This is a genomic window from Heyndrickxia shackletonii (assembly GCF_001420715.1).
In the GTDB taxonomy this organism is placed as follows: Bacteria; Bacillota; Bacilli; order Bacillales; family Bacillaceae_C; genus Margalitia; species Margalitia shackletonii.
The window spans coordinates 367890-598575 of sequence record NZ_LJJC01000004.1 but is presented as its reverse complement, the minus strand read 5'-3'; the positions used below and the strand labels follow the sequence as shown (position 1 = coordinate 598575).

Annotated in this window: 223 protein-coding genes, 1 tRNA gene, 2 pseudogenes, 2 riboswitches and 2 other annotated features (2 of these 230 only partly in view); of the genes and pseudogenes, 54 read left to right on the top strand and 172 right to left on the bottom strand. The window is 37.9% G+C overall.

Going from position 1 to position 230686, the window contains the following annotated elements:
* The 11 genes from AN964_RS03010 to nagA form a co-directional block, all read right to left on the bottom strand.
* Positions 1-372: the beginning of a lipid II flippase Amj family protein gene (locus AN964_RS03010; RefSeq protein ID WP_055738299.1), read on the bottom strand. The gene continues 444 nt to the left of window position 1, outside the view; the window shows 372 of its 816 coding nt (coding positions 1-372); the start codon lies at positions 370-372; its stop codon lies beyond the left edge, outside the window.
* Positions 373-484: 112 nt separating this feature from the next.
* On the bottom strand, positions 485-2095 hold the full coding sequence (locus AN964_RS03005) for an FMN-binding glutamate synthase family protein (RefSeq protein WP_055738298.1): 1611 nt from the start codon (positions 2093-2095) through the stop codon (positions 485-487).
* 145 nt (positions 2096-2240) lie between these two features.
* On the bottom strand, positions 2241-3017 hold the full coding sequence (locus tag AN964_RS03000; protein ID WP_055738297.1) for an alpha/beta fold hydrolase: 777 nt from the start codon (positions 3015-3017) through the stop codon (positions 2241-2243).
* 33 nt (positions 3018-3050) lie between these two features.
* A complete protein-coding gene (locus AN964_RS02995; protein ID WP_055738296.1) occupies positions 3051-3875 on the bottom strand; it encodes an MBL fold metallo-hydrolase in 825 nt (274 codons plus the stop codon).
* A 70-nt stretch (positions 3876-3945) separates the two neighbouring features.
* Complete coding sequence (locus tag AN964_RS26970) at positions 3946-4359, bottom strand: hypothetical protein (protein ID WP_235950638.1); 414 nt, start codon at positions 4357-4359, stop codon at positions 3946-3948.
* Positions 4343-5530, bottom strand: coding sequence for an ABC1 kinase family protein (locus AN964_RS02990; RefSeq protein WP_235950640.1), 1188 nt, complete (start codon positions 5528-5530; stop codon positions 4343-4345). The genes AN964_RS26970 and AN964_RS02990 overlap by 17 nt, the downstream gene beginning before the upstream one ends.
* 297 nt (positions 5531-5827) lie before the next feature.
* Positions 5828-7087 (bottom strand): GTPase HflX, encoded by a 1260-nt coding sequence (gene hflX / locus AN964_RS02985; RefSeq protein ID WP_055738295.1) that lies wholly within the window; start codon positions 7085-7087, stop codon positions 5828-5830.
* 470 nt (positions 7088-7557) lie between these two features.
* The gene (locus AN964_RS02980) at positions 7558-9270 is read right to left on the bottom strand and encodes a methyl-accepting chemotaxis protein (RefSeq protein ID WP_055738294.1); all 1713 of its coding nucleotides are present in this window, start codon (positions 9268-9270) and stop codon (positions 7558-7560) included.
* A 179-nt stretch (positions 9271-9449) separates the two neighbouring features.
* Positions 9450-10160 (bottom strand): GntR family transcriptional regulator, encoded by a 711-nt coding sequence (locus AN964_RS02975; RefSeq protein ID WP_055738293.1) that lies wholly within the window; start codon positions 10158-10160, stop codon positions 9450-9452.
* A complete protein-coding gene (gene nagB, locus AN964_RS02970; RefSeq protein WP_055738292.1) occupies positions 10150-10878 on the bottom strand; it encodes a glucosamine-6-phosphate deaminase in 729 nt (242 codons plus the stop codon). Before nagB ends, AN964_RS02975 begins: the two co-directional genes overlap by 11 nt.
* A gap of 5 nt (positions 10879-10883) precedes the next feature.
* Positions 10884-12029, bottom strand: a complete 1146-nt coding sequence (gene nagA / locus AN964_RS02965) for an N-acetylglucosamine-6-phosphate deacetylase (RefSeq protein WP_055738291.1) — start codon at positions 12027-12029, stop codon at positions 10884-10886.
* A 324-nt stretch (positions 12030-12353) separates the two neighbouring features.
* Here nagA and tagU point away from each other — a divergent pair, with 324 nt between their 5' ends.
* Positions 12354-13283 (top strand): polyisoprenyl-teichoic acid--peptidoglycan teichoic acid transferase TagU, encoded by a 930-nt coding sequence (gene tagU / locus AN964_RS02960; RefSeq protein WP_055738290.1) that lies wholly within the window; start codon positions 12354-12356, stop codon positions 13281-13283.
* A 59-nt stretch (positions 13284-13342) separates the two neighbouring features.
* Here tagU and AN964_RS02955 read toward each other — a convergent pair whose 3' ends face one another.
* Positions 13343-14479: a zinc-dependent alcohol dehydrogenase gene (locus tag AN964_RS02955; RefSeq protein ID WP_055738289.1), complete on the bottom strand. Its 1137-nt coding sequence runs from the start codon at positions 14477-14479 to the stop codon at positions 13343-13345.
* 165 nt (positions 14480-14644) lie between these two features.
* On the opposite strand from AN964_RS02955, the gene AN964_RS02950 reads away from it, so the two are divergent.
* A complete protein-coding gene (locus AN964_RS02950) occupies positions 14645-15463 on the top strand; it encodes a DODA-type extradiol aromatic ring-opening family dioxygenase (protein ID WP_083489198.1) in 819 nt (272 codons plus the stop codon).
* Between the two features lie 61 nt (positions 15464-15524).
* Here AN964_RS02950 and AN964_RS02945 read toward each other — a convergent pair whose 3' ends face one another.
* Positions 15525-15776: a uracil-DNA glycosylase family protein gene (locus tag AN964_RS02945; RefSeq protein ID WP_152982344.1), complete on the bottom strand. Its 252-nt coding sequence runs from the start codon at positions 15774-15776 to the stop codon at positions 15525-15527.
* 69 nt (positions 15777-15845) lie between these two features.
* Positions 15846-16793, bottom strand: a complete 948-nt coding sequence (locus tag AN964_RS02940) for an aldo/keto reductase family protein (RefSeq protein WP_055738287.1) — start codon at positions 16791-16793, stop codon at positions 15846-15848.
* Positions 16794-16929: 136 nt separating this feature from the next.
* On the opposite strand from AN964_RS02940, the gene AN964_RS02935 reads away from it, so the two are divergent.
* Positions 16930-17856, top strand: coding sequence for a nuclease-related domain-containing protein (locus AN964_RS02935; RefSeq protein WP_055738286.1), 927 nt, complete (start codon positions 16930-16932; stop codon positions 17854-17856).
* A gap of 786 nt (positions 17857-18642) precedes the next feature.
* On the opposite strand, the gene AN964_RS02930 is transcribed toward AN964_RS02935, so the two are convergent.
* Positions 18643-22992, bottom strand: a complete 4350-nt coding sequence (locus AN964_RS02930; protein ID WP_055738285.1) for a S8 family peptidase — start codon at positions 22990-22992, stop codon at positions 18643-18645.
* A 651-nt stretch (positions 22993-23643) separates the two neighbouring features.
* Here AN964_RS02930 and AN964_RS02925 point away from each other — a divergent pair.
* Complete coding sequence (locus AN964_RS02925) at positions 23644-25131, top strand: MDR family MFS transporter (protein ID WP_055738284.1); 1488 nt, start codon at positions 23644-23646, stop codon at positions 25129-25131.
* Between the two features lie 355 nt (positions 25132-25486).
* Here AN964_RS02925 and AN964_RS26225 read toward each other — a convergent pair whose 3' ends face one another.
* The 19 genes and pseudogenes from AN964_RS26225 to AN964_RS02835 form a co-directional block, all read right to left on the bottom strand.
* Positions 25487-25636, bottom strand: coding sequence for a hypothetical protein (locus AN964_RS26225; protein ID WP_161809199.1), 150 nt, complete (start codon positions 25634-25636; stop codon positions 25487-25489).
* 84 nt (positions 25637-25720) lie between these two features.
* Entirely contained in the window at positions 25721-26629 is a 909-nt protein-coding gene (locus AN964_RS02920) for an ROK family protein (RefSeq protein WP_055741111.1), read from the bottom strand.
* A 280-nt stretch (positions 26630-26909) separates the two neighbouring features.
* Entirely contained in the window at positions 26910-28187 is a 1278-nt protein-coding gene (locus AN964_RS02915) for a Gfo/Idh/MocA family protein (protein WP_055738283.1), read from the bottom strand.
* A gap of 51 nt (positions 28188-28238) precedes the next feature.
* Entirely contained in the window at positions 28239-29468 is a 1230-nt protein-coding gene (locus AN964_RS02910; RefSeq protein WP_055738282.1) for an MFS transporter, read from the bottom strand.
* A gap of 35 nt (positions 29469-29503) precedes the next feature.
* Complete coding sequence (locus AN964_RS02905; protein ID WP_055738281.1) at positions 29504-30367, bottom strand: metallophosphoesterase family protein; 864 nt, start codon at positions 30365-30367, stop codon at positions 29504-29506.
* Between the two features lie 274 nt (positions 30368-30641).
* Positions 30642-31682, bottom strand: coding sequence for a LacI family DNA-binding transcriptional regulator (locus AN964_RS02900; RefSeq protein WP_055738280.1), 1041 nt, complete (start codon positions 31680-31682; stop codon positions 30642-30644).
* A 275-nt stretch (positions 31683-31957) separates the two neighbouring features.
* Complete coding sequence (locus tag AN964_RS02895) at positions 31958-32920, bottom strand: 2-hydroxyacid dehydrogenase (protein WP_055738279.1); 963 nt, start codon at positions 32918-32920, stop codon at positions 31958-31960.
* A 272-nt stretch (positions 32921-33192) separates the two neighbouring features.
* Positions 33193-34376 (bottom strand): annotated as a pseudogene (gene megL, locus AN964_RS02890) (methionine gamma-lyase).
* 157 nt (positions 34377-34533) lie between these two features.
* Complete coding sequence (locus AN964_RS02885; protein WP_055741110.1) at positions 34534-35328, bottom strand: carbohydrate ABC transporter permease; 795 nt, start codon at positions 35326-35328, stop codon at positions 34534-34536.
* Positions 35329-35344: 16 nt separating this feature from the next.
* On the bottom strand, positions 35345-36328 hold the full coding sequence (locus AN964_RS02880) for a carbohydrate ABC transporter permease (RefSeq protein WP_055738278.1): 984 nt from the start codon (positions 36326-36328) through the stop codon (positions 35345-35347).
* Between the two features lie 188 nt (positions 36329-36516).
* The gene (locus AN964_RS02875; RefSeq protein ID WP_083489415.1) at positions 36517-37767 is read right to left on the bottom strand and encodes an ABC transporter substrate-binding protein; all 1251 of its coding nucleotides are present in this window, start codon (positions 37765-37767) and stop codon (positions 36517-36519) included.
* A gap of 538 nt (positions 37768-38305) precedes the next feature.
* Positions 38306-39295: a nuclease-related domain-containing protein gene (locus AN964_RS02870; protein WP_161809198.1), complete on the bottom strand. Its 990-nt coding sequence runs from the start codon at positions 39293-39295 to the stop codon at positions 38306-38308.
* Between the two features lie 198 nt (positions 39296-39493).
* Positions 39494-39781: a hypothetical protein gene (locus AN964_RS02865; RefSeq protein ID WP_152982343.1), complete on the bottom strand. Its 288-nt coding sequence runs from the start codon at positions 39779-39781 to the stop codon at positions 39494-39496.
* Between the two features lie 5 nt (positions 39782-39786).
* Positions 39787-40179 carry an SHOCT-like domain-containing protein gene (locus AN964_RS02860; protein WP_055738274.1) on the bottom strand — a complete coding sequence of 131 codons (393 nt, stop codon included), beginning with the start codon at positions 40177-40179 and terminating at the stop codon, positions 39787-39789.
* A gap of 19 nt (positions 40180-40198) precedes the next feature.
* Positions 40199-40558: pseudogene (locus tag AN964_RS02855) on the bottom strand (DUF2089 domain-containing protein); the annotation flags it as partial.
* 210 nt (positions 40559-40768) lie between these two features.
* Complete coding sequence (liaG, locus tag AN964_RS02850; protein WP_055738273.1) at positions 40769-41626, bottom strand: LiaG family protein; 858 nt, start codon at positions 41624-41626, stop codon at positions 40769-40771.
* Positions 41627-41902: 276 nt separating this feature from the next.
* On the bottom strand, positions 41903-43441 hold the full coding sequence (locus tag AN964_RS02845; RefSeq protein ID WP_055738272.1) for a response regulator: 1539 nt from the start codon (positions 43439-43441) through the stop codon (positions 41903-41905).
* A gap of 3 nt (positions 43442-43444) precedes the next feature.
* Positions 43445-44884: a sensor histidine kinase gene (locus AN964_RS02840; protein WP_055738271.1), complete on the bottom strand. Its 1440-nt coding sequence runs from the start codon at positions 44882-44884 to the stop codon at positions 43445-43447.
* A complete protein-coding gene (locus AN964_RS02835) occupies positions 44881-45885 on the bottom strand; it encodes a sugar-binding protein (protein ID WP_055738270.1) in 1005 nt (334 codons plus the stop codon). Before AN964_RS02835 ends, AN964_RS02840 begins: the two co-directional genes overlap by 4 nt.
* An 87-nt stretch (positions 45886-45972) precedes the next feature.
* Between AN964_RS02835 and AN964_RS02830 the strand changes: the two genes are divergently transcribed.
* Together AN964_RS02830 and AN964_RS02825 are read left to right on the top strand one after the other, a co-directional pair.
* Positions 45973-46326, top strand: a complete 354-nt coding sequence (locus tag AN964_RS02830; RefSeq protein ID WP_235950643.1) for an ArsR/SmtB family transcription factor — start codon at positions 45973-45975, stop codon at positions 46324-46326.
* A complete protein-coding gene (locus AN964_RS02825; protein ID WP_055738269.1) occupies positions 46319-46777 on the top strand; it encodes an SRPBCC family protein in 459 nt (152 codons plus the stop codon). Before AN964_RS02830 ends, AN964_RS02825 begins: the two co-directional genes overlap by 8 nt.
* An 82-nt stretch (positions 46778-46859) precedes the next feature.
* On the opposite strand, the gene manA is transcribed toward AN964_RS02825, so the two are convergent.
* The 5 genes from manA to AN964_RS02800 form a co-directional block, all read right to left on the bottom strand.
* Entirely contained in the window at positions 46860-47807 is a 948-nt protein-coding gene (manA, locus tag AN964_RS02820; RefSeq protein ID WP_055738268.1) for a mannose-6-phosphate isomerase, class I, read from the bottom strand.
* 18 nt (positions 47808-47825) lie between these two features.
* Entirely contained in the window at positions 47826-48686 is an 861-nt protein-coding gene (locus tag AN964_RS02815) for an ROK family protein (RefSeq protein WP_055738267.1), read from the bottom strand.
* Positions 48687-48716: 30 nt separating this feature from the next.
* Positions 48717-49103, bottom strand: coding sequence for an SMU1112c/YaeR family gloxylase I-like metalloprotein (gloA2, locus tag AN964_RS02810; RefSeq protein ID WP_055738266.1), 387 nt, complete (start codon positions 49101-49103; stop codon positions 48717-48719).
* 428 nt (positions 49104-49531) lie between these two features.
* The gene (locus AN964_RS02805) at positions 49532-50674 is read right to left on the bottom strand and encodes an IS256 family transposase (protein WP_055738265.1); all 1143 of its coding nucleotides are present in this window, start codon (positions 50672-50674) and stop codon (positions 49532-49534) included.
* A 402-nt stretch (positions 50675-51076) separates the two neighbouring features.
* Positions 51077-51931, bottom strand: coding sequence for a CvfB family protein (locus tag AN964_RS02800; protein ID WP_055738264.1), 855 nt, complete (start codon positions 51929-51931; stop codon positions 51077-51079).
* 289 nt (positions 51932-52220) lie between these two features.
* Between AN964_RS02800 and AN964_RS02795 the strand changes: the two genes are divergently transcribed.
* Both AN964_RS02795 and AN964_RS26620 read left to right on the top strand, forming a co-directional pair.
* The gene (locus AN964_RS02795) at positions 52221-52460 is read left to right on the top strand and encodes a hypothetical protein (protein WP_055738263.1); all 240 of its coding nucleotides are present in this window, start codon (positions 52221-52223) and stop codon (positions 52458-52460) included.
* On the top strand, positions 52447-52584 hold the full coding sequence (locus AN964_RS26620; RefSeq protein ID WP_163258641.1) for a DUF6254 family protein: 138 nt from the start codon (positions 52447-52449) through the stop codon (positions 52582-52584). The genes AN964_RS02795 and AN964_RS26620 overlap by 14 nt, the downstream gene beginning before the upstream one ends.
* A 369-nt stretch (positions 52585-52953) precedes the next feature.
* Here the strand turns inward: AN964_RS26620 and AN964_RS02790 are convergent, their stop codons facing one another.
* The 5 genes from AN964_RS02790 to AN964_RS02775 form a co-directional block, all read right to left on the bottom strand.
* On the bottom strand, positions 52954-55614 hold the full coding sequence (locus AN964_RS02790) for a hypothetical protein (protein ID WP_055738262.1): 2661 nt from the start codon (positions 55612-55614) through the stop codon (positions 52954-52956).
* Between the two features lie 440 nt (positions 55615-56054).
* Complete coding sequence (locus AN964_RS02785; protein WP_055738261.1) at positions 56055-56237, bottom strand: cold-shock protein; 183 nt, start codon at positions 56235-56237, stop codon at positions 56055-56057.
* A gap of 242 nt (positions 56238-56479) precedes the next feature.
* Entirely contained in the window at positions 56480-56620 is a 141-nt protein-coding gene (locus AN964_RS25305) for a YjcZ family sporulation protein (RefSeq protein WP_083489196.1), read from the bottom strand.
* Between the two features lie 37 nt (positions 56621-56657).
* Complete coding sequence (locus AN964_RS02780) at positions 56658-56747, bottom strand: YjcZ family sporulation protein (protein WP_055738260.1); 90 nt, start codon at positions 56745-56747, stop codon at positions 56658-56660.
* 364 nt (positions 56748-57111) lie between these two features.
* On the bottom strand, positions 57112-58248 hold the full coding sequence (locus AN964_RS02775) for an acyl-CoA dehydrogenase family protein (RefSeq protein WP_055738259.1): 1137 nt from the start codon (positions 58246-58248) through the stop codon (positions 57112-57114).
* 376 nt (positions 58249-58624) lie between these two features.
* On the opposite strand from AN964_RS02775, the gene AN964_RS02765 reads away from it, so the two are divergent.
* Complete coding sequence (locus AN964_RS02765) at positions 58625-59086, top strand: site-2 protease family protein (protein WP_055738257.1); 462 nt, start codon at positions 58625-58627, stop codon at positions 59084-59086.
* 82 nt (positions 59087-59168) lie between these two features.
* Here AN964_RS02765 and AN964_RS02760 read toward each other — a convergent pair whose 3' ends face one another.
* Entirely contained in the window at positions 59169-60509 is a 1341-nt protein-coding gene (locus AN964_RS02760; RefSeq protein WP_055738256.1) for an amidohydrolase family protein, read from the bottom strand.
* 124 nt (positions 60510-60633) lie between these two features.
* Between AN964_RS02760 and AN964_RS02755 the strand changes: the two genes are divergently transcribed.
* Both AN964_RS02755 and AN964_RS02750 read left to right on the top strand, forming a co-directional pair.
* Positions 60634-61533 (top strand): helix-turn-helix domain-containing protein, encoded by a 900-nt coding sequence (locus AN964_RS02755; protein WP_055738255.1) that lies wholly within the window; start codon positions 60634-60636, stop codon positions 61531-61533.
* Between the two features lie 307 nt (positions 61534-61840).
* Positions 61841-63022 (top strand): IS256 family transposase, encoded by a 1182-nt coding sequence (locus AN964_RS02750; protein WP_055738254.1) that lies wholly within the window; start codon positions 61841-61843, stop codon positions 63020-63022.
* 532 nt (positions 63023-63554) lie between these two features.
* Here the strand turns inward: AN964_RS02750 and AN964_RS02745 are convergent.
* From AN964_RS02745 to AN964_RS02735, 3 genes are read right to left on the bottom strand one after another with little or no spacing between them, the layout of a single operon-like run.
* The gene (locus AN964_RS02745; protein WP_055738253.1) at positions 63555-64400 is read right to left on the bottom strand and encodes a M55 family metallopeptidase; all 846 of its coding nucleotides are present in this window, start codon (positions 64398-64400) and stop codon (positions 63555-63557) included.
* 23 nt (positions 64401-64423) lie between these two features.
* On the bottom strand, positions 64424-65485 hold the full coding sequence (locus tag AN964_RS02740; protein WP_055738252.1) for a M42 family metallopeptidase: 1062 nt from the start codon (positions 65483-65485) through the stop codon (positions 64424-64426).
* 15 nt (positions 65486-65500) lie between these two features.
* Positions 65501-65947 carry an Lrp/AsnC family transcriptional regulator gene (locus tag AN964_RS02735; protein ID WP_055738251.1) on the bottom strand — a complete coding sequence of 149 codons (447 nt, stop codon included), beginning with the start codon at positions 65945-65947 and terminating at the stop codon, positions 65501-65503.
* A gap of 176 nt (positions 65948-66123) precedes the next feature.
* On the opposite strand from AN964_RS02735, the gene AN964_RS02730 reads away from it, so the two are divergent.
* Positions 66124-67275, top strand: coding sequence for an amidohydrolase (locus tag AN964_RS02730; RefSeq protein WP_055738250.1), 1152 nt, complete (start codon positions 66124-66126; stop codon positions 67273-67275).
* A gap of 111 nt (positions 67276-67386) precedes the next feature.
* Here AN964_RS02730 and AN964_RS02725 read toward each other — a convergent pair whose 3' ends face one another.
* Complete coding sequence (locus AN964_RS02725) at positions 67387-67596, bottom strand: hypothetical protein (RefSeq protein ID WP_055738249.1); 210 nt, start codon at positions 67594-67596, stop codon at positions 67387-67389.
* A 320-nt stretch (positions 67597-67916) separates the two neighbouring features.
* Between AN964_RS02725 and AN964_RS02720 the strand changes: the two genes are divergently transcribed.
* Positions 67917-68873 (top strand): nucleoside hydrolase, encoded by a 957-nt coding sequence (locus tag AN964_RS02720; RefSeq protein WP_055738248.1) that lies wholly within the window; start codon positions 67917-67919, stop codon positions 68871-68873.
* Between the two features lie 411 nt (positions 68874-69284).
* On the opposite strand, the gene AN964_RS02715 is transcribed toward AN964_RS02720, so the two are convergent.
* The 9 genes from AN964_RS02715 to AN964_RS02675 all read right to left on the bottom strand — a co-directional run bounded on the left by AN964_RS02715 (position 69285) and on the right by AN964_RS02675 (position 74812).
* Positions 69285-70103, bottom strand: a complete 819-nt coding sequence (locus AN964_RS02715) for an SPL family radical SAM protein (protein ID WP_055738247.1) — start codon at positions 70101-70103, stop codon at positions 69285-69287.
* Positions 70104-70129: 26 nt separating this feature from the next.
* Positions 70130-70525, bottom strand: a complete 396-nt coding sequence (locus AN964_RS02710) for a VOC family protein (RefSeq protein ID WP_055738246.1) — start codon at positions 70523-70525, stop codon at positions 70130-70132.
* 129 nt (positions 70526-70654) lie between these two features.
* A complete protein-coding gene (locus AN964_RS02705; protein ID WP_055738245.1) occupies positions 70655-71431 on the bottom strand; it encodes a sulfite exporter TauE/SafE family protein in 777 nt (258 codons plus the stop codon).
* A 46-nt stretch (positions 71432-71477) separates the two neighbouring features.
* On the bottom strand, positions 71478-71705 hold the full coding sequence (locus tag AN964_RS02700; RefSeq protein ID WP_055738244.1) for a sulfurtransferase TusA family protein: 228 nt from the start codon (positions 71703-71705) through the stop codon (positions 71478-71480).
* A gap of 138 nt (positions 71706-71843) precedes the next feature.
* Complete coding sequence (locus AN964_RS02695) at positions 71844-72971, bottom strand: MBL fold metallo-hydrolase (protein ID WP_055741108.1); 1128 nt, start codon at positions 72969-72971, stop codon at positions 71844-71846.
* A 40-nt stretch (positions 72972-73011) separates the two neighbouring features.
* Positions 73012-73587, bottom strand: a complete 576-nt coding sequence (locus AN964_RS02690; protein WP_055738243.1) for a sulfurtransferase TusA family protein — start codon at positions 73585-73587, stop codon at positions 73012-73014.
* Between the two features lie 52 nt (positions 73588-73639).
* Entirely contained in the window at positions 73640-73936 is a 297-nt protein-coding gene (locus tag AN964_RS02685) for a rhodanese-like domain-containing protein (protein ID WP_055738242.1), read from the bottom strand.
* 16 nt (positions 73937-73952) lie between these two features.
* Complete coding sequence (locus AN964_RS02680) at positions 73953-74435, bottom strand: DsrE/DsrF/DrsH-like family protein (RefSeq protein ID WP_152982342.1); 483 nt, start codon at positions 74433-74435, stop codon at positions 73953-73955.
* 113 nt (positions 74436-74548) lie between these two features.
* Positions 74549-74812 carry a metal-sensitive transcriptional regulator gene (locus AN964_RS02675; protein WP_055738240.1) on the bottom strand — a complete coding sequence of 88 codons (264 nt, stop codon included), beginning with the start codon at positions 74810-74812 and terminating at the stop codon, positions 74549-74551.
* 406 nt (positions 74813-75218) lie between these two features.
* Between AN964_RS02675 and AN964_RS02670 the strand changes: the two genes are divergently transcribed.
* Positions 75219-75818: an NADPH-dependent FMN reductase gene (locus AN964_RS02670; RefSeq protein ID WP_055738239.1), complete on the top strand. Its 600-nt coding sequence runs from the start codon at positions 75219-75221 to the stop codon at positions 75816-75818.
* An 89-nt stretch (positions 75819-75907) separates the two neighbouring features.
* Here AN964_RS02670 and AN964_RS02665 read toward each other — a convergent pair whose 3' ends face one another.
* Positions 75908-76417, bottom strand: coding sequence for a hypothetical protein (locus AN964_RS02665; protein ID WP_055738238.1), 510 nt, complete (start codon positions 76415-76417; stop codon positions 75908-75910).
* Between the two features lie 13 nt (positions 76418-76430).
* Positions 76431-76937 (bottom strand): hypothetical protein, encoded by a 507-nt coding sequence (locus AN964_RS02660; protein WP_055738237.1) that lies wholly within the window; start codon positions 76935-76937, stop codon positions 76431-76433.
* 231 nt (positions 76938-77168) lie between these two features.
* On the opposite strand from AN964_RS02660, the gene AN964_RS02655 reads away from it, so the two are divergent.
* The 3 genes from AN964_RS02655 to AN964_RS02640 all read left to right on the top strand — a co-directional run bounded on the left by AN964_RS02655 (position 77169) and on the right by AN964_RS02640 (position 81327).
* Complete coding sequence (locus AN964_RS02655; RefSeq protein WP_235950766.1) at positions 77169-78695, top strand: spore germination protein; 1527 nt, start codon at positions 77169-77171, stop codon at positions 78693-78695.
* A 110-nt stretch (positions 78696-78805) separates the two neighbouring features.
* Positions 78806-79960: a Ger(x)C family spore germination protein gene (locus AN964_RS02650; RefSeq protein WP_055738235.1), complete on the top strand. Its 1155-nt coding sequence runs from the start codon at positions 78806-78808 to the stop codon at positions 79958-79960.
* 269 nt (positions 79961-80229) lie between these two features.
* Complete coding sequence (locus AN964_RS02640) at positions 80230-81327, top strand: GerAB/ArcD/ProY family transporter (RefSeq protein ID WP_055738233.1); 1098 nt, start codon at positions 80230-80232, stop codon at positions 81325-81327.
* Between the two features lie 43 nt (positions 81328-81370).
* On the opposite strand, the gene AN964_RS02635 is transcribed toward AN964_RS02640, so the two are convergent.
* The 6 genes from AN964_RS02635 to AN964_RS02615 all read right to left on the bottom strand — a co-directional run bounded on the left by AN964_RS02635 (position 81371) and on the right by AN964_RS02615 (position 84783).
* Positions 81371-82207 carry a P-loop NTPase family protein gene (locus AN964_RS02635; RefSeq protein ID WP_055738232.1) on the bottom strand — a complete coding sequence of 279 codons (837 nt, stop codon included), beginning with the start codon at positions 82205-82207 and terminating at the stop codon, positions 81371-81373.
* Positions 82208-82230: 23 nt separating this feature from the next.
* Positions 82231-82806 carry an HAD-IA family hydrolase gene (locus AN964_RS02630; protein WP_055738231.1) on the bottom strand — a complete coding sequence of 192 codons (576 nt, stop codon included), beginning with the start codon at positions 82804-82806 and terminating at the stop codon, positions 82231-82233.
* Positions 82807-82838: 32 nt separating this feature from the next.
* Positions 82839-83342 (bottom strand): NUDIX hydrolase, encoded by a 504-nt coding sequence (locus AN964_RS02625; RefSeq protein WP_055738230.1) that lies wholly within the window; start codon positions 83340-83342, stop codon positions 82839-82841.
* Positions 83343-83377: 35 nt separating this feature from the next.
* Positions 83378-84073, bottom strand: coding sequence for an aspartate/glutamate racemase family protein (locus AN964_RS02620; protein WP_055738229.1), 696 nt, complete (start codon positions 84071-84073; stop codon positions 83378-83380).
* Positions 84074-84115: 42 nt separating this feature from the next.
* Positions 84116-84259 carry an NUDIX hydrolase gene (locus AN964_RS26220; protein ID WP_163258606.1) on the bottom strand — a complete coding sequence of 48 codons (144 nt, stop codon included), beginning with the start codon at positions 84257-84259 and terminating at the stop codon, positions 84116-84118.
* 164 nt (positions 84260-84423) lie between these two features.
* Positions 84424-84783: a hypothetical protein gene (locus AN964_RS02615; protein WP_055738228.1), complete on the bottom strand. Its 360-nt coding sequence runs from the start codon at positions 84781-84783 to the stop codon at positions 84424-84426.
* Between the two features lie 126 nt (positions 84784-84909).
* Here AN964_RS02615 and AN964_RS02610 point away from each other — a divergent pair, with 126 nt between their 5' ends.
* Both AN964_RS02610 and AN964_RS02605 read left to right on the top strand, forming a co-directional pair.
* A complete protein-coding gene (locus AN964_RS02610; RefSeq protein ID WP_055738227.1) occupies positions 84910-85350 on the top strand; it encodes a YtoQ family protein in 441 nt (146 codons plus the stop codon).
* 64 nt (positions 85351-85414) lie between these two features.
* Positions 85415-86320, top strand: a complete 906-nt coding sequence (locus AN964_RS02605) for a nuclease-related domain-containing protein (protein WP_055738226.1) — start codon at positions 85415-85417, stop codon at positions 86318-86320.
* A 676-nt stretch (positions 86321-86996) separates the two neighbouring features.
* Here AN964_RS02605 and AN964_RS02600 read toward each other — a convergent pair.
* The 6 genes from AN964_RS02600 to AN964_RS02575 all read right to left on the bottom strand — a co-directional run bounded on the left by AN964_RS02600 (position 86997) and on the right by AN964_RS02575 (position 92652).
* Positions 86997-87371, bottom strand: a complete 375-nt coding sequence (locus tag AN964_RS02600; protein WP_200915567.1) for a steroid Delta-isomerase — start codon at positions 87369-87371, stop codon at positions 86997-86999.
* Between the two features lie 29 nt (positions 87372-87400).
* The gene (locus tag AN964_RS02595; RefSeq protein WP_055738225.1) at positions 87401-88792 is read right to left on the bottom strand and encodes a sensor histidine kinase; all 1392 of its coding nucleotides are present in this window, start codon (positions 88790-88792) and stop codon (positions 87401-87403) included.
* A gap of 3 nt (positions 88793-88795) precedes the next feature.
* Positions 88796-89503 (bottom strand): response regulator transcription factor, encoded by a 708-nt coding sequence (locus tag AN964_RS02590; RefSeq protein ID WP_055738224.1) that lies wholly within the window; start codon positions 89501-89503, stop codon positions 88796-88798.
* A 77-nt stretch (positions 89504-89580) separates the two neighbouring features.
* Positions 89581-89940 carry a YxeA family protein gene (locus AN964_RS02585; RefSeq protein ID WP_055738223.1) on the bottom strand — a complete coding sequence of 120 codons (360 nt, stop codon included), beginning with the start codon at positions 89938-89940 and terminating at the stop codon, positions 89581-89583.
* Between the two features lie 21 nt (positions 89941-89961).
* Positions 89962-91896: an ABC transporter permease gene (locus AN964_RS02580; RefSeq protein WP_055738222.1), complete on the bottom strand. Its 1935-nt coding sequence runs from the start codon at positions 91894-91896 to the stop codon at positions 89962-89964.
* Positions 91897-92652: an ABC transporter ATP-binding protein gene (locus AN964_RS02575; protein WP_055738221.1), complete on the bottom strand. Its 756-nt coding sequence runs from the start codon at positions 92650-92652 to the stop codon at positions 91897-91899. It lies immediately after the preceding gene.
* 386 nt (positions 92653-93038) lie between these two features.
* Between AN964_RS02575 and AN964_RS02570 the strand changes: the two genes are divergently transcribed.
* Entirely contained in the window at positions 93039-93947 is a 909-nt protein-coding gene (locus AN964_RS02570) for a DMT family transporter (RefSeq protein WP_055738220.1), read from the top strand.
* A 64-nt stretch (positions 93948-94011) separates the two neighbouring features.
* On the opposite strand, the gene AN964_RS02565 is transcribed toward AN964_RS02570, so the two are convergent.
* The 12 genes from AN964_RS02565 to AN964_RS02510 form a co-directional block, all read right to left on the bottom strand.
* Complete coding sequence (locus AN964_RS02565) at positions 94012-94800, bottom strand: 5-deoxy-glucuronate isomerase (protein ID WP_055738219.1); 789 nt, start codon at positions 94798-94800, stop codon at positions 94012-94014.
* A gap of 13 nt (positions 94801-94813) precedes the next feature.
* Positions 94814-95650: a class II fructose-bisphosphate aldolase gene (locus AN964_RS02560; RefSeq protein ID WP_055738218.1), complete on the bottom strand. Its 837-nt coding sequence runs from the start codon at positions 95648-95650 to the stop codon at positions 94814-94816.
* A 12-nt stretch (positions 95651-95662) separates the two neighbouring features.
* A complete protein-coding gene (gene iolD / locus AN964_RS02555) occupies positions 95663-97582 on the bottom strand; it encodes a 3D-(3,5/4)-trihydroxycyclohexane-1,2-dione acylhydrolase (decyclizing) (protein WP_055738217.1) in 1920 nt (639 codons plus the stop codon).
* A gap of 93 nt (positions 97583-97675) precedes the next feature.
* A complete protein-coding gene (locus AN964_RS02550; RefSeq protein WP_055738216.1) occupies positions 97676-99139 on the bottom strand; it encodes a CoA-acylating methylmalonate-semialdehyde dehydrogenase in 1464 nt (487 codons plus the stop codon).
* 91 nt (positions 99140-99230) lie between these two features.
* Positions 99231-100226: a 5-dehydro-2-deoxygluconokinase gene (gene iolC, locus AN964_RS02545; protein WP_055738215.1), complete on the bottom strand. Its 996-nt coding sequence runs from the start codon at positions 100224-100226 to the stop codon at positions 99231-99233.
* A 50-nt stretch (positions 100227-100276) separates the two neighbouring features.
* Positions 100277-101062 carry a sugar phosphate isomerase/epimerase family protein gene (locus AN964_RS02540; RefSeq protein WP_205603451.1) on the bottom strand — a complete coding sequence of 262 codons (786 nt, stop codon included), beginning with the start codon at positions 101060-101062 and terminating at the stop codon, positions 100277-100279.
* A gap of 112 nt (positions 101063-101174) precedes the next feature.
* A complete protein-coding gene (locus AN964_RS02535) occupies positions 101175-102128 on the bottom strand; it encodes an aldo/keto reductase (protein ID WP_055738214.1) in 954 nt (317 codons plus the stop codon).
* Positions 102129-102148: 20 nt separating this feature from the next.
* On the bottom strand, positions 102149-102877 hold the full coding sequence (locus AN964_RS02530) for a glucosamine-6-phosphate deaminase (protein WP_055738213.1): 729 nt from the start codon (positions 102875-102877) through the stop codon (positions 102149-102151).
* A gap of 20 nt (positions 102878-102897) precedes the next feature.
* Positions 102898-104223, bottom strand: a complete 1326-nt coding sequence (locus tag AN964_RS02525) for a PTS sugar transporter subunit IIC (protein ID WP_055738212.1) — start codon at positions 104221-104223, stop codon at positions 102898-102900.
* Positions 104224-104235: 12 nt separating this feature from the next.
* Entirely contained in the window at positions 104236-104580 is a 345-nt protein-coding gene (locus AN964_RS02520) for a PTS sugar transporter subunit IIB (protein ID WP_055738211.1), read from the bottom strand.
* Between the two features lie 3 nt (positions 104581-104583).
* Positions 104584-104913 (bottom strand): PTS sugar transporter subunit IIA, encoded by a 330-nt coding sequence (locus AN964_RS02515; protein WP_055738210.1) that lies wholly within the window; start codon positions 104911-104913, stop codon positions 104584-104586.
* A 13-nt stretch (positions 104914-104926) separates the two neighbouring features.
* On the bottom strand, positions 104927-106948 hold the full coding sequence (locus AN964_RS02510; protein ID WP_055738209.1) for a BglG family transcription antiterminator: 2022 nt from the start codon (positions 106946-106948) through the stop codon (positions 104927-104929).
* Between the two features lie 370 nt (positions 106949-107318).
* Between AN964_RS02510 and AN964_RS26615 the strand changes: the two genes are divergently transcribed.
* Complete coding sequence (locus AN964_RS26615) at positions 107319-107816, top strand: hypothetical protein (protein ID WP_055738208.1); 498 nt, start codon at positions 107319-107321, stop codon at positions 107814-107816.
* A gap of 161 nt (positions 107817-107977) precedes the next feature.
* On the opposite strand, the gene AN964_RS02500 is transcribed toward AN964_RS26615, so the two are convergent.
* Together AN964_RS02500 and AN964_RS02495 are read right to left on the bottom strand one after the other, a co-directional pair.
* A complete protein-coding gene (locus tag AN964_RS02500) occupies positions 107978-108574 on the bottom strand; it encodes a GNAT family N-acetyltransferase (protein ID WP_055738207.1) in 597 nt (198 codons plus the stop codon).
* 142 nt (positions 108575-108716) lie between these two features.
* On the bottom strand, positions 108717-108914 hold the full coding sequence (locus AN964_RS02495; RefSeq protein ID WP_055738206.1) for a DUF6366 family protein: 198 nt from the start codon (positions 108912-108914) through the stop codon (positions 108717-108719).
* Positions 108915-109233: 319 nt separating this feature from the next.
* On the opposite strand from AN964_RS02495, the gene AN964_RS02490 reads away from it, so the two are divergent.
* Complete coding sequence (locus AN964_RS02490; RefSeq protein WP_055738205.1) at positions 109234-110181, top strand: helix-turn-helix transcriptional regulator; 948 nt, start codon at positions 109234-109236, stop codon at positions 110179-110181.
* A gap of 163 nt (positions 110182-110344) precedes the next feature.
* Positions 110345-110878, top strand: coding sequence for a YceI family protein (locus AN964_RS02485; protein WP_055738204.1), 534 nt, complete (start codon positions 110345-110347; stop codon positions 110876-110878).
* 535 nt (positions 110879-111413) lie between these two features.
* Here the strand turns inward: AN964_RS02485 and AN964_RS02480 are convergent.
* Entirely contained in the window at positions 111414-111878 is a 465-nt protein-coding gene (locus AN964_RS02480) for a DUF8821 family protein (RefSeq protein WP_055741105.1), read from the bottom strand.
* Between the two features lie 22 nt (positions 111879-111900).
* Positions 111901-112380 carry a GyrI-like domain-containing protein gene (locus AN964_RS02475; RefSeq protein WP_055738203.1) on the bottom strand — a complete coding sequence of 160 codons (480 nt, stop codon included), beginning with the start codon at positions 112378-112380 and terminating at the stop codon, positions 111901-111903.
* Positions 112381-112492: 112 nt separating this feature from the next.
* Here AN964_RS02475 and AN964_RS02470 point away from each other — a divergent pair, with 112 nt between their 5' ends.
* Positions 112493-113455 (top strand): helix-turn-helix transcriptional regulator, encoded by a 963-nt coding sequence (locus AN964_RS02470; protein WP_055738202.1) that lies wholly within the window; start codon positions 112493-112495, stop codon positions 113453-113455.
* A 264-nt stretch (positions 113456-113719) separates the two neighbouring features.
* Here AN964_RS02470 and aroA read toward each other — a convergent pair whose 3' ends face one another.
* From aroA to AN964_RS02415, 11 genes are all read right to left on the bottom strand, one after another.
* On the bottom strand, positions 113720-115015 hold the full coding sequence (gene aroA / locus AN964_RS02465) for a 3-phosphoshikimate 1-carboxyvinyltransferase (protein WP_437177096.1): 1296 nt from the start codon (positions 115013-115015) through the stop codon (positions 113720-113722).
* A 46-nt stretch (positions 115016-115061) separates the two neighbouring features.
* Positions 115062-115928 (bottom strand): prephenate dehydrogenase, encoded by an 867-nt coding sequence (locus AN964_RS02460; protein ID WP_055738201.1) that lies wholly within the window; start codon positions 115926-115928, stop codon positions 115062-115064.
* Between the two features lie 13 nt (positions 115929-115941).
* Positions 115942-117042, bottom strand: a complete 1101-nt coding sequence (gene hisC, locus AN964_RS02455) for a histidinol-phosphate transaminase (RefSeq protein ID WP_055738200.1) — start codon at positions 117040-117042, stop codon at positions 115942-115944.
* Between the two features lie 7 nt (positions 117043-117049).
* Positions 117050-118126: a 3-dehydroquinate synthase gene (aroB, locus tag AN964_RS02450; protein WP_055738199.1), complete on the bottom strand. Its 1077-nt coding sequence runs from the start codon at positions 118124-118126 to the stop codon at positions 117050-117052.
* Position 118127: 1 nt separating this feature from the next.
* Positions 118128-119300 carry a chorismate synthase gene (gene aroC / locus AN964_RS02445; protein WP_055738198.1) on the bottom strand — a complete coding sequence of 391 codons (1173 nt, stop codon included), beginning with the start codon at positions 119298-119300 and terminating at the stop codon, positions 118128-118130.
* A 69-nt stretch (positions 119301-119369) separates the two neighbouring features.
* Entirely contained in the window at positions 119370-120446 is a 1077-nt protein-coding gene (locus tag AN964_RS02440; protein ID WP_055738197.1) for a bifunctional 3-deoxy-7-phosphoheptulonate synthase/chorismate mutase, read from the bottom strand.
* 136 nt (positions 120447-120582) lie between these two features.
* Positions 120583-120816, bottom strand: a binding site (T-box leader).
* A 43-nt stretch (positions 120817-120859) separates the two neighbouring features.
* Positions 120860-121089: a binding site (T-box leader), on the bottom strand.
* 206 nt (positions 121090-121295) lie between these two features.
* Entirely contained in the window at positions 121296-121928 is a 633-nt protein-coding gene (locus tag AN964_RS02435) for a response regulator transcription factor (RefSeq protein WP_055738196.1), read from the bottom strand.
* A complete protein-coding gene (locus AN964_RS02430) occupies positions 121906-122955 on the bottom strand; it encodes a PAS domain-containing sensor histidine kinase (RefSeq protein WP_055738195.1) in 1050 nt (349 codons plus the stop codon). Before AN964_RS02430 ends, AN964_RS02435 begins: the two co-directional genes overlap by 23 nt.
* Before the next feature lie 174 nt (positions 122956-123129).
* Positions 123130-124536, bottom strand: coding sequence for an MBL fold metallo-hydrolase (locus tag AN964_RS02425; RefSeq protein ID WP_055738194.1), 1407 nt, complete (start codon positions 124534-124536; stop codon positions 123130-123132).
* 99 nt (positions 124537-124635) lie between these two features.
* On the bottom strand, positions 124636-125193 hold the full coding sequence (locus AN964_RS02420) for a hypothetical protein (RefSeq protein ID WP_055738193.1): 558 nt from the start codon (positions 125191-125193) through the stop codon (positions 124636-124638).
* Between the two features lie 28 nt (positions 125194-125221).
* Complete coding sequence (locus tag AN964_RS02415; protein ID WP_055738192.1) at positions 125222-126421, bottom strand: FAD/NAD(P)-binding oxidoreductase; 1200 nt, start codon at positions 126419-126421, stop codon at positions 125222-125224.
* A gap of 501 nt (positions 126422-126922) precedes the next feature.
* Between AN964_RS02415 and AN964_RS02410 the strand changes: the two genes are divergently transcribed.
* The gene (locus AN964_RS02410; protein ID WP_200915565.1) at positions 126923-127987 is read left to right on the top strand and encodes a COG4705 family protein; all 1065 of its coding nucleotides are present in this window, start codon (positions 126923-126925) and stop codon (positions 127985-127987) included.
* A gap of 452 nt (positions 127988-128439) precedes the next feature.
* On the opposite strand, the gene AN964_RS02405 is transcribed toward AN964_RS02410, so the two are convergent.
* A complete protein-coding gene (locus AN964_RS02405) occupies positions 128440-129864 on the bottom strand; it encodes a M1 family metallopeptidase (RefSeq protein ID WP_055738191.1) in 1425 nt (474 codons plus the stop codon).
* Positions 129865-130589: 725 nt separating this feature from the next.
* Here AN964_RS02405 and AN964_RS02400 point away from each other — a divergent pair.
* Both AN964_RS02400 and AN964_RS02395 read left to right on the top strand, forming a co-directional pair.
* Positions 130590-131156: a sigma-70 family RNA polymerase sigma factor gene (locus tag AN964_RS02400; protein WP_055738190.1), complete on the top strand. Its 567-nt coding sequence runs from the start codon at positions 130590-130592 to the stop codon at positions 131154-131156.
* Positions 131153-132241, top strand: coding sequence for a DUF4179 domain-containing protein (locus tag AN964_RS02395; protein ID WP_055738189.1), 1089 nt, complete (start codon positions 131153-131155; stop codon positions 132239-132241). Before AN964_RS02400 ends, AN964_RS02395 begins: the two co-directional genes overlap by 4 nt.
* 652 nt (positions 132242-132893) lie before the next feature.
* Here AN964_RS02395 and AN964_RS02390 read toward each other — a convergent pair.
* From AN964_RS02390 to AN964_RS25295, 4 genes are all read right to left on the bottom strand, one after another.
* Positions 132894-133343, bottom strand: a complete 450-nt coding sequence (locus AN964_RS02390; RefSeq protein WP_055738188.1) for a hypothetical protein — start codon at positions 133341-133343, stop codon at positions 132894-132896.
* A gap of 223 nt (positions 133344-133566) precedes the next feature.
* Positions 133567-133800, bottom strand: coding sequence for a hypothetical protein (locus AN964_RS02385; protein WP_055738187.1), 234 nt, complete (start codon positions 133798-133800; stop codon positions 133567-133569).
* A 304-nt stretch (positions 133801-134104) separates the two neighbouring features.
* Positions 134105-134644: a hypothetical protein gene (locus AN964_RS02380; protein WP_055738186.1), complete on the bottom strand. Its 540-nt coding sequence runs from the start codon at positions 134642-134644 to the stop codon at positions 134105-134107.
* Positions 134645-134824: 180 nt separating this feature from the next.
* The gene (locus AN964_RS25295) at positions 134825-134968 is read right to left on the bottom strand and encodes a DUF3934 domain-containing protein (RefSeq protein WP_083489192.1); all 144 of its coding nucleotides are present in this window, start codon (positions 134966-134968) and stop codon (positions 134825-134827) included.
* A gap of 509 nt (positions 134969-135477) precedes the next feature.
* Between AN964_RS25295 and AN964_RS02375 the strand changes: the two genes are divergently transcribed.
* Entirely contained in the window at positions 135478-135678 is a 201-nt protein-coding gene (locus AN964_RS02375; protein ID WP_055738185.1) for a cold-shock protein, read from the top strand.
* 84 nt (positions 135679-135762) lie between these two features.
* Here the strand turns inward: AN964_RS02375 and ltrA are convergent, their stop codons facing one another.
* The 3 genes from ltrA to AN964_RS02360 all read right to left on the bottom strand — a co-directional run bounded on the left by ltrA (position 135763) and on the right by AN964_RS02360 (position 140065).
* Complete coding sequence (ltrA, locus tag AN964_RS02370; RefSeq protein WP_055737770.1) at positions 135763-137022, bottom strand: group II intron reverse transcriptase/maturase; 1260 nt, start codon at positions 137020-137022, stop codon at positions 135763-135765.
* 968 nt (positions 137023-137990) lie between these two features.
* Positions 137991-139445 carry a degradosome RNA helicase CshA gene (gene cshA, locus AN964_RS02365; RefSeq protein ID WP_055738184.1) on the bottom strand — a complete coding sequence of 485 codons (1455 nt, stop codon included), beginning with the start codon at positions 139443-139445 and terminating at the stop codon, positions 137991-137993.
* A gap of 526 nt (positions 139446-139971) precedes the next feature.
* Positions 139972-140065: transfer RNA gene (locus tag AN964_RS02360), tRNA-Ser, on the bottom strand.
* Between the two features lie 151 nt (positions 140066-140216).
* Here AN964_RS02360 and AN964_RS02355 point away from each other — a divergent pair.
* Both AN964_RS02355 and nagE read left to right on the top strand, forming a co-directional pair.
* Positions 140217-140417 carry a hypothetical protein gene (locus AN964_RS02355; protein ID WP_055738183.1) on the top strand — a complete coding sequence of 67 codons (201 nt, stop codon included), beginning with the start codon at positions 140217-140219 and terminating at the stop codon, positions 140415-140417.
* A 73-nt stretch (positions 140418-140490) separates the two neighbouring features.
* A complete protein-coding gene (gene nagE, locus AN964_RS02350) occupies positions 140491-142446 on the top strand; it encodes an N-acetylglucosamine-specific PTS transporter subunit IIBC (RefSeq protein ID WP_055738182.1) in 1956 nt (651 codons plus the stop codon).
* A 131-nt stretch (positions 142447-142577) separates the two neighbouring features.
* On the opposite strand, the gene AN964_RS02345 is transcribed toward nagE, so the two are convergent.
* From AN964_RS02345 to AN964_RS02320, 6 genes are all read right to left on the bottom strand, one after another.
* Positions 142578-143777, bottom strand: a complete 1200-nt coding sequence (locus AN964_RS02345; RefSeq protein ID WP_055738181.1) for a GGDEF domain-containing protein — start codon at positions 143775-143777, stop codon at positions 142578-142580.
* Between the two features lie 127 nt (positions 143778-143904).
* Positions 143905-144807, bottom strand: a complete 903-nt coding sequence (locus tag AN964_RS02340) for a phosphotransferase (protein ID WP_055738180.1) — start codon at positions 144805-144807, stop codon at positions 143905-143907.
* A 119-nt stretch (positions 144808-144926) separates the two neighbouring features.
* Complete coding sequence (locus tag AN964_RS02335) at positions 144927-145058, bottom strand: YvrJ family protein (RefSeq protein ID WP_437177107.1); 132 nt, start codon at positions 145056-145058, stop codon at positions 144927-144929.
* A 107-nt stretch (positions 145059-145165) separates the two neighbouring features.
* Entirely contained in the window at positions 145166-145384 is a 219-nt protein-coding gene (locus AN964_RS02330) for a DUF2922 domain-containing protein (protein WP_055738178.1), read from the bottom strand.
* A 111-nt stretch (positions 145385-145495) separates the two neighbouring features.
* A complete protein-coding gene (locus tag AN964_RS02325) occupies positions 145496-145714 on the bottom strand; it encodes a DUF1659 domain-containing protein (protein WP_055738177.1) in 219 nt (72 codons plus the stop codon).
* Between the two features lie 102 nt (positions 145715-145816).
* A complete protein-coding gene (locus AN964_RS02320) occupies positions 145817-147340 on the bottom strand; it encodes a response regulator transcription factor (protein ID WP_055738176.1) in 1524 nt (507 codons plus the stop codon).
* 331 nt (positions 147341-147671) lie between these two features.
* Between AN964_RS02320 and AN964_RS02315 the strand changes: the two genes are divergently transcribed.
* The 3 genes from AN964_RS02315 to AN964_RS02305 are packed head-to-tail and all read left to right on the top strand — an operon-like array spanning position 147672 to position 149824.
* Positions 147672-148277, top strand: coding sequence for a DUF6230 family protein (locus AN964_RS02315; protein ID WP_055738175.1), 606 nt, complete (start codon positions 147672-147674; stop codon positions 148275-148277).
* Positions 148278-148308: 31 nt separating this feature from the next.
* Positions 148309-148749, top strand: a complete 441-nt coding sequence (locus AN964_RS02310) for a DUF6114 domain-containing protein (protein WP_055738174.1) — start codon at positions 148309-148311, stop codon at positions 148747-148749.
* 58 nt (positions 148750-148807) lie between these two features.
* The gene (locus AN964_RS02305; RefSeq protein ID WP_055738173.1) at positions 148808-149824 is read left to right on the top strand and encodes a hypothetical protein; all 1017 of its coding nucleotides are present in this window, start codon (positions 148808-148810) and stop codon (positions 149822-149824) included.
* An 18-nt stretch (positions 149825-149842) separates the two neighbouring features.
* Here AN964_RS02305 and AN964_RS02300 read toward each other — a convergent pair whose 3' ends face one another.
* The 8 genes from AN964_RS02300 to AN964_RS02260 all read right to left on the bottom strand — a co-directional run bounded on the left by AN964_RS02300 (position 149843) and on the right by AN964_RS02260 (position 158249).
* Positions 149843-150262 (bottom strand): VanZ family protein, encoded by a 420-nt coding sequence (locus AN964_RS02300; RefSeq protein ID WP_055738172.1) that lies wholly within the window; start codon positions 150260-150262, stop codon positions 149843-149845.
* A gap of 15 nt (positions 150263-150277) precedes the next feature.
* The gene (locus AN964_RS02295) at positions 150278-150937 is read right to left on the bottom strand and encodes an SOS response-associated peptidase (RefSeq protein ID WP_055738171.1); all 660 of its coding nucleotides are present in this window, start codon (positions 150935-150937) and stop codon (positions 150278-150280) included.
* Positions 150938-151203: 266 nt separating this feature from the next.
* Complete coding sequence (locus AN964_RS02285) at positions 151204-152172, bottom strand: ABC transporter ATP-binding protein (RefSeq protein ID WP_055741103.1); 969 nt, start codon at positions 152170-152172, stop codon at positions 151204-151206.
* A gap of 38 nt (positions 152173-152210) precedes the next feature.
* A complete protein-coding gene (locus tag AN964_RS02280; RefSeq protein WP_055738169.1) occupies positions 152211-153206 on the bottom strand; it encodes an ABC transporter ATP-binding protein in 996 nt (331 codons plus the stop codon).
* Positions 153207-153294: 88 nt separating this feature from the next.
* The gene (locus tag AN964_RS02275) at positions 153295-154221 is read right to left on the bottom strand and encodes an ABC transporter permease (RefSeq protein WP_083489191.1); all 927 of its coding nucleotides are present in this window, start codon (positions 154219-154221) and stop codon (positions 153295-153297) included.
* Positions 154221-155150 carry an ABC transporter permease gene (locus AN964_RS02270; protein ID WP_055738167.1) on the bottom strand — a complete coding sequence of 310 codons (930 nt, stop codon included), beginning with the start codon at positions 155148-155150 and terminating at the stop codon, positions 154221-154223. The genes AN964_RS02275 and AN964_RS02270 overlap by 1 nt, the downstream gene beginning before the upstream one ends.
* A 291-nt stretch (positions 155151-155441) precedes the next feature.
* A complete protein-coding gene (locus AN964_RS02265; RefSeq protein WP_055738166.1) occupies positions 155442-157130 on the bottom strand; it encodes a peptide ABC transporter substrate-binding protein in 1689 nt (562 codons plus the stop codon).
* 195 nt (positions 157131-157325) lie between these two features.
* The gene (locus AN964_RS02260) at positions 157326-158249 is read right to left on the bottom strand and encodes a DUF1002 domain-containing protein (RefSeq protein ID WP_055738165.1); all 924 of its coding nucleotides are present in this window, start codon (positions 158247-158249) and stop codon (positions 157326-157328) included.
* Positions 158250-158569: 320 nt separating this feature from the next.
* Between AN964_RS02260 and AN964_RS02255 the strand changes: the two genes are divergently transcribed.
* Together AN964_RS02255 and AN964_RS02250 are read left to right on the top strand one after the other, a co-directional pair.
* On the top strand, positions 158570-159481 hold the full coding sequence (locus AN964_RS02255; protein ID WP_055738164.1) for an LCP family glycopolymer transferase: 912 nt from the start codon (positions 158570-158572) through the stop codon (positions 159479-159481).
* Positions 159482-159641: 160 nt separating this feature from the next.
* Positions 159642-159860, top strand: coding sequence for a spore germination protein (locus tag AN964_RS02250; protein WP_055738163.1), 219 nt, complete (start codon positions 159642-159644; stop codon positions 159858-159860).
* Between the two features lie 154 nt (positions 159861-160014).
* Here AN964_RS02250 and AN964_RS02245 read toward each other — a convergent pair whose 3' ends face one another.
* From AN964_RS02245 to AN964_RS02210, 8 genes are all read right to left on the bottom strand, one after another.
* The gene (locus tag AN964_RS02245; protein ID WP_055738162.1) at positions 160015-160332 is read right to left on the bottom strand and encodes a PTS sugar transporter subunit IIA; all 318 of its coding nucleotides are present in this window, start codon (positions 160330-160332) and stop codon (positions 160015-160017) included.
* A gap of 105 nt (positions 160333-160437) precedes the next feature.
* Positions 160438-160755: a PTS sugar transporter subunit IIB gene (locus AN964_RS02240; protein ID WP_055738161.1), complete on the bottom strand. Its 318-nt coding sequence runs from the start codon at positions 160753-160755 to the stop codon at positions 160438-160440.
* A gap of 166 nt (positions 160756-160921) precedes the next feature.
* Positions 160922-161365, bottom strand: coding sequence for a DUF3284 domain-containing protein (locus AN964_RS02235; protein WP_055738160.1), 444 nt, complete (start codon positions 161363-161365; stop codon positions 160922-160924).
* Positions 161366-161374: 9 nt separating this feature from the next.
* Positions 161375-161551: a DUF3188 domain-containing protein gene (locus AN964_RS27645; RefSeq protein ID WP_161809196.1), complete on the bottom strand. Its 177-nt coding sequence runs from the start codon at positions 161549-161551 to the stop codon at positions 161375-161377.
* 14 nt (positions 161552-161565) lie between these two features.
* Positions 161566-161790 (bottom strand): hypothetical protein, encoded by a 225-nt coding sequence (locus AN964_RS02225; protein WP_055738158.1) that lies wholly within the window; start codon positions 161788-161790, stop codon positions 161566-161568.
* Positions 161791-161875: 85 nt separating this feature from the next.
* The gene (locus tag AN964_RS02220) at positions 161876-163282 is read right to left on the bottom strand and encodes a PTS sugar transporter subunit IIC (RefSeq protein WP_055738157.1); all 1407 of its coding nucleotides are present in this window, start codon (positions 163280-163282) and stop codon (positions 161876-161878) included.
* Between the two features lie 588 nt (positions 163283-163870).
* Positions 163871-164572 carry a chitin disaccharide deacetylase gene (chbG, locus tag AN964_RS02215; RefSeq protein WP_055738156.1) on the bottom strand — a complete coding sequence of 234 codons (702 nt, stop codon included), beginning with the start codon at positions 164570-164572 and terminating at the stop codon, positions 163871-163873.
* 106 nt (positions 164573-164678) lie between these two features.
* Positions 164679-165998, bottom strand: coding sequence for a 6-phospho-beta-glucosidase (locus AN964_RS02210; RefSeq protein ID WP_055738155.1), 1320 nt, complete (start codon positions 165996-165998; stop codon positions 164679-164681).
* A 462-nt stretch (positions 165999-166460) separates the two neighbouring features.
* On the opposite strand from AN964_RS02210, the gene AN964_RS02205 reads away from it, so the two are divergent.
* A complete protein-coding gene (locus tag AN964_RS02205; protein WP_055738154.1) occupies positions 166461-167186 on the top strand; it encodes a GntR family transcriptional regulator in 726 nt (241 codons plus the stop codon).
* 510 nt (positions 167187-167696) lie between these two features.
* A complete protein-coding gene (locus AN964_RS02200; RefSeq protein ID WP_437177106.1) occupies positions 167697-168869 on the top strand; it encodes a M20 peptidase aminoacylase family protein in 1173 nt (390 codons plus the stop codon).
* A 53-nt stretch (positions 168870-168922) separates the two neighbouring features.
* Here AN964_RS02200 and AN964_RS02195 read toward each other — a convergent pair whose 3' ends face one another.
* On the bottom strand, positions 168923-169588 hold the full coding sequence (locus AN964_RS02195) for a lysozyme family protein (protein WP_083489189.1): 666 nt from the start codon (positions 169586-169588) through the stop codon (positions 168923-168925).
* Between the two features lie 400 nt (positions 169589-169988).
* Here AN964_RS02195 and AN964_RS02190 point away from each other — a divergent pair, with 400 nt between their 5' ends.
* Entirely contained in the window at positions 169989-170846 is an 858-nt protein-coding gene (locus AN964_RS02190; protein WP_055738152.1) for a MurR/RpiR family transcriptional regulator, read from the top strand.
* Positions 170847-170878: 32 nt separating this feature from the next.
* Here AN964_RS02190 and AN964_RS02185 read toward each other — a convergent pair whose 3' ends face one another.
* The 3 genes from AN964_RS02185 to AN964_RS02175 form a co-directional block, all read right to left on the bottom strand.
* Entirely contained in the window at positions 170879-171709 is an 831-nt protein-coding gene (locus AN964_RS02185; protein WP_205603391.1) for a carbohydrate ABC transporter permease, read from the bottom strand.
* A gap of 10 nt (positions 171710-171719) precedes the next feature.
* A complete protein-coding gene (locus tag AN964_RS02180) occupies positions 171720-173027 on the bottom strand; it encodes a carbohydrate ABC transporter permease (RefSeq protein ID WP_055738151.1) in 1308 nt (435 codons plus the stop codon).
* 71 nt (positions 173028-173098) lie between these two features.
* Entirely contained in the window at positions 173099-174415 is a 1317-nt protein-coding gene (locus AN964_RS02175) for an ABC transporter substrate-binding protein (protein ID WP_437177095.1), read from the bottom strand.
* Positions 174416-174664: 249 nt separating this feature from the next.
* Here AN964_RS02175 and AN964_RS02170 point away from each other — a divergent pair, with 249 nt between their 5' ends.
* Positions 174665-174919: a hypothetical protein gene (locus AN964_RS02170; protein WP_055738150.1), complete on the top strand. Its 255-nt coding sequence runs from the start codon at positions 174665-174667 to the stop codon at positions 174917-174919.
* A 24-nt stretch (positions 174920-174943) separates the two neighbouring features.
* On the opposite strand, the gene AN964_RS02165 is transcribed toward AN964_RS02170, so the two are convergent.
* From AN964_RS02165 to AN964_RS02125, 9 genes are all read right to left on the bottom strand, one after another.
* Positions 174944-175939, bottom strand: a complete 996-nt coding sequence (locus AN964_RS02165; protein ID WP_055738149.1) for a LacI family DNA-binding transcriptional regulator — start codon at positions 175937-175939, stop codon at positions 174944-174946.
* Entirely contained in the window at positions 175939-176988 is a 1050-nt protein-coding gene (locus AN964_RS02160) for an aldose epimerase family protein (RefSeq protein WP_055738148.1), read from the bottom strand. The genes AN964_RS02165 and AN964_RS02160 overlap by 1 nt, the downstream gene beginning before the upstream one ends.
* Positions 176989-177000: 12 nt before the next feature.
* A complete protein-coding gene (gene galT, locus AN964_RS02155; protein ID WP_055738147.1) occupies positions 177001-178488 on the bottom strand; it encodes a UDP-glucose--hexose-1-phosphate uridylyltransferase in 1488 nt (495 codons plus the stop codon).
* 2 nt (positions 178489-178490) lie between these two features.
* Positions 178491-179480, bottom strand: a complete 990-nt coding sequence (gene galE / locus AN964_RS02150; RefSeq protein WP_055738146.1) for a UDP-glucose 4-epimerase GalE — start codon at positions 179478-179480, stop codon at positions 178491-178493.
* Positions 179477-180658 carry a galactokinase gene (locus tag AN964_RS02145; protein ID WP_055738145.1) on the bottom strand — a complete coding sequence of 394 codons (1182 nt, stop codon included), beginning with the start codon at positions 180656-180658 and terminating at the stop codon, positions 179477-179479. Before AN964_RS02145 ends, galE begins: the two co-directional genes overlap by 4 nt.
* A 303-nt stretch (positions 180659-180961) precedes the next feature.
* Positions 180962-181540 carry a YkoP family protein gene (locus AN964_RS02140; protein WP_055738144.1) on the bottom strand — a complete coding sequence of 193 codons (579 nt, stop codon included), beginning with the start codon at positions 181538-181540 and terminating at the stop codon, positions 180962-180964.
* 378 nt (positions 181541-181918) lie between these two features.
* Positions 181919-182056 (bottom strand): hypothetical protein, encoded by a 138-nt coding sequence (locus tag AN964_RS26215; protein WP_161809195.1) that lies wholly within the window; start codon positions 182054-182056, stop codon positions 181919-181921.
* 42 nt (positions 182057-182098) lie between these two features.
* The gene (locus AN964_RS02135; RefSeq protein ID WP_055738143.1) at positions 182099-183376 is read right to left on the bottom strand and encodes a C40 family peptidase; all 1278 of its coding nucleotides are present in this window, start codon (positions 183374-183376) and stop codon (positions 182099-182101) included.
* Between the two features lie 1050 nt (positions 183377-184426).
* Positions 184427-184879, bottom strand: a complete 453-nt coding sequence (locus tag AN964_RS02125) for a hypothetical protein (RefSeq protein ID WP_055738141.1) — start codon at positions 184877-184879, stop codon at positions 184427-184429.
* Between the two features lie 199 nt (positions 184880-185078).
* Here AN964_RS02125 and AN964_RS02120 point away from each other — a divergent pair, with 199 nt between their 5' ends.
* Positions 185079-185486 (top strand): helix-turn-helix transcriptional regulator, encoded by a 408-nt coding sequence (locus AN964_RS02120; RefSeq protein ID WP_083489187.1) that lies wholly within the window; start codon positions 185079-185081, stop codon positions 185484-185486.
* Between the two features lie 218 nt (positions 185487-185704).
* On the opposite strand, the gene AN964_RS02115 is transcribed toward AN964_RS02120, so the two are convergent.
* Entirely contained in the window at positions 185705-186055 is a 351-nt protein-coding gene (locus tag AN964_RS02115) for an SCP2 sterol-binding domain-containing protein (RefSeq protein ID WP_055738139.1), read from the bottom strand.
* 90 nt (positions 186056-186145) lie between these two features.
* Between AN964_RS02115 and AN964_RS02110 the strand changes: the two genes are divergently transcribed.
* Positions 186146-186682 carry a short-chain dehydrogenase gene (locus AN964_RS02110; RefSeq protein WP_055738138.1) on the top strand — a complete coding sequence of 179 codons (537 nt, stop codon included), beginning with the start codon at positions 186146-186148 and terminating at the stop codon, positions 186680-186682.
* Positions 186683-186695: 13 nt separating this feature from the next.
* Positions 186696-187454, top strand: coding sequence for a nucleotidyltransferase domain-containing protein (locus AN964_RS02105; protein WP_055738137.1), 759 nt, complete (start codon positions 186696-186698; stop codon positions 187452-187454).
* On the opposite strand, the gene AN964_RS02100 is transcribed toward AN964_RS02105, so the two are convergent.
* The 4 genes from AN964_RS02100 to AN964_RS02085 form a co-directional block, all read right to left on the bottom strand.
* Complete coding sequence (locus tag AN964_RS02100) at positions 187451-188668, bottom strand: MFS transporter (protein ID WP_055738136.1); 1218 nt, start codon at positions 188666-188668, stop codon at positions 187451-187453. The genes AN964_RS02105 and AN964_RS02100 overlap by 4 nt on opposite strands.
* Positions 188669-188746: 78 nt before the next feature.
* Positions 188747-189325 (bottom strand): DUF2087 domain-containing protein, encoded by a 579-nt coding sequence (locus tag AN964_RS02095; protein ID WP_055738135.1) that lies wholly within the window; start codon positions 189323-189325, stop codon positions 188747-188749.
* A 572-nt stretch (positions 189326-189897) separates the two neighbouring features.
* Complete coding sequence (locus AN964_RS02090) at positions 189898-190662, bottom strand: M15 family metallopeptidase (RefSeq protein WP_055738134.1); 765 nt, start codon at positions 190660-190662, stop codon at positions 189898-189900.
* 215 nt (positions 190663-190877) lie between these two features.
* A complete protein-coding gene (locus AN964_RS02085; protein WP_055738133.1) occupies positions 190878-191978 on the bottom strand; it encodes a citrate synthase/methylcitrate synthase in 1101 nt (366 codons plus the stop codon).
* Between the two features lie 110 nt (positions 191979-192088).
* Between AN964_RS02085 and AN964_RS02080 the strand changes: the two genes are divergently transcribed.
* Together AN964_RS02080 and AN964_RS02075 are read left to right on the top strand one after the other, a co-directional pair.
* Positions 192089-192967, top strand: coding sequence for a LysR family transcriptional regulator (locus AN964_RS02080; protein ID WP_055738132.1), 879 nt, complete (start codon positions 192089-192091; stop codon positions 192965-192967).
* Between the two features lie 271 nt (positions 192968-193238).
* Complete coding sequence (locus tag AN964_RS02075) at positions 193239-193880, top strand: aspartyl-phosphate phosphatase Spo0E family protein (protein ID WP_055738131.1); 642 nt, start codon at positions 193239-193241, stop codon at positions 193878-193880.
* 23 nt (positions 193881-193903) lie between these two features.
* Here the strand turns inward: AN964_RS02075 and AN964_RS02070 are convergent, their stop codons facing one another.
* From AN964_RS02070 to AN964_RS02060, 3 genes are all read right to left on the bottom strand, one after another.
* Positions 193904-194428, bottom strand: coding sequence for a GNAT family N-acetyltransferase (locus tag AN964_RS02070; protein WP_055738130.1), 525 nt, complete (start codon positions 194426-194428; stop codon positions 193904-193906).
* Between the two features lie 65 nt (positions 194429-194493).
* Complete coding sequence (locus AN964_RS02065) at positions 194494-195501, bottom strand: C45 family autoproteolytic acyltransferase/hydrolase (RefSeq protein WP_055738129.1); 1008 nt, start codon at positions 195499-195501, stop codon at positions 194494-194496.
* A 165-nt stretch (positions 195502-195666) separates the two neighbouring features.
* The gene (locus tag AN964_RS02060; RefSeq protein WP_055738128.1) at positions 195667-196641 is read right to left on the bottom strand and encodes a nuclease-related domain-containing protein; all 975 of its coding nucleotides are present in this window, start codon (positions 196639-196641) and stop codon (positions 195667-195669) included.
* Positions 196642-197082: 441 nt separating this feature from the next.
* On the opposite strand from AN964_RS02060, the gene AN964_RS02055 reads away from it, so the two are divergent.
* Entirely contained in the window at positions 197083-197403 is a 321-nt protein-coding gene (locus AN964_RS02055) for a transposase (protein WP_055738127.1), read from the top strand.
* Between the two features lie 17 nt (positions 197404-197420).
* Positions 197421-198338, top strand: coding sequence for an IS3 family transposase (locus tag AN964_RS02050; RefSeq protein ID WP_152982338.1), 918 nt, complete (start codon positions 197421-197423; stop codon positions 198336-198338).
* A 262-nt stretch (positions 198339-198600) separates the two neighbouring features.
* Here AN964_RS02050 and metH read toward each other — a convergent pair whose 3' ends face one another.
* The 6 genes from metH to AN964_RS02020 form a co-directional block, all read right to left on the bottom strand.
* On the bottom strand, positions 198601-202041 hold the full coding sequence (gene metH / locus AN964_RS02045; protein WP_055738125.1) for a methionine synthase: 3441 nt from the start codon (positions 202039-202041) through the stop codon (positions 198601-198603).
* Positions 202022-203866 carry a bifunctional homocysteine S-methyltransferase/methylenetetrahydrofolate reductase gene (locus AN964_RS02040; protein ID WP_055738124.1) on the bottom strand — a complete coding sequence of 615 codons (1845 nt, stop codon included), beginning with the start codon at positions 203864-203866 and terminating at the stop codon, positions 202022-202024. Before AN964_RS02040 ends, metH begins: the two co-directional genes overlap by 20 nt.
* 13 nt (positions 203867-203879) lie before the next feature.
* Positions 203880-205055, bottom strand: coding sequence for a cystathionine beta-lyase (gene metC, locus AN964_RS02035; protein ID WP_055738123.1), 1176 nt, complete (start codon positions 205053-205055; stop codon positions 203880-203882).
* The gene (locus tag AN964_RS02030) at positions 205055-206176 is read right to left on the bottom strand and encodes a methionine biosynthesis PLP-dependent protein (RefSeq protein ID WP_055738122.1); all 1122 of its coding nucleotides are present in this window, start codon (positions 206174-206176) and stop codon (positions 205055-205057) included. Before AN964_RS02030 ends, metC begins: the two co-directional genes overlap by 1 nt.
* A 78-nt stretch (positions 206177-206254) precedes the next feature.
* A riboswitch (SAM riboswitch) is annotated at positions 206255-206364 on the bottom strand.
* A 111-nt stretch (positions 206365-206475) separates the two neighbouring features.
* A complete protein-coding gene (locus AN964_RS02025) occupies positions 206476-207060 on the bottom strand; it encodes a TetR/AcrR family transcriptional regulator (protein ID WP_055738121.1) in 585 nt (194 codons plus the stop codon).
* Positions 207061-207166: 106 nt separating this feature from the next.
* The gene (locus AN964_RS02020) at positions 207167-208051 is read right to left on the bottom strand and encodes an SDR family oxidoreductase (protein WP_437177094.1); all 885 of its coding nucleotides are present in this window, start codon (positions 208049-208051) and stop codon (positions 207167-207169) included.
* Positions 208052-208255: 204 nt separating this feature from the next.
* On the opposite strand from AN964_RS02020, the gene AN964_RS02015 reads away from it, so the two are divergent.
* A complete protein-coding gene (locus tag AN964_RS02015) occupies positions 208256-208702 on the top strand; it encodes a hypothetical protein (protein ID WP_055738119.1) in 447 nt (148 codons plus the stop codon).
* A gap of 98 nt (positions 208703-208800) precedes the next feature.
* On the opposite strand, the gene AN964_RS02010 is transcribed toward AN964_RS02015, so the two are convergent.
* Positions 208801-209763, bottom strand: coding sequence for an LCP family protein (locus AN964_RS02010; RefSeq protein WP_055738118.1), 963 nt, complete (start codon positions 209761-209763; stop codon positions 208801-208803).
* A gap of 147 nt (positions 209764-209910) precedes the next feature.
* Between AN964_RS02010 and fosB the strand changes: the two genes are divergently transcribed.
* Entirely contained in the window at positions 209911-210327 is a 417-nt protein-coding gene (gene fosB / locus AN964_RS02005) for a metallothiol transferase FosB (protein WP_055738117.1), read from the top strand.
* Between the two features lie 56 nt (positions 210328-210383).
* Complete coding sequence (locus AN964_RS02000) at positions 210384-210842, top strand: DinB family protein (protein ID WP_055738116.1); 459 nt, start codon at positions 210384-210386, stop codon at positions 210840-210842.
* A gap of 416 nt (positions 210843-211258) precedes the next feature.
* Here AN964_RS02000 and AN964_RS01995 read toward each other — a convergent pair whose 3' ends face one another.
* From AN964_RS01995 to AN964_RS01960, 8 genes are all read right to left on the bottom strand, one after another.
* Positions 211259-212449, bottom strand: coding sequence for a M20 family metallopeptidase (locus tag AN964_RS01995; protein ID WP_055738115.1), 1191 nt, complete (start codon positions 212447-212449; stop codon positions 211259-211261).
* 56 nt (positions 212450-212505) lie between these two features.
* Entirely contained in the window at positions 212506-213357 is an 852-nt protein-coding gene (locus AN964_RS01990; protein ID WP_055738114.1) for a MetQ/NlpA family ABC transporter substrate-binding protein, read from the bottom strand.
* The gene (locus tag AN964_RS01985) at positions 213354-214022 is read right to left on the bottom strand and encodes a methionine ABC transporter permease (protein WP_055738113.1); all 669 of its coding nucleotides are present in this window, start codon (positions 214020-214022) and stop codon (positions 213354-213356) included. Before AN964_RS01985 ends, AN964_RS01990 begins: the two co-directional genes overlap by 4 nt.
* Positions 214012-215028: a methionine ABC transporter ATP-binding protein gene (locus AN964_RS01980; RefSeq protein ID WP_055738112.1), complete on the bottom strand. Its 1017-nt coding sequence runs from the start codon at positions 215026-215028 to the stop codon at positions 214012-214014. The genes AN964_RS01985 and AN964_RS01980 overlap by 11 nt, the downstream gene beginning before the upstream one ends.
* Before the next feature lie 171 nt (positions 215029-215199).
* A riboswitch (SAM riboswitch) is annotated at positions 215200-215315 on the bottom strand.
* Positions 215316-215396: 81 nt separating this feature from the next.
* A complete protein-coding gene (locus tag AN964_RS01975; protein WP_055738111.1) occupies positions 215397-215795 on the bottom strand; it encodes a hypothetical protein in 399 nt (132 codons plus the stop codon).
* Positions 215796-215949: 154 nt separating this feature from the next.
* Positions 215950-216843, bottom strand: coding sequence for a D-alanyl-D-alanine carboxypeptidase family protein (locus AN964_RS01970; RefSeq protein ID WP_235950530.1), 894 nt, complete (start codon positions 216841-216843; stop codon positions 215950-215952).
* A gap of 144 nt (positions 216844-216987) precedes the next feature.
* The gene (locus AN964_RS01965; protein ID WP_055738109.1) at positions 216988-218103 is read right to left on the bottom strand and encodes a sensor histidine kinase; all 1116 of its coding nucleotides are present in this window, start codon (positions 218101-218103) and stop codon (positions 216988-216990) included.
* Positions 218093-218782: a response regulator transcription factor gene (locus tag AN964_RS01960; RefSeq protein WP_187356639.1), complete on the bottom strand. Its 690-nt coding sequence runs from the start codon at positions 218780-218782 to the stop codon at positions 218093-218095. Before AN964_RS01960 ends, AN964_RS01965 begins: the two co-directional genes overlap by 11 nt.
* A 144-nt stretch (positions 218783-218926) precedes the next feature.
* On the opposite strand from AN964_RS01960, the gene AN964_RS25290 reads away from it, so the two are divergent.
* Positions 218927-219100, top strand: coding sequence for an RNA polymerase sigma factor (locus AN964_RS25290; RefSeq protein ID WP_083489183.1), 174 nt, complete (start codon positions 218927-218929; stop codon positions 219098-219100).
* A 347-nt stretch (positions 219101-219447) separates the two neighbouring features.
* Here AN964_RS25290 and AN964_RS01955 read toward each other — a convergent pair whose 3' ends face one another.
* A complete protein-coding gene (locus AN964_RS01955) occupies positions 219448-219954 on the bottom strand; it encodes an HXXEE domain-containing protein (protein ID WP_055738108.1) in 507 nt (168 codons plus the stop codon).
* A 137-nt stretch (positions 219955-220091) separates the two neighbouring features.
* The gene (locus tag AN964_RS01950) at positions 220092-220865 is read right to left on the bottom strand and encodes a DUF4931 domain-containing protein (protein WP_055738107.1); all 774 of its coding nucleotides are present in this window, start codon (positions 220863-220865) and stop codon (positions 220092-220094) included.
* 207 nt (positions 220866-221072) lie between these two features.
* Between AN964_RS01950 and AN964_RS01945 the strand changes: the two genes are divergently transcribed.
* Positions 221073-221750: an AlkZ-related protein gene (locus AN964_RS01945; protein ID WP_055738106.1), complete on the top strand. Its 678-nt coding sequence runs from the start codon at positions 221073-221075 to the stop codon at positions 221748-221750.
* Between the two features lie 210 nt (positions 221751-221960).
* On the opposite strand, the gene AN964_RS01940 is transcribed toward AN964_RS01945, so the two are convergent.
* The 3 genes from AN964_RS01940 to AN964_RS01925 all read right to left on the bottom strand — a co-directional run bounded on the left by AN964_RS01940 (position 221961) and on the right by AN964_RS01925 (position 223864).
* Positions 221961-222368 carry a VOC family protein gene (locus tag AN964_RS01940; RefSeq protein WP_055738105.1) on the bottom strand — a complete coding sequence of 136 codons (408 nt, stop codon included), beginning with the start codon at positions 222366-222368 and terminating at the stop codon, positions 221961-221963.
* Positions 222369-222516: 148 nt separating this feature from the next.
* Positions 222517-222957, bottom strand: a complete 441-nt coding sequence (locus tag AN964_RS01935) for a nuclear transport factor 2 family protein (protein WP_163258586.1) — start codon at positions 222955-222957, stop codon at positions 222517-222519.
* 361 nt (positions 222958-223318) lie between these two features.
* Positions 223319-223864: a TetR/AcrR family transcriptional regulator gene (locus AN964_RS01925; protein WP_055738102.1), complete on the bottom strand. Its 546-nt coding sequence runs from the start codon at positions 223862-223864 to the stop codon at positions 223319-223321.
* 786 nt (positions 223865-224650) lie between these two features.
* On the opposite strand from AN964_RS01925, the gene AN964_RS27440 reads away from it, so the two are divergent.
* Positions 224651-225823 carry an MFS transporter gene (locus AN964_RS27440; protein WP_055738101.1) on the top strand — a complete coding sequence of 391 codons (1173 nt, stop codon included), beginning with the start codon at positions 224651-224653 and terminating at the stop codon, positions 225821-225823.
* Between the two features lie 399 nt (positions 225824-226222).
* Complete coding sequence (locus AN964_RS01915; RefSeq protein ID WP_055738100.1) at positions 226223-229249, top strand: efflux RND transporter permease subunit; 3027 nt, start codon at positions 226223-226225, stop codon at positions 229247-229249.
* 231 nt (positions 229250-229480) lie between these two features.
* Here AN964_RS01915 and AN964_RS01910 read toward each other — a convergent pair whose 3' ends face one another.
* Positions 229481-229903 carry a carboxymuconolactone decarboxylase family protein gene (locus AN964_RS01910; RefSeq protein ID WP_055738099.1) on the bottom strand — a complete coding sequence of 141 codons (423 nt, stop codon included), beginning with the start codon at positions 229901-229903 and terminating at the stop codon, positions 229481-229483.
* 120 nt (positions 229904-230023) lie between these two features.
* On the opposite strand from AN964_RS01910, the gene AN964_RS01905 reads away from it, so the two are divergent.
* Positions 230024-230464 carry an Lrp/AsnC family transcriptional regulator gene (locus AN964_RS01905; protein WP_055738098.1) on the top strand — a complete coding sequence of 147 codons (441 nt, stop codon included), beginning with the start codon at positions 230024-230026 and terminating at the stop codon, positions 230462-230464.
* Between the two features lie 115 nt (positions 230465-230579).
* Here the strand turns inward: AN964_RS01905 and AN964_RS01900 are convergent, their stop codons facing one another.
* Positions 230580-230686, bottom strand: partial view of a LysR family transcriptional regulator gene (locus AN964_RS01900; RefSeq protein WP_055738097.1) — the end only. The gene runs 775 nt beyond the window's last position; the window shows 107 of its 882 coding nt (coding positions 776-882); its start codon lies off the right edge, out of view; it ends in the stop codon at positions 230580-230582.

Below are 230686 nucleotides of genomic sequence, written 5' to 3'. Positions count from 1 at the left end.
AGTAAAAATTGAGCCTTTTTCTAGCGAGAGCTGTGTGATGGCTCTGGAAAAAATCGCGATAAAAGTTGGAAATAGAAATATTCCTATACAAACGCCTAACGTCGTGACCCCAAGCAAAATGCGATATTGATCTTGGATAAAATCCAGAGTATTGACTTTAGGAGCTTCACCAATAAGCTTCCCCGTCATTGGCTGTTGAAACATAGTCGAGAATCTGGAGACAATAATCATCGTGTTAAATAAAGAAAGAGCCGATGCGATTAAACCAACTCTTGCCCCAGACAGCCTTGTAGAATAGGCCAGTGTTTCGATGGTAGTGACAATTAATAAAAATACGGAGATGATAATCAATTTTGTTGAAATTAAATCCATAGTTTTGATCTTTTCCTTTTCCATTATTTTAAAACTATTATATCTATTCCAGACAAAATAGAGATAGCATTTTTTTTAAAAGAGACGAGCAATTTAACTCGTCTCTTTTAATCTATAAGGCCAGTTTTTCCAATGATGGCCTCATTAATCCTTGCATATATTCTTTTCCAGTATACAGCTGACCGTTCATGGCTCTGAACATTAAATGTTCTTCGGTGAATTCCGTTGGTGAAGCTATACCTGCTGCACCAGCCAGGTTGAAAAGTCCTTCTCTTGTGGAGATAACATAGTTACAGACACGATACATTTTTTCTTCCACGACTAATGCCTTTTCTCGATTTGGATCTGTTGTGGCAACTCCTACTGGACAAGTATTGGAATGACATGTTTGCGCCATGATACAGCCTACCGAAATCATAAAGGCACGGGCAGTGTTGATTAAGTCCGCTCCTAAGCAAAGAGCATAAGCCATTTTATCAGGAGTAATTAATTTTCCGGATGCAATAATCTTTACACGATCCCTAATTTGATATTTTTTGAGCATTTCATGCAGTATCGGTAGCGCAGTATAAAGCGGTAAGCCTGGTCCATCTGCAAGCTCTTGGTAAGTTGCTCCTGTACCTCCTTCACCGCCGTCAACGGTGATAAAATCAGGGTATTTTCCTTCCTCCGCCATCACCTTGACCATATCCTCTACCTCGTCACGGCTTCCGACAACGATTTTAAATCCAACTGGTTTTCCGCCAATTTCTCTCATTTGTTCTACGAAATCTAGTAACCCCTTCGTATCATGAAATTGGCGAAAACGATTTGGACTATCTATCGTTTTCCATGGTGTGACATTACGGATTTCTGCAATCTCTGGTGTTACTTTTTCCGCCTCGACGTGTCCACCGCGGATTTTTGCACCTTGCGCTAGTTTTAGTTCGAATGCTTTTACTTGTTCGATCTCACTTTTTTTCTTAAACTGCTCCCAAGAAAACTCTCCGTCTTCCGTTCGGTAGCCGAACAATCCTGGTCCAATTTGAGCAATAATATCCACATTCCCTGCCTGATGATGCTTGGAAAGCCCGCCTTCTCCAGTATTCATCCATGTACCGCCGGCAAGCGCAAGTCCTTTTGATAACGCGGTTATCGCATTTTTCCCTAATGCTCCATAGCTCATTGCTGATTGGCCGATTAATCCTTTAACGTAAAAAGGTTTTGCACAAGTATCTTTTCCTATCACAATTTGGTCTTGTTCTGATAGGTAATAAGGGACAACCTCCGCTTTTTCGGAGTGTTCCTTTCTACTAACAAGCTTTTCATTATCAATTTTATAAAGCATGGTCTGAACTTTTGGATTTTGGTCAATACGAAGCTCTTCTCTTTGCTTAGGAAACATGGAGTTCTTTAAATAAAAACCTGTATCCTCAAAATTCCGTTCCGATCCAAATGCCGTAATTCTCTGTTTGTATTTACCTGATTTGACGACACCTTCATACTGATTCCTAGAGAAAGGCTTTCCTTCATTGTTGTTTAGAAATAAATATTGCCGCAGCTCAGGACCAACCTTTTCCGCTATGTATCGAACTCGTCCGAGCACCGGAAAGTTTCTTAATACCGCATGTTCTTTTTGACGTGAATCGCGTAATAATATGTAAAAATAAAACCCCAGCGGCCCAACGATAACCGCCACCAACAAAACAAAAATCGCAATAATTAATCCCTGTGTCCAACTCATTCCATCACCATCCTCCTCATTTTCTACTATTCTACCACTTGGTGTCAGGCACCACAAATGGACAATCCGGGCACTTTGTATTTACAGGGTGGACACTTAGTTGTTGGATAAACCCTCCATGCATGACCATGAAGGGTTCTCCATTTCATTCTATTAAAAAGTTCTTAACGACTTTCATAAATTTTTCAGGTTCTTCTGCATTTGGAGCATGGCCCGATTCTGCAAATTCTACAAATGTCGAATGTGGAATCAGATTTGCTATTTCTCTTCCTAGTTTTGGTGGATTAAGTCCATCGTGTTTACCGCTAATCACTAATGTTTCAGCAGTAATTTTATGCAGGGCAGATCGGAAATCGAAGCCTTCCAATGCTTTATTGGCTGCTGCTTGTTCCTCCGGCGTTAATACGTGACCTTTCATCTGAAACTCCATCAAATATTTCCATACAGCATCAGGATTATAGAACATATACTTGGATAAATGAGCCATAGCTTCCTCCAAGTTCAAACCTGCAATCTCCTCCGCATGCTGATCCATAAGTTCTTGTGTAGACGAGGTTTTTCCGTGTGATTTTGCCACAACAAGGATCAACTTTTTAATCCGATTCGGAATAGCAATTGCCACTCCTTGTGCAATATAACTTCCCATTGATGCCCCAAGTATATGTGCCGAATCGATACCGAGAAAATCCATTAAAGCAATAACGTCCTCAATATGGTCATTCAAGGTATAATTCTTCGGCTTTTCTGAGTCGCCATGCCCCCTAGAATCCAAAGCAATGACACGAAAATGACTTTTGAATTTTTCTATAAATTCAAGATAACTATAGCGATTACCACCCAGACCATGCAGTAAAATAATAGGCGTACCTGCCCCATCATCGTCATAGGTTAAAGTAACTCCATTTGCAACAAACTCCGGCATTCCTATCACCTCTTATCGATTTCTCTAAAACTATTATGTTTGAAATAACTCCCCTTGCAGCGCCTTTATATACCTCTCCGCTGATTTTTGAACAGCCTCATTTGCGTTCTCGGCCACTACCCTATGAAAAGCATTATATAAACGATTAACTTTCAGTTCCTTTACCCTGTTCGCCATTTCTGCAACTTTTTTTGCTGGCAAAGGAATGAGATTTGGGTAACTATACATGAAGCTTACCCACCTTGTATCTGCGACTACCTGAATAATATCTCCTGATAGTAAAATGCCCTTCCCGTTGTTTCCCTGCTCCCAATGTAAAACTGCCCCGCCTCTGTAATGACCGCCCAATCTATGGAGGGTTATTCCTTCAGCAAGTTCCAGTTGCTCCCCTGACCAAAATACTATTTTGTCACTTGGGCGCATGACCCATTCCTGGTCGTCTTCATGAATGTATATAGGGATATTTAGCTTTTCCGCCCACTCCACTTGGGTGGAATAATAGTGGGGATGGGATAGTGCCATAGCATGAATTGGTCCGTTTTCCGTTAAGAAATCAAGTGTTTGCTCGTCAAGGTAAGTCACACAATCCCAAATGACTCCAAATCCATTTTGCTTTATAACATAAGCTGTTTGACCGATTGCAAATGAAGGATTCGTGGTGATACTGTATAAATTCTCTTCTTCTTTTAAAATCTCATTATGGTATTTTTGACTTTGCAGCATTTCTTCTAAGGTAGTCCAGGATTGTCCGTTCGGATGAACGTATTGACGCTCCTCATTACAGATGTGACATAAGTGAGGCGGTTCTTGTGTGTGAGGATATTGGGTACCACATGTAATACAAATATAATTTGGCATAAAATCTCTCCTTATTTGCTGTGTATTTGCTCCAACATTAATCATATGACATTCTACTGTAACCATGCATTTATTTTTTCAAAGATTTCAACCAATTCTTTTGCTTCCAACTGCAAATGATATAGGCAACCAAGGAAATTCCTGTAATCCCCAATGCGACATCTGTTATCAATGTTATTCTGGAATATATACCAAACAAGCTTCCGGTAATTCCTATAGCTCCCAAGAAGAATAGTTGCCTTTTCTGATTCTCCAGAACCGAAAAGTGAAATTCTCTATGTTGCTGAATTTCCTTTAATTCTATGAATCTCCTAGGGGAATCCAACAAATCTTGAATAGAATGAAAAACTTGAAATAAAGGCTGGGCATTAATCCATTTCCAAATCAGCTTCCATTTGCTCTGATTATTTTGATACAGCCACTTCAAAAAAGCCGGCTTCGCAATCTCTAATATTTCACTGCTTGGGCTAATCGTATGTAGCATTCCCTCTATCGTGATAAAGGATCTGCCTAAAAAAAATGAAACGTGTCGGTACTTGTATAGGCAATGAACGGATTAAATCATTCAGCTCTTTTTTTACGCTAAATAGATCCATTTCTTTGTACAGTGCCATATCAATGGACAGTGCCTCTTTTAGAATCATCTCAATCTTTTTGGTATTGGCGTCTGGGTGAATAAATCCCAAATCCATTAGTACTTTTACAGCCAATGTATAATTTTTCAACAAAAAAGCTTGTAACAAATCTTGAAAGTTGGCGGCATCCTTTTTTGAAATTTCTCCAACCATACCATAATCGAGTAGAACGATTGAACCGTCTTCCTTTACTAAAACATTTCCCGCATGAGGATCAGCATGGAAAATACCTGCCTCGAGCCACTGAGGAATAAATAGCTGTAAAAGACGTACGGATAATTCCTCTCTATTAATCCTGGATTGCACTAAAAAATCAACATCTGTGATCTTTCTTCCTTCTACCCATTCCATTACTAGTACTCTAGAAGTGCATAAATCTGGAAAAACCCTTGGAATGATAAGTCTATTAAACTTATTAAATCGGGTGCGAAAATGAAGGGCCGCTTCCATTTCCAGATGAAAATCCAGTTCTCTTTTTATCACTTGTTTGAGCTCAAAAAAAAGCATTTTAAAATTTACGAATTGTTTTGGGACAGGTGCAAAATGGTGTGCAATCCAGATTATGATGGACAGGGATCGAAAATCTGTCTGGATAATCGATCGGATAGCCGGCCTTTGTACTTTAATCGCAACACAAGTTCCATCTTTCAAATATCCTTTATAAACTTCACCAATGGACGCTGATGCGATTGCAGTTGGATGGATCGATTCGAGTTTATCCTCAATCTTCCCTTCCCATTCTTTTTGTAATACATCTTTTATTTCCTCCCAAGATGAAGGGGGGACATGGTCGACTAAATCTTCAAGCTGTTTGACAAAGCTCCCTGGCAATAAATCAGAGCGGATGCTTAGAAATTGCCCTACCTTAATCAGGAGCCCCTCTAATTCGAATAAGGTTTCCCGGAATTCCTGGCCAATTTTTGCCCATAATTTCTCCCTCACGGATTTCGGCTTTTTGCGGATTTGATACCAATAGATTCGAACCAATATCGATATACCAAGCGAGATTATTTTCCACATCCTAGGCCACTTCTTGTTATATTTCATAAGAATCCCCTATTCTATTAGAGATTTAAATCAGCACTACTGTCCACTGGATATGTACAATACAGTATTTTGTCCATTTGTGGTGCCTGACACCAAAAGAAAAGCCAGCACCTCTAACGTATGGATTTCATAGTCACAGGCGAAACAGCAAGGCCTTACCTGAAAGAAAAATCTGCTAACCGATGGCTGCTTGCGTTAAAAATTTATACTTATTTCACAAAATAGAAGCTACACTAAAGTAGCTTCTATTCGATAATTGTTACCCGATCTTTACACGACATATTCTTGATATTTTTCAAAATCGGCAGTACGGCATTCCATTAACAGCTTTGTTCCTTCATTTTCATAGCTTGTTGAAAGAATCTCTGCGTTTTTATTAAAATAAGAGACAATATTTCCTTGATCATAAGGAATCAACATTTCACATTGAACATAATTTTTAAATATCTGCTGGCGAATCATTTCGACTAATTCCATGATTCCAATCCGTTGTTTCGCTGATAGATAAACTGTATTGTGTTGAACAGCAGGAAGCTCTATTTCCAGTAAATCTGCTTTATTATAGGCATAGATTGTTGGAATATCTTCTACACCTATCGCTTTTAATGTCTGTTCTGTAATATCCATCATTTGCTTGTGATTCGGATTCGAATAATCAACCACATGAATTAGTAAATCGGATTCTGCTACTTCCTCTAACGTGGAGCGAAACGCTTTTACTAGATGATGCGGCAGCTTATCAACAAATCCAACCGTATCCGTTAATAAGAAAGACTTTGCATCCGGTAATGGTATATTTCTTACGGAAGTTTCCAAGGTCGCAAACAACATATCCTTTTCAAAAACTTGCTTATTTGCTGCAGGATTATATAATTCCACCATTGCATTCATAATGGTTGATTTCCCCGCATTTGTATAGCCAACTAGTGACACCACCGGAAGATTATTTTTCCTGCGCCTTTTTCGCTGTGTTTGCCGATGTGAAACAAGAACCTCTAATTCTTTATTTAGTGTAGTAATTTTTTCTTCAATTTTTCTACGATCCAGCTCCAATTTTGTTTCACCTGACCCACGATTTTTCAATCCTGAGCCTCCGCCCTGACGTCCAAGAGATTCCCGCAGTCCAATCAAGCGAGGCAGCATATACTGCAATTTCGCTACTTCCACTTGAAGCTGTGCTTCCTTCGTTTTCGCACGCTCTGCAAAAATATCCAGGATTAGGATGGTGCGATCGATTACCCTGCATTCCAGTTCTTTTTCGAGATTTCGAATATGGGAAGGGGATAATTCATCATTAAAAATAACGGTTCGCGCATTCGTTGCCGCTAACAAGGCAATAATCTCTTTAATCTTCCCTGTCCCTATATAATGAGATTTATTTATTCGTTGAAGGTTTTGAGTAATTATACCTGTCACTTCCATCTCACAGGCGGCTGTTAGATTTGCCAATTCCTCCATTGAATAATCAAAATTTTGTTGTGTTCCAAGATTCGCACCGACTAATATTGCTTTTTCACGTTCTGCCATCATATATTTGTATCCTCCTAAATAATAAATGTAAAAATAGTCCATCTACTACATACAGAGGGTTATCGGAAAAACGGACAGCAAATAAACCGATTCAGACTATGGTGAAAATGCCCACCATATGATCATGACACTACTTCGAATTATTTGAGAACACAAAAAAAGAGGGCTATTCGTCCTCCCTCTTTTATCATAAAAATATGAAATTTAACATGAGTTCCATAAAAATAGGCAGACCAATTCCGATTTCCCCTGCTGCATGAGCAGAGTTTCAGCACACTATTCAATTAGTGGCGTAATAAATCGAATCGTAGTCGCACTTCGGAACCCCTCCGTTCATTATAGTTATATGCATTTTAACACAACTACCTATAATTAGCAATGATTCATTGATCATTTTTATGAATTTTCTAAAAGTATACACCCCGTACTTATACTTTCCCGTTTCCACGAGTAGTAGTTGGCACCCTACTTTATAGTGTGAATTTGTTTACGATTTCTTTTAGTTCTTCTGCCATGTTTGCGAGCATTTTGGAGGATGAGTTGATTTCTTCCATGGATGCAAGCTGTTCTTCTGTGGAGGCTGCCACCTCTTCGGAATTTGAAGCATTTACTTGTGAGTTAAGCGCCACTTCTTTTGCTGTATGCGAGACTTCTTCAATGCTGGCGGATATTTGCTGAATTGCTGCAGTCATTTCCTCTATCCTCGGTGTTATATGCTGTGTCCCGGCAATAATCTCCTTAAATTTAGCAGAAGTCTCCACCGTAACATTCATGCCGTTTTCAGCATTCTCCTTCACTTCATCCATAAATTGGATAGATTGATTAATATCAAGTTTTGTACTGTTAATTAAACCAGCAATCATTTCTGTTGATGATTGGGATTGTTCGGCGAGCTTCCTCACCTCATCTGCAACCACTGCAAATCCTTTTCCATGTTCTCCAGCTCTTGCCGCTTCAATAGCAGCATTGAGAGCAAGCAAATTCGTTTGTTCGGATATGCCGTTAATAACTTCCAGAATTTTTTCTATTTCCAGCGAGCGATTGGAAAGAGCTCGGATAACATTATTTGATTTTTGAACAGATTCATTTATGTATTTCATCTGAGTCAGGTTTTCTTCTATCGAACGTCCTCCTTCTTTTGCCTTTTTAGACGTTTCGTTAGATAACACCGAAATATTTTCCGTATTCTGCGATATATTTGTTATTCCATCTTTTATCTCACTTAGTGAGAGAGAGTTTCTTTCAAGCTTGACCATAGATTCTTCCGATCCGCTTGCTACCTCTTGTATTGCTGAAGCAACATGTTCTGTCGCCTCGGTCGTTTGTTCTGCATTTGCGGTAAGTTCCTCGGAAGTCGCCGCTAATTGTTGTGATGCATCATGAACAGTTTCCATTGTTTTGTGCAAGCCCTCTACCATATTATTAAAAGAGAAAGTGAGCATTCCCATTTCATCTTTGGACTTGTAAGTTCCTTTTACCGTAAGATCGCCATTTTCAGCTTTTGAAAGTAGCTTCATCATATCTTTAGTTGGCTTTACAATTAATCTTGTAATCACTACCCCAAACCCAATGGAGATGGCCAATGCCACAATAATGATAATAATAGAGATTATACTTGCACTTTCCATGGATTGTTTATTTTCATTATTTGTTTGTTTTGCAACGTCATTATTTAATTTCTGCAGATCTGATAACAAGCCATTTACATAAGATCCAATTGGGAGCACTTTATTTGTATATAACTGATAAGCCTCTGTATTTTTGTTTTCGATTGCCAGTTGAATTACTTCTTCCCTTGCTTGTGCTAATTCCGGTACTTTTTTTTGATATTCCTGTATTTTATCTAGTTCCTTTGATGATAAATGGGCTTTGCTGAGCTTATTGATAGTTTCATCGTTCTGTTTTTGTACAATACTTATGCTTTGCTTTAATGTCTCATTTTGTTGATCATTAGTTGTAAGCATCAGTTGCAAAATGTCGGAATTAATTGCAGTGTTATACTGTGATACTTCCCCTAACATTTGGTTTGGAATCAGTCGATTTTGATACAGGGAATCTGATTTCCCAGCCATATCCGAGATATAGTATAGTCCACACCAGCCGACAACCAAGAGTGAACAAACTTCAATCAGAATAAATAAAAATATTTTCCTTGAAATTTTAATGTTACGTAATAATTGCATGACTTTTCTCCTTTTCATGGTGGCTTTACATGGTTGTTTGTTCATACCTATTTTTTATCGGCACATAGATTGATAATTTGCAGTTTTTTTGAGGGTAGATATTTAAATCGGGCCAGTTGACATTTTTTGTTCTCGATTTTCCATAAAAAAAAAACACCAACAAATGTTAGTGTCCTTTATTATAAATAGAATTTGAATCTGCTGCCTGCGTAATGGGAGCGGACATATTCGAAAGGGGTTCCGTTCTTTAAAGTTGTAACCCTCTCAATTAAGAGAATTGGAGACCCTGTTGGGAGATCCAGTTGGTTTGCAGTTTGTTTATCTGCGCTGATGGCTTCGATGGATTGCCTGCCTTCTCCAAGATCCAGCCCCTTTTTCTCTTCGATAAATTCGTATAAGGAATGCTCCATATCTTCCACAGTAATACCTTCCGCAAATGGCCATGGAATGATGGTCGTTTCTATGGCAATCGGCGTATTATTTCCGAGACGAATTCGCTCGATTTGTAAAACCTCTACTGCCTGATCCATTTCCAGATGTTCTGCCTCCACATCGGATGGTTTCCTTTTCAAAAAAGAAATAATTTTGCTGGACGGTATCATTCCGCGCTGCTCCATTAGTTTGGTAAAACTTGTAACACCTCTTAATGGCTGCTCTACTTTTTCATTGCTGACAAAGGTCCCGCTTCCACGTTTGCGCGTGAGCACCCCTTCATCCACAAGACCTTGAACTGCCTGCCTGATGGTCATTCGGCTGACCTCGAACTGCTCCGATAAAATACGTTCAGAAGGAATGGCATCCCCAACGGACCATTCCCCCTTCTTAATTTGTTCCTTTATCACTTGCTGAATTTGATAATAAATCGGAACGGGCGAACCCTTATCGATCACTTGTTATCCCTTCCTTAAGCAAGACGGCCGCTTCTTCATCCGCCAACACAGTCACATTAGGATGCTTTTGCAAAATAGATGCAGGACATGAAGGATCAATCGCACCTTCAACCATCTCCTTAATTGCTTCTGCTTTGGAGCGGCCAAATGCTAACAAAATAATTTTTTTCGCTGCTAAAATGGACTTAATCCCCATTGAAATGGCGTACTTTGGAACATCCTCTTCTTTTTCAAAATAGCGTTTATTCGCTTCTCTTGTTGACTCTGTTAATTCAACAATGTGAGTTTCTGCGTCAAAAGAGGTTCCCGGCTCATTAAATCCAATATGACCATTCGCCCCAATGCCAAGGATTTGAATGTCAACAGCATGATTTTTCAAGATTTTCTCATATCTTCTGCACTCTGCTTCTAAATCTTTAGCCATTCCATTTGGTAAAAAAGATTCTTTAAAATTCATATGAGAAAATAACTCTTTCTCCATATAATAATGATAACTGTTTGGATCATTTTTTTCTAACCCAACATATTCATCTAAATTAACGGTAGAAATAGAGGACACATCCAAATTAGATTCTCTCATCTTTTTATAAAATTCAACAGGGGTTCCTCCTGTAGCAAGTCCAAGTGTAGAAACACGTCCGCTTACCACACCATCGCGTACAATTTCAAATGCTTTTTGTGCTGCATCTTTATCTGATTTAAATGTTAAAATTTCCATTATGACTATTCCCCTCTCTGATGTTTCCTTCCTAACGAATAGGTTTCACATACGTGTAAGCTTTCATCCATGATGACGAAATCCGCGTCTTTTCCCGTTGTTAAAGTACCTTTCGAAGTAAGTCCAAATTCCTTCGCTTGATTAACAGAGGTCATTTGAACCGCATCACGAATGCTGCAGCCAGTAAACTGAATAATATTTCGGAAAGCTTGGTCCATCTTTAAAATACTTCCCGCAAGTGAGCCATTTTCCAAACGTGCCTCTCCGTTTTTCACATATACTTTTTGCCCGCCTAATTCCGATACTCCATCAGGCATACCTTTCGCTCTCATCGCATCGGAAATCAACACCATTCCGGATGCTCCTTTTACTTTATATGTTAAATTCACCATATCAGGGTGGACATGTATCCCATCCGCAATCATTTCTACTTGAATTTGCGGCGATAATAAAGCGTGGCCCGCTACACCTGCTTCACGATGATGCAATCCGCGCATCCCGTTATACATATGGGTCGCATGTGTGGTTTTACTTTGTAAAAGTTCCTCGCGAACAGCGTCCGAATGACCCATAGAAGGTACAATTCCACGTTCCATCATCACCTTTTCAAATTCACGTGCTCCTTCTTTTTCCGGTGCATACGTGACAAGTTTGATAAGGTTGCCGGAAGCTTCATGCCATTTTAAAAATAAGTCTATATCGGGTGCTTTGATAAATTCCAAAGGTTGTGCACCAGCTCTTTTTTCAGAAATAAACGGCCCTTCCAAATGAACGCCTTCAATAATAGTATTTCCGGATTCTTTTGCGGCTTTAACTGCACGAAGAGCCTTTTCAATCGCAGGATAATCTTGTGTAATTGTTGTCGCAAAAAAAGAGGTTACCCCTTCATCCAAAAGCTTGTCACTTAAAAATGCCAGTTTTTCAGGGTCGGCATCCATTACATCAACACCATATCCGCCATGAATATGGACATCAATCATTCCTGGTATAATAATTTTTCCTTTCGCATTGATGACCTCTTCGTCGCTTTGTTCTTGGAACCCGTCCATTGAGCCCGTCTCGATGATTTTATCCTGAAAACGAATATATCCATTTGCAATTTCTGTTTCACCTGTAAAAATCTTGGCATTGATTACAACCTTTTGTACCAATGCTGCCCACCTCGATTTCTAAATTTATATAGTTGTCTATACCAATTATCTATTGGAATAGATGATTTGTCAATATCGCTTTAACGATTTCATAAATGAAACTTTTTGTGGCTGTAAAACGTTTTTATTAAGAACAGCGCAGGAGTGTTAACCCTTTAAAGAAATGACTGATTCGTAAAATGGATATTATAGATTTATTTTTGTAAAAGTTGCATAAAATATTCATGACAGGCATCGACGAATTTTTAAAATTTTCTACACAACTTTTCCGAGTTTTGCTATGATATATTTAATAAATTTTTCCAATTTGGAGGAAAAAGATATATGCGTGCGGATAAATATAAAAAACGTAAAAAGAAACGGACATGGTTGAAGGCTGTTGGTATCATCCTCCTTCTCCTATTAATTGGCGGAGGAGTATTTGCATATAATATTTATCATTCCATGAGGGCTGCTGTAGACACGATGCATAAGCCTGTCAAAAGTAAGAATTCCCGTGCCGGAGAACTGAATTTCGGAAAGGAACAACCTTTCTCTGTATTATTGTTGGGTGTCGATCAAAGAAAAGGCGATGTCGGGCGGTCTGATACGATGATTGTCATGACGGTAAATCCGAATAAGGAATCGGTAGAAATGCTGAGTATTCCCCGAGACACACGTGTTGAAATCGTCGGAAGAGGTACACAGGATAAAATTAATGCTGCTTATGCATATGGCGGCGTAAAAATGTCCATGGATACAGTCCAAAATTTCCTCGATATCCCGATTGATTATTACATTAAAGTAAATATGGAAGGTTTTTCAGAAATTGTAGATGCATTAGGCGGTGTTACCGTAAATAATAATCTTGATTTCAGTTATGGCGGCTATCATTTTCCAAAGGGCCAAATTGATTTAAATGGTAAAAAGGCCATTAATTATGTCCGGATGCGAAAACAAGATCCACGCGGAGACTTTGGACGGGAAGAGCGCCAGCGTGCCGTCATTCAAGGGATAATCGACAAGGGAGCAAGCTTTTCTTCGTTAACACATTTCAGTGATGTATTTCAGGCATTAGGAAAAAACATCGAAACAAACCTCAGCTTCGATGATATGGTAAGCATTCAAAAGAATTATCGAAACGCACGAAAAAATATTGAGAAATTCCAGCTTCAAGGCCAAGGCCAAATGATTAATAAAATTTATTATTTTGTTGTGCCGGAATCCGAACGTCAAAAAGCGCATGACCGTTTGAAGACCCACTTAGAGCTTTAGAACATTTCTTAGTCTTTGACGGGACCCACGTAAAAACCAGGCTATATGCCTGGTTTTTATTATGGCTTTAACACTACCTTGATACAGTTATCTTCCTTTTCATCAAAGATAGAATAAGCATGTTCCGCCTGATCCAACGGCAAACGATGAGTGATTATATCCGTTGGGTCAAACTTCTCTTCCTTAATCATTTTATATAATTCCGGCATGTAATGAATGACTGGAGCCTGTCCCATTTTCAAAGTGATATTTCGTGCAAATAGATCACCAAGCGGAAATTGATTATACCTTGTTCCGTATACCCCAACGAGTTGTATAGTTCCACCTTTTCTGACACACTGGGAAGCGATGACAATTGCCCCCATCGCGCCACCTTGCAGCTTTAAAGCGGATTCCACCATTTCTAAGGCTGTCTTTTTTCCATCCAGCCCTACACAGTCGATGACAACATCTGCTCCGCCTTTCGTTAGCTCATGCAAGTACTCGCCGGTGTTTTTAAATTTTGTAAAATCAACCACCTCCACATGATTGGTTTTCTTCGCATGATCAAGACGGTACTGAATATAATCAACAGCAATTACCCTTTTTGCACCCTTCAGCCATGCAAACTTTTGAGTGAGCAGTCCTACAGGTCCACATCCCAGTACAATTACCGTATCCCCCTCTTTAACACCAGCATTATCCACCCCCCAATAAGCGGTCGGAATAATATCAGATAAAAAGAGAATCTTTTCATCCTCAAATTCACAGTCTTCCGGTACAGCAAATGGGGTAAAATTTGCAAATGGCACACGTAAATACTCAGCTTGTCCGCCCGGATAACCACCAAATGTTTCGGAGTAACCAAAATATGCTCCTGCTTCTCCATGAGGATTCGAATTATCGCATTGACTTTCCAAATCATGCTGGCAATACCAGCACTGACCGCACGATATGTTAAACGGAACTATAACACGGTCGCCTTTTTTGAGTTTTTTTACCTCTGGACCGACCTCTTCGACAATCCCCATCGGCTCATGGCCAATAATAAAATTATGAGGCATATTCGGCATCATCCCGTGAACAAGATGAAGATCCGATCCGCATATTGCCGTACTCGTAATTTTCACAATGATGTCATCTGGTTTGTGAATGGTAGGCTCTGGTACATCTTTCACCTTTACATCTTTTATCCCTTGATATGTAACTGCTCTCAAATGAAAAACCTCCTTTTTCTTACTCATTATGTGCAATTCCCTGCTTCTTCATCATTTTTAGGGAGTGGAATTTATTAAAATGATTTTTCGAATTTTAGCAATTTTTGAAGGGAATTGTTGGATGATTATCGAATACATTAAAAAAATGTGAAGTGAGTGATGAGGATGAATCCATTTGTATTTGCTTGCATTACGCCGCATGGCGGTGAAATTATTCCGGAACTCTCAGGCGACAAACCAGAAAGAATGAAACTGACTCGTGATAGTATGGTGAAGTTAGGAAAGAAAATGAATTCCGCAAATCCGGATACAATCATTGTCCTAACCCCGCATGGGACAAGAATCGACGGACAATTTTCGATTTCGGGCAGTGAAAGAATGTATGGGTCATTTGATGAAAATGATACCTATTATGAGATGGAGAGAATGGTGGATCGAGAATTAGCACTGGAAATTACGAAGGCTGCTAAGGAATCCGGGCTTGCTGCAGGATCCATTAATTATGCGACGTCTACCGGGCCTCTTTCTTGTTTGCCGCTTGATTGGGGTGCCATTGTTCCACTAGCTTTTATGCCGGAAGTTCCTGTTGTGGTGATCACTCCATCAAGAGAAGTAGCACTTGAGGATCACTATAAGTTCGGGGAAGTTCTCCGTGAAGTAGTTCAAAACTCATCGAAAAATATCGGCCTCATCGCCAGCTGTGATTGGGCGCATGCACATGACGAAAAAGGACCATATGGATATGATCCAGCCGCTGCAATGCTTGATGAGGAAGTAGTCGGTTTGTTCCGCTCTAATGAATTGGAGAAAATGGCAGAATTTGATCCGGAATATGTCGACGCTGCAAAGCCGGACGGAATTTGGCAAACAATGATTCTCGCGGGAGCCATTCCGAAAGAAAAGCGTAATATCCATTTATATTCTTATGAAGTGCCAACTTATTTTGGCTTGATTTGTGCTGAAGTTGGGAGTGCAGATGAATAGGTGAGTCTTTTTGTCTCACCTTTTTTACTCCTTCCATTTATAAAAACCAGTTTTCCATCCTCTAAAAAATAGGAATAAAGATGTTTGTTTCTTCAATCGCTTGTTGTAAGGTTTGGCGAGTTCCGCACACAAATGGATTTCCTTCTCTATCCTCTCTTGCCCCCGGATTATCAAGAATCACATAAATATCTCCATTTGGATTCCCTTCTCCCCAAATCATTCTGGAACCATGCTTATAAAGTCCACATTTTTGGCAATCAGATACCTCTTTTGGAGTTATATCTTCTTTTAAGGTAATTGGTTTGAATACCATGGTTTTCACCTCCGGGATAGTATAAAAAAGCAGTGCACCCGTCAATATTGTGCACTGCTGATAAAAAGTTTATTTTAAAATATCTTCTATCTTTTCAAGAACATCATTAGAAAGCTCTATATCAATTGCTTTCACATTTTCTTCAACTTGCTCTGGTTTGCTGGCTCCGATTAGCGCACTCGCAACATTTGGCTGACGCAAAATCCAAGCTAACGCTAATTGAGAGAGCTTCACATCTAATTCTTTTGCTATACCATCAAGCTGTTTTACTTTCGTAAGTACATCTTCTGTAAGCATCCTTGATAAAGATCCATTAGACTTTGGATCTGTTGCACGTGTTCCTTCTGGAAGGTTTGCTAAATCAGTGTATTTTCCTGTTAAAATTCCTTGTGCAAGCGGCGAGAATACGATTTGGCTAAAGCCGGTTTTTTCGCCAAGCGGAATAATTTCCTTTTCAATATAACGATTGAACATATTGTATACAGGTTGGTTTACAACAATGCGATTTAATAAGTAACGATCTGAAGTTCCAAGCCCAAGCTGAATTTGCTGTGCCGTCCATTCACTGACACCAATATAGAGGACCTTCCCTTGACGAACAAGGTCATCAAGTGTTCGAAGGGTTTCATCAATTGCTGTTTCCGGATCAAAACGGTGGCAATAATAAATATCCACATAGTCTTTGTTTAGTCGCTTTAAGCTTGCATTAATCTGCTCGGTGATATGTTTTCTGGATAGACCTTGGTCATTCGGGCCGTCGCCCATTTTTCCGAACACTTTTGTTGCTAGCACATAAGATTCCCTTGGGTATTTTGCGAGGGCCTCCCCAACAATTTTTTCCGCTTCCCCACGGGCATACACATTCGCTGTATCAAAGGAATTAATGCCTAACTCATAAGCTTTTTCAATCGTTTTCGTTGCTGTCTCTGAACCGATGGAATTACCATACGTTAGCCAGCTTCCTAAGCTGATTTCGCTAACCTTTAAGCCTGTTCTCCCAAGTTTACGATATTTCACTTTGATCGCCCCTGATTTTTTAGATTATGTAACATAACTATTATAAAATTCTAAATAGACTAATTAAAATAAAATGCATTAAAATTGTGAATATGGGTAGTTTTTACTATAATGATTAAAAAAAAGGATGTGGAACATGCTTATTAAACCTCGATATGAGTCCGTTGAATTAAAGCTTCTGCGATTTTTAAACACAAGGATGAATTTGTCACCTAAAGATGCAGGATATTTTTTAAACTTGGAAAAAGGATATGAAGGAGAATTAGTTTTTGATAAATGGTTAGAGAATCTTTCCGACAATTGGCTCATCATGAATGACTTATTGCTGGAAACCAATAATACCATCTATCAAATCGATTCTACCCTAATCTCTCCAGATATTATTTACCTATTCGAAGTAAAAAATTTTGAAGGTGATTATTACCTCGAGGACGACAAGTGGTATACCATTTCAGGAAAAGAAATTAAGAACCCCCTTCTTCAATTAAAGCGTGCTGAGTCTCTTTTTCGAAGATTGCTCCAGGATTTACGATTTTCATTTTCTATTGAAGCATATGTAGTCTTCGTAAACCCCGATTTTTTCTTATACCAAACTCCTATGAATGTACCCATTATTTTTCCAAACCAGATAGATGGATTTATGAAAAAACTAAATATGCGATCACCAAGGCAAACTAATGGAACCTCGAAATTCGTAGAAAGGTTATCTTCCATTCTTTTAGAAGAATCCCCATATAAGAATTTACCTGGATATACCTATGACCAATTAAAAAAGGGAATAACCTGTTCGAAGTGTTTTGGGTTTGTTACTAGGATTAATGAAAACAATCTTGTATGTAAACGGTGTGGCAAATTGGAGAAAATAAGTGAAGCGGTTTTACGAAGTGTGGAGGAATATAGATTTCTTTTTCCTGAAAAGAAAATAACAACTAATGCAATTCATGAATGGTGTGATTTAATTGAATCGAAAAAAACAATACGGAGGATTCTAAAAGAGAATTTTATCCTAATGCAACAAGCAAGATCTTCCTACTTTCAAATTCCTCCTTCCAAGGGTGATTAATCGTCGTAACCTAATTCTGTTACCGTTTTATATATAAATATTTCTAATTGGGGAATTGACCCGTAAGTTAATTAGCAATTTCTTTGAGTATCTATGTCTTTTTGTCAAGGTAATTCGGTTTTGTTACCAGTTTAATTGACTAGTAACTGTGATGGGCACAATTCTACTTCTATTGTTCCCGGGGGCACTGCTCTTTCCTGATTTCGGGCACAATTCTACTTCTATTGTTCCCAGTGGCACTGTTCTCTCTTGATTTCGGGCACGATTCTACTTCTATTGTTCCCGGGGGCACTGCTCTTTCCTGATTTCGGGCACGATTCTACAACTATTGTTCCCAGGGTCATTGCTCTCTCTTGATTTCGGGCACGATTCTACCTCTATTGTTCCCGGGGACACTGCTCCCTCCTGATTTCGGGCACGATTCTACTTCTATTGTTCCCAGGGTCACTGCTCTTTCCTGATTTCGGGCACGATTCTACTTCTATTGTTCCCGGTGTCGTTGCTCTCGCCTGATTTCGGGCACGATTTTACTTCTATTGTTCCCGGTGTCGTTGCTCTCGCCTGATTTCAGGCACAATTCTACCTCTATTGTTCCCAGGGGCACTGTTCTCTCTTGATTTCGGGCACAATTCTACTTCTATTGTTCCCGGGGGCACTGTTCTCTCTTGATTTCGGGCACAACTCTACTTCTGAACTCGTGTTAACTCTATAACCATCTACCTCATTGCACAACACCTCCACAAAAAAAACAAAACAAGGTGGTGCCAGCACCACCCCATCTACATCTTATTTAATATAAAGTTTTCCAGCTGCAAGCTTAGTAGAAACGTTGCCATAATCATCTACAACTTTTACTTCGATTAAAGCTCCATCTGCTTTTGTCTTGTTCGGAACTGTCCAGTAGCCAACATAATGACCAGCAGATGTTTCCATCATTGGAAGTTCAGTTGTATTATCACTGGATGGAACATTCGTTAATGGCATGTGGATTGCAAATGTTGCTTTTAATCCTGGTTCACTGTCAAATTCGATTTTGACGGAGTCACCTTTTTTCAGATTCTTGTCTTTGTCAGGTAATAGATTTTGAATTTCTGGTGCTGTGTACTTTGCAAAGACGGTAACTTTCTTCGTTACTTTATTGCCTGCTTTGTCTTGTGCTACCACATTAATCACGTTTTCGCCTGTTTCAAGCAAGATACGTTTTGAATATTTTCCATTTGTTACAGTTGCTTTTTCGCCATTGACTTTAACAAAGTCCAGATTAGCATCGCTAACTGTTCCTTCAACAGTCACTGTTTCACGATTGGTCTTATCGTTATTTTTCGGACTGTCGATGGATAATGTTGGTTTTGTTTTATCATAAACCACTTTTACTGGTGCTGAAGCCTCAGTTGAACCGGAAGCAACGGAAGCTTTTGCTGTTAAAACATTATCCCCTTCTGAAAGGGTAACGTCTGCAGAGAATTTTCCATCTGCTGTTGCTTTTGTAGTTGCTACTTCTTTCCCATTATTATACACATGAACATCTGTTGTAGGAGAAGCAGTACCTTCAACCGTTACGGTTCCTTCATTCGTGAAGGAGCCATCTTTTGGAGAAGAGATTACTGGTACATCCGCTTCATAGCTAACGCGGGCACGGATCATGTAATTTCCTTCACTCGCAGGTGATTGTGACCATGCACCACCTACTAACTGCCAGCTGCGTTTTGCATTCGTACCGCTTTCATCTGTTGCAAGTCCCGGAGCATTTGGATTCGGATTCGATTGAATGTACACCATGTAGAAGTCTCCATCCACAGAAATTCCTTGAGAGGAGAGATCCACTACTGTCCATTCACCGTTACGAAGTGCCTTTGCATTAATAGGGCCTGCAATCTTCTTGCCTGGTGCACCATTAGAACCAGATGCATCCCAAACCTCTACTTTAAAATCTGTTCCGCCAGGAGTTGGCCAATCAGATGTCCAGAAGCGGAATACACCAGCTGTTACAATCGCAGATTTTTTGCCTTCTGGTAAGGACATTTTTACAGCCCAGCCATTGCCTGCATCATAGAAAGCATGTGCATTTTCTGCTGTTCCATCATCGTAGCCGATTTCACCGCCTGGGTAGCTGATGATTGGCACTAAATCAATATTTTTCTCTGTTGTTTCATTACCGTTTACTGTTACAGCGATTTCTTGAGAATGATAGTACGGTGCTAAAACTTTTAACGTATAGTTTCCTGCATATGCAGTAATATCATAGTGACCATTCGCATCTGTTTGAACAGGTGTTACGACTGCATCCTCTACAAGAAGAAGTGTTGCACCTTGTAAAGGCTCACCCGTAGATTTGTTTTTCACAGTACCGCTGATATGGCCTTTTGCTAATTCATGTAAAACAAAATTAGCAGTAGCAACGCCATCGCGTTCAATATTCACACGTTGTTGTTCAGACTGGAATCCATATGCTTCAGCTTGTAAAGTATACGAACCAGCCGCATGTGAAAATTGATATTCACCATTTGCCGGGTTTGTATAAACAGAGCGTCCTGTTTCTAGAACACTTACTTGCGCACCCATAGGCAATAGTGTAGGATTAACTTGTTCCTCTTTCGCTGGAGGAGCGTCCTTTTTAGGTAGTTCTGGCTTAATGGAAGCTGGATCTACCTTTTCTTTTTTAAGTGAATCTTTATCATCGCTTTGATCCACACCTAGATTTACTCCAGTCTTAGATCCTGTGCTGTTTAATGAAGTAGCCGAAAGCTTCACATCATCCAAATACCAGCCTGCTTTTTGAACACTTCCATCGGTTTTAACATTAAAGCCGATGTAGATTCTTTGACCGCTGTAGTTGGAAAGATTCACTTCCTTATCTGTCCATCCACCTGATTGGCCATTTACTTGTAAAAGCTGTGTCCAGTTTTGAAGATCTGTCGAAACAAAAACAGTACCAAAATCATATCTAGTCTCTAAGTCATACCAGTTTTTAAACTGTAAATATGCATTTCCGGCAGGTAAATCGATAGGAGGCATCACAAGCGTCATGTTCGCACTATTATCGTAATTTCCTGCTAGATTTGTCGCATATACTTTTTGACCAGAAGCTGCACTGTTTGGTCCGGATGTTGGAACACCCCATTGCCATGAATCCTTTGTTCCATAGGAATACCAGCCAATTGGAGTAGATTCAAAGTCTTGGGAATAACCTACCGTGATTCCCGGTTTTACATTGACTTGATATTGCTCTGTAGTTACTTCATTATTACCAAAGTCATTGACTTTCCAACGATATTTTAAAGATGGTACAGCAATTTTATTCCCCGGAATTACTGCTTGATAATCACCGGATTTGTAGTCACCGGAAGTACGGGTAGCATCAACATCTTGCCAGTTTCCATCTTTATCTTGATATTGAAGCTTAACAGAAGAAACACTTACATTATCGGAAACACTAGCATTTAGCGTTAAATCCATGCCTGCATATGTTTCTGATGGTGCTTGATGAGTAATGGTTGGTGCTTCATTATCATTACCTTCTTTGGCAACTTGACCTTTCACTGTTCCTAGTCCACTTAAAACGGAAGAAACAGCATCGAATGCATTAACAAGTCCGTGTCCATACCCGTTGTTCGGAGATTGCGGGAAGGTGGAATCTGTTAATGGTGTTGCAGTATTCATTAAAATATCCTCGATTTGGTCTACTGTTAAGGACGCATTTGCTTGCCTTAATAATGCAACAACTGCCGAAACATGCGGACCTGCCATCGAAGTTCCATTCCAACCGCCTTCATATACTCCGCCTGGAACAGAAGAACGAATATTCACTCCAGGTGCAGACACTTCCGGCTTAATTTCACCGTATGGAGATGGTCCTTGTAAAGAGAAGTTGGCTAGTTTGTTGTTAATGTCTGTTGCACCAGTGGCAAATGATTCAGGATAGTTAGCAGGATTTGCTACTGAACCAGGTCCGCCAGGGTTGAACAAGTCTGTATTCCCCGCTGAAAACTCTGGGAAAATATCTGCTGCACGCCAGTTTCTCACCATATCGCGATACCATTCATCTAATCCCGGTCCGCCGCCCCAAGAGTTATTTACAACATCAGGTGCCTTCTCAGGGTGAGGGTTACCTGCTGCATCCTTTGGAGCGATAATCCATTCACCTGCTCTAAGTAGATCTGCATCAGTTCCGCCAGCAGCTGTGAAAGCTTTTACAGCAATCCACTTTGCGCCAGGTGCCACGCCGATTTTGTTTGAACCATTAGGCTCAGATCCGACCATTGTTCCCATAGTATGTGAACCATGTCCTTGGTCATCATATGGAGTTGAACGCCCTGCAGTTGCATCAAACCAGTTCATTTCATTGTTTGGAGTATTTGGATTTGCCGGGTTATAACCACGGTATTTTTCTTTTAATGCCGGATGATCCCACTGCACCCCAGTATCGATATTCGCAATGACAGTTCCGGTTCCATCGATGCCCATATCCCAAACTTGCGGTGCACCGACTCGCTCCACATTCCATTCAATACTGCTTGTTTTTGCTTTTGGCTCATCCGCCGTTTTTCCTACTGTTACAGATTCCTTTTTAGCCCCGGTTTTGGTTGCTGTTCCTCCATCAAACAACTGACGAGTTTCATTTGGAAGTATTTTTTCTACTCCTTCAAAATTAGCAATCTTTTCGGCAACTTCTTTCGTCGCGGTAACCGCAATACCATTTACGATGTAAAAGGATTCAAAATCCTTTACATTACCATTCTTTTTCTCTTTTTCTAAGTAGCTAAGTACATCATGCTGTGTTTCCATCGCAGTCGATCTTAATTCGGAAACAACCGCTGATCTTTTTGCAAGCTTTGCCTTTTGGGCGGTTAGTTTACCCTTTGAGGCCTTTTCAGACGCGTTTTTTGCGGCCTTAACCGTATCTGCCTGTTCTTTGAACTTGATTAAGAATGTTACCTTTTCATCCGCCTTAGTGAATTGCTTTAAAAGCCGGTCACTTAGCTTCACGCTGGATACATTCTTTCCATCGGAAACCGACGTATACGGTTTTCCATTCACTGCTGCCGCATTGGAAAAGCTTGGCGTGAGCAGTGAGGCAGATAGTAAGACTGTTGCTAGGACACTAGTAGTCTTTTTGAGACTTTTCTTTCTCAACATCTTTTTTCCTCCCCTCTATTTTTGAAAAAAGGTCAAAAAAATGACAACCCCAACCCTCCTTTTCTTTTTCTCCAATGATGAAGGTCATTGTTGTCTCTTTAAATGTATAAGTTTTGGCGGAAAAAATGTGTCAAAACAAGTCGCATTTTGTCAGACTTTTTATAAATGGTAAATAGGATGTAGCTTTAAATAATTTTATTAGACTAAAGAACTACTATCCTATTTTGGAAAACCACCATACTTTTCCACTTTTTTGAGTATTCACCCAATATTCCCCATTTGCATTCAACTAGTTCTAAACCTCCATTAATAGGAAAAATTAAATACATAAACAAAAAAATACTAATTTATACCTATATGTCTTTTGATTCATTAATAGAAATATGGTCTATTTAGGGGTATAGTCCCTCTTTTTGCACACAAATTTCATTAAGAAAATAGGGCTTTTTTCATCCATTGCATCGAATATGACAATGCTATTGTCACAACTTTCCGAAAATCCACACTATTTTGCGCATGGGAATAGTTATATTCAAAACATTTGAACGTCAACTAATTTATTTAACAAAGCTTTCCAAAAAGTAATTGACATGTACGATAAAATAAAAAGATACTTATATTCATAAAGATTTAACTTAACGGAGGTTTAGAATGCAAACAACTAATATACGTTCTGTAACGATTGCCCTATTCGTTGCTACTTTTTTAACGGCGATTGAAGGTACAATTGTCAGTACGGCAATGCCTACAATTGTCAGTGATTTAAAAGGAATTGAGCTCATGAACTGGGTATTCGCTATATACTTGCTTACATCTGCGGTAACTGTACCTGTTTTCGGGAAGTTATCGGATTTGTTCGGAAGGAAGTTTATTTTTATTGCCGGAACCATCGTCTTTTTGATTGGTTCAGGGCTCTGCGGGTTATCACAGACCATGGAACAGCTTATTATTTTTCGGGCGATTCAGGGAATCGGCGCCGGAGCCGTAATGCCTGTTACAACCACGATTATCGGTGATATTTATCCTCATGAAAAACGTGCGAAGGTACTCGGATTTATGGGGGCGGCTTGGGGAATCGCCGGTGTTATTGGTCCTTTAATCGGTGGATTTTTCGTAGATCAGCTGTCCTGGCATTGGATTTTTTATATTAATGTGCCATTTGGCTTACTGTCTATTTTGATGGTCGTTGTCTCTTTAAAGGAAAAGATTGAAAAAACGAAGAAAAGTATTGATTTTGCAGGCTCGCTAACTTTTACCATTGGTATGCTTGCATTGTTATTTGCCCTGCAGCGAGGCGGGGAAACACATAACTGGACATCACCATCTATTATTGGAATTTTTGTCATTGCTATTGTATTTATCTTGGCATTTCTTTTTATCGAATCAAAAGTAAAGGAACCGCTAATCCCACTTGCCCTTTTCCGAATTCGTTCGATTTCTGTTGCCAACGCTGTTGCTTTACTAGGGAGTGCGGTCCTTATTGGTTTAACCGTTTATATCCCAATGTGGGTGCAAGGAGTTCTTGGGCATGGTGCGACGATTTCAGGTCTGATGCTTGCGCCATTGTCGATTACATGGATGATTGGTTCGTTCGTAGGAGGAAGACTCCTCGTTAAATATGGAGAACGGGTGACAGTTGCCATTGGTACGCTCATCATCCTTCTATCATCCATTTGGTTAATGATGTTTACGATTCACACTTCCGAGTTAATGTTTTATCTAATGTCCGCACTTGCAGGACTCGGTTTCGGGATGGTTATGACAATCACTACTGTTACCGTCCAATCATCTGTTGATTGGTCAATACGCGGTGCAGCAACTGCTTCCAATACCTTTTTCCGGACATTAGGTCAGTCAGTAGGTGTTGCTTTATTAGGAACCTATTTTAATTCCATTGTCACAGGAAAACTGCTGACTCATCGTGCAAATCCAGATGTCAATGCGGTCAATCTTAATAAGCTAATTAACCCAAATAGCGGGCAAGCTGTTCCTGAGGCTGCGCAAGCACCTTTGAGAGCTGTTATCGTGTCGGGACTTCATCATTTATTCATTGTCATGGTGGTGATTGCCATAATCGGTTTATTGGCCTCGATGTTCCTGCCAAGGGTAAAAGCAGTCGCGAAGCACATTGATAAATAACAGGTCAGTCCATTTGGATTGGCCTTTTTTCACTTACTCTTGAATCATGAAAGAACGATGTATATATGAATACAACTTACTCAGGTCCCCCTGAGTAAGCTCTACTATTTACACCCAGATTTTCGGTTTCATCTTTTTAATCATTCCTCCATCTATATATCTTTCCTCATGTCCATTTAGTTCCTTCATCACACGCTCTTACTACAATACTAGTTGCCGCGAATAATCCCGATGAGCTTGTACGTGGTTAAATTATAGAGAAACTTGCTAATTCAGCGGATTTTCCATTAATTCAGTTGAATTAATGAGGAATTCAGCCAAATTCGGCAATAATCCCGTCAGTTCCGATGATAATTCAGCCAGTTTGTGCATTAATTCCGCCAATTCCGAGGTTAATCCCGCCAGTTTGAGCATTATTTCCGCCAATTCCGAGGTTAATCCCGCCAGTTTGTGCATTATTTCCGCCAATTCCGAGGTTAATCCCGCCAATTAAAATTCGAACCACCTACTGCCACAAAAACCAATTAAAATTTGTCCACCACAGATGTACACTTCACCTTTTTGTCCATTCGCGGTGCCTGACACCACATCATTTTTGATATTCCCTATTCTTCTCTAGCGCACAATGCAGCGCACCTTGAAGGCCAGCATCCCCTTTATAGTGACTGGGCTTTATGCGAGTGCTCATGCCCTTTTGAATAGGATTATCTGATAAGTGCTCCAGCTCTTTTTGAATTAGCTTTAAAAATTGTGGCTGGTTATTGATGACCCCTCCACCAACAACGATGACATGCGGGTCTAATACGGTAAAAAGTTGGTGTAATCCACGGGCAATATAGTTCGCCGCTTGCTGAACTACAATTGCCGCTTTTGGATCAAGTTCTTCATATAATTCCATCAGTTTTTTTGTTGTCATAGAAGGATCCCCAAATACTCTTCTTGCTTTTGCTTCCATTGCAGGTCCAGACGCAAGGGATTCTAAAGTTTGCACTTCATCCTTATCCTCCATGACGGAAAATCCAACTTCACCTGCTAAACCACGCCCGCGAATAAATTTGCCTTCATGTAAGATACATCCCGATATCCCTGTGCTAATCGTGACATATGCAAAGGTTTCCTTCTCCAGCATCTGTGCCTTCCATTCCCCAAACGCAGCCATATAAACGTCGTTATCCATGATAATGCTTGCATTGGGAAAAGCGGATCGAAGTCTGTTCGCCAATGGGAAGTTTCGCCATGGCAGATTATTTTGAAACACCGCTACTCCATTTGCAGCGTCTACTACACCCGGTACACCTAGTGAAATCACATCAATCTCCTCATATGTGATTTTTCCCTGGTTTAATACACCAAAAAACGCTGTATGCAGGCTTTCAAACATTGCCTCTGCATCATGAGAAGCACTTTTCACTTCCACCCGGCAATTAATCCTGCCACTTCCATCAGAAAACCCTGCAGCTATTTTCGTTCCGCCAATATCTGCTACGAGTACATTCACCAATATCACACCCTTCCTTCACGGAAAATTCCAATAATTCATTCGACATGAGCATCTTTTCGTGACTTAACCTTCCTTTACGAAATTATAAGCATGCAGTTCCTATCTCTCCGAGCAACCCTTTTTATGACAAAAATTATTTAATAAGTTTAGTCACTATTTAGCAAGCAACCTGCGGGTAGAACATCACTCGCGAATTATTTCGCTGTGTTACTAAAATCTTGCATCGACATCTACGAAATCCGTACCCTAGAGCTGCCTGCGATTCCGCTTTTCTTACTTAATTAGAACCAACCTTAGATTGAAGAATCTCATTATAATAGTCTTTCAGTTCAATAGATTTACCCTTTTGCAGGCGTGAATCTTCTGCTGCAAACGCCATTAAATGACTCTGTAAAGATACGCTAGCCGAAGATAAACTTTGTCCATCCGTATAATTTTTAACCTCGTTTATGAAGTTTTTTACAATAGCTGTATCTCCGCCACCATGTCCGCCAACAGGTTCATGTAATTTAATAACGGTTTCCTGTTTGGTTAAAAAATCATAGATGGAGATTTCATTATCCTCCATATTGCCGATGATTTCGCCTTTCGTTCCCATTACTTGCACTCTTCTAGTCTGGATTCTTGTGAAACCGCACATGCTAAAATTCGCTGTGATTCCGCCTTCAAATTCCATATTGACCACTTGATGATCGACAACATTATTATCCGAGCGGTACACACATTTTCCGTATGGAGTTGTTTTTAGAGCCTTGATAATTCCTTCTTTTGTAAAGTCTTCTGTAAATTTGCGTGCCCAGCCTTTCCCTTCACCTAAATAATACTTTCCAGCATGGAATGGGCACACATCTTCGGCCGGACATCCATCCAAACATCTTTCCGGTGCTCCTTCAGGTGCATTTTTTTCATTAAAATGCATTAAGGATCCATAAGAGCTTACCCGTAAGCAAGGCTTGTCAATAATATACGAAAGAATATCCATATCATGACAGGATTTTTGCAGTATCATTGGACTTGATTTCTCTTTGTTATTCCAATTGCCCCTGACAAAGCTATGTGACATATGCATAACTTCTACATTTTCACTTAATTGAACGGATGCTATATCGCCAATTTTACCTTCTTTAATTACCTCTCTAATTTTTGACCAAAAATCGGTATAGCGAAGGACATGACAAATCGTTAGCAACCGGTTCTGCTCTTTCGCAACTCTTTCCATCTCAATACATTCCAAAGGATCGGGAGACATCGGCTTTTCCAGCAAAACATGATAACCAGCCTTTAACGCCGTAATCGTTGGATGAAAATGATAACGGTCTAGTGTACAAATAATCGCTACATCTGCACGTTTCGGGCCATTTAAAAGCTCCTCCCAAGATTCAAAACAATTCTCATCGGATAAATGATGTTTGGCAGCAAAATCATTGCGGCGCTCTTTATTAGGTTCCGCAACTGCGATAATTTCTAATTCATGTGGATTTTCTAAAGAATAAGGAGCATATGCTCTTGCACCTCTATCCCCCGCTCCAATTAATACCGCTGTAATTTTTTTCATTTGTTACACTCCTTTTATAATGTTTAGTTGGGTTTCGGCTCGCCCCTGAATTTATTTAGTAGATTGCATTAACGCCGCCGAATTTCCCTCTTTTTTCCACACATATATCCAATAAGAAAGAAGGGGCACGATGATGATTACCGTTAACCAGAAAAGCCACTTGATCCCATAAGCATCAATAATGACATATCCCAGTAATGGTCCTAAGGCAGAACCAACATCAACGAATAATGTGTAATAGGCGATGACGGTAACTTGCGATTTTCCTGATGCTACATCTGTTGCAATGGAATCACTCATCGTTATTAACAAAGTGGTTGTCAGTTGAAATAAAAATAAGATGAATATAAATATAGACATGGATATTTTTAATGGAAAAATAGTGAAACAACATGCCGCTGAAAATAGCGCAATGATCAATAATGGAATTCTGCCCCATCTGCTATCCGAACATCTTCCAAGATAAGGTGCTAGGAATGGCTCCCAGCTGGTTCGAATTGCTTGAATGATACCGGTAATAGAGCTTGCTCCTATAGCTAAACCGAACACTAGCCACTTTTTCTCCATATGAAAATCCATGAGTTTACTTAAAGTAGATGCAAACACTCCGTATACAATAAACGCAGATATTAATCCAGTTGCAAAGGAAGATAGGATTCGTCTATTTCTCCAAATCAATGAATCTTTCTTCTTCTCTTGTTGTACTTCCACACTCTTTGTATTTGGAATAAACCCTAAAATAAACGGGATACTGCAAATACCTGCAATAGAAAACAATGTGGTGATAGTCCGGATGCCGATAAGATCTGCAGATAACCCGCCAAACAGCATTCCAAACAATGTTCCAAGACCCCAGAGTCCATTATATAGTCCTACATTTTGACCCCTAGTTCGGGAATTACTGCAGGATATTACCGTTAAATAGCCTCCTAATCGGAAGAAAGACCAAGCTATCCCCCAAAAAAAGCGAGTCAGAAGAAGTGGCCAAAAGCCTTTTAATACACCATATGAAAAGGTGGATATAACAGCTAGCATAACCGCAATTAATATACCCGAACGTTTTCCGATTCTTTTGTAGCACCATCCGACAGATGAATTAATCGGAATCCGAATTAGGCGATTAGCTGATAATAGAATACCCACTTGCCATAAAGACTCTAGTCCGAAAAACTTCCAATATAAAGGTAAAACAATAAAAAGCATTTCGTTGCCCAACATACAGACAGCTGTTACTAATGCAATGACAACAATCGGCTTTTTGGAAGACAGTGTCTCACTCATGGTGTTTTTGTCCCTTCTTCCATAGCAAAATAAAACTATAGTGGAATATTATGCTGATATTCCGAAATCCATTGCTTTTTTGTAAAATCTCGTCCCTTGATCACAACTTTATCTGTATAGACCTGTAAAAACAGTCCTTGACTGCCAGTAGAGTCAATGACTTTTTCATGCCCTTCTCCATCTGGCCCCCATATATCATAAATAGCCCCTGTGTTAATCATTGTAAAAGGTTCTTTTACTATGCTATTCGGGAACCGAAGATCAAAATGAGAGTGGCCGGAAAAATAAAAAACATTGTCTATTCCCGATAAAATATTCTTTAATTCATCGGATTGAATAATTCCTTTTTGGTAGTATTCTAAAAGATCGGTACCATATAAAGAATATGGGAGAGGCTGATGTAAAAATACAAATACTGGCATATCGCCTTGCCTGTGTTCCTCCATCCTCTCAGACAACCAGTCTAATTGTTCCTCACTTAATACGGCTGAATCCTTTGTGATCGTGCCAACAGGTCCCCAACTCTCAGAACCTAAAAAGATAAATGGATGCCCTGCTATCTTTCTTTCATAATAAACCTTATCCAATTTACTAAATTCTAAGAATCGTTGAATAGAAGGCACGTTCCCATCATTTTGGAAAAATTCATGATTTCCAATCGTAAAATACATTTCTTGCGTGTGTGGGCAGCTTTCCAAAACTTCCGATAATTTTTCATAGCTTTGTTTTTTGCCGTCAGCCACCAAATCCCCATTCATAATTAGAGCAGAAGAATTTTTATCAAGTTCATAAAGATCCTGTAATGCATGTGCTAATTTTTGATGGGACAGTTCATTTTCATTAGTTAATTGAATATCACTAATCACAGTAAAGGAAAATAACGGTGTTTCAGATTTCATAGTGCCCTCCCAAAACTAAACCAATTTGCAATGCTCTTGTTTGCTATTAATTTGTTCTGTTAAAATTACGTTTTAAAAGAAAGGATATGTGAGCGATTACAAATCAATTCTAATCACCCCCCTTTATCTAAATGAAAAATACAATTCTTTAATTAAGCCAAACGTTTTCCAAAAATACACCTTTTATTGTTATAAATAGTTGCAAATTGATTTTCCTGATTTTATCCAAACGTTTTCCCAAAAGACAAGATATTTACTTTCCAATAAATATCCTTCACTGAATAGTGGATTCACGTTTTACTAATTGGTAGGGTAATAAAATTCTGATTGGGAGTTTTACCCTTTTCTCTACTTGGTCAATAATAGTTTTAGCAGCCATTTCCCCAAGTTCATATTTAGGAATGTCTATGGTGGTGAGAGGCGGTGTTGAATACTTGGACATTTCTATGTTATCAATACCTATAAAGGCGATATCATTTGGAATTTCCATATTATTTTCTATTACAGCTCTCATCGCTGCAATCGCCATCATATCACTTGCACAAAACATGGCTGTGGGAAGATGTTTAGGACTTTCCTTAATAAGCTTGTTCATACCATTATAGCTTTCATCAATGATCCATTTCGTATTAATAGTCCATTCAGAACGAACTTCCAGTCCCGAAGCTTCCATCGCTGTTTTAAAACCTTTGTAGCGCTTTTCACCATCTAAATGCTCAAAATAGTTTCCAATACCACCACCAACAAATCCAATTTCACGATGTCCTTGTTGGATAAAATAATTAACAGCCATTTTCGCTGCAGCCTCACGATCATAGTCAATAACCGATATATTTTTGTCCGTATAAAAGAAATCTAAGCCGACAACAGGCAAGTATTTCATAATATAATCTAAAATACTTGTTTCAATCGGATCAATTAAAATGAAACCTTCTATTCCTGATTCGTGAATTAGCTTTATAAGCGAAGTTTCGTTGTGAAGCTCTTCTTTATAAATGTTAATCAATGTATAGTTGGCATTGGCTAAAGTATCCCTGATTCCGGAATATATTCTCGAAAAATAAGGATTAAACTCTGCAAACTTCGGGTCTGCAACCCAACCGATTTTCATTGTTCTTATTTTTTTCTTTTGATGATTATTTGTTACTAAATTACGTGCATTTTGGTTAGGAATATAACCTAATTCTTTTACCGCATCCCATATTTTCTTTCTTGTTTCAGGATTCACATTGCGAGTAGGATCATTCTGGATCACTCTTGATACGGTAGATATCGATACACCTACATATTCTGCAATATCTTTAAGTCTTGCCACTTGTCTAACTCCCCTAGAAATAAAATAATCCTTTTCAATAGAATACCAAAAGTATTGGCATATTGTTATGAATTGACACTAAATTTTTAAGTCAAATATCCCATTCTAGGGTTAATATTTTTTACATCTGCTGGCTATCTTTATATGTTTGAAAATTTCAATTAGTTAAAATATACCTTTGTCTATATTTGGCTGTCAACAGTTTTTTCGAAAAGGAAATATGCCAAAAACGTTTAGCCCTTTTATATCCATTAATTATGGTCAAGTTTTTTTCATCAATTTACACGAGTTAATGCTGCTTCCCCGTTTAAAACACAAATCAAGTTTTCTGCCGCTAAGTCAGCCATTTTTAATCTTGTTTTTTCACTTGCACTGCCGATATGCGGCAAGGTGACGACATTAGGCAATGTGAGAAGCGATGAATCTAAGTTTACCGGCTCTTGTTCAAATACATCCAAACCTGCAGCCCATATTTCCCCGGTCTTTAACGCATCAAAAAGGGCAGCCTCATCCACAATTCCCCCTCGGGCAGTGTTAATGAGAATTGCTGATTTCTTCATTAATTTCAATTCTTTTTCACCAATGAGATGATGCACTTCTGAACTATAAGGGATTAAGATACTGATATAATCCGATGCTTGAAGCAATTCCTTAAGCTCCATATACTGGATCCCCATTTCTTTTTCCATAGCAGGTTTACGAGAGCGATTATAATAAATGATATTCATATCAAATCCTTTTGCCCGTTTCACAAGTGCCTGCCCAATTCTGCCCATTCCGATAATTCCTAAAGTAGCACCGTATATATCCTGTCCGGTTAATTGCATCGGTGACCACGTCTTCCATTCACCGTTTCGCAGATAATCAGATGCCTCCACTACTCTTCTCGCGGTTGCCATTAATAGTGCAAAAGTGAGGTCCGCGGTTGTTTCCGTTAAAACTCCTGGCGTGTTGGTTACAATGATGCCTTTTTCTGTGGCGGTTTGAATATTGATATTGTTATAGCCGACGGCCATATTGGCAATTACTTTTAATTTCGGTGCGTTTTCGATTACTACCTGATCAATAGTCTCTGTTAGTAGACAAAACAAACCATCCATTTCTTTGACTTCCTCTATTAAAATCTCTCTTGGAACTGGTTGGTCCGTTTTATCCCACATTTTCACCTCAAATTTATCTGCGAGTTTTTTATAGATGACCTGGGGGAGTTTTCTAGTTATATATACTTTCTTTTTCACCGTTTTTCACCTCAAAAGTTGGATAATTTAGTCTTTTCAGCAAGTATACTCCCTAACCCGGATCGTGGAAACTAGAAAATTACTCTTTGAATAACAATCATTACATTAGTTTTAAAGAAATGGACCGATCTCTTTGGGGAATAGCCCGAAACTCACTTCAAACGGACTGAAATCAATAGTAAACAGCCTGACTTAAGTCTATTGAACAATAACTCTAGTAACTTCCATATGCATAAGGCAATGTATAAAAAAAGACAGGATCCTATCCTGCCCTAAAAGCTCAACGCTTGATTCAAATCCTCCCAAATATCCTCCCATGCTTCAAGCCCAACAGATAAACGAATTAATGTATCCGATATTCCCATTTTTAAACGTTCCTCCTCAGGGACAACCGCATGTGTCATCGTAGCAGGATGCTGAATGAGCGTCTCTGAATCTCCTAAACTGACGGCAATTTTGATAAGCTTGCAGCGATTTAAGAAGCCTTGTGTGTCCTGCTTTGTACCGTCAACCTCAAAGCTGATCATCCCGCCTGGATATCGCATCTGTTTCTTTGCTAACTCATATTGAGGAAATGATTCATCCCTGGATACAGCAACGTTTTCACCTTTGGATGTTCTTTCAGCTTTTCAGCAATTTTCCTTGCATTGTCACAATGGCGGTCCACCCGAACCGGCAATGTTTTCAATCCGCGCAGCAGCAACCAAGCATCAAAGGGGCTCATGACTCCGCCGATATCCTTAAGGGTTGTCATCGCCATTTTATCCATCTCCGCTTTACTTCCAATCACAAGGCCCGCAATGACATCGCCGTGACCGCCAATATATTTTGTCGCACTATGAATGACGTAATCACAGCCTAAAGCAAGTGGTTGTTGAAGATATGGCGAGCAAAATGTGTTATCCACTACCACAGGAATATTTTTCTCCTGTGCAACCCTAACCACCATTTCAAGGTCCACCAATTTCATCGTTGGATTTATCGGAGTTTCTATATAAATACAGGTTGTGTTTTCTTTAATATATCCTCTCACTTCCTCTTCGTTTTCAAAGGAAACAAGATCATGACCGATTCCAAATTTCTTTTCCATCAGTTGAAGCAGTCCAAATGTACAACCGTAAATTCCTTCTGAGCATAAAATATGGTCACCGGTTTTCGTTAAGTGAAAAAGAGTCGCTGAAACAGCCGCCATTCCCGATGAGAATGCAAGTGCAGCCTCCCCGCCTTCAAGAGCAGCAATTCTTTCCTGTAAGACGCTAACCGTCGGATTTCCTAATCTGGAATAAATATAGCCTTCCGTTTCACCGGCAAACCGTTTCTCCCCAACTTCTGCAGTTGGAAAAGTAAACGTGGACGTTTGAAAAAGCGGCGGAACAAGACTGCCTTGAAAATCTAATGACTCATATCCAGCATGAATAACCTCTGTTTCAAATCGCTTTTTATCCTTCAAACTCATAACCTCCTATAATACTTCCTATATATCTATAATATGTTAAAAAATCCGGAAATGAAAGCGTTTTCAATAATACGAACTTTTTTAACGAAACATAAATTAATCTTCGTTTTTTTAAAAACATAAAAAACAGCTAGCAATCTCGCTAACTGTTTCTTTGTTACCCTTTCACTGATCCTGCCAATAGTCCTTTCACAAAATACTTCCCTAAGAAAATATAAACCAATAAGGTTGGAAGTGCTGCGAGCAAGGCACCCGCCATCTGGACATTCCATTGGACAATTTGACTTCCGGATAGGTTTTGCAGAGCAACCATGATAGGCTGTTGATCCGAGGTTGTGATCGTAACCGCGAATAAGAACTCATTCCAAATATTCGTAAACTGCCAAATGGCCACAACAACGAATCCTGATAAAGATAATGGAATCATAATGTAATAGAAAATCCGCAAGAAACCTGCGCCATCTATTTTGGCTGATTCAATCATCGAAAATGGTATATTAGCATAAAAATTCCGGAACATCAGTGTGGTAATCGGAATTCCGTACACGACATGGACTAAGACCAATCCTGGGATCGTATTATATAAGCCGATATTTCTTAAAAATTGAATCAGTGGGATTAATATACTTTGGTAAGGGATAAACATCCCAAATAAAATGGCTGTAAATAAGATTTCCGAGCCTTTAAATCTCCATTTAGATAGGACATAGCCATTAAGTGCTCCTAACAAAGCAGATAAAATAGTTGCCGGAATTACTAGATATAGAGAATTCATAAAATTTGGCGCCAGTTTTTCAAAAGCTATCCTGTAGCTGCTAAAATCGAGTGCCGTCGGGAGCTTCCACATGTCACTCAATGTAACCTGATCAAGCGGCTTGACACTTGTCACCAGTATGACGTAAACGGGCATAAGGAAAAGTAAACATAGAACGATTAAAATTAAATACAGCATTGGTTTGGATAATCGTCTAAGAGCCACTTGAATCACCCCTTCGACTTAGGATTAAATATGGAACAATGAAAATCGCAACCGTCAGAAGCATGATAATCGCAATAGCAGCTCCATTTGCATAAAAATTGCCGCGGAATGTCGTTTCAAACATATAGACTCCAGGGACATCGGTTACGAAGTTTGCACCCGGCCCTGTCATCGAATAGATAAGATCAAAGATTTTTAATGAAATATGCGCCATAATAATAATGACACTCACCGTAATAGGGCGTAATAGCGGAATGATCACCTTCCAATATACTTGAAATTCCGTCGCTCCATCCATTCTTGCAGCCTCTTTTAACTCATCGGATATCCCACGAAGTCCTGCTAAATACATCGCTAAGGAGAATCCGGTCATTTGCCAAACTGCTGCAATGACAACCGCAATAATGGCGACTGGCGCACCAACTTCTATTTGCCCGAGCTTCACACCTGCTAAAACATGTGTGTCTGTATACCATAACGGTTCGATTCCGAATTTTTTTAAAAACAAGTTCACACCCGTAGATGGGTTTAAAATCCATTGCCAAACAACACCCGTAACGACAAAGGATAGAGCCATCGGAAAGAATAGGATGTTTCGGAAAATCGATTCACCGCGAATTTTTTGATCAAGAAAAATCGAAAGAACAAGACCTAGAATAAGAACTATTCCAATAAATAAGATGGTAAAAACAACGGTATTGCGTACATCTGATAGGAACCTGAAATCATGAAATAAGAATATAAAGTTCTTCAGTCCAGCAAATGAAAAATCAGGAACGAGTGTATTCCAATTACTTAAAGATACATAACCCGTCCAACCGATAAATCCGTAGACAAAAATGGCGATTAAAATAATCGACGGTAATAAAAATAATAATGCTAAAGTGTGATCCACCGAAAATCGCTTTTTTCGCTTCGGCTTCGTTTTAATGACGGGAGAAGCATTTCCCCGGGCAACACTAGGTGATTCCATACTCTACCCCCTTATTCACTAATGAAAAAGAGGGAGAGTTACCCTATCCTCTTTTTCGCAATTACTTGATATGATCAAGCTCCAGTGCCATTGGCAAGCAGATTTCTCCCTACGATAAGCCAACATTGGCTCCTTTATCTAGCCTGACGGGAAATCCGTACGCTGGAGCTGCAGCGCTAATGCTTTTCTTATTTCAAATCACCAGAAGCATTTTTCAAGCTGCTGATAAATGCATTAACATCCTTTTGTGTAACGAAAATATTCACTGCTTGGTTTACCTTTGTAAGGAATCCCTCTGGAGCAGCTGAACCGTGTGCTAAGCTTGGCGCAAGCTGTGCTGATTTGAAGTCTTCCATAGTAGCCTTACCATAGTCATCATATTTTGAAGGGTCCGCATCCACTCGAGCTGGAATGGAGCCTTTTAATGGGTTGAAAGCATCTTGACCTTCAACAGATCCAAGCAGGCCTAAGAATTTCTTCACGTCTGCTACATTGTCTACGCCTTTAGGCAAGCCAAATGTATCGGAAATAATCATAAACATTCCTTGAGATTCAGGAGTTGTTGTATAACCAAAGTCTTGATTTAATTTCAATTTTAAATCGTTAACAAAATAACCTTTTGCCCAGTCTCCCATCACGTTCATAGCCGCTTCGCCTTTTGCGACTAGCTGTGAAGCATCTTGCCAATTGCGAGAACTATGGTCCTTGTTCACATAACCCATCATCTTTTTAAAGATTTCCGCTGATTCCTTTACCTTTGCATCATCTAAAGGAATTTCACCTGTCCAAAGTTTTTTATAGTCATCTGCTCCAAGCTTGGCAACGAGTATATTTTCAAAAATCATCGTTGCTGCCCATGGTTCTTTATCCCCTAAAGCAAGTGGAGTAATGCCCTTCGATTGTAAAGCTTCTGCAACCTTGAAGAAATCATCAAATGTTTTAGGCGGTTGTAAGCCATTATCATCAAAAACTTTTTTGTTGTACCATAAAACGTTTCCTCTATGAATATCCACTGGAACGGAATAGATATTTCCATCTTTGCTGATCATATCAATCAAAGATTGCGGAAATTTATCGTCCCAACCTTGTTCTTTATACAAATCATTTAATGGTTCCATTTTTCCCGCTGCTACCCAGCTCGCATTCAATTCTGCCCCAGCATGAACCTGGAAGGTAGATGGCGGATCATTTCCTTGCATTCTGCTTGCAAGAACCGCTTTCGCATTTGTCCCTGCACCACCTGCAACAGCAGCGTTATTCACTTTAATGTCTGGATATTTATCACCAAATAATTTCAATAATGCTTTCAGACCATCTTCCTCACCAGCACCTGTCCACCAACTGAAGATTTCAAGCTCTTGTTTCTTGTTCTTTTTGCCGCCGTCACTGTTCGATTTGGAGCTACAAGCAGCAAGTGCAAAAACAAGAACCATTGCCATTGCAATGAGAAGCCCTTTCTTTTTCACTTCATTTACCCCCTTTGATTTTGCAAGCGTTATCTTACTCTTTTAATTTATCAAATTATTTAAAGGAAAATATTTGTAAGCGCCTTCACTATTTTGCGAATGTCTGTATTTTTTTGTGGTCGGTTTCGTTAAAGTTTATGGGAAGTACTGGGGAATTTTGTGAATATGCCAAACTTTCTGGAGTGAGCGACGAACTTTTAGTGGATTTCACCCAACTTTTTCGGATATCCTCCGAATTCCTGTAAGGAGCTGAGGTTTTCTGTAAAAACATATACTTTCCTTCCATAAGAAAGGCGTAAGTGTAGAGGCCCGTATTAGTAGTTTTCAATCACTATTAGCCGTCACGCTCGGTCTATTAGCCGTTATCCTTTTCTATTAGCCATCACGCCGCTCTATTAGCCGTTATCCTTTTCTATTAGCCATCACTCTCGGTCTATTAGCTGTTATCCTTTTCTATTAGCCATCATACAAAGTTTATCTTTTTTACACTTAGTCTTGAATTTCTCATAAATCACATATCTAAGAGTTTTCGAAGCTGCTCTACACTCAATTCATATTCCCTATGCCTAAGCTCGCCTTTATATGGGAGATTGAGGGACTTTAGCATTTTTGAAGCCATATGAACGGATGATACTCCCGTGAGTTCCCTAAACTTTTGATTCGTAATTTTAGAATCTTGAAGCAAGGTATAGTCCATTAAGAGTTTGAATAATGCCTTTTTATCTGTTTTTCCGCAGATAGTGCAGGTCCAATTTCGTCTGATTCTTTTAATAGATAAATGGTTACAACCCTCACAGTAAATACCGGGCAAAAGTTCTTCTTCACTAATTTGAAATTTCTCCATTACCTTAGGCCAAGCGGGTGTGTGCAGTTTTAACAGCAGACGTGTAACTTTCTGTATGTCTTTTTTGTCTAAAATTGGATTCCGGAATTTTTGTTTAACCATATCTAACTTGGATCGAATCGCGGCAGGGCGTATAACTTTTTGGGAAACGGCAGGATAATCCGGATTAGGTTTGATGATGGAATTCGGGCTGGTGATCACTACAAAGGAGGTATTCGGAACTCGAGGTATAGAGTATTTTTCAAACAAAGCTGATAAAAAATATTGTTGATTTTCCGCCTGAACAATCGGATTGGGGAATATGTCTACTTTGCCATCCAATGTTCGCTCTAGCTGATTTGGATCGAAAAATAGCTCTCCTAAAATGTATTTGCCCTCCAAAATGGTAAAAAAGCTAGGGCTTAGGATAAGGGTATCAATTTGAAAGAATGCTTCGTTTGAGATCGGAAGACGCAAATCATGAAAAACTGTATACTCTTCACGATTAAAAAGACTTTCAACATAGTAATCTAGACTTTGCTCTCCACGAAATCCCGCCCATCGCCTAGATAATTCCTTTTCGATGTCATTTCTTTTAGGATGAGTTTGTGGGATTCTCCTTAATAGAGCCTCAAGCATAAAAATAATAATAGGAGTGGTTCGTAGTTTCTTAACCAATCCATCACCTCCAAAATAATAGTATATAATAGGTCTTCTACGAAACATCCCTTTTTCCTCTTTTTTTAAAACAAAAGCTTTGTTTATGATGATTGTTGATTCCAGCCTATCGTGTACACATTAGGCGGTATGTACGCCAACAACATTATTTAACAGAGCCAAAACAAAAAAAGACACTCCCTATCGGAATGCCCGCATCTATAATCTCACAATGACCTCTGTTCCATCTTTATCTTTCACATCAACGATTGTTAAACCGCGATATCGTTTGAGTTCTCTCAATAAGTGTTTAACTTCTTTACGATCAATGGATGCGGGAATAAACGATTTTGTGTTTTCCTCCGCATTTTTCCGGATAAACGTATTATTCACATATTTCCACAGCAAAGGTGAAGAGGCAACCCATCCACCTGCCTGTAAAAGCGCATAAGGTAGTGGAACCGTGAATTCCTTCTTGTCTTTAAGTTTCACTTTCACTTTTAGCATGGTAATCACTCAATAACGACAGAGACTTTTTCGCCCTTCTCAGTCTCGATATCGACAATTTGACCGGACAATTCATTTTCAATTGCTTCTAAAATCAATTCCACATCAAGAACGTTGATATCTTTCACGTACTTAGCGGATTCAGGTATTGCCGATGCGATGCTAAGTCCTGTTTTTAACGCAACTTTGATTAGCCGTAATGGCAAGTTTACATTTACTTTGTCGCCTTCCTCGGAGAGTACACGAATTTTCAACATTTTATCGAGGTAATTCGACCCTTTGACCGTAGCCGGAGTGGAGTCTTTTTCCTTTAATGCTTGAATTAGTTCCGTAGCCTCATTCGAATCAAGTTTTCCTTCTTGAACCATTGTAAGTATCTTTGTAATTTCTTCTTTCATCATCTAGTTCCCCCTTTAATTCCCCTTTATGATTTTTAATGCTTCCTCTGGAAGAGATTTCTCCTTTTTCAAGCATGGTAATTACTTTCTTATCATCTATATCGCTTTTCTTTTCTACATACCCAAGTGCAGAAACAACTTCGTTCAACTTACCGCGTACAGTTGGGTAAGAAATCCCCAATTCTTTTTCAACTTCTTTAATATTTCCGCGGCTCTTGAGGAATATTTCTATAAAAAATAGCTGTTCTTGACTAAGGGCTGCAAACTTGGATAGCTCAAATTCATTCTCAATGGTTGTATGACAATGCGTACACTGTAATTTTGTAATTTTCAACGCTTCGCTGCAAACAGGGCAATTGGTGATTAGTGGGTAAGCCATTTTTATCCCCTCCCTTAATATTATTAATATGATATTACATATATTAAAAAATGTAAACAAAATTTATTAAAATTATTAAGTTGCAAATTAAAATAATTAACTAACCCTGTGCTATTCTTTTAAAACATGTTTGATTATCCCATTTTTTGTCTTCTACTTATAAGAAATACAACAAAAAAAGACGACCCACCAAAAGGGTCATCCCAAAAATTAATATATACTTACTTTCCCACTGGATGCAGTGACATTAATCTTATACTTTCCTGTTCCATACGAACCACTTATTCTATGTCTGCTGTCAAACCCATTTTCGAGCGGAAACTTGCATGAAAGGATTCCGCTGCTGACATTTCCATTCAATGTAAAATCGGAGTCCTTAGGGAGATCCAGATTCAGAATACCCGAGCTAATTTTAACATCAATCGGATCATTTAATTGGTCCATTTGGGCTTTAAACCTTCCAGACGATAATCTTGCATTCAACTTTCCATGGTAATGATTTATGTCGACATTTCCTGAGCTCATCTTAATCGTGGCATTTCCGGCAGTCACATAATCTAGATTAGCATTTCCTGAAGAACCTTCATGATGATACGATTCAATATGGAGTTTTTCCAAATCTACCATACCCGATGACATATCAAGGTTTAATTCCTTTAAATTCATGGGATGTTCTTTAGAAGGGCCAGAAAAATGCAATTTTCCCGAACCAATGTTAACAGCCATTTTTTGATTAAAATCCTTAGGTATATAAATTTTTAGCTTTTTCTTATCAAAAAAATTAATACCTTCCAACCAGCTACGCACTAATGACACTTTTACAGTATCTCCACTTTTTGTTACCTTCAGTTTTCCTTTGCCCTTATATTCTGCTTTAACATCCTCCCGATTGACCGGAATAACGGAAACGTCGGCAGCTGATGCATGAATATCAATTACCTCAATATTGTGCATGGACGCTGCCTGTGTTTCTTTACTACCAAACGGAAACCAAGATACCCTTTGCAGACTCAACGCAATGATATAAAAACAAGCAAGAACAGCTAAAAATGCAAGTAACTTTTTCATAATAGTTCTCTTCCCCTCTAATATTATCTTAACTATTATGGTAAATGGTGTATTAGTTTTCAACAATGCACCGCAGTATTAATTTCTTCTAAGACCAGCGACTTACTAGAAAAGCGGGGACGCCTTGCCCATCGGCGTATGGATTTCGTAGCCTTCGACTGAGATAAAGGAAACCGTGCTGAGGTAGTTCAGGAGCTGATGTTGACTTATCTTAGGTAGGAGACGGAGAAATCCACTTGCCGATAGGCGTCGGAGCTAGAAATATATAATCCGTATTTACGTGAATGGGGTTTGTGTACTCCGATATGCAGTAGGAGCAACACCGGTTTTCTTTTTAAATACACGGCTAAAATAGTTCGGATCCTTATAACCGACACTGAAACAAATTTCCTTCAAGCTTTTATTCGTATTGAGCATTTCCTTCTTTGCTTGTTCAATGCGCAAATCCGTCACATAATCGATAAAATTTACCCCGTATTTTTCTTTAAAAAGCTTACTAAAATGAAATGGGCTAAGCTCTACATACTCCGCCACTTCCTCTAAGGTAATCGTTTTATGGAAGTGCTCCGTAATATATTCCTTTGCCTTCAATAAATATCCTTTTGTATGACTATTTCTCCATGCTTGGACAAGCTCTGCAGATTCAACTACATATTGTCTTGTCGCTGCAATCATTTGATCATATGAACCATTTTGCTGGAAAGTGTATGGATCTGTTTGGATTCCTATTTCATACAAGGCTCTTGAAACGACAATCCATAATTCCTCCAACATTCTTTCCGCTTTTTGCTCCGATTGGGATTCCAGCTCGCTGACATAGAGTTCAAATACCTCCAGCACATGCTGGCGGTCACCCATTTTGATGAGATCAATCAACTCTTTCTCTTTTTCTAATGATAAAAATTCTTCGTTCCTAGTTTCTGTTGGAAACGCATAGGCTACTTCATGTTGATGATTTCGCTGCTCCAACGCACGTAATGCTTCATGATAAGAGTTTGGCAAATCTTCTATTGTTTGAAAGGGATGCCCCATCGCTGCGAATAGCGATAAATTTGATTCTCTCAGTTTGGTTACAACATTTCTAACCAGTTTAATTGCTTGTGATTTCATGCGATTTTTCTCTTGAGTAGAATTAAATAATATAAGTACAGGAATCTTATTTTCTACCATAGGGCCAATCATGCATTCACTTTTTGTTTTTAACTGTTCCTTCAGTTTTTGATAGATATAGTGCTTCTGTTCTTTTAACAATTGCCCATTTTGTTCTTGGATAATAAAAATAACAATAATTCCCGATTTTACCTCAACACCAAGAAGCTCACTCCATGCCTCAAAGCTTATATGGTCATTTAATATCGATGAAAGCCATTCTGTCTCAATAACAGAAAGGGCCCGTTTCAGACTATCTTGCAGTAATTGTTTCTCCGCTTGCAGCTGTCTTTCTTCCTCAATCTCTCGCATAACCCTCGACAATGCAGCAATCACTTCTGATTGTTTACTCGGTTTTAATAAATATTCCTTTACACCTTGCTGCATGACTTCTTTTGCATACTCAAAGGTATTAAAAGCGGACACCATAATAAATTTGATTTGTTTATTTTTCTTTCTAATTTCTCTTACAGCCTCGACACCATCGATCCCCGGCATTTTGATATCCATCATCATGATATCCGGTTTGAGCATATCTGCCAGCTGGATCGCCATTCTCCCATTAACCGCTTCCCCAATCAAATTGATGTCAGGTATTTCTTTTTCAATCATTTTCGACAATGCTTTTCGTTCCAACATTTCATCATCGGCTATTACTAGACGCATAACCTATACCCCCTTGATTTTTAAGCGAAAAGTAGTCCCTCTCCCTAGCTCCGATTCAATCTCCACTACATCCTTTTCTTGATAAAAAAGCTGCATGCGCTTAATCACATTAATTACGCCGATCCCTGTGGAATGCCCGGATCGCTTATGTAATTCATTTGGATGCATATCTTCTGCGTTCACATAATTTAATAGTCTCTGTTTTGTCTCCTGATCCATTCCTAAACCGTCATCCATCACCTCAATGAAAATCTGATTCGCTTCTTTAAAAATGGATAACGTAATGGACCCGCCTTCCTCCTTTGACTCCACCCCGTGGATAAAAGCGTTTTCGACAATGGGCTGCAAGGTAAGCCTGGGAACTGGTGCCTGCATACAACTTTCATCAATATGAGTATAAAAGGAAATACGATCTCCAAACCTTGTTTGTTGTATGTAAAAATATTCTTTTACCACATTGATTTCATCTTTCAAAGATGAAGGCTTATCGATATTTTCCAAATTATATCGCAGTAATGTGGATACCGATTCTATCAGTCTCGTAGTCTCAGGCGCCTCCTCTAAATACGCCATTTTCGCAATGTTATTTAAGGTATTAAACAAAAAATGCGGGTTTATTTGATTTTGGAGGTTTTTCAGCTCCAGCTCCTTTAAAAGCTTATCCAGTTCCGATTTATCTTTAATTTCATTAACTAATTCAATGATATTTTTTCGCATTTGGTTAAAGGTTTCCGTTAAAAGCTTCAATTCATCCTTACTGGTTACCTTTATGTCTTCACCAGTCAAATGCCCTGCCGAGATTTCCTTGGCAGCTAGCGAAAGACGCCTTATTGGATTCGTAATTCCTCCTGATATACGGATGGCCAATATCGTACAGAGGATAAACACCGCGCTTAAAAATAAACCGGCAGTTATCCGATAATAATGATTTCTTTTTACCATTTGATTATAAAAAAGCTGGTAGGAGGTTAGTTCCTGATTAATTAAGGACAACGTGTTTTCCTGTATATATCCCGAAATATCTGTTGCCTCATTAAAATAGGAGGAGTACTGATTGATATCATTGTCTTGGAAAGCACTGATAGCGATATAGCTGTCATCCAGAAAGCTTTCGAGCATATTTTCATAATTCGTTAAAACGACGTAGTTAGATTTGTTTTGAATTTCACTGTCTAATCTTTTTTTATTTGACCGCAACTGTATATTGGTTTTATTGAACTCGTTTAAATAGACAGGATCCTTTTCCACAATATAGGCATTCATTTTTTCCACAAGGGTATTCGTTTGCTGAGAAATTTCATTTAATAATAAAAAACGCTGAAAGCTGCGGTCATATTCCCGCAAAATTTGCTCACTGCTGCTGTACAAATAGAAAGCAACACCATTCACAAGAACAACTAGAATAATAAAGTATAGGATTAGTTTTGTGCGAATACGAATCATGACGGGGACCTCTTTTGCTGTTCGATTGCGGCAATCGGCAAATCACTTCGGTGAATGACCTTAGTTTCCGTATAATTTAACTTCGACACTCTAATTCCTTCTTCGATTGCTACCATCATCTCTACCGATTTATAGCCCATTTCATAAGGCTCTTGCATTACAGTTGCATCAATAATTCCTTTTTCCATATCATTGATTGTATCTTTAATAGTATCAAATGCGATGATGTACATGGAGTTCTGTCTATTTAGGTGAACGACCGTTTGGGCAATTCCGATGCCATCTAATGCACTTGTTCCAAAAAAGGCATTCGTCTCCGGATGCTCGGTTAAAATTTTATTTGCCTTCTCTGCCGCTCTTATTCTCGTAATTTTCGATTCTTCTATTGCGATTATTTTCACTCGTTTTTCCTTCCGAATCGCATCTTTAAATCCTTGGACGCGAAGCTGCTGGTGGCTTGCCTGAAAACTCCCTGTTATAATGGCAACATTTATTTTCCCTTTCGTATCAGTAAGCAATGCCTGTCCAGCGATATATCCGGAATAGTAATTATCGGAACCAATATAAGCCCTTCGATTGCTGGACGGAGCATCCGTATCAACCGTTATTACAGGAATCCCTTTATTTTCAAGATTATCGATAACTGGAGAAAATTGTTGATCATTGTATCCCTGCGTTAAAATTCCATCAACTCTTGAGGCACCTGCTATTTTCAGTTCTTTTAGATGCTCATCAATGTTGGATTGCTTTGGTCCTCTGTATTCAAGCAGAACATGCAATCTTTTCGCGGCAGCCCTCGCCCCTTTTTCTACTAATCTCCAATAATCATTATCCATTTCCTCCGGGACAAGGACAAAATGATACTTATATTGTGGTATGGAACCATCATTTGTTTTTTTGCTAACTTCATTCATTTTAAAAGCATAAAAAATGGCTGCGGAAAACAAACCTACAAATAAGATGAAACCGATTACATAAAAAAGTCTTGTCCATCGAACCACAAGCTTTCCCCCTTACTTATGTAATATATTATCATGGGAAAGTTTAGAAATGGTATCAAATATTAACGGAAAATTAGAAATAATCGTTTGACAAGCAACCAAATGGTTGCGTATAATCAATATATGGATAAAGTATTTAAAGCTCTAGCAGATGAAAGCCGCAGATTATTATTAGATCAGCTATATATGGAAAATGGACAAACCTTAAGTGAGCTCTGTACACATCTGGATATGTCTCGCCAAGCAGTGTCTAAGCATTTGGCCATTCTTGAAGAAGCTAATCTTGTTGTCGTGATTCGAAATGGACGAAACAAATTCCATTATCTTAATGCCGCACCTATCGGCGAAATTTATGAACGATGGATCGGTAAATATGAACGACATCAGGTGAAGGCTCTGTACGAACTAAAAAGAAAACTGGAGGAGGAAAATAATGACTAAGCCATCATTTGTTTATGTAACTTACATTGCAAGTACACCTGATAAAGTATGGAATGCATTGACATCAGAGGAATTTACGGAAAAATATTTTTTTGGAAGAAGAATTCAATCTGATTGGAACGAAGGATCAGACGTTACCTTCCTTCGCGAAAGAGATGAATTAGATGTTTACGGAAAAGTCCTTATTAGTGAACCCTACAAACGACTATCCTATACTTGGTTCCATGCAGATGAAAAGCCTCAGCGTGAAGAAGCATCCATCGTTACCTTCGAGTTGCAGCAATTAGAGGATACTGTTAAATTAACCCTTAAACACGAAAATGTTGCAGAAGGAGATATCGTTGATAAAGAAAATACCTTCGAGGGGCTAAATAACGGTTGGCCGGCGATCATAAGTAATATGAAAAGTTTACTTGAAACAGGGAAAACCTTGCCGGCTGTGGTGGTTTGATGTCGTGCCAAGCACTGCACTATTAGGAAGTCTCGCTCTACTAAAAGAAAAAAGGCTGCTTCAATCGAAGCGGCCATTTTCATTATGGATGAGACACAATCAAGCTTAATTTCCCTTCAAAAGCATACTCTCCAGTTCCTGCAGGAAGGATAAAATGATCCCCTTTACGGACCGGATATGATTGTCCACCAACCATAATAGATCCTTCTCCATCTAACACACTGAACAATTGAAAGGCTTGATCCTGCGTAAATGTTGCTTGTCCATGAATGTCACATTTAAAAACGGAAAAGTACTCTTCTTTTACAAAAGTGGTGATGTCAGCACCTGTTACGTTTGTTGTCTCAATATGTAATTTCGCATCTGTATGTGGAACCGTGGAAACATCAATGGCTTTTTCTAAATGTAGCTCCCGCTTATTCCCTTTATCATCCGTGCGATCATAATCATATACACGATAAGTCGTATCCGAGCTTTGCTGTGTTTCCAACACTAACGTCCCTTCACACAAAGCATGGATGGTTCCGCTTGGTACATAGAAAAAGTCGCCGGGTTTCACAGGAACTCGCCGAAGCAGCTTATTCCACTCCTCATCTTCAACCATTTTGACAAGTTCTTCTTTCGTATGTGCATTATGCCCGTAAATTAGCTCTGCCCCTTCTTTACAGTCAATAATATACCAGCATTCTGTTTTGCCAAGTTCGCCATTTTCATTTTTATTGGCATATTCATCATTCGGATGGACTTGAACAGATAGGTCTGTATTCGCATCTAGAATCTTCGTCAGCAAAGGAAATACCTTTGTCTTATAGCCTCCAAATAACTCGCGGTTTTCATCCCATAACTGGATCAAGGTTTTTCCCGCAAATTGGCCATTTTTTACAACAGATGGTCCATTGGGGTGAGCAGATATTGCCCAGCATTCACCCGTATGGTTTGATGGAATCTCATATCCGAATTGTTCTTTAAGTGCAGTTCCTCCCCAAATTCGTTCTTGAAAAACAGGTTCTAAAAATAATGGTTGTATCATATTAATTTCCTTCTTTCCTTATTGCTCCGATTGTTTTGCTAAAATAAGTGCCCCAGTAATTCCTGCATTATCACCAAGACTAGGCGGTACAATGTATTCTTCCAGTGGAGGAAGCTCTACATAACCATTAATGAAACTCGCAACGTTCTCCCGTATTAACGGAAATACTTGCTGCTGTTTCATTACGCCTCCGCCTAAAATAATTTTTTCAGGAGAAAGGACTAAAATATATTGCATTAAGGCTTGTGCGATATAGTATGCTTCCATCTCCCAGACCTTTGAATTATTTTCTAGCTCTATGCCCTTCTTACCCCAACGTTCTTCAATTGCAGGGCCGGCTGCTAAACCTTCTAAGCAATCCTTATGATATGGGCATTTCCCTGTATAGGAATCCTCTTCATGCCTTCTAACCAAAATATGTCCCATTTCCGGATGTGAAAATCCTTGCAGAAGATTTCCTTGAACAACGGCACCCGCACCAATCCCGGTTCCAACTGTAATGTATAAGCAGTTTTCCATTCCTTTTGCCGCGCCTAAAGTAACTTCCCCTAATGCAGCAACATTTACATCTGTGTTGAATCCGATTGGAATATTCAGCTCCTTTTGTAAGGCTTGTAAAAACGGATAGTTAGTCCAAGCTGTTTTTGGAGTAGAAGTAATGTATCCGTATGTATCGCTTTTTACATTAATATCGATTGGTCCAAATGAACCTACACCTAAAGCACGAATCTCATGCTTTTGAAAAAATTCTATTACCTTTGGGATTGTTTCTTCAGGTGTAAGAGTCGGAAACTGAATTCTCTCTATGATATTTCCATTCTCATCCCCAACTGCGCAAACAAACTTAGTGCCTCCCGCTTCAATTCCTCCGTAGTGCATATGGTCTCCTCCTTTTTTATGAGTGTATTTCTATACCTCATATATCTCAAGTGGCAAATTATCAGGATCCCTGAAAAAAGTAAATTTTTTATTTGTAATCAGATCTACACGAATATCCTCGCACTCAATTCCCCTTTGTTCCAATTCCTTTTTAGTTTGTTCAACTGAATCCACCTCAAATGCAAGGTGCCTTAGTCCTACAGCTTCAGGCTGGGTTTGCCTATCAGGAGGATTCGGAAAGGAAAATAATTCAATCTGATAATGCCCTTTTATTGCCAGATCTAGCTTATAGGATCCACGATCATTTCTAAAGACTTCATTCATGATCGAAAACCCTAATTTATTTACATAAAAATCCTTAGAAGTCTCATAATTGGAGCAAATAATCGCGACATGATGAATCCGTTTGAATAGCAATGTTTCCACCTCTTTTGCGATTATTGTACCATAACATGGGAATTTAACGTCCGTTGATCTACTTTCATTTGTAAAAATATTGATTCAGCATATGAAGGACAGCTTGTCCCAATTTTGTCTCGGCACCGGTCTTCATCTCGCATATGAAGGACATCTCCGCTCTATTTTGAGTCAAGTCCATTTAATTGTGTAAAAGTGTTAACAATATTTTCGAGTTAATTCAACTTGTGTAATGAACTATATTATTTCGAATTTACTTTGAGGGGTGGGCATGATAGCCTGGAGGGTAAGCCAGGTGTTGTAAACTCCTGGCTTCCTGGCTTTTTATCATGCCTACTGGAGGCTCAAAGTCAATTCGAAATTAGGCTTTTACACTCTGTATGATAGAGTTAATTATCTTTTGATTTTTTTAAATATGGGTAATCCTTTTACGTCCATTCTTCATTAATATCCATCAATACTGAGCCAATAATCCTTATGGCAGACTGATCATTGGTAAAAATACGAATGACTCTTTCTCTTCTACGGACCTCTTGGTTTAATCGTTCTAGCATGTTGGTTGTACGTAAACTTATATGATACTCAACCGGGTGTGCAAGAAACTGGATTGCATCTTCAAAACCACTGTCTAAGATGTCTATGGTTTTGGAAAAGCCTTTGGTATCTTGATATTTTTCTACAAAACGATTTTTCAAATCTCTCACAACATCCATATCTGAGTTTTTAAATAAACATTTTAGCTCTTGCCTAGCTTCAGCTGTTCCTTTTTTAGGTAGCGAATCCAGGAGGTTTCTTATGAAATGGACCGTACAGCGTTGCCATGAAGTACCTAAAAATGTCTCTTTAATAGATGAAACTAAGCCACTATGAGCATCTGAAATAACCATTTTAGGAGATTGAAGTCCTCTGGATTTTAAATACTCAAAGAAGAAAGACCAGCTTTCTGTGGACTCCGTATGGTTAATTTTTAGGCCAATGATTTCTCTATGGCCACCTTCGGTCACTCCAACAGCAATGTGGACACTCTTTGAAACGACTTGTTTGTTTTCGCGAACCTTAATGTACATGGCATCAACGTAAATATATGGGTAATAACTTACGTTTAGTGGTCGGTTTCTCCATTCATTAATTGCAGGGTCCAATGTTTTAATTAGGTTAGAAACAAGTGATTTAGACACACTTTTCCCACATAATTCTTCTACAATTTTAGTCACTTTACGTGTAGAAACACCATTTACTACCATTTCAATCATGGATAGAATTAATGCTTGATCGCAGCGTTTAAACTTTTCAAAGATAGTCGTAGAAAATTCACCGTCTCTAGTTCGAGGAACTTTTAACGTAAGTGAGCCCGCACCAGTTATTAATTCACGCTCATAATAACCATTTCGATACCCTCTACGTTCTTCTGTTCTTTCATGGGAAAGAGCATTGATATATTCGTCTCTTTCTTTCTCCATCAAAGAATTTAAAATTAATGTCAAAGAGGCTTTTACGGGTGATTCAAGTGAGCTTTTTTCAATTTTTTCTTTGAGATCTTCTAAATTTATAGTAATATTTATTTGGGTCATCATCATGTCCTCCGTAAATGGTTTCTTGGTCGAAAACATTGTAACACGGGTCATGATGATGACCTATTCTTTTTACACAATTATATGGACTTAATCCTATTTTGTCTCGACATTGGCCTTCATCACGCATATGAAGGACATCTCCGCTCTATTTTGTCTCGGCATTGGTCTTCATCACGCATATGAAGGACATCTCGGCTCTATTTTGTCTCAGCATTGGCCTTCATCACGCTATCCAAATGCGTCTTACTCCCATTTTAAAAGCCCCTTTCAAAAGGGGCAATGTTTATTCATCTTAGAACTTATTTACATAAAAAAATGTGAAGCAATTTACTCCACATTTTTACTATTTAATATTGTTAACGTTGGATACCGTTTTATGCAATACCATACATATAAAAACTACTTAAAATAGCTCCAGCCCTCTTTCTGATACACTTTTCCTTCCTTCATGAGCTTTCCAAGTGCCCTTTTAAAAGAAGCCTTGCTCATGTGAAAGCGTGCATCGATATCCTCGGGAGCGCTTTTATCCCAATATGGCATCTTCCCACCGCGGCTTTCCATATAACGATAAATAATATCGGAATCGTCTTCCATTGCTTCATGGCTTCTTTTTAGAAGGGAAACATTGATGGATCCATCGGGCTTCACATCGATTATCCGTCCCTCTACTTTTTGTCCTAAGCGAGGTTCTTGCATTCGCTGCGATTCATGAATGAAGCCAATATAGTTTTCTTCGGTAAGGATAAAGGAACCTATTTTCAACAAACGATATGCCCTTCCGGAAACATTTTTATTAAAATCTTTACGGGTGGCAGGTACTGCAATGGCTCGCATAATATCCTCTGTCGCAAGTCTGCCAAACAAACGATTATGCTTATCCGTTTTTAATGTGCAATATAACTTGTCTCCTATAGCTGGCCATAGGGTAAGTAGTGCAGGCAGGTCATCCTTGGATACAAGAATATCCTTGCTGATTCCTATGTTTACGAACACTCCCAGTTCTTCTTTTACTTCTACGACCTCTACCCAATCGTATGTACCTATTTTAATTGTTGGGATGGTCATCGTTGCACTTAATCTTCCTTGATGATCTTGATAAAGGAACACAGTTTGCGGTTCCTCTGGATCAAAGGATTCCAGAATTTCACTTTGATGAAGAAGAACATCCTCTTCCCCATTGGATAAAAAATATCCAAATGGCGCTTCCCGCTCTACATGCAGCTGAGCAATCGTTCCTGGCTGTAATCCTGTCATATATAAAAAATCCTTTCCAGCTTAATGGTATTAGTTTTTATTCGTTTCATCATAACTATTCAACTATTTTATCCTTTCTATTGTACACCAAGGCTGTTTTCAAATAAATTGTTGTTTATCGTTCTTTGTATTAATTTCTAAAACTGACTAGGTTCGGAGCATCTAAAAATTTATGGTTTAAGTGGAATACAGTTAAAAGATGCCTTCATCAAACCACGAATAAAGGAACTATTTAAGTGAAGAATATGTATGAACTACCTATTTTGATTTGAGAGAAAAGGGTGAAGACATGGACCGAGACCGTGATTATCATGACAGAGATCCCCATCCAATTTCCCCTTATGAGGGTGTGGAGACAGATCCCTTTGGCGGGCCAAACATGGGATTGATGATTGATTTACCTTATAAGAACCCCTTTCATGTTACTTCTCTTCGAAAAGATGAAGAACTAGAAAGATTTTCAAAATACTTCGATGGAAAAATAGATAACGATACAAATGGAAAGGATGAACCGCATGACACAATCTAAAGGACAAAAAAAGCGTCAATGGAATGTAAGAAAGCAATCGCAAAATCCCCATGGAAAGATAAAATCTTTAGAAGAAATTGCGGATGAAATTACACCTAATGATGCTAATAATCCATCCAAATAAGCACCATGGAAACTATTTTGCATTTGTATTAAAAGCAATTGGAAATAAAGGGTTTTTTCTATTTGTGGAAGGGTCTAAAAGCTGGTATAGCTTTAGGCCTTTTTTGTAAGATACTCTCACTTATGTGCCGTAAACGCTTTGATTTGTATTTCGTAAAGGACAATTAATTTCTCCTTTTTCCCCGGCTGGTCTTTTGATTCCTTATAAAGGACAATCTCCTTCTCTTTTTTACCTTAACTGGTCTTTTGTATCATCCATAAAGACAATTTGCTTCTTCTATACTCAAGCTGGCCTTTTGTAGCATCGTTAATGACAACCTTTACCTTTTGAACAAAACAAAGGAGCCGCACCATGTCGGCTCCCTCTCTACTAAATTGCCTCTTCGTATTGTACAGTTGTTACAGACGAACTAATTAATAGATCCGCAAAATCGGCATCAATTTTCTTACCTTTTTGCGCGTTTACTTCATTTACAAAAGCATGAATCATGTTTTGTTTTACTTTTTCACTATTGGCATTTTGAATATTTTTTACTTTTGCTTGTAAGCTGTTGTATATGCCGTGATTTGTAATTTTACCGTTATCATAACCAATTGCTAGCAGCTCATCTAAATGGTCTGTATCCATCATTACTTGAATCACAAAGTCTCGTGTACTTATATTTCCAGCATAATCCTCTGCTGTTACAGATATCGTATGCTGCCCTAACGCAAGCTGAAGTGGTTCTATTTGGATTGGATTTTGAACTTCTTGACCATCAAGAGTAATTTTTACGCTTTTTACACCTGTACCCTCATCTGTCACATTAATGTTTTCTGCAATTTTATCTGTTAAATAGAAAGAAAGTGTATCCAGATCGTGAATGACTGGCGGTGTTTTATCTGCTAATTCAAAGTTGTTTAGGCTTAAAGGCTTTAATTGATAGATACCTTTAAAAATGGAAGAAACACCGGACATGTTAACTACATCACCATTTTTGTATTGGGAGGTAAACTGACCGTATGTGAGACCCGTTCTTTCATCCACGCGTACTCTAGTTGTTTTTCCATCCTTAACCGCATCAAATTCAAAGGCTCCTTTTAAGGAAGTTAGATTTTGAATTTGTACATTTTCTAATTTTACAAGTTTACCTTGATTGTCATCGTTTAGTTCACTTACCGTTATAGGATTGGGGATATCTCCTGTTCCTGTTTTTTCAATTGCCAACGGATCGGATAATTCCAATTCCGTATTAAAAACAGAAAGAGGTGCAGTGATTTTTACTTTATCCCCTGGTTTAAAATCACCATCATTTAAAAACACATAGATACCAGCAGTATCATCCTGTAAATAGAACCCTTTACCACCGAATATTCCCGGTGTAGTAGTTACAATTCCTTCTACTGTTACTACGGAATCCGCGCTTAACGCTCTCGCTTCCTTTACAGTAATTTGATCTGGCAGATTTGGTTTATCTTCTGGAAGTGGTTCGGCTGGTACATTGTCGATATTTACTGGTTCCGTTAACACAGCATTTTTTGCTAAACGCAGGCGAAGATTTGCAGCGCCCTTTGTTCCAGACTTAATTTTCACTGATAAATCCTTACTGGCATGCCCTGTTGCATCTGCCGTAACAGAGAAATCTGCACTGTAATTGTACGCTGTCGGCCATGTTCCATCAGGATTTTGAATCATCGCGACCTGAGTTCCACCGGTGAGATAAATTCCCAGACTCAAACCACTAACTGTTTGCCCTGGTGCTAAATTATCCAGTTTAACGCGAATCTGGAACTCTTGCGCATTTGGTAAAGTAGCTTGGTGCACAAATGAATATGTTGGGTTTACCGGCGCCGATTTAGTAGATCCATATGATCCAGCAGCAAAAGTAGATGAATCATACCATTTGTATCCGCCAGATGGTTGAGACCATGGCTCCGGTTGTGGTTCCGTTGAATTTTGCGGTTGCTCCCAATCATATAACTTAGTTACTGGGCTAAGTTCTAGTCCTGGAACTTTATCAAAACTAGTATAATCTTCTTGATTCGCTAACCAATTAATTGTATTAATTAAATAAATTGCATCTTGACCTTCTGTTAAAAAACCATCATAAGTTGTTTTCTTTTTCCCGTTATCTTCACGTACATATTTTGGTGTAGAATCTTCTACCGGAGAAGAATCACCTAAGAAAGCTGCTTTCCCTTTGCCTACCTTTGAAATGGCCGCAAAAGCACCTTCTTCAATGCCACCATTATTATATACACCCTGGTCTACTGCACTTCCCCATCTAGGTGGGTTTTTTGGCATATAAATTAAACCTTTTGCTTTAGTAGGATCCAAGATAGCAAGAGTAGCGCCAGCATGCATTTCGACTGTTGTAACACCTTGTGTAATTCCGAAAGATTGGTCCGGCTTAACTACCGTTTCCCCTCCCGTAATATCTCCTAATGCATTAGTACGAAAACGTATACCAAAATTTTCCCCTAACCAGTCTGAGCTTACCACACCTTGCATAGCTTGAGAGGATGCTTCTTCTTTTGTCATCCCTTTAGTAGGATCGCTCCATGCCCCGCGTCTGAAACCATTGAAAACTTCTCCTGAATCCCAACGATTTAAGTTGCGGTCGGAATTATAATGGTCTCCAATAAAAAAGATACTTCCACCATTTTGCACATATTGCAACATGGCATCTTGTTCCGATTTTTTAAACGGAATATTGGATTCACCAAGAACAAATACATTGTAACCCTTTAAATCATCATACGTAATTGGCGTTGTTTTTCTTAGTTCTTTTACATAATACCCCTGGTCCGCAATAGCATTTGCGAAGTCGGAAAACGCTCCATCAATAACCCAATCCGCAGCACCCGCTGTTTCACCGTGAGTATTATCAAACAATACCTTTTTCCCATTCGGATTTTTTGGATTAATAAATGGGGCTGGATCATTTGCTCCTTCTGCCTTGGCAACATGCAAGCCAGATAGGGATGGAATGGTTCCAGCAATAAGAATGACTGTTAATACTTTTACAAACAAGCTTTTTAATTTCCCCATATTTGCCTCCCCTAAAAATAGTAATATGCCACACTTCTTTTAAGATTTTAATAGAAATGTGACATACTCATAGAAATAGTATCATCCCTCTGTCATTCATTATATAGGTCAAACAACCTAAAAAAGTAAAGGGGAGATTAAGATTATGTAAACTTTATATATTAAAACTTCTATATTTTCGCAGTATTTCGTCAAATTATCCGACCATTACCAAAGTCCTATTGATGTAATTAGTAAGTAAAATAATTTGGCTGTTTTCACAATGCTTTTCGTCATTGTTTATAAATCCTAAGTAGGATTGGTTTCGCCTTAATAAGATTGTTACTTTGCATTTCGTATACAAAAGCAACAAAGCATAACAAAAGAGCCAATTAATTTCTCTCTACCTTTTAACAATAAAAAACAGCTACCTCTTTAAGTAGCTGTAAATTACTCTTTCTTTATTCTATTACGGGTAAAATTTTCGTTCCCTTTTCCATTTCAGAATTACATAATGGGCATTTAGGAGTATCCTCAAGAGAGAATGCTTCCCTCATCCATCCAAAACAGTCGTCATTGGTGCATGACCAAATAGATGTTTCTACTTCAGGTACTGGTTCCTTCTGGCCTCTAAAATATGCCATAATAGATCGCATCCCTTCTATGAGTTACCTTTAGTATAACATTGTTCTAGGAACTAAGATATACTAATGGCTAAAAAGAAGATGAGTTACTCATCCCTCTTTATGTACATACTCAATTATTTTATGCTGGAAGGTTCGGTTTTACTCCAACTTTTTGAAAAAAGGGAAGGAACCCACTCCATATGAAATAGGTTCCGTTTTTAGTTCTATGCCATCGCCCGGTGGTATGAAACTATACTTTTTTAATAAAAGCAGGCTGCTCCAACAATGATAAGGAGGATAAATAAGACAACAATTAATGCAAATCCTGCGCCAAATCCCCCTACCGGTGCGGCATAACCATATCCACCGCAGCATCCATATCCAGGGTGTCCGTAAAACATGATCATACACTCCTTTTTGATTTTTTCTCAAATTGCATTAACATACGAATGCGGAACCGACAATAATCAATAGTATAAATAGTACAACGATTAGCGCGAATCCGCCGCCAAAACCAACTGCACTCATTTATAACACCTCCTACTGTGTTATCACTATTAGAATATGAGATTCCCCTAAAAGTGGGTGGGTGAATGACCATTTTTTGAAAAAATAATAAACTAGCCGTTCTGGTATATAGTAAAATGCCTACCAGGGATAGTTACTGCTGGAAGTGTGATGTGGGGATCTTGCCGGACACTGGTTCCGTTATCTGTGACAAAATGGGGTTTTTCTTTATGTTTGAGGACATAGGTTCCGTTATCCGGTAAAAAAACGGTTATTTTCCTGTTTTTTTACCGGATAACGGAACGAGAGTCCGCTTAACCCTTACATTAGGGTCATTTATGAAAAATAGCGGATTCTGTGTCCGCACTAATTATTAAATATGATTTTACACCCGTTTCGCTAATTGCATTAACGTCATATCGTCCATTGGAGGATTGTGAAGTCCTGCCCGAACGTCGCGATAATACCTCTGTAATGGGCTTTTTTCTGATAAGCTTCTTGCCCCGACGATTCTCATTGCAAGGTCTACAATCTCAACTGCCTGATTGGTAACCGTTAATTTCACTGCTCCAAGCTCAGGATTCATGTTGTTCCGAGACTCCGTCGTTCCTTCATCCCACATTTTCGCCACAGAATATAGAAAATGTCTGGATTGTATTAGCTTTAATTCGATTTCCCCGAACTTTTGCTGAATCGCTGGCAATTCAAAAATTGGATGGTTTAAACTGTTAGGAGTATAGCTTTTCGCGAAAGCAGCTGCTTCCCGCTTAGCTGCCTCGGCAATACCTAAGTAGCATGCCGGAATATGCAAGAGCCAGCCATTCGCAGATTTACTTCTAGGTCCGCTCTTTTCTGTTAAAAAGTGTATTGGAATCTCGACATTTTCCATCACTAAATCGTGGCTACCAGATGCTCTCATCGCCACACTGTCCCATGTTTCATCAATGGAAAGCCCTGGTGTATTGCGGGGAATTAGAAAAAAAGCTACATCATCGGAATCCTCGATGGTTGCGGATACGATAAAAAAGTCTAGGACAGGAGACATCGTTGTAAATGACTTTCTTCCATTAATCACCCATACATCACCTTGTTGCTTGGCAGTTGTAGTCGGTTTTCCTCCTCGTGTTGGACTACCCGTTTGCGGTTCTGTTGCACAGACATTGAGTAATGCGCCTTTTCGAACTTCTTCACTAACATAGGAAAAAAGCTTTTCATCCCAATTTCTTTTGTCCGTTAAATTCATCATATTTCCCATATGCCATCCTATAGATAAAGCTGTGGCACCATCACCAATTGCAATGGTTTCTTGAAAACGAACAAAATCAAATAAGGAAATTTCTGCTCCGCCATATTCCTTCGGCAAAGTCAGCCTGGTATAACCAATCCTCTTTAAATCCTCGATATTTTCAAAGGGAAAACGCCCTTCTTTATCATTCTTTGCCGCACGATCATGAAATGTTTTGACTAATCCTTCAAGAACTTGTAGACGGTCATCAAACGTATGTAAGCTTAACAGCTCCATCTTCTTCCCTCCAACATAATAAACTCTTCCTTTATTTTAGCGAAAATCATTTTTAATTTCTAGTAAACAACTCGGAATTGCAATTACGAAACTTTTAGGACTGATTATTCGTAAAATTTAAAAACAGGAGGTGTTCATATGTTTTTCTTTTTATTAATTCTTATACCAGCTCTAGGCGTCTTATGGTTCTTGAATCTTACTAATTTCCTCATTCGACTGAAAAAGGACCAAAACACACATAATCAAAAAGTTTTAGGCGCAATTTTAACGTTTCTCCTAGTATTTGCATTTGCGTACGGTTTCCTAGGCTTGATAGAATAATACACTCTACTTCCCTTCATCGAATGTTAAAATAAAAATAAAAAGGTATCTGGTTATGATTATTATTTGGTTTCTTTTATTTATTGCCCCCCTTACCTTGTTCATTCATGAATTTGGGCATTCTATAGGGGCTTATCTTGTTAAATCGGATAAAATTCAATTATTTATTGGTGTTGGAAAAAGGCTTTTTTTCTTTCGTATAAGTACAATATCCTTTCATATTCATACTTTTTACATGCTTGGCGGACACACAGCTAGTGAACGGGACCCTTACTATTCAAAAGTGGAACAAATCATTATTTCACTATTTGGACCGTTGCTAAATGGAGTGGTGGGTATCCTTAGTACACTTATATTTTCCGCCAGTAATTCTAGTGTTCTCCTATTCTTTAATCTTTTTAATATTTGGTTATGTGTCATTAACCTGATTCCGTACCGAATTGGCGACAAACAATCAGATGGATATGTGATTTTGAAAATCATGTTTGGAAGGCAAAATAAGCGTAAATCCATGTAAATGAATAAAAAAGTGACTGTCTGCATGCATCCAAAGCGCACCATTCCATATAGTGCGCTTTCTTTGTATAATCACTATCCAACTATTTCTCCATTGCTTCCCATTCTTTTTCAAATTCACTTAACTGCTTATCCACATAAGCTTGACTAGGTATGTGCTTTAATATTTCTTCTTGGCTGTACACTTTTCCACCCTTAATGACATAATAGATGTCCTGTGTATGTTGAATATTTTCGAGCGGATCATTATTTAAGAGGACAAGATCGGCGATATTTCCTTTCTTTATGGAACCGACATTCTCTAATTGTATAGATTTAGCCGCATTAACAGTTGCTGCCTGCAAGGTTTCCATTTCTGAAAATCCCATTTCTACAAACAACTCCATCTCACGGTGTATAGCCATTCCTGGGAATGTCCAAATCAGTGCTGGGGAGTCTGTCCCCGTAACTACCGTGCCTCCTAAATCAAAATAAGTCTTCGCGACAACTTTTGTAAACTGATTTAATTTAGCAAATTGCTGCTTCAGCTGTTCTTGATATTCAGACATATTACGCCAATGCCCAATCAGTATATGCTCTTTTTCAAGTGACTCCGTTATTATATTTTTCGGATCCCAAACCTGAGGTGATTTATCTATTTGATCAAAGATAATTAGGGTTGGACAGAGTTTTACATTATACGCAATCATTTGTTGGCAAAGGTCTTTAATCTTCCGTTCATCTGGTTCTTCCCAATTAAGATGCTCCCATTGAGTTTGATCTGCCCTTGGGTACCATCCCTGATATAAGGCTTGAGCAAACCCGGATGCATGTTCAAACCAGGTAACACCGATTTGTGCTGCATCTAAAGCATTCAAATCCTTAGAATGAATTAAGTCACAGCTCACTTCTAAATCATATTTTTTCGCCTCATTCACTACCGCTTCCATAACATTTCTGTTGATCCAGCCATATGCTTTTATAAACTTTACCCCAGCTGCAGCCTGCCTCCTGACTTCCATTCTTGCCTCTTCCGGATCATCGGTGACAAGATTTCCAGAACTCGTTGGTCCCCATTGTCCAGGGGTTCCATCAATCATTCTATCTGCTGAATATACTCGTGGTGTCGGTGCATCAATAGGTGCATCTATTAAGTTTTTTATCATGAATACATTTCCTGCTGTATTGCGTACCGTTGTTACCCCGGATGCAAGAAAATGTGGTGCATACAGTTCTTGAATATGACAATGCATATCAATTAAACCAGGAATAATAAATTTCCCCTTTGCGTCAATGACCGGAATCCCTTCTGGTAACACTTGATTTGGTAGAAAAATGGTCTTTATTTTACTTTCTTGAATTTCGATAGATCCCGTAAAAGAATTACTATTTTCTACATCGATAATTGTTCCGTTTGCCACAATATAATGTTTTTGTTCCCTCATATTTTTTATCCCCCTTAAATCATTTCCGTTATAATGAAAGCAACTTATTTTTGGTAATTTCATTGTATATTGGACTTTTAATGGTCCTTTTAAAATTTTCATATAGTGGAATAGAGGGATGTGGATGGTACCTTACGGTGAAACGTTGCGGCAAATCCGTGTACAGAAGGGATTGACCATGAAGGAACTTGCAGATGGAATTTGTTCGGTTTCTTTTTTGTCGAAGTTTGAACGAGGTGATTCCGATATTACCCTCGGACTTTTTACAAAAATATTGGAAAAATTAATGCTAAGTTTTGATGAGTTTTTATACATACATAACGACTACATGCCTGATCAGCTTGAACAATTTTTCAAAAATGTAAGTACAGCATACTTCAATCGAAATTCTGCTCAACTGAAGCATTTAAAAAAACAAGAAATAGAAAAATGGGAGAAATATAGAATAGATATCTATTATTGTAATGTTTTGATGCTCCAGGTTTATGAACGGATTGTCGACGCAAAGGAAATCGATGAAAATGTTGATAAAGAGGATGTAAAAATTTTATCGAATTATTTATTTAGTGTTGAGGTATGGGGGTATTATGAATTACAGCTTTATAGCGCTACTATGCTGTTTCTTGAGCCTATCATGGTCGTACATTTATCTAAAACAGCCTATGAAAAAAGTATCCGTTACCGAAGTTTAAAAAAGGTGAACGAAGCTATCATTGCCATCATTATGAATACCATTGTCTATTTATTAGGACCCGTAAATCGTTTTAATGAAAAAATGGAGTATCGAAAGGAAATCAGTGAGTTCTTTTCCTATCTTGAAACGATTGCATTGCCGGAAAGCAGTTTGTTGGAACGGGTAGAATTACTTCATTTAAAGGGTGCGTATGAATTAAGAATTGGAAACAGGGAAGAAGGAATTGCTAAAATACAACATGCAATTCAAATCCTTTCCGATTTAGGTTCCTACGGAAATGCAACTAGGATAGAAAAATATTTGCAGCAAATCTTGGATTGCACTAAATAAAAAAATGCGGACAGATTTGTCACTCGAGGGAAATTCATTTCTTAGTTAAATTTTTTTCGATAGTCGATAGTGTTGTCTAAATGAAGGACACTTTTCTTGTTTTACTATCCGGGTTTGCCCTTCATTAACAAGATGAAGGACACTTTTCCTATTTTACTATCTGGGTTTGTCCTTCATTAACAAGATGAAGGACACTTCTCTTATTTTACTAGATTAAGTCCATATAATTGTGTAAAAAGAATAGGTCATCATCATGACCCGTGTTACAATGTTTTCGACCAAGAAACCATTTACGGAGGACATGATGATGACCCAAATAAATATTACTATAAATTTAGAAGATCTCAAAGAAAAAATTGAAAAAAGCTCACTTGAATCACCCGTAAAAGCCTCTTTGACATTAATTTTAAATTCTTTGATGGAGAAAGAAAGAGACGAATATATCAATGCTCTTTCCCATGAAAGAACAGAAGAACGTAGAGGGTATCGAAATGGTTATTATGAGCGTGAATTAATGACTGGTGCGGGCTCACTTACGTTAAAAGTTCCTCGAACTAGAGACGGTGAATTTTCTACGACTATCTTTGAAAAGTTTAAACGCTGCGATCAAGCATTAATTCTATCCATGATTGAAATGGTAGTAAATGGTGTTTCCACACGTAAAGTGACTAAAATTGTAGAAGAATTATGTGGGAAAAGTGTGTCTAAATCACTTGTTTCTAACCTAATTAAAACATTGGACCCTGCAATTAATGAATGGAGAAACCGACCACTAAACGTAAGTTATTACCCATATATTTACGTTGATGCCATGTACATTAAGGTTCGCGAAAACAAACAAGTCGTTTCAAAGAGTGTCCACATTGCTGTTGGAGTGACCGAAGGTGGCCATAGAGAAATCATTGGCCTAAAAATTAACCATACGGAGTCCACAGAAAGCTGGTCTTTCTTCTTTGAGTATTTAAAATCCAGAGGACTTCAATCTCCTAAAATGGTTATTTCAGATGCTCATAGTGGCTTAGTTTCATCTATTAAAGAGACATTTTTAGGTACTTCATGGCAACGCTGTACGGTCCATTTCATAAGAAACCTCCTGGATTCGCTACCTAAAAAAGGAACAGCTGAAGCTAGGCAAGAGCTAAAATGTTTATTTAAAAACTCAGATATGGATGTTGTGAGAGATTTGAAAAATCGTTTTGTAGAAAAATATCAAGATACCAAAGGCTTTTCCAAAACCATAGACATCTTAGACAGTGGTTTTGAAGATGCAATCCAGTTTCTTGCACACCCGGTTGAGTATCATATAAGTTTACGTACAACCAACATGCTAGAACGATTAAACCAAGAGGTCCGTAGAAGAGAAAGAGTCATTCGTATTTTTACCAATGATCAGTCTGCCATAAGGATTATTGGCTCAGTATTGATGGATATTAATGAAGAATGGACGTCAAAGGATTACCCATATTTAAAAAAATCAAAAGATAATTAACTCTATCATACAGAGTGTAAAAGCCTAATTTCGAATTGACTTTGAGCCTCCAGTAGGCATGATAAAAAGCCAGGAAGCCAGGAGTTTACAACACCTGGCTTACCCTCCAGGCTATCATGCCCACCCCTCAAAGTAAATTCGAAATAATATAGTTCATTACACAAGTTGAATTAACTCGAAAATATTGTTAACACTTTTACACAATTAAATGGACTTGACTTTTTACTATCTGGGTTTGTCCTTCATTAACAAGATGAAGGACACTTTTCCTATTTTACTATCGGGTTTTGTCCTTCATTAACAAGATGAAGGACACTTTTCCTATTTTACTATCGGGTTTTGTCCTTCATTAACAAGATGAAGGACACTTTTCCTATTTTACTATCGGGTTTTGTCCTTCATTAACAAGATGAAGGACACTTTTCCTATTTTACTATCGGGTTTTGTCCTTCATTAACAAGATGAAGGACACTTTTCCTATTTTACTATCTGGGTTTGTCCTTCATTAACAAGATGAAGGACACTTTTCCTTCTATGCATTCACATTCCCAAGTACACCATTCGTTGCAGTAATCGCAATAATAACACAGCCCCACATATGCTTGTAGGCAGTAACCATATCGTCGCACGTAAAACGAATCGTTTTTGGATCCACCGCTTCAACCGTTGGCAAAGTGGTCGTCATTTTTGCCTGCTGAGGACCTTTAAACTGAATCTCAAAGGTCACGGGGCCATCAATAGTAAGCGGTTTGATTGTTTTCGCTTTTTTAACAGCGATTTCTGCTTTTTCTCGAATTTGCTCTGCCACTACGGTTGGATGAATCAGTTCAGCTGCAAAGCGATCTACCGCACGCTTCACTACCACTGCTTCTACTTGCGGCAGCGTTTCCTTGACCTCTTTTACATACGCATCATCCCCGCTTATAAATACAGCCGGAACGCCAAATGAACCGGCAACGAAAGCATTCATTTCCGTTTCACCGACCACTTTCCCATTAATCTTCATTTCGTTCACACATATCCCTGCTAATGTATGGCTAATAACCGCATCTGATCCGCCTTCACGGCCGTGATGTCCGACAAACATAATCGCATCAAAGCTTTCATCTAATCCCTCTAACTGGCACATTACGCGATTGCTTCCGGAAATTAGTCTCGCCCGAGGATCTAAATCCTCAATCAATATATTGGACATATTTCCATGACCATCTGCGACCACTACCTCTGTTGCTCCGCCATTAAAAGCTCCCTCAACAACTGCATTGACTTCAGCTGTCATAAGCTTTCTAAAACGTTGATACTCACTAGGTGTTTTTAGCTGTTGATTAGTCGCAACACCAGAAATTCCTTCAATATCTGCTGAAATAAAAACTTTCATTTAACACAGCTCCTTTTTAAAAATTACCATTCAAAACTAGTATCTTCTGCCAAATTTAATACAAATGCCTTCACTAAATCCTTCGTCGCCTCTAAATCTGCAACACTCACCAGCTCAATCGGCGAATGGGCATATCTTGATGGGATAGACAATACTCCCGTAGGAACACCGTTATTGGCTAACGCAACGGCACCGCCATCTGTTCCAATACCAGGAAAGATCTCTAACTGATACGGAATCCCTTTTTCCTTTGCGAGATTTACTAAATGATTCTTCATTGTTTTATGTACAATTAGGCTGAAATCCATCACTTTAATTCCGGTTCCTTTTCCTAAAAACAACGTCTTGTCCATCGTTTCTTCCGGTGTATCACTGACAGCTGTTGTATCAAGGGCGATAGCTGCATCAACGTCTAATGTTTTGATGGCTGTTTCCGCCCCTCTTAAGCCAACCTCCTCTTGAACGGAAAATAAAAAGGTGACAACGCCTGCAAATGTTTCATCCTGTAATTCATTGACCAATTGCAGTAAAACGGCACAGCCTGCCCGGTCATCCAATGATTTGGCCATAATCATTTCTTTTCCCTTTGGTCCCAATACCTTCATTTCGGTTGCCCATGTTACTGGCGCGCCCACCTCTATCCCCATCTCCTCCACTTCCGCTTTGGAGGATGCACCGATATCGATGTACAAATGCGTATGTTTGCGTACTTTGGATGGATCATCAAATTTTACAAAGTGGGCTGACATGGTTCCGATTACTCCGGATATTTCCCCTGAGTTTCCTAAAACCTTTACCTCTTGGGCAAGGAGGATGCGGTCGTCATGTCCGCCAAGCTTTTCAAAGCGAATAAGGCCGTTCTCTTCGATTTTTTTTACGATAAAGCCGACTTCATCCATATGTGCTGTTAATAGAATTTTGGGTCCTGGAAGTCTTCCTTTTTTTGTTGCAATGACATTCCCGATTCCATCGATGCGCACCTCATCAACCAGATCCTTTACATAATCACGAATATAGTAGGAAACATTGTGCTCGTAACCACATGGGCCGTTTAAGGAAGTTAACTTTTTTACAATATCTAACATGAACATTCTCCTTCTCTAAATATATTCGAAAGTATTTTTATAGACTTGCAATTGAATCATTGATTTATATTCTTTAATACATGGAATTTGATCCAGCTTATAAAGGATATTTGTAATTTCATCCTGATTTTGCACAGTGATTTGGGCGAGCAGTGGGTAATCTCCGGATGTCATAGTGATAAAACGAATTTCACGGATGTTTTTTAACTCCTCAATTGCTGTTTGCAGCATGCCAGATTGAATTTTCATCTGAATAATCGCTTCTGCCTTTAATCCAAGCGCAATCGGATTCACCACTCCTACAACACTTAAAATATCGTTTTCTATTAAGTTCTTATACCTTGCTCTCACTGTTTTTTCTGTAACATTTAATCGGGAAGACAGCTCGGTAAAAGACATGCGCCCATCCCCTGAGAGCAATTTAATCATGGCACGGTCTAATTCATCGATTTCATATTTCATAAATTTCCTTCTTCCGACAAAAAAATTTCTCTTTCCCAACTGAAATCAGTAGTAATTCTTAAATCTATAACTCTTTTTCAATACTAAAAATATACTTTACTATCTAAAAATGATATATTATGAATAATTATATAGTTGAAATCTTCTGAAATCAACTGTTAACAAGGAGGATGTCCATGTTAGCTATTATCAACGCAAAAGTGTTTGATGGCACTGGAAATGTTATAGACAATGGGAAAATCGTTATTGAAGATGGAAAGTTTTCGCAAATCGGAACATCACTTTCTATTCCGGAAGGGTGTAAAGTCATCGACGTCGAAGGGAAAATTGTCACCCCAGGTTTAATTGATGTACATACACATCTTGGGGTACATGAAGAAGGTGTCGGAAAAGCAGGTCAGGATGTAAATGAAACAAGTTCAGAAGTTACATCACAGGTCCGTTCCCTTGATGGAATTAACCCTTTTGAGCCTGGTTTTGAAGTTGCCAGAAAATCAGGGATAACCACTGTGCAAATTATGCCTGGAAGTGCTAATGTGATCGGCGGTGAGATGGTGGTTGTCAAAACGAAAGGAACTGTTGTGGATCAAATGGTTTTACGGGAGCCATCAGGAATGAAAGCCGCTACTGGTGAGAACCCTAAAAATGTCCACGGCGGTAAAGGAAAAATGCCGACAACCAGAATGGGCGTAGCCGCAAGATTGCGGGAAAAGTTCATAGAAGCAGAGCACTATAAAATGCAGTTTGAAAATGGGAAGGTTGCCCGCAATCTTGGACTAGAAAATCTTTGCAAGGTATTAAATAAAGAAATTCCTCTTCGCGTTCACGCCCATCGCGCAGATGATATTGCCACTGTTTTAAGACTGAAGCGGGAATTCAATATTGATATCACGATTGAACATTGTACAGAAGGACATCTGATTGCTGATTTTATTGCCGAGCACGATGTTATGGTTTCGGTCGGACCAACCATGTCCTCCAAATCCAAGGTAGAGCTTGCTAATAAGGGCTGGCATACTCTTGTTGCTCTTACAAATGCTGGTGTTTCCGTATCGATTACAACAGATCATCCGGTCGTAGGAATTGAACACTTAATGACTAGTGCCATAATGGCGGTGAAGAACGGATTGTCAGAAACGGATGCTTTAAAAGCCATCACCATCAATGCGGCAAAGCACTTAGGTGTCGAGGAAAGGGTTGGAAGTATTGAAGCAGGAAAGGATGCAGACTTCGCTATTTGGAGTGGAGATCCTTTTGATTTACGTTCCTCTGTTGTAAAAACATATATTCAAGGGGAATGTGTATTTGAAAAGGGTTCTGATTTTTAAGTCGGTAATACTGGAAGTGTGTCTTCTATATTCTAATTCAAAATAAATGAACTTGAAGCAGGCACATAAAAAACGCGAAGATCACTTGTATCTCGACGTTTTTTATGTGCCTCACCGTTTAATTATTTTCCCCATACCGATCGTAATCAACAGAAGAAGTATTAGCGAAAAAGATGTAGCCCAAATAATGCTCCCATCCCCAAATATTGCAGTCAATACATCAGCATAGGAAGGCACACCCAGTGCATATAGCAAGGGCAATAGTAAAAGGGTCGTAAACAAGCCCATTACAAAATATAATAGTCTACTCTTTTTGCTCATAGTCTCACCCCCCACCTAATTTTAACATAATATTCAAAATAGATGTTCTTTTATGAATTTAGACATATTATTTCCGTTTACCTTTCAGCTTAGACTCTGGAATACTCAGATTAAGCACAATCTTAGTTAGAAATGATTTAAGGTCATTCCTGCCTAATCATCATAAAATATATAAAAACATCTTTAGTAGAGGTCGATAGGTGTGGGATAAGAACTTGTCTCCTTGAGCAACGTAAGATAAAAGCAAAACATCATCTGCTGAAGTCGGTTGCAATGGGACGAGGGACCTGTCCTTTCATCCTGAAAAGGAGGAATTATTTTTGTACAATGTTTTAATGTTTGTGGATTCGGGTGTGGATGATGCGTTTGCGCTTATGTATGCACTTTTGCACCCCGAAATAAAAGTTGTCGGAGTTGTAAGCGGGTATGGAAATATTACGAAGGAGGAATCGGTGGCGCATACTGCCTATTTATTGAATTTAGCAGGGAAACGGGATATTCCGATTATTGCCGGATCATCGGGACCTTTATCAGGAGAACCAGCTCAATTTTATCCAGAAATCCATGGAAAAGGCGGATTTGGACCGATACAGCCTCCAAACAATTCAAAGGAAGTCAATGTTTATGATATAAATAAAATTATTGAAATTGTAACTACCTATCCGAAAAACTTGATTATTGTTGGCGTGGGTAGGCAAACAGATGTGGCATTGCCGCTAATTATCTATGGATCAGAGGTTTATCAGAATATAAATGCCTTATATATTATGGGCGGTGCATTCCTCGGTCCAGGCAATGTAACTCCAGAAGCAGAAGCTAATTTTTATTCGGACCCTATTGCAGCCAACCAAGTGATGGAAAAAGCAAAAAACATCTACTTACACCCATTAAACATAACGAGCAGAGCCCTTATACCTCCCGAAGTAATTAGTTATATTGCGGAAAAAGGCAAGTCACCTTTTAATCATATCATTAAACCCGCTTATGATTATTATCTTAATGCCTATAAAAAAAATGTACCGGGAATTAAGGCGGCACCTTTACACGATGTCCTTGCGGTTAGTGCGATTGTGAATCCGAATCTCGTCACTTATGTGCCCCGGAGAGTAACAGTGGAGCAATTCGGGTCAGCACGCGGCAAAAGCATTGCTGATTTCCGGCCTAAGCCAACACAGGAACCAGAGGAAACCCTTGATTGGATTGGGATGGATGCGGATATTCCTGCGTTTATTGAAGATTTTACTTTAACTTTTATGAGAGAAATTACAAGCAAATAATTAGGAAGGGAGTACATATGGAAGACAAATTGTGCTTCCTTTTTTAGATTACTAAAGACATTTGCTTTCTGGTTACCAATAAAAGGGGGGCCATCATCGATGCTTAGAATAAAATTGTTTTTACTCTCTTGATTACGGGCACAATTCTACCACTATTGTTCCCTTTTCCTTGTACTCTCTTGATTTCGGGCACAATCCTGCTACTATTGTTCCCTTTTTCCTTGCACTCTCTCGATTTCGGGCACAATTCTACCACTATTGTTCCCTTTTTCCTCGCACTCTCTTGATTTCGGGCACAATCCTGCTACTATTGTTCCCTTTTTCTCAGCACAATCCCGATTTCGAGCACAATTCTACTACTATTTTGTTTTCTTTTTCCCTACACTTTGGAATAATTCAAAGTGTCCTTCATCAAGGTTCAAATCCGAGTTGGCTTACGAAAATCTGCTGTGCAGGAAATATTTTTTTCAACCTATCTACAACAATCTTATATGCATTAGGTTCATACCATTCCTGTAATCCAAGCTCCTCATACTTCTTCTCCATCCCTAATCTTTTTGTCCGCTTCCCTCCGCTGCCATCACCCATAAAATAATCATCCACACAGACACGTTGCACTAATGTTTTTAATATTTCCGGGAAGGCCTCACTGCTTGGTAACACCGGCGCAATCGTTGCTTGAGTTGGGATACCGGCGTCCTTTAACATCTGAAGTGTTTTCAGGCGTGCATTCACAGGTGGAGCACCAGGAGTAAAATGTTTCCTAACGCTTTCCAAATCGGTCTCAATGGTCATACTGATTCGCACTTTCTCCCCCATTTGTTGAAACAAATCAATGTCCCTGCGTACAAGAGGACTTCTCGTTTGTACCAATAAAAAATCAGGTGGATCCTGGACCATAACTTCCAATAAAGAACGAGTCACTTTTTCCTTATATTCTATTGGCTGGTACGGATCTGTACTGGATGACATAAAAATAGTAACGTCGCCCTTCTTTTTTGCTCTTTGTAGCTCCTTTTTTAACAAATCTGCTGCTCCATTTTTCACATCTACCCACTCCCCCCATTCCCCTTCCCGAAAAAGAGAGACGGGCATTTGCCGAACATAGCAGTAGGAGCAGCCAAATGAGCAACCCGTGTACGGATTAAGTGAATGGGTGTATCCCGATAGATAACCCGTGCCTTTATTCAAAATCGTTTTCGGATTTTTATAGAGAATATCTTTATTCACACTCTCACCTCCGCAAAAATTATCGTTTAATCCTCCAATTGCTCCACATAATTAGAAACTTCAATCAAGTTTTGATCCGGGTCCCTAAAGTAAACAGAATGGATTTTCCCTAATGCACCAGTTCGATATACTGGACCTTCTATTATGGTTATATTATTTTTTGCTAATTGATCTAGAATATCTTCCATTGGCGACTCGCTAATAAAACACAAATCCGCCGATCCGGGTGTTGGATGCTTTGCTTTTGGTTCGAATTCCTTTCCAATTTGATGTAAATTTATTTTTTGCTTACCAAATTGCAGTGCTTTCCGTCCCTCACCAAATGTTACGACCTTCATACCTAATACATTTTCGTAGAAATTACATGTATGTTGGATATCCCTTACTGTTAAAACAAGATGGTCCAGTTTACTAATTTTCATTTTTTTCCTCCTTATCATAAATCTCTTATATCTCCACTATAATTCCTTCATTTTCCTCCATAATATGTCTAAAAAGCAACTAAAAAATAGAGCTGCCAAAGATTTTTAATGGCAACCCTTTCAGTACTCTTATAAAATATCCATCCAAACCTTAATAGCGGTGATACAAATTAACACAGCTAAAATCACTTGGAGGATTTTAGTGTTCATTTTTCTGCTGACTTTTGCGCCGATTGGTGCGGCAATTAAGCTTGCCACAATCATGATAATGGCTGGTGCGTAATCAATTTGACCAGTCGTAACTTTGCCTATCGTGGAGCCGATGGACGAAATAAAGGTAATAGCTAACGAAGAAGCGATCGTCATTCTCGTTGGTATTTTTAATACTGTTAACATGATTGGCACTAACAGGAAGGATCCGCCTGCTCCTACAATACCAGCACCTATTCCTACAATTAACGCAAGAATCGCGGCGAGCCATCCATTAAATTTCACTTGATCGAAGGGAATATCATCAATACCTTTTTTCGGAATAAACATCATGACTACTGCTATCACTGCTAGAATTCCATAAATTACATTAATCCCGCTTTCCGGCATATGATTAGAACCAAAGCTGCCAACAAAGCTCCCAATTAAAATACTTATGCCCATGTAGACAATCAGCTTTTTATTTAAAAACTCTCCTTTGCGATAAGTCCAGACACCGCCAATGGTTGCAAATAACACTTGAATAGCAGTAATTCCTGACACCTCGTGTGATGTAAAATGAGCTACACCTAAAAATGTCGGAATATACAATAGCAATGGAAAATTTATAATCGCGCCGCCTATCCCCAACATACCTGATATAAAGGAACCGATAAAACCAATAATAAATATAGTAACAATGAAGCTAATATCCAAAGAGAAAACCTCCTTAATAAGGGAACCTTTTCCGGTCCCCTTATTTTTAAGCCTTTTTAATCCAAAACTTCATTACATCATTCTCTTCTTCCAATTTTAAAAGCTCATGACCACCAGATTTTGCCCATGCAGAAAGGTCGTTTTTTGCCCCTTTATCTGTCGCATGAATTTCCAATACTTGACCGGAATCAAGATCCATCATCGCTTTCTTCGTTTTTACAATCGGCATTGGACATGCAAGTCCTTTTGCGTCTAACACTTTGCTTACTTCCATTATAATATTCCTCCTCTATTATTGTAGGCTGTTTTCAATTCTTGTGTACCGTCACTATTTATAGGCTTTGCATCGTAGGCCAAATAAGAGGCTTTTCGATTACAAAAGCAACAAAGTTTAAGAAAAGAGCCTTTATTGTTAGCGAACGGCACATCGGTTTGGACCGATTTCCATTTCACGCTGTTTTTCTTCATCAGGACTGATTTTCCCCATGTTTATTTCCCGAATTTCTTGGTATGCATTTGGCTGTGGCGGTAAATTCTCCGTCACTAATTTCCGAAATTCATGCTCATCCTCTATCTTTAATCCATGATTTTTTGCAAATAATGTACCTAGCTTTGCCGCTACAGTTCCATCATCATTTAATTCATCAATAATCATAAAATGGGCAGGAAGAACCATGAGCTCCTCCGATAATTCACGATACTTCTTGTACAGTGTTTCTCTCAAATCTTCTACCCAATCCTCTGCTTTCCCCGCTAAATCAGGTCGTCCAATGGAATCAATAAATAGAATATCCCCAGATAATAAATACTTTTCATCCACAATAAAAGAAGTAGAGCCAATGGTGTGACCTGGTGAATAAAGAGCCTGAATATGGATTGCAGTATTTCCTATAGTTACTTCATTCCCATCTTCTAATGGCTGATATTCAAAGGTTACCTCGGTTGCATCCTTTGGCGGCAGCATGTAAATGGCACCCGTTTTCTCTGCAATACTGCGGCCACCGGAAATGTGATCTGCGTGAAGGTGGGTATCAAATACATATGTGATTTTGGCCCCAATGCTGTCAGCAAAATTCAGATAAATATCCGTCATCCGTGTAGCATCAATCAACGCTGCTTCACCGTTAGAGACAACCATATAGGATAGACAGCCTTTTCCGATTCGGACGAATTGATAAATTTCCCCTCCATCTTTTAAGTCGCCTACTTTAATAGGTTCTAGATGCTCACTCCAAGCCTTCATTCCACCTTTTAAATAGGATACCGCCAAGCCGGCCTCCGAAAGCATATCCGCCACCATAACAGATGATCCTTCTTTTGCACATACTACTAATATCTCTTTATCAGAAGGCAGTTTATTTAAAATCTCCTCTACACCATCCAGCAATTCAAAATAAGGAACATTTAAATAATCAAAGTTCTCGCCTTCAATCTTCCAATCGTGAAAATCACTTTCATTTCTTACATCTAATATAAATAATGGTTCTTTATTAAATATTTTTTGTGTAACTGCTTTTGATGTCATTTCCCTGATTGTCATGTTCATCATTACCCCCTACGGTATAATAAATGATAAAAAATTATTCAATATTACTTTCTGTTTTACCGGACCACTGACTCATTCCCGGAATAACGTTTACCACCTTTGTAAATCCTTTTTTCACTAACATTTGTGCTGCAAGATCACTGCGATTGCCAGAACGGCATACCACATAAATTTCATCTTCTTTATTAAGTCCTTCCACATGATCCTCCAGCTCTCCTAAAGGAATCGACATAGCGGTTGGAATATGATTGAAAGCATATTCAGCAGTTTCTCTTACATCAAGAACAACGATGTTTTCGGCCGCATCCAGTTTCTTTAAAAGCTCATCATTATGGATTGTATTTGCATGCACTTTTTCTTGTTCTTCCTCATTGGAAGCTTTTCTTAAGTAATGCTTTAATACATCTCCTTCTTCGATGGTACCTAAATATTGGTGACCGGTACTCTCTGCCCAAGCCTTCATGTCTGCTTTTGATCCTCTATCAGTGGCTTGTACCTCCAAAACCTGTCCTGGCTCAAGTGTTTTCAGAGCTTTTTTTGTATTTACAATTGGCATCGGACATGCTAATCCTTTTGCATCTAAAATAGCATTTGTTTTTATGCTTTCCATATTGATTCCTCCTGTTTTATACCCATATAGGTATATACCTAATTAAAAAAATTTATTCCACTTTGCCTCCCCAAGCTAGCATTCCGCCAGTCATATTCACAACTTGAAACCCTTCACTTTCTAATAATTGTGCAGCACGGCCGCTTCTGCCACCGGAACGGCATACCATGATATATTCTGTATCCTTGTTCAACTCGTCCATTCGTAATTCAATGAAACCTAACGGAATATTTACAGCACTAGGTATTTTTCCGGCTACTACTTCATCTACTTCGCGGACATCAATAATATTAAGCTTTTTCCCTTCTTCTAAAAGTTTTTCAACCTCTCTTGGTGTGATTTCTTTCATTTTTCATTCCTCCCAATTAAATAAACAAATTAACATTTCCATCTTGTGCATCCGCCAAATAGGCAGCTACACCTGCATATTCAAGGTTATCTACAAACTCTTCCTTTTGTAGCCCTAAAAGGTCCATTGTCATCGTGCATGCTACCAACTTTACGTCTTGTTCCTGTGCCATTTCGATAAGCTGCGGCAAAGTTAATGCATTGTGTTTTTTTATAACCCCTTTTATCATTTTAGGACCCATTCCAGCAAAGTTCATTTTCGACAGGCCCATTTTATCTGCACCTTTTGGCATCATTTTCCCAAACATTTTTTCCATAAAACCTTTTTTCACTTGGATATTTTCAGTTTTTCGTAATGCGTTTAACCCCCAGAAGGTATGAAAAATCGTTACCTCATGATCATAAGCTGCCGCGCCGTTTGCAATGATATAAGCTGCCATTGCTTTGTCGTAATCACCGCTGAATAATACGATGGTTGTCCTTTTTGTCATATAAGTTATCCTCCCTCTAATTATTTACTTATACCCGTATAGGTATATTTAAATCTAAAAAATATATTACCCCAAAGGGTATTATAGAAATCAAAATGAAAGGGGTTGATTTCCCCCAAGATTTAACGGCTTTTTACAAGAAGATTAACCGCCTCTTTTACCAGTTCTTCTGCGCTTCCATCCCCTTTTTCCGTAGCCTTTTGAACGCATTCTACCAAATTAGAGCTTACGATAACCCCAATCGTTCGATCAATGGCAGTTCGGGATGCGGATAACTGTGTAATTACTTCTTTGCAATCCTTGTTCTCTTCCATCATTTTTAAAATTCCTCGCAGCTGCCCCTCAATCCGCTTTACACGATTTTTCATTTGATCGTCATAGTACATAATCTCGCCTCCTTGTAACATACATTTTCTATTTCTACTATCTTACATTAATCTAAAGTGGTATATCCAATTTCGTTATAATCCCCTTTACATATGCCTGCGAATTGCATTCCGTAAAAGGAATAACTTTAACAAGATTCATCATATACCCCGCAGGGTATAATGTCAACGAATTTATTTTCTCCTCTAGTTTCCAAACAAATGGCCGTTTATCAGGATAACGACTACTGCTTTGTCTACACTATTATCTTTTAATTGTATGCCCTCGTATAGTTCGACTAATTGTTTTTTCATTATTTCATGTTTAAAGCTTTACTTTTATACATATCCGTACTATAATCAATTACGAAGTTAAACTTACTTACTTTTTAATAGTAAGATTAAATTTGTAAGGGAAGGTTAAATAATGGGTTTCTTAAACAAATTATTTGGAAATCAATCTAAGGAGGAAGAAATCATGTCAAATACAAAATTAAATATAGGTATTATTTTAGGCAGTACACGTCAAGGAAGAGTAAGTCCTCAAGTAGGCGAATGGGTTAAAGGAATCGCTGACAAACGTGAAGATGCAAACTATGAAATCGTTGATATTTCTGAATATAAATTGCCTTTCCTAGGTGAAGGTACTGGGGAAGAAGCAGGTGTACTAGCTTGGAAGGAAAAGGTAGCAAACCTTGATGGATATGTATTCATTACTCAAGAATATAATCATAGCATTACTGGTGCATTAAAAAATGCATTAGATTCTGCATATCAAGAATGGAACAATAAAGCGGCTGGAATCGTAAGCTATGGTTCAACAGGCGGAGCACGTGCGGCTGAGCATTTACGCGGAATTTTAGCGGAATTACAAGTAGCAAGTGTTCGTACACACCCAACACTATCCTTATTTACTGACTTTGAAAACTTCAGTAATTTCAAACCAGCTGACATGCACACAGATAATGTAAATGCGATGCTTGACCAAGTTATTGCATGGAGCGGCGCATTTAAAACATTAAGATAATAAGAACTATGTAGTTACCGATGCCTGATAGAGACTTAATAAAGAAATCTATAATACAAAAGGACTGATGGATCCAAACATCAGTCCTTTTATCTTTCCGGCAATGTTATAGCTTTCTTCATCTTCTGCTGCAACGAATAAAAGGTCTCTCTTCCAAAAAACGCATCGGCTCTTTGTTGTATTTCCTTTAACCTTTCATCATTTTCAACTAATGTCTCTCTAATCCTATTTACAATCTGCAATGCTTCCTGATCTTTAATATTATTTGCTACCAGTTCGAGCAGTACTTTCATATCCTCTGAAAATCTTTCGGCAAAGCTATGACACTTTACCATATTCATCCGAAGACCATCTCCATATTCTTCTGTAAAAGCTCTCCTGATACATCCTCTAACACCGGCATATCCATAGGAAACTTCCGAAGCAGCACGGTAAAAAAGGATAATACCATTTGCATTGCTTGACGCTGGATGTACGCGCAGCTCAGTCGTTAAAGACATTAATGTACGCACCATTGGTTTGGCTGCCTCCATTGTATTCCACCAATCTAGCAGCCGTTTTCTCTCATCATTATCCATTGATTTTGGTGGATTGAGCATTTTCTCCCCCTCCCTAAAGACGCGGGATTGCTTGAATATTTTGGATGCGGGCATGTATTTTATACCATTCTTTGCCCAAAAGCTCTTGACCCAGTCTATTTGCTTCGTTAATCATTTGCCCTATTTGCCTATTTAAATTTCGGCTTAAATTCACTAAATAATACACATCTGGTGTCGCACCTTTAACAGCCATTTCAAAGTTGGGGCTTAACTGTTTTTCACTAATTCTTAATGTATCTAAATCAAAAACAAGCATTTCCAGCATATGTTGACTAGTTTCCTCTTTTTTTAAACGATTGATAGTTCCCTGTACCGCATCAAACCCATAGCCTATATCTGCCACAGAAGCATGATAAGGGTTAAGTCCTGGGTTCGTCCGCAGAGCTAGGACCGACCTGAAGCCCGTTGTAATCGAACATACAACCTCTTTCGCAGCCATTCCCCGCTCGATAACATCGTATATTGCATCAAGATAGCTGTTCCATTGACTAACGTTAGTGTTGTTAGAAGTATATGCCATACCTTAATCTCCTTACATACTCGTTAATTAGGTGAACTATTCCACTACCTTTGTTCCATTATATTTTTAGTAAAAGAAATTTATATTTTGTACAAAAATTTCACTTACCAGTACAAGGAGAAAACTCAAGTATTTTAAAAAAAATGTATGGTAAAAAATGATTATGCACAATATAAAATATGCCAAATCAGCGTAAATCTTCAAGGAATGTAAATGGTGGTGGCTCAAAGAATGCTTCGTAAACTTTTCCACAAAAAGATAGACAAGCCAGTTGAAAATAAAGATATAAAAGGAAAAATAACCGGCATTTACAGTGAAGACTTACAATTTTTCCAGAATACTTATAAAGATTGTTTCGACATTGTTTTTCATTGTTTTGAAACGATTGAGCAAAGGAAAGCGGTCATCATTTACATTCAAGGTTTATCCGATCCAGAGGAATTAAATGAAAACGTCATTAAGCCCCTTTTAACGACAGAAGGGGCCTCAGGTGAGAGATTTTCAATGATTCCAGTTTCCCAAATGAAAACTCTGAAAACATATGAGGAATGCATCCAATCAATTAGTGCAGGGCTCCCTGTGCTAATTATGGATGGCGATGAATCGGCACTTTCATTAGGACTTGCGAAATCGGAAAAGAGAAATATTGAGGAACCAGTTGGTGAATCTGTTATACGCGGCCCTCGCGAAGGATTTACAGAGGTGCTAGCAGTCAACACCTCCCTATTACGAAGAAAAATACACAGTCCTAAATTAAAAATGCTTCAAATGTCCATTGGAAAGTATTCGCAAACATCTGTGGTTCTAGTATATATTGAAGACCTTGCAGCTACTCAACTCATTGAGGAAGCAAAGCAGAGATTGGAAGGAATCGATATTGACGGCATTTTGGAAAGCAGTTACATCGAGGAATTCATTGAAGACACACCGCGATCTCCTTTTCCGCAATTACTATCAACGGAAAGGCCAGATACGGTTGTAGCTAATTTGTTGGAAGGACGAATCGCCATCTTAGTTGATGGAACACCTTTTTCCATAATAGCACCAGCTACCTTGTTTTCTTTTATTCAATCATCTGAAGACTATTATCAACGATATATTATAAGTACCATGATTAGATGGATTCGGTATCCATTTTTTTTAGTATCTCTGCTGCTCCCTTCATTTTATGTAGCACTAACGACATTCCATCAGGAAATGATTCCTACTGACTTGATTATTTCAATGGCTTCAGCTAGAGAATTTGTTCCTTTTCCGACATTTATTGAGGCATTTCTTATGGAAATTACATTCGAGGCATTGCGAGAGGCAGGGTTGCGACTTCCAAAACAAATTGGTTCCGCAGTTAGTATTGTTGGAGCACTCGTCATCGGAGAATCCGCCGTTCAAGCTGGAATCGTCTCACCTGCAATGGTTATCGTAGTATCGATAACGGGAATCGCTTCCTTTATGATTCCAAGATATGCTTTTGGATTTTCTCTGCGAATATTACGATTTCCAATGATGATTTTGGCAGGAACCTTAGGAATTCTTGGAATTATGCTTGGCATTTGCGGAATAGTCATTCATTTATGTAAACTACGCTCCTTTGGAGTCCCTTATCTATCCACATTAGCCCCTGCCCATGCGGATCAATTTAAGGACTCACTGGTTCGTGCCCCTTTTTGGAAATTCAATACACGTCCGCGACTAACTGGAAAGTATAATCAGTATCGACAATCTAGCAATCAAAAACCTAAACCACCGACAAATGAGTAGTTTTTATGGTAAAACGTGAAAAAAACAAACTGTTGACGATGAAAAATCCAGGTAAGGTGTGAAAAAAAGAATAAGAATGGATGAACAACCCCGGGTAGAAGGAGAATCAAATGCATAAATTAATTTTGCCATTATTCTTGACCTCATTTTTATTAAGCGGTTGTGGAAATAGTCGAGAGCTGAATCAACTAGCGATTATCTTAGCTGCTGCTATTGATTTAACGGAAAATGGGGAAATTGAATTATCCGCACAAGTATTAAATCCTCATAGTACTAGTAACAGCGGAGGTGGTGGAGCTGGGGGTGGTGGAGGAAAATTTACTATCGTTCGAACAGCGAAAGGGTTAACGGTTGCCGATGCAGCCTCCAAGCTACAGGAAAAGATTCCCCGCAAAATATTTTGGGGACATTGCAATGTCTTTGTATTCGGAAAAAAATTAGCAAAGAAAGGAATTTATGATGCAGCCGATTATATCGTTCGTGCTCCCCAAACACGGGAACAAGCTCTTTTGTTTGTTAGTGATGGAGATGCAAAAGAAGCTTTAAATGTTGAGCCGCCAATGGAGAAACAGTCCGGACGAGTATTATCTTTACTAAGCAAACAACATGTATTAATGTCCATTACTGTAAAAGATTTTATGGAGATGAAGCTAGGTCCATCCAATGCCATCTTTCTGCCATATGTAAGTATATTGCCGCCCAATCCAACAGATTCTCCAAAAGAAACGATCCCCTATATTAATGGGACGGCTATCTTAAAAAAAGGAAAAATGATCGGTATTTTAAATGATTCTTTAACACGCGGCGTCATGTGGCTGAGAAATGAGGTGAAAGAAAGCCAGGTGGTTGTGAGAGATCCTCTTGGAGAGAAAGGCACCATTACATTATCCCCCTTTCAAGCAACCATCCGATTGATTCCCGTTATTAAAAATGGCCAATGGAAAATGATTGCAAAAGCTTCAGCGAAGGGGGAAATAGTCGAAAATGTAACCAATCTTGACATAATGAACCTTACTACTGTTCGAAAAATTGAAAAGGAAATGAATATCGATATTAGCAAAAGAATAAAGCAATCCTTTACCAAATTACAGAAAGATATGGACTCCGATGTTGTCGGTTTTGCAGAAGAATTCCATCGTAAATACCCAAATGAGTGGAAGAGAGAACGAAATCATTGGGATGATATTTTTCGAAATATGAAGCTGGATGTTGAAATAGACTCCCATATTATTGGACCGGGGCTTTTGACTATTCCAACGGATTAAGGGAATCAGGAGTGAAGAGTAGTGGTTTTTCTAAAATTAATTGGAGTCATCCTCTTTACCATCATAGCCACACTATTACAGCGACCCTATTTAAAGACCAAAACAAAAAGGGAAAAATGGATATATGCTATTTTTATATTCTTTTGTTTGGCTATCGCTGCTCTTCTTATTGTTAAACCCGATTTCCCTGGGCCTACTCAGCTAGTAGAAAAACTATATCCCCCACTATTAAGGACACATAAGTAGGTATTTTAGGAGTGAATAACAATATGACGAAAAAAATACAAATATCTGCTTTACAAACCGGATTTGTCCTATATCCAACCGTACTTGCTACTGGAATCATTAATATGCCTCTATTAACCGGGCAGGTGGCAAAACAAGATTCTTGGATTTCCCCGCTTTGGGCATCTTTAGCTGGGTTTATTGCCATAATTATCGCGTATCAATTATATAAAAGCTTCCCTGAAAAAACATTTATCCAATATTCTGAAATAGTGGTTGGGAAATTTTTGGGAAAAATAATCGGTTTTGTTTATTTGCTATTTTTCCTTCATTTTAATGGAATCGTTATAAAAGAATATGCAAATTTTGTTTGGGGAACTTTTCTTAATGAAACACCGATGATCATCATTTCGGTCATTATTATGGTTTTTAGTGCCTATGCCGTTCATGGTGGCTTAGAGGTAATTGCCCGACTAGGACAGTTCTTTTTTCCGTTCTTTTGCATTCCGCTTTTTCTATTCTTATTTATTATGCTAATCTACATGAATCCAAAAAATATATTACCAATCATGGAGAATGGTGTGATGCCTTCCATGAAAGGTGGTGTGGTTCTTACCTCTTGGTTTTGTGAGTTATTTCTTATATCTTTTTTCCTTCCGCATCTAAAAAACAATTCAAAAGGATTAAAATGGGGAGTATACACCGGAATTGCTATTACCGTTACATTAATGTTCGTTAATCTTGTCGTTATTTTTGTTTTAGGGAGGTTTTCTTATTATGCATTAACACCTTTACTTACTGTGGTCCGATATGTAAGTATAGGGGAATTTTTTGAACATATAGAGGCAGGGCTTTTAGCCGTTTGGATACTAGGTACATTTGTTAAGATTACAACTCTTTATTACGTCGTCACAAAGACTGCCGCTCAATGGCTAAACTTATCAGATGAAAAACTCTTGATTTTTCCTTTAGGCTTTTTACAAGTGTTGTTCAGCATGTGGATTGCAAAGAGTTTTCAGCAACTGTCAAGCTTCTTTCTTAGCATATTGCCCAGCTATTTTATTACCTTTTTTATTGTCATTCCACTAATTATTCTTCTTATTAATGTGATTAAAAACAAAATAGTAAAGGCGGGAAGTTAACACAAAAAAGTGCATTCCTTTTACGAAGGAACACACTTTTTTTCTATAAATTCAACTTCTCCATTAGTAATTCCTTATTTCTTTCCATTTCATATTGAGAATTATTGATTTTTTGCTTTTTCATTTTTAAAAGATCAAAAACTTCTTTTTCAATAGCTCTTCTAGCCTCCAGTACTTTCAGAGTACCGTCTAGGCCCTTATATCCCCGTTCTTTCCCATAGCCTTGATTTGTGTAGTAGTCAATGAATCCAGATGACCATTCTTGTGGTCTTTCCTCGATTGCTTTCTTAAATGAAAAATCTAGGTCATCTTGTTCTACATAAATTAATAGCGGATCTAAACGGTCTATTATTTTTGCTAATTTCATCACATAATCCATAACTTTTTCTTTCTGCTCACCGTATTTTACCATAGCAACGGTTATGGGGTTTTGTATGAAGCAGCATTCGAAAATATATGTATTATTATCCGACATGACTTTTTCCGTGAATTCGGCCCATTTTTGCGTAATTAATTCCATATTACGTTCTAGTGGTAATTCATATATATCAAAGGTAAAAATAATATTTAATAATTCATCAGAAAACATGGAACCATATTCGTTTTGTATTTTTCTATATGGTAAAAAATAATTGTTTCCCTTTTTCTTCACTCCATTTATAAACACTTCTTTTAAATCTCCACAATTCGCTAACAATCCATCGAATTCTTTTTCATCGAAACAGGAAACTCCATCATAATCAGCCGGATGATCCAGATTCCCTTCTAAAAATAACTCAGCTGGGATGTTTCTTTCCGTAAGAATCTCATGAATTAATTTAGCGGTAGTTGATTTCCCGAATCCGGGCAGTCCTTCTACCAATATAAGTTTTGTATTCATACGGTTTCCCCCTTCCATAACTTTCAAGAATGAGTAAAATCCTTCATTAACTTAAAGAAATCAGCATAGTTCGATAAATAATAATCTGCGTTAACATGTTGATTTTGAAAAATGCATGTGGCTATTCCTAATTCTTTTGCGGGAATAAGGTCAATTTCTCTGTCTCCAATAGCCAAATCAATATGGTGTTTTTCGTGCAAATATTTGTAGGCCGCTGAATTTGGTTTCCGAGGAAAACCATCATCAATCGTGACGATATCTGCAAAATATTTATCCCATCCATAGTACTCTAATATAGATAAAACACCTTTTCTATCCTTGTGAGTCATAATGACATTTTTGTTTGCAAACTTTAAGATTTCTTCTGCGTTTTCAAAAGGCTTTATGTCTTTGGGAGCTAATTGACTTTCCAAGGTATCTATTTCTTTTATTTGATTTTCTGTAATTCCATAATGATGAACAGCGTGAGAAAAGGAAATTTTTAATGTTTCATAGATCTCCTTTTTATCCACTGCTTCTCCTAAAACCTGAGAAAAAACGTTGGAATATGCAGGATATGTGTCGAATAAGGTTCCATCAAAGTCCCATAATATGTTCAATTGTAAACACCCTAACTAATTTTTGATTTTTGTTACGGTTGTTGATTTTTACTTTTTACTTCCCAATTTTCATAGACTTCTACATGTAATCCTAAATTACTTTCTCTAATCCATTCAAACGCTTTAAGAACTAACGGCGAAGAATTATCTATTGAGACATCTGGTTCCGAAATCCACAATGCCCCAAGGGAATCCTCCCCATCAAATGGAATAGGCTTCGTTAACTCCCCGCCTATAATCTTAACTGAATATAAAACAGCTATGTGATGTACATCCGTATACTCCTTCCAATCCCAGGGGAGCATAAAGTCTATTACACCTATGTTTTGCTTGATTTCGATTTCGAATCCCGTTTCTTCTAGGAACTCTCTTTTCATTGCAGATGTTAAGCTTTCTGCCTCTTCTAAGCTCCCACCGGGAAGATCATAACGATTTTTATAGGGACCGCCATTCTTGTTAATTACGAATAGCTTCCCATTTTCATAGCATATTCCATATACACCGAATGCACGGTGATATTTTCTTACTTTCTGCATTGCTTATCCCCTTTTGGAAATATGATTTTTAAATCCTATTTCTCACTTAATGCAAAATCAACCGCCGCTGTTGCATGTATTCGGGTTGTATCAAATACAGGAACTTTACAATCCTTTTGAGAGATTAGTAGTGTAATTTCCGTACATCCTAAAATAATGCCTTCAGCACCTTCGGAAATAAGATTATTTATGATGTCTATGTAAGCTAATCGAGAGGAGTCTTCGATCTTCCCAAGACATAACTCATTGTAGATAATGTCATGCACTTTTTCGCGATCGCTCTTTTCAGGAACTAAAATATCCAAACCATATTCTTTTAAACGTCCTTTGTAAAACTCTTCTTCCATCGTAAAGGCGGTCGCAAGTAAACCAACCTTTTTTATACCTTGTTGAACGATTTGTTTGCCGGTTGCATCCGCAATATGTAATAACGGGAGTTTCGTAGATTCCTGAACCTTCTCAGCTACTTTATGCATTGTATTGGTACAAATCACAACACAATCAGCACCTCCAAGTTCTAACTTTTTGGCAGCGTCCACTAAAATATTGGTCGCTTCCTCCCATTTCCCCGCATATTGGAATGCTTTTATTTGTTCAAAGTCCACAGAAAACATTAAGCTTTTTGCAGAATGATGACCTCCTAATCTCTCTTTAACTGCTTCATTAATCCATTGGTAGTAAAGAATAGAAGATTCCCAACTCATACCGCCAATCATTCCAATTGTTTTCATACATCGCACTCCTTACAAGTATTTATAAGCCAAATACAAAGTCTAAATATTTCCCAACAACTTTATCCAGAAGAAATGAATTGTTAAGCCTTGTTCTTCTCCATCGCCTGTTGGCTGAAAATCCCATTCATCTGATACCGCTATTCTATAAAAAAATCGGTTATGTACCGCGCCGTCATCATTCACCCAAAAGTCCATCAGCTATTAAGTCTTGTACACTAAAATCTGTCAGTCCCGTTCCATTTCCCTCATTAACCGCGTTATATGTATCTTCATTTTGTTTGACAGTACCCTTAGTGCCTCTGTTATATAGGCTTTTTTAATAGGTTCTATTGGTATCTCCATCTTCACTACTCTCTAAATCCTGCACCGACAACTTTTTGAGATTTTTCATCTACAAGTTTGCTGATATCACCCAATATTTTACTTTTTTTAGAGCGAAACGTTACCACGGTAAGTTCTTTCCCTTCATAGGAGCGGTCATCTAAATAAAACTTTTGTGGGTTTGCAATCACTTTAGTTATGCTGGCTTCTTTCCATGTCCCAATTACTTCTTTTTTCTCTGATGGTGAAAGTGAGCTCCATGCAGTTTCTCGTACATCCTTCATTTGTGTTTCTATTGTTTTACTTTCTGTTTGTTTATTTGTCATATCGCAGCCAGTTATTAAGATTGAAAATGAGATGCTTGCCAATATAAGCATAGTTTTCATCTGTTTCCACCCCACCATATATATTCTCTATTTGTCTCTTTTTTCCTTTTTCACGCTAACTTTTATGACAATACCACACTACTTTTTGGTAAAATATAGGCAATAACCATTACTGGAGGAGATATGATGGAATTAACTGTTTATCTGGCAGGGCAGATTCACGATAATTGGAGAGAGGAAGTAGAGAAGAAAGCAAAAGAAAGAAATCTTCCATTAGTATTTGTGGGACCCCAAACAGACCACGAACGATCTGATAATATTGGAGAAGACATTCTGGGGAAACAACCCGGAAATGTATACAAAGATGACGCGGCATCGGATATTAACAATTTCAGAACACAGGTGTTAATGCAAAAATCTGATATTGTAATAGCGTTATTCGGCGATAAGTATAAACAATGGAATACTGCGATGGACGCCAGCACAGCTATTGCATTGAACAGGCCTACCATTATTATCAGACATGAATCCTTAATCCATCCCCTAAAAGAGCTTTCCAATAAAGCAAATGTAACAGTTGAGACTATTGATCAAGCGTTGGATGTTGTAGGTTATATTTTTGAATAAGGATTTTGGGGGCGGATGTCCCCTTTCCATTCCTATTTCATTATAGAAAGGATGAACCAAAATAATGCCTTTTAAATCTCGAACGAAATCTACTGAACTATTGGTTTTAGAAATTTTAAACTCGCGTATGAATTTGTCTGAGAAAGATAAAAACCACTATCTCTATTTAAAAAAGGGTTTTGAAGGAGAAGTAATGTTTGATTTGCTGACAGAGAAACTTCAGTGCGATTGCTTAATCATTAATGATTTATTGCTCCAAATGAATAGCACTACTTTCCAGAATGACTCGCTGATTTTAACACCTGAGATGTTGTACCTTTTTGAAATAAAAAACTTTGAAGGGGATTTTTATTACGAAAGAGATAAATTTTTTATGAAAAATAAATCAGAAGTCAATAATCCATTAATCCAATTGAAACGAAATGAATCCTTATTACGCCAGCTCCTTCAAAGCATAGGATTTACCGTTCCCATTGTTGCTTCGGTCGTTTTTATCAACCCCGAGTTTACCTTATACCAAGCACCTCTTAACTTGCCATTTATCTTCCCAACTCAAGTGAATCGCTATTTGAATCAACTAGATAGAAACTCCTCTAAGTTAAATAAAAAACATACTATGCTTGCTGAAAAATTAATTTCACTGCATATTGAAGATTCTCCTTATACACAGCTTCCTTCTTATGATTATGATCAATTGCAAAAAGGAATAACTTGTGAAAAATGCCACTCCTTCGCCTTATCGATAGATAGAGTCTATATTGTATGCGAAAAATGCGGGCATAAAGAAGTATTTTCCGAAGGGGTATTGCGCAGTGTGAATGAATATAAGCTTCTTTTTCCAGATCGAAAAATTACTACAAATGCCATTCATGATTGGTGTCAAATCATTGATTCTAAGAAGAGAGTTAGGAGGGTTTTGGGGGAGAATTATAATATTGTCGGAGTTCATCAATGGTCCTATTACCAATAATATTTTAATAATTTCTTATTAAAGGTGATGACTTTTCTGTATTTCCAAGCATTTTGTCCTTCATACTTCCAATGAAGGACAAGATCCCCTTCGATTTCCTACACTTTGTCCCTCATATCAACGATGAAGGACTTTTTCCTTGGTTCTTTCCTTCATCCTGTCCTTCATGCTTCCAATGAAGGACAGATTCCCCTTCGATTTCCTACTCATTGTCCTTCATATCAACGATGAAGGACTTTTTCCTTGATTCTTTCCTTCAACCTGTCCTTCATACTTCCAATGAAGGACAGATCTCCCTTCAATTTCCTACCTATTGTCCTTCATACCAACGATGAAAGACTTGTTCCTTGATTCTTTCCTTTAATCTGTCCTTCATACTTCCAATGAAGGACAAGATCCCCCTTCGATTTCCTACGCATTGTCCTTCATACTAACGATGAAGGACTTTTTCCTTGATTCTTTCCATCAACCTGTCCTTCATACTTCCAATGAAGGACAGATCCCCCTTCGATTTCCTACGCATTGTCCTTCATACTAACGATGAAGGACTTTTTCCTTGATTCTTTCCTTCAATCTGTCCTTCATACTTCCAATGGAGGACAAGATCCCCTTGCTCTTATCTAGGAGTCTGTCCTTTACACACATTCTATTGAACTTTCCGAGCTACCACCAAAATCTAAACCATTCGCAAATCATCCGGACCCCAAAAAGCTTGCATCGTGGATATCTTCCCGTCATTGTTAAAGGTCATTACGTCTGTAACCTCGATACGAGCAGAACGCCCCTCCATTTTGGTGTGAACCGCAAAGGTAATGGAAGCCGCGTTACTGAACGAACCGCGCGGAGGTGCTAATAATTCAAGTTTACTTTCACCTGACATGCTTTCTCGATAAAACTCCTCAATCTCTTGACGACCTTTCTTAAGAGGTTTTCCGACGGGATCCTCCACGCTCGCATCATCCGCAAAGAGTGATATTAATCGTTCCAGATCTTTTTGATTGAACGCATCTACATATTCTTGCAATGCTTTTTTCATTACGGAGCTTTCCATTTCAACTCTCTCTCCTTCATCCGAAATATTTATAATTCCATTTCTATCGTTGTACCCCGACCAACCTCACTGCTAATCGTAATCGCCCCATCATGGGCCTGAATAATATCCTTCGCTATTGCCATTCCCAATCCAGATCCTTTATGTGCAGCACCAGTATTGGTTCCACGGTAATAACGATCAAATATTCTCTCCAGTTCTTCCTTATTAATTCCTTTCCCATCGTCTTTTATGACTATATGGATGTGTTCATTCCTTTCGATGCTTACGATTATTTTCACATCTTTATTATTATGAACAACCGCATTATAAATCAAATTATTGATAGCTCTCCGAAAAAGAATTTCATCTACTTCCAGCATAATCTTCTCTTCGTTTACAAGAAATTGAATATCCCGATCGGCGTATTTAGGATCGTTTAATATATCAATGACAACGCTGCGTAAAAGCGCCACAATATTCATTTCTGTTTTCTTTAAAGCAAGTTCTTTGTTTTTTAATCTTGTCGTTAAATTTAGATCCTCCATCACTTCTTTTATATAGAGGGACTTTGTTTCAATAATTTCCGCATATTCTCTTATTTCGTCTAAAGTAAAATCATATTCCGGATCCTTTATCATTTCTGCATAGCCTTGAATCGAGGATAAAGGAGTTTTTATATCATGCGAAATATTTGCTATCCACTCTTCCTTCATCAGATCTAATTTCCTTCGTTCCTTTTCCGTTGCTTGTAGTTGATTGGATAAATGATTTAAATTATAAAATACATTTTTATAAATGCCTCTTGCTTCCCAACGATGATAGAACTCGCGATTTGCCAACTTTTTAATGCCCTCGATTAATTTATGCAATGGGATAGTAAGTCTTTTGCTAAAAAAGTAACCGACTAATAAAGCAATAAGAATATCAACCATAAAAATAGCGGTTCCAACCTTTAGTACTCGAATGATGGTGTTATTATCATAAGAGATAAAATATCTATTTAAATTTGGATTTTCAATTCCTATAAAATAACTTAAATTTTTCTTAGCACCAACATAGACAACTGTATGTACAAATTCTTGATATTTGTACATTTGTACAATTTCTGAAGGATTGTATTTTCGCTTGACCTTCGGTGGAACTTTGAATCCAAATACCTCTTTGCCATTTTCATCTAAAATTTGAATCCATGCGTTCCTCTTCGTTAACTCTTTTTTCCCTTTTTCCGTAATGGTCACATGATTATCGGTGATTTTTACTTGGCTAGCGAACTGCCTTGTAAATTGTTCTGGAGAAGTTTCCTTTTCCTGAAAGATTGGTACATTAAAAGCTGACTGTGCTACGAGCAATGCTAAAGCAAGAAAAATATTAATAAAAACAACTAAAATAACAACCAATACAACAGATAATAAATACCTTCCTGTCAACTTCCATTTCATACATTATTCATCCTCAATAGAGAGCTTATATCCTAAGCCTTTTAGTGTAACTAAATGCTGGGGATGGGATGGATTCTCTTCAATTTTTTCACGTAACCTTCTAATATGCACCATCACCGTATTATCATCACCAAAGAATTCGTCACCCCAGACAGTATCATAAAGTTGTTCCTTACTGAGTACCCTATTTTTATTTCGCAGAAAATACTTCATTAATCCAAGTTCCTTCGGATTTAATTGAACTATCTCCCCGTTTTTTGTTAATTGCGCTTTTTCTTCATGTAACTCAAATGGTCCGGCTTTCAGTATGGAATCTTTCTCCTTTTCCGGTTGCATATATTCTGCTCTCCGTAATTGTGCTTTTACACGATAAGCTACCTCTTTCGGGCTAAAAGGCTTTGAAATATAATCATCCCCGCCTATAGCGAAACCTAAAATCTTATCAATTTCCTCCGTTTTTGCCGATAAAAATAAAATAGGTACCATCGACACGCTTCTAATTTGCCGACAAACGTCATAGCCTTCTCCATCCGGCAACATAATATCCAGTAAAACGATATCTGGATTGCTTTTTTGAAATTGATCAAATCCGTCTTTTGCAGTAGTGGCCGTAATGACATTCTCCACTCCTTCTTTTTTTAATACGGTTTTTATTAGTTTTAAAATATCTTCTTCATCGTCTATAATTAACACCTTTTTATTAATGGACATTTTTCTTCCCTCCAAGTTTGTACCCTTATTATAATAAAAAGGAACCCATTTTAATAAGGATTCCTTTACAGTTAAAATTATTTCAACTTTTCCCTTACCTTTTGAGGAAGCTCCTCTTTTTTCACTTCCTGAAAGGATGTGACTCCTTTTTTATCTTTCACGTATAAACGGAGATAGGCATTTTCGCGAAGCTGCTTTTGAGCAGAGAAACTAAATGTTTTTTGTTTCCCGTCTTTATCAAAGGCTAGCAGGGTATACTCATATTGTACATATTTCTCTCCATTATCCGCTTTACTTTCCACCTTTTTTCCTTGATCGTTTATTTGTACATAATATTCGTCCGCACCTAATCTATTGAAATTTACTTTTTGCAGAAAAATAAGTCCGCCAAAGATGATGACGACTATAACAACTAATGATGTGATTATTTTTTTCATTACACTCTACCCTTTCTATTACTATCTATTTGATTTCGTCACGATTTTATAGTACGTATTCACGGTTAAAAAATAATAAGCAATGTATATACAAACGTAAACGGCTATACATATCAACACGGGGATGACCAAATTTGTTTGCATTAATCTTGATAAAGCAGTTAAGGCAACCACACTGTGAGCAATTCCTACAATTAATGGCAATGCAAAAATAAACAAGACTTGTTTCGCAATAGATCTTTTTACTTCCTTTTTCTTCACACCGATTTTGTGTAATATATCATATCTCTCTACATCTAAGTTTGCTTCTGTTAGCTGTTTGAAATAAATAATGCTTCCAGTTGCTGCAAGGAACACTAAACCAAGGAACCCACCGATAAAAATAATTAGCCCTGTTGATTCCATTCCCCGTGCATAATCGTTATAGAAGCTGGAGAAATTTGCATCCTCTGGTAAAATGGACTGAATATCCTTCGTTAATTTATTTGCGTGATCAGCATTAGTCATTCCGTAAGCTTCCATGTTTACTAGATTTGCTTTATTCGCTAATTTAGAAAACAACTCATCACTAACAACAACGGTTGTGTTAGCTGTATGAAGATTGAGGACATTATATTTTTTCAACTTTTTAAAGGTTACGTTTTCACTAAGGTCTTTCACCTTCAATGAAATAGTTGACCCTACATACTTTGGTGATAAACCTTCAAAATAAGATGCATCTAATGCCGCTGCATCCTTTCCTTTCAGTGAAAGAGAATCATTCTTTTTCTGATCTTTTACTAATTTGTTATAAGTCTTATTTGCAATAATAGTATATTCCACCTGATCACCAGAGATTTTACTATGCAAATTCGTAATATCAACATCCAATTGAAGTGTTGGGATTATCTCGTGATATTCAATGCTGTGACTTTTATCGTGAGAAATTAGGTCATGTATTTTATTGGAAATGTTTGTATCTTTGGCGACAAACATCATACTATTTGGATTCGCAGTTTCTGCATTACTTCTATTGTTAAAATAAAAACTATAAGCTGCCCCTACAGCCGTTAGTGTTGTTGCACTTAGGACTGCGATAATGGTCAACGTACGCGCATTTCCTTTTATTCGATAGAGAAGTTGCGAAGTACTGATAATGTTAATCCCATTCCAAAAATGGCCTTTATTTTTTCTTAAAATCTTTAATAGATAAACAGTTAATGTACTCAATAATAAATAAGTACCGAGAATAACCGTTATTAGTATGACTAGAGGGGTGATCATGAAGCCCATTTTTCTCCAAATTTCAGACTCCAATAAATTTTGAAGTGCGAGCCAGTAACCAATTCCAACTAATAGCACGGAAAAAATCGCGATAATAAAAGATGCTTTTGACTGTTTTTCTCCTTCTTTTTCAGCTTTGAATAGTTCAATTAATTTAAATCGGTAGATTAATCGATATCCATGAATCGAAGTAATAGCCGTAATAAGGATAAACACAATAACTGTATTCATCACCGCAGCAAAAGAAATAGCAAAATTACTGATGGCATCATATCCCATAACCTTCATTAAAAGTACTACAAAGAACTTAGATAATATGGAACCTAAAATTATCCCGATGATAAGGGCTAAAATCCCCATGATAAAATTTTCATAAAATAACATCTGGCCAATTTGTTTTTTCCGGACACCTAATAAAGAATATAGACCAATTTCTTTTTTGCGCTTCTTTGTAAAGAATGAATTGGAATACCAAATAAAAATAGCCACAAAAATAATCAAAACAACTGAAGCTGCATTAAAAGCGGAACTTATTTTTGTAGAAGAATCAGTAGTAGCTTGAATCGTTTGATCATATTTTAATGAAACAAATGTAAAATAAATTACAATACTGAATACCATGGAAGCTATATATAGAAAATAATTCTTAAAATTTTTTCTAATATTTTTTTTGGCAATGCTAAATAGTGTCATTTAACGCCCACCCCCAAGAGAGGCGAGGACATCCAATATTTTTTGAAAGAATTCCTGGCGAGATTGCTGCAGTTTATGGATTTCCGCAAAAATCCTGCCATCCTTAATAAATAAAATTCGTTTACAAAAGCTTGCCGCAAACGCATCATGTGTAACCATCATAATGGTTGACTGATTCTGTTCGTTCAGTGCTGTTAAGCTTTCCAGTAAACTTTCGGCGGATTTTGAATCCAAAGCACCTGTTGGCTCGTCCGCTAGAATTAAGCTTGGGTTTGTAACAATTGCGCGAGATGCAGCGGTTCTCTGCTTTTGGCCCCCGGAGATATGATAAGGATATTTATTCAGAATCTCCCGAATACCAAAGGTATCAGCGATTTCCTCGACTCGTTTTTTAATCTCATTTGCAGGTACTTTTGATAATGCCAATGGGAGTAAGATATTTTCCTTAACCGTTAATGTATCGAGCAGATTATAATCTTGAAAAATAAATCCAAGTTTATTCCGGCGAAAATCGGATAATGATTCCTCGTTCATGGTGACGATATTTTGGTCTGCAATGATAATTTCTCCCGATGTAGGAGTATCAATCGTCGATAAAATATTCAGCAAGGTCGATTTTCCTGCTCCCGAAGGACCCATAATTCCAATAAATTCGCCTTCTGTAATTTCCAAATTTATATCTTCCAATGCTTTATATTGATTTCCTTTAGACCCATATATTTTTTGAACATTTTTTGCATGTAAAATTGTTTTCATTGTGTAAGCCTCCTTGATTGACTACAAATACAATTATAGTCACCGGACCTTACATGATTTTAATGTCAACCTTACATGAACCTTAAAAAAGCAGCAAACCCTTTATTTGCAGGATTTGCTGTTTTTGGTGTTGTATAGTATATAAAAGAATATTAAATATCAAGTTTACGATTACCGATTGATTTCACTATTTCTGGGTCGTTATGGGAAAAGAACAAGCTTATATGTAAGCCGGATAGTATAAATGCATGCCCCCACGCTAAGCTCGTGGTTTTCTCATATCACAAAGTATTTTATAATAAAAGATTATAGGTAATATCTGGGTTTGCATATAATTGATGAAGTAATTGAGAAATACCAAATTTAGTGAATAGAGGTAGACTAGTATGAAGTTAGCCTATTTGCAACTCGCTTTATCAATGGCTTTTGTTGGCGCAAATGTTGCTGTAGGAAAATTAATTGTTGAACATGTCCCAATCTTTCTTTTTTCAGAAATGAGATTCTTCATTGCTCTACTATTTTTAATACCAATGTTAGTAATTAGCCGACCAAAGAAGGTACAACAACTTCAAAAACGCCACTGGGGATTTTTATTTTTGCAATCATTTTTTGGCGTTTTTTTGTTTAGTGTATTGATGTTGTATGGGGTTCGCTATACTTCCGCTACTGCAGCGGGAATTATCACAAGTACCGTCCCTGCCATCATTGCGATTTTATCATTTTTCATTTTAAAGGAAAGGCTATCCATCTCCCAAGCATTCTCTATCTGTCTCTCTATATTTGGAATAGCTGTTATTACTTTTCAAGCACCCTCATTAAATTCAGAAAGCAATTCATTATTACTCGGAAATTTCCTTGTATTTGGAGCTGTTATTTCGGAAGCCTTGTTTACGATTTTTGCAAAAAAACTCTCTGCTATACTCTCACCAATTCAACTGTCTACAGGGGTTAATATCATTGGTTTTTTATTATTTCTGCCTTTTGCAATAAAGGAGGCTGTCACCTTTAACTTTATGAATCTATCATTGTCAGTGTGGTTCCTGATCATATATTACGCATTAACTGCGAGCATCCTATCATTTGTTCTATGGTATCGCGGCGTCGCCAATATAAAGGCAAATATTGCTGGGATTTTTACAGGATTCATCCCAATTACTGCAGCATTGGTAGGAATAGTGTTCCTTAAAGAGCCATTTGGTTGGAATCAATCTATTGGAATTTTGAGCGTTTTAGGTGCTATATACATAGGGACCAGGGAAAAACTTATAGATGGCGGACAAATTGATTCAGCTTAAAAGTTGAATGAAAAGAAATCGACTTGCTGTCGATTTCTTTCACTATTATGTGAACCTTATATTTTTACTCGTCTGGCCAAATTTTTGCGTTTGGCTCAAGCAACCATTTATGATCTTCTTCCATAATTCGATCTGTCCACGGGTTGTTATTAAGATGTCTAATCATCCAACAGAAGTACATCGCGTATCCAGGAGCTGTTGCCTGAGGATGATCGAGTTTACCAGGGATTGTAATAAAGCTATTGTTCTCGATACGATATGCCTCAGGTCCAACCATCGCACATCCAAAGCCTTGTGGTTTATCAAAGCGATAATAATATACTTCTGGCTGATCATGATGATGCGGCGGATAACTGGACCAACGTCCTGGATAGGAGATTACTTCACCTATAACAAGATTGGAATAAGGAGCATTGTTATAATCAAATATGGTTCGAATCACCCGCTCTGCCGTTCCATTCCATAGACCTTCCCCTGCATTAGTGCTTTCACAGTCCTCAGGTGTATATAACTTAGCATCAAACGAGCGTTCATTATCCGTTTTTTGAACAAGCACTTCACTGGCAGCAAGTGCAAAGATTTTTACATTAGTACCTTTTGGAACATGCAGGCACCATGGATCCTCTTCAAAGACATTATTGCGTTTTATTTCTTTTGATATGCCATTCCATTCTAGGCGTATTTCCCCTTCAAGAAGGAGAATGGCTGTTTCTTTGCTTTTATCAATAAGTGCTTCTGTTTTGCCCTTTTGGATTGCATAAATACCGATATCCTGCAGCATATCACTATGCTTCCCGCCCATTTCTGTTATCGTCGTATAGCCTTCCTTTAAATCTTGAAGTTTTTCATACATACATTTTTCCTCCTTAAACTCGTCCTACACTTTCAAACATATGCATGTGGCGTTTTATATTTTCTGTTGCAGCTTCTATGACACTTTCATGATAAGAAAAATATTGATTAAAAGGAGCCTGTCCGTTTACCATTTGAACAACATGATTGAAAGTCGCCGTCGCCACATTAATTTTGCGTATTCCATATTTGATACAAGCTCTAAAGTCTTCCTCCGAAATTCCCGATCCTCCATGTAGGACAAGTGGAATACTTACTACGTCATTAATTTCAGATAAACGATCCATCCGCAATTGTGGCTTTCCTTTATACATGCCATGTGCGTTACCGATTGCAATAGCTAACGCATCAATTTCTGTCTCAAGGGCAAAACGCTTTGCTTCTTCAGTAGACGTAAGTAAAATTTCCATATCAACGGAACCGTCTTCACTGCCTCCAACTTGACCGATTTCTGCCTCTACCGTTGCACCATATCCACAGGCAAGTTTTACCATTTTTTTTGTCTCGGCAATATTTTTTTCTAGTGGGTGATGTGAGCTATCATACATAATAGAAGAAAAGCCGATTTCAAGCGCTTCACGGATTTTCCCTGCTGTTAATCCATGATCAAAATGGACCGCCACAGGTACATTTGCCTTCTTTGCTGCAGCTACCATCAATGGACCAATTAAATGGAGCGGGGAGTGCTTTAGCCTCACTTCTGCGATTTGTAAAATAAGTGGTGATCGAAGCTCCTCAGCTGCCCTTACAGCACCTATGACCATTTCCATGTTAGCGACACTAAATGCTCCCACACCGTAATTATTCTCTTCCGCATGAGCAAGAATTTCTTTCATTTTTACTAATGTCATATTCGTTCTCCTTTAGTAGGCACGCGCTTTCTTCAAATTTTCATGTTTGTTTTCAAATGCAGATTTTATACTTTCTTTAACCGCTTCTTCTGCAACACCGACATGCCACCATGCATCATAGCCATGTGTCATTGTTTTTGGAAGCACCCTAATGTCAATTAGGGTACTTATTGTTTGGTGTTTTGCATCTAAAATAGCCGATTCAAGTTCCGCCATTGTATGAACGGTATATGTCTTTACACCATAGCCTGCTGCTACTTTGGCATAATTAATAGTCATAATTGGTCCGTCCAGCTTGCCCGTTCTCGGGTTCCTCTTACGGAATTCAGTCCCAAAACTCCCCATACCATTTTCCATCTGCAAATTGTTAATGCATCCGAACCCAGCGTTATCAAATAGGATGACATTAATCTTTTTTCCTTCCTGTAAGCTTGTAACAAGTTCGGAATGCAACATCAAGAAGCTTCCATCTCCCGTCATCGCGTATACTTCTTTATTTGGTTCCGCAAGCTTTGCGCCTAATGCTGCAGCAATTTCATATCCCATGCACGAATATCCGTACTCTACATGATACGTGTTACGTGATTTAGATAGCCACATTCGCTGCAAGTCGCCTGGCAGACTTCCTGCTGCACCAACTATAATTGCCTGATCATCCAGCCATTCATTCAGCTTTCCGAGTACACTTGTTTGTGTTAATTCAGTTTGAAGGACCTCGTTATATTCAGCTATTTGGTCATCTAGATGCCCGGCGATTTCAGGAATGAAGCTGTCACTGTAAGTGATACTATATAAACGATCCAGTTCTTTTTTCCATTCTTGCTTTGCTTTCTTTATTTCATCTTTATACTCTGATACGTAGCCCTCTAAAGCTGATGAAATCTCCTCAATCCCCTTTTTCGCATCGGCAACTACTTTCATCGCATCTAGTTTGGATGCATGGAATTCAGAAATGTTAATGGAAAGAATACTTGCTTGCCCAAATAATTGTTTAGAGGCAGTAGTAAAATCGGTAAACCGAGTGCCGACACCAATAATCAAATCCGCTTCTTTTGCAATTTTATTAACTGCCAAATTACCTGTTACTCCAATTCCACCAAGGTTCAAAGGATGATTACTTTCCACACCGCTTTTTCCCGCTTGTGTTTCTCCAAATGGAATATTAAATGTTTCGGCAAATTTTACAAATACATCTGCCGCTTCGGAATAACGAACTCCTCCACCTAGAACTAATAATGGCTTTTTCTTCGAACGAATGAGTTTAACAGCGTCCTCTACACTTTCAACAGAAGGAAGACGACGTTCAATACGATGAACACGCTTTTCGAAAAAGCTTTGCGGGTAATCCCAAGCCTCTCCTTGGACATCCTGTGGAAGTGCAATCGTGACTGCACCAGTATCAGCAGGATTTGTTAATACGCGCATCGCATTTAACATGGCAGACATAAGTTGCTCTGGACGGTTGATACGATCCCAATATTTACTTACCGGTCGAAATGCATCATTTGTAGAAAGAGATAAGTCATGAGTCTGCTCAATTTGCTGTAACACAGGATCAGGCTGCCTGGTCGCAAATACATCTCCAGGAAGTAAAAGCACAGGGATATTATTCGCAGTTGCAGTTGCTGCAGATGTAATCATATTAGCTGCTCCAGGACCGACGGATGAGGTACAGGCCATAATCTGTTTACGATGTTTCTGCTTAGCAAATGCCATTGCTGCATGTGCCATTCCCTGCTCATTACGTCCCTGATATACTTCTAATTCTCCTGCGTCTTCTTCAAGAGCTTGACCAAGACCAACTACATTTCCATGACCAAATATCGTAAAGATTCCTTTTATAAATCGCCTTTGTTTACCATCAAACTCTACATACTGTGCATTTAAAAACTTTACTAGTGCTTGTGCGGTTGTTAAACGAATAGAACTCATAATGTAAACTCCTCTCTATAAAAATCGTAAGAAAGGGAAGCGGCATGGAAATTAACCTTCCCTCCTCTTCCCCTTTTTGGACATTGCGTTCCTTTACTTCACATAACGAGCTGTAACCATTTTCTTTCTTGTGTAAAATTCCACTCCATCTGTGCCATTTGCATGCAAATCACCATAGAAGGAATCTTTCCATCCTGAAAATGGGAAGAACGCCATCGGAGCTGGAACACCGAGATTAATGCCGAGCATTCCCGCATCAATTGTTTCACGAAATTGACGAACAGAGGACGAACTATCTGTAAAAAGACATGCCCCATTTGCAAATGGTGATGCATTTGCTACATTAATTGCCTCTGATAAATCTTTTACACGGACGATAGAAAGTACTGGAGCAAATATTTCTTCCTTCCAGATTTTCATTTCTTGTGTGACATGATCAAAAATAGTCGGTCCTATAAAGTAACCCTCGCCATTTACTGCTTCATCTTTACGTCCATCACGGACAAGTGTTGCGCCTTCCTTAACCCCAGATTCAATATAACCAAGTGTACGCTCTTTATGAGAATCACGAATAACCGGTCCAAGAAAAACATTTTCTTCAAGGCCATTTCCAATTTTGATTTCATCTGCAGCTTTTTTTAGTTTTTCAATCAGTTCATCAGCAACAGATTCTTCCACTGCAACGACTGCTGCTGCCATACAGCGCTCACCTGCGGATCCGAAAGCTGCACTTGTAATTTGTGTAGCTGCCAAGTCAAGATTTGCATCTCCTAGTACAATAGAGTGATTCTTCGCACCAGAAAGTGCTTGTACACGTTTCAAGTTTGCAGTACCTGTTTTATATACATATTCCGCTACTGGCTGAGACCCTACAAATGAAATGGCTTTAACAAGTTTATGCTCCAAAAGTCCATTTACCACATCATGTGCACCATGAACGATATTTAATACTCCTTTTGGAAGTCCAGCCTCTTCAAATAATTCGGCAAGACGTGTTGCAAGAATTGGTGTCCTCTCTGATGGCTTTAATACAAATGTATTTCCACAGGCAATCGCAAGCGGGAACATCCAACAAGGTACCATCATTGGGAAATTGAATGGCGTAATTCCTCCGACTACTCCGATTGGATAGCGATACATACCCGACTCGATGCCTGTCGCTATATCCGGAAGCTGTTTTCCCATCATTAATGTCGGTGCTCCTGCAGCAAATTCCACACATTCAATGCCTCGAAGCACTTCACCGTATGCTTCTGAATAACTTTTACCGTTTTCTATCGTTACAAGCTTAGCAAGCTCATCCCAATGATCCACAAGAAGCTGTTGATATTTAAAAAGTATACGGGCACGTTTAGGAACAGGTGTCTGAGACCATGTATGAAATGCTTTTTGTGCAGCTTGAACTGCGAAATCTACATCTTGTTTAGTTGAAAGAGGTACCTCCGCAATCGTTGCACCTGTTGCTGGGTTCTTAACGATTTCCGTTTCATCGGAAGCTGAGGCTACCCACTCTCCGCCGATATAGTTTTTTAATCGTTCTACTGATGTTAGTATCATTCTGTTCTCTCCCTTTCTGTATTGAAGGCTGTTTATTCAACGATTGTTTTCTTCAATATTTTTATAATTCCCCATACAAAATGAACAAATATTAAGATGGTTTATACTCTGCTGTATCTATATGGTTGAGCAATTCTTCCTCCGTTGGCATTGCTTCGGAGCAGCTATGGCGTGAAATAACAATGGATGCCGACGCACTCCCCAACTTCATTGCTTCCTCCACTGTTTTCCCATTCATTAGTCCGTAGATGAATGCAGATGCATAAGAGTCCCCGGCACCAAACGTTTTTAGGACGTTTGTTTGGAAAATGCCCCCTTTGTGAGAACTACCGTCTTTTGTATATGCGATTGAACCTGCTCCGCCATGCTTGATTACAACAAGCTCGGCTCGGTATGAAAACCAACGTGATGCAGTATAGCGATCGTCGGACTCTGTTATATTTAAGAGCTTTTCCATCATATCGAATTCTTCACGTGTACCTATTAAACAATCGCATTTTTCAGCAGCTAAATTGTAATAAACTGCTGTTTCTGCTTCATCAATCCAGGTATATGGACGGTAGTCTAGGTCAAAAAATACAGTAACATCATGTTTCACGGCATATTCAAGTGCAACAAATACAGCTTCCCTTGATGGACTTTTGGCCAGTGCTGTTCCTGATATTAAAAGTGCTTTTGCTTGTTTAATATATTCTTCATCTACTTCGGAAGGATGCAGCTTCAAATCCGCTACATTGTCACGATACATTAAAATACTGCAATCCTCGGGACTCTTAATCTCTGTAAATGCCAGTCCGGTAACAGCACCAGTACGATCTGTTGTTACACTATTAGTATCAATATTATTTTTTTTCAAATAATCTATGATAAAACGACCCATTTGATCATCTGCTACTTTTCCTATAAACCCTGTTTTTTGTCCAAGTCTTGCTGTGCCAATCGCAATATTGGCTGGCGACCCCCCTACGTATTTCGTAAACGTCATCGTTTCTTCCATCGGTCTATTAATCTCGTTTGCATTTAAATCGATACAAAGCCGTCCCATTGCAATCAGATCAAGTCTTCTATTATTTTTCCAGGTTAGCATTTTAACTGTTCCTTCTTTCAAATCAAAGTGGAAATGTGAATCTATTCGATTTACAATTGTTCCTGAAGTTTTAGTAAATTATTAAAACTAATTTGATAGCTTTCCATCATACCGCCTGTTAAAAAACTACGATCCTGCTCCACCACGTACCATTCCGTTCCATTTGCTTCACCCCATTTTAAAATCGGGAGAAAGTCTATGCTGCCCGTTCCTATTTCTGCAAGAGATTCAGGATATGTTAGTTTCTTATCTGCCTTCATATCTTTCAAGTGTAAAATAGGCATTTTGTCCGGAAAGCGTTGAATCACAGATAATGGATTGATTTCAGCATATTGAACCCAATAAGTATCTACTTCTGGATAAAGAAAACGATTCCCCTCTGGCAACATTAAATAATCATATGCCGTTCGGTTATCAACCTTTGATAAAAACTCAAATTCATGGTTATGGTAACCTACTCTAAAGCCTAATCCATTGAGGCGATCAGCTAAGTCAAGCATTGAACGTTTCACATAGCGATACCCCTCTTCATTCTGTAATTCTTCCGGTAACGAGTTGCAAAAAATATCCTTTGTTCCAAATAACAATCCCTCGTATACTACGTTGTCCGTATCATTAAGCATCCGATCAAGTGAGACATGCATACCTGCTACCTTCATTCCTGTTTCTCGAAGGACCGCAGCGATATCCTCCGCACTATTGCCACGAAGTCCGTCCATCTGAACAGCCTCCCAGCCCATTTTTCGCAGCTCTCGTATTGTTCCAGCGAAGTCTGCTTCAAGTTCACGCCTAAATGAATATAATTCCACGGCAAACTTATGACGAATGTCTTTCATCTTTGCACCTCCATTTTTTCTATATTTTTGTTTCACTTAAAATCCCCTTCTTTAAATCGAAACGATTACGAATTAAACCAAACCATTTTTCCCTTTTTCAGCACTAATCCAATTATTCCTTTAAATCTAGCCAACGAACTTCATCATCTGTTAATAAAATCTTCGTTGCATCGTAAGAAGATAATAATTCGTTACTATTTTCCGGACCAATTACCGCTGCTGTCGGGAAAGTCTGACGTAATACATAAGCAAGAGAAATCTGAATAGGTGTTACCCCTTTTTTAGCTGCCAGCTCTTTTGCACGGCGATATCTCTCCCAGTTATTTTCACTATAATAAACCTCTACCATTTCCACATTCTCTTTCATATGTGGCGCAAATTTACCAGAGAAGAACCCTCCTGCTTGTGAGGACCATGACAACAGAGGTGTCTTTGTATTTTGATGCCAAGCAATCATCTCATCATTTGCTGATACGCAATTTTCCCAACGAGGTCGATTCACTTTAGCGAGACTTAAATTTGGACTATTAAAGGTAAACGGTGTTAACCCATGTTCGGCTGCATATTTATTTGCTTCTATTATTCTTGTTGTTTCCCAATTAGAAGCACCGATTGCGTAAACTAATCCTTTTTCCACCTGTTTATGAAGACTTTCCATAATTGGTCCAACTTCCTTTGTAGGATCATCTCGGTGCAAAGCAAATAATTCCACATGATCCGTACCGAGCATTTCTAAGCTAGTATGGAGATCCTCTTCAATTGCTTCGGGGTTAACCCTTGCAACATCAGGATTTTCACGGGTTGGATGACATGCCTTCGTATGAATAACTAAGCGGTCTCTATTTCCTCGTGCTTCCATCCAAGCTGCTAAAGCCTTTTCACTATGGCGATATTGTCTAGCTGTATCAAATGTATTTCCACCTATTTCAAGAAATTTATCCAATACTGGAGCAGCAAAATCCATATTATCCGCTCGAAGGAAATCTCCTGAACCCATCAGTAAATTAGAAACTCTAATGGTAATATCTTGTCCATCTTTTTTTCCTTGAATATCTATATATTTCATCTGCCTAAGTCCTTCTTTCCTTAGTTTAGTTGGCTTCCAGCTGCTTCATCGATAAACATAACCGCATTTTTCGAGTTCTTAGCAAGAGTGGAAGGAACATCTGAAGTTGGTTCTGTATCGATTGTACGCTTCACAATGTCTGCTTTCTTTTCTCCATATGCCATTAACATCACTTCAGTCGCTTCCATAATATGTTTTATTCCAAGAGAGATTCCCTTTGATACATTAACTTCTTCATCAAAATATTTCACTGAAACCTTCTTTGTTACTGAATCAAGATCTACTACATGACAATACTTATCTGTCGGTACACCTGGTTCATTGAAACCAAGATGTCCATTCATGCCAATACCTAGCAGCATAAAGTCTATTACTCCATGTTTGGCTATAAATTCATCTACTCTTTTACATTCAGCATCCAAATCATTTGCCAAACCATCAAAAAAACAAATTTGCGAATCCGTTAATTCCGGAACACGGTCAAAGAAATAATCAAACAATGTTTGCCTGCAACTGCCCTTTGTCTCACGGCCAAGACCGACCCACTCATCCAGACCGACAAAGGAGCATTTTCCAAAGTCCACTTTCCCTTTTAAAGCAGCTTCTACTAAATAGTTTAAAGTCAAAAGTGGAGTTTCTCCCCCAGCAAAGCATAGTAAACTTTCAGGCTTCTTTTTTACTAATTCAATAATATGTTCACCAGCTGCTTCAGCCATTGATACTGCTGTAGAAAACTTTTTTATGTTCATTTTGTTGTTTCCTTTCTATTTTAAAAATCAAGGTCAAGCTCTTGATGTGCTCTTTCCCTGTCATTAAGAACTCTTTCTTCTTTCATTGCACTGCGCTCATACATTTTGAAAAACGGATAATACATACAAACGGCTGCAGCCAACACAGCGAATCCAAGAATAACCGCTTTCCAGTCCATCGTGGACAAATATTGCGCAAAAGGTATAGGTGTTCCTCCAACATTAACAACTGGTGGCCGTACTAAACCCCAGTGGAATATAAACCATTGAACAGCTGCCAAAATAGGTGTCCCGATTACAAATGGGATAAATAAATACGGATTAAAGCATATTGGTAATCCGAAAACAACTGGCTCCGAAATAGTAAAGATCGCTGGAACAACGGAGGCTTTACCGACAGCTTTAATTTTCTGAGATCTACTAAATAATGCTAATACCACTAATGCCCCAGTAATTCCGGATCCTGAAAATCCCATAAAATAATCCCAAAAATTTGGTGCAAACACATGTGGAATTGGTTCCCCAGCTGCAAATGCTGCAGCATTTTGACCAAGGTACTGGGTCATAAATGGTAAGACAAAGCCAATTAAAATCGCATAACCATTCAATCCAATGAACCAAAATAACATTTCTAAAAACGAAATAACAAAAACGGCATATGGTGTATCAATACTATTGATTGCAGGTGCAAGCATCGTTGTGAATGCTTCCGGAATGATTTTTCCATTCGTCATACTTTGTACACCAACACTTAGTAATACAGCTCCAAATAAAACCACTACCATCGGTATGATCGATTCAAATGTAGCGGAAATCCCCTCTGGCAAGCCTTTTAATCGAATGGTAATATTATTTTTCATAAATACATTTAGTACTTCAATCGTTATTAATGATGCAAAGATCGCAATAAATAACCCGCGTGAATCAAGAAACTGTGTATTTAAGCTTCCATCCACTATCTTTGTATTTAATATTAATGTCACTAATACCCCAGCTATTACACCATGTAAAACAGGAACCTTCATCTGTTTCGCATGATTATAGGAAATCGTGATGGCACAATAAACCGATAGTAAGCCAAATGTAAACTGGAAAGGTAATTGCAATATATCATTGTAATGAACAAAGAAGGTCTTTACTGCTGTTCCATTAGGAAACATATTGCCGATGGATGAAATGATTAAAGAAAAAGAGCCGATTATCAATACCGAAATAAGTGCGATCATACCATTCTTAATGGATGCTACATGTCGTTGTTTCTCTATCCTTGCTGCTATCGGCTCAAAGTGCTTTTCCATAAAGGATATAAAACCATCCATTTTCGATTTTTTACCGTTTCTCGACATATAGACATCCTCCTATTTTGCAGTAGACTGCATTTTCATGATAATAGCATCTTTCAAAATATTCCCACCGTTCACCATTCCATAATCTTGAGTATCGATAATTTGAATTGGTTTACCAGCTTCATCTGCTAGCTTTTTCAGCTCCGCAAATTTATGTTTAATTTGCGGCCCCACCATAATGACATCAAAGTCTTCAATATATTCTCTTAATTCTCCCGCAGGATGTGCTTCAATTCGGATATCTACTTTTTTTAATTTCTCGCTTTTCGATGCGACCTCTTTCATTTTTGTAACCATAACTCCAGTCGAAGCACCTAAATTACAAACCAACAAAATATACAATTTATCAAAATTCATGTTTTATTCCCCCTTATTTTCTATTTGTTTTTTTAAATCCATATACATGCCAATCATTTCTTCTACTAATGTCATCGTTAAAATCGTATTCATTAAAGTATCTTGAGCATGAATAAGTAAAACAGAGAACTCTGCTTTCTCTCCTTGAGCCTCTTTTACAATTAAGTCAGTCTGTACATTATGAGCCTCATTTACTTGTTCTTTTGCCTCGTTAATTAATGTTTCTACTTGTTGAAGCTCACCTTTTTTCGCCATTCGTAAAGCTTCAATCAGCTTCGCGAAAGCATCTCCGGCTAATGAAATAATTTTGAAAGAAATTTGCTCTGTGTTCATCCTTGTTCTCCTTTTATATAATGGTTGCTTTAACAAGCTGATAGATTTCCTCTTTTGAACTTGCTTCTGTAAGTAATCGAACCTTGTCCGAATTTAGTGCTAATTGAGCCAGCCGTTCCACTAAGAGATGCGTTCCCTTTGAATGAAATGCCATTGTAAAGATTACCTGTACTGGAATATTGTATCGATCATAAAAAGAAACCCCTTTGTTCAAAACCGTTACTGCTAAACTGTCTTTTAATACGCCATCATCAGGACCTGCGTGTGCCAAAACTACTCCAGGAGCAACAGTCATATAGGGACCATACTTCGTGATGCTCTTAATGATATTTTCATAATATCTTGATTCTATACAATTCATCGAAAGCAGGTTGTTTGTCCCAAGCGCAATAGCCTGACGCCAGGTATTTGCCTTTTCTCCATAAACAATGGTTTCTGAAGAAAAAATAAAATCCGGCACCTCTTCCTTCCGATTTTCATATGAATCATTAGTAAGAACTTCTAGCAAATCAGATTCCAGCTTGCTCAAATTTGTAATATGACCATTATCCATCATTATCTGTATTATTTTGCTAAATTTATTTAACGGCTGAGTTGGCTGTACAATCATCTTCATTTGTATATGCTTCTGAAGTAATTCAATGTCGTCCATATGAAGATAACTATTGATGCGCAAGATCTTCTCTGAACTAATATCTGGGATATTCACTGTGCTCAGCACATAATCATATTTTTCTATCATTTCCTTATTTAAACGCCTTAGTGGGGTAGTCTCGATTCTTTCAAATTCAAACATTCTTTTAATCTGCGCACCTATCATGCTTGCTACAGCGGTTCCTTCCACACAAACAATCAGAATGGAAGGTTTTTTCTTTTGCTTTGTTTTATACCGTTGTAGTTCGGACGAAAAATAGATGGCTAGAAAAGAGACTTCTTGATTTGTAACGGTAACTTTAATTAACGGTTCCAATTCTTGGCAAAATTTTGATGTTACAAGAAATATTTCATGATCAGCCTTCATAAATTGGTCAAAAATCGGGTTTTCAATCATTACATTTTCCTGCAACCGCTTTACCATAAATGCAACATGCTTTTTAATTTGTTCAAAAAATTTACTATGCCCCTGCAGAAAATCCACTTGGTATGCTTCCCCCATTTTTCTGCAAAGTTCTTTTGTAAATACTTCAATTTCTTCTGCTTGTTTCTGGCTATCTAGTTGTTTAACACTATTTAGAAGAGTCCTTAAGCTGTCTTTGTATTTAGGATCAATATGGGATAACGTACCTAAAGTACTCTCAAATTCTCCTTGTTCTTCTGTAAGAATTTTAAATAGTAAGGTTAATAGCGTCAGATATGATTGATCATCCAGACCGTGATTTAAATTAGTTTCCATCCGATGACTGATTTCTACAGCCTTTTGCAAATGCTCATATTCAAAAAGATTATAAAAAAACAGTTCTCCGCGTTTTGAAACGATTCTGTCATCTTCAATAAAATTATAAAATTCCCTAATATTAATACTCCGGATCAGGGTTTTAGCAAAAATAATGCATTTTGAAAGGATCTCTCCGGAAATATAGTGCCCCTTTCGCTTCTTATGTGCTAAATATAAGTTTTCTAGAAAAATATCCCCCTCAATAGCCCTTAGATGATTTAATACTGACGTTCGTGAAATAAAAAGGACCTCTTCAAAATAGGAAGTTGGAATGGGCACATCTGAAATTAACAATTTCAGCTTTAAAAAATTTTGGACTTCGTCTGGTGAATACTGATATTTTTTTGGTGTCATTCGTTGTTTAAAAGTTGCTAAGATTGGTCGGATTCGATTCTTTTCAACAAGAAATATTCCTTTGCGCGGATGCCTTGTTAATGGGGCTAGTTGATTTTCTTCCATAAATAAATCAATCTTGCTCAAACTATAACGAACGTTACGTTCACTCGTTTCCACATGTTCCGCAATTTTTGCGATATTCATAAAACCATCCTGCAAAAGCAAAATATCTATAATTTCAATACATCGCTGATCCAATTTCACCTGTATTCACCTGCCCTTCCTAAACTCTGATTCTAGTATAGAAATTCAAAAAAGCGCTTTCAACTAAGGTTATAACACTTTTTGTCACGAAACTAGCGTCAAAAAATGACTATGCATAAAGATATCTCCAATCAAATAAAAAAGGTCAGTCCTCTTTCTTCATAAGAAATTGGACTGACACTACTAGTCTTTAAATATATTTTAAAACAGATACTTTTCCACTCTAAAAAGGTTAGTTAGAAAGATAAGTGATTTATTTAGGCTAAAGGGATATTTTTCATTTTAAGGAATAGATATTTTAGGGAGATCAACAATTACAAAAGGAATGGATTAAACACTATAACTATAATGTCCAGAGGAGGAAAATTATTTGCAACATGAAATGGGTCATATGATGATGAGTACTTCAAGCATATCATGGATCTTTGCTATAAGCATTTTAGTTATTACCATCCTATTAGTCTTACATATATTAAATACACTATGGGAACATCAAAATCTGTTAAGTCAATTAATAGAACAGCACAGCAGTCTTATACATTCTATAACGATGTCTTTGGGGATGAGTTCTACTATTACTATTTGTACCATTTTGGGTGCTATGTTTAACACTCAACAAAATGCAGCTTATATTATCGGTTTTATTGTGGGAGTTTTAATTAGTGTAATAATTTGTTCTCCATTTAAAGATGGAATTGCAGTATTAGATGGTGTTGTTTCAGGTACAATGGGTGGATTGATGGGTGTGATGATTGGCACAATGGTACCTGAAGCAGGTCTGTACACAGTAGCTATATTACTGACTATATTATTTGCAATCACGTGGATTGTCATTTATCGCCGTATTAACACCATCTCATTAAAATAATTAGTTTAAGTGAAAATTTTCAACATCTTTAGTATAGGAGTATATAAAAAAGACGCCTTCTTATTAAAGAAAAGCGCCCATTTACTTAAGATTCGTTTTACAACGTCTGTTGCAGCGATATTGTAAATCGTCCCTAGAGTTCTTATAAACGGCCTATTTACTCATTTGCTTGGTAACGTTGGGTAACCGAATGAACCATTCTTCAAGCGTACCTTTGTGTAGATGCAATCATCTCTGAGGTCACCAGCTGGATCTTTGAAATTGTTTATAAGTATTGCTTCCAAGTGATACCCACAACGCTCTGCAACCCTACGACTGGCACTATTTCTAGAGTCACACCGTATTTCGATGCGATTGGCTTGAAGATTTTCAAAAGCAAATTGTGTCAATCCGTCCACGGCTTCACTCATATACCCGTGTCTAGAAGCAGATTGCCTAATCCAGTAACTGATTTCAAAGCGGCCTACATGCCAATCTATCCTTACTAGACTGCAAGAACCAATGAACTCTCCGGAAACTTTATCTAGTATGTAAAAAGGAAATGCGTCACGCAAAAAGAAATTCGCTCGATGTTTACGAGCACCTACTTCAGTCTCTTCGATATCTGGAATATGGTCAGACCATATCCACTCATTCAGAAACTCATAAGACTCTCTTATTGCCTCGTTAACCATGGCTCCATCGCCAACCTGAGGCACCCGCAATAAAAGTCGTTCGGTTTCAAACTGTTCCGGTATATCAAGAAGAATTGGATTCATGATCACACCCCCGTAAATTCCTGCCTTTTAACTAGTAATTATTATGTCAAATCCCCATCATTAGCGCAATGCGTTATTTCGAATCTGGCCCGATTGTTGTAAAAAAGCTATGACGATTGTTCAACTAAAATGCCACGTTAGCTTAATTAGAACATCGTGAAAGGATAAACAATCCACCAATAATAATAACGACTGTGATAATCTTTGTTAGACAGCCACCTCTGGCTAAAGCCCCTATGTCACCAACCTTTGAACGGTTTATAGAATCCCCTAAATTACCCATTGGATTTTTTTTATTCTCTTGGTTTTGTCGTTTCTCTTGTTCGTCTCCTTTATACACCAATTTACCCCCTAAATTATCCCTTAAGGAATTTTATTCTCCAAAATTCAAAATTAATCCTTCTTTTACTAAGTTGCCATTGTAGCTCATGAAGCAAATTCCCCTTAATCTACCACAGACTGTACTTCATCCCAAAATGTAAATTTCATACACTTGATCTAAGTAAGGTTAAACTACATAAACGTTTCTAGCCACTCCTTTGTCGAGAGCGGCTTGTGTTTATAAATTAATATATTTATGATGTAATATTCTTATTGTATTAAACAGAACCTGAGTTCTTGAGTCTCCATTACAATTTTGGTTTCAAAGGAGGTAGACAATGAATAAGACAGACCGTTTGTTAGCTATTGTATTAGAGTTGCAAGGCAAAGAAATAGTACGGGCGCAAGATTTGGCAAACCAATTTGAAACCAGCGTGCGTACCATTTACCGTGACATTCAGGCACTCAGTGAAGCGGGCGTACCAATCGTAGGATCTACCGGGATAGGTTATTCCTTGATGGAAGGTTATTTCCTGCCACCCATTAGTTTCACAGTAGAAGAAGCCGTGACCTTACTCATTGGAACTGACTTTATCGAAGAACGATTTGATGATCATTATCGCATTAGGGCTCAAGATGCTCATAGGAAAATCGAAGCCATTCTACCTGAGAGCGTTCGCAATGAAACAACTCGTGTGCGCAAGGCTATGCGCTTGCTCGCTTCTGATAAACGGGTCACGGTATCAAAAGAAAGGGAATATCTCGAAAAGATCCGTCGAGCGATATTAGACAAGCGAAAGATCAACTTTCATTATGTAAAAAGATTTGCAGATGCTGAAAAAAATCGCCATAGTGTTCGTACAGTTGCTCCCTATGGACTGGTTCTCATTCAAGGATCATGGATGCTTGTAGCCCACTGTGATTTGCGCCAAGACATTCGCCATTTTCACTTATCCCGTATGACAGAGCTTACTGTTCTGGAAAGCCAATTTGAACTGCCAGTCCATTTTAGCTTAAGAGAGTACACACCTCCGGACGATCGGAGCTTGCAAGTTCGCCTTCTATTTAACTATGACATAGCAGATAAGGTGAAGGAATCGAACAATGCATACGTGGAAGAAATGGAAGAACATCAAGATGGCTTACTAGTGGTCTTACGTGTTCATCAGCTGGAGGAAGTGCTGCAATGGGTGCTTGGATGGGGAGCAGAAGTGATTGTTTTAGAGCCTGAATCATTCCGAAATCGAATTCGTGAGGAAGCAGAAAAAACATTAAAACGCTACTGACATATCGTTGTCAGTAGCGTTTTTGTATAGTCAGAGTTAAGAGTGGCTTAACGAATGGCAAGGTTTCTGCCATCCACTCAATAAAAATTGGAGTGGGAATATCACACCGCATTAGATAGGGTGATCTCTCTCTCAAATTTAATTAAAGGAGCGATATCTAATTATGAGTACAGTAAATTGGGCAGTTGATCCGGATCACAGCTCCATCGAATTTTCGGTGACACATTTAATGATTAATAGAATCAAAGGATTCTTCGGAGACTTTCAAGCAAACATAAGTTTTGACCCCGATAACTTAACATCAACAGTTGTTCAAGCATCCATCGATTCAAACAGCATCACAACTCGCCAACCACAGCGCGATGAACATCTGAAAAGCGTTGATTTCTTTGATGTTGCAAAGTATCCTAGTATTACATTTCAAAGCACCGGTTGCTCTTTAGTTAGTGAACAACAATATGAAATGACGGGAAATCTAACTGTACATGGAGTTACAAAGCCCATTATATTTCAAACTACTTTTAGAGGAGTAAACAAAGATCCTCGCGGTCGAAACCGTGCCGGATTTCATTCAATAGCCTATATCGATCGCAATGAATTTGGCCTGGCATTTAACTCACCCTTGGAATCTGGTGGATTAATTGTTGGAAATGAAGTAAAGATTGAGCTGAATATTGAAGCATTAAGGATTGACTAATTTGTAGATGGTTAACCTATTATGATAAATTCAATTGTTGAATTTTGAGTCTAAATTTTTTATGTCAATTGTACAGCACTACTTTAAATAGGAACTAGCTTCGTATTAAGATTACTACAATCACAATTAGGGTAAGAGGTAAGTATCCGCCTGTAATAAGGCGGTTTTACTTACACCCTAAAAATTATTAACACACCTTTTTGAAAGGACTCTAAAAAAGACCGTCATTGACTATCTTCCACTCTACTTTTTAAATAATACCCAATAAAAAATCATCTTACCTCTAAAAAATCTAGAAGTAAGATGATTTTTATCAAACTATATTACATATTATCGATCTTTATATATATATGTCTCTTTTTTCCTCTGAACGCCTATTAGCAAAGTAGAAATTACCAAGAAAAATGTCTGCATCCATTGTGTTTGCAAGCTAGTGAAAGCTATTTTTTACCAAGCGAGAAAATAGCTTTCACTAATTTCAATGATGAAAAAGGATAATCTGATACAAAAAATGCTTGATTCCTTCACTTAGGCTTTAATACTCTCCTTTAATTACGAAAAACGATCCCCGAATGGTTCCAGCTAGTTTTGACTTCTGTCTAGCGAACTTAAACTTCCCTTCTAACTCCTTTGGTACCTCCATCCCCTCAGAAAGCTTAAAACCTACGGCCCGCTTCTTAGGGTCATCAACCGTATACATGACGTTGAGCACAAGGCCATCCTCATAAATAACGTAGGAAAATTGGATATTTTCTACTTGAAAACGCGACGTTTCTAAAGGTTTGGCCGCAAACTCAATATCACGTTCTTCTTTCAAAATTCGGTTCACATAATCAAGGGTCTCGCTCGACTCGCTAGCTGGTACAATCGTAAATTCATGCTTGTATTTGTTCATAAAGTAACGGGCTTCATTAGCTCGTAAACCAGCAAGCGCTTCTGCTACAGGTGAAGACTCTAAACCAACCGTAGACACATTTTTAAAATCAACAATATAGGACAATTCCGTCTCTCCTTTTATCATATTATTTCCTCACAACAGGAATCCACATTTCACCAAATACTACACCGTTTCTCTGACCCATCTCCACCGTTGTATTTGGCCCGCCAACATAGGCAAAATCCTTTGCTTCCGGCAAGACTTGACCAAAGGCAATGCCAGCAAGCTTATTACTCAACTCATCCGCCGTGTTCCCTTCCCCTTTCACAACTAGGTATTCCCCCTTAGGAAATTCGATAATTCTTGATGCTTCTGGTAATGTTTCCTCTGTCATGACACCAGCATAATGCATCATCTTGTTATTCACCGCTTCGTTCACGGCAAAAATGTAGTCATTTGTTGCTACGGCCTTTAAAGTGTCAAGCGTTCCATCTTGGCTGACAGTCTGCCAGAAATCTGCCTTTTCCTTGTTTATGCCTGCAAAGTCTGTGTAATGGCTCTTAATCTCCGTACCAATACCTAAAACGGTAAAACTGTCTTTTTCTTCAAGAGTATAATTTGTCATATTCAAAACCTTCCTCTTCTTTTTAATTTATCAAATGAACTTTTCTTCTTCACTTGATAGTTATATAATAACCTTAAATCATGTCAAAAAGTGATACTGTTTAGGAGTCCTAATGAAAAAAGTTGAACGAATTAATGTCATCATGCGTTATATCAATAACCGCTCCCACTTTACAATATCTGAAATCATGCGAGAATTTAACATCTCTCGTTCGACAGCTATTAGAGATATCAGAGAAGTTGAAGCCATGGGAATGCCACTTGTCGCTGAAGTTGGTAGGGATGGTGGTTATTTTGTCATGCACAACTCTGTCTTGCCCGAAGTTCGCTTTACTGATAATGAGGTCAAAGCTCTTTTTATTGCCTTTATGGCAACAAGAAATCAACAACTTCCTTATCTAAAGAGTCGTCATTCTTTGGCTGAAAAATTACTGGGTCTCATCTCAGAGAACCAGCAAGATGACCTTGTACTTTTAAATCAAACCTTGCTTTTTGAAGGGACTAACCCCAATAATCCCGACCTCCTTGATCTGTCAGACCTCCCCCATCCCATGTTAGAAAAACTGATCCAAATCCTTCTTTTGGACCGCTATTTATTGATTACCATCGAAGAAGAGGGGGTAATAAAGTCTTATCCAATTTATCTCTTGCACCTTTATCGTGAAAAAAGCGTGTGGCTGATTGAAGGCTTTGACTTAAAGGAAGAAAAGCAGCAAATTTTTTCTGTCGATAATCTCACAGAGGTCAAACCCTACCCGACGAAAAAAAGATTAAGTAAGAAAAAGATTTTAGAAAAGATGAGTAAACAGGAGGAAGTAAGCAACCTTGTCCTTGAACTTGGTCCGAAAGCAATTGCCCAGTTCAAAAAATACCATCCTTTAAAAGTTTCCATTTCCTATACGAATCCTTTCCAAACGACAGCCATTTTAAAGACTTTTATCAATGTTTATAAGCCCGAAGAATTGACAGAAATGACAAATTGGCTACTTTTCTTAGGTGGGGATATCAAGGTTAGGGAAGTGCCAAAAGAAGTTTTAGAAGGTTTACAAGAGAGATTATGCTTATTCTTCCCATAAGTATAATCTTTTCAAACCCGGCAATCTTTAGACCACATCTAAAAATCTGGCAGTCAACAGTCGCTAAAATAGGTTAAGTTTCCTTAAAACTTAACCTTTAAAAACGGAATCAGGTAAAATAACGTAAAATAGTTCTTACTAAAAGTCAAAGCATAAATAATGAATGTGGTTATTCCCGGAGAATATCTTAAATAAAATAATGATGACTTTTATTGAATTACCCTGCCCTTTATTCAAAAAAGAAGATCCTGCCTACTAACACCTCTAATTCAGCTCACAAAGCGTCCTTAACGTTTCAAAAAAAGTTGGATAGGACACCTTAATGGCTTCACTATTTTCTATAAGTGTTTCTCCATCTGCAAGACAACCTGCAATGGCGAGCATCATCCCGATACGGTGATCTCCATGGCTGTTTACGTGCGCTCCTTTTAATGGGGTTTTACCATGAATAATTAACCCATCTGCAGTTGTTTCAATATGCGCACCCATTTTATTTAATTCCTTGGCTACAGTATCGATGCGATTGGTTTCTTTCACCTTTAATTCTCCAGCATCCTTAATAATGGTCGTTCCTTCCGCCTGGGTAGCGGCCAGAGCGATAATCGGAATTTCATCGATTAATCTTGGAATCAATTCACCTGCGATTTCCGTTGCTTTTAAAGGGGCAGAGATAACTTTTAAATCGGCAAATGGCTCGAAGGATTGTTCATCCTCCCCTGTTACTGTTATGGATGCCCCCATCCTCTCTAATACATCGATGATCCCCGTTCTAGTTTGATTTACCCCAACTCCTTGAATAGTAATATTACTATTAGGAATGATAGAACCTGCTGCTAAGAAAAATGCTGCAGATGAAATATCTCCTGGTACATTGATGGTTGTAGCAGTTAGACTCTGTTTCCCAGCAATAGATACTTTTTTTCCATTTCGATGTACCGTTACACCAAATGCCTCGAGCATACGTTCAGTATGATCTCTTGAGACTTGAAGCTCCGTAACAGATGTCGTTCCTGTGGCATGAAGCCCCGCAAGTAGAATCGCCGATTTAACTTGTGCACTGGCAATTGGCATTGCATAATCAATAGAATGTAAGCCTCCTCCATTAATGGTGAGCGGAGTATACTTGCCATCTTGACGTCCATCCATTTTTGTACCCATTAACCGTAATGGTTCAACAATTCGATTCATCGGTCTTTTCGCAATGGAAGAATCCCCTTGCAGGCAAGCATATAAGGGCAGACCTGCCAACAAACCCGATAAAAGTCGGATGGTTGTTCCTGAATTTCCAACCTCAAGCACAGCTTCAGGTTCTCGTAATTGCTCCACACCTTTCCCATCAATTTCTACGTAATCCCCTTCCTGCAAAATGTTTACCCCAAGCTGTCTTAGACATGCAATCGTACTCAAGCAATCTTCACCTGGCAAAAATCCTTTCACCACCGTTTTTCCTTTCGCAATTCCACCTAGCATTATAGCTCGATGGGAAATCGATTTATCCCCAGGTACAGCTATCGTTCCATTAAAACCATTTTCTGTTTTCCTCACTGCTTGTAATGTCACTAGTTTCACTCCTTCTATCACTTTCACTGAATTCATTCAGCAACCATTAAACATGGCTTGGTAAAGAATCACGGTATTCTTTTGCCCCTTCAAAAAAATGATGGATCGCCCGTTCATCACCAGCCTGTAAAACAGTCGTTAAATGACGAATTTCGTTCATCCAATCCTCCATTAACTCTAGTAAATTACGGCGATTATCCATAACAATATCGCTCCAAATGCCTGGATTACTGGAGGCAATTCTTGTTATATCACGAAATCCTCCAGCTGCCATTTGACGAATAAGGGGTTCTTTGGCAGCATGTTTTTTTGCTTGGTTCACCAATACTCCTGCAATTAAATGAGGTAGATGACTAATCATTCCTACAATGTAATCATGCTCATCTTTGTCGAGAATATGGAGATGTGCATTGGTGCCACTTAACCAACTCTTTAATTCACTTATTCTCTTATTACTGATTTCAGGGGCAGGAGTAAGAATATAATAAGCACCATCAAATAAATGTAAGTTGGCATTTTCTACTCCGGTTTTATGTGAGCCTGCTACAGGGTGCCCGCCAATAAAGGTTGCTTTTCCATTAAACACTTCATTAGCAGCCTCCATTATCTCCCCTTTTGTACTGCCTGTATCTGTAATAATGACATTGTCTTTTAATGTCATGCTTGATAGTTGTTTCATTATTTTCCTCAGTTCTAATACAGGTGTCGACAAAATGATTAAGTCGGCGAGTTCTGCTCCCTGCTGTAAAGAATCGACTTTTTCGTCAATAATATTTAGGTCCATTGCTTTTTCCATCTCATGTTGATTTATATCCAAACCATAAATTTTTGCATTTGGATGCTGTTTTTTTATTGTAAGGGCAAGTGATCCACCGATTAATCCTAACCCTACAATCAGTACATTTCCTTTCATGATTAGACCTCCATCATTGCTTACCATTCAATGAGCGTTCTTTTATAAATTCCTTTATTGCATCTCTGACTCTTTCATTTTGTTCCGCTAAACCAATCGTAACGCGCACACATGTCGGAAACCCTAGTTGTTTACCTGAACGTACGATTAGCCCCTGTTCCAATAAAAACTGTGAAACCTCGTCTCCATCCCATTTAAAATCTATTAATACAAAGTTCCCCTCTGAGGGATAAACTTTTAGCCCATTGTCTAAGCAAAAAGCATAATATTTCTCCCTCTCATCAGCATTTTTTCGAAAGCATTCCTTTACAAATTCTTGATCGCTTATTGCCGCTGCAGCAGCCATTTGGCCAAGGACATTTGTATTAAAAGGAGGACGGGCCGCTTCTAATTTTTGAATAATGTTGACTGATGAGATCCCATATCCCACTCGCAAACTGGCGAGTCCATAAATTTTCGAAAAGGTTCTCGTAATCATTACGTTAGAGAAATCCTTAAGCAATTCAATCGTGTTACCTGGCTGTTCGACATATTCAAAATAAGCCTCATCTAGTACTACAAACACGTCATTTGGAACTTTCCTCAAAAATGTCGAAAGTTCATCGCTAGCGATATACGTCCCTGTTGGATTATTAGGGTTACATACCCAGACCACCGTTGTATTCCTATCGATGGCTAAAAGCATTCTGTCTAAATCATGCAGCCCATCTACTAATGGAATTTCCCGAACCTCCCCACCTTCGAGCACTGCATTATGCTTATACTGAGAAAAAGTAGGGGCGGCCATTACCGTATTTTTCCCAGGTTGTATTAAAGCCCTCGAAATAATTTGGATTAATTCATCCGTTCCGTTTGTAAAAATTAATTGATTTGGGTCGACCTCTAAAAGGGAAGCGGTCTCCGCTCTTAGTTTGCTAGCTTTTCCATCTGGGTAAATATTTAATGAGCCCCCAAATTCTTTTAACGCCTTATCTACTTTCAATGAATGGCCATATGGATTCTCATTTGAAGCTAATTTGATAATTGGGTTTTGCGTATTATGAGTCTTCACCTCAGCAACTGATTTACCGGGTTGATATGCATGCAGTTGATGCATTTGTTCTTTCCATTTCATTTTGAATTCACTCCTTCTTCTTATCTTGTAAATCTAATAAAGTCTTTCGGAGTAACTCCTGATTAACTTTTTGCCTAATGGGTCTTCCTATATCCTGCAGCAAAACAAATACAGGTTCATTTCCAACAGATTTTTTATCTCGAACCATCCATTCCAGAATGGACTCAAATGTACAATTTGCAGGAATTTTCCACCTATACCCCAATCCCTCTAGCCAACTGATAAAGCTTTCATAAGGGAAAGCAAATGGATAGATTTGCTTACTTAGGTTCAAAGCATAAACGATTCCCATCATAACAGCTTCACCATGAGTTAATTCTCCAAATCCCGCTGCCGCTTCCAAGGCATGGCCAAGTGTATGACCGAAATTTAAATAGGCGCGAATATCGTTTTCCGTTTCATCCTGTTTCACGATATTTGCCTTGGTTTCAATGCCTTTTTTCAAAAATTTTTGTAAAGGAATTGCGGCTAGATCTTCGAGAGATTTTGTTTCGTTCATCAATTCTTGTAAAAATTGTGGATCTGAAATGAAGGCATGCTTAATGATTTCCGCAAACCCACTTCTTTTCTCTCGAATTGATAATGTTGCTAAAAATTGAGTATCATAGATAACTAGTTCAGGCTGCTTAAAGGCGCCAACCATATTTTTTCCCAGTGGATGATTAATCCCTACCTTGCCTCCGACCGCACTGTCATGGGCTAAAATGGTGGTAGGAATCTGTATAAAGGCAATTCCCCTCATATAAGAGGCGGCTACAAACCCTGCTAAATCGCCAATGGCCCCGCCGCCAAAAGCTAAAACAACCGAATGACGGTCCATCCCATGATTCATTCCAAATGAAATACAATCTTGATAAATCTCAAATGTTTTCGCCTTTTCACCATTGGGTGCTATATAAATATGGGTTTCAATATTAGGAAGATGGTTCGTAATTGTGTCTAAATGCCGTTCCTTCAAATCCGTATTGGTGACGATCCATAGCTTTGAATATCCGGTTAAATGATCCTTTAAATTCTCGAGGATGTCACTGCCTAAATAAACAGGATAGTTTTTCGATGAGGTCAAAACATGAATGACGTCCATGTTAAAATCCCCTAGTATATACTCTGTGCTCTTCAATGGATTGCTTCAATAGCTCAAAACGATCACTGCTAAATTGCTCGGTTATAGCGGCTGCCAGCTCCCATGCGACAACTGCTTCTGCCACGACACTTGCAGCTGGAACGGCACAGCTATCGGAGCGTTCGATACTTGCTGTAAAAGGCTCTTTTGTATCAATATCAACGCTTTTCAACGGTTTATATAAGGTAGGAATTGGCTTCATTACCCCTCTCACAACGATCGGCATACCTGTCGTCATTCCGCCTTCAAAACCTCCTAATCTATTAGTTGAACGAACATATCCTTCATCCTCATTCCAGATAATTTCATCATGCACTTCACTGCCCGGCATTCTCGCCATCTCAAAGCCTAAGCCAAACTCTACACCCTTAAAAGCATTTATACTTAACATTGCTTGAGCAATTTTTGCATCCAGCTTCCGATCATAGTGAACATAACTCCCTACGCCAATCGGCATGCCTTCCACAATCACTTCGACAATACCGCCAATCGAATCTCCTTTTGCTTTTGCCTGATCAATGGCCTCCATCATCTGTTTTTCCACTTTTTCATCAAAACAGCGAACAGGAGAATCTTCGGTTTTATGCTGTAATTCTTGAATACTCTCGTATTTTGGTGGGTTTGCTCTCACTCCGCCAATTTCTAAAACATGTCCGGCAACTTCAATCCCAAGCATTGAAAGGAGCTTTTTAGCAACTGCCCCAGCTGCAACCCTTACCGTTGTCTCACGGGCTGAGGATCTCTCTAGAACATTTCTCATATCGCGATGCCCGTACTTCATTCCACCAACTAAATCAGCGTGACCTGGCCTTGGCCTCGTTACCTTTCGTTTCACTTCTTCTTGATTTTCCAGATCCAATGGTTCAATCCCCATAATTTTAGTCCAATGCTTCCAATCATTATTTTCAACGACAAGGGATAACGGTGATCCTAATGTAAGGCCATGGCGAACACCTCCAGTGATATTTACCATATCGGTTTCAATTTGCATTCTTCTTCCGCGTCCATAGCCTTTTTGACGGCTGGCAAGTTCCTTATTAATATCCTCTGCAGTTAAAGGCATCCCCGCGGGTAACCCCTCGATAATCGTTGTCAGCTGCGGACCATGTGATTCACCTGCTGTAATATGTCTCATTGTTGACATCCTCCTTTGACCCCTGCTGAACCACAGGGATCTATTATTCTATTTTTTATAAAAATGCTCTTACGCTAACTTTTCTTGCAACGTTTTTAATTGCTGAATAAACTTATGAAACTGCGGAATATCCATTTGCTGTGCAGAATCTGATAGTGCAACTGCTGGGTCCGGATGTACTTCCGCCATAATTGCATCAGCACCAATGGCCATCGCTGCTTTCGCTGTTGGTAGCAGTAAATCTCGTCTTCCTGTCGAATGTGTCACATCAACTACCACTGGGAGATGAGTTTCTTTTTTCAAAATCGGCACGGCCGAAATATCCAACGTATTTCTTGTCGCTTTTTCATAAGTGCGAATCCCGCGCTCACATAAAATGATTTGATTATTACCTTGTGAAATGATGTACTCCGCTGCATGGATGAACTCTTCAATCGTGGCAGAAAGTCCCCGTTTTAAAAGAATTGGTTTATTTACTTTCCCGACTGTTTTCAGTAAATCGAAGTTTTGCATATTGCGAGCCCCAACTTGAATAACATCTACGTAGTCTAGTGCAAGCTCTACATCATTAGGGGAAACAATTTCACTAACAATCGACATCCCCAATTCATTTCCGACTTCTCTTAAAATCTTCAGGCCTTCTACCCCTAAGCCTTGGAAGTCATAAGGTGATGTCCGTGGCTTAAATGCGCCGCCGCGCATGATGCTTAAGCCTTGCTCTTTCATAGCAACGGCAACCTCTCTTACTTGTTCATAGCTTTCAACCGCACATGGTCCCATAATAAATCTTTGTTTTCCATCACCGAACGTTTCCCCATTAATGTCGACAATGGTATTTTCAGGATGCGCCTTCCGCGACACTAGCAATACTTTCCGACTATCGTCTTCTTGAAGCTCTAAGCTTGCTTTAAATATTTCTTTAAAAATATGTTGAATAGTTGATGTTTTAAAATGTCCGTGGTGATGTTTAATAATTAAATCAAGTGATTCTCGTTCACGAACAGGATCAAAACGATTAACTCCTTGTTTTTTCTTCTCTTCTCCAATTTCGTGGACGACTTCAGCTCTTTCGTTCAATAAATGTAATATCTCTAAGTTAATCTCATCAATTTTGTTTCGTAATTGCGTTAATTTATTGGTTGTCATCTTTATTCCTCCTGAATATTTATGATTAAATTCGTGAATTTTTTTGTGAAGTTTCCCCTAAGCATTATTTCTAAACAAAGCATCAACTCCTTTAAATTTGTTTGGACGGTTAAAAAAAAGCCCCTACTGGTTTTCCAGTAGGGACGAAACTTCTCGCGGTACCACCCTAGTTGTGAACAACTAACTTGTTCACCTCTCGATTTTGTTAACGATCATATGACCGTCTTTCCCTTCACAAAGATTTCTCCTTGCTACGAAAAAGAAGCTCCAGGATTGTAATTCATGTTGATCTTTGCACTGATTTGCACCGCCATCAGCTCTCTGAATACAGGGAGATCATCCACTACTTGTTTCCTTTCATTGCCTTGCATCTTATTAAATTTTGATAATAAAAAAGTCCCTACTGGTTTTCCAGTAGGGACGAACTTGTCGCGGTACCACCCTAGTTGTGAACAGTCTTGTTCACCTCTCGATTTTGTTAACGATCATATGACCGTCTTTCCCTTCACAAAGACGACTCTTTGCTACGAAAAAGAAGCTCCAGGACTGTAATTCATGTTGATCTTTGTACTGATTTGCACCGCCATCAGCTCTCTTGAACAGGGAGATCACACACTACTCATGTTCCTTTCAATGCCGAACGAATAATTATTATTTTTCACATTATATATTTGTTCAAGATGATAAGTCAACAATCTTTTTTTAATGAACAAAACCTTCCTTCCAAAATATAGCTTAGAGACTACACGATCAATGGGTTTTATTTTGTCATGTGTATTTTATGCGAGAGCAATTTTTGTTGAATAAAATGAAGGTATACGAATAAGAGACAAGAATAGCCCCTTAACTCTAAAATAAGTCGACAAGGTTATTTTTTAGGGCATATTTCATAAATTCATGCTTGTCTTTTAAACTGAGTTTTTGCATGATATTTGATTTATGATTTTCTACCGTTTTCGGACTAATGCCTAGCTGTTGTCCAGTCTGGACATTGGTAAATCCTAAAGATGTTAATCGAACAACCTCCTGCTCCCGCTGTGTTAAAACAGACTGAGGTACTTCTGCCATCATTAACCGTTTCAGCTGTTCATCTGGAATTTTTGTTTTATAGAATCGTTTCCCATTGAGCACAGCTTGGATTGCATCATGTAATTCATTCGCCTCACTGTTCTTCAATAAATATCCATGAATCTGATATTGGATTGCCTTTCTAACATATATTTCTTCATCATGCATCGTTAATAAAATAATTTTTGTATCCTTTACTTCTGATAAAATGGTTTTTGATGCCGTAAAACCGTCTAACCCATCCGGCATGGAAAGATCCATCAAAATAATATCGGGCTGATGCTTGATAGCCAGACTGATTGCTTCAGATCCGTTTCCGGCTTCAATAATTTCTTTTATATCGATGTAATATTCAAGAAGAAGTTTAATCCCTTTTCTGATTAAAATATGGTCATCCACGATTAAAACTCTCATCCTCTACCTCCATATTCATCGGTACATTCATTGTTATTGCTGTACCATGATTAAGATCTGAATGGATGACCATGGTGCCTTGAATTTGAGAGATGCGTTCTTGCATATGCTTTAAACCCAGCCCTTCTTTCTTCTCATCAAGCTGAAAGCCTACACCATTATCGATTATGGAAATAAAAATAGTGTCTGCTTTTTTCTCGACTTTAATATTCACTTCGGTCGCATGTGAATATTTCATAATATTATGAAGGGCTTCTTGGATTACTCGATATAAATTGATCTCTAACAAAGGATGCAGTCGCTCGTTGAAATTGTAGGAAAAATGAAAAGTTGAACCGGACATTTTTTTCTCTGAAGATTGTATGAGAGATATAATAGTAGGAATTAAACCTAATTCATCAAGACTTTTAGGCCTTAATTGTTGCGAGTATGATTTTACATCTTCCATTACTTTTCCTAATTCAGCACGAACTTCATTTATATATTCATGTAGTTTTATATCTTGAACTCTCGTAATAACGTTATCTAGTGCGATCGCAATACTAAACAGTGATTGTCCGACACCGTCATGTAATTCTTGCGCAAGACGTTTATGCTCCATTTCCTTAGCCTCAGTAAGCCTTTTCAGCATTAATTTAGATATACGTGCTTCTTCTTCATTTTTCTTCAGTGCTTGGTCACGAAGGACGAGGAGATAATATTTTTCTTTCGACTCATCATCTTCAAAAATTAACGCTGTACTCATTTCAACGTCTATCATATTCCCATGATAGGTAGGCATTTCAGATAAGAAATAAGGAACCTCTTCTCGCGAGATTAAATAACATCTTTCCTCGCCATCACATAATTTTCTTTGCTGACAAAAAGAACAATAAGGAACTTTATCTCCTATTTTCCATCCAGAAAGTCTTTCCGCAGCTGGATTCATTTTTACAATTTCTCTGGATTGTGTCATCACGATAATCCCGTCTTGTATATAATAAAAAATATTCGTTAAGAAAAGTTTTTCGATATCTTGTTTCACCATAAATCTCTCCAAAATTAAATATCTGTTTCTACTATGCACAGAAGAAACTTAGAAAAACAATATGAGCAGAGACTTACTTTTTTTAGTAGATATGAGTCTTTGTACACATATATATCATTAAAAGGAATTAAAAACCCTAGCCATTCGATATGTTCGGCTAAGGTTTAACTATCGTTATTTTAATATAGGTAAATTTTCTTTCTTCCAAGCTATATAGCCACCTTTTAAATTATAGACATCATGCAATCCATTTGCTTGAAGAATACTGGCGGCAATAGCGGAGCGAGCACCGGACCGGCATTGAACAATATATTTTTTTCCAGCTGGAATTTCGTTTAAACGGTTCTTTAATGTTCCAAGCATTATATGTTGTGCTGACTCGATTCTTCCATCATCCCATTCTGATTGATTCCGAACATCAATAAGGTGATATTGGTCATCATTTAACAACTTTTGAAGCTGATGAACATCTATTTCACGATAGTTTTCAAGATTCGATGTATCTTCGAGAGCAATAGCTGGTTCTACTCTAGCAACAATTTTATCTAAACCTATCGATGCTAAGGCTTTTCGGATCGAATCTAGATCTTTCTCCGGTGTAATAAGCACGATGTTTTGATCATAACCTATTAGCCAACCAGCCCAATTAGTTATGGATTTATCGAAAGGGATATTTATTGCTCCCTTAAAATGAGATGCCGCAAAGTCTTTCGCTGAGCGTGTGTCTAAAATAACCGTTTCAGAACTGAATCGTTCTAATTCCTCGACGCTTGATAAAGTTTTAATTGGACCATCATTCAAATAATCTGGACCAAGTTTATTTACTTTTTTCATCATTGCAAAATAAGCAGGAGGCTCTGGTTGCCCGGTAAGTAAGGTAGTAACAAATTCCTCTTCATCTTCTATTTTCAACGCCCAGTTATTTAATTTTTCATACCCTACAGTAGAAACGGGAACGGCGCCTAATGCTTTCCCACAGGCACTGCCCGCTCCATGAGCCGGCCACACTTGCAAATAATCCGGAAGTGATTTGAACTTCTTCAAGAAATGGAACATTTGTCTAGCTCCTAAACTAGCCGTCCCTTTAACACCTGCCGCTTTTTCAAGTAAATCCGGACGGCCAATATCGCCTACAAAAACGAAATCTCCTGAGAAGATTCCCATTGGCTTGGTAGATCCGCTGCCTTTATCTGTCAGTACGAAAGAAATACTTTCTGGGGTATGCCCAGGTGTATGCATCACTTGAAATTCTACCAATCCAATCGTAAATGTACTGCCATCTTTGAGAAGAACATAATTGACTTCATCAAGATATTGATATTTCCAGTTTTCATCGCCTTCATCTGATAAATACAATGTTGCTCCGAGCTGTTTCGCCGCCTCCCTTGAGCCTGATACAAAGTCAGCATGAATATGGGTCTCTGTTGCAGCGATAATTTCAAGCCCTTCTTTTTCGGCTGTTTCTTTATACAATTGCAGATTACGAGCAGGATCAATAATAATCGCTTCTCCGGTGCGCTGACAGCCCACTAAGTAAGACATATGCGCTAAATTTTCATCGAAAAAAGAACGAAAGAACATTTTCAATTCCCCCTATTTACTTTTACAGAACTTGGTAAATAACAATATTGAATATTGATTTTTTTGGACCTCGAAAAAGGAAGCTCAAGTCCTCAGTAACTACTTTTTGTTAATAACCTCCAATAACGTTTCAAAATACTTAAATCCTTTTTGAATAGTAGGATCTTTTAGTAATCGATACATGCGCAGGATAGATATTTGACCTGTATCTTTATTTTCTCGATAACGGTTATTGGTTTCCTTCATAATTTCGATCCCTTTTTGTATTGGTATCACATCATCTATTCCACGAATTAAATAATCTACTGATTTAGAGTCTCCGAGTGTATTCGTGACAAAAAGTGTTAATTCTTCAAGTTTATTAATGAGCGGGACGAGCTTGGGTAAAAATTGAATAAGTGTCACCATAGCTTCCAAATGATCTTTATTTAAGTGTAGGCTTTCTACCTTTTCTTCAGCATCATTTACTAGACTATTTAGCGCATGCTTGTCGTTTAAGGTATTGGTCACAAATGATAATTTATCTTCCATCGATTGAATAGCAGCTGTAAACTCAGGAAGTTTCTTTACTAGATAAAAGAGAGACTCCATTTGTTCACTCTTCTCTAGCTCTTGTAAAACAACATCAAAGTCCGTATCTGTTTTCGTCATGTTCATTATGCTCCCCCTCTTCTTAAAAGTTGTCTTACATTACACCTTTAAGCATTCCATTAAAGTACATGATCGGTAATAAATTCTTCTTCATTAAATACATACTCGTTCTTTCTTTAGATTGGTCGAATGGAAAAGATTCTTGTGGATTTTTATCATAGTCAAATTCTGCTAATACTAGCTTGTTATAACCGGTTACTAATGGACAGGATGTATATCCATCGTATTTAGCTTTCATTTCTTTGCTATTCATAACTGCAAGCAGATTCTCTACCACAACAGGAGCTTGTTTACGAATGGCAGCACCTGTTTTTGATGTTGGTAAACTGGAACAATCTCCCGCTGCAAAAATATTGCGGAAATGATTATGTCTTAATGTGAATTTATCTACATCAACAAACCCTTCCGCATCTGCAAGCGGACTTTGGGCAATAAATTGCGGGGCTCCCATTGGCGGAGTGACATGGATCATATCGTAATCCTTTGTCATGATTTCATTTGTATCGACATTTTTAAACGTAGCTTTTTTCTTTTGTCCGTCAATTTCAATGAGGTCGATTCGATACTGTGCCTCAATGTTTTTTCGCTCAACGACTTTCTCTAACGTATCTGCATAACGTTTCACTGCGAAAATCTTCGGTAAACCACAAGCAAACAAAATAGATGATTTATGACGTACACCTGAAATTCTGAAGTAATCATCTGCTAGATACATGATTTTTTGCGGTGCTCCACCACATTTTACTTGTGTGCTTGGTTGTGTAAAAATAGCTGTCCCACCATTGAAATTTTGTATAGCCTCCCATGTACTTTGAACATAGTCCACCGAGTAGTTACTGCACACACCATTTTTCCCGATTGCTTCTTTTAATCCTTTTACTTTATCCCAGTAAATTTGAAGACCTGCTGTAACAACAAGATACTCATACTGTATTTGAGTTCCATTACTAGTTACGATGATATTTTTATCAGGAAGAAACTCTTGTACTGCTTCTTTCACCCATTTTGCTCCATCAGGAATTAATGTTTCTTGCTCTCGAATAGAGTCTTCAATATTCGCTGCTCCCCCGCCGACTAGTGTCCACAATGGTTGGTAGTAATGCTTTTCAGAAGGATCAATGATCATTACTTTCCCCTTAAGATAAGGAGCACTCCTTAATAAACGGGAGGCAATAGAAATCCCCGCAGAACCGGCTCCTACAATAGCAATGTTTGTTCCCAGCATATTAGACATTCTGTTTCCTCCTTTTAAAGTGGTGAAATAATAGTTGGCAAAACTGTAAGTAAATTATATTAAAACGTTTTCAGTGTATATATAGGGGAAATCCCTCAAATGGGAGGATTCTATGTTCCTCATCCATAAATTGCAAAAAATTCACCCCCCCTATATTTAAGTAGTAAATAGAAGCTTCATATAATTCATTACATTTTAAACCCTTTGAAGTACAAGACCTCTTTTTGATAGACAGTTCTATAAATGTAAAGTTTTTTAAGTTTCCATAACAATTTTTTCAAAACCAAAAGTGGATGAACTTTTACTCAAAATATGTTGTCTATTAGAAAGTATTAGCTAATACAACCCAACATTATAGGAAGTGATAACCGGACTAGAATGTTATGACACCGTGTTTCTAATGGGACGATTTATTATAGGATGAGGGATTGGATCGTTCTCCTATTTAACGAGAGAGAAAAATCAAATTGTAGGAAACACTACAAAGAAAGGACCAACTATATGCCAATAAATCAAAGTAAATCGAAAATTTTACTTAACAAGGTTCCGCAAGTTACTATTTTCTTTTGGATAATCAAAGTTCTATGCACTACTGTCGGTGAAACATTTGCTGATTTTCTAAATTTTAACCTTGGATTTGGTTTATCTTTCACTACCATAATTATGGGAATAGCGTTTTTCATCGCTTTGTTTTTTCAATTTAGAGCAACTAAATATGTTCCAAGCATTTATTGGATAACAGTCGTACTTATTAGTGTATTCGGAACATTAGTTACAGATAATTTGACAGATGGAATGGGAGTTCCTCTTGAGCTTAGTACAGCCGTATTCTCTGTGCTTCTAGGATTAACTTTTCTTTTTTGGTATCTTAGTGAAAAAACACTTTCTATACACTCGATTTATACAAGAAAAAGAGAAGCTTTCTATTGGTTGACTATCCTTTTCACATTTGCACTCGGAACAGCTGTCGGAGATTTATATTCCGAACAACTCGGCCTTGGTTATCTTAACACAGGAATTATCGTGGTAATTATAATAGCGATTATATATATTGCATATAAGTTTTTTAAACTTAATGGGATATTAGCGTTTTGGATTGCGTATATTCTTACTCGTCCACTCGGAGCATCATTAGGAGATTACCTATCTCAAACGAAAGTGAATGGCGGCTTAGGCTTGGGAACAACCATTACAAGCGTCATTTTTCTTATTGCTATATTAGGAATTATTGTTTTTCTTGCTGTTTCAAAAATTGATATATCTACTAAAAGGGAAACAACAAATACAGAACAGACAAATGGTAGCAAGAAGAATGTTTTTATACAAACGATTGTAGTATTATGTGTTTTCTTAATTGTGGGTATCGGAGGTTATACTTGGAGAAGTAATAATTTAGCATTGGAAACCAATGTTTCACAAGCAACATTGAGCGGACAATTATCAGATTTTGTAAAAATCGAAAATGATATGTTCAACGATGTAAGCTCAAATAACTTTATATCGGCAAAAAATAAAGCTAACGAATTGGAACATCAATGGGACACATCGGAACCTAAGCTTAGATAAATAGATGGCACCACTTGGACTAAAATTGACGGAACTATTGATGTTGTATTAGCTGCTGTTCGTACAGGAAATCCTGATGCTAGTAAGTGTAAATCAGCACTTAACAATTCGCTTCATGTACTAAAGGGAGCAAATAAGTAATAATCTTAGGAATCGCAAATTGCGGTTCTTTTTTAATTATAAACCTTTGTACCGTTCAATTTTTTTAAATACCTCGCATTAGACTTAGATAAATTCAAATAAATAGATAAGAGTAGTTTGACATGCATTGACACGGGATAATAGACTGCATTTTCTGTTAATTATTTGATACAATTTATAGAAAAAGAGAGGATATTCGCTCATATATTGAACGAACTATCCTCTTTATATGATAGTCTAATTAACATATGTTTTCCGAGTTTTTACAACGCTAAGCTCATTTTCCTGACATTACTCCAGGATATAATTTCTTAGTCTAATTTTAACCAGCCTTCAAAATCAGAATTATCTTTAAGATTAAAATAAGCTTTGGTAAACCTTACAAATTCTTGTGTATTTAATTCCTTAAATTTATATAACCGATAATAGGTCTTTAAGAATTCTTTAGCTTCATTGATTCCTCCTCTTTTTTCAAACAGTTTCCACAACATATTCATTGATTTCCCATATATAAATGAACTTTGATTATTTCTATACTCATCAATTGGTAAATTGACTACTAGTTCTTTCGATGGCCTTTTTATTAAATTGTAGGGTACCTTTTCTTTTGTAGAAGAAAAGTAATACAGTGATTCAGCGAAATTTGCAAATCCTTCATCTAACCATGCATCATTAAAAGGATCGTTACTAATAATTGCATAAAACCATTGGTGAGCTATTTCATGTACAACCATATTCTTAAGTGCTTCGGAACTAACTTGTTGGCTATTATATATTGAACCGGCTGTTATTATTCCGGGATACTCCATACCCATTTCTCCCAATACAATATCCAACTGTTTAAAAGGATACGGACCAATATTTTGTTGAAAAAAACTTAAAGCATCTTGAGCTACATCGCTTATTTCTTTATATAATTCAATATCATTTTCCATTCCGAATACTCTAATAGAAACATTGTTTTCCTTTTTTAATACGAATTTAGGCTTTTTAAGAATTGATATAAAAACCTCTTTAACGTTATTAATCTCAAATGAGCCTCTATTTTCACTTGGATATTCATCATTTTGGCTTGTAGATGTAATAGTAAATTCTTTAGGGATATCATATGTAATCTTAAAATCACTAAATCCAGTATGATAGGATTCTCCCCTAAATTGATATTTTTCTTTATTCCACTTATGGTTTCTGTAAGTAGCTAGCATAGGATAAAACTGGGCCAGGAAGTAGTTATCACCATTCTTTGTCAGTCTTATACCTTTTTCAGGAAGAGTGAAATCGTAAGAAAAATGTACCACAGTTTCTTTTTTTGGTTGAATCTTTGATGACAAAGATACTTTGAGAGTATCTTCATCTAATTTGAAACTAACATTTTTCTCGTTAATTTTGACCTTCTTAAAATTTATTGTGGATGGATATTCTAGTTGTGGAGCATTTTTTCTAGTAAACATATTTGGAATAAAATAAAACACCAGTTCATTCCATGCATCTGGAGAAGTGTTTTTGATTTTGATCGTAGATTCTATGTGGAAGACACCATTAGTATTCATTGTAAGATTAATTCTATATTTACTTTCGTTTCCCTGCTTTATAAAACTTGGTTTAAAACCAAGCATAGAATTAATTTTAGATGATTCTACCCTCTTAACATTATTAGTTTTGAAAATAGTATAAGAAAGACCAATCATAAGGAAAACAAAGCAAGCTAATAGAATCAGCTTATTCTTTATCTTCATCTCCTCCTTATTTTTTACTAATATATAATAAAAATTGAAGGTTTATTCGTTTTAATCTAAATCAAGTCCCTATAAAAATTTAATAGAATAAACTATTTGACTGATATAATAATTTACTGATACCAAGATGCTTGAAACTCATACATATTATAATATTCACCTTTCTTTTCATTAAATATTCATGAGAGCCTCCCTCAATAATTTCACCATTCTTCATCACAATAATGTGGTCGGTCCGCCATTCTTGCAGATGTCATTCTATGTGAAATAAATATAGCCGCTTTCACTTTAACAATTTCAATAAATTGATTAAAATTGATAATTCACTTTTTGGATCTAACGAAGCTGTAGGCTCATCCAAAATGTTTTTAAATAATGCTTGCATGTAAAATGACTTTTTCTTGTGTTTTTTGTTTACCTTCTAAAAAAGTAGACTTTTACAACAGCTACTTGAATTTACTTTTGTCTATTAAAAAACAATGGGATCTTAAGTATCCACCGGAAATATATCTAACTACATTTCCAATAAAAATTTCTATTGGACTTGAATTCCAAGATAAACTAATGGAATATAAGCTTTCCTCACTTCTTTTATCGTATCCTTGATTCATTCATAGTATGATAGACTAATTTAAAAAAATTTTTAATAATATGTGAGAAAAAAATGGTTCCTTCTCGTTATATAGGATGTAAAAGCTTTTACAAAAAAATAAGGGGATTTCTATATGAAGTCAAATGAAACAAATTTTATACAGCGATTACATCGTAAAAAGGAAGATGCATTAGAATATATAGTCGATAAATATTTACCATTAATTAAGGGTGTAACTTATAAAGTTCTATCTCCCCTTAATAATAACGGAATCATGGAAGAGTGTATGAATGATATTTTACTTTCAATATGGGAACATTCCCATAAGTTTAACGGAGACTCTAAGGATTTTAAAAAATGGATTTGTTCAATAGCAAAATTCAAATCTATTGATTATTACAGAAGAGCAAGTAAAAAAGTGGAATTTACATCCAACCATTTAGATTTACACTCAGAAAAATCAATTGAGGATGAATTAATATTTCTTGAAAAAAGAACGGAATTAATAAACTTAATCAATAAACTGGAACCTCTTGAACGGGAAATTTTTATTATGAAGTTTTTCCTTGGTTTAAAAACGGAAGAAATAGCAATGAAACTGGGGTTAACTAAAGCATCCATTGACAATCGAATTTATAGAGGAAAAAAGAAACTTAATAAAAGGGCATCAAACCTTAAGTTGGGAGAGAATGGGATTTGAAAGATATTTACGAATTATTAAATGAAATTGACTTAGACGAAAATGAATTTGTAGAAATGGAAGTCAATGAATTAGAAACGGCCAAAGTCAAGAATGCCCTAAAAAAATCAATCAATGAAAAGAAAAAATGGAAAAGTAAAAGTTGGAGAAAGAATATTATTGCTGCCTCCATTTTCGTATGCATCTCGGCTACAACCATTGGATTAACCTTTCCATCTTATGCTAAAAACATCCCTGTAATTGATAATATTTTTCGCTTTTTTGATCATAAAAAAACTGGTCCTTATGATAAAAGAAATGAGAAATCTGATATTTCAATAGTTAAAGGAAACGGACTATATTATGATTACAAGAAGTTTTCCAATACCATTAATTTAACGAAGGAAAGTAATGGTATAAAATTCACTATTAATGATGCAGTATTTGATGGAAAGACGGTTACCTTAACTTATTCTATTGAGAGCAATCAAAATTTAGGTAATATAGGTATTCCTTTGCCAAAAATAAAAGGGATGCAGGCTATAGGGGGAAGCGGTGAGACTAAAAAAATAGATTCGAACAAATATGTAGGAATTTTGACGGCTAGTAATATGGAAGACACAAAATTGGATGTTGCTGATATCCATTGGAATATTGAGGGTATGAAGAACCCAGAAAATGGGACTGTTATTAAAGGTAGTTGGAATTTTGCATTTAAAGTAGATGCCACTGATAGCAAGATACAAATAGCCGTAAGTTCTGCTGAGAAAAATGGCGTAAAGGTAAATATCAAAAAAATCACCTTTAATCCTATGTCCTTTACCGTTTATTATGATCAAGAAGTATCGGAAATGACTAAAAAGAAGTCGGACGGAGTGTATGTTGAATTAGAAATAAAAGACGATTTAGGAAATCTCTATTCTGGGAGAGATAATGGTGGTATGGGTAAAGAAGGGTCTTATAATATAAGTTGGAGTAAAACATTCGGAAAATTGGATTCGAATGCAAAAGAGCTTATTATTACACCTCATATCACCTTAAAAGATTATCATTCAAATGATTACGCTTTTGTATCAAATGAGATTCATATAAAATTAAAGAAATAAGGGATTATATCTAAAGGACTGCCTTTATAAATTGAGCAGTCTATTTTATTTAATTATTTTAAAAGTATAATTATAAGACTTACTAGAACTTCATTTTCAAGTTTTAAGCATCAAAAAACACCGTTTTTTAAAGGAAATGACACTGTCTCTACTGCATTGATTTCCTTAAAGTAATAAAAAAAGCTGCTAATTTTAATTGATCATCAGCTCAGCTCTATCTCCATTTAGTTGCATTATAATCTTTATAAAGATTCAAGTATATATACTAGCGTAAGCTTTCATTTTACGAAATCTTATGGTTTAAGTCCCTCATGTCCCTTCAATCATAAATTTTCCGATAGTCAACCATATGTTTTCACTAAGTCCTTATTTTCTTGGGATAAGAACTATCATTTACTTGTAAAGAAAATCATATATCAATGATATGGCTTCGTAAAGTATCGAAATCAAGTATAATGTTACATTAAGAATTTACGGGTATTCTAAAAAAAGAACTATGATTTAGTAACGGGTTCTGTTTTGAAGTACAAAATTCGGAAAAGCAATTTAAATAGCGTACCAAATAACATTAAAAACACAAAGTATTTCGCGGTGTGTTTTTAATGATCAAATAGAAAGGCTTATTTAACTACGGCACCCTTTAGCTGGATAATTAGGAAGATAAATCCAGTATCATTTGTATTCTATGCAACGAGAAAATTACAGTAGTTAATGGTATCAGAGCAGCAAAAAAATTACTTTCAAAGATTGCTTTCCATAATGTCAAGCCGTTACGAAGCTTATAAATTAACAAAAATGTTGAGATAGTAATTGATGAAAATAATAGCCATAAAAAAGTTTTTTGTTTTTTTACTTCAAAATCAATTTCATCAATATACCAAGTATCATCTCCAGAAAAGGATAGAGTTTTTACATTTTTTTCAATCCCTAACAAATTGAATGATTTTAGCGAAACATTATCTTTTTGCACTTTTTCAATATCATATCCATTTGGTAAAAATGAAACTTTGTACACAATAAGATATGAACCAAAGGTAAGGATACTTGCAATTAATAAAAAGGCTAAAAAATTTTTAACCTTTCTCATAAAATTGTTATTCATTATTGTTTTCACCTGTTTCTATCAAACTGCTTTTTAGTATATGAAGTCACATAAATTATCATGGCAATAAAGTAATTTACTGTATCATTTATATTCGAATTGTCAGAAAGGTCCCCTCTTAATTATACGGAATATTTCTAAAAGAGTTTCAGTATTCGATAATTCGTTAGCCTAGATGCAAAACTTCACATTATTTATGTTTATTAAAAAAAGATGCTTAAAATCATTTAATTATTTGTGTAAGTCCAAAAATTAACCAATAGGCGATTGTCCCAACCATCCTCCAAGGGGATTTTCTAACCATAATACCGATACATACACAAAGCAAAGTAAATAAAGAGAAACCTACCATTCGTAATTGCCCTTCAAATGGACCAAATTTATTTAAAGCGTGTAAAAAAGTAGAAAAGATAAGGATTGTAATTATAGCGATAGTTGTGCTATTCGATAATTTCATATTTAGCCCCTTCATCCCCAGATTTTTTTATAAATGAAAAGATATTCATTTTTTTATTATTATTCCACAAATATCCTAGACTTTCCTTTTTCAACAATCCTGCCCCTTTTGTTAAATAAGAAAGGTGTCCTATTATTTAATAAGTAGTTCCGATAACGTGGATAAAACACAAAATCGCTGGGAGAATAACACAAGCTTTCAGGTAAAAAAAGCAGGTGAAAATACCATATAATTTGCACAAAAAAAGCTCAGGATTTCCCTTGCTTTTCTTTATAGATATTATTAATTTAAAGTCCTCATTACTTCAATGGAGTTCATATCCATTTAAGATATTTTTCATTAATTCATTAGAAATCTGTATGGCTTTATTTCTACTTTTGGCAGGTCCTGAAACGAGCAATCCATTTTGAGCTTCCCAAGTTTGGCCCCTATCATTTACAGGAGGAAATTCTTCAATAGTCACTTTACTAAGGTCTTTGTTTATAAAAAGGACACCATAACTATGAACAACAGGTTTTCTATCTTTATAATAAGCATAAATAATATTCCCGGAACCATTCTTTTGAAACTTTATTTCTAATTGTTTATCTTTATCATCAGGGTTTGGATGGATAACTCCTATTAACTCTATTTTACCGATAAATGTTTTGCTACCTAATAAAGAATGTTGTAGCTTCCCATTAATACTAATTGTCACAGGTTTTGGATTGTTATTGCTACCCAGTTGAAATTCAACTCCGCTAATGGAGCGATTAATATTCTTAGGATGAGTGTAATAAAAGCCCCGGACTGTCACGAACACTATTATTAAAACTAAAAAAAAAGAAATCAACCATTTCTTCATTAAATCCCCCCACTATTCCCTTTAATAAAGAACCCTTCATATTTACCTCTTCCAAATCAATTATTAAGATATTCTGTGGAATGGTAACAAATTCCTTCTTAAATTAAACTGACCCGTTAGCCACCCATGCAGCGCATAAATAAGCGCTGCACCACAGAGGATGAAAATGGGGGTAATACACTATGGTGCCTTTGAGCCCATCCGTTTACCTTTACTTATATATGGTTTTGCACTCTTTTTTTTGTTTGTACTAGCTTGCCAACGATTCCACCCCTTCTTGTCTGTTCCTCTCCCTGTACCGCCTTTTCCTTTAGCTTTACTCATAAAATCACTCCAATATTATTCTAAGTTGATTTACCTATCGAGTTAGTTTTAGTCATTTTACTCGGTTATTAACCAAGCATCTTGCAAAAAACAATATCCTTCCACACTCCCCATACTAATGTGAAAAAAAGAGTCCAATAATGGTTATTATCACTTAAATTCTGAACTCTTCCTTGTAAATAATATCCCAAATACTTTCAAACATTATTTTCACTCCCTAAAAAGGGTAAACCATTTCTTCTATTACCACAAGTTTCTAGAAAGAGTATGGTTTCCAACCACAATTTTCGCTAACCTGCCCAAATTTCTCCTAAGCACAAGTACATAATGATTAAAAGAAATCAACGAAGCCGCAAGAGTTTGCAAGCTATTTCATTTTCTGTTATGATAAAAAGGAATTATTTTTGTTCGGTGTAAAGGATAGTATAAGTGTCGACTTTTCGTCTTGATGATCACTTTGGGCAAGGATAGTAACACATTGTGTGGTTACACACTAGGAGGCAACAAAAATGGAACAAGGTACAGTTAAATGGTTTAATGCAGAAAAAGGTTTTGGTTTTATCGAGCGTGCTAATGGAGGCGACGTATTCGTACACTTCTCAGCTATCCAAAGTGAAGGTTTCAAATCTTTAGACGAAGGTCAAAAAGTTACATTTGATGTTGAGCAAGGACCTCGTGGAGATCAAGCAGCTAACGTTCAAAAAGCTTAATCTAAATAAATCGAGTAGGAGGAGGTGACTAACCCCCGACCTCTCACACCACCGTACGTACGGTTCCGTATACGGCGGTTCCATTTATGTCTGACGTAGTTGAGAATATCTCACATAAAGACTCTTCAGCCCTCGCATCTCCCAATAGGAGTTTGTGAGGGTTTTCTGTAGGATTGGGCTTCTGGCTATTCTCCAATATTTCTTTCTAGAGTTTCCCCATTCGTATGCCTTCTCTTTTGGAATCCCTAATCCAATGAGTTTTCTTACTTTGGTTTTTGGTTTCTTCCATTCTTTCCATTGGCACATTCTGAGACGCCTTCTAATCCATTCGTCTAATTCTTTGAAAATAGTGGGTGTATCTGCTAATGCATAATATCCGCACCAGCCAATCAAATATTGATTCAGCTTCTCTATTCTATAATCCATTGGAATTGGTTTTGACCTTGAAGTTAATTCTCGTATCCGTTTCTTGACACGTTGAATACTTTGGTTTGACATCCGCACCTTCGGTTTCTTATGAAATGTGAAGCTAAAACCTAAAAACTTTCTTTTCCAAGGTCTGTCTACAGCTGACTTTTCTCGATTCACCTTTAGTTTTAGAGTAAATTCAATGAAAGTAGTAATCGAGTCCATTACTCGCTCTCCGGCTCTTCTCGATTTTACGTAGATATTACAATCATCTGCGTATCGGACAAACTTGTGCCCTCTCTTTTCTAACTCTTTGTCTAGTTCATCTAGAACGATATTGGAGAGTAAAGGACTTAATGGTCCACCTTGGGGCGTACCCTCCTCGGATTTCGTTATGACTCCATTAATCATAATGCCAGACTGTAGATACTTCCGAATTAGTGATAGGAGCGTTCTGTCTTGAATCCTTTTGGATAGAGTCCGCATTAATCTATCATGATTGACTTTATCAAAGAATTTCTCCAAGTCCATGTCGACTACCCATCGGTATCCCTCTTCGATATATTTCTTCGCTTGTCTAACACCGTCATGACCTCGTTTGTTTGGTCGAAAACCATAGCTCTGTGTTGAAAAAGTCGGGTCGAAGATAGGGGTTAAAATCTGAGTAATCGCCTGTTGGATGAAACGGTCTGTCACGGTTGGGATACCTAATAACCTTACTCCACCGTTCGGTTTTGGGATTTCAACCCGACGGACAGGAGAAGGTTGATAAGTACCCTCCATTAAGGATGTTTTAAGTGTATCCCACGTTTCGAGAATATGTCTTCGTAGGTCTTTTACGGACATATTGTCTACTCCATGACTTCCTTTGTTCTTTTCTACTCGCTTTAATGCCAGTAAAAGATTTTCCCGTGACAGCATTCGTTCCATTAACATTGAGATTTATCCTTTCTACGTGAACAATACATTCTCATTAAGTGGGTTCTTTACTAAGCCCTCCCGAAGTCCCCCATGGAATTCACCATTTCTTCCTTTCAGGTAGGTTCCGTAAGAATTTTCTGCTTTCATACATAAAGAACCGTTTGCCGAGTGTTTGTTCTCCTAAAATGGTTCAGTCCTTCCTTGATTCTCTCGAGCAAACCAAGTACTACGACTTCGGCTGACTTCTGATTGTTCAGCTATCCATTACTAGATAGGTTACCAAGTGTACTTGGCGTATCAACCAGACCTCCCCGGGTAAGAGTGCAATCTTTCCTTCCATCTATCTGCTTCATTTACTTTGTATCACCTTCGGCAGAAAGGACTTTGTTTTGTATTGCAAACTCATCCAATGATACCTAGCCTTGTATGAAGTTCGTGTTCCTCAGACCGGAAGTTTGCCGCTCGCTTCCTTCAGATTCCGCGTCACCACGGACACCCTTGCGTTAAGCTAACTGCTACTTCTGCCTTCACAGTTCGGGACTTTCACCCTAGAGACTACACCCATGCCGGGCGCACAATTATACAAACAGGCTCTAATAGAGCCTGTTTTTTTATGTATTTCTAGTTTATTCTTAAATAAAAAAACCTACTCAACAGTGAGTAGGAATCTAAAACAGGTACAGTAAAATGATTTTAAGCTTTAAAGGTTCACTACAGTATAACATATTGATTAACAATATACAGAGCTTTCATCCACCATTCAAAAATTAATTTGAAAGTAAGTATATTCCTATTGAGCTATCCTGCCCCGTTTGTGGCATAAGAAAAGAGCTTCCTAACACTTTTGGAAAGTGACCTTTAGTTTAGTTTGTACAATAGAAAAAAAGCATCCCTTATTAAAGGAATGCCCCCGCATCTGTCTCATTAGCTGCTTCTCTTCTCTATCCGGGCTGTTTCTAACATTGTATCCTTCTTATATTGTTTTATAATGCCTCTTTTTTTCGAGAGGACATGGAAGTTTTTTTACGTTTACCCTTGCTCCCCTTCTTCGCTAATTCCCTATTCCCTTTATAGTTTCTACTAGATTTCTCTTTTACCTTCTTTTTAGGCTTACTGGAATATCGCGGAGTCTCAGAAGTTAATTGAACAGGAACATCCCTCTGTTCCTTGGACATCAATTTTAAGGCAACTGAAACTAATGTAATTGAATCGTACTGATCGAGCAATTCGCTTGCTGCACGATTAAACTGTGTGTACTGCTCCTCTTCAACCAATTGGATCATCTTTTCTACTGCGGCTTGCTGTACAGACTCCCTTGCCTCAGCTATGGTCGGTATTGATTTCCGTTGAATGTTTCCTTTGGAGGCTTTTTCAATAATGCGGATCTGTCCGGTCTCCCTTGGTGTAGCAAATGTAATAGCTAGCCCTGTTTTACCTGCTCTCCCTGTTCTACCGATTCGGTGAACATAACTTTCCGGGTCTTGAGGAATATCAAAATTGTAGACGTGAGTAACTCCTGAAACATCAATTCCTCTCGCAGCTACATCGGTTGCCACTAAAATATCAATTTTTCCCTCACGAAATTTATTCATAACAACATCTCGCTGTCGTTGATTTAAATCTCCGTGTAATCCATCAGCAAGATACCCTCTTTTATTCAATGCATCACTTAATTCATCAACGCGTCGTTTTGTTCTTCCAAAAATAACGGCTAATTCTGGGTTATCCACGTCTAGCAGACGGCAAAGCACTTCAAACTTATCCCTTTCATTAACCTCATAATAGATTTGCTTAACAGTTGGCGAGGTAACTTCCCTTGCTTTCATCTTTACTAACTCTGGATTGTGCATAAACCTTTCCGCAAGATTTTGAATCGGTTTTGGCATAGTTGCAGAGAACAGCAAAGTTTGTTTTTCTTCAGGGGTCTCTTTTAGGATTCGTTCGATGTCCTCCAGAAAGCCCATATCTAACATTTCATCAGCTTCATCTAAAACTACAACTGAGATACGATTTAATTTTAGCGTTTTACGTTTAATGTGGTCCAAAAGTCTTCCGGGTGTTCCCGTAATAATTTGAGGTCCCTTTTTTAATGCCTTAATTTGGCGTTCTATCGACTGCCCCCCATAAATAGGAAGAGCAGTAATGCCCATGTATTTTGACAGACGATTAATCTCTTCTGAAACTTGGATAGCTAATTCTCTGGTAGGTGCAATCACAATTGCTTGTACAAATTTTTTGCTTGTATCCACTTTTTCTAAAATCGGTATTGAGAAGGCAGCAGTCTTTCCTGTCCCTGTTTGTGCTTGACCAATAATGTCCTTCCCAGTCAAAGCTATAGGAATGGCTTTCTCTTGAATAGGAGATGCTTCTTCAAATCCCATATCCGTAATTGCTCTTTTTATAGGATCACTAATTCCCATTTCTTGAAATGTTGTCATACTCAATGCCCCCCTTTATGTGTTTACTATTTTTTATCTTGGACAAATCTCCTATATTGAATGCACATCTTTATGCGATCTTTACAACTTTTCATCCTCCCTCATTCAAAATAGGAATTTTCGTTAATGTATTCTTACCATTTGTATTTGTTTTACCGCTATATGTAATCTCTAGTTAGTAATTTGGCCTTAGATTTAAAAATAAAAAACGGACTCTAAAATAAGAACTTAGTATTGAGAAATCGATTTATTTTATTAAAATGCTCTTCCGTTGTAAAACTTTCTCATTCAACCTGCCCTTTTACTTCAATCAGAAATATCATCCCATGTTGAATTATTATGCATTTATATTATAAAAAAACTGATGATCTTATTTTGATCATCAGCTTTTTCCATTGTTAATTTCATTAAATCTTTCTAAAATATTCAAGCATATAATTTCGCAAAGTATATTCAAGCATTAGCCTTCATTTTTCGAAAACTTATGGTTAAAGTCACAAAAATACAGCACTAACATTCCTATGTATGGCGGAGAAGGTGGGATTTGAACCCACGCGGGCAGGTCTACTACCCCTAACGCATTTCGAGTGCGCCCCCTTAAGCCTCTTGGGTACTCCTCCAAAAAAATGTTCCTCTTCTATTATACTAAATTCCTTTCTTTTTTCAATGCAAAGGATCTCCAGCCACCTTGATGAACTGCTATCTGACACAGAATAGAAGTTCCGCAAAACGGTTACCTTAAAGGTAAATTATTGCGGGAGGAAGAAGGCTTTGGAAACAATTGATTTTTTAACCTTTAAAGAAGATTGGACATACATCAAGAGGATGGTCATTAGCGTTGCTGCCCAATTGGAGGATAATCAAAGCTATGTAAGAGAAATGGCGATTGAAGATTTAGTGGAAATTATTCAGGAAATGGATAAACGTGAACCGAAAAAGGAAAAAGGGGAAACGAAAATATCTATTGATTAGGTGTTATCTGCTACAAAGTCAAAGTGTTTTTGGATTCACTGCTAAAAAGGACATGGCATAGGAGGGAATTTTCATGCTAGCATTTCTGCAAAAAATCGGTAAATCCTTGATGCTGCCTATCGCAGTCCTGCCTGCAGCTGGTTTATTATTGCGGCTGGGTCAACCAGACTTGCTAAATATTAAATTTATTGCTGAGGCTGGAAATGCCTTTTTCGGAAGCATGGCGATTGGACAAGATGCCGTCTTTAGTAATCTTGCCCTTTTATTTGCGATTGGCGTCGCCATTGGCTTTGCAAAAGATAATAATGGAGCTGCCGCATTAGCAGGCGCCATCGGTTATATGGTTTTAACCTTTACTACACACGCCATTAATCCAACGGTAAATATGGGAGTACTCGGCGGAATTATTTCCGGAATTGTCGCCGGTTTATTATACAACCGGTTCCATGATATTCATCTTCCAACCTGGCTTGCCTTTTTCGGAGGAAGGAGATTTATTCCGATTATTACCGCTTTAGCAGGAGTTATCTTAGGGATTCTATTCGGGTATATTTGGCCGTATGTACAAGATGGAATTGATGCATTAGCTCACTGGATTACAAGTGCCGGTGCCTTTGGCTACGCGGTCTACGGATTCTTAAACCGACTGCTTATTCCTTTAGGCTTGCATCATATTATTAATACTCTTGTCTGGTTTGATTTTGGAACCTTTAAGGATGCCGCCGGAAATGTGTATCATGGGGATATTACCCGCTTCCTGCATCATGATCCGACTGCCGGAAGGTTTACGACCGGTTTCTTCCCTATTATGATGTTTGGTTTGCCAGCCGCTTGTTTCGCAATGATGGCTACAGCCAAAACAGAACGGCGCAGAAAAACAGCAGGTTTACTGCTCGGTATGGCGTTAACCTCTTTTGTTACCGGGGTAACGGAACCAATTGAATTTGGATTCATGTTCGTGTCACCACTGCTTTACGTTATTCATGCTTTACTGACCGCTACATCATTTGCGGTGACGTATTTGCTTGGTATCCATGATTCTTTCAGCTTTTCTGCAAGTTTGATTGATTATATTTTGAACTATGGTATTGCTCAAAAACCGTTGCTATTGATTTTAGTTGGCTTAATTTATGGGGTTATCTATTTTATCATCTTCTATTTCGTCATCAAATGGCGCGATTTAAAAACACCTGGGCGCGAAGATGAAGATGAATTCGCAGATGATGACACCATCGCTATCTCTGCGGACGATAAGTATACAAGGATGGCAGCAGGCTTTTTAAAAGGGCTGGGAGGAAAAGAAAACTTAACTAATATTGATAACTGCGCTACCCGCCTCCGCTTGGATGTACGGGATAGCTGTAATATTGACGAAACAACTATTAAACGTTTCGGAGCAAGAGGCGTGATGAAAACAAGTAAATCAAGCGTGCAGATTATCGTTGGTCCGGATGTAGAATTTGCAGCCAATGCTTTGAAAAAGCTGTATGCACTGGATCATCCGCCAGAGCCGGAGACACCTGGTACAGCCCATACTGAACCAATTACCAAAAATGCAACTGCCAAAAAATTTGATAAAGATTCATTTACTGCCCCACTTAGTGGCAGGCTTTTAAAAATAGAAGAAGTCCCAGATAAAGTGTTTTCCGAAAAAATGATGGGAGATGGCTTTGGAATTGAACCATCTGACGGAGAAGTCATATCGCCTTTTAATGGAGTAGTGAAATCCGTATTTCCAACCAATCATGCGATTGGTTTAGAATCGGAGGATGGACTAGAGGTTTTAATCCATATGGGGCTTGATACAGTGAACCTTAAAGGAGAAGGATTTACTGTTCATGTGGAAAATGGGGATTGTATAAAACAAGGACAAAAGCTTGCAGACATGGATATCGATTTTATTAAGGATAAAGTTCCATCTATCGTAACACCAATTATCTTCACGAATCTTGAACAGGATAACCGAGTAAAATTGCTTAAAGAAGGAAACATACAACGCGGGGATAAAGGATTTATCGAAATAGAATAAAATGTATGGAGGGTGGCTTTGGGAAATGGGCCACCCTCCTTAATTTTTTATCAGATTTTTTCTGCATCTTCCCCGGCGGGTAAGCGCAATGACACGTCTCTTACCGTGTTTCCTTTGGCAGCTAATTTCACTCATCCATACGTTAGAGCTTCGCCGCGTGCACAAACAACACGATTTCTTCCATTATTTTTTGCCTTATATAAAGCGATATCTGCACGGTGGTAACACGATGTAAAGGGATCTGCTTCCTCCGTGTTTAGGGACGCCACCCCTAGACTTGCCGTTATGATAATGGTTTCATTGCCTACGGTAAACAAGTTAGATTGAATGGCAGACTTTACTTGTTCTGCAACCAATACTGCTTCCGTAAGCGACGTGTCAGGTAAAAGGAAGATAAATTCCTCCCCTCCTAACCTTGCAGGGAAATATTTAGCACCTAACATTTTTTTCAACAGAATTCCAACCTCTTTTAAGATTTGATCTCCTGCTGGATGACCAAAATGGTCATTCACATGCTTGAAATGGTCAATATCCATTATAATGACACAAGTCTCGCTTTGATTATTACTCGAATTCGCTATTTCGATTTCCGTATGTTTCATAAACTCCATTCTATTTAAGAGACCAGTTAAAGAATCATGGGTGGCTAGAAACTCAAGTTGCTTATTTTGTTCTTCCAGTATTTGATTCTGCGCTTCAATTTCTTTCTCTTGAAAAATTTTATAGATGCTATTCCTCCACGTAATTAATGCGATTCCAAAGCTAATGCCAATGACAGAAATACTGTTCACTCTTTCTGATAACAAGATATTGTGATTGTTTTGGGTGAACGAAATCCCAAAATGAAAGAAGACAAAGGCTAAACCATAAATAAATAGTGAAGAAATGGGATGTATGAAAAAAATAACCGCAATTCCGATACATACACTTGAAAAGGCATTGATACCCGCATTGACATATTGGTCAAAGGTGCTTACAACAATGCCAAAAAGAAGATAACTTATAATGGCTATTAGTTGTAGAAAAGAAGCCGCTTTGCTTTTATCCATTTTCTTTTGTTTAAAAAAATAGGCGGTACAACCAATCACTAGTATCACAAAAAACATAGTAAAATGAGAAATAGCTACTCCCATTCGCCATTTATGTACATTTTCTGCTGACTTAAAACCTGGATCATACATCCAAAAGATACATCCATGTGCTAGATGAATCAGCATTAAGATAATGGATAGAAGATAAATTCGATGATTATTTGTGGAAATCATATCTTCCTTAGCGATTTTACTATTCATATTTAAAGGATGATTTCTAATTCGCGTGATAAGCTTCATTTTAATTCCTTCTCCACCTGCAAAACAGGATTTCACCAAATAAACGTTCCATTCATAATTTTATAACTTTTCGTGACCTTTTACCTACTTGCGTATATTTTTATTTTTCGACAAAATTCGAACGTATTCATAGCAGGTGTCGAAGGATTTCTTTGCATTCTTCGATAAGAAGCTGGTTTGAGTTATCATACGCATACAGAAGGAGCAGGGTTGTTGTGTAAATCGCTTTAAACTTTGCAAGATTTTCCGTTTGTTCATCGACAGTACCATATATGCTATAAAATAAATACCGGCCTTCCGGAGGGATAAAAGTATAAACAATGGATAAATCGATGGCAGGGTTCCCTATATGAGTATCTCCCCAGTCAATAATTCCAGATACCTTTCCTTCCCCATCTACCAGCATGTTTCTTGTATGAAGATCCCCATGGACTAATGCACATTCTGTATTTGTTTCATCAGTAGAAACGGATTCGATAAATTGTTCCAATTCTTTCTGCGCGATAAATAAACCTAGCTCTGAGGCTTTTTGCAGATTTTCTTTTAATTTCGGCCTGCGACTTTCGATATCTAGTCGATTTAATTCATCATAGGGAATTTTCACATGTAGTGCATCCTTTACAGGGAATCGATGTAATTCCTTTAAAAAGAGTGCTAATTTTTCTACGGACTGCATTCTCTTTTCATTGGACAGTATTCCAGGTGTTGTACCGTGGACGATTGGATATCCTGTAAATGACCAAGGGTAGCTTTCTCCTGGTACCCCTATAAAAGTAGGAATTGGAATGGGAATAGGAAGCTTATCAGCTAGTTTCGGTAAAATTCGATTTTCCGTTTCTAACAAATGGGCAGCAACATTACGACGCGGAAAGCGAAAGATAAATTCATCATTTACCTTGAACACCGTATTATCAAATCCTTCTCCGATTACCTCTGCCTTAGTTGGATTCAGTTGTGGAAATTGCTCTTCAATTAATGAAGTTGCTAACGTTTCTGTGACAACCACTTGCGGATCCCATATTGGTGACATGCAAACACCTCAATCCCTTTAAATTATATTAAAAATAATTGTAATGGATGTCACCTCTAAGTGACAACCAGTAACAAAAAGCGCAAGCGCCAGCACTAACGTAGACGCCTGCGCTTTTCTTATTCATTACTCTTCAATCGATCAGGAAGACTTTGAATCGACTGTATGACTGCTTCCAACTTCGTTTCTATACGATACAAAAGATACAGTGATACAACGATTGGGAAACCAACCTCATTGATGAAGGTCATGATATTATCCAAAATATTTCCCCCCTTTCTTCCAATAATCCCGCAAACAAAGAAATTATAAATAATGAAAGGCCTGTCCAATTTGAACAAGGCCTTCCCTTCCAGAACTATTCAATCGTATATTCTGTGACATTGTGATCTACTAATCTAGCACCCTTCATTTCGGTAAAAGCATAACCGGTGGAATTTTGAAAGACATTGGCTGCAATCAACTGCTCCATCGCCGCTTTTACCTTTGCAGTATCAACAGGCTCGATAGGATCTTCAATGGATACACTAGCAGTTTTATTATTTGCTGTGACAAATTGTAATTCAAGAGTTTTCACTATTTTCACCTCCCTCTTTTTTTCAAATGGCTTTGTTAAATAAATGTTATAACGGGACATCGATTGAACCGTAAATAACATTGCTTAACGTAGCCCTGAAATTATTCCCCATTACGCCTGAATATCCGAACTGTCATTACGTTCCACACCATAAAGAGCTTTCTGAGATAAGGAAGCAATTGCTTGTGCAGCACTTTGCAGCTCATCAGGAGTGGAATCCAGACGGATATTGCTAAAGGTTTTGCTTTTAAACAATTGCTTTCCATCACCGTCTACTCCATTATCGAAGATTAGCTTTAGCCTGGATTCCTTTAGAAGTGTTTCTGCCATTTGTATCACCTCCCTTCACCTTTTATATAGGTTTCTGGGATAGAAAAGGACACCCTTAAATGAAAAAAAGAACTTTCTTAACGAAAGTCCTTGGCAACAAATCTATTTAATTATTCCAGATCGAATAGCCTTAACTGCTGCCTCTGTTCTGTTTTTAGCATTCAGTCGTTTCATAATATTAGATACATAGTCTCTAACAGTATATTCGCTTAAATGGAGCTTTTCAGCCGCTTCTGACGTCGAAGCACCTTCCGCTAACAGTTCCAGTACCTCTATCTCACGAGAGGATAACGGCGCTATGCCTGAATCTAGTACCTTCCACTTATTAGTTCCTGAAAATTTCATCAATAATTCCCCCGCACTCTGTCCGAATTTCAAAAGGGCTGTAAAGGTGTTACTGTCCACTTGAAAATGCTTTCCTGGCCCTTGATCCAAGATGGCTGCGGCAATTAACTCCCCTTCAGAAGGAACATAGATTGGGGCAACGATAACGGATTCCAATTGGAAATGCTGTACATATCGTGTAGGGAATTCCTTTGAAGCATTCGAAATATAGATCGGCTGAAAGTTCTTCATTGCCTCATTTTGAGGATGGAGCTTCGTAATACTCTTATATAAGGAAGGGATATTATCCACATGTTCTTTTATATTGCGGATTTCGTCATTATTAAAATGGTAGCCAAATAATCCTAATCCTGTCTCATCCTCGTTCGAATACTTAAATAACGCACATCTTTCAAAAGGAAGATATTGCGCATATCCATATGCTATATTTTGAATAGCCTCCTCTAAATTATGGGACTTCATAATCCATTCATTAAATAGAATAACCGCGTCTTTCCACTGATCACCGGATTGTTCCTGTCTTTTTTCCTCCTCTATTTGCAATAAATGCATTGCATAGGTTAAAAAAGGGGCAATGGAAGAAACATTTTGGTTTTTGGTACAAAATAATAATGTCTCACTTTTCCACGGAATTGGAAAAACATCCCGGGTTTCCTGGCCACCTGTTAATTGCAGAAGAGACTCTGTCAACATAAACCATGATGGTTTTATCTCATCATATAGGCTGCTTTGTATTGATTCTTCAGATATACCAATTATTTTTTTGAATTGGTAGCCATTTTGAACGTGCCCTATCCGTGCAATCCACTCAATATGCAGTTGTTTCGATTGAACAAGCTGCCGACAAAGTATGTCGATCTGAAATTGTCTTTGTTTTGAAATCGATAGCATTTCCTCACATATTTTCGAAAAGAGAAATTGTACAGCTGGATGCAAATGAAAAGAACGTGTTGTATTAGATTTAATGACCTTATGAACGGCATTCTCCAACAGGGTCAAAATAAAGATGAGCATATTTGGTTCAGGAGGTCTTTGAAATTGCCTGTACCATTCCGAACGAATATCCAGAAGTAAAGTATCTGTTTGGTGATTTTCCGACTGTAAAAAACGACGGAAAAAATGGAATGCAAATTCAAAAGCATCTGCTGATTTTTTATTGGTTTTTTTCATGTACTCTAATATTTCCTTCCACTCCGCCATAATGGAATCTTTATAAGCGTATAAAAGCTCCACACCATTTTTCAATACTGTTTTCATATGGGTATTCAATGATAGAGACATAGAGATCCTCCATTCCCATCTAGGTAACAATCCGCATCCTTAAAAGATATATTCAAACCTATTTCCACCATAGTACCACCGTCTATTAAAAGATAAACCTTATTTCTTTCGCCAAATATCAGCAAACTCGACATCTTTTGCTAATTTTCGTACACGACAATTGTAGGGGCACTCTTGCTATTTTCCTACATTGATAGGAATTCAGTTATCAGATTTTTTCGAATAAAATTAAAAATAAAAGTGGCTTGTAAGCGGTTTCTTAGGTGATGTTTGGATCTGGAAACCTTCGTTATTTTCCACTTTTTATTTATGAAAAAAGGGAGGGGTTTAAATGAATGAAGGTGTTATGTTGATTCAGGGGAAGACGTCGAAGAAATGGTTTTTTAGTGCACTTTTATGTGGATTTTTATTGTTAGGCGGATTGTTTGCAGTGTTTGGCGTAACTGGTGTGGCATATGCAACTCCTATTGGAGGGATTGGGAAATTTAATGTTTCCTTTGACAAGATGGTTGGAAAAGGATTCAAGCTATATGGAAGCCTTTATGGTGACCCTCAAAGCGGAAATCCAAGCAAAGTTAGTCCTGTTTTTGTAAATGAAATTGATGATGTGACTATTAATGGATTAGTTATCTCAAGAGATGTCGACATTCCAATATTAGGTAAATACACAGTAAAAATTACAGCAGGTAATGGAAATAATCCTGTAAAAATACAAGGGTTAACTCAAAAAGCCACTCTTATAAATGGTGATGCATCCTTTACAAAGATGAATATCAGTGAAAACTATGTGGAAGCATCAGATCCGCAAGCTGTTAGTAAGGCTTTTACGCAAGGATCTGATACTATTACGATTACAAACGGCAGTTTAGACACTCAATATCTATTCCAACAAGCTGTTACCTTACCTGGAATGAAGGTAGAATTTGTTAAAAAGTAATTTCATGGCTTTCTTCAAGGAGTTGAATAACATGAATCCTAGCATTTCAAAGAGAAAAAAATTTAAAAATTGGAGAATGAGCCGCCCATTTTGGGGAGCGACCTTGTCGCTCCTTGCTGGTATTATCATTTTATACATTCCTATACAGCTTCTTAATATTGCCTTTGCACCGGGAAACATGGTGGTAATCGGCCTTATCTTTGGCGGACTCATTATTCTCATGGGAGCTCTTGGTTATTTCTATCCAAAATTTAATGTTGTCTTTGGAATCGTTACGATCTTTTTATCGGTTCTTTCTGTTATGGGTGCACTCGGCGGTTTTCTAATTGGAACTATTCTTGGCATTGTAGGAGGTTCCTTGTCCATTGCTTGGAAATATGAAATGATCCAACCTAATAATGAAATAGGCGCACTTTCAAACGCGGAAGTCGCTGCAAGTTCGGTTCTATCTGAAGAAACTACTCAAAAATGAAATGTGCATAGATAGACATGCGCTTTTGTCTTATTTTAAGAAAATGGTGATAACCTTGGTGAAAAAAACTAGTTTCATAATCATGATTACCTTGCTTATTTTAGGTACTGCCATATCCCCCAAAAAGTTGCATGCGGATGCATCTGTACCCATGATTGATGGCTTTGTGATTGAGGCAGACAAAGTGGAAGGTGTTATGGGGATTCCAGGCATTATGAATGGTGAAACAGCTACCCAGAAAAATAAACTTATGCTTCGATTAACGTTCAGTAAAGCAACCATATATGGCCTTACTATTACGAAGGTGTTAAATACACCAAATGGTCCTGTCACGATTCAATTTAAATCAACAGGACCAGTGGAATTAACCAATATGGCAGTTGATGTGACAAAGATTGAATTTAGCGGTATATATCTCCCAAATAAACTGGGTGAGCTTGGGATGAAGAACGTACGGCTCGTTGCCCATATGCAAACAGCGGATCAGGCAATTCTTCCTGCTCTTGTTGCCAGTCTCGAAGAACAAGGAGCTAACCTGGATACAACAAGCGATTCAGATGAAAATTTACAGAAACAAGTGGATATTTTTAAAAAGATATTAGGAGATTCTAAGGATGGAAATCTCCAGCTTCCACTGGATGATTTAAATAAGATTTTACAGCCTGATAAAGAAAAAGACTCTAATGATAAGGCAGGTAGCAATCCGTTAAACGAAATAAATAAAATCTTACCACCTAGTGGAGAGGGAAAAAATGATGACTTAGAAAGTAAGAGTACAACTTCAGAAGACAAAAATATCAAACCTGAAAAATCAGATTCTAATACATCAAATGGTAATGAAAAACCAGGCAGGAACCAAAACAATCAGACTAGTGACAATGCACAACCAAGGGATAACAATAATCCAGTTATGAAAAATACAACTCCCGATACGTCTGAAGATACCACGAGCGATACCAAACAGAGTAAAGGCACAACAGAAGAACCTGTGCCAACTGGAGATACAAATTCTGGGTCCGCTAATGAAACAAAACATGGTGGATTATTAGACCTTTTAAAAAAGCTATTTCCATAACATAAGAGTAAGGAGTAGTTATTTAGAAACTACTCCTTTCCGTTCAGCATATTTCTTTTGAAAATACCTCACAATTAAAATTGCAATGATACAGCCACACGAGTCAATAATCACGTCCTTAAAAGATGCCGTTCTACCCGGCACAAAGGATTGATGATACTCATCCGTTGCAGCATAAATCGTTGTGATCTCCCAAGCAAGAAACGCTCTTTTTCTTAAAGCCATGAAAAAACATATCCCTAGAAATCCAAATGTCGTGATATGGGTAGCCTTACGAAAAATAAAATTCACATTGCTCGCCTGATCAGGACTCAAGCCGGTTAATTTTTCAATTATACGCTGTGTGTTGGAACCGGTGGAAGCTTGTGTTCCGGTAAAGTAAAATATCATGCAGCACAACAAAATTGCGATAATCCACCAAATTACTTCTTTTTTCATTTTAAAACCTCATTACTATAATGAATTGATCAATTCTTTTCCATCATTCTTCGGACTGTTCACAAGGGAGGAAATCGGATATGCTTCCATTTCATGATGATCATACGGGATAAGAACCTTTTTCGCTTCTTCCCCTACGTTTCTGTCCAGCCACATTTTTTCTGTTTCCTTCGTTAAAATAACAGGCATGCGGTCATGTATTTTTTCCATTAATGGATTTGCTTCTGTCGTAATAATCGTACACGTTTGCAGCTTTTCTCCATTCCGTTCCCAACGGTCCCATAATCCTGCAAAGGCAAATGGCTCTCCGCTTTTCAAACGTATATGATAGGGCTGTTTGGTGTTTCCATCTTTTTTCCATTCATAAAAACCATCTGCGGGTATGATGCATCTTCTTCTAGATAGGAGCTTTTTGAAGCTCGGCTTTTCAGCTAAAGTTTCTGCCCGTGCATTGATCATCTTATATCCCATCTTCGGATCATTGGCCCATGATGGCACAAGCCCCCATTTTAAAAAGCCACCCTTATTGCCGTGTTCCCCTTGGACCACAGCTAAGACAGCCTGACTCGGCGCAAGATTGTAACGGGGAGATAATTCAATCCAATCTATGTTCGTAAGTTCAAATCTCTCCAATAATATTTCAATACTAGAATAAAGATTGTAACGACCGCACATAAAGGAACACTCCAATTTAGTGATGTTAATTTATTGTATCATAGAAATATTGCATTAAATAATGAAAGTCTGTTTATCCCCACCTTTACAGGATTTCCACATTTCTTACCTCATTTTCATCACTTTTCTCATAAAATCCCACAGGAACCTTTGGTTTTTCCACACTTTCCCCGCCTCCACACGTTTTCGTGCACACTTCCCCCCTACAACATATAAAAATATCCATAAAAAAAAATAAACCGGGCTGTAACCACCACCCGATTGATTCATGTATATAAATGACAGGCAACATAATGTCCTGGTTTTGCTTCCTTCCACTCCGGCTTTGCCTGGGCGCATATATCCATCGCATGTGGGCAGCGTGTTCGGAAGACGCAACCGCTTGGCGGATTTATCGGGCTCGGAACATCCCCGGAAATGACAATTCGCTCTCGATGAAGGTTTGGATTAGGAACCGGAACAGATGACAGTAACGCTTTTGTATAGGGATGGAGAGGGTCGCGATATAGCTCTTCACTTTCCGATAGCTCCATCATATTTCCTAAGTACATCACAATTATCCGATCAGAAATATATTTTACCATCGCTAGATCATGGGCAATGAATAAATAGGTAAGCCCCATCTTCTTCTGCAGCTCTTTCAATAAATTTACGACCTGTGCTTGAATGGATACATCAAGGGCTGAAATAGGTTCATCACAGACGATAAATTTCGGATTTAGCGCAAGTGCCCGCGCAATCCCAATGCGCTGTCTTTGCCCTCCGCTGAATTCATGAGGAAAGCGATTAATATGATCCGGACTCAAACCTACCAATTCTAATAATTCTACAATCCTGTCATGCTTCTGCTTTCCTTTTACAATTCCATGAATGGTTAGCGGCTCACCGATAATATCTTCTACGGTCATCCGCGGATTTAAGGAAGCATAAGGATCTTGGAAGATCATTTGGATTTCGCGGCGAATCTTCATTAATTCTTTTTGATGAAGAGAAAATAAATTCTTTCCATTAAAAAGAACTTCTCCGCCTGTAGCCTCGTATAAACGAATCATCGTTCTACCGGCAGTAGATTTTCCACAACCGGATTCCCCAACAAGCCCTACTGTTTCACCTGGATAAATGTCAAAGTTTAAATGGTCCACAGCCTTAAGATGCTTATCTCCAACTTTAAAATACTTCTTTAAATCCTTCACTTCAACAAGAGGAGATTTTACTGCCGTTTCCTGATGATCCATGCTTTCACTCGTTTCGTTCACCATATATTTCCCCTCCTTTATCCTTTAACACTAGCCTGCGCCATATAATGATGCAGCCAGCATGCCGAAGTTTGCCCAGTCTCGATTTCTTTAAGCTCTGGTTCATTTTCCTTGCAAACTCTCATTGCCTTTTCACATCTCGCATAGAAGGAGCATCCTTTTGGAGGATCGATAAGGTCTGGCGGTGTCCCAATAATGGGCGCTAACGGCACCTTCTTGTCCATATCAAGGCGGGGGATAGATTTCAATAACCCTTTCGTATAAGGATGCTGCGGGTTATCAAAAATATCCTGCACCGTACCCGTTTCGACCACTTTTCCCGCATACATGACAATGACTCTATCACACATTTCCGCTACTACCCCTAAATCATGGGTAATCAGAATAATAGATGTTTCTGTTTTTTTCTGTAGCTGTTTCATCAATTCCAATATTTGCGCCTGTATCGTTACATCCAATGCAGTTGTAGGCTCGTCCGCAATTAAAAGTCTAGGCTGACAGGCAAGAGCCATCGCAATCATGGCACGCTGCCGCATTCCTCCAGAGTATTCATGAGGGTATTGATTCATTCTTTTTGCAGGTTGTGGGATGCCTACCAGCTCCAGCATTTCCAACGCAATCTGAAAAGCTTCTTTTCTAGTAACCTTATTATGCTTTAATACTGCTTCAATAATTTGATTTCCAACTTTACTTGTTGGATTTAAGGAGGTCATCGGATCCTGAAAAATAATACTGATTTCATTGCCGCGAATTTTCTGCATTTCTTTTTCCGGTAATCCTATTAGCTCTTTTCCGTTAAAAAGGATGGATCCACTTTTATAAATCGCTGGCGGAGTCGGTAATAGCTTCATAATAGATTTAGCGGTAACACTCTTTCCGCAGCCCGATTCTCCAACAATTGCAATTGCTTCTCCTTCTTTGACTTCAAAATTCACACCCCGAACAGCCTTCACTTCACCCGAATACGTTTGAAATGAAACATTCAAGTCCTTTACCTCTAATAAATTCCCCATATTATCTCCCTTTCCAATTCCGATTATTTCTAGGTAAAAAGTGGTTGGTCCATGAAGCAGGTCGTTATACAAAAATTCTTGCTCAGATTCATCTTGGATCTAGTGCATCACGTAATCCATCGCCAAAAACATTAAAAGCGAACATGGTGATAGAAATTAAGATAGCAGGAACGAAAAGCTGATAAAAATTGCCGATGAGGATGCTGCTAAGTGCTTCATTTGCCATCGTCCCCCAACTTGCTTTTGGAGCTGGGATTCCTAATCCTAAAAAGCTAAGTGTCGCTTCAGCAAAAATCGCTGTCGGAACGGTCAAGGTAATATTAACTAATATTGGTCCCATCGTATTTGGAATCATATGCTTGCGTAAAATCCACGAAGTTTTTGCACCTGCTGCATTGGCAGCCTGAACATATTCAGATTCTTTCAATTGCAACACTTGTCCCCGGACAAGTCGTGCCATTGGAATCCACCCCGTGATGGTCATGGCAATAATCATTGGGAAAATCCCACTATTATTCCCAAACCATACCATGATTAGAATAACCATTAGCAAATAAGGAATCGCATAAAGTACTTCTGCAATTCTCATCATAATATTATCGGTGCGGCCGCCTTTTAATGCGGAGATTCCTCCGTACAATACACCAATCAGAAAATCCATTAATGCCGCCATAAAACCAATAAACAACGATATTCTGGCTCCGTACCATGCCCGTGTGAACATATCCCTTCCCAATGAATCTGTCCCAAACCAATGCTCCGCATTCGGATGTAAATTTCTCTTCTTAAAATCTTGTTCATAGTACGTATATCCGTTAATATGAGTACCAATGCATGCCATAATGACAAGCAAAACAATCAAGATGAGACCAAGCATTGCCAGCTTATTGGAACGCAATCTCCTCCATACATTTGCCCAATAAGAGATGGTGGGACGTGCAATTTTTTCCGCTTCTTTATAATTGTCCTCTGCTGGTAAGAACATTTCTTCCGTTAAATGTAAGTCCTTTGCCATTATTTACTCTCCCCCGTCACCTTAATTCTCGGATCAATCCATGTGTAAGCAACATCTACAATGAAAATTAATAAGATGAGGATCACACTGTAAAAAACCGTTGATCCAAGTATGACTGGATAATCCCGATTAGAGATTCCTCTGACAAACATTTCCCCCATACCTGGAATACCAAAAATATTTTCGATAATAAAGCTTCCCGTAACAATATTGGCAATTAGTATACCGAGAACCGTCACAACTGGTAAAATAGCATTTCGAATTGCATGTTTGATGATAACCACACTTCTTCCTAAACCTTTTGCCTGTGCGGTTAAAATATAGTCCTGACTTAAAACTTCAATCATGCTGGAACGCATCAGTCGCGCAATATACGCCATTGGCATGGTGGCCAGCGATAGGGATGGCAACACTGTATGGGACCACGATGTCCATGTTGCAACCGGGAAAATGGGCCATTTGACAGCAAAATAATTAATAAGAAAGGTTGCTAGAATAAAGCTTGGGACGGAAATTCCAATGATTGCTAGAATCATAGAAAGATAATCTGGCCACCTGTTTTTATTCAATGATGCAATGACCCCGAAGATTAATCCGAAGCAAATCGCAATTACCATTGCCTGCAGCCCTAGATGAAGGGAGACTGGAAATCCATTTTTTATATAGTCATTTACGGTAATAGATTGTGATTTCATGGATGGACCAAAATCTAAGTGTATAAGTGACTTTAGATATAGCCCATATTGTACAATTTTGGGCTTATCCAAATTATAATGATGCTGAAGATTATCGTAGACAGCTTTTGGCATGGAGCCTTCTTTGGCAAAAGGGTTCCCGGGGATACTATGCATAATAATAAAGGTAAGAGTAATAATCGCCCAAATGGTAACCAGTGCCCAAAAAAACCGTTTTAATGTGTATCTTAACATGAGTGTTTCACTCCAATTCATTTAGCGTAAACAAATAGGTTTTTTATACGCTCGTCCAATTACATGTTGTTAAAGGCTGTTTTCGTTCAAAATGTTGTTTTCCGTCATTTTAATTACTCCCCAGTTTCGGAGCATCCTTTTCCAAGATGACCATGGAAATATATTAGGTTTTGGTTCAAATAAAGTCTGAGAATAGAGCCTTTATAAAAATAATGTTGAAAAAGCGGGGTATGCCCACCTGAGCATACCTCCTGGTTAAAGATTTATAACTGTGACAGTTCCTATGACTCCTTATTTCTTGTTGATGTCTGCGTAGATGTATTGCGGATAGCGGTTAATTGGTGTAAAGAATCCTGTTACGTAAGATTTAAGTGCGTATGGTTTTGTGTAGAAATAGATTGGGATAACTGGCATTTCGTCCATTAAGATTTTTTCTGCATCATGCATTGCTGTCATGCGTGTCGCAGGGTCCATAGATGTTTTCGCTTTTTTAATGAGAGCATCATAGTCTTTATTGCTCCATTTTGCGTCATTGTATGGTCCGTTTGACACCCATAGATCCATGAATGTCATTGGATCCACATAGTCACCAATCCAGCCAGCACGGGAGATTTGATAATCGCCGGCATGTTCGCGGTCGATTTTGACCTGGAACTCAACGTTTTGCGCTTTTACATTAACACCAAGGTTTTTACGCCACATTTCCTGAATGGCTTCTGCGATCTTTTTATGCCCTTCATTTGTGTTATACATGATTGTAAAGGCAGGCATTTTCGATAAACCTTCTTCAGCAAGCCCTTCCTTCAGAAGCTTCTTAGCCTCTGCAACATCTTCCTTAAATAAATCCCCGCCATTTTCTTGATAATCACCGTTTACATCAGGGATTCCAGGTGGAACGACAGAATAAGCTGGTTTTTGTCCGCCTTGTGCTACATCCTGCACAATGACTTTACGATCGATAGCCATCGCTAACGCTTTTCTAATCTTTTTATTGTCAAAAGGTTTCACTTTATTATTTAAGTTGTAATAGTAAGTGGATAAGTCTGGACCGTTGTGGAATTCAGGATTTTTAGATGCCATCAATTGTCCTTGAACATCCTGTGGAAGCGGATACACCATATCCAATTCCCCTGCCTGATACATTTGCCATGCTGTGTTTTCGTTGGCAATTTGTACAAAATCCACTTCGTCTAACTTGATATTGTCCTTATCATAATAATTTTCGTTTTTCACTAGCTTCATGCTTTCTTTATGCTTCCAATCTGCTAATTTAAATGGTCCGTTTGAAACATAAGTGGAAGCTTCTAAAGCCCATTTAGGGTTTTGTTCTTGTACTTTTTTATCAACAGGATAATAGGTATAAAATGATGTTAAATCAAGGAAGTATGGAGTTTGCTCTGCCAGTGTAACAACCAATGTCTTGTCGTCTGTCGCTTTGACTCCAACCTTATCTTCCAATGCTTTTAAGTCGGCTCCCTTTTTAGCTGAGTTAAACTCTACCCCGCCTTTTAAATAATAGAGCTGATAGGCATATTCAGAAGCTGTCTTTGGGTTAAGTGCATATTTCCATGCATACTCAAAGTCCCCTGCAGTAACTGGATCGCCATTCGACCATTTCATTCCATCCTTTAATTTGAAGGTCCATGTTAATCCATCCTTGCTTATATCCCAAGATTCAGCCATACCAGGTTCAATCTTGCCTTCAGGTGTTTTCTTTGTTAATCCTTCGAAAAGACCTTCTAATAACCAGGAGTCATGGGTACCTTGTGCCGTGCCTGGATGAAGTGATCCGGGTTCCTCTGTATTATTGAGGTGTAGGATTTTTGGCCCGGCATTAGCATTGTTTTTGTCTCCTCCCGTATTTCCATTAGATGATGGCTTTGGTGAGGTATTTCCTTGTCCACTAAAACACCCCGAAAGAAGCAACATTGCAGCAAATAGTACCGAAGCAAGCGAAAACAACGTCTTTTTCTTTCTCAAACTATTTCCCCCTTTGAAATATAAACTATGAGCAACTTAAAATTGCTGCACCCAATAAAATCTATTAAAAATATCCTATTTATATTCCTAAAAATTACTTATTTTCTTTTAAAAATTTGCGCTAAAAAAATAAAAAACTGACTGTTAGCACGTAACAGTCAGTTTTTTATACTACATAATATTAATCAATACGATTTACCCAAATAGTCCGCTAAAGAAATTTCCTATTGCCTGAAATAAACTTTTGAAAAAGTTGGCGACACTTTGCCAAAAGCCTTTATCTCCGGCCGCTTCTTGCAGTTTCTTCTTAATATCAGAGGTGATGCTTCCGAGCTGGCTTTTTACATTATCAAAATTAATATTAAGTGAACGCATTTTATCAAATAATTTAATAAGCAGCTGACGGTCCTCAGGACTTAGTTCAATTTTCAACGTTTTTAATTTATCATCCACAATCTTCTCAATATCTTCTTTTGTAGCAGGGTGTTGGTTCGCAATTTCCTGTTTAATCTCTGTTAATAATTGCGTTACTTTATCTTGGTCCAAGCCATTTTTTTGCGAAAGATCGGTTGCTAGATTTAATTCCTGATTCGCAACTTCCATACGATCCTTGTTCAGTGTTGTTCCAGATTTATCATAGGCCTTATAAATTCCAACTAGCGCAGATTCACCAGTTACTTTTATTGGTGAAGCCACATCAACAGTTGCATCCTCAACCCCTGCAGTAAGTAATGCATTCGAATACATATCAGATGTAACTCTTGTAATATTGTCCGGAGTTACAATATTGACAACGATACCATTACCTTTATCTTTTCTTGTTATTTTTGCGGAAGAATATAAATTGGAGTTCGGATCCCCATTAATATATTTGACAAGGTCAGAATCTGTAACAGTGATTTCCTTAACCTGGCTGCTGTCTGTCACATTAAACACTTTTCTCATTTCATCCTTCTGAGCAGGTGTCAAGGTTTCCCCATATACTACAATAGGCGATCCGTATTTTTCATCATAACCAGTATCATTACTGTCATTGCTTGATGCTTTTGCCACACCATTCAATCCTATTCCTAATAGGAAGATTGCTACTAGAATAAATCTACTTAGCATTTTTAACATTTTTTGTTTCTCCTTTTGTTCCCTTTTTGGCATCTTTTCTATCAGTACAAAGAAAATAATAATTTTTTGATAAAAAAACTATCAATAATTAAGAAAAGATACTTCATCATCTCTATTTAGTTGTATCACATTTTAGACGTTTTTTCGCAATTTAATGTTTCACTTTTTAATGAAAAATGGGTATACGTCCCATTTAAACCTTTACAAATCAACTATTCCGACAGAACTTACCATCCAATTACGTTTTTAATTTTTTCTGTCTAAACAAACAATAAGCTTAATATAGCTATAGATGCCTGTTGTAGAAGTGAGGCAATAAGATGAAAAAAATAATAATCATTATGGCAAGTATTGTTGGTATTTTGGCAATTGGGATTAGTGGATATGCATATTACGTCTATCATACGGTAAAAAAAACAGCCGAACAAATGCATGAACCTAATGTTAATGAAGAGCCGCCCCCTGAGGTAAACATTCCTGCTAATCCAAAACCCATTTCGATTTTATTGATGGGGGTTGATCAGCGCAAAGGGGATCCTGGAAGAACAGATACCCTAATAGTTATCACTTTAAACCCTAAAAAGGAAAAAATGGTGATGGTAAGTATTCCACGTGATACTAGAACAGAAATCATTGGCAACGGAAAAATGGATAAAATAAACCATGCCTATGCTTTTGGCGGTACAAAAATGTCTATTGATACGGTTGAAAATTTCGTTGGTGTTCCGATGAATTATTATATTCGTGTAAATATGAAAGCACTTAAAGAGCTGGTAGATGCGGTCGGAGGAATTACCGTACAAAATAATATTGACTGGTATGATGAGGGTTATTATAAAAAAGGCTACCATTATAAAAAAGGGCAAATAACCCTAAACGGTCCGCAAGCACTAGGATATGTCCGCATGCGCCATCTAGATCCTAAAGGGGATTTTGGCAGAAATGAACGGCAACGCAAGGTCATTACAGCCATCATCCATAAGGCTGTAAACATATCCTCCGTTACAAGAATCACGGATATCCTTCATGCACTTGGAAAAAACGTTAAGACAAACATGACCTTTGACGAAATGATGAATATACAAAAAAATTATCGGGACAGCCAAAAAAATATTATTCAATATGAGGTTCAAGGAAAAGGAGAAAGAATCGATGGAATTTACTATTTAATTGTTCCTCAAGAGGAAAGAACTAGAATGATGAATGATTTAAAGGAGAGTCTGAAGGAATAAAAACGGCATAATAGTACGGTTCTCATTGTAACTGGGAAAAGGAACCTATCCCTCTGTTTCACACCATTTTACAATTAGGCATATGATGTAGCATCCGATATTTATAATTTTAAAGAGCGATATTACCTAAAAATACCAATTTTAAAAAGGAATGATGAATATGCCAGCAGTAGTAGGGCCAATACAAATTGATAAAATCTTTGGAGGAGTTGCTGGAGTTGGCGACAGGGTATTTATAAGTCCAGAAACTTCAAGTAAGGTCATTTCTGGCTCCGGAGATCTTTGTACAGGAAATTTTGTATACATGGAAAATCTATTTGACATCAACACAGACTTTGCACCGAATGTAGCGAGTGAGCCAACGATTTTCAACTATTAATTTAATGGGTGCTAAACAGCACCCAATTTTAATTCCTCACTATTGTTTTTATATTTCGAACACAATAACTGTTGAGCGGCTAAAATGTATAATAAAAAGATCATTACAAAAGCAATTTCGTAATGACCCTTATTTTTATATTCATCTTAGGATGTTACTTGTTTATTTTTTTGTACATTTCCACCATTTCTTTAACCAGTAGAGCAATCGTTTCTGTACTCATTAGTTGGTCTTCTGCATGCATAAATAGTAAGGAAAATTCCACCTTATCTCCAGAAGCTTCTTTTTGAATTAACCCTGCATGAACTTTATGTCCTTCAACAAAATATTTATTAGATTCCTCTAATTTTTCTTCAGCTAGAGCATAGTCGCCGCTTTTGGCAGCAAATAGAGCTTCCATAGCTAGACTTCTTGCCGTACCAACATTACTAATAATTTGAAATCCTATCATATCCAAATTTTCATCCACCATTTATTTCAACATCCTTCATTCATTTGAACTCCTTACTACTGAGTCAAACATATAATAACTCATAAAATTAATATTCCCTGCAGTGATTTTCTTTTCAAGAATGGATTATTTATTATCAATTAATTTAATGGCTGCCTCTAAAACATTTTCACCCTTCATTAATCCATAGTCTTGCATGTTAATAGCCTCGACTGGGATATTTTTCCCATCCAATTTTTTCTCAAATTGAGCTTTCATATAACGAACTTGTGGGCCAAGTAATAATACATCGACATTCTTTTTCTTCAAAGTATTATCCACTTCAGAAGCAGAAACCGCAAAAATATCAGCTTCTATCCCTTTAGCTTCAGCTGATTTTTGCATTTTAGTGACTAATAAACTCGTACTCATTCCCGCAGAACATACTAACATAATTGTTTTCATAAATTTTCCCTCCAAATTATTTAGGGTTGTTTTATTAAAAGGCTGTTTACGTACTATTTGTTTTTTCGTTTTTATAAATGCTGAGGAGGATTGGTTTCGGGGCGTCTTTTCTTATAAGGTTTATCGATTATTAGCAAAAATTATGATATATTCGTATTTTGTAAGATTACAAAATACTTGACTCTATCTCTTCCCTTGAATAACTAGCTTCAATTTGATTAAGCATTTCATTAAACCTCTTTTTTTTCAGCCTAGACCAAATAATACCGACAAAGGCATCATTTAGTTTTTGAAGATAGCCGTAGGATTCCATCTTTTCAGAATAGTGTAATTCACAGTTTTCTCCAGTAAGCGGACGAACTTTATAAGTTACTGTAAAATCATGTATATTGCTAGTTGTTCGATACTGATAGGATTCATTTTTGGTGATTTCTTCAATCTTTACTGTAGCCTGGTTATTCTTGGAGAAAGTCTTAATATATTCGAATCCCGGCAGTTGACTTTCAACCACCTTTTTTCCCGTTTGCGAATGGATATCGGACAAAACTGATTTTATAATTGTCTTATAAAGAAATTCAGCCGGCACATTCATTTTTCTTACTATTTCCACTAGAATCACCTAATCTTTTTTCTTTTTAATCTTCCTTTTTTCCCTAAAAACCATAAAAGCTCCAACTATAATAAGAAAAAGTGCAGTAGTCAAATTAAAAATATTGTATTCCCCTGTTCGCGCATTTGCACTAATAAGTAACAGGATACAGCCAATACTGGCGAGAAATAAGCCGTTTTTAACCATGGTGTTCATCCTTTTCATTCAACTGGGGCAGATCGAAAATAAAGAACCGACCCCCACGGCTGACTTTTAATAGCTGTTTTTGCTAGTTTTGATGCTTGTTCCAAATCATTTGCGTTTGTTTCAAAATAAAGATTGATGCCCTTTTTTTCTTTAAAGGAAAATTGTATCCCTTCTTCGTTATAATTGTTTAATAGTTCAATGATTTTATCTTGCTGTACAGCAGAGCAAACTTCTATCATTTTCTTACTCCTTTCCAAATGAAAAAGATTGGTGAGCCGCTCCTGCGATAACGACGAAAGTGACCCACCTATCAGTGAATAATTCTTATGCGGCTTTATCCTCTGTTTTTGCAGTCACTTTATTTGCAGCAATAACAAATGGAACCCAAATGATGAATGAAACAGCCATGGCAACTAATGTAACAATTGGGGCACGCCAGTCTGCTCCAGTGGCCATGAAGGACAACAATAACGGCGGAGTCGACCAAGGTATCGCTACCGAAACAGGATTAACCCATCCCCATATTGTTGCAAAATAACCGATTGCAACAGACACAACTGGTGCAATCAAGAATGGGAAGAACATAAGTGGGTTTAGCACAATTGGCAAACCGAACATGATTGGTTCATTAATATTGAATATCCCAGGTCCGACAGACAATTTCCCAACCGCTTTATAATCTTTCCGTTTTGAAAATAGGAGGATTGCCAATATTAAAACAATTGTTCCTCCAGAACCGCCGTACCAAGCATAAGCATCAAAGGATCCACGAACCCACTTGTATCCATGTGCAAGAACCTCTGCGGTTCCGCCATGTTGGAAAAGGTTAACGTTTGTCAATTGAGCTACTCCGAAGACTCCTTCCAAGATTGGGGCAAGAACGTTCGGGCCATGGATTCCGAAGAACCAAAATAGTTGAACGAACAGGGTAACTAAGACAACTGCTCCAAATCCTTGGGAAAGTCCCAAAAGCGGTAACGCGATCGTTTTTTGCAACCATTGTAAGAACGTCATATCCGGTACGATGAGAGAGAATATCCAATAGAAAATAGCAATAACATATAGGGCTACGGTAGCCGGAATGATGGATGCAAAAGCTGTAGAAACTGCAGGTGGAACCGATTCCGGTAACTTGATTGTAATATCCTTCAACATCAATTTAACATAAATCATAGTAGCCACAAAACCAATAATCATTGCGGTAAAGAAGAAATTAGCGTCCAAATTATTCAGCGGCAGCCATCCCCAGCCAGCAGCTGTAATGCTCTTTGAAGTAGCAGTCCACCCAGCAGCATTAATGGCATCTACAGTGGCCGGATCTAGCTTTAATCCTGAGATTCCACCAGAGAAGGAGAACGTAATCCCCGCAATCGAAGCAGCAGTTGACACAATTCCTCCCGCTAACTCGTTTACTCCGTAGATTTTCGCAATATTGTACCCCCATGAGAAAACAAATATTAATCCGGCAATTGCAAGGGTACCATTCCATACATAACCATTGATTGTAATAATTTGTTTAATGACCGGAATGGTGTTCCCATCATATCCATCAAAAAATTGTGGCGGCAAATCCCTCAAAATAGCGTTAAGCATAACCGCCACGGAACCAGCCATTGTTGCCGGCATAGTCCCAATAAATGCATCTCTTAATGCAACTAGATGCTTTTGACCCCCAATTTTAGATGCAATAGGAAGGAAATATCTTTCCAACCATGCAGTTATCAAATTCATCCATATACCCCCCTAACAATTAAATTAAAACATGTTATAAATCTCAGGAAATTGTGTAAAACGAAGCGGAGTGATTAAACCATCCCTTGTCTTACTTCAAATGCATCCCCCCTCTCAAGGATGAATGGACTAAATTATTAAAACGGTGAAACATCTTTCAAAACTGCCCGCCAATATACTATGAATCTTGAAAGCATAGGAAAATTCCATTACATTGATGTTTTAGGATGATAGATTATTGGAAAAGTTTGAATCTGCTGAAATAGCAAAGTATGTGTGAAAGCGTTTACCGATGATGTCAAAAAAATTTTGAAGTTTTTTAGTTTAAAGCCAATAAGTGTTCTTACTTCTTTTTGAAACTTTTGGGAATGAAATACACGAATTTAGTTTGCTGAGGCATTTCTTACAATCTCGATACTATACACGTTTGTTTTTGCCATTGCCCTCCTCTCTTTTGGAATATTTAGTTTTTATTACTCATATTAATTATAGTAACAAATACTTATTTAGGCAATACAAAATTAAATTTGTTATTACAAATTTTTTAATAAAATTAAATTAGGAAAATAAACCCTTATTCACACGGGTTTATTTTAATGTGATGGATTCCGGCAATGAAACATGTGTTAATATATGAGTTTCTTTCGCACGAAGCACATTATAGGAAGATCCGTTAAGCACCTCCTGATCCACAAATCCCGGGTGAGTCATGATCTCAGCCGTTTGTCCATCCATTACCTTTTCTTCCAAGGAATAAAAATAATCCTCACTTATCGATTCACCGTAAAAGTCATCCAAGAAAACATCGCTATAGTACGGTAAATCAAATGCGTGGCTCGGTCTCCTAACTGGGAGATTATATTTATCGGACAGCCTCTTCACAATGGGGTAAAGTACGTCCCATCCATGAACATGATGATGGCTATCAAAATGATTTGGAGTAAGACCTGCTTCGTAAAATGCCTCAATTTGTGCAGTCCATTCACGTTCCAATTCTTGTAAATCGATATCCAAATGCTTCATCAAATAGGCTAAAGATTTAAAGTTTCCATTCTCATCGACCAATGTTTTTACATTATCCACTAACGGCTTGCCACAAGTTAAAACTAAATGAATCCCTACTTTCAAAGTTGGATATTGCTTTGCGAGTTCCACTGCATGTCTGGTGCCAGACATATTCATCATCATCGTAGTAGAATTGACGATCCCGTGCAGATGACTTTCAATGATGCCATAATTTACACCTGCAGAATACCCAAAATCATCCGCATTTACAATCAGCTTTATCATTTTACAGTCCCTCCCTATTTATAGTTGTCTCTCATAGTTGATGCTCCATAGGAAGCTATGCATCAACAATTAACCTAAATTAAGTAAAAAGGCAGCATTGCGCTACCTAGTTATGAAAGAATTGCGGCAAATGTTCTTTATGTGCCTCCAACATTTCATCCAAAATGAGTTTGCCGACACGATCATTTGCAACAAGCGGATTAATGGTCATGGCCAGCAAAGCTGTGTTGTAATCGCCCGTCACTGCCGCTTCCGCTGCAACTCGCTCGAAAGATTTAATTTGCCCGACAAGCCCTTGGACTGCAACCGGCAATTCACCAATGGCAATTGGTTTAGGACCATCTTTCGTAATGATACAGCTTACCTCAACGGCGGAATCTGCGGGAATTCCAGCAATTGCTCCATTGTTGATTGTATTGACTGGCTGTATATCTTTTTTATCTGTATAAATAGAATGGATCAAACGTACGGCAGCATCACTATAGTAAGCTCCACCGCGTTTTTCCAATTGCGGCGGTTTTACATCAAGATTAGGGTCTTTATAAAGTTCAAACAATTCCGCCTCTAATTTCTTCACTACTTCTGCTCTTGTTCCTAGCTCCTTTGCATTCTTCAGCTCTTTTTCAACCATATCGCTTCTTTTGTAATAATAATGATGGTAAGAGCAAGGAAGAGCATTAAGTGCTTTTAAAAATTCTGGTTCCCATTCCAGTGCCGGCACATTTTCAACCGTAATGGCATTATCCGGATTAGTGATGAGATCAATGACTTTATCTTTAACACTGACACCGTCAAGGAAAATATCCAATCCGTAAACCATATGATTCAAGCCTGCAAATGTAATGCGTACCCGACTATGATCCACATCTAACAAGCGAGCAACTCCCATTTCCATACCGATTGGCACATTACATAAACCGACAACCTTTTTAATATTGCTATAGCGAAGAACGGCCTCTGTCACCATACCTGCAGGATTTGTAAAGTTAATTAACCATGCATCCGGGCACAGTTCTTCCATTTCTCGGCAAATATCTAAAATAACCGGAATCGTTCGAAGACCTTTAAACAGTCCGCCGGGTCCATTTGTTTCTTGACCTAATACCCCATATTTAAGCGGAATTCTTTCATCCTTTGCTCTTGCATCCAGTAAGCCTACTCGAAATTGAGTCGTAACAAAATCAGCATCCTTTAATGCTGCACGGCGGTCTAATGTCAGATGAACATTAATAGGCAGACCGGCCTTTTTGATCATTCTTTTCGCTAGATCCCCGACAATTTCCAACTTTTCTCTTCCCGCTTCAATATCTACTAGCCATAGTTCGCTGATAGGCAGTTCATCATATCGTTTAATGAATCCCTCCACAAGCTCCGGTGTATAGCTAGACCCCCCACCTATCGTAGCAATTTTTATTCCTTTTGCCATGAAAATCCTCCTCCTCTTGTCATTCCTCAAGTAAGTCAATAATTAACCGTTTTTCACTTTTTGCCCATTCAAAAATTTTTATTCTATCAAATTATAGTAAGAAGAAGGTAAACTCCCTTCTTACTTAACCATTAAGATATTAAATTTCCAATCTTAAAGTCTTCCTATTGTAAACGTTTACCTCTTTGAATATTATTATAATTACAAGTTATATCATATGCAATACAAAATTAAATTTGTAATGACAAGTTTTTATAATCATTACTCCCTAAAAAGAAACAATGGATTATTTGTCTCTGTTTATGATATAAAACAAGTATACATACAAATAAGATTCACCAGAAACTACTCACAACCAGATATGCCAATATTGTTCGATCTGCCCATCTCATCCTTCATAAAGGCTTGTTTAAGCAAATCGACCAACAAAATATTTTTTTGCACAGATAAAGGAGGATTCTTGTGGAAAGGGAAGGAAATGGAGATGCCTTACATTTTAAAGTGAAGGAAGCCATCATCCAATTAATAAAATCCGGAGAGTATACTCCGCATACACAATTACCGACGGAAGCGGAGTTTTGCGAGAAATTCGGTGTAAGCCGCACAACGGTGAGAACCGCACTTCAACAGTTGACACTAGAAGGATATGTATATAGAAAACAAGGAAAAGGGACATTTGTCTCAGGTCAAAAAGTGAAACAAGTACTGACGAATACGGTTAGTAATTTTACCGAACAGCTCACAACACAAGGGAAGAGCCCCACCATAAAAGTGATCGGTCTTACTGTCATACAGTCAGATGCATTTCTTGAGGAAATATTCACTTTGCAAAAAGGGGATCCCGTTAATATGCTAGAAAGAATTCGTTATGCCGATAATGAACCGTTACAATATGAGATTGCCTATTTACCTTGGAGACAAACGCCAGGCCTTAATGCAAAAGAATGTGAAAAATCGTTGTATAGGCTTCTTGAACATCAGTTTGGATTAAAAGTAAAAAAAACAATCGAGTACTTAGAATTGTCCCATGCCGATAAAGATATTGCCGAAAAGTTAAAGGTTAAAGTAGGGGCACCATGCTTTTCTCTAATCACCTACGCCTATTTAGAAGATGGGACACCTATTGAATATTCCAAAACAATATTCCGTGGGGATACTGCAAATTTCGTTATTGAGAGACATTATTAAATAATGAATTTACTTCGACAGTTATTGCGGGAGGAAAGCCTCAGTAGTCCAGGTATCGTAGGGCTTTACACTTTTTTAATCAAACGTTTGATTAAAACCTTTATGTCAAATATTGTTTTTGCACCTCTAATAGGAGCTTTGGACAGAAGCTCTTTTTTTATGCCCTTTGAGTGATCTACCTAATAATAAGGGAACTTTTTAACGGAAGTGACATAACATTTAGTAATACGAAAAAAACCAATTCACATCTATGATTCATCCACAAAATAACACTTCATTTATCTTTGAAATTATGCTATGTTCGAAAAAATATAAACTATATGAAAGGCTGTTTTCGTAACGATTGTTGCAATTAGTAAATGTAGACTTAATTTCGAGCATCTTTTCTCAAAAGTTATTTATTCTTAATTCAAATAAGATGTTTATTAGGTTTTCGTCTACAAAAGCAACTCAGTTTAAGAAAAGAGCCTTTGCTACAACGAAGAAATGGAAGGGATTTTAACGATGGGAATGTTTACAGAAGACATAAAGGATATACAAGCGGAGGTAATGGGGATTTTTGAATATTTACATGCCCATCCTGAAGTAAGCATGAAGGAATTCCATACAACGAAATTTTTGAAAGCCAAATTGGAAGAGTTGGGATGCAAAACTCTTGTATTTGAGGATTGCCCAGGAGTTATAGCAGAAATTGGGGATGGCACACCTAAAGTAGGGGTACGAGCTGATATGGATGCCCTTTGGCAGGAAGTGAATGGAGAATTTAAAGCCAACCATTCATGCGGGCATGATTCCCATATGACCATGGTGTTAGGTACATTAATGCTTTTAAAGAAGCAAAAGTCATTACCAAAAGGAACCATTCGCTTTATCTTCCAACCTGCAGAGGAAATTGGAGAAGGAGCGAAAAAAATGATTGAAAAGGGTGTTGTGGACGATCTTGAATTTTTATATGGTGTCCATGTTCGCCCTATTCAAGAGACTGAAAACGGCAGAGCCACGCCTGCAATCCTTCACGGCGCAAGTAATCATATTAGCGGTACGATTATCGGCGAGGATGCCCATGGTGCACGCCCGCATCTTGGCACAAATGCGATTGAAGTAGCTGCGTCCCTTGTCCATGAGCTGGCTTATATTCATATCGATCCAATGATCCCTCATTCTGTCAAAATGACAAAGCTTCATGCAGGCGGGGAAAGTGCAAATATTATCCCCGGTCAAGCAACCTTTAGTCTCGACTTACGGGCACAAACAAATAAGGTTATGGAAACCCTTATTGAGAAAGTACAATCAGCGGTGGACTCGATAGCCGAATTTTATAAAGTAAAAATTAATTTATCGATACCAGAGAGCTTAGCAGCTGCAACAGTCAATCCGGAAGCGAAAATGATTATGGCTGAAGCAATATCAGACGTCCTTGGCCGAGATAAGCTAGATGAAGCACTTGTGACCTCAGGAGGCGAGGATTTTCACTTTTATTCCGTTAAACGCAAACACCTTAAAGCAACTATGTTAGGGCTTGGCTGCGGATTAACTCCGGGACTTCACCACCCTCATATGACCTTTGACAGAAATGCAATTCTTTCAGGAATGCAAATATTGGCTACAGCTGTTTTGAAGACAATGGATAAGAACACTAAAAAAGATGACTCTGTAAGTCCTAATCAATTTGTTTCAAACTGATGAACCAAGGAGAAACTGCTCCTTGGTTTTTGTTTGGCTTTTTTCGTCGGCCTCTAATTCTCTGGCTTCATCGAGATAGTTCTTTCGTTTATTTTCTCCATATTCTTTTTCAATAGTTCAAACTTTGCCTGGACTTTTTCCGCATACGTGTAGTCACCAAAACAATATGGATAGCGGAAATTGCCCTTAAAACCCCCGCAAGTATATAAATCCGGGTGATTTTTTACTTGCTTTTCAGAATAGGATTTTGCTAGTTTTTCACTATGTTTACTACCATTTGCCGCTACATATTCTATATAACCCGGCCCCATATTATAGCTTTGGATTATCGTATTCAAATCCACTTTATTTTTTATCCCGAGATGGTACATTTGGTAAAAATGATATACCCCCTGTTGGATACTCACCTGCTTATCTTGTATCTGGTTTCGTTTTAAACCTGCTGATTCTGATGCTTGCATTAAATCTTGTCCTTCTCCCCTGCTTTCTTGATACATAATGGCAAGGAGAAGCGGTGTGAACTTTTCTAAACCATATTTCTTTAGTTCTTTTTTAACATCTAATTTATATGATAAAACCTTATCAGTTTGTTTTTGAAATAAAAATGGAACATATTGTGTTAATAAATCTTTAACCGAATTTCCCCGTACTGCAAAAATTGCAAATACTATAAGCACTAAGAGGAAAACAGCAACAAAGGATTTCAATTTCTTGACCACGATGTTTCCTCCGTTTTTCACTATTTTATTGTGAAAATTTATTTATGATTCATGCTTTTATCGTAACATATTTCGTCCACAAAACGGTTACACATTTTTTACAAATGTGTAAAACGTAACTATCATCAAAATAATGGAAAAACCGCGTAATATAAACGCTGAACGGATTAATTTTACAGATGAATTGGAAGCAACATCTCGTTATTTAGGTCTTTTTACCCAAGACAAAAGAGAGATGTGAAGTTTAGTAGTTCGGATAATGTGGATAAAAGATTATTTCACAAACAAAATCTCAGTTGAATTTTAAATGTGACCTTTTCCTATCTTAATTTAAAAGTACCATTTTGATTTTATTGTATACTTAAATAAATAATACAATAGCGAATGAAAGGTGTTCACAATGTCTAGATTTCAATCTTTCCCTTGTCTCCCCAGAATAAAAACCATGTATTCTCAATTTAGTGAAAAGGAAAAGGCCATTGCGGATTATATTTTAGAGGATCCACAAAAAATAATTCATAGCACGATTAATCAGGTTGCCGATGATTTATTTGTAGCTGATGCGACCGTTTTTCGTTTTTGTAAACGAATTGGGTTTAATGGCTTTCAATCTATGAAAATAGCATTAGCTTCCGAAATTGTAGCGCCTATTAAAAATATTCACGAAGAAATACAGGAAGGAGATTCGGTGAAGGTAATCGCCGAAAAAGTGTTTAAGGCTAATATTCAAACGTTAGAGGAGACACTTCATACTTTCAGTGACAGCAAAATGGAAGATGCGATTAAGCTCATTTTGGAAGCAAATGTGGTCGGATTTTACGGGAGCGGCGGATCTGGTGTTATCGCAATGGATGCCCATCATAAATTTATGCGAACCGGCATTCAGTCCATGGCATATACAGATTCTCACTTTCAAATCATGTCCGCAGCACAATTAACGGAACAAGATGTAGTTGTCCTTATTTCTCATTCGGGCTCGAATAAAGATATCATGGATGTTTTGCAAATTGCCAAGAAAAATGGAGCAAAATCAATTGGGATTACAAACTTGGCAAAATCACCTTTAAGCCAAAAGGTAGATATCCCGCTCTATACGATCTCCCAGGAAACGGACTATCGCTCGGAAGCCCTATCATCACGGATTGCCCAACTTAGTATTATTGATAGTCTTTATGTCAATGTAATGGCAAGGCGGGATAAATTCGGCCAAGAATCCTTGCAAAAAATGCGCGAAGCAATATCTCTTAAAAAAATATAACATCGGATGAGATATCCATCCGATGTTTTTCGTTATTCTTTAACGGATCCCTGTGTAAGACCAGATACAATTCTCCGCTGAAAGATAAGAACCAGAATAACAAGCGGTACTGTAACAACAATGGATGCTGCTGCAATTTCCCCCCACGGAATCGTATATTGTCCTTGGAACAGCGCGAAGCCTACCGGAACTGTCTTGTAATTTGTATCGGTATTTATCGTTAAAGAGAAAAGAAATTCATTCCATGCTGCAATGAAGACGAGAATAGCTGTTGTAAAGATTCCCGGAGCCGCTAACGGGAAAATAATTTTCCAGTATGTTTGCATCAATCCCGCTCCATCAATCTTTGCCGCCTCCTCCAGGTCATGAGGAATCTTTCGGAAAAAGGTTACGAGAATCCAAATGGATAGCGGCAGCGTAAAGGTTGTATACGGAATAATTAACCCTAAATAAGAGTTGGTTAGTCCCACATTTTTCAAAAAGATATAAATTGGCGATATCGTTGCAATTTGCGGGAACATGGAAACGGATAAAACAATCCCTAATATGACTGTTTTCCCTGTAAATTGAAGTCTTGCTATAGAATAAGCGGCGAAAGATGCAACAAATACAGTATAAATGGTGGTAATAGAAGAAACGACAAAGCTATTCCATAAATAGCGGACAAACGGATAATCAAAAAAGACGGACATATAGTTTTTCCAGGTTGGATGAGAGGAAAAGGGTGTAAAAGCTTTATCCCCAAACAATTCTGTCGCTGGCTTTATCGAACTGAGCAGCATCCATAGGAAAGGAAACATGACGACAAAGACGAATATCAATAATACGACATAAAATAACCATCCTGTTTTTCGATTCACCATGAACTCCCCCCTATTTCCCCGATGAATCCTGCAATAAATCTTTGCCAAGGAATTTAATATAAATCATCGAAATGATGGCAACACATATAAAAACAATAACAGCTAAAGCGGAACCATTGCCAAAATTGGTTTGCGAGAACATGACTTTATAAGCAAAAATGGAAATTGTTTCGGTAGAGTTTGCCGGCCCGCCACCGGTTAAAACCCAGATTAAGTCAAATACACGAAATGCATCGAGTGTACGAAAAAGTAAAGCAACTAACATACTAGATTTTAAGAGTGGAAGGGTAATATTCGTAAATTGTTTCCATTTGGATGCCCCGTCTATGGATGCAGCTTCGTACAAGGAGCTTGGAATGACTTGTAAACCGGCAAGCAGTAATAAAGCCATGTACGGAGTAGTTTTCCAGACATCCGACAATATCACGGAAACAAAGGCACCCGTCTGTGTTGTTAGAAGGCTGCTCATATGATCTACTAATCCGACTTTCTCAAATATCTTTGCCACTACCCCATTTTGACCATCATATAGAAATTTCCATATTAACGCAGAAACTGCAGTCGGTATCGCCCATGGAATTAAGATGGAGGCACGAATGAGTCCTCTTCCTATAAAGGCCTTATTAATGACGAGAGCAATGGCAAGTCCAAGAATTAGTTCAATAGCAACCGAAATGACGGTAAAAGTAAAGGTATTGCCAAGAGCTTTCCACATTCTTTTTTGAGATAAATCGTCCTTATAATGCGCTAGTCCAATAAAATTCGGTTTTACGATAACCTGATTCAATGCCGATGAGAGGCCCAGCAGTTTTTTGCTTTGATCAGGTTTGGTTGCAGCAGAAATGGATTTTAATGCGTTGTGAATTTGATCGGTTGATGCCTGAATTTGCTTAGCCAGCTTTCTGTCTATTTTGATAAAAGCCAGACTGGAATCTATTTGTTCAAAATTCATTAGCTTTTCGTTTACCGTTTTATATTTATCCTTTATATCCGGGTCAGCTTGGATTTTTTTATCCAAGGCTTGAAGATTTGTTTTAAGCTTATTTAAATCATCTGCTGCATGTCCTTGTCGTATCTCTGCATCGATCCCGCTGATTAGAAAAGGATAATTATCTAAGTAATCCTTCAGATTGAACGAGTAACTTAGGTGAGTTTCCGATTTCGTTGGACTATTTAACTTCAAATCAAACAAACTAAAATAAAAGGATTGAATAACAGGCCATATTGCAATTGCAGCAATAAGTATTAATGCCGGCGCGACTAAAGCATACGCTTTTATTTTTTCAGAGGATTTCTTTTGCTTGCGTTTCTTCGGCAATTCTTTCGCTCCTTTCTAAAAAATGTACTAGCCTTTCCAATGAAGAAAGGCTAATACATCAGACTTTCGGATTACTTCTTCAATTTCTCCTTCATTTGCGCTTCCATATTTTTAACCGCTTGTTCGACGGTTTCTTGTTTTGCTATCGCCTTTGATACTTCAATTTGAATAATGTCTGAGATTTCTTGATAGTTAGCTGCAACAGGGCGTGGAACTGCTGCATTTAAGCCATCCTGGAAGCCTTTATCTCCGAAAATAGGATTTGCTTTTACAACATCCGGATCGCTATAAAGGCTAGTAATTGTTGGTGCATGACCGCCATAGATGGCATCAAGCTTTTGTCCTTCAGGCCCTGCCATAAACTTAAGGAATTCCCATGCCTCTTTAGGATGCTTTGAATATTTGTTAATACCGGCTTGCCATCCGCCAAGCGCAGCCGCTGACCCCTTATCCCCCGCAGGCAGTGGAGCAATCCCAACTTTGCCTACTATTTTTGATTTATCTTTATCATTCGCACTTGCAAATTCATATGGCCAATTCCGCAAGAAGGCAGTTTGACCTTCGATGAACGCTTGATCGGATTCTATTTCAGTGAAAGTATTTACATTCCCAGGAACAACACTTGAATTTGCTACTTCCACTAGCTTTTTCAAGCCTTTTATTGTTTCTGGACTATTAACTACCACTTCATTCTTTTCATTAATAAATTGTCCGCCATAAGAGGCAACGAATTCAATTGCGTTACACACTAAGCCTTCATATTGCTTCGCTTGGAACACATACCCGAACTTTGTACCGCCCTTACCTTTCTTTTCCTTGGCCATTTTTAGTAAATCATCCCATGTTTTCGGGACTTCGTCTTTACTCACTAAATCCGTTCTGTAATAAAGAAGTCCTGCATCAATAAATTTCGGCAATGCCCATTGCTTGCCGTTAAATTGGGATGCAGCCAAGGCGCCTTGATTATATGTGCCTAAATCAATTCCATCCTGTTGAATAAAACGGTCAAGCGGAAGGACATAATCTGCTTGTGCAAATTCAGCCGGCCAGATAACATCCATATCAAAGACATCTATTTCTGATGACTTTCCGTTTAATTGCGTAACATACGTATCATGCTGCTGCCCGCTATCAGACGGCATTTCCTTAAATTCAACATGAATGTTTGGATGAGCTGCTTCAAATGCTTCCACAATTTTTGTTGTTCCCTTCGTTACATCCTTGCCTCGTGCATACACAATCGTTACTTTTTTATTATCGTTGTTCTCTTGCTTCGTGCCTTTGTCTTTTTCATTTGAACTATCCGTTTTACTGGAACAAGCAGCCAGCATTAAAGACAAAGATAAAAAAAGTGTCCCGGCTATCTTCCATTTGCTTTTTTTCCTCACGCCAATATCCCCCTCTTCATTTATGTTTAGGTACCTTTTAAAAAGGAAAACCATACCAACCTTTAAATCAATCCCTAAGGAAGTTTAAAATTTACTTTTTCTATTTAGGTTCACTTCATTTTATTAATGACAAGCAGAAAGTATGAATGAAGGGTAAAATAAATTAATGGAATATGGTTGATAGAAAATAGAGGAAAATAAATAACAGAGATAGAAATGGTACCTATCTGCAATTTAGGAGGAATCGGGATGGCTAAGATGAAATCGAAGAAACAATCTCTATCCTTTTTTCGAATTATATGGATCATCTTATTAGTTTTTATTGCTATAATGATAGTCTATCTTTATCGCTTACAAACCCAAGGCCAATTACTGAAACAACTCCTTAATATAACAGGATCGATTATGAGCTTCATAGAAAAAGACCCACGAGTCGGCTATGTTCTTCTAAGTTATATCCCTATCTTTTACCTGGGCTACAAAACCGGGAAGGCAAGAAAATAAGGTGTCAGGTAACTATTTATATGATTATAAATAGTTACCTGACACCCGGTGTATGAGTTTAGTAGATATAAATACCTTTTTCGCTATTTTTCTGCCGTCAATCCGTTCCATCAAGGTATCGACAGCGGTTTCTCCCATTAATTCTGTATAGACTTTGACTGTGCTTAAAGGTGGAAAGACATACTTCGACACACTGATATCATTTACACCTATAAGGCAAACTCGATCTGGAACTGGAATATTTGCCTCTTGTAAAGCTTGCAAACATCCGATTGCAATCGAATCATTGCCTGCAAAAAAGGCAGTCGGCAGCTGCTCTCCATGCTCCTGAATCGCCTTTTTCATCCACTTCTGCCCATCCTGGACGGAGAATGCTCCGGTATAGATGAACTCTTCCTTAAATAAGCCAGCGGACCTCATATATTCACTGAAGGTTAACTCTCTTACATCCACGATTTCAGCAGTTTGGTCACGGAAGGCTTCCCGCCCGCCAATATAACCTATCTCCGTATGTCCATTTTCTATAAAAAAATCAAGCACCTTTTCCGTCACCTTTTTAAAGTCAACGACAACCGAGTCAAACTGTTCTTCGTCTGGAGAAAAATCTACGAATACAAGATTGTTTGAAATCCCTGCTATTTCTTCTACTTCCTTGCTACTGTATTTACCGATTGCAATAATCCCTTGAATTCCCTCTTTTTTAAGATCGCCAAGATTGCTTTGATAACACTTGATAACCTGGATATCATGCTGCTGGCAACGATTCTCGATTCCTAACCGAATGGACATGTAGTATAAATCATCCAGTTCCTCTTTCTCCGTATACCAATGAAGCATCGCTATTTTTGCAGGGCTCGATTTACGTGCAGGACGCTTTTTATAAGAAAGTGCCTCCGCAGCTTCAAATATATTCTTTCTGGTTTCATCGCTAACAGAAAGGCTGGGGTCATAATTCAAGACTCTCGAGACTGTCGCTATTGAGACTCCCACCCTTTCCGCTATATCTTTAATCGTAGCCATTATTTCCTCCTGGAAAATTGATACGTTGTAGTTGATTGGTATATTTCATCCTTATCTAAAACAATAGATGGGAAGTGCGAATGATGAACGGCATCCGGATATCCCTGTGTCTCCAGGCAAATACCTAGGTATTTCTGTGCTGGTACTCCAAAAATTTCAAAATCCCCTACTAACTGGTTAGATGTGTAGACCACCACAGACGGCTGATCGGTTTCCACCTTTAACGAACGTCCACTCTCCGGATCCGCTAGGGTAATAACTTTATCTTCCTCCTCATTCAATACAAACGGGTGATCATATCCATTTCCGGCTAATACATTTTGCGGATGTGCAGAGACGGTTCCTTCTTTTATTATCCTGCCCTCGCGAAAATCAAACGCAGTATCTGTTACATCGAGCAACTTTCCGGTTGGCAAAAGCTGCTCGTCTAATTCTAAAATCGCCTGGCTGTTTATGGTCAACTGATGATTCAAAATATCTGTCTTCAAATTTCCGCTTAAATTAAAATAAGAATGGTTCGTCAAATTGACAATGGTTTTTCGATCCGACTGAGCCTCGTATGAAATTTTAAGTTCATTTTCATTGGTTAGAAGATAGGTGATCTTTAGATTTAATGTGCCTGGGTAACCTTCTTCCCCATCCGGACTTTGATGAGTAAAAACGATACCGATTCCAGCTTCATTCTGAATATCTTCAGCCTGCCAAATAACATGACTCAATCCTTTTATACCGCCATGGATATGATTAACATTTTCATTTACCGTTAAACGAAAAACTTCCCCATCCAACTCAAATGCTGCCCCTTTAACTCTGCCGGCTACCCGCCCAACAACGGCGCCAAAATAAGGAGAATATTGCAAGTAATCCTCCAAGCAATCAAATCCGAGTACAACATTTTCAACAATGCCATTGCGGTCCGGTACTAAGATTTTGGTAATAATACATCCATAGTTGAGACATGTCACACTCATTCCATCATCATTTGTCAGTGTAAAAGCTTTAACTTCTTGGTCATCCAATTTGCCAAAACTTGTTTTGGATATTTCCAAACCAATCCCCCCTTATAATGTTTCGATGAATCTATTAAATGCTTGTTTTCCGTCCTTATCCCGTTTATACACACTAGCATCCTCTAATGCCTTCTTAAATTTCGCTCCAACTTCTTCCCGTAAAATTCGCTCCACATTTTGCTCGTTATGTTGATCTTTGTACTTCGCCTTCAGTTGTTTCGCCCATTCCTGGTGATACTCTGCAATGGAATGCCGTTCATCTAAAAGGAATTTTCCCACTTCCTTTAGTTCATCCTTCAATCTGGCAGGTAAAACGGCGAGACCCATAACCTCAATCAGGCCAATGTTTTCCCTTTTAATATGGTGAACATCGGCATGAGGGTGAAATATCCCTAAAGGATGTTGTTCACTTGTACGATTATTGCGTAAAACAAGATCCATTTCATACAATTCTCCACGCATCCTCACGATTGGAGTTATTGTATTATGAGGTGTATTCTCGGAGAAAGCGTATATACCCACGAAAGGATCGCTGTACCCCTTCCACTTTTGTAAAATATAATCCGAAGTATCTACCAAGCTTTGAATCTCATTACTTCTTAATCGAATCACGCTCATCGGCCATTTTATCGTAGAACATTCCACATTCGAGAATTTATTTATCCGAAATGTCTCCTCACTTGCTGCTCTCGCCATTGGGAATTCATAACGTCCTCCCTGATAATGATCATGTGATAGAATGGATCCTCCAACAATCGGCAAATCGGCATTTGAACCAATAAAATAATGCGGAAATCTTTCCACAAACTTCAACAGGTTGGTAAAAGTGTTTCTATTAATAACCATATTCCGGTGCTGCCCCGATAAAAGGATGCAGTGTTCACGATAATAAAGATACGGTGAATATTGCAGCATCCATTCTTCTCCCTCAAGCTCCACCCTTATTACACGATGATTAGAGCGGGCCGGATGGCCAAGTCTGCCGGCATAGCCTTCGTTTTCAGCACATAACAAACAAGTTGGATATCCAATACTTGCCACTGTTTTTTCCTTTTCAATTTGTTTCGGATCCTTTTCCGGTTTGGAAAGATTAATCGTAATATCAAGGTCTCCATATTCCGTAGCCACTTGATATACAATATTTTTTTGAATTCTCTTTGTTTGGATATAGTTGCTGCTGCGGCTTAATTCATAAAAATAGTCCGTTGCCTGTTTTGGGTTCTGTTCATATAACTCGTAAAAATTTCGATTAATCGTTGACGGTCTGGCAACAAAGCAATTCATGATTTTACTAGAGAGGATTTCCTTTGAATCAAAGTAATCCTCAATTATATTATTTTTACACGCATACTCTACTAAAATATCCAACAAATCCGGTATTTCTTTTTCTTCAAACTCTTCGTCTGTCTCTGAATAAGCCTCTAATCCTAAAAGAGCAAGTACTTGGTTTCTCGCATAAATCATGTCTTCTTCTTCTATTAGCTTAGCAGTCACCGCTTGAAATACAAGCTGTTGTATAACATTGTAAATAACCTGCATCTTTAATCCCCGTAGCCATTCGGATGATGGGAATGCCAGTTCCAGGCATCCTTAATTATCTTATCAATCATCGTTCTTTGCGGATTCCAGCCTAGTATTTGCATTGCTTTAGATGCGGAGGCAATTAATTTACTTGGATCACCGGCACGTCTTTCCCCAGTTACAGCAGGAATATCGATATTCGTTACCTTTCTTGCTGCTTCGATAATTTCCTTCACCGAAAAGCCTTTGCTGCTGCCTAAATTGAACACATCACTTTTCCCTCCATTTTGCAAATAACGAAGGGCTAGTAGATGAGCATCAATTAAATCCTCTACATGGACATAATCCCGGATGCATGTACCGTCTTCCGTATCGTAATCATTCCCAAACACAGTAATGGCTTTCCGTTTTCCTAATGCAGCCTCCAGTACAACTGGAATAAGGTGGGTTTCCGGTGAATGATCCTCTCCAATTTCCCCTGATTCCCTTGCACCCGCCACATTAAAATAGCGGAGGGAAACATATTTTAGATCAAAAGCCTTCTCACACCATTTCATCATTTTTTCCATTGTTAGCTTTGTCTCGCCATAGGTATTGGTAGGATTCGTCGCCATCTCTTCGTCAATAGGAACCACTTCCGGTTCTCCATAAGTTGCGGCGGTAGAGGAAAATACAATATATTTCACATGAAATTCCCTCATCATCTCCAATAGCACCTGTGTTCCGTACACATTATTATCAAAATACTTTAGCGGATCCTCCATAGACTCTCCTACAAGTGAATTCGCTGCAAAATGGATTACTGCATCAATATTTTCTTTTTCAAAAACTCCTCTAAGAAATTCGCGATTACGAATATCCCCTTCATAAAATTTCGCCTTTGGATGAATCGCCTTTTTATGACCTGTTTGCAAATTATCGACAACTACAACCTCATGCTGCTGATCGATTAACTGATAAACTGCATGGGAGCCAATATAGCCTGCTCCACCTAACACTAAAATGCTCATAACTTCACCTCATTCAATATTTCTTTTGCACCATCACCAATACTAGCTACATAAAAGTCAGCCGCATATCCTATTTTTTGCTTATATGCTTTCCCAACCTCTGAAATAAAATCTTCCACCTTGTCTTTTTCGACAATGGCGATTGCGCAGCCGCCAAATCCAGCTCCGGTCATTCTCGCACCAACTACGCCTTGTTGTGCCCATGAAGCTTCCACCAAAGTATCAAGCTCAATACCTGTTACCTCATAATCATCTCGCAAAGAATTATGCGACGCATTCATAAGTGCACCGAATTCTTCCAGATTACCATTTTTTAATGCCTGCAACGCTTTTAAAGTCCGCTGATTTTCATAAACAGCATGTTTTGCACGTTTTCTTACCGTCTCATTTTTAATCAGATGCTTGGAATTTTCAAATAACTCTTCTGTTATTTGACCAAGTGCAATAATATTTAGCTCCTTTTGTAAATCGGAAAGTGCTTCCTCGCACTCGCTTCTTCTTTCATTATATTTAGAATCAGCAAGCTCCCTGCGTTTATTCGTATTCATTATAATGATTTTGTGATTTTCCAACTGAATTGGCGCATATTCATAATCAAGAGTCTGACAGTCTAGTAGAATACCAGAATCTGCTTTCCCCATTCCAACCGCAAATTGGTCCATAATCCCGCTATTAACACCGATGTACTCATTTTCCACCTTCTGCCCCAGCTTTACCAGCTCAAGCCGCGGGATTTCCAACTGAAATAACCCATCTATCATTATTCCCGTTAGCATTTCGATGGATGCTGATGAAGATAAGCCTGCCCCGTTCGGGATATTCCCATAAAATAAAACGTCAAAACCATTCGGAATTTTGTAGCCACTATCGCGAACAAAACGGAGCATTCCTTTCGGATAATTACCCCAATGATGGTCGTTTTGATAATCAAGATTGTTTAATGAAAATTCAATGATTCCTTTTTCCGCGAAATTTACCGAGTACATACGCACATTTAAATCATCACGTTTTTTCACGAAACAATATGTTCCAAATGTAATGGCACAAGGAAATACATGTCCTCCATTATAGTCCGTATGCTCACCGATTAGATTAATTCTCCCCGGGGCAAAAAATTGTTTTTCATGGGCACATTGAAACTTTTCCGCAAACAAAGCTGATAAATCCTTATCATTCACTATTGGTATCCCTCCAAATAAGCATCTTATTTTCATTAATCGTATCTCAATTAGTAAAAATATTCAATAATTTTACTAATATTTTTACTAAAATTTTATTGAAAAATATTCGACATTATTTTCTAATAACATCAATATCAAAAGAGCTTCCTACAAACATTTTTGATATTTTTCATCAAACGTTTGATTAATTCCAATTTGTCGAAAGAGTAAGAGTCGATGCTCTTACATGTGGGGAGGAGACGCAGTCATTTTTCAAAAAGTATTTTATCCTTTCCAACATAATAAAAAAACCACGTAAACCTACGTGGCATGCCCCGTATCTATATATTTTTCAAACAGCTTTTCTTTAGACATAAATAAATAGGTTGGACATTGCTTTCTTATATTACGCATCGAAATGGAGGTTGTTGATAATAGATAGATTGGAAATTGAGTGGAAAACTTAAACAACCTATATAGTCTGCTACTTGGGTATGACTTTTCAAATCCAAGATGAGTGACACCTTTATTAATCATTGTAATCCCTATAATTCCTTTAATTTGATTGGACCTTGGATGATTATCGATAAACCGCGCCAACGATGGCATGGATTGTTCCACCATTCTGTATATTACCATGGAGCGTTGCAATGGATGTTTTAATGAAAGTACTTCTTTTAATATCCGTACATTATGCAAGTGAATCTTTAATAAGCAGTCATTCTTGGCCATACACGTCCCATCAGATAAATATACATTTTTACCTTTATATTTTGTGATCCTCACCCTAAAGACCGTTTTCTCATTCTGACTGGTAAAAGTATACTCGAGACGTCTAACATATAAAAAAAGTGTATCAATGATATGACATAAAGAAATAATGGATAATCGAAAAAACAAATGAATCAAACCTCCCTACGGATCGCTCTGACGTCCACCGAGAAAACATTACCAAATTCATACTTATTCATGAAGATTAACAAGTATAAAAAGTGATTTCATCATTAGTATTCCTTTTTTTCGTCAACAATTTCATCTTATTTACATGTTTCCCGGGGAATATTATAAAAAGCTGTCGACTACTGATAAAATGTTTTAAAGAGCACGAATAAACATATTATTTGAAGAAAAAATAACATAAAATATTCGACAGTTTTTATACAATATTTTTTGGTCCATATTACTGATCCATGCATTTTCACTATTATTAATCAAGCGTTTGATTAATAGCTATTAGGAAAATCACTTCCAATATTGTCACATTTCCTGCTCTTTCTTTCATATGGATAATATAATTAGATAGGAGGTAGAAATAGATTTTGAAAGCACTTCCATTCCATTTAAAGCATTTTGATGTAAAACTTCAAAAGCCTCTACTTCATAAACCCTTTCTTCTTGGTATATTTCCATAAACAACAAAAACCCTCCTAAACTATTTTAGGAGGGTATCTTTATCTATTACTCTACTACACGTCTTACTACACCATTAAAAGTTTTTTTCCAATAAGGATTGCTTAATGAATCAATAGACACACCATTAGAACTGTTATCGTCAAGGAATTGTCCATTTCCTAAATAAATTCCTACATGGCCGTTAGTTTTATACGTATCAAAGAAAAGGAGATCTCCACGCTTCATTTCAGATGCACTAACCGCTCTTCCTTGGTATACAAGTGTATTAGTAGATGTTCCTGTAATGCTTCCTAAGTTCACACCTGCCATAGCATATGCCCAACGTACGAAGGAGGAACAATCAAATGATCTGTTTTCAATATCGCTGCTAGAACGACCGCCGCCCCAGTTGTATGGAGAACGCCCAACAATGGATGAACCTGCGCTAATAGCTGCTTCGATTGCTGCTGATCCATGATAAACTGGTCCATCAGAAGGTGCACTAGATCCAGAACTAGATGGCTGGCTATTGGCAGAAGATTGGTGAATTCTACTTGAATGGGATGATGAACTGGATGTTTTTCTTTGGTATGCCAGTCTTTCTTTTTCTTGTTCAGCTTCAGCCGCTTTTTCTTGTTCAGCTAGTGATGCTGCTTGGTCTTGTAAATTTCCAAGCTCTCCTTTTGCTGCTTTTTGCTCTTCTTTAATTTTTGCTAGAATACTATTTTTATCATCTATTTGATATTTTAATTGTGCTTTCAAGTCTTCAAGGCTAGCTAAATCTTGCTGAACTTGCTGCAATTTATTATTTAAATCTGCTTCTGACTGCTCAAGAACTTTTTTATCCGCTTCTTGCTTTTGCAGAATTTTATGATCGGCATTCACGAAAGTGGTTAGAGCCACAGCTCGGTCAATAAAATCCCCAAAGCTTTGAGAACTTAGCAGCACATCTAAATAACTATCGGAACCATCGCTTTGCTGAATAGAACGAGCACGATCCTGTAAAACTTTATTACGTTCCGCGATTCTTTGCTTTGTTTCCTTAATTTTCACCTGTAAAGCATTTATTTCTTGCTTTGTATCATTTACTTTTTGAGTGGTATCTTTGATTTTCGCGTTTGTTGCATTTACTTTAGCGGTAATTTCGTTCATTTCCGATTCCATCTCTTTTGCCTGTGCACTAAGGTTAGAGATTTCAGACATTTTCTTTTGAATATTGGATTGAACGTTTTTTTGCTTTTCTTTAATGGATTGGGCAAATGCGAAGTTGCTGGATAACGGAGCAATTAAGGTACCGGCACTAATAACGGATGCTACACTTAGGGTTAAAAGTTTTCTTTTCACGATTATTTCTTCCTCCAGAGTATGTAGATAGATATTTTTAACTATTATTTTTATAAAGTATGTAGATAAAGATTCTTAACTGTTATTTTTTATTAAGTATGTAATGAGTGACTCTTTCACTCTCTTATTTTTCTTTTAGCAAAGTTATTATATCATCAAATTTCGACAATTTGGGCCATTTAAACATTACAGTTATATTTCAATTTTATATCCTATTTTTACAAATAGGGTATATCTTTCCGTAATTGGCTATAAATCCTACTGTAGACTAACATTCTTACCCATATAGGATGTTTACAAAGTCTTCGTATACAAAAAAACTGCATAGTTAAAGTTACAAAAACTCTATTGGAATACTTTTTTCAAAAAATGCATAGAATCTATCAAACCTATCTAGTATTTGAAAATCGATTTATTTTAATGGAGGGCTTGTCATGAGGAAGATGCTGAAGAACTATTCTTACACTATAATTCTTGTTTCTCTTGCCGTTATTACAGGAATTATTTATATCAACTCTCTTTAATTTGCAGTCAAAGAAAGGATAATCATTTTCATTTTATTAAAAGGGACTCCCTTAATTATAGGTGTTACAAAAATGTTTTGGTGAATATTACGGAATTTATCAAGAAGAGTACAAAAAAAGAAACGGAACAAATAGTCCGTTCCATTTATAAAAATTGGGTAATCACTTTTAACCAGCCGAAAAAGGAAAGCCACAATGGTACGCTTAATAAAACAGCCCAACACATGCCTGCAAAAAAGTTTCCATCATCTCTATTCACGGATTAGCACCCCTAATAAGTGATTATTCACCAGGTGTATCAAACGCTTGTATTTCTATTTTAGTTCCTATAAAAATAAAACGTTGTCGGAATTGATAGATGAAAATATAAATTTACTATCATTTGAAGTCGAATAAGTTAATAAGTGCATCCATTCCATTTGAAATGCGGGTTTCAATGCCATTAAAATCTTCTGCTTTTATAATATAGGCATCCATATTGGCAAACACCTTCGACACCACAAAGCTCACCAATTTCAAATCTGTTTCAATTCAAAATATCTGAGATATGTTTATTCCTTGTCTTGATTCTATGTAAATCCTTGAAATATAGCACTTTACTGCCTTGCTTAATACCGAAACAGGAAATAATCTTAGCAACAATTGCATTTGAAATTTTCCCATTGGAATCTTGAAAAACCTCAATGGAAATGTTATTTTTCTTCAAATCAATATACATATAAAAATTTAAGTAGCGATCACTAACAATCGCTTGAATTTTTAGAGTTGTCCATTCCCGAAGTGGAGTAATATGGAGTATGGATGTTGAATCGGAGTCGTGGTGTGAGGTACTTTGAAGCGCATGACTTAGTGAAAAATACGTTTGTATTTTCACTACTTGGTTTGCTTGTTTATAACCGTGGCAAACTAAATAGTAGTCCCCTTTGATAAAATGACCATGTGATAGAATTTCTTGAAAACGAATACTTAATTGTTCCATTTCATTCTCCTTCCATGTCAATTTATTACTATTTAACTAGTAAATAGTTAATTATTACTATTAATGGTAAAATATTTTTATAGTTAATAAGTCACTGTATTCTAAATTAGCATGTAAATAAATATTCCGTATTCGAATACTACCTTTTATCAACATAAAAAACCACTATCTTTATAGTAAAAAAGTAGCGGGTGAAATAATGTCCATGTCCTTTGCAAAGCGTTTTAAGGAATTAAGAGAAAATCTTGGCCTAACTCAACAGGAAATGGCTACTAGATTACATAAACAACAGCCCGATATTTCTAAAATAGAGAACGGTGAAAAAGAATTAACCGTTTCCGAATTAGCCGAGTTTCGAAATACTTTTCATCTGTCCAATGAAGTTATACTTTATTTAACTTTTGGGATTGATCCTGGCTCTCAAACGACGCAATTGGCCATAAGAGAACGTTACGAGGATGCTGAGGCACAGCGCATACTCAAATATTTATTAGAGCATCCAAATTTCAAAAGCCTGATTAGCCGAATAACCCTGTTGCCTGACAAAAATCAGCAATATGTCGCGCAAATGTTATCGGCCATTATTAAAACAGAAGAAAGGAGATAAGAAAGGAGCCGAAAGCAGCCGGTGTGCGGATGAGTGAAATTTGATGTGAAGCGACAGCGAGGTTCTTTAGGAGCGATGTTGACTTATCGTAGGAAGCAGACTACGAAATCCGTTAGCCTCTGTGCACATAGTTAGACAGAGTACGTTTTCTTATCCTCAAACAAGAGTCCATTCCATATAAAAATAGGATTGGACTCTTTTCTTCGTTCATTAGATTTTCATAGCTCGTATTGCCCCAAAAGCTTATCTAATTTCAATGCCTGGCCAATACTGCCTTCTATCTTCAGTTTTCCCATCATAAATGCAGTGGTGCTGTTTATACTCCCCTGTAAAAATTTTCTAAAATCGGAAACCTTCATTTTCAATGTGCACTGAGGTTCTTCCACCGCTTCGTAAAGTACCTTCGCAGAACCTCCCGAAAATGCCAACTGATACGTGCCGCCATCATCTCCGCTCAACTCAAATTGATACACAATATTCATATCCTGAAATGGGACAGGGTTTGCATTTAATACAATTTCAACCTCCTCCCAAATTTCCTTCACCGTTTTCTCATTAAGTTTACTCATATGCACATCCCCCTTTTCTATTAATATATAATAACGGATTTTGAATAATCAAATAATTGCAGTATTATTAAAGAAAAGGAGGCTTTATTAATGAAACATGCACTTGTAGTCGGCGGAACCGGAATGTTATCAGATGTCACCCTATTTCTGAAAAAGGAAGGATATTTTGTTTCGGTTATTGGCAGGGATCCTTCAAAATACGAGCGTATTTCTGATTCTTCCCATTCAACATTTTTATCAGTCGATTATCATGATGACAGGCAGCTTTTAAATAAAATCCAACATACTATTCAACAGCATGGTCCTTTTCAATTAATTGTTGCGTGGATTCACTCGTCTGCTCCAGATGCTTTAAGGATTATTTTGGCGGAAGCTGCAAAAACTAAGGTGGAATTTCATTTATTTCATGTTTTGGGGAGCAGCTCGAATTTAGAAAAAATAAAAGAGGCTGCTTCAGTTCCTGCGAATTGTCTTTATCATCAAGTACAGCTTGGGTTTATCCTCGAAGGTAATCGAGCACGCTGGCTAACCAACCATGAAATTGCGTCAGGAGTGGTTGCAGCAATAAAGGAAGATCATCCTATTAAAGTGATTGGCGTATTAGAGCCTTGGGAAAAACGTCCTTAAATCGGAGGAAAAAATGAAGGATCAGCTTTTAGAAATAGAAGCAAAATATCATGTAAAAGTATTGTTTGCATGTGAAGCAGGCAGCCGAGCATGGGGGCTCGCATCCGAAAACAGTGATCATGATGTCCGTTTTATTTATGTGCATCCACTTGAATGGTATTTAGGTATAGATCAGAAACGAGATGTTATTGAGCACCCTATTACAAAGTCACTGGATTTATCCGGATGGGATCTGCGTAAAGCCCTATTTTTGCTGAAGAAATCCAATCCCCCTTTATTGGAGTGGCTGCATTCGGACATCATTTATATGAAAGAAAGTCCTTTTTATGACGAGATGAAAAATCTTGCGAATAGAGCTTTTTCTGCAAAAGCTTGCCTTTTCCATTATCTCAATATGGCAAAACGGAATGCGAAAAACATCTTTCAAAAAGACAGGATTAAAGTAAAACAATATTTAAATGTTTTACGTCCATTGCTATCCTGTAAAGCGATGGAAGCCGAGGGCACTTTTCCAACGGTACATTTCCCAAGTTTAGTGGCGAAGCTTTTAACAGATGATAAACTCAAAAGGGAAGTAAACCAATTAATACATCTGAAACGAGCAGAAAAAGAATATATTAGCCGGGCGGAATTATTCTATACGAACGAGTATATAAAATCGGAATTGCTATATTTAGAAGAGTATGTCAACACAATAACGGTTAAAAAAGGGGATATAACTGAGGAATTGAATCAATTTTTTCGAAAAACATTAAAAGAAGGTACCTCTTAAATGGTACCTCTTCTCTTAAAAGCCTTCGTCGAAATAACAGCCATCAATAAGATGGCAACTAGAATATACGCGATGCCCCCAATCATGCCTAATGATCTTGGTGCCAAGTATTGTAGGACAAAACCAGAAAGAAACATAGATATCCCCAATAAAGTGTTGCCGATAGTCGCTAACAGTCCAAACATTGTTCCTTGATGCTCCTCGGGTATTTCTTTCATAAGAATAGTATCAAAGCATGCATTTCCTATCCCGGTCATAAAAGCGGCCCCGCAAAACATAAGAAAAGCTATCACGATTAAATGAGTTCTGCTTAATAAAAAGAGAAAAGTACCTTCAAGCATTAAACATATTAGTCCTGTCAAAAGGTAATTTTTCCGAAGCCGATTTGCAGCTGAGAAGCTCAGCATCAGCCCTATTCCCAACGCTCCATAAAAAAGGCCAACCCCCACATCACCTAGCTGGTATTCCTTAACTGCATACACACTTATTAAAACATTATCTATTCCATTCATAGAAGCAATTATGATTTCACAAAAAAGAAGAAGTTGAATCGGAGCAGACATAAGCACAACCTTTTTAAAAGTGGATAAAGGGTTCCCTTTTTTAGCTTCATTTGCTTTCCCTTCCTTATTTTTCTTAGGAAAAGCAATGGTTGAAGTAATCAAAGCTGCCCCTAAAAAGGATACTGCATTAAACCAAAATGTTACATTCGCTCCAAAGATAGAGGAAACAATCCCTCCGGAAAAGGCGCCTCCAATTAAAACAATACCAACCATTACTTGTTCCAAACTATTTATTTTGACGAGTTGATCCTTCTTTACCAGACCCGGAATAGATGACTTCCTTGCTGGAGCATAGATTGCTTCACCAGCGGCTAATACAAAGGAACTAACATAGACAATCCACAGATCCTCTTTTCCATTCACCATTAAAAAAGAAAGGGCAAACACGATTCTAATAAGATCTGTTATCACAAGTATCGCTTTTCGCGAAAACCGATCCGCAAGCCATCCCCCGATCGGTCCAAATAGTAGAGACGGTATCAGCCGGATGGCTAATGTTACTCCTACCGCCATTCCAGAGCCAGTAATATGCAAAAGCATTGCCAGAACAGCAACGGAACTAAAACGGTCCCCAATTCCATTAACTACCCCAGCAAAAAACAATCTCCGGTATAGCTTTTCTTCTCTTATAATCGATATTCCCAAACCCATCACCTTCTTTTAAACTCATCTAATTTTATATATATCTAATTAGTTATCTAAAAAATACAGGTGCCGAGTGACACCCATTTAATGTAACCACCATAATTCAACAGGATTTAGTTCATATTGATTATTTTCCCTGTACATATATTGGCACATGATTAACTCGCGCCTTAACGTGGCATAATCCTCATGAAACTGTTTTAAATATTCATTGATTTCCTTTTCCGGATAAACCTTTCCAAACTCTAACCCCTTTGCCATATGAGCAAGGACAACCAGCTTTTTCTTCCGCTGTGCCGGATAATTTTTGAGTTTTCCACCCTTCGTAAAGAAATTATTTATTATAGCGGCACGTTCTTCTTCAGTTACGGACATTTCCATATTTGATACCCCTCCTGTTCCAACCGTTAAAATAGCCTTAGCACTTGTTTCTAATATTTTGGTGTTTAACGAAAAATAGATGGTATTTTTATCTCTGCGCTCTTTAATTAATCCAACCTCTCGCAGTTTTGCTATATGATGTGTGATTGTTGGCGGCTTGAGTCCCAGCTTACCGGCAATTGCCTGACCATGCAAAGGTCCTTGCTGAAGCAAGGCAATAATTCGGATCCGCGTAAGGTCCCCTAAAGCCTTATGAAATTCCACTATTTTGTTTAATTGCATGGAATAATACACCTACTTTTATAATTATCTAATTAGATATTAATCAAATTAAATTAAAATATCAATAGTTAAAAGGGGAATTTTTAAAAAATTTCGGGAATATGTTGAGGAATCGAAATAATAACTATTTGATTGTTCCCATTTTTGCCTGGGCTGATGAAGAATGGGAACAATACCTGAACTATCGTGACCGTTTCATCCTATTTCAAAAGATAATGGGAACAATACTCAACTAATCGTTACCGTTTCTGTGTTTCCCAGAGGATTACGGGAACAATACTCACCTAATTGTTACCGTTTCTGCCTTTCCCAGAGGATTACGGGAACAATACTCAACTAATCGTTACTGTTTCTGTCTTTCCCAGAGGAAAATGGGAACAATACTAACCTAATCATGCCCTTTTAAATGATAAAAGCCCCACCTTTTACAGATAGGGCCTTCATCGTCTTAAATTAGGATAATTTAGGGAAGTCTGTGCCTAGTTACAAGGAAACCTGGTACCTTGATCTAAACGCTGACCCGCAGAAAAGACGTTCGTCGAATCTCCTCTGCGGAGCAGCCTTTATAGTAGCTAGACCCCTGTTTTACTATAGTATTCTTCCAATGTTATGTGCTTTTTATAGATTGCAGACGCTACTTTCACTCCAACATAGCGGAAATGCCATGGTTCATATTCATATTTTGTTATTTTTTCCTTCCCTTTTGGATAACGCAATATAAAACCATATTCGTGGGCATGTTTGTCTAGCCATATTCCCTCTTTTGTTTTAGCGAATTTTTCAACTGTGTGGAATTGTACGCTGGCAGCAGTAATATCCATCGCAAGACCAGTTTGATGTTCACTTGTTCCCGGTAATGCTACCGCCATTTCTGCCTTCTTGCGCCCATATTGTGCGACTTCTCTTTTAAATAGGGCATCCTGTGTTTCATAGGAGCGAAAACCAGATGCGCCATAAAGCGTTATCTTTTGTGCAGCTGCTGCTTTGAACATTTTCTCCAATGCAGCTGCTGCAGGCTTTCTTAATAACGCTTTTTCAAGCTTTTGATTTCCAAATAAAAATTTCACCTTCGGACGTACTAGATCCTTTGGACGATAGCCTTTTGGCAAAGCATTGGATTTGTTTACCATGACCGAGATGGAAGTTGGATTTTTAGCTGTGTGAATAACGTTTGTTTTGGAAGAAGCTTTTGTGACTTTAAATGCTGCTTCATTTACTTTTTTATCAGTGATATTAATCACTCGGGAAGATTTTGGTTCACTTACAGCCTTTGATTGTAAACCACACCCCATCATTAGTAATGCACCACTAATGAAAATGATACCTAACCTTTTCATAATCATTACTCCTATTATAATTGTTCAGTTAGCGCATAATGGCTAGCGTATTTCAACGTCTCATCGAAAACTATGGAATCCGGCGCTGCATATTTCGTACTGTCATTTTTAAAGACGCATGAAAGCACGAAAAAGTTACAAAAAGAATAACTCAACTTTCGACATTATTTGAAAAAAGAAGGCTGCCGAAAAAATGGCTGCCTTCTTTTTGAAGTTTAAATTTCCTGTAATTCGGGAAGCTTTCCAATATATTGTGATTCAGGTCGAAAGAGGACATTATGTTCTGCTTGTTCCAAAACATGTGCAGTCCAGCCAACTACACGGCTTGCCGTAAAAGTTGGAGTAAATAGTTCGTCATCCATATTAATGGAACGCATGACAGCTGCAGCAAAAAACTCTACATTCGTATATAATTTCCTTCCCGGTTTATATTCCTCTAACAAACGAATGGCCGTTTCTTCAACATACAAAGCCAAAGCAAGCCAAGGATCATTTTTTCCGACCTCTAATGCCTTTTCCTTCAATGCGAGAGCTCTCGGATCTTTTGTTTTGTAGACACGGTGGCCGAACCCCATGATGCGTTCGCCTTTTTCTAATTTGGTTCGAAGCCAGTTTTCCGCATTTTCCTTTTTGCCAATTTCATTCAACATTATGGTTACGTCTGAAGGTGCCCCGCCATGCAAAGGTCCTTTCATAGTTCCAATAGCCGAAGTAATCGCTGAAACCATATCGGATTCAGTGGAAGCAGTTACTCTTGCGGAAAAAGTCGATGCATTCATACCATGTTCCAGCGTTAATACCATGTAAGTTTCCAATGTTTTGACATGAACATCCGACGGTTTTTCTCCTGTTAACATATATAAGTAATTTTCAACATGACCATATTCCTGATTTGGTTTTATTGGTTCCAGTCCATCCCTTTTTCGTTGCCAATAGGCAATGACAGTCGGCATAATAGCCGTCAGCTTAATCGCTTGATCAATTGTCGGCTTCCATTGATAGCTTGCATCCCCCATTGCTGAGATGACCGTTCGTAAAACTCCCATTAGCTCCATATTGATTGGCAGCTGATCAATAATTGTTTCTATATAAGAAGGCAGCTCTCTATGTTTTTTCAACTGTTGGTCTAATTGGTTCGCCTCTTCAGATGATGGTAATTTGCCATGCCATAGCAAATATGCTGCTTCAACAAAGGAATGATGGATGGCAATCTCTTTTGCCGCATATCCCCGATATACTAAATGCCCCTTTTCTCCATTAATATAACTAATCGCTGTTTCAGCAGCTATAACCCCTTTTAATCCGTGTTGAATCATGATCCTTTCCTCCTTTATCGCTTTGAAATTAGTATACGTGCTATAATTGATAAAAAAAATTAAATAATTTTTATTAAATCAATTAAGTATGTTAATCAGGAGGTGCTAACTTGGATTTAAAATGGATACGCACGTTTATTACTGCCGCAAAGCATGAAAATTTTCGAAAAACGGCTGAGGAGCTCTTCATTTCGCAGCCAACTGTCACGGTTCAAATCAAACTTTTAGAGGAGGAAATCGGCAGCACTTTGTTTCAACGTGATGGCAGAAAGGTGACAATAACAGAGGATGGAAGAAGATTTTTACCTCATGCCGAGAAGCTATTAGGGGTTTACGAGTCGGGAATGTCCGATTTAAACCGTTTTCGGCAAGGCTTTAGTCAAAAACTTACATTAGCCATTTCCCCGCTTATAGCAGAAACCATTATGCCGTTTGTTTTAAAACGCTATATGACCTTACACCCGGAAATTGAGATTAATCTGCAGGTGGTTGATTCCGAATTTATTGCAGATGCCGTTTTAAATGGAGAAGTTGATTTAGGACTTTCCAATCAGCATACAAAGAATTCTGATTTAATTTGCCGTCCGTTATATGATGACCCTGTTGTTTTGATTGTCCCTCATGACGGGAAAGACAGCGAAACCGCTCCGCCATTGGACGCCGAGGATTTGCTGCAAAAAAACTACTTAATTACTCACAATCATCCTGAATACTGGGATCAGTTACTGCATTCCGTTCGTGCGGTGGTGCCCGCAGTTCGGACGATGGCCGTTTCGCAAGTCAATGTAACCAAACGGTTTATTATTGAAGGGTTAGGCATTTCGTTTTTGCCCTCCTCCACTGTGCGCAGAGAGCTTTTAGAAGGAAGACTGTTAGAGGCACCATGCCCTTTTATCAATCTGCCTAATTCCAAGACATATGCCCTTTTAAAATATGAACATCCTAAAGAAACACAATTTCTCGAATTTTTAAGTCAATTTCGTTTCTAGTTTTCCATAATAAATGTTCAAAAGATTCATTTTAAAGTATAATTAGTAAAGCGGAAGGGCCTTGCTCATAGGGCGTACAGATTTCGTTGTCACAGGCGAGACCAACGGAAACACAGAGAGTGATGGTGACTTATTGTAGAGGAGACGGAGATATCCGCTAGCCGACGGCTGCTTGCGCTAGACAATTATTATTGGTAAATAATTGATATTAAAAAAAACTTATACTTTCCTATCTTTTAAAAATATGATGGAGAACAGAAGGTAGATATGAATGATCAAGGATATCATTGAATTTAAAAGAAATCAGCTATATGAAACCATTGGTCTTGTCGGATTAACAGCGGAAGAAACCCTCACCATTAGTAAAGAGCTAGAAAGATTTATGAATTATCATGCGAAAATCAACGGCAAAACCACCGACATGCAAACAAATCAAGCAAAAATTCATGTTAGTGTTTTACTTAATATATTAAAGGTTATTTCAAAAGAAAAACTTGATCTGCCATTCGAATTGAATGACCAATTTTTAAAAAAAGCGGAATGGATTCGGTTTGACATGGCACATACACTGTTACATGCAATTATAGAAAATTATGGTTCGGAAATAGAAGAGTATATTGGAGAATGTGTACCTATCCATGGTATATTTCCAAAAGAGGTTCAAAGCTTTCATGAATCCTTAAAACATTTAGACACTATTTTTCACTTAAACCATAAAAGTCCTGTCTATATCGGCGAATATTTGCCTTTTATGGATATAAAAAATGAAACAGTCCTATTTTGTTATACCCCTCATTACTCATCCGCCTTTAACTACGGAATTATTCAGGGACTTTCTAAAAAATTCAATCACTCTTTAAAAGTGAAAATACTAGATCACTGTAACGGCGGACAGTTTAAGATTGTGGGTTAAGCTCAGGGTTAGAACCTGAGCTTTTATATTTCAATCCAAAATCGTCTAACGATATTCCCATCTTCTTCTGCGAAACTACTATCTTCTATTCCGCCATTATTTAAAATTGTCTTCGCAGAACCAATATTATTTTCATCACAAGTTACAAGAACTTTTGTAATTCCCAGCTCCATTACTTTTTCCAACGATAAGGCGAGAAGCTTTGTTGCATATCCTTTTCTTCTTTCAGACGGACGAATCCCGTAGCCAATATGGCCACCTGTTTGTAATAGTTTCTCTGTTAAGCTATGGCGAATATTAACCGCACCTATAACTCTATTATTTTGATTGACGAGCCAGTAAGTAGAATCCGGCACCCAGTTAGCAGGCAGATTATCACCTTTTTCCGCATCTAATAAAGACTGGACCATGCCTGCAAAATCACTCGGGTCTTTGCTGATAACCCAAGGCACCATATTTTCACCGGTTTCCTTCCATTCCTGATAAAAAGATAGGTACTCGTTTTTTAACTTTACAGTTGGCTTGATTAATATTACTTCACTACCCATAGTTTGACCCCCATATATAAATTGCATCTAGTTTACCATAGGGATGCATGAATGAATATAGAAATTTAGCTGTGGACAATGGTACCGCTTATTTCATTTGGTAAGGATAGCGAACCGTTTAGCCATTCTTTAAAGGAAAAAGCAAGTGGATTACTTTCACTGCCAATACCAATCATTACTCTGAGATCTTGTGGTGAATATAGGACTGTATGCAGGGTGCCAAAGTACTCTTTATAATTTTGGAAAAATAGCGGAGAGTCATGGTGATTAAAACGATCAAAAGTTTCTTCGGGAGTAAGCTCTTCCTTCATTAAGGCTTGAAGATAATTCTTCCGTTTTACGGAGCCTTGCAGCTGCTTTTTATTTTTTCTGAGTAAGGTTTTGGTTTCAAAATGATTAGTGCAACTAAGAGGTTGAGTGTGAATAATTTCCTGCTGTTGTGGAGTTGCCTCAACAATAACACTGTTCCCATGTTTGTCCGTAATCGAATAATTATAACAATATCCATGGGGAACCTTCTTAATTAACTGAATAGCTTCCGAAGCAGTTGCGCATTGGTCTAAGACCATTCTAACTATTGTGGTTGCAAGAAAGCCCTGTTGTTTGTACGCTTGATTAACAAAATGCAGGCCAATAACAAGGCCCTTTTCATTCATCCCGTCCAGCCTGCCGATAATGTGCTGACTAAAGCCTATACTCGCAAACCCTTCATTAGGTTGTATAAGTACAAGTCTCGCATCATATAATTCCGGGCTAAAATCATAGTTGCGGAGATAGTAAGAATCTTTCACTAATGTGGAACATCCCATTTCAGGAAATGTTACGTCATATCCACTGTAAGCACCTATAGCTGTGGAAAGCGGCAACTTTAGCCCTTCTGCTAACCCTTTCAGCTCCTCTAATATTTGTGATGAATTCTTCTCTAAAATTATTTGGGCATTATTAGTAGCATCTTTGTTTTGAAGAGTTTGAGAAATACCCTGCGATATTTGCTGACCTTGTTTGAACCCAATTTGATAGAAGCTTCCTCTTAATCCTATTACTTTTACTTTTAATTCCTGCTCTTTTTGCACCTGCAACCCCTCCTGATTTAGTTGAATAACGGGCAATATTAAATCTACTTCATCCAATTGTTCGTTTTGATACCATTCTAAAATGGGACTGGTCGGATCACATCCCCTTTTAGAATAAGTTACACCTTAAAGCTACTTGAAGGTCAAGAGGATTTTTCACTTTTGCTAGTCCCAATCATCGAACTGAAGCTCATATACTCTGCCTTTTGTTGTGCCTGAATAAGGGAGGTTCATATCTATTAAAAGCTTTTGGACAATAGATTCAGAATCAGATTTCAAGAATTTTCTTGCCTCTTTATTAGTTATGGTAGGTTTGATTAAGAGACAAAAATCTTTTAATGTATCAATCTGTGCGTTTTTATTGGATGTTTGACATTTTGGACAGAGCCATTTACCCCACTTTCTTTCCATAGGTAAGCAGAAACATTTCGGACAGTGAACACCTAATAAGATTTCCGATTTTGAAATGTTATATTTTTGAAGAACATCGGGATGCTTAGGGGTGTGGTGCTTTAATAACAGTTTGGAGAGTTTACGGAGTTCTTTTTTAGTTAATTTTTCCTCTCTATATATTTGACTTAAATGATTTACTTTTGACAGGAAATTGGTACTTCGAGTAACGGTTTGTTTGTAGCTAAAACTATTTGGTGTGAATTGAATAAAAGAAGAGGGATTTGTCAAAACCACTAATGTTTCAATAGGAATTGATTGGAACTTATTATTTTCTAGCCATTTTTTTAATTGGAACCTTTGATGGTTAACTTGCAATACTGGATCCGGGAAGATTTCAATTTCATCGTTGTAGTCTCTGATCAATTGATTGGAGTCCTTGTCAAAGGTGATTTTTCCGGAAATGTGTTTTACTTCAAGAATGAGAAAAAAGGTGGAAGAAAGGATAACAATATCCATTTGAAAGTGATGTGAATTGCCTAGAAGCCTAATATGATGAAGAATGAGGTAATTTTCGTCGGGAAGAAATGATAAATAATACTCCATCGACTGTTCTCCTTTAAATCCTGTCAATTTTTTTGCCAAATCCTTTTCAATTTGCGAACGTTTAAGGTGGTTATTGGGTAATCTTCTTAGTAATGCCTGCAATGCTACAATCTCTGCTTCCATTTTTTTCGGTTTTACAATCAAAATATCACTCCTTTTGTATCTTGATAGTAAATTTCTTCACCAATTTGCAGATATCCTCCCTCTTTAAAAAATAATTCCGCCAAATTTCTGCATAATCCCGCGAATTTTTATTATAATCCCGCCAAATCTGACAATAATCCCGCGAATTTTTACTATAATCCAGCCAAATTAGACAATAATCCCGCGAATTCAAAAACCCCCNACGGAAGTTAAGCTTCTCAGCGCCGATGGTAGTTGGGGGCTCTCCCCCTGCAAGAGTAGGACGTTGCCAGGCAAACAGAGAAAGTCACAGATTTCGATCTGTGGCTTTTTTATTTCTGTATGAGGGGTTCAAAGTCCTGGATCGTGCAGTTCGGGGATAACTTCTATTTAGCCCCCTAACTCGTTTGGACACCTACTTCGTAAGATATTACAATAAATATATCCGAGGGGGCGTATAAAATGAGTAAAAGAAGAGGGCCGATAGAAGAAGTAAAGAAAAATTATGTACGCATGGCTTTAGAATCTGGAAATATGGCATTTGTAGCACGTAAAACTGGTGTAAGTCAATCTACTCTAAAAGCTTGGGTGAATCTATATAGGAGTGAGGTGGAGGCTGAAATGGAACAGGAGGGGGTTAATCCTCTCTCTTCTTCACCTTCTAATAATGACCTTCAAAAAAAATATGATCAAGCAATGAAATTGTTAGGGGAAAAAGAGCTGGAAGTGGCGATGCTTCGTGACATGTTAAAAAAAAAGTTTCCGAACTTTCCGAGAGAGTAGAATTAGCTCACGAATGGATTCAGGAGGGATTCCCAGCTAAACGGGTCCTTAAGATTGCCTCTGTTCACCGTTCTACCTATTACTACCGTCTCTCTCATCCTAAAGGAATGAAAAAAATAAAAGGTGGACGACCTGTACCTGGATTTTCCCGTACGCAATCGAACAAAAAAGTGAGCGACAAAAAGATAAAAGGCTATCTGATGAAATTGATGGAGAGGAAAGAATGCGTCTATGGCTACAGAAAGCTTACTCGAAGTTTAAGAAAGAAATACAAATTAATCATTAATAAGAAAAAGGTTTATCGCCTATGCAAGGAATTGGATATCCTGGTGCCTCAACGGGAGAAAAAGGGGAAGATTCCAAGAAAACTAGCGAAAAACAGAGTGGTTACAGGACCAAATCAGCTCTGGCAGCTAGATATTAAATATGGTTATGTGACAACTTCACGACGTTTTTTCTTTCTTGCCAGTGCCATAGATGTTTTTGATCGTTCCATTGTTGGTTATTTTAAAGGGACTCATTGTGAAGCAAAGGATATTACGAAAATGCTTCAAAAGGCGATGTTAAAGCGTGGAGTTCATATACCTGACTCCGACGATGAAAAAGCTTTAATCATTCGAACGGATAATGGCCCTCAATTTTGTAGTACACATTTTAGAGATTTTTGTGAGAATCAAAAGGTTTTTCATGAACGAATTCCACCCAAATCACCTAATATGAACGCATATATAGAGTCTTTTCATAGTGTACTAGAAAGAGAGTGTTACCAGCCAAACGAGTTTGTAACTTTTGAGCAAGCATATAAAACGGTTGATGAATACATCAAATTCTATAATGAAGAACGGTTCCACGGTGGGCTAAAAGATAATACACCAAAGGAGTACTACGAAAAGTGGCAAAATAAAACCCTAGAACCAGTTAGGTTAGCCATGTAAAACCCTATATCCTGTAGATTTTAGGTAAAAGGAGCCCTTTTACCTAAAATCTACAGGCCACCAAGCGATAGCGCGGTAGATAAAATGGAAAACTAAGAAAAACAGAGAATTCCAAAGTAAGTGTCCAAAATTAAGGGGTTAAACCGNAGCGCGGTAGATAAAATGGAAAACTAAGAAAAACAGAGAATTCCAAAGTAAGTGTCCAAAATTAAGGGGTTAAACCGCCCCCTTTCAAAAAGGGGAGTCAAACCGATAACGACATCTATAATACATTAAAATACCTCGCCTCCGGATGTGCAAATACAATCGCTGTCACTGCTGCCTCCGGTTCCATCATAAAGCCTTCCGTTAAATGCAGACCAATCTTCTCTGGCTGCAATAACTTAAATAGCTTTGCCTGGTCCTCTAAATTCGGGCATGCCGGATAACCAAACGAGAACCGCTGACCTTGGTATTTCGCGGCGAAGCGCTGCTGCATGGTAAAGTCAGGTGCATCAGGGAATCCCCACTGATCACGCATCAGTTGATGGACTCTTTCGGCAAAGCCTTCCGCAAGCTCTAAAGCCAACGCTTGCAATGCATGGCTTTGTAAGTAATCACCTTGCTTTTTCAATGCAGAAGCAAATTCGCGGATATTTTTTCCGGCCACAACCGCAAACATCCCGACGTAATCCATCACTCCACTATCCACTGACTTCAAATAATCGGCCAAACACAGATACGGAGCTTGCTCTTGGCGTGGGAAGGTAAACCGCTCTATTTCCACACCAGGATTCTCAGGGTCATAAATTATCACATCATCCCCATCCGATTGAGCCGGGAAAAACCGATATAATGCGGATGGTTCCAGCAAGCGATCTGATTTTGCCTTCATCAGCAACTCATCTACTTGCTCCTTCAATTTCACCGCTTTTTCATCTTGCTCCTCCAAAAGCCTTGCAACTTTTCCTTTCAATCCTAAATGATGTCCAAGTAGCATTTGCATATTCACATAAGGCTCAATATGTGCAACCGAATAATTCCGTAAAATATGCTCCTTTAAATCAGCTGGGACAAATACAGGACCATCCGTCGAAATTGGCGAACGCACCGCTATTTTCCGTTCCGGCCTCGTCACCTTATGCTCAATTTCCGCCTGCTTTAATTTCCGCTCCCTTTGTTCCTCCACCAAAACCTCGCGCTCATCCGCATTCAATACACGATTCGCTAAGGATAGCCCATCCATCGCATCCTTCGCATACACAACAAGTCCATTATATTCTGGGGCAATTTTATTAGTAGTAAACTTCCTCGAAAGTGCCGCTCCCCCGACTAAAATTGGAAGGTCAATCCCGGCCTCCCGTAAATCCTGTGCTGTCAGGACCATTTGCTGTGCGGATTTGACAAGCAATCCGGACAATCCAACCACATCCGGCTTCTCTCTTCTAACCGCTTCAATCAAATCAGCCGGTGCCACCTTAATTCCAAGATCCACTACATCATAACCATTATTGGATAAAATGATATCGACTAGGTTTTTCCCGATATCGTGCACATCCCCTTTTACCGTTGCAAGGATAACCTTTCCCTTCGAACTTGACTCCACGCTTTTTTCCATAAAAGGCTCTAAAAAGGAGACGGATGTTTTCATGACCTCCGCACTTTGTAAAACCTCAGCGACAATCAACTGGTTGTCATTAAATAGCCGCCCAACCTCCGCCATCCCATCCATTAACGGACCATTAATTATTGCCAAAGGGGAAGGATACTCCTCAAGTGCCTGTTGCAAATCCTCTAGTAAGCCTTCCTTTGTGCCTTCCACGACATAACTTGCCAGGCGCTCCGCTAGACTCAAAGTTTCAACCGCTACCTTCTTCTCTTTCTTCTTCCCACGGTAAAATTCCGTAAAAACCGCTAGCGCATCATCACTCGTTTCAAATAATAACCGCTCCGCCATGCGTACTTCTTCCTCTGGAATTGAGGCAAAACGCTCAAGCTTTTCGGTATTCACGATGGCATAGTCCAGTCCAGCTTTCGTACAATAATATAAAAATACAGAATTTAATACTTCGCGCCCTGCAGGAGGTAAACCAAAAGAAACATTGCTTACTCCTAAAATGGTTTGGCACTTAGGAAGCCTTTCTTTAATGAGACGAATCCCCTCCACTGTTTCCTTTGCCGCACAAAAATATTGTTCATCCCCTGTTCCAGCAGGAAAAACAAGCGGATCAAAAATAATATCGCTTGGGTGAATCCCATATTTAGTAACTAGTAAATCATAGGACCGCAATGCGATTTCGAGCTTCCTCTCAGCCGTTACTCCCATTCCAGCCTCGTCAATGGTACCAACGACGACTGCACCGCCGAATTGATGAATAAGCGGGGTTACTTTTTCAAATCGTTCTTCCCCATTTTCGAGATTAATAGAGTTAATAATATTTTTCCCTTGGCAGTAGGTAAATGCCTTTTCGATTACTGCTTCATCTGTCGAATCTATCATTAAAGGAACTTTTACTTTTTTCACAACCTGTTGGATGAATTCCTCCATATCCTCCATTTCTTCACGGTCGGGATCCGCTAAACAGATATCAATAATATGTGCTCCATTTTTCACCTGGGCACGGGCAATTTCGCTCGCTTCTTCATATTTGCCTTCCGCAATCAATCCTTTGAATTTCCGTGACCCAATCACATTTGTTCGTTCCCCTACAAATAGCGGCCGCACACTTTCATCTTCATAAATAAAAGGCTCAATTCCGGAAACAGCATGTGGGTGCTCCTCATTTGGAATTCTTGGCATTACATCCTTTAACGCTTCTGCCAGTGCTTTTATATGTTCAGGTGTTGTCCCGCAACATCCGCCCGCAACATTCAGCCAGCCCTTTTCTGCAAATCCGCGGATCTTTGCAGATAACGATTCCGGTGATTCATGATAATGTCCCTCTTCATCAGGAAGACCCGCATTCGGATAGCAGCTTACAGCGGTTGTCGCTAAGCCGGATAATGCACGAATATGATCAGACATAAACTCTGGACCTGTCGCACAGTTCAATCCGACCGCTACGGGATTCATATGTTCCACGGAGATATAAAAAGCTTCAATGCTTTGCCCTGCAAGTGTCGTACCCATCGGTTCAATCGTACCGGAGATCATCAGCGGAACTTTCACACCCAATTCTTCCAAAGCAGCACAAATTCCTAAGTATGCAGACTTTACATTCAACAGATCCTGTGATGTTTCCAGTAAAAGAACATCTGCACCACCTCGAACTAATCCTTTCGTCTGCTCATAATAAGCCTGCCTCAGCTGGTCAAAGGTTGCTCCGCCCGTAACAGATAACGTTTTTGTCGTTGGTCCCATTGAACCGGCAACGAACCGCGGCCATTCCTCTGTGGAAAATTCATTCGAAGCTTGTTTAGCTAATCGTGCAGCTTTATAATTTATTTCCTCTGCTAAATGACCAAGACCATATTCATCAAGGACAATACTTGTCGCTCCGAATGTATTGGTTTCAATTACATCAGCACCTGCCTGTAAATAAGCGCGGTGAATATCGGCGATAACATCCGGGGCAGTAATCGTTAAGTACTCGTTACAGCCTTCATACTCTTCCCCGCCAAAGTCTTCAGCTGACAACTGCTTCGCTTGGATCATGGTCCCCATCGCACCATCAAGAATAAGTATTTTTTTCTTCAACTGTTGTTCAAATAACGTTAGTGCCATGGGCCAGTTTCTCCTTTTCGTGTACATAATTTACACAATCCACCGTTAAATCATAGCGTGTAAAAGGTGTAATCAAATAAATGCCATTAAAATATTTCATCGCTGCATCAACCAATGTCTTCGAAATCGATAAGCTTTCCTTTGTCGCTTGAACTGGGTCATCCTTCACCCTTTCCATAACTTCTAAAATTTGCTCTGTTAATGTTATACCTGGAACTTCATGATGAAGGAAGCTCGCATTTCGGTAGCTTGTTAAAGGCATGATGCCAATGTAAATCGGCACCTCCAAATGCCTGGTTGCCTCATAAACTTCTTCCATTTGCTTTTCATTAAAAAGCGGCTGGGTAATGAAATAATCTGCACCGCTTCGAACTTTTTTCTCTAAACGAGCAACAGCACGATCCAAATTACGCACATTTGGATTAAAAGCAGCTGCCACAGAAAAGGAAGTTTTCTTTCCTAAAGACTTACCTGAATAGGAAATTCCTTCGTTAAATTGCTTCATCATGGCAATCAGATCCATGGAAGATAGGTCATAGACAGAAGTAGCTCCCGGAAAATCGCCAATTTTTGAAGGGTCGCCGGTCACTGCTAAAACTTGATTAATCCCGAGAGCATCCAGCCCCATCAAATGGGATTGGAGTCCAATTAAGTTCCGATCCCGGCAAGTAATATGAACAAGTGGACGAATATGATGCTGCTCCTTCAGAATCGTTGCCATAGCGACATTGCTAATACGCGGTGAGGCAAGGGAATTATCGGCCATTGTTAAAGCATCAATACCCGCTTCCTTTAAACAGTTAGCCCCTGCGAAAAACGCTTCCGTTTGTAAATGCTTTGGTGTATCAAGTTCCACAATAATCGATGTCCGTTCTTTCACAATCTCATGCAGCGGAGGTTCCTGATCTACATGGGAAGCGAGGACTTCAATCTTTGGGCGAATCGGTTTCACCGTTTTTTCCTTAATAGGCTGCAGCCCGCGGACTCCCTCCGCAATTGCCTTAATATGCTCCGGCGTTGTACCGCAGCAGCCCCCTATCAGGCGTATCCCCTGTTCCACAAGCCGTACGGAACAACTCTTAAAGTACTCAGCATTTTTTGTAAAGACATACCTGCCATCCTCGTAATCTAGCAGACTTGCATTTGGATATGCCGATAAAAATGCCCTGTTAGGCAAGGGTATCTGCTCAAAGGATTGGATCATATGATGAGGTCCTAATCGGCAATTCAATCCGACCACATCCGCCCCAAGCTCTTCTAACCGCAGTAGTCCGTCTTTCACATATGTTCCATTTTGCAAAACCTCTGGTTCTAATAAGGAAAATTGCGCAATAACCGGTACATCCGCTTCCTCCTTCGCAATTTCCACAACTGCAAAAAGCTCCTCCGCATCATAATAGGTTTCGAGCAATATCCCATCGACCCCTTCATGGAGAAGATGATAAAGCTGTTCCCGAAAACTGCGCTTAATCTCGGCAAGAGTGATGTCCGCCTTGCGAAAACCGCGGTATCCTCCCATTGAACCGAGTATATAAGTATCTTTGTTCGCAGCCTGCTTGGCAATCCGGACCGCTTCTATATTGATGGCTTTTACCTGCTCCTCCAGACCATACTGGCTTAATTTATAGTAATTAGCACCATAGGTATTTGTTTGGATAACCTGTGCACCCGCCTGTATATATGCTTGATGAATATTAAAAATATCCTCGCTATGGGATAAATTAAATTCCTCGTAGCATGTATCTTTTCCGTAGGAGTAGAGAAGCGTTCCCATGGCACCATCCGCAACTAAAATAGAGTTCTTTAGTCTATCTAATAAGTTCATGCCTTCACTCCTTTTATTTAATGGTTGCAGCAAAACGAATTGCTTTCTGCAGCGATTGTTCGAAATCCTCCAGTAAATCATCTACATGCTCAAGACCGACAGATAACCGGAGAACACCATCTGTAATTCCCCTTCTTTCCCGTTCCTCCTTTGGCATTGCAGCATGAGACATGGTTGCCGGATAGGAAAGGATTGATTCCACCGCCCCCAAACTTACTGCGAAAACAGGAATCCGAACATTCTCGACAAATGCTTTTGTACATTCCCTGTCAGGCAAGCGAAACGAAAGGACAGCACCTGCTCCTTTCGCCTGTGAATGGTGAATAGCGTATCCTGGGTGAGAGGTTAATCCTGGATAAAATACTTCCTCGATAAGCGGGTGTTTCACTAGAAAAGTAGCAATTTGTTCGGCAGTCTTGGAGGACTGCTGAAGCCTGACACTCAATGTTTTCATTCCTCTTAATAACAACCAACAATCCTGCACCCCTAATACAGACCCGAACGCATTTTGAATAAACCCAACCTTTTTAGCAAGGTCATCGTTCTTTACAACTGCGAGACCAGCCACAACATCACTGTGACCTGATAAAAATTTCGTAGCACTATGAAGGACAATGTCAGCGCCAAGGTCTAATGGCCTTTGAAGAAACGGAGTCATGAAAGTATTATCAACAAACACTAAACAACCGTTTGCTTTCGCTATTTTTATAACACCTTTCAGATCGGTAATATGCAAAAGCGGATTTGAAGGAGTTTCTACATATAAAACCTTTGTATTCGGCCGGATGCCCTGTGCCACTTGATCCAAATCGGTCATATCGACAAAGGTATGTTCTATTTGAAATCTCGTTAAAACCTCTGTAACGATTCTGTATGTTCCGCCATATACATCCTGGGATATGAGAACATGATCCCCTGCGGAAAGAAGCATAAAAGCGGATGAAATGGCAGCCATTCCAGACGAAAAAGCAAAGCCTGCTGTTCCTCCTTCTAAATCAGCAATTGTCTCCTCCAGTATTTTCCGAGTCGGGTTTCCCGAACGGCTATAATCGAACTCGCCAATTTGATTAAAGGATGATTGATGGAAGGTGGATGAATAATGAATAGGCGGGTTCACTGCCCCCGTTACCCCATCAATATATCCTGACCTGTGAACTAGCTTTGTATCAAATGCATGATGAATACCCATTACAGCACCAACTCCTCCTGCCGAATTTTCGCAAATGCCTGCTCTAAATCACTAATTAAATCATCTGCATGTTCAATCCCTACTGAAAAACGCAGCAGCCTGTTGCATACACCACGCTTAATACGTACTTCTTCCGGAATATCAGCATGTGTTTGCGTAGCCGGATAGGTAATGAAGCTCTCCACACCGCCTAAGCTTTCTGCAAAAGTAATCAACTGTAAACTCTTTAAAAAAGCCGGAACCCATTCTGCTTTTTGCAAACGAAAGGACACCATTCCACCTTTATTCGGATAAAGAACACTTTCAACCTCAGGACTTTCTTGTAAAAACTCAACTAATTTTTTCGCATTTTCCTGATGGCGTTCCATTCTTATGCTCAAGGTTTTTAAACCGCGAATTAACAGCCAGGAATCAAATGGTGACAAAACAGCACCAGCCCCATTATGGTAGGCACTAAGCTTTTCACAAATAGCAGTATCTTTCGCCACAACAAGTCCGGCAAGCACATCATTATGACCGCCTATATATTTGGTTGCACTGTGAAGGACAATATCTGCTCCAAGTGTTATTGGTTTTTGTAAGTACGGGGTTAAAAAAGTATTATCAACAATCAGCAGCAGATCATTTTTTTCTGCAACCGCAGCAATAGCCGAAATATCCGTTTCAATCATTAAAGGATTAGTTGGTGTTTCTACTAAGATTGCTTTAGTTTTCTCTGTTATCGCTGCCTTAAGCTTAGCCGTATCATTTAAATCGATAAAATGTGTACGAATTCCGTAGCTTTCCGAGTATTGTTGAAGCAAGCGATAGGTTCCACCGTATAAATCATCGGAAGCAATAATCTCTTCATTTTGGCGAAAGAGGGATAATACGAGTTGAATAGCAGCCATTCCTGAACTGCAAGCAAATCCTTGCTCCCCTTCCTCCAGTTTGGCAAAGCTATCCTCCAAAAGCGCACGGGTCGGATTTTTCGTACGGGAATAATCATAGCCCGTGGAAAGTCCGATTCCCGCGTGGCGATAAGCGGTTGAAAAGTAAACAGGCGGATTCACCGCGCCTGTTACCTGTTCACTGCGGTTTCCAATTTGTACAAGCTCTGTATGAATATGATGATTTGTCATGAAATATCCTCCTATTTGTTGAATACAAAATAAAAAGGACCTCCATAAGAAGAAGTCCTCGAAAATGCCCTAACATTCTTCTTATCTTTCAGGCAAAAAAATACCTGCTGGAATTAGCACCATTTCAATAAAAATTGACGGTTGCTGAGGCGTCATCGGGCCAGTCCCTCTACCTCTCTTGATAAGATTTTTAGTATTTAGTTATTATTCAGAAATTTACCAACTTAATTAACAATTTACAACAATAATTTGCTTTTATCAAGTAAAATCTTTTTAAAATAGTGGTAAAGCGAAATATATTATTTTGATAAAATCTTCATCAGGCTATCGATTTCGTTTACCCAATAGTTTTCATCTGTATAAACGTCTTGAATCATCAGACCGCTGATAACAGAAAGATAGAGGAACAAGATCCGATGAGGATCCCCTTCGCAAAATTCCCCCATCTCCTGACCTTTAACAAATATTGGGATTAATTGCTCAATTGTGTCCTTTGAAGAGAATTGATCTAGAAGCTGCTTTACCTTGACAGGCGTCTCATCGGATGTATGCGCCTGCTGTATGAGCAAGAAATATTGTTTGTGATTTTCCTCCAGCATATTTTTAGTCAATGCTTTTAGCTGTTCAAACGGTGTTCCGGGAAGGTTTCCGATATTCGCTATTGCTGTCTGCGCTTCTTCCAATGCTTCCTGAACAAGCAAGCTGAAAAGCTCTTCTTTAGAACTGAAATAACGGTAGGACAACCCTTGACTAATTCCTGCTTCTGCTGCAATCATACTCATTTTTGTTCCCGAAATTCCTTTGCGGGCAAATACTTTCAAGGCAGCGCGCTTAATCTCTTCTCTTCTTTCATCTTGGGCATAATCCTGTTCTTTTAACGTCATTTTAAAAGTACACTCCAATCTATTGTGTATTTAGGCTGTATTGAAGCTTATTCATTCTTAATTGAAATAAGGATGTTTATAAGGCTTTCGTTAACAAAAGCTGAGGTTAACCAACTTGTTCTTGGCTGATTTCCCACAGACGCTTTGCTGCCTCCAGATTTTGAGCCGGTACTGATGGAAGAATTTTTTTCATATCCGCATAATAACCGCCGTTATCTTCTGAAATATCATCTGTATCTGCAAGCCATACTAATGTTTCGGCACCTTTTTCCGGACTGCGGGAAAAAGGCTTCATTCCTGCCATTGTCAACCGAGCCAATAAGCCATTATTTTGATTAAAATTTGTTGCAACAAGCCCCGGGTCGAAGCAGTGTGCTGTAACCCCTGTTCCTTCTAACCGTTTAGCTAATTCTGTAGTAAATAAGATGTTGGCAAGCTTCGTCTCGCCATACCTGATAGTAGGTCCGCCGAAAAGCATTTTTGGAAAAGAATATAAGCTTTTAGCATGTATATCATCAAAGTCTATTCCTTTCTTCACCATTTTGTGGCCGTGAGAGGCAGTGGTAATGATACGAGCGTTACCATTTTCCTTTAACCTTTCCAAGAGAAGTGTTGTCAAAAGAAATGGTCCTAAATGATTAACTGCCCACGTCATCTCCATCCCATCGACACTTTCTTGACGTCGATCAAACATTGCTCCAGCATTATTAATGAGAATATCAATTTTCGGGCACTTTGACAAAATCTCTTTTGCTACCTGTCTGATTGATTCTTGAGAAGACATGTCAGCTAAAAACACATCTACCACCGTCTTTCCTCCCGACACATTTTTTAATTGCGTTGCCAATTCATTTGCCTTAACTTGATTTCGTGCGATAATTCCTAAATTTGCACCGCGCTTGACTAGCTCCTTAGCCGTAGCCAACCCTATACCGCTAGTAGCCCCAGTTATAATAATGTACTTTCCTTTTACAGTCCATCTTTTTTCCATTTTAACCATCCTCCTAAGTTATCATGAATGAATGAATCATTCATTTATTTGATTTTATTTTATGTTGCATTATTTTAATTGTCAATATAGTTTTTATAAAAATTATTAATAATCTGAAAATGGGTGAGATTCTTTTCGAAACAAGGAAAAACAGAGCATTTCAAAGAATTTATATGTATTAAACCAGAAAGGAAGACTTTATCCATGACTGCTATTACGAAAGACATACATAAAAAATTGGCGATTGACAATTTCAATCAAACATGGGATTTAATCGAAAAGGAAAATCGAACCAAAATGGAAGATGATACAATGATACATATGGCGCATACATCCCGTTTTCATTGGGGAATAATTGGGGAACCGGTTAACCTTTCTAGAGGTGAATGGCAAATATCCAGAGTGTATTCCATCCTTAAGCGAGCTGAGCCTGCACTTTACCATGCAAAAAGAAATTTAGAAATATGCCTTGAAAACCAAATTGGGGACTTCGATCTTGCATTTGCTTATGAGGCATTAGCCCGTGCACATATGATCGCTGGGAATATAGAAGAAGTACATCATTATAAAATGCTTGCCACCCAAGCAAGTGAACATATAAAAAAAGAAGCAGATCGAAAATTATTGTTAGATGATCTGAAAACCATATAACTATGGCCGTTATGATGATCGAAACATTTTAAAGATTAATAGACATTATAAAGGAATCAAAAAAGCTAGTCCTCTTTTTTAGAAGACTAGCTTTTTGTTTATGGATTTGAGCTGTTGACTGTACTGCTATTATCATTCAAAAAATTATTAATCGCTTGCTGGTTTTTCTCTTTATCAATTTCCAAAACAGCACCATCATAGGATACATATCCATTTTGGTAAGCACCTTGAACTGGCACTGTTAAGGTATCGATATTTTTCGGACGTTTTAGTAAAAACTCACTAGCTAACGCAATCGCATCACTGGTATCCATATTCGTTTGAATATAAGGCTGGATTGTTCCTAATAACTTAGGTGCTTTTGTAAATCCATTTACACTTAGAACTTCATCCTTTATAGCTTGAAGAACCTCTTGCTGGCGTTCTACACGGCCAAAATCACCTTGAGCATCATGTCTAAACCTTGCATACCCTAATAATTCTTTACCGTGCAGCTTTTGAAGACCTGGATGTAATGTAACACCAATATTTTTTGACATTTCTTTTTTCACATTAATTTCAATGCCATCAGGTGCGAGTGTATCGACAATTTTTTCAAATCCTTTAAAATTCACCATTACATAATACTGAACATCTAGACCAAAATTCTGTTTAATCGTTTTTCGCAGTAATTCCGGTCCTCCTAGGAAGTATGCTGTATTCAACTTATAATTTTTATATCCCGGAATTTCGACAAACATATCCCTCATCAAAGAGATAAGCTTCACCTTTTTATTCTTTGGATCATATTGTGCAACCATCATGGAATCCGTACGGGACTTTTCATTCTTGCGCTGATCGATTCCAAGCAATAAAAAGTTTACCTTTCCATTGGCGTCCTTTTCACCATGAAACACAATTTTTTCTTTTTTAATTCCGTCATTACCTGCTTGTTTGATACCTGAATAATATTGAAAAGCAACATATATCACTGCTGCTATAATAATCACAAAAAATAACAAGAGGAGAATTCTTCTTCTTCTTTTTTTCCTTCTTGTTTTTTTATCAAGTCTTGTAACCATAGTATCCCTCAACTTTGAAGATAGATTTATTCTTATCTATACAATTTTTGGTGACCTTTCTATTATCAATGAAAAACCGAAATTTGTCACCCCTCCAATTTCTGCTGATATAATAGGAGAAAGTTACCTTAAGAGGATGTGCATGATATGAAAGGGATAAATCACCTGTTATTTTCTGTATCAAATTTGGAGAATTCTATCGATTTTTACGAGAAGGTTTTTGATGCAAAATTGCTTGTAAAAGGGAATACCACCGCGTATTTTGACCTTAACGGGATATGGTTAGCACTTAACGAGGAAAAAGATATCCCCCGGAATGACATCCACTATTCCTATACCCATATCGCCTTTTCGATAGAGGAACAAGAATACGAACATTTTTTGTCGAAATTTCAAAACTTAAAAGTGAATATTCTTCCTGGAAGAAATCGTGATGAAAAGGATCGCAAATCCATTTATTTTACCGACCCGGATGGACATAAGTTTGAACTACACACAGGGACTTTGGAAGATAGATTAACTTATTATAAGGAAGAAAAAAAACATATGAATTTTTATACTTAAAATGGTAATATATAAGCGGAAATATTCAGATTTATCAGGAGTCGGAGGATAGGGTTATGTTACAAAAAGATGAAATCTTATTTAATCAACTAGAATCATTCAGAGAATGGACACTTGGACTTTTAAAAAATATTACTGAAGAGCAGGCTGATATTGTGCCTAAAGGATTCAACAACAATATTCGTTGGAATTTAGGGCATATCTATTTGGACCAATACCTTTGGATTAAAGCTGTAACAAAAGAACCAATTCCGATTCCCGAGGGCTTTCAAGAATGGTTTGGCTTTGGGACAAAACCGACAGATTGGAAAACTGCTCCTCCGCGTTTAGATCAGCTAAAAAAGTTGTTGGCTGAACAGCCTAAAGTAATTCGTGAACTATACGGAAACCGTTTAGAGGAAGAATTTGCACCAACAGAGCTCGGAATGCATACAATCGCCCAAGTTCTTGTCCGTACTATTTATCATGAAGGAATGCACGCGGAAACGATTAAGTTGATGAAGAGGTTTCTGTAGAATTTGGGAATGAGAAGTAATTGTTCCGGATTAGGGATTGAGAATGTCCTTCACTTTTTTGTGAAGGACATTCCTTGGGGATTGCAATGGAATCGTGTCCTTCATCGACTTTGTGAAGGACATTCCTTGGGGGTTGCAATGGAATCGTGTCCCTCATCGACTTTGTGAAGGACATTCCTTGGGGATTGCAATGGAATTGTGTCCTTCATCGACTTTGTGAAGGACACTTGAGTGGTTATTCTACTTTATTTTGTCCTTCATCGCAATTATGGAAGGACACTTTGACTGCCTTTCTCCTTTTGTCCTTTTGGCACCATAGAGCATTCTTATAGGAAACTTCAACTGCTTTTCTAACTAATGTTGTGCATGACTATCACCCGGCAGCCTCCATTGAGACCAGGGCCATTCACTAATCTTTACTTATCTGCCTCTTGAAATTCTTTCTGAACTTTTTCTAATAATTCCTTATCTGTTAACAGACGATATCCGGTAAGAGCTAATGCTTTTGCTGCTGTTAGTAAGGCATGTTCTCCTTGTTTGGATCCAGCCGCTTCTCGAAATTCATTTGTATGGGCAACTAGATTGTCCGGTCCGATTTTGATATAGGAGTGGGAAGTTGGAACAACATGGCTGACATTCCCTGCATCCGTTGAGCCAATTCCACCATCTTTTCCTTCCACTGACTCTCCCAGCAGCGCTAATTCTTCCCCTACTATTTCATCTAATGAATGATTAATAATGAAATCATGTACTTCATTTTGGAATCTTTCAATCTTCACTGTACTTCCGGTTGCCAGTGCAGCACCTTCCGCAATGTTACGGATTTTACCTGAAACTTCTTCCGTATGCTTCCATGTATTTGCGCGGATGAAAAATCTTGCGGAAGCATATTCAGGGATAATGTTTGGGGCATCGCCACCATGAGTAATAATTCCATGAATCCGTACATCCGTTGATAATTGTTGACGAAGTGCATTGATGCCATTAAATAATTGAATAACAGCATCTAGAGCATTGATCCCTTTTTCCGGGGCACCCGCTGCATGTGCAGCTTTTCCGTAAAAATGGAAATCCAATGGATCTACTGCCAATGATGGACTGGATAATCCTGTTTTTCCACTTGGATGTGCCATTAATGCCGCGTCAATCCCCTCCAGCAATCCGTGTTTCACAAAGCTGCCTTTTGCACTTCCGTTTGGGCCTCCTTCTTCTGCCGGTGTACCAAATACAACTACTTCTCCACCAGTTTCTTCAATTACTCCTGCCAACGCAATACCTGCCGCGACACTTGTTGTTCCAATGATATTATGGCCACATGCATGACCAAGACCAGGAAGAGCATCATATTCTGCTAAATAGGCAATTTTTGGACCAGGTTTGGAGGATGATTTTCTCGCAACAAACCCTGTTTCATGTCCTGCAACATTTCTAGTAACCTCAAAACCTGCTTTTTCAAGAATCCCTGTCAATGTTTCGGACGCAAAAAACTCTTGGTTTCCGATTTCCGGATTTTCGTGGATACGATGACTTGCATCGATATATACTTCCTTAGAATCCTCAATACTTTTCACAATTTGCTCTCTTTGTGTTTCTACCTTAACAGTCATGTCAAGCTCTCCCTTCTATTATTTAGCCCCAAACTAGTTGGGGCTCTTTAAATGATTTATAGATTCTTAATTTTATCAACCGAAATAGTAACAGGTACGGTAGCCCCTTTATCACGTTTGATAATGTAATCATGTACTTCTTTTGACTGGTATGCCTTTACAATTTTCAAAAAGTCTTTATCGTTTTTATCCTTTGTACGTGCTGCAATGACATTGATATAAGGCATTGCTGCTTTATCATTTGGATCTTCTTTATAAAGCGGATCTTTTGATGGATCCAATCCTGCCTGTACGGCAAAACCATTGTTAATCACAGCTCCGGCAACATCGTCTAATGATCTTGCCGTTTGTCCAGCGGCAATCGGTTTAATTACTAAGTGTTTTGGATTTTCTTTAATTTGATCTATGGTTCCTTTAGGGTCAAAGTTATCTACTAGTTTGATTAGCTTTGCAGATTGTAAAAGTTTAAGGGCACGGCCTGCGTTTGTTACATCATTTGGAATCGTAATAGTTGCTCCATTTGGTATATCGCTTAAATTTTTGTATTTATTTGAGTAAAGTCCCATTGGTGCAATAACGGTTGATCCAATTGCTGAGATATCCAAGTTATGATCTTGCTTAAACTGATTCATGTAGGTGATTGTTTGAAATGCATTTAAATCAAGGCTTCCATCATTCAATGCTGTATTTGGTTGAACATAATCAGAAAAAGAAATAATTTTTAACTTAATGCCGTCACCTTTCACTTGTTTTTGAATAATTCTCCAAAGATCACTGTCATCACCATTGATGCCAATTTTAATCGTACGAGTTTTACCATCACTTGATGACGCTGAACTAGATCCACATGCTGATAATACAGAAATGGTTAAAACTAATGCTGCAAAAATAACAAAAAACTTTTTCATCCTCTTTTCCTCCTCACAAATCTTGACCATGAATTTCCTAAACTTTGAATTAGTTGAACTATAACGACAAGCAATACAACGGTAATCACAATAACAATAGTGATAAATCGTTGATATCCATATGTAATAGCTAAGTCTCCCAACCCGCCTGCACCAACGGCACCAGCTGCTGCCGTTGATCCGATTAGACCAATCGTTGCAGTGGTAAACGAAAGAATTAATGATGGTATAGCTTCAGGAAGGATAAATTTCGTGATAATTTGAAATTTCGTAGCCCCCATCGCATATGCCGTTTCCAGCACCCCTTTATCTACCTCCAGCATCGAATTTTCTATTAATCTAGCCAAATAAGGGCCAACAAAAATCGATAAAGGGACAATTGCGGCTGCCACTCCGATTGAAGTTCCCGTTACGAGCCTTGTAATAGGAATAATTGCAACAAGCAAAATGATGAACGGTACGGATCGGACAATATTGATAATCGTATTCAAAACAGTAAAGACTGCTTTATTTTCCATAATGTGCCCAGGTCTAGTCACAACTAGGATAATTCCTAATGGCAATCCGATGATCGTTCCAAAAATGAAGGAACCAAGCACCGTCAGAAACGTTTCTTGGCACGCCTGCAAAAACTGCGGCCAGAAAAACTCCCAATTAAGCTCCATGTGGTAAAACCTCCTTCACCTCTATACCATTTTCTAAAATAAATTGAATAGCCTTACTGCTCTCTTCCTGTGATCCATCCAATGCAACAAACAAGTTTCCATATGGTCTATCCTGCAGCTCTGTTATGGACCCGTACAGAATATTTAAGTGAATGTCAAATTTCTTGGAAACCTCCGATAATAATGGATTTGCTGCTCTGTCACCCAAGAAGACAAGTCGATAATACTTGCCGCTTGAAAGTGTTTTGGAAAGACTAGGCGGAACTTCATTTTGCAACACCGTATTAACAAAGTTGCGAGTAATCGTTTTTTGTGGATTGGTAAATACTTCATATACTGTCCCTTCCTCTACGATTTCGCCATTATCAATAACCGCTACCTTGTCACACAAATCTCGAATAACACTCATCTCATGAGTGATTAAAACAATCGTGAGGTTATATGATTTGTTTACTTTGCGCAAAAGCTCCAAAACATTCTTTGTTGTTTCAGGATCGAGAGCGGACGTGGCCTCATCACAAAGCAATAAATCCGGATCGGTGACCAATGCTCTTGCTATACCGACACGCTGCTTTTGCCCTCCAGACAGATGGCCAGGATAAACATTTTCTTTCCCAGTAAGACCAACGAATTCAATCAATTCTTTTACTTTTGCCTGAACATCTTTCTTCTTTTTGCCTTCCAAATATAGCGGCATGGCAATGTTATCAAAGACCGTTTTAGCAGAAAGTAAATTAAAATGCTGAAAAATCATACCGATTTTCCTGCGGGTTTTACGCAGCTCCTTTTCATTTAATGACATCAAGTCCAATCCATTAAGATGGATTGTCCCCTCTGTCGGTTCTTCCAATCTATTTAGGCATCTGATTAAAGTACTTTTTCCAGCCCCTGAAAAACCAATGATCCCAAAGATGGATCCTTTATCGATTGTCAAATTAATATCTTTTAATGCATGAATCGGCGGCTTCCCTGGATAAACCTTTGAGACATTTTTAATTTCAATCAAGTTGTCATTCCCTCCTAAGTGAATTTTAATCAAGTAAACTGATGAGATAACTTGGTTTTAGAATTAATTTGACGGCCTATTTTCATGAGTTTCCCCTTTGAAAAACCAAAAAACCCTTCCTCTTATCCATATAAAGATAAGAAGAAGGGTTTATATAATAAGCCGTTCTACTTCTTATCTTTCAAATCGATTTCTCGATTTGCAGGAATTAGCACGGTATTTGCAAAAATAGCAAACCCGTTGCCGAGGTTTCATCGGGCCAGTCCCTCCACCTCTCTGGATAAGTAATAGCGTTTTTTATTTAATTTTTGAACTTGCAAGACTAATAATATTGCGATTTTTAAAATAAGTCAAGAGTTTTTTGAAACTTACGGTTTAATTAATAATTTTTGCTTTAAGTGGGAGATTGACTTAATGATGACATAGCTTAATGGAGATGCAATTATTGCCCCACCAATGGAATATATGATCACCCATTTGATGATATCGTCAATATTATAAGAACTAGGATCTATGAATATATTTCGATCATTAATTAAAAAACCTATTAGAATAATAAAAAGCGAGGAAAAAAAGCTATATATCCAGAGCTTTGAGCCCGGGATAATCGGTTTAACTTTAAAAGTAATGAATAAATAAACTAAAATAGATTGGACAATGGATAGCTTAAATAAATCCGGAAACCACAAATAAGGTATCATTCCAATGAAAAGAGACCCAATTACTGATATTACAATGCCTGCCGCTACACCAATAAGTAATAACATAATCCACCCCCTAAAGACAGCTTATGAACATTCATATAATAACATTAGTATTCACGTAATTCTAAATTTACTTTAATTTACTACTTACAAATTATATAAAATTAACTAAAAAAGGTTAAAAGAACATCCGCTTGTTCTTTTAACCTTTTTCTATCTATTTACTCGCATATTCCCGCTGAAATCCATAATTCAGCATGGCAGTCGAATCCTTATAAACCCCTTCCTTGCTTGAATGCAGCACTACAGATATAAGGTTTTTCCCATCTCTTGTCGCGGATGACACTAAGCAATGTCCCGCCTGATCGGTAAAACCTGTTTTAATTCCATCTGCTCCTTGAAAGAAGTTGTCACTGCCTCGGTTTACAAGTTCGTTTCGATTGTAAAAGGTGAAAAAGGAATCCTTGTAGGTTTCCTCACTGACAATTTCACGGAAGACTTGATTTTTTCTTGCCTCTCTTGCAATGATAGCCAAATCCTTTGCAGTAGAATAATGATTTGGATCGTGAAGCCCATGAGGATTTACAAAATTCGAGTGGGTTGCCCCAATTTCCTTCGCCTTCTCGTTCATTAACCCTGCAAAATAGTGAATCCCTTCCTCTGGACTCATATTCGGTTTCCCACTATCTTTCTTGGCGATATAAATAGCAATCGTTCTTGCAGCATCATTTCCGGATGGAAGAAGCATTGCTCGCAAAAGAACCTTTAATGGAATCACATCACCTCGTTTTAGACCGGCTGAGCTTTCATCAGTAGTTCTTAATGAAACTTCATCCCCCACCCGCACCAGATCATTCAGATTTCCTTTATCAAGCGCAACCAACGCAGTTAGGATTTTCGTGGTGCTAGCAGGATAAAGGCGTTTATTTTCATTTTTTGCAAATAAAATATTCCCGTTATCCTCATCCATCAGCACTCCTGCTTCCCCTTGGATCGGCAGATTTTCTGAATTGGAATGGATGAAATTCAACTTCATGTTTTTTCCCATATCAAAATGCTGAAATAGAAATATACCTCCTATGACCGCTATAAGGACAAAGATCTTCTTCAAATCCCTTTCACTCCCCTGAAAATTTTCCCATATTAACTTTAACGGAAATTACTTAAATGCCGTGTAAGGATTTCTAAAGAAAAGCTTAAAAAAAGCTAATGATGTGAAGGTTTGAAAAAAGCCATCCTTTAAGACAGAAAGAGATTACCTGCTATTCGGCAATCTCTCCATTGGAAGCATAATTTTAAAATTGGTTTCATTCTTGTTGCTTGTTGCCTCAATCGTTCCATTGTGGAGCTCCACGATGCTTTTCGTGATTGCTAAACCGAGCCCGGATCCACCTGTATCAATGGAACGGGATTTTTCCACCCTATAAAACCGTTCAAATATAAACGGCAAATCCTCCTCTGGTATGGGATTCCCGTAATTCACTACTTCTGCAACTACCATTTTTTCTTCTTTTCCAACCCTTATATCAATGCATTTTCCTTCTTTTCCGTATTTCAGTCCATTTGAAATTAAATTTTCGAACACTCTTACCAATTTATCTCCATCTGCTTCAATAAAAATACTCTCAAATTCACTTTTTAATTGAATTTCCATTTGTCGTTCTTCCAGCTGCGGCAAAAATTGCGCCGAAACTTGGGATAAGAGCTGAACTAAATCAATCCTTGCATACTCGAGCTGGATGGTACCAAAGTTTACACGAGTATACTCAAATAAATCGCTCACCATTCGATCTAATCTTATTGCCTTATCAAAGGCAATGGACACATAGTAACGGAGCTCGACCTCATCATTATATCGATCCTCCTCAATGAGCCTTAGATATCCCATAATGGATGTTAATGGTGTTCGCAAATCATGAGAAACATTTGTAATTAGTTCGTTTTTTGCCTGAACAGCTTTCCGTTCCTCCTTAATGGATTTCTGCAATTGAGAGGATATACTGTTCAAATTCTGTGCAATATCCCCGAGCTCATTTTTCGAATAAACCGGAACATGAAATTGAAAATCTCCTTGTGAAATTTTGGATGTTCCATCTAAGATTTGGTCAAAATTCTTTGCCCACTTTCTGCTTAAAACCAGAATAAAAATCAAAAATAGAATGCCGCATACCATATATAAAATTTTATGAAGTCCAAGGAAATTATTTAAATAATACAGCTTTAATAAGACAGAGTATGAGAGAAAATGCGTAGCTCTTAGGATGTAGGCGAGAAATAAAAGTCCAAAAGTAACAGCTGCGGATAAAAGTGCACTTAATGCAATCAGCGTTAAAATCCTTAATTGGATTCTGGCAAGAAATCTATTCTTCAATTTTATACCCTACTCCCCAAACTGTTTTGATCAGCTTATACCCCAGCTCCTTCTCTAATTTTTCCCGGAGATTGCTGATATGAACCATGACGGTATTATTAGAGGCAAAGTATTTCTCTTCCCAAACCCTTTCAAATATTTCCTCCGTACTAAAAACTCTGCTTCGATTACTTGCAAGTAAGTAAAGAATTTCAAATTCCTTTGACGTAAGTGTAATTGGTTTCCCATTATGAAGTACCGTATGGGAAGCTCTATTAATTTCTAATGAATTAATATTTAGAAGGTCGCTTTGCTCCTCCTGCTCCACTTGTTTGAATTGATAGGAACGGCGAAGTAATGATTTTACCCTTGCAATTAATTCCAATGGATTAAAAGGCTTAATCATATAATCATCTGCACCCGTCATCAATCCAAGCACCTTGTCCATATCCTCTGCTTTTGCACTCAGCATCAAGATTGGAACGGTATTCGTTTCTCTTAGTCTTCGACAAACCTCCATCCCGTCCAATTTCGGCATCATTAAATCTAAAATGATCAAATCAATTTTCTTTTGTGCAAACATATCTAAAGCTTCCTCACCGTCATATGCCTTAAAAACGGTAAATCCATCATTTTGCAAATAAATAGATACTAGGTTTACAATTTCCTTTTCATCATCTACAACTAATATATTTTTCAAGTTTATCACCCAATATAATTATACTATTTTATATCTAGACTACCATTTCATTCCCATTATCTCCATAAACTTTTTTAGAAAAAAGTGAATCAAAATTCTTTCTTTTACGTCTAATGTTCAGATTATTGGAGGAGGAATACGTCCATGGTAAGTTCGGACCAGTTGCTTGGAGATTTATTCCATGAATATAGCGATTTAATTTATCGGTTTATTTTGTTAATGGTGAACAGCCGTGAGGAAGCAGAGGACCTTACACAAGAAGTGTTTATTAAGGCGTGGAAAATTGATTTCATCGCGGGTGTCCGTAAAAGATGGTGAACTACGAGTAAAGCAGGAATAATGAAGTAAGGCCAAGCTGTTATAGAAGTTTGGCCTTATTTATTTTATCGTTTCATTCGATTGACTGAATTATTTTGAATAGTGACTGAATTATTTTGAGTTATGACCGAATTATTTTGAGTTATGCCTGAATTAATTTTACAAGGCAGGAATTTTGCAAATAAATAGCTTTATATAATGGTAATTTGGTATATAAATCGTCTAATTTCTGATTCCAATAGCAAGAAAAGCGTTCAAATATGCTTTTGTTCTGTTAAACCCATCCTTCAAATCACGTATTTACCCAGTCAAATTAAATATATTTCATGAATAAGCTCCTAATATATCTAATATTTTGACGCAGCCTTCATTAAAGCAGGAAAAAATAAAGCGAACAAAATAACTCCCACCGGTATACTAATCCAAATGTCACTATAGCTAATCATATTCTTTTGCAATACAACCTTATAAAACCATAAACCATACGGAATTAGAAAGAAGATAGATGTTATCACACCAGGGGTATATCTTCTTAGTAAAATTGCTTGACCGATATGTGTAAAAGAATGCAGAAATAAAACAGCGAACAAGCCTAAATAAAACCATTTGTAAAAACCTGTGAATCCATTAAGAAAAACAAAAAGAGTGGCCAATGAAATAATAATAAATTCAGCAAAAACTACAATAGAAAATTGATCGGTTTTCATCGCAAAATTTTTTTCAAAAAAGTTCTTGGCCCGTTTCGGTAATTTATGAACGAGATCCTGTTTGTTTTTAGCAATCCACTTCTCCACTACAATGATTTCTTCAAAATCATGAATAGCAAAGATAATTGGAAACAGCCAAACTAGCAAAATAATTAGTTTATCGATATAAATCTCCCCCCCAAAACGCTTAAAGTCCGATAGCTTCCTCCAGCCTCTGAATAGCTACGATACTGAATTCCTAATTGATATTTGTATACTTGTGGCCTTGAGCATTTTTGCTATCATCATTTAATCAATCCGTTCTCTACACAAAGTTCTCGTATCTGTTCGGCCACCATCTCAAGATCATCCGACACTTGCGGAATCACATATCCTACAAACAAAGGCGATACCGGAAATCGAGGAATTATTTTACAACTAATAATATTTTCTATGTGATAGAAGAATAGATTATAACTTTCACAACGGTACGGGGCATGATGCAACAAATATTGAACAGCTTTTTGAATAAAATCAGCCATTCGATTCATTTTGTTCCGGTCATACAAATTTACATTCATTTCGCGAAAACCCATAATCGGTTTGGTTGAGATATTAAAATCAACAGATGGATCTCTATAAATCGTAACTCCCTTAAAGTTCTCAGTCTTAATATTTTTCTTATAATCGACGTCTTTCAGCCCGACAATTTGCATATGAGGATGCCTAATGGTGCCGCCGGACAATGGCCCATGATTTTTATAAAAGAGAACGGATGTAAATTTACCGCTATTCTCTAGCTCTAACCAATGACGGACTCCAAACTTTATCACTTTATGTAAATGTTCTTGAGTATATTCCGACAGCTCGCTATTACACTCATCTGTTTCTATCAAAACGGTTTGTAGCGTATTTTGTAAAGTTGGGTATTTATTTTTTAAAAAGATAATGGAATCCTGTTGATCGATAATATTCTCCAATTCTTCCACATTACAGAATGGACATGAAGTTGTCTTATTCGTTACGGTTACAGGCTTTTGTTTTCCGATTTGGGATGTAAAATATAGCTGGGTTTCCATCCAATCACCTCATTCATCTATGTAAAATGTTCTCTTCAGCTCTACTATATTTAAACTCCATTTAGATTTATATTCTACAAGTAAGTGAGTACTCCTTTTTCCATAAAAAATATCTATTTTATTGAGCCGAAGTTTATGAAAGGAGATATCCGTAAAGTGGAGAATTCTTATAGCAATGAAATTTTTAAATAAAGGAGCGAAAATAGCTTGAAGGAATATAAAATAAATACTTATGACGAGGCTGTGCAAGTTGTTAAAGAAGTTGGGATTCTTCCCCTCGCCTCATTCATCCCTGATTTCCCTTCCCTTGACACCATCACGTTGAAGCAAAACTGGCACACGGGAACAGAATTAGATCCATGGCTATGGCGGGCGCAATTTCCTGTTGATGGAATCGCAGCTTACGGAAAGTTTATAAAGAAAAAAGCCATTCTCATATCTCGTGAAATACTGCCTTTAGTCAAGACGGTCCTAGGAAGCGAATACTCCGTGAAGCAGCGTTATGAAGATGGAATGATATCTAAAGAGGCGCTTGATTTATACTCGATTATTAGCGAAGAGGAAGGAATAGATACAAGGGTTTTACGGGTAAAAGCCGGCATGAAGGATAAAGAGAAGAAAAAGCCATTTGACTATGCCTTGCAAGAACTACAGGGAACCATGGATATCGTAATCTCCGGTACAAAACAAAAACAAAACGAACTGGGTGAGATAAATGGCTGGAGCAGCACTTCCTATGAAACAATGGACAAATGGTCAAGGAAAAATAATGTTGTTATAACTGGAGTTAAGAAGGAAAAGGCAAAAGAAATGCTTAAAAAGTATTTTGCAGAAAAATGCAGCCCGGAATCCATGAAAGCTTTAGCTAAAATTTTTATGTTTTAATAATGAAAAATGAAAGCCCAACAATAAAATCATAATAGTTTATACAAATTTCATTTCCTACAAAATAGGGGTAAGTTCGTATCTTGGAACGAGATTTAATACATGCAATACCTAGAGGATCATTAAATTTACCCCTGATAGGATTTACCTTCTCTTTGATTTATCCTTGAATTTTGAGGCTTACCTATATTTAATAAAAACAAACATCACTTAAAAATTTAGTTCACAATCATGATGCTCCCAGATATCATATAGATTTCCGTCCATATCTTCTAAGGTAAAAAAGTTACCATTCTCGCCTTCATAGCTTATTTTGCTGACTAATAGTTGCTTTGACTGCAGCTTTTCATGAAGACTTTCTATATCATTTGTATAAAAAGTAGTTACCCATTTTTTTCTTCCACCCACTTCAAATACTGCTCTTGAATCATGATCACTTTTAATTAAGTGAAGAATGGGCCGATTTCCAATAAATAAACTTAATGACTCTTCCATTTTATGTCTAATATTAAAGTCCAGATGTTCGACAAACCAATTGGCTGATTTCTCTAAATCCGCTACTGGAATCACGTTATATGCGATACCTAATACTTTTCCTTCTTTGTCTTGGGAAATCATTCATTTTTCCTCCTTTCATCTTATAAATCTAAATTCTACAAATAAACGGATTATTCCTCCAGATTATGTAAAATTATCCCCCAGCAATTGCCAAATAACAGGGTCCATTTGTTCAAAAAATAGGATCGCCACCGCAATCCCTTCGTTTTTACTTTAAATTAAATATTCCCTTCCCAGTCTCTATATTGATTGGCAATGATGAATGCTCATGTTTAATGTTCCATGACTCATTTTCTTTTTTTAAGCCGAATGTAAATCTATTAGTAATCTGACGAAGTTTCTCCCCCGAATCTTCGTTATGAGCGGCGAATGTAACAGCACCATGAACGAAAGCAATATACGAATCTGCTTCTACTACTAAATCATTAAAATCTACTTTGAGAAAAACACCTTCATCACTCAAACTATTAAACCACTCCGTCGCCTTTTCCCTCCATGCGGAAATACCAATACATTCCCAGTTCTCCCAGCAATCATAAATATGAATGTCAGAAGCGTATGTAGATAAGAATTTCTCCACATTTTTTTCATGAACCGCTGATTGATAATTTTCAAGCACACTCTGAACGTTATGAAAGACAGAACCCATAACCACATCCCCTTTGCTACTAGTTTTTTTCACTATTCCCATAACCCATTTTCCTTTTCAATTCATTAAAAAAGCTATCTTGTATTAACGCAATAACAACGCAAAGTGGTGTAACTTTCATTTACGTTTTTGAAGATTTTTCTTCATAAGAGATGCTACTTGTATATTTTCTTGATCAGAAGAGTTTATTCGGAATGCGACAATTCCTTTACTCATTCCCTCAATAAAATGGGGATCTACCTCATATAATTTGTATGGACTATCCGCACACCTACCAAACCTCATTTTTATGTTTACTTCCACAAAAAAAGTACTTCTCCTTCTTCTGGAGAAGCACCCGCTAGTTATTCATAATATTGATTTATAAAATCCTCTCTAATAAAATCCCCACTTGTTCTGCCATCAGATTAGGGGGAGAAGGCATTCCATCCTTTAACCATGATTCCACTACCCCAACATAAGCATTTCCAACAAATTTAACCATAACATCTTTACTTAGGCCATCATTTTTTCCAGTTGTTGTGTCCACCTCATCCTTGAACTCGTCAATAAGAAAATCAAGAAACTTACTGCGAAAAGAAGGTGCTCCTTTACTTGCCAACATGGTCGAAAAGAATAAGTAATTACTCTCAAAGTATTCAAAAAAGACTATAGTAGCATCTACCCATTCCATATCACATGCCCATTCGCACGCTTCCCTTAGATTATTTATATGTTCTTCCATCAGTTTATCCAACAGATCAAATTTATCTAAGTAATGAAGATAAATAGTTCCTCGATTCACATTCGCTCTATCGGCAATATCTTGTATCGTAATTTCATCAAAGCTTTTTTCTGACATCAGTTCAAGCACTGCTTTTTTTATTGCTTCCTGAGATTTAATTATTCTTCTATCCACTTTCGACATTATATAGTCACCAAACTTCCGTAAGATAATCAACAATTTTAAGTGATTTGTTCAGTAATCAACGGATTTTAATATTTTAACCATTGAAAGCTTTCTTGTTCTTTTTATAATTATAGACATATGTTGATTAATCAATCAATATTGAATATTTTTCGCATCTATTATTTTATAAGAATGGCTTTAAGCCTAAAATATACGAATTATAAGGAGGAAATAATAAATGTCATTATTAATAGATAAAGTTGTAATCATCGCCGGAGCCTCAAGCGGTATTGGTGAAACCACTGTCCGCCGATTAACAGATGAAGGTGCGCAGAAATTGCGGTAGCCATCGAAGCCATTACTCACTTATCATTTTATGCCGGATGGCCAAAAGCATGGTCTGCTTTTAGTTTAGCGAGGGAAGTTTATGTTGAGGACTAAATTTTCCCTTTAGTTACAGGGGGTTAACTTCATCTAGAGAATGTTCATCGCTTTGTGCGAATAATTTCATATCCTAAGCGGACATAGAATCCGTTATTCTTATTAAATGTCCCTATTTTAAGGGGGAAGCGGACACAGATTCCGTTATTCACGAAAAAACACAAGGAAAACACTGCGTTTTGACAATATAACGGATCCTGTGTCCGCAAACATAAGGAATTAACCCATTTTGTCACAAATAAGGGATCCTGTGTCCACCAACCAAATCAGTACACATTTGGTCTCTAAATTCCACAGAAAAGAGCATAAAAAATAATCGAGCTAACCAGAATGAATTTTGTTGAGGGGTGAATTGTAAAAAATATGAGTAATACCTTTAAAATTTATATACTTGCTTTCATTACCTTTATAGTCAGTACATCGGAGTACGTTATCGCAGGCATTCTAGATAAAGTCGCTGCCTACTCTAGTGTATCGGTATCGTTGGCTGGACAACTAATCACAGTATTTGCAATTGCCAATGCATTCGGTTCTCCACTTGTCATAATGGCGACGACAAAATTGAACCAGCGTATATTATTAATTCTTTCACTATCATTAATGGTAATTGGCAGTATTATGACAATCAGCCTTCCTGGCTTCGGCTTTCTAATCGTTTCTCGCATTATACTTGCAGTAGGCAGCGGTGTTTTTGCTATCGCGGCTAAAACAGCCGCTGCAAAACTTGCGTCACCAGGACAGCAGGCAGGAGCTATTGGTACCGTTATAATTGGATTCAGTGCGGCTTTCATCGTCGGTGTACCAATTGGTCGTGTTGTAGCAACTGCATATGATTGGAAAGTAATATTTGTGGGCATCGGTGTTCTTAGCTTGCTTGCAATCTTCACTGTCATTTATATGATTCCCGCCACAAATAGCGATGTGACTGTTCCTCTAAGCAAGCAACTCGTTTTGTTAAAGAACCCCAAAATCTTAATGGGTCTTGGTGTAACGTTTTTCTGGCAATTAGGATATGCAGTGCTTTATTCATATATCTCCCCCTTCCTGCTAACCGTTACATCTATGAGCGGTCGAGAGGTGAGTATTGCCCTCTTCGCCTTTGGTCTCGCTACTTTAATTGGTTCCAAGTTCGGCGGATTCATGACTGATCGGATTGGAATTCCGCGATCACTTATTGGTGGCATGGTCATTCATGTAATAGCTCTTGTGTTATTATCTACAATTGCTAAATCAACAATTACTGCTATACCGCTGCTTATGTTATGGTCCTTTTCAGCATGGTCATCTGGTCCTGGTCTGCAGTATAACCTGGTCTGGCAAGCTCCAGAAGCGTCGGGAATCTTACTAAGCCTGTACGGTTCCTTTATACAGTTAGCCATAGCGGCAGCCGCTGGAATTGGCGGCATCGTCACAAAAAGCTCATCGATTCTAACCGTCAGTTGGATAGGTGCCGCATCTGTCGCGATAGCTATATTTATTGCAATGGTTTCATTTAGTTTTAAGAGTAAAGGAATGAAGAACGAAGAAATCGCATAATGGAGGTTTTATTACGGAATATCGCACAGTGCTGAACAGGAATTCAAGTTTCCAATTTTTATAAAGCATAAAATAAACATAATAATGTATGACCCCCTTCCTAACGTTGGGGGTTTTTCTTTATGTTAAAAAAATAGTTCAAAACCTTTCGAGTTAATTTTTTCTATTAAAAAGTTCTAATTTGAACATCACCAGCCCCACTTTCACCATTTTATAAAAGATAAATCTACCACATCCAAAGTCATCAGTCTTAAGTCTTAGATAAAAATAAACCTGTGAAAGGATTTAACGATAAATAAACGATGCTATACTCTGTTTGGCAGGTAAGGAAATTACTGTTATTTTATTACGACTAATAACAAACAAAGAGAAAAAAGTGGAAGGGGTTATGTAGATTTTATGAAGTATTTAACGAAGTGGTCCTTTCGAAATAAGGCTGCCTTAATTGTCATGACCGTTTTAACGTTGGGGCTCGGGATTGGAAGTTATTTTATTTTGCCGATGGAGTTGATGCCAGAAGCTGACAATCCTCAGGTAACGGTTGCGACTATAGGGCAAGGATATAATTCACAAACAATGACTCAAGAGGTTACAGAACCAATTGAAAGTGCATTAGCAACCATTAAAGGCAAAACCGATGTATTATCTACTACGGGTGATGGTTATTCGCAGGTGAACATCTCCTTTGATTCAAAAACAGATATGAAGGAAGCGAAAAAACAAGTAGAAGATGCTATGAATAATTTAAAGCTTCCAGATAATGTTTCGAAACCAAATATCATTCAGTATGATACCTCGATGATTCCCGTTGCAGAACTTTCTATTGCCTTCGATAAAGGCTCCAGGGAAGCAAACCTTCAGAAACTGAAGAAAGAGATATTGCCTAAGTTCGAGAGTATTAAGGGAGTAGGCAATGTCGCACTATACGGCAAGGATAATCCTCTAGTAGAAGTGAAATTGAATTTAAAAAAATTAGCTGCTAAGCAGCAATCAATAAATTCTGTAATGACTTTATTACAAGGACAAAATCTTTCTGTATCTTTAGGTGATAAAAGCATTGATGGGCAAATGAGTAACCTTAAAGTAGTAGGAAAGATTACAAGTATAGATGAACTAGGAAATCTTGTTCTTCCTTCTATAGTACCAGCTGCACCGGCAGTACATTTAAAAGATGTGGCTGATATTCAAAGAAGCAATGGGCAAGAAGGAATCTCCCATGTCAATGGAAAAGATGCAATGGCTATTTCTATCACTAAAGAAAGCAATGCTAGTGCAGTAACGGTTGGAAAGGAAATTAAAAAAGTTGCAGAGGATATTAATAAATCCGGTACAGGAGAACATGCAGAAATATTGTTTTCGAGCTCGAAAATGGTAGTTGACTCTGTCAATAGTATGCTAAGAGAGGTATTATTAGGAGCTTTATTTGCGACCATCGTCATCGTGCTATTCTTAAGGAATATTCGTTCAACCTTGATCACCGTTGTATCCATTCCACTTTCACTAGGACTTACTTTGCTATTACTTTGGCGCTCCGGTATCACGCTGAACATCCTTACATTGGGAGGAGTAGCGGTAGCGGTTGGACGGTTAGTAGACGATAGTATTGTGGTGGTCGAGAATATTTTCCGGAAGACACAGAAGGAAGGCTTTTCTAGAGAGACTGTTATGCAAGCTACGAGTGAAGTTGGTAAGGCAATTACATCCTCTACACTTACGACTATTGCCGTGTTTTTACCGATGGGTCTGATTCAAAGCTCATTAAAAGCGTTCTTGTTGCCATTTGCATTAACGGTTACTTATTCCCTTTTGGCATCTCTATTAGTTGCTTTAACGGTTGTTCCGTTAATGTCATTTGGTCTGTTAAAAAAGGCGAAACTTCCAGAACATAAAGAACCTAAGCGTTATATGAATATTTTAAAATGGAACCTCAATCATAAATGGGTACCAGTACTCTTTGCAATTATTGTGTTTGCAGGCTCTATTACCCTTTATACCGTGCTTCCAAAAGGTTCCGTTAGTGCAGATGATACAACGATGGTGTCTGTTACAATGACATATCCAAGTGACACACCAATAGCAAAAGTGCAAGACAACGGACTCGCTTTTGAAAATAAGCTGTTAAAGTTAAAAGGTTATCAATCTATTATCACTCAACAGGGAAATAGCGAAGAACAAGCAAAATGGGGTCAGGTATCTAATCCTACACAAACCACTTTCACGGTTATCATGAAAGATAATGCCAATGCCGATCATTTTATGAAAGATGTAAATGCATTGAAAAAAGACTATCCAAATGCTGATATTCAAGCATCTACAGCATCCTTTATGGGTTCAAGTCAAACGGCAATTACCTACGATCTTGAAGGTCCGGACCGAGAAAAGCTGTTAAAGGCATCCGATGATATGATTAAGCTAATGGATGGGACGAAGGGTGTTAAGAAAGTCTCCTCCAATGCAGAAGAGAAGAAGCCAGTCTATCAATTTGTTGTGGACCCGACGAAAGCTAATACAGGGCAAATTGCAATGCAATTAAATGGATTATTGAACAAAACACCAATTGGAAATATGACAATAGGCGGAAAAGAAACCTCCGTCGTGATGGACACCAATCTTAATCCGACATCGAAAAACGATTTGGATAAGATACAAATAGCAACCCAAACAGGAATGGTTCCCCTTTCTTCTATTGCTAAAATAGAGAAGGTAACACAAAGCAGTACAGTGCTCCATAAAAATGGAAAAGAATATATTCGCATCAGTGCAGAGGTAAATCCTAAAAAGCTCTCCGTTATTTCAACCGATATAGATAAGAAGCTCGATAAGTTGAACCTTCCTAAGAATGTTAAGCTCGTAAAAGGCGGTGCAGTTACTCAGCAAGCAAGCGATTTTGCTGATTTAGGGTTAGTAATGCTGATTTCCATTGGTTTAGTTTATTTAATTATGGTTATTACATTTAAAACACTCCGGACACCTGTTGCGATTCTAATGACATTACCACTTGCTTCCATCGGCGCTGTTCTTGGTCTGGTTGTTTCGAGAGTATCCGTTGATTCGACTGCTCTTCTAGGCGCATTAATGCTGATAGGAATTGTTGTAACGAATGCCATTGTGTTAATTGATAAAATTAAACAAAATGAGGAACATATGTCCATACGTGAAGCCATTGTGGAAGCAGCAGCGACAAGAACACGTCCAATACTTATGACTGCGGTTGCAACCATTTGTGCTATGCTGCCGCTATTGTTTACACACGCTGAAGCAGGAAGTCTTGTTTCAAAAGGGCTAGCTGTTGTCGTTATAGGCGGACTTGCTGTAGCAACAGTCTTGACACTATTTATTGTTCCCGTGTTCTATGAACTGCTTTATTTCAGGAAATCGAAAAAACAACGAAAAACTGCAAAAACAGAGTTAACACAAAGCGTATAGTTTGTTAAAGAAGCTTCTCATGTGAGAAGCTTCTTTTTCGGTTAGTTGCCATGATACAGTATACGGGCATGTTCGGGCTCTTAATGTTACCTTTGTTTGCAATTCGCAAGTTCCAATTAATCCCAAACTCCTATACTGATCACAAGGAACTTTTTAATTTCATTTATAAAATATAATAGCTCTAACTATTTCAAGAAAATAATCTCTCCGTCTTTTAGTGTGCATCTCCGTTCACAACCTCCTCCAAACAGGCTTTAAAGATAATATTGCACCAAAATACTGTTGTGCAGTGGTAAAGGTAATAAACGCACAAAGCTCACTTATTTGCCCTTCAGAAAAATACTCCCTCAATATTTTAAAGGCAGAATCTGGGACATCTCCTTTTTCTTTTAAAAAGACTTCAGCAAAACCTACAGCAACAGACATTTGTTCCGTAAATAAATGAGGTTCGGGTTTCCCTTTTGCTTTACAATATTCACAACCATTTTTTTGTGCTAATGTTCTTCTAACTTGTTCCTTTAATTGCGAGGATAGAAGTCCGTCTTTTTCTAATGCTTCGCCTAACTGTGACCATGCTTCCATCACTTCTTTGTTGTGTCCTAAAAGCTTCTGAAAAGGTGTTTCTCCGTAAATTGATTCATTAATTCTTGCCATTACACAACCTCCTTGTTATATTAAATATACAGTATAAAAATTTCATTTCACATTAAATAAAACATGTAATTCTGATTTATAAATTAAATATTTAACGTAATAGAAGGGATTTTATTAAAGATGAAAATAGATGAAATTGATAAAAAAATTCTACAAGAGTTAAGTGAGGATAGCCGTCTTTCCATGAGTGAACTTGGGAGGCGAATTAACCTATCTTCCCCTTCCGTGACTGAAAGAGTAAGACAGATGGAATCATTTGGGATAATAAAAAACTACACGTTAGAAGTTGATTATGAAAAATTAGGATTTCCCATCCAATGTATAATAGAAGCAACAATTAAAAACGGAGATTATCAAGCCTTTAAGAATTTCATTGAAGGTCTTCCAAATGTAGAGTTTTGTTACCGGGTAGCCGGAAAAGCCTGTTATATGCTTAAATTGCAATTTGAGACCCTCGCCAAAGCAGAAGAATTTATTGATGCTGTAAGTCCATATGCATCCACTGTTACACATTTTATTTTTTCTCAAGTCCCAACAAAATTAAGAATCGATTCTCGTTGAATTTTTTAACTTTATAGATCCTTGCACCTTAAAGAAGGAAATTGTAAAAAATACACCTTGAATTTCTTCATAATACTGCTAAAAAGGACTGTCGAAACAGTCCTTTTTAGCAGTATTATGACAAAAATGTCTTCCGAGTTAAATGAATAAATGCTTCTAAAGGAGCGCTTAGCCATTTGTCCTTATGCCAGGCAATATGAGTAAAAAGCGGGGATTGTAGTG

What these genes read in the sequence shown, in the direction of transcription:
- AN964_RS03005 (WP_055738298.1), bottom strand. Translation starts at nt 2,095, where the DNA reads ATGAGTTGGACACAGGGATTAATTATTGCGATTTTTGTTTTGTTGGTG.
- AN964_RS03000 (WP_055738297.1), bottom strand. Translation starts at nt 3,017, where the DNA reads ATGCCGGAGTTTGTTGCAAATGGAGTTACTTTAACCTATGACGATGAT.
- AN964_RS02995 (WP_055738296.1), bottom strand. Translation starts at nt 3,875, where the DNA reads ATGCCAAATTATATTTGTATTACATGTGGTACCCAATATCCTCACACA.
- AN964_RS26970 (WP_235950638.1), bottom strand. Translation starts at nt 4,359, where the DNA reads ATGCTACATACGATTAGCCCAAGCAGTGAAATATTAGAGATTGCGAAG.
- AN964_RS02990 (WP_235950640.1), bottom strand. Translation starts at nt 5,530, where the DNA reads ATGTGGAAAATAATCTCGCTTGGTATATCGATATTGGTTCGAATCTAT.
- hflX (WP_055738295.1), bottom strand. Translation starts at nt 7,087, where the DNA reads ATGATGGCAGAACGTGAAAAAGCAATATTAGTCGGTGCGAATCTTGGA.
- AN964_RS02980 (WP_055738294.1), bottom strand. Translation starts at nt 9,270, where the DNA reads ATGCAATTATTACGTAACATTAAAATTTCAAGGAAAATATTTTTATTT.
- nagB (WP_055738292.1), bottom strand. Translation starts at nt 10,878, where the DNA reads ATGGAAATTTTAACATTTAAATCAGATAAAGATGCAGCACAAAAAGCA.
- tagU (WP_055738290.1), top strand. Translation starts at nt 12,354, where the DNA reads ATGCGTGCGGATAAATATAAAAAACGTAAAAAGAAACGGACATGGTTG.
- AN964_RS02950 (WP_083489198.1), top strand. Translation starts at nt 14,645, where the DNA reads ATGAATCCATTTGTATTTGCTTGCATTACGCCGCATGGCGGTGAAATT.
- AN964_RS02945 (WP_152982344.1), bottom strand. Translation starts at nt 15,776, where the DNA reads ATGGTATTCAAACCAATTACCTTAAAAGAAGATATAACTCCAAAAGAG.
- AN964_RS02935 (WP_055738286.1), top strand. Translation starts at nt 16,930, where the DNA reads ATGCTTATTAAACCTCGATATGAGTCCGTTGAATTAAAGCTTCTGCGA.
- AN964_RS02930 (WP_055738285.1), bottom strand. Translation starts at nt 22,992, where the DNA reads ATGTTGAGAAAGAAAAGTCTCAAAAAGACTACTAGTGTCCTAGCAACA.
- AN964_RS02925 (WP_055738284.1), top strand. Translation starts at nt 23,644, where the DNA reads ATGCAAACAACTAATATACGTTCTGTAACGATTGCCCTATTCGTTGCT.
- AN964_RS02915 (WP_055738283.1), bottom strand. Translation starts at nt 28,187, where the DNA reads ATGAAAAAAATTACAGCGGTATTAATTGGAGCGGGGGATAGAGGTGCA.
- AN964_RS02910 (WP_055738282.1), bottom strand. Translation starts at nt 29,468, where the DNA reads ATGAGTGAGACACTGTCTTCCAAAAAGCCGATTGTTGTCATTGCATTA.
- AN964_RS02905 (WP_055738281.1), bottom strand. Translation starts at nt 30,367, where the DNA reads ATGAAATCTGAAACACCGTTATTTTCCTTTACTGTGATTAGTGATATT.
- AN964_RS02885 (WP_055741110.1), bottom strand. Translation starts at nt 35,328, where the DNA reads ATGCTGTATTTAATTTTAATCGTTCTATGTTTACTTTTCCTTATGCCC.
- AN964_RS02880 (WP_055738278.1), bottom strand. Translation starts at nt 36,328, where the DNA reads ATGGAATCACCTAGTGTTGCCCGGGGAAATGCTTCTCCCGTCATTAAA.
- AN964_RS02875 (WP_083489415.1), bottom strand. Translation starts at nt 37,767, where the DNA reads ATGGCAATGGTTCTTGTTTTTGCACTTGCTGCTTGTAGCTCCAAATCG.
- AN964_RS02865 (WP_152982343.1), bottom strand. Translation starts at nt 39,781, where the DNA reads ATGCTAAAAGTGAAAGTGAAACTTAAAGACAAGAAGGAATTCACGGTT.
- AN964_RS02860 (WP_055738274.1), bottom strand. Translation starts at nt 40,179, where the DNA reads ATGAAAGAAGAAATTACAAAGATACTTACAATGGTTCAAGAAGGAAAA.
- liaG (WP_055738273.1), bottom strand. Translation starts at nt 41,626, where the DNA reads ATGAAAAAGTTACTTGCATTTTTAGCTGTTCTTGCTTGTTTTTATATC.
- AN964_RS02845 (WP_055738272.1), bottom strand. Translation starts at nt 43,441, where the DNA reads ATGCGTCTAGTAATAGCCGATGATGAAATGTTGGAACGAAAAGCATTG.
- AN964_RS02840 (WP_055738271.1), bottom strand. Translation starts at nt 44,884, where the DNA reads ATGATTCGTATTCGCACAAAACTAATCCTATACTTTATTATTCTAGTT.
- AN964_RS02825 (WP_055738269.1), top strand. Translation starts at nt 46,319, where the DNA reads ATGACTAAGCCATCATTTGTTTATGTAACTTACATTGCAAGTACACCT.
- manA (WP_055738268.1), bottom strand. Translation starts at nt 47,807, where the DNA reads ATGATACAACCATTATTTTTAGAACCTGTTTTTCAAGAACGAATTTGG.
- AN964_RS02815 (WP_055738267.1), bottom strand. Translation starts at nt 48,686, where the DNA reads ATGCACTACGGAGGAATTGAAGCGGGAGGCACTAAGTTTGTTTGCGCA.
- AN964_RS02805 (WP_055738265.1), bottom strand. Translation starts at nt 50,674, where the DNA reads ATGACCCAAATAAATATTACTATAAATTTAGAAGATCTCAAAGAAAAA.
- AN964_RS02800 (WP_055738264.1), bottom strand. Translation starts at nt 51,931, where the DNA reads ATGACAGGATTACAGCCAGGAACGATTGCTCAGCTGCATGTAGAGCGG.
- AN964_RS02795 (WP_055738263.1), top strand. Translation starts at nt 52,221, where the DNA reads ATGGACCGAGACCGTGATTATCATGACAGAGATCCCCATCCAATTTCC.
- AN964_RS26620 (WP_163258641.1), top strand. Translation starts at nt 52,447, where the DNA reads ATGACACAATCTAAAGGACAAAAAAAGCGTCAATGGAATGTAAGAAAG.
- AN964_RS02790 (WP_055738262.1), bottom strand. Translation starts at nt 55,614, where the DNA reads ATGGGGAAATTAAAAAGCTTGTTTGTAAAAGTATTAACAGTCATTCTT.
- AN964_RS02785 (WP_055738261.1), bottom strand. Translation starts at nt 56,237, where the DNA reads ATGGCATATTTTAGAGGCCAGAAGGAACCAGTACCTGAAGTAGAAACA.
- AN964_RS25305 (WP_083489196.1), bottom strand. Translation starts at nt 56,620, where the DNA reads ATGTTTTACGGACACCCTGGATATGGATGCTGCGGTGGATATGGTTAT.
- AN964_RS02780 (WP_055738260.1), bottom strand. Translation starts at nt 56,747, where the DNA reads ATGAGTGCAGTTGGTTTTGGCGGCGGATTCGCGCTAATCGTTGTACTA.
- AN964_RS02775 (WP_055738259.1), bottom strand. Translation starts at nt 58,248, where the DNA reads ATGGAGCTGTTAAGCTTACATACGTTTGATGACCGTCTACAAGTTCTT.
- AN964_RS02765 (WP_055738257.1), top strand. Translation starts at nt 58,625, where the DNA reads ATGATTATTATTTGGTTTCTTTTATTTATTGCCCCCCTTACCTTGTTC.
- AN964_RS02760 (WP_055738256.1), bottom strand. Translation starts at nt 60,509, where the DNA reads ATGAGGGAACAAAAACATTATATTGTGGCAAACGGAACAATTATCGAT.
- AN964_RS02755 (WP_055738255.1), top strand. Translation starts at nt 60,634, where the DNA reads ATGGTACCTTACGGTGAAACGTTGCGGCAAATCCGTGTACAGAAGGGA.
- AN964_RS02750 (WP_055738254.1), top strand. Translation starts at nt 61,841, where the DNA reads ATGACCCAAATAAATATTACTATAAATTTAGAAGATCTCAAAGAAAAA.
- AN964_RS02745 (WP_055738253.1), bottom strand. Translation starts at nt 64,400, where the DNA reads ATGAAAGTTTTTATTTCAGCAGATATTGAAGGAATTTCTGGTGTTGCG.
- AN964_RS02740 (WP_055738252.1), bottom strand. Translation starts at nt 65,485, where the DNA reads ATGTTAGATATTGTAAAAAAGTTAACTTCCTTAAACGGCCCATGTGGT.
- AN964_RS02735 (WP_055738251.1), bottom strand. Translation starts at nt 65,947, where the DNA reads ATGAAATATGAAATCGATGAATTAGACCGTGCCATGATTAAATTGCTC.
- AN964_RS02730 (WP_055738250.1), top strand. Translation starts at nt 66,124, where the DNA reads ATGTTAGCTATTATCAACGCAAAAGTGTTTGATGGCACTGGAAATGTT.
- AN964_RS02725 (WP_055738249.1), bottom strand. Translation starts at nt 67,596, where the DNA reads ATGAGCAAAAAGAGTAGACTATTATATTTTGTAATGGGCTTGTTTACG.
- AN964_RS02710 (WP_055738246.1), bottom strand. Translation starts at nt 70,525, where the DNA reads ATGAAAATTAGTAAACTGGACCATCTTGTTTTAACAGTAAGGGATATC.
- AN964_RS02700 (WP_055738244.1), bottom strand. Translation starts at nt 71,705, where the DNA reads ATGGAAGTAAGCAAAGTGTTAGACGCAAAAGGACTTGCATGTCCAATG.
- AN964_RS02695 (WP_055741108.1), bottom strand. Translation starts at nt 72,971, where the DNA reads ATGACAATCAGGGAAATGACATCAAAAGCAGTTACACAAAAAATATTT.
- AN964_RS02690 (WP_055738243.1), bottom strand. Translation starts at nt 73,587, where the DNA reads ATGGAAAGCATAAAAACAAATGCTATTTTAGATGCAAAAGGATTAGCA.
- AN964_RS02685 (WP_055738242.1), bottom strand. Translation starts at nt 73,936, where the DNA reads ATGAAAGAAATCACACCAAGAGAGGTTGAAAAACTTTTAGAAGAAGGG.
- AN964_RS02675 (WP_055738240.1), bottom strand. Translation starts at nt 74,812, where the DNA reads ATGTACTATGACGATCAAATGAAAAATCGTGTAAAGCGGATTGAGGGG.
- AN964_RS02670 (WP_055738239.1), top strand. Translation starts at nt 75,219, where the DNA reads ATGGGTTTCTTAAACAAATTATTTGGAAATCAATCTAAGGAGGAAGAA.
- AN964_RS02665 (WP_055738238.1), bottom strand. Translation starts at nt 76,417, where the DNA reads ATGCTCAATCCACCAAAATCAATGGATAATGATGAGAGAAAACGGCTG.
- AN964_RS02660 (WP_055738237.1), bottom strand. Translation starts at nt 76,937, where the DNA reads ATGGCATATACTTCTAACAACACTAACGTTAGTCAATGGAACAGCTAT.
- AN964_RS02655 (WP_235950766.1), top strand. Translation starts at nt 77,169, where the DNA reads ATGCTTCGTAAACTTTTCCACAAAAAGATAGACAAGCCAGTTGAAAAT.
- AN964_RS02650 (WP_055738235.1), top strand. Translation starts at nt 78,806, where the DNA reads ATGCATAAATTAATTTTGCCATTATTCTTGACCTCATTTTTATTAAGC.
- AN964_RS02640 (WP_055738233.1), top strand. Translation starts at nt 80,230, where the DNA reads ATGACGAAAAAAATACAAATATCTGCTTTACAAACCGGATTTGTCCTA.
- AN964_RS02635 (WP_055738232.1), bottom strand. Translation starts at nt 82,207, where the DNA reads ATGAATACAAAACTTATATTGGTAGAAGGACTGCCCGGATTCGGGAAA.
- AN964_RS02625 (WP_055738230.1), bottom strand. Translation starts at nt 83,342, where the DNA reads ATGCAGAAAGTAAGAAAATATCACCGTGCATTCGGTGTATATGGAATA.
- AN964_RS02620 (WP_055738229.1), bottom strand. Translation starts at nt 84,073, where the DNA reads ATGAAAACAATTGGAATGATTGGCGGTATGAGTTGGGAATCTTCTATT.
- AN964_RS02615 (WP_055738228.1), bottom strand. Translation starts at nt 84,783, where the DNA reads ATGAAAACTATGCTTATATTGGCAAGCATCTCATTTTCAATCTTAATA.
- AN964_RS02610 (WP_055738227.1), top strand. Translation starts at nt 84,910, where the DNA reads ATGGAATTAACTGTTTATCTGGCAGGGCAGATTCACGATAATTGGAGA.
- AN964_RS02605 (WP_055738226.1), top strand. Translation starts at nt 85,415, where the DNA reads ATGCCTTTTAAATCTCGAACGAAATCTACTGAACTATTGGTTTTAGAA.
- AN964_RS02600 (WP_200915567.1), bottom strand. Translation starts at nt 87,371, where the DNA reads ATGGAAAGCTCCGTAATGAAAAAAGCATTGCAAGAATATGTAGATGCG.
- AN964_RS02595 (WP_055738225.1), bottom strand. Translation starts at nt 88,792, where the DNA reads ATGAAATGGAAGTTGACAGGAAGGTATTTATTATCTGTTGTATTGGTT.
- AN964_RS02590 (WP_055738224.1), bottom strand. Translation starts at nt 89,503, where the DNA reads ATGTCCATTAATAAAAAGGTGTTAATTATAGACGATGAAGAAGATATT.
- AN964_RS02585 (WP_055738223.1), bottom strand. Translation starts at nt 89,940, where the DNA reads ATGAAAAAAATAATCACATCATTAGTTGTTATAGTCGTCATCATCTTT.
- AN964_RS02580 (WP_055738222.1), bottom strand. Translation starts at nt 91,896, where the DNA reads ATGACACTATTTAGCATTGCCAAAAAAAATATTAGAAAAAATTTTAAG.
- AN964_RS02575 (WP_055738221.1), bottom strand. Translation starts at nt 92,652, where the DNA reads ATGAAAACAATTTTACATGCAAAAAATGTTCAAAAAATATATGGGTCT.
- AN964_RS02570 (WP_055738220.1), top strand. Translation starts at nt 93,039, where the DNA reads ATGAAGTTAGCCTATTTGCAACTCGCTTTATCAATGGCTTTTGTTGGC.
- AN964_RS02565 (WP_055738219.1), bottom strand. Translation starts at nt 94,800, where the DNA reads ATGTATGAAAAACTTCAAGATTTAAAGGAAGGCTATACGACGATAACA.
- AN964_RS02560 (WP_055738218.1), bottom strand. Translation starts at nt 95,650, where the DNA reads ATGACATTAGTAAAAATGAAAGAAATTCTTGCTCATGCGGAAGAGAAT.
- iolD (WP_055738217.1), bottom strand. Translation starts at nt 97,582, where the DNA reads ATGAGTTCTATTCGTTTAACAACCGCACAAGCACTAGTAAAGTTTTTA.
- AN964_RS02550 (WP_055738216.1), bottom strand. Translation starts at nt 99,139, where the DNA reads ATGATACTAACATCAGTAGAACGATTAAAAAACTATATCGGCGGAGAG.
- iolC (WP_055738215.1), bottom strand. Translation starts at nt 100,226, where the DNA reads ATGCTAACCTGGAAAAATAATAGAAGACTTGATCTGATTGCAATGGGA.
- AN964_RS02540 (WP_205603451.1), bottom strand. Translation starts at nt 101,062, where the DNA reads ATGAAAGACATTCGTCATAAGTTTGCCGTGGAATTATATTCATTTAGG.
- AN964_RS02535 (WP_055738214.1), bottom strand. Translation starts at nt 102,128, where the DNA reads ATGAAATATATAGATATTCAAGGAAAAAAAGATGGACAAGATATTACC.
- AN964_RS02530 (WP_055738213.1), bottom strand. Translation starts at nt 102,877, where the DNA reads ATGAACATAAAAAAGTTTTCTACAGCAGTATCAATGGCTGAAGCAGCT.
- AN964_RS02525 (WP_055738212.1), bottom strand. Translation starts at nt 104,223, where the DNA reads ATGTCGAGAAACGGTAAAAAATCGAAAATGGATGGTTTTATATCCTTT.
- AN964_RS02520 (WP_055738211.1), bottom strand. Translation starts at nt 104,580, where the DNA reads ATGAATTTTGATAAATTGTATATTTTGTTGGTTTGTAATTTAGGTGCT.
- AN964_RS02515 (WP_055738210.1), bottom strand. Translation starts at nt 104,913, where the DNA reads ATGAACACAGAGCAAATTTCTTTCAAAATTATTTCATTAGCCGGAGAT.
- AN964_RS02500 (WP_055738207.1), bottom strand. Translation starts at nt 108,574, where the DNA reads ATGAATCCAATTCTTCTTGATATACCGGAACAGTTTGAAACCGAACGA.
- AN964_RS02490 (WP_055738205.1), top strand. Translation starts at nt 109,234, where the DNA reads ATGAATAAGACAGACCGTTTGTTAGCTATTGTATTAGAGTTGCAAGGC.
- AN964_RS02485 (WP_055738204.1), top strand. Translation starts at nt 110,345, where the DNA reads ATGAGTACAGTAAATTGGGCAGTTGATCCGGATCACAGCTCCATCGAA.
- AN964_RS02475 (WP_055738203.1), bottom strand. Translation starts at nt 112,380, where the DNA reads ATGACAAATTATACTCTTGAAGAAAAAGACAGTTTTACCGTTTTAGGT.
- AN964_RS02470 (WP_055738202.1), top strand. Translation starts at nt 112,493, where the DNA reads ATGAAAAAAGTTGAACGAATTAATGTCATCATGCGTTATATCAATAAC.
- AN964_RS02460 (WP_055738201.1), bottom strand. Translation starts at nt 115,928, where the DNA reads ATGAAAGGAAATGTACTGATTGTAGGGTTAGGATTAATCGGTGGATCA.
- hisC (WP_055738200.1), bottom strand. Translation starts at nt 117,042, where the DNA reads ATGAAATGGAAAGAACAAATGCATCAACTGCATGCATATCAACCCGGT.
- aroB (WP_055738199.1), bottom strand. Translation starts at nt 118,126, where the DNA reads ATGGACGTCATTCATGTTTTGACCTCATCGAAAAACTATCCTGTTTAT.
- aroC (WP_055738198.1), bottom strand. Translation starts at nt 119,300, where the DNA reads ATGAGACATATTACAGCAGGTGAATCACATGGTCCGCAGCTGACAACG.
- AN964_RS02440 (WP_055738197.1), bottom strand. Translation starts at nt 120,446, where the DNA reads ATGACAACCAATAAATTAACGCAATTACGAAACAAAATTGATGAGATT.
- AN964_RS02435 (WP_055738196.1), bottom strand. Translation starts at nt 121,928, where the DNA reads ATGAGAGTTTTAATCGTGGATGACCATATTTTAATCAGAAAAGGGATT.
- AN964_RS02430 (WP_055738195.1), bottom strand. Translation starts at nt 122,955, where the DNA reads ATGGTGAAACAAGATATCGAAAAACTTTTCTTAACGAATATTTTTTAT.
- AN964_RS02425 (WP_055738194.1), bottom strand. Translation starts at nt 124,536, where the DNA reads ATGTTCTTTCGTTCTTTTTTCGATGAAAATTTAGCGCATATGTCTTAC.
- AN964_RS02420 (WP_055738193.1), bottom strand. Translation starts at nt 125,193, where the DNA reads ATGAACATGACGAAAACAGATACGGACTTTGATGTTGTTTTACAAGAG.
- AN964_RS02415 (WP_055738192.1), bottom strand. Translation starts at nt 126,421, where the DNA reads ATGTCTAATATGCTGGGAACAAACATTGCTATTGTAGGAGCCGGTTCT.
- AN964_RS02410 (WP_200915565.1), top strand. Translation starts at nt 126,923, where the DNA reads ATGCCAATAAATCAAAGTAAATCGAAAATTTTACTTAACAAGGTTCCG.
- AN964_RS02405 (WP_055738191.1), bottom strand. Translation starts at nt 129,864, where the DNA reads ATGAAGATAAAGAATAAGCTGATTCTATTAGCTTGCTTTGTTTTCCTT.
- AN964_RS02400 (WP_055738190.1), top strand. Translation starts at nt 130,590, where the DNA reads ATGAAGTCAAATGAAACAAATTTTATACAGCGATTACATCGTAAAAAG.
- AN964_RS02390 (WP_055738188.1), bottom strand. Translation starts at nt 133,343, where the DNA reads ATGAATAACAATTTTATGAGAAAGGTTAAAAATTTTTTAGCCTTTTTA.
- AN964_RS02385 (WP_055738187.1), bottom strand. Translation starts at nt 133,800, where the DNA reads ATGAAATTATCGAATAGCACAACTATCGCTATAATTACAATCCTTATC.
- AN964_RS02380 (WP_055738186.1), bottom strand. Translation starts at nt 134,644, where the DNA reads ATGAAGAAATGGTTGATTTCTTTTTTTTTAGTTTTAATAATAGTGTTC.
- AN964_RS25295 (WP_083489192.1), bottom strand. Translation starts at nt 134,968, where the DNA reads ATGAGTAAAGCTAAAGGAAAAGGCGGTACAGGGAGAGGAACAGACAAG.
- AN964_RS02375 (WP_055738185.1), top strand. Translation starts at nt 135,478, where the DNA reads ATGGAACAAGGTACAGTTAAATGGTTTAATGCAGAAAAAGGTTTTGGT.
- ltrA (WP_055737770.1), bottom strand. Translation starts at nt 137,022, where the DNA reads ATGTTAATGGAACGAATGCTGTCACGGGAAAATCTTTTACTGGCATTA.
- cshA (WP_055738184.1), bottom strand. Translation starts at nt 139,445, where the DNA reads ATGACAACATTTCAAGAAATGGGAATTAGTGATCCTATAAAAAGAGCA.
- nagE (WP_055738182.1), top strand. Translation starts at nt 140,491, where the DNA reads ATGCTAGCATTTCTGCAAAAAATCGGTAAATCCTTGATGCTGCCTATC.
- AN964_RS02345 (WP_055738181.1), bottom strand. Translation starts at nt 143,777, where the DNA reads ATGAAGCTTATCACGCGAATTAGAAATCATCCTTTAAATATGAATAGT.
- AN964_RS02340 (WP_055738180.1), bottom strand. Translation starts at nt 144,807, where the DNA reads ATGTCACCAATATGGGATCCGCAAGTGGTTGTCACAGAAACGTTAGCA.
- AN964_RS02335 (WP_437177107.1), bottom strand. Translation starts at nt 145,058, where the DNA reads ATGACCTTCATCAATGAGGTTGGTTTCCCAATCGTTGTATCACTGTAT.
- AN964_RS02325 (WP_055738177.1), bottom strand. Translation starts at nt 145,714, where the DNA reads ATGGCAGAAACACTTCTAAAGGAATCCAGGCTAAAGCTAATCTTCGAT.
- AN964_RS02320 (WP_055738176.1), bottom strand. Translation starts at nt 147,340, where the DNA reads ATGTCTCTATCATTGAATACCCATATGAAAACAGTATTGAAAAATGGT.
- AN964_RS02315 (WP_055738175.1), top strand. Translation starts at nt 147,672, where the DNA reads ATGAATGAAGGTGTTATGTTGATTCAGGGGAAGACGTCGAAGAAATGG.
- AN964_RS02310 (WP_055738174.1), top strand. Translation starts at nt 148,309, where the DNA reads ATGAATCCTAGCATTTCAAAGAGAAAAAAATTTAAAAATTGGAGAATG.
- AN964_RS02300 (WP_055738172.1), bottom strand. Translation starts at nt 150,262, where the DNA reads ATGAAAAAAGAAGTAATTTGGTGGATTATCGCAATTTTGTTGTGCTGC.
- AN964_RS02295 (WP_055738171.1), bottom strand. Translation starts at nt 150,937, where the DNA reads ATGTGCGGTCGTTACAATCTTTATTCTAGTATTGAAATATTATTGGAG.
- AN964_RS02285 (WP_055741103.1), bottom strand. Translation starts at nt 152,172, where the DNA reads ATGGATCATCAGGAAACGGCAGTAAAATCTCCTCTTGTTGAAGTGAAG.
- AN964_RS02280 (WP_055738169.1), bottom strand. Translation starts at nt 153,206, where the DNA reads ATGGGGAATTTATTAGAGGTAAAGGACTTGAATGTTTCATTTCAAACG.
- AN964_RS02275 (WP_083489191.1), bottom strand. Translation starts at nt 154,221, where the DNA reads ATGGCAAAGGACTTACATTTAACGGAAGAAATGTTCTTACCAGCAGAG.
- AN964_RS02270 (WP_055738167.1), bottom strand. Translation starts at nt 155,150, where the DNA reads ATGTTAAGATACACATTAAAACGGTTTTTTTGGGCACTGGTTACCATT.
- AN964_RS02260 (WP_055738165.1), bottom strand. Translation starts at nt 158,249, where the DNA reads ATGTTAAAAATGCTAAGTAGATTTATTCTAGTAGCAATCTTCCTATTA.
- AN964_RS02255 (WP_055738164.1), top strand. Translation starts at nt 158,570, where the DNA reads ATGAAAAAAATAATAATCATTATGGCAAGTATTGTTGGTATTTTGGCA.
- AN964_RS02250 (WP_055738163.1), top strand. Translation starts at nt 159,642, where the DNA reads ATGCCAGCAGTAGTAGGGCCAATACAAATTGATAAAATCTTTGGAGGA.
- AN964_RS02245 (WP_055738162.1), bottom strand. Translation starts at nt 160,332, where the DNA reads ATGGTGGATGAAAATTTGGATATGATAGGATTTCAAATTATTAGTAAT.
- AN964_RS02240 (WP_055738161.1), bottom strand. Translation starts at nt 160,755, where the DNA reads ATGAAAACAATTATGTTAGTATGTTCTGCGGGAATGAGTACGAGTTTA.
- AN964_RS27645 (WP_161809196.1), bottom strand. Translation starts at nt 161,551, where the DNA reads ATGGTTAAAAACGGCTTATTTCTCGCCAGTATTGGCTGTATCCTGTTA.
- AN964_RS02225 (WP_055738158.1), bottom strand. Translation starts at nt 161,790, where the DNA reads ATGATAGAAGTTTGCTCTGCTGTACAGCAAGATAAAATCATTGAACTA.
- AN964_RS02220 (WP_055738157.1), bottom strand. Translation starts at nt 163,282, where the DNA reads ATGAATTTGATAACTGCATGGTTGGAAAGATATTTCCTTCCTATTGCA.
- chbG (WP_055738156.1), bottom strand. Translation starts at nt 164,572, where the DNA reads ATGATAAAGCTGATTGTAAATGCGGATGATTTTGGGTATTCTGCAGGT.
- AN964_RS02210 (WP_055738155.1), bottom strand. Translation starts at nt 165,998, where the DNA reads ATGGCAAAAGGAATAAAAATTGCTACGATAGGTGGGGGGTCTAGCTAT.
- AN964_RS02200 (WP_437177106.1), top strand. Translation starts at nt 167,697, where the DNA reads ATGTTTACAGAAGACATAAAGGATATACAAGCGGAGGTAATGGGGATT.
- AN964_RS02190 (WP_055738152.1), top strand. Translation starts at nt 169,989, where the DNA reads ATGTCTAGATTTCAATCTTTCCCTTGTCTCCCCAGAATAAAAACCATG.
- AN964_RS02185 (WP_205603391.1), bottom strand. Translation starts at nt 171,709, where the DNA reads ATGGTGAATCGAAAAACAGGATGGTTATTTTATGTCGTATTATTGATA.
- AN964_RS02170 (WP_055738150.1), top strand. Translation starts at nt 174,665, where the DNA reads ATGGCTAAGATGAAATCGAAGAAACAATCTCTATCCTTTTTTCGAATT.
- AN964_RS02165 (WP_055738149.1), bottom strand. Translation starts at nt 175,939, where the DNA reads ATGGCTACGATTAAAGATATAGCGGAAAGGGTGGGAGTCTCAATAGCG.
- galT (WP_055738147.1), bottom strand. Translation starts at nt 178,488, where the DNA reads ATGCAGGTTATTTACAATGTTATACAACAGCTTGTATTTCAAGCGGTG.
- galE (WP_055738146.1), bottom strand. Translation starts at nt 179,480, where the DNA reads ATGAGCATTTTAGTGTTAGGTGGAGCAGGCTATATTGGCTCCCATGCA.
- AN964_RS02125 (WP_055738141.1), bottom strand. Translation starts at nt 184,879, where the DNA reads ATGGAACAATTAAGTATTCGTTTTCAAGAAATTCTATCACATGGTCAT.
- AN964_RS02120 (WP_083489187.1), top strand. Translation starts at nt 185,079, where the DNA reads ATGTCCATGTCCTTTGCAAAGCGTTTTAAGGAATTAAGAGAAAATCTT.
- AN964_RS02115 (WP_055738139.1), bottom strand. Translation starts at nt 186,055, where the DNA reads ATGAGTAAACTTAATGAGAAAACGGTGAAGGAAATTTGGGAGGAGGTT.
- AN964_RS02110 (WP_055738138.1), top strand. Translation starts at nt 186,146, where the DNA reads ATGAAACATGCACTTGTAGTCGGCGGAACCGGAATGTTATCAGATGTC.
- AN964_RS02105 (WP_055738137.1), top strand. Translation starts at nt 186,696, where the DNA reads ATGAAGGATCAGCTTTTAGAAATAGAAGCAAAATATCATGTAAAAGTA.
- AN964_RS02100 (WP_055738136.1), bottom strand. Translation starts at nt 188,668, where the DNA reads ATGGGTTTGGGAATATCGATTATAAGAGAAGAAAAGCTATACCGGAGA.
- AN964_RS02095 (WP_055738135.1), bottom strand. Translation starts at nt 189,325, where the DNA reads ATGCAATTAAACAAAATAGTGGAATTTCATAAGGCTTTAGGGGACCTT.
- AN964_RS02090 (WP_055738134.1), bottom strand. Translation starts at nt 190,662, where the DNA reads ATGAAAAGGTTAGGTATCATTTTCATTAGTGGTGCATTACTAATGATG.
- AN964_RS02085 (WP_055738133.1), bottom strand. Translation starts at nt 191,978, where the DNA reads ATGATTCAACACGGATTAAAAGGGGTTATAGCTGCTGAAACAGCGATT.
- AN964_RS02075 (WP_055738131.1), top strand. Translation starts at nt 193,239, where the DNA reads ATGATCAAGGATATCATTGAATTTAAAAGAAATCAGCTATATGAAACC.
- AN964_RS02070 (WP_055738130.1), bottom strand. Translation starts at nt 194,428, where the DNA reads ATGGGTAGTGAAGTAATATTAATCAAGCCAACTGTAAAGTTAAAAAAC.
- AN964_RS02055 (WP_055738127.1), top strand. Translation starts at nt 197,083, where the DNA reads ATGAGTAAAAGAAGAGGGCCGATAGAAGAAGTAAAGAAAAATTATGTA.
- metH (WP_055738125.1), bottom strand. Translation starts at nt 202,041, where the DNA reads ATGGCACTAACGTTATTTGAACAACAGTTGAAGAAAAAAATACTTATT.
- AN964_RS02040 (WP_055738124.1), bottom strand. Translation starts at nt 203,866, where the DNA reads ATGAACTTATTAGATAGACTAAAGAACTCTATTTTAGTTGCGGATGGT.
- metC (WP_055738123.1), bottom strand. Translation starts at nt 205,055, where the DNA reads ATGGGTATTCATCATGCATTTGATACAAAGCTAGTTCACAGGTCAGGA.
- AN964_RS02030 (WP_055738122.1), bottom strand. Translation starts at nt 206,176, where the DNA reads ATGACAAATCATCATATTCATACAGAGCTTGTACAAATTGGAAACCGC.
- AN964_RS02025 (WP_055738121.1), bottom strand. Translation starts at nt 207,060, where the DNA reads ATGACGTTAAAAGAACAGGATTATGCCCAAGATGAAAGAAGAGAAGAG.
- AN964_RS02020 (WP_437177094.1), bottom strand. Translation starts at nt 208,051, where the DNA reads ATGGAAAAAAGATGGACTGTAAAAGGAAAGTACATTATTATAACTGGG.
- AN964_RS02015 (WP_055738119.1), top strand. Translation starts at nt 208,256, where the DNA reads ATGACTGCTATTACGAAAGACATACATAAAAAATTGGCGATTGACAAT.
- AN964_RS02010 (WP_055738118.1), bottom strand. Translation starts at nt 209,763, where the DNA reads ATGGTTACAAGACTTGATAAAAAAACAAGAAGGAAAAAAAGAAGAAGA.
- fosB (WP_055738117.1), top strand. Translation starts at nt 209,911, where the DNA reads ATGAAAGGGATAAATCACCTGTTATTTTCTGTATCAAATTTGGAGAAT.
- AN964_RS02000 (WP_055738116.1), top strand. Translation starts at nt 210,384, where the DNA reads ATGTTACAAAAAGATGAAATCTTATTTAATCAACTAGAATCATTCAGA.
- AN964_RS01995 (WP_055738115.1), bottom strand. Translation starts at nt 212,449, where the DNA reads ATGACTGTTAAGGTAGAAACACAAAGAGAGCAAATTGTGAAAAGTATT.
- AN964_RS01990 (WP_055738114.1), bottom strand. Translation starts at nt 213,357, where the DNA reads ATGAAAAAGTTTTTTGTTATTTTTGCAGCATTAGTTTTAACCATTTCT.
- AN964_RS01985 (WP_055738113.1), bottom strand. Translation starts at nt 214,022, where the DNA reads ATGGAGCTTAATTGGGAGTTTTTCTGGCCGCAGTTTTTGCAGGCGTGC.
- AN964_RS01975 (WP_055738111.1), bottom strand. Translation starts at nt 215,795, where the DNA reads ATGTTATTACTTATTGGTGTAGCGGCAGGCATTGTAATATCAGTAATT.
- AN964_RS25290 (WP_083489183.1), top strand. Translation starts at nt 218,927, where the DNA reads ATGGTAAGTTCGGACCAGTTGCTTGGAGATTTATTCCATGAATATAGC.
- AN964_RS01950 (WP_055738107.1), bottom strand. Translation starts at nt 220,865, where the DNA reads ATGGAAACCCAGCTATATTTTACATCCCAAATCGGAAAACAAAAGCCT.
- AN964_RS01940 (WP_055738105.1), bottom strand. Translation starts at nt 222,368, where the DNA reads ATGATTTCCCAAGACAAAGAAGGAAAAGTATTAGGTATCGCATATAAC.
- AN964_RS01935 (WP_163258586.1), bottom strand. Translation starts at nt 222,957, where the DNA reads ATGGGTTCTGTCTTTCATAACGTTCAGAGTGTGCTTGAAAATTATCAA.
- AN964_RS01925 (WP_055738102.1), bottom strand. Translation starts at nt 223,864, where the DNA reads ATGTCGAAAGTGGATAGAAGAATAATTAAATCTCAGGAAGCAATAAAA.
- AN964_RS27440 (WP_055738101.1), top strand. Translation starts at nt 224,651, where the DNA reads ATGAGTAATACCTTTAAAATTTATATACTTGCTTTCATTACCTTTATA.
- AN964_RS01915 (WP_055738100.1), top strand. Translation starts at nt 226,223, where the DNA reads ATGAAGTATTTAACGAAGTGGTCCTTTCGAAATAAGGCTGCCTTAATT.
- AN964_RS01910 (WP_055738099.1), bottom strand. Translation starts at nt 229,903, where the DNA reads ATGGCAAGAATTAATGAATCAATTTACGGAGAAACACCTTTTCAGAAG.
- AN964_RS01905 (WP_055738098.1), top strand. Translation starts at nt 230,024, where the DNA reads ATGAAAATAGATGAAATTGATAAAAAAATTCTACAAGAGTTAAGTGAG.